This is a genomic window from Vibrio furnissii CIP 102972 (genome assembly GCF_000176175.1).
In the GTDB taxonomy this organism is placed as follows: Bacteria; Pseudomonadota; Gammaproteobacteria; order Enterobacterales; family Vibrionaceae; genus Vibrio; species Vibrio furnissii.
The window spans coordinates 1211103-1441788 of sequence record NZ_ACZP01000014.1; the positions used below are offsets into that span (position 1 = coordinate 1211103).

Here is a 230686-nt window from a genome sequence, read left to right on the forward strand (position 1 = left end):
TCGCTGTGATTGTCGGAATGGGATTTCCCGGCCATCGAACGCATCCATTGCAGATCTGCGCCCGCAGAAAAGTGTTGCCCGTTGGCTTGCAGCAACAGAATGCGCACGGCCGGGTTGGATTGCAGCAGAGTGAGCTTATCCAGCAACTGCGAAATCATCACATCATCAAACGCGTTGTGCTTCTCGACGCGGTTGAGGGTTAACGTGGCGATGCCGTCAGCGGACACGTCACACAACACATCGCTTTGACGAGGGTTCATTGTTCTCCTCCCGCTTACATTCGGAAAATACCAAACTGGCTGTCGGCAATTGGCGCTCGCAACGCGGCATTGAACGCTTGGCCCAGAACATCGCGTGTTTCGAGCGGATCCAAAATCCCGTCGTCCCAAAGCCTCGCGCTGGCGTAGTAGGGGCTGCCTTGCGTGTCGTACAACTCAACAATCGAGTCGCGAAACGCTTTGGCTTCGTCATCCGGCCATGCTTCCTGCTGGCGCGCTTTCACCTCGCGCCGTACCTGCGTCAGTACGCCTGCCGCCTGTTCGCCACCCATCACCGATATTCGTGCGTTGGGCCACATCCACATCATGGTGGGATCGTACGCCCGCCCGCACATGCCGTAGTTTCCAGCACCATAAGAACCACCGATGATCACGGTGAATTTGGGCACATCGGCACACGCCACCGCCATCACCAGCTTGGCGCCGTGCTTGGCGATGCCTTCCGCTTCTACTTTTTTGCCCACCATAAATCCGGTGATGTTTTGCAAAAACAGCAGTGGGATTTTGCGTTTGGCGCACAGCTCGATGAAGTGCGCGCCTTTTTGCGCCGATTCGGAAAACAGAATGCCGTTGTTGGCGACAATACCAATGCGATGGCCATGCAACTGGGCAAAGCCGCACACCAGTGTGCTGCCATACAACGCTTTGAATTCATCAAATTCGGAATCATCCACCAAACGGGCGATGATTTCACGTACGTCAAATGACAACCGGAGATCGGCGTTGACGATGCCGTACATCTCCTGCGCGTCATAACGTGGCGGCAAGTACTCTTTAGACGCGAGCGTCGGTGATTGGTTGGTGCTGGCGATGGCTTGACGAGCCAGCGCCAGTGCGTGCGCATCGTCGTCTGCGTAATAATCGGCCACACCGGACTTTTTGCAGTGCACATCCGCGCCGCCCAGCTCTTCATCGGTCACCACTTCTCCGGTTGCGGCTTTTACCAAAGGTGGGCCTGCGAGAAAGATGGTGCCTTGCTGTTTGACGATAATGGCGACGTCTGCCATGGCCGGAATGTAAGCACCGCCTGCGGTGCACAACCCCATCACCACCGCAATCTGAGGAATGCCTTGCGCCGACATGCGCGCCTGATTGTAGAAAATGCGCCCGAAATGGTCGTGGTCGGGAAACACGTCCGCCTGATGCGGCAGGTTCGCCCCGCCGGAGTCGACCAGATAGACGCAAGGCAATTGGCAGTGCTGCGCAATCTGCTGCGCGCGCAGATGTTTTTTGACCGTTAACGGATAATAGGTGCCGCCTTTGACGGCGGGATCGTTGGCAATCACCATGCACTCGATGCCGTGAATTTTGCCAATGCCTGCGACTACGCCAGCGCACGGCACCGATTCTTCATACACTTGCCAGGCTGCAAACTGACCGACTTCAAGAAAGAACGAATCGTCGTCAAGTAGGCGCTGCACCCGTTCGCGTACGGGCAGCTTGCCTTTTTGCCGCTGGCGTTCAATCGCCTTTTCTCCGGCGCCCAGTTGGAGTGCCTGACGATGCGTGTGCAGTTGCTTCACCAGTTCACTCATGTGGGTGACGTTGGCCTGAAACAGGTCTGATTCAGGTTTTGCTTTCGTTTTTATCACAGCCATTGCGTCTCCGTTACACGCCTTAGCGCGACTCTTCAAACAGTTCACGACCAATCAGAATGCGGCGGATCTCCGAGGTGCCCGCGCCAATTTCATACAGTTTGGCATCGCGCAGCAGGCGTCCGGCCGGAAACTCATTGATATAGCCGTTGCCGCCGAGTAGTTGAATCGCATCCAGCGCCATTTGGGTGGCCAGTTCTGCGGCGTAAAGAATGACGCCCGCGGAATCTTTGCGCGTCACTTCGCCGCGGTCACAGGCATTGGCGACCGCGTAAACATAGGCACGCGCAGCATTCAGGCGAGTGTACATATCAGCGACTTTGGCCTGTACCAGCTGGAATTCGCCAATCGCGTGACCAAACTGTTTGCGGTCGTGCACATACGGCAGCACCAGATCAAGGCAAGCCTGCATAATGCCCAGCGGCCCAGCGGCCAGAACCACGCGTTCGTAATCCAGCCCGCTCATCAGCACTTCGATGCCTTGGTTAAGTTCGCCCAGGATGTTCTCAGTCGGCACGTGACAGTTTTCAAACACCAGTTCACAGGTGTTGGAGCCGCGCATGCCGAGTTTGTCGAGCTTCTGCGCCGAGTAAAAACCGGGGAAATCGCGTTCGACGATAAAGGCGGTAATGCCGCGCGATTTGGCATTGGGATCGGTCTTGGCGTAGACGATGACCACCTGCGCATCCGGGCCGTTGGTGATCCACATTTTGCTGCCGTTGAGCACAAAGTGATCGCCTTGACGCTCGGCTTTGAGCTGCATGCTGACCACATCCGAGCCTGCATTGGGTTCACTCATCGCCAGCGCGCCTACCCATGAGCCATCCAGCAGTTTGGGCAGGTATGTTTCGCGCTGCTTGGCGTTGCCGTTACGAAACAGTTGATTGACGCACAGGTTGGAATGGGCGCCATAGCTGAGGCCGACGGACGCCGACGCGCGGCTGATCTCCTCCATCGCCAGTACATGAGCGAGGTAGCCCATTTCTGCGCCGCCGCAGGCTTCATCGACCGTCACGCCGAGCAGCCCCATGTCGCCAAACAGGGGCCAAAGATGGACAGGAAATTGATTATCGTGGTCGATTTGCGCCGCAAGTGGGGCGATGTGTTCGCTGGCAAACGCATGAACCTGCTCTTTGAGCAAATCCAGTGTTTCACCGAGTCCGAAATTAAGCGACGGGTACTGGCTGTTCATAACACCTCCTTAAGCTTGCATTCAGGCAGTGGAATGCAAGCGGATGAGAACGATGAAACGGCTCAGGTTATTGGGCTTTCAGCGCCAGCTCGCATCGTTGGCGGGCTGCTTCCAGTTCTCCCATCACCACACCGATGTCATCAAGCTGGCGCTGAAGCACCGCTTTCTTTTCATCGATAATGTTGAGCATTTTCATCAACTGTGTCTCGCCTTGATGAGCATCGTAAAGCTCAAACAATTCGCGAATCTCGGCCAGAGAAAACCCAAGGCGTTTACCGCGCATAATCAGCTTAAGGCGAATCTTGTCTCTGCGGTGATAGATTCGCACCGTGCCTTTGCGCTCTGGCTCGATTAATCCCATGTCTTCGTAAAAACGAATGCTTCTTGTCGTAATGTCGAACTCTTTTGCGAGTTCACTGATTTTAAAAGTTTCCACCGGATGATGTCCTCCAACTGCTCATTGTGGTTGAGGATCGTTTGTGCTGTTCAAAATCGGTTACAGAGGCCGATGAGAAAATCTGATTGTTGTTATTTTGTTTCTTTACGTTTACGTAAATGTTAGTGCTATGCTTACGTAAACGTCAAGAAACCGCAGGGCGAAAAATCGCCGGGTTGAAATGACCAAACGGCGCCTGTGCACCGTTTGTCGCCGTATTCAGCAGTACCTGACTTTGCGCCAATCTGTGGTCATCACTTTCGTCAACGAGGACGGGGTATGGAAAAAGCCATCTGGATTGTATCTGCCAAACGAACGCCACAAGGACGTTTTCAGGGCGCATTGAAAGAGTACACCGCGCCGCAACTGGGCGGAGCGGCCATTCAAGCGGCATTGAACGACACATCGGCCCCCATTGAGCAAGTCGATGAAGTGCTCATGGGTTGCGTTCTGCCTGCCGGCTGCGGCCAAGCGCCTGCAAGGCAAGCGGCGCTGAATGCGGGCCTGCCGCTCTCGGTGGGGGCAACCACGGTAAATAAAGTGTGTGGCTCTGGCATGAAAGCTGTGATGCTGGCGCATGACCTTATTAAAGCGGGCAGCGCGCAATGCATTATTGCGGGCGGGATGGAGAGCATGACCAATGCGCCGTACCTGCTGAGCAACGCTCGCAGTGGCATGCGGATGGGCCACCAAACTACCTTTGATCACCTATTTCTCGATGGATTGCAGGATGCCTACGACGGGCACCTGATGGGCGTATTTGCCCAGCAGATCGCCGACAAACTTGAGTTCAGTCGCGAAGCGATGGACGAATGGGCAGCGTTGTCTGCGCAACGTGCCTGGGAAGCGCAAGAGCAGCAACTCTTTGTCGCTGAAATGACGCCGCTGACGTTTGGTAAACAGGCCGAATTGCTCGATTACGACGAACATCCGCGCGCCATCAAGCTCGACAAAATCCCACAGCTTAAACCCGCCTTTGCCGAAGATGGTAGTGTCACGGCGGCCAACTCCAGCGCCATCGCCGATGGTGCTGCTGCCTTGATGTTGATGGATGAAGACTCTGCGCGTTCGCAAGGTTTGGAGCCTTTAGCCGTGATTCGCGGCCACGCTACGCACGCCAGATTGCCAGCAGAATTTACCCTGGCGCCGGTGTACGCCATCGAACAACTGCTGTCGCAGCTTGACTGGACGGTGGATGAAATCGATCTGTGGGAGATTAACGAAGCGTTTGCGGTGGTCACCCAAATCGCTGTGCAGCAGCTCGGGCTGGATGTCGACAAAGTGAATGTCAAAGGCGGTGCCTGTGCGCTGGGTCACCCGATCGGGGCCAGTGGCGCACGCATACTGGTCACGCTGATCCACAGCCTGCGTCAGTTGCAGGCGCTGGGTGTCAACGGCGATAAATCGCAGCAGAAAGTGATGCGCGGCGTGGCATCGCTCTGTATCGGCGGCGGTGAAGCCACGGCCATCGCGATTGAAATTCCGCTGCCGGAAGCCTGAAGTCAATCGCCTGAAATAACAGCTTGAAACTAACAACCTGAAATTAAAAGCCTGAAACTAACAGCGTTTGTGAAATACGCGAGAGCCGCACGGACAACGACAACAGACAGTGCACAACTCGCGTGCGGCACTCACCATTGCACACAACATTGAACCCATGATCGACAAGGACAACGTTATGCTAAACCCGGTTCCTTTATTCATTGATGGCGAATTTCGTCAGTCGGCCACCAAAGCGTGGGTTGACGTCACCAATCCGGCGACCAATGACGTCATCGCCTCGCTGCCCTGCGCAACGGATCTCGAAATGAGCGAAGCCATCACCAGTGCGCTGATTGCTTTTCAGAGCTGGAAACAGGTTGCGGTGCCAGAGCGCGCGCGTCTGATGCTGCGCTACCAACATCTGTTGAAAGAACATCATGATGAGCTGGCGCAAACGCTGTCGCAGGAAACCGGTAAAACACTGGCGGATGCGAAAGGTGATATCTGGCGCGGCATCGAAGTGGTGGAGCAGGCGGGTAACATCGCCAGTAATATGATGGGGGAGATGGTTGAAAACGTCGCCAGCGACATCGACACCTACTCTATGATTCAGCCGCTGGGGGTGTGCTGCGGCATTACGCCATTTAACTTCCCCGCCATGATCCCGTTGTGGATGTTCCCGCTGGCGATTGCTGCCGGTAACACTTTCATATTGAAACCGTCCGAACAGGTGCCGCTGACGTCCGTTCGCCTCGCGCAGCTGTTTGAACAAGCGGGCGCGCCGAAAGGCGTGTTGCAGATTGTTCACGGGCGCAAAGAACAGGTCGATTTTCTGCTCGAACACCCTGAAATCAAAGCCATCTCTTTTGTCGGTTCGGTGAAAGTGGCGCAATACATTTATCAGCAAGGGACGCAGCATTTTAAGCGCGTGCAGGCATTTGCCGGGGCGAAAAACCACATGGTGGTGATGCCGGATGCCAATAAAGAGCAAGTGATCAACAACTTGGTGGGGGCTTCGGTAGGCGCGGCGGGTCAGCGCTGCATGGCGATCTCGGTGGCGGTGCTGGTGGATGGCGCGAAGAAATGGCTGCCGGAACTGAAAGCTGCGATGGCGAAAATGCATCCGGGTCGCTGGGACGACAGCAATGCAGCGTACGGGCCGCTCATCAGCCCACAAGCCAAAGAGCGGGTACAACGCCTGATCCAACAAGGGATCGACGAAGGCGCCGTGTGCGAGCTTGATGGACGCCAATGCGAAGTCGACGGACTGCCCAACGGCAACTGGGTTGGGCCGACGCTGTTTAGTGGTGTCAGTACCGACATGAGCATTTACCGCGAAGAAATTTTTGGCCCGGTGTTGGTGTGTCTGGAAGCCGATTCTCTGGAAGAAGCCATCGACATCATCAACAGCAATCCGTATGGCAACGGCACCTCAATTTTCACCGCCAGCGGCGCAGCGGCGCGTAAGTTTCAGCATGAGATTCAGGTGGGTCAGGTTGGGATCAACGTGCCCATTCCAGTGCCGCTGCCGTTCTTCTCGTTTACCGGCTGGCGCGGCAGCTTCTACGGCGATTTGCATGCTTACGGCAAGCAGGCGGTGCGCTTTTACACCGAAACCAAAACCGTCACGGCGCGCTGGTTTGACGATGATATTCCCAGTGGTCCGAACCTGACGATTCATCTGCGCTAATCCGCAGGTTTAGTTTTCACGACACGACGATTCGGAGCTCATTATGGATTTTGAATTCAACGAAGATCAACGTGCGTTTGCTGATACCGCTCGCCAGTTTGCCAGTGAACGGCTGGCACCGATGGCGGCCACGTGGGACGAAGAACACATCTTTCCGAAGGATGTGCTGCGTGAAGCGGGCGAGCTGGGTTTTCTCTCGCTCTACACGCCGGAAGACGAGGGCGGGCTTGGTCTCAGCCGCCTTGATGCCTCACTGATTTTTGAGCAACTGGCGATGGGGTGTACCTCCACCACCGCGTTTATGACCATTCATAACATGGTGACGTGGATGGTCGCGAGCTTTGCAACGGCGGAAGCCAAAGCGCAGTTTTGCCCCAAACTGGTCACCGGCGAATGGCTCGGCTCCTACTGTTTGACCGAACCCAATGCCGGCTCCGATGCCGCTTCGCTCACCACGTCAGCGACCAAAGTCAGCGATGGTTATCTGCTGAGCGGCAGCAAAACCTTTATTTCCGGCGCTGGTGATACCGACGTGCTGGTGGTGATGGCACGCACCGGCGAGGCTGGACCGAAAGGCATCTCCGCTTTTGTGGTGCCCGCCCAAGCGGATGGCATTACCTACGGGCGCAAAGAGCCAAAAATGGGCTGGAACAGTCAGCCGACCCGTTCGGTCACCTTCGATAAAGTGCACGTGCCAGCCAGTGCTTTGCTGGGCGAAGAGGGTCAAGGGTTTACCTTTGCGATGAAAGGGCTGGATGGCGGGCGAATCAACATCGCCACCTGCTCGGTCGGTACGGCGCAACAGGCGCTCAATCAGGCCACGCAATACCTGCAAGAGCGCAAACAGTTCGGTCAATCGCTGGCGCAGTTTCAGGGATTGCAATTCAAGTTGGCGGACATGGCGACCGAACTGGTCGCGGCGCGTCAATTGGTGCGTTACGCCGCCAGCAAACTGGATCGCGGCGATCCGCAAGCGACGGCTTACTGCGCGATGGCGAAACGCTTTGCTACCGATGTCGGTTTTCAGGTGTGTGATGCCGCGCTGCAACTGTATGGCGGCTATGGTTACATCAAAGAGTATCCGCTGGAGCGCCATTTCCGCGATGTGCGGGTGCACCAGATCCTCGAAGGCACCAATGAAATCATGCGCCTGATTGTGGCGCGTCGGTTGTTGTCTGACGGGGGGGCGCTGCTGTAAGCCAGCGGCCCAACATGTAAGTCAGCACAAAAAAAAATCAAGGAGTGGTTATGATGTCCAACAGTTACTCACCACAACACCCGGCCACGGATGGTGAATCCCATGCGCTGATCGGTTTTCATCTGCATCATCATGTGGCCGTGGTCACCATGAACAATCCGCCCGCCAACACCTGGACGGCGCAAAGTTTAGAACAGCTTAAAACGCTGGTGCAGTCGCTCAATCTCAACAAAGCCGTGTACGCCTTGGTGCTGACGGGCGCAGGCGAGAAGTTCTTCTCGGCCGGGGCGGATCTCAAACTGTTTGCCGATGGCGACAAAGCGCGTGCGCTCAAAATGGCGCGCGTGTTTGGTGAAGCGTTTGAAGCGTTGTCGGAATTTCGCGGCGTTTCGATTGCGGCGATCAACGGCTACGCGATGGGCGGTGGTTTGGAAGCAGCGCTGGCGTGCGACATTCGCATTGCCGAAGAGCAAGCGGTAATGGCGCTGCCGGAAGCCAAAGTCGGCCTGCTGCCGTGCGCGGGCGGCACACAAAATCTCACCGCGCTGGTGGGTGAAGGCTGGGCCAAACGGGTGATATTGTGCGGCGAGCAACTGACTGCTGCCAAAGCGCACGAGATTGGTTTAGTGGAAGAGGTGGTCGCCCACGGCGAAGCGCTTAATCGCGCAATTGCGATGGCGGAATCGGTCGCGCAGCAATCGCCCTCATCGGTGGCGGCGTGCAAAAAACTGATTCAGCAAACCCGCTTTGCGCCGCGTCAGCACGGGCTGATCAAAGAGCGTGAATACTTTCTCGATCTGTTCGATACCGAGGATCAGACCGAAGGCGTGCAGGCCTTTTTGCAAAAACGTGCGCCGCAATGGAAAAACCAGTAAGCGGTATGCAGTCAGTCATAAGGCAGAACGTTCGCCACACAAGTTGCAAATTATCAGGAGGCAATATGACGGACCGGGTCAGTTTTCAGGAGCTTTGGTGCCGGGACCAAACACATAAAATTGGGATTGCGACTTTGGACAATCCGGCGTCGCTCAATGCGCTCAGCTACAACATGCTGGCGCTGCTGTTTGACCAGCTCAAACAGTGGCAGGACGACGAACAGCTGATGTGTGTCATTCTCGAAGGCGGCGGCGAAAAAGCGTTTTGCGCTGGCGGCGATGTACGCACCATGCACAACGTCATGCGTGACAAATGCAAAGCCGAAGTGCAGGCGTTTTGCACCGAATACTTCTCACTTGAATATGAGTGCGACCACCTGATTCACACCTACAGCAAGCCGATCATCGCCTGGGGCGACGGCATTGTGATGGGCGGTGGCATGGGCCTGTTTATGGGGTGCAGCCACAAAGTGGTCACGCCGCGTACGCGCATGGCGATGCCGGAAATCAGCATCGGACTCTATCCCGATGTGGGCGGCACCTGGTTTTTGAACCGCTTACCCAAAGGCGTCGGACTGTTTCTAGGCCTGACGGGCGCGAATATCAATGCCACCGATGCGATTGATATTCGCATGGCCGATTACCTGCTGCTGCACGAACACCATTCGGCGATGCTGGAACGCTTGCAAGCGCAGCGTTGGGAAGGCAACGGTTTTACCGTGGTAGGCAATGTCTTGAGCGAACTGGCGCTGATGGTGGATGACGCCGAACCAGACAGCCAATTGCTGCCGTATCTGGCCAACATTCAGTCGGCTTGCCGCGCCGATACCCTCGCTGATATCTGCGACAACATTCTTGGCATTCGTGGCGACGATAAATGGATCGCCAGTGCGCGAAACAACCTCGCCGCGGGCAGCCCGATTTCGGCGCACATCACCTATCGCCAACTCACCGAGTGCAGCCAGTTAACGCTGGCTGAGTGTTTTCGTTTGGAGCTGACACTGTCGGTTCGCAGCGCCTTACTGGGCGAATTTCAGGAAGGGGTGCGCGCGCGCTTGATTGATAAAGATGGCGCGCCGACCTGGCGTTATGGCTCGGTGGCCGAAGTGGATACCACCGTGATTGATGAACTCTTTACCTCATTGTGGAACGACGCTGCGCATCCGCTGGCATCGCTGGGACAAGCCCACTAACCACACCATTTCAAGGAGACAGAACATGAGCACCATCGCGTTTATAGGACTGGGTAACATGGGCGGCCCAATGGCTGAGAATCTGCTCAAGGCTGGATTGTCGGTGCGGGTGTTTGACCTCAACACTCAGGCGGCCAAAAAACTGGAACCGCTGGGTGGCGTGGTTGCCGAGTCTCTGCCCGTAGCGGTGGAAGGCGCCGACACCGTGATCACCATGTTGCCCGCGGGCGCGCATGTTCGCGCGGTTTACTTGGGCGATCACAGCGGCGGTGTGGGGCTGCTCAATATGATCGAAAGCGGCACCTTTCTCATCGACTGCTCAACGATTGATCCGGAATCTGCGCGGCTGGTGGCGGCTGAAGCCGAGAAAAAAGGCTTCGAGTTTGTCGATTCTCCGGTTTCCGGCGGCGTGGCGGGCGCAAAGGCGGGCACATTAACCTTTATCGTCGGTGGCACCGATTCGGCGTTTAAAAAAGCGCACGATGTGCTCAAACACATGGGCAAAAACATCTTCCATGCGGGCAATGCTGGTGACGGCCAAATGGCCAAGATCTGCAACAACCTGATGCTCGGCATTCTGATGTCCGGTACGTGTGAAGCGCTCAATCTTGGTATGGATAACGGCCTCGACCCCACGGTGCTGTCGAACATCATGCTGCAAAGTTCCGGGCGTAACTGGGCGCTGGAGCTCTACAATCCGTGCCCGGGCGTGATGGAAAACGCGCCTGCCAGCAACCAGTATCAACCGGGCTTTATGAGCAAACTGATGCAAAAAGACCTCGGGCTGGGCATTGATGCCGCGCTGAAAAGCCAATCCTCGATTCCGATGGGCTCGCTGGCGCGCAATCTGTACGCCTTTCACAACGCAAACGGCAACGAAGAACTCGATTTCTCCAGCCTGTTTGAGTTCTATCGCTCACGGGGCTAAGCCGCTGGCAGGGAGAAAAAAACATGAATCTCAGAGAGAGTGTGATTGTGATTACCGGTGCCGGACAAGGGCTGGGGCAGATGATGGCGGTGACGCTGGCGCAAGCCGGAGCTGATTTAGCATTGCTGGATATGAACGAGCAGGGGCTGCTCGATACCCAGAAGCAGTGCCACATGCTGAGCGCCAAAGCCATTTATTACGTCATGGATGTGACCAACGAGGCGCAGGTGGTGAAAACCTTCGAAGACATCGTCATCGATTTTGGTCATGTTGATGGACTGATCAACAACGCGGGCATTTTGCGCGATGGTTTGCTGGTGAAAGTCAAAGATGGCCAGATAAGCAAAATGTCCCTTGAGCAGTTTGATACCGTGATGAATGTCAACGTGACCGGCACCTTCCTGTGCGGACGCGAAGCGGCCGTGAAGATGATCGAAACCAAACGCAAAGGGGTGATCATCAACATCTCCAGCGTCGCGCGCGCAGGCAATATCGGCCAAACCAACTATTCGGCATCCAAAGCGGCGGTAGCAACGATGGCCACCAGTTGGGCGCGAGAGCTGGCACGTTATGGTATTCGTGCGGCGGCGATTGCGCCGGGGATTGTACACACCGCGATGGCCGATCAAATGAAACCGGAAGCGATTGAACGGCTGAAACAGATGGTGCCCGTCGGGCGCATGGGTGAACCGGGTGAAATCGCGCATGCGGCAAAATACATTCTGGAAAACGACTACTTTACTGGCCGAGTGCTGGAAATCGACGGCGGAATGCGCATGTAACGCGGCGTGTTTACCGCAATTCAGCAAGCCCGATTTATGCGGGCTTTTTTGTGCCTGCGCTTCGCTGCGGTGGTACTCGCTTGAATTATTTCATATCTGCAATTCAGACTTGCCAATACTGTAATTAACATCCTGTTAACGCTTGGCTATTCTCAAAGGGCTAACAACAAGGAAGGTGAATGTGGTCAAGACGTTAACCGCTGCGCAGGCAGCAGAATGGATCGCCGACGGCGATGCCGTCATGCTTGGCGGCTTTATTGGCAGCGTGGTTCCCGAAGCGATTGAACGCGCAATTGGCGAACGCTTTGAGCGCAGTGGCAAGCCGCAGGATCTCACCCTGTTGTTTGCCGCCGGGCAGGGCGATGGTAAAAGCCGCGCGGTGAATCATCTTGCGCAAGAAGGGTTGGTCCGCCGCGTGATTGGCGGCCACTGGGGCTTGGTGCCCAAGCTGCAAGCGTTGGCAGTCAACAACCAGATCGAGGGTTACAACCTGCCACAAGGGGTGATTTCCCATTTGCTGCGCGACACCGCCGCCGGAAAACCGGGCACGCTGAGCAAAGTCGGCCTAGGCACGTTTGTTGACCCGCGCATCGAAGGCGGACGAATCAACAGTCGCACGCAAACCGATTGGGTCGAAGTAGTCGATTTTCGCGGCGAAGAGTTTCTGTTTTATCGCCGCCTGCCAGTGAACGTGGCGATTTTGCGCGGCACCACCGCCGACCAAAACGGCAACATCACCATGGAAGATGAGTGTTTGATCGTCGAAAGTTTAGCGGCCGCGCAGGCGGCGAAGAACCAAGGCGGCAAAGTGATCGTGCAGGTGAAACGTGTGGTGGAAGCAGGCATGCTCGACCCGCACGCGGTCAAAATTCCGGGGATTTTTGTTGATGCGGTGGTGGTGTGTGACAACCCCGCCGATCACATGCAAACCTTCGCCACGCAGATGAATCCGGCGTTTGTCGGACGCCCGGGAGGCGAGGCGGTGAAACCGCAAGCGGTGGATGAGGCGCTGGACGCCAAAACCATTATCGCCCGCCGCGCTGCGATGGAACTGCGCTCGGGCGCGATTCTCAATCTCGGCATCGGCGCACCGGAGTACGTCGCGGCAGTGGCGCGCGAAGCAGGCATTTTGGATCAATTTACACTGACGGTCGAACCGGGCGCGGTCGGCGGCGAGCCAGCGGCTGGGCTTGATTTTGGCGCGTCGCGCTATCCGCAGGCGATTATCAGCCAGGATCAGATGTTCGACTTCTACGATGGCGGCGGCATCGATCAAGCGTTTCTGGGCTTAGCGCAGTGCGATCGCCTCGGCGATATCAACGTGTCGCGCTTTGGTTCGCGCATCGCAGGGTGCGGCGGCTTTATCAATATCACCCAGAACGCCAAGGAGGTGTTTTTCTGCGGCACCTTTGCCGCGCAAGGACTGCAAACCGAAGTGGTGAACGGCGAACTGCGCATCGTGGCAGAAGGCCAGCAAGTCAAATTCCTTCCCGCTGTTGAGCAGATCACATTCAGCGCAGCGCAGGCGCGTAAAATGAACAAACCCGTGTTGTATATTACCGAGCGCGCGGTCTTCACCCTGACCGAACGTGGCTTAACGCTGACGGAAATTGCACCGGGGGTGGATCTCAAGCGCGATGTGCTCGCGCAGATGGGCTTTGAACCTTATATCAGCCCAGGGTTGAAACTGATGGATGAGCAGATTTTTAAGCCTCAATTTACGTTAAGGATTGATCATGAATAATCAGCAAAAAGTGGCGGTCGTCACCGGCGCCGCGCGCGGAATTGGTCGCGCGATCAGTGAGCAGCTACTTGAAGATGGCTTCAAGGTTGTCGGGCTCGACATTTCACCGGTTGAATGGGCTAGCCTTGAGCAGACCCGCAACGAACGGGTCAGCAGTTATCAGGTGAACTTGTGTGATGCCCAAGCCGTGGCGCAAACCGTCGCCTGTATCGCCGAACAACATCAACGGGTGGATGTGTTGGTGAACAACGCTGGCATCACACGGGATGCAATGCTGACTGACATGCTCGAAAGTGACTGGAACAGTGTGCTGGATGTGAATCTCAAAGCCGTTTTTCTGTTAACCCAGAAGATCGCACCGCTGATGTTGGCGCAGGGCAGTGGCAGCATTGTGAATATCTCATCTATCGTCGGCACCGACGGCAATATCGGCCAAAGCAACTACGGCGCCAGTAAAGGCGGCGTGATTGCAATGAGCAAAGGCTGGGCCAAAGAACTGGCCCGCAAAGGCGCGCAAATTCGCGTGAACTGCGTCGCGCCGGGCTTTATCGAAACCGATATGACCAAAGACCTACCCGAAAAAGTGATTGGTTATATGACCTCAAAAACACCGCTCGGGCGTATGGGCTCCGTGCAAGATATAGCCGACGGCGTGTCGTTCCTCGCCTCAGACAAAAGTCGTTTTATCACCGGACAGGTGCTGAAAATCGATGGTGGGTTGGTGTTGTAGCAGTCTGTGAGCATTGGCAAGTGGAGACAAAAATCGGCGTCCTATGTGGGCGCCGTTTTTTTCTTAAAAACAATGCTTTATCTATTCACTGACCGTGCTGATTCACTGATGGTATTGACTCACTTATCTTGATTGAATTCGGCGATTTTTCCTTCTGAACTTCCGAAGTTTATTGATTGTTCTCTCGCATGGTTCTATTCATCAACAATATTTAAAAGGTCCAGATACGTTCGTCTGAGTGACACGTCGATCACAAAAACAACCATTTGGTATTGTATTGGTATTATATGTTTTAGTACCATCATTTTGTACCCTACAGTACCTAAGGATAAAAAATGAAAACGACTAATATCAAACTATCTTCGATGATGTTCATTGAATGGTTTATCTGGGGCGCGTGGTTCGTCCCGTTATGGCAAATACTCAGTACAAACGGATTTACCCCAACTGAGATCGCTTGGTCATATGCTTGTACGGCGATCGCTGCGATTTTATCGCCCATCCTCGTCGGCTCGATTACGGACCGATTTTTCCCTGCACAGAAAGTACTCTCTGTCATGTTGCTGGCTGGCGCAGTACTCATGTATTTGGCCGCACAACAAACCGAATTCGCCACGTTTTTCCCACTTTTGCTTGGTTATTCCCTAACGTACATGCCGACAATTGCATTAACCAATAGTATTGCTTTTTCAAACGTTGACGATGTGGAAGGCGATTTTCCTCGCATTCGTGTGATGGGGACTATCGGCTGGATTGCATCCGGCGTGGCCGTTGGTTTTCTGCCATCGTGGTTAGGTTATGGTGACATTTCTTCAAGCAATATTCCGCTGCTTATTACGGCACTGAGCTCGGCAGTATTGGGGGTATTTGCTCTCACGTTGCCAAATACTCCGCCGAAAAGCACCGGTAAGTTAGATCTGAAAGTGATGCTGGGCTTAGATGCGATGGTGCTGTTAAAAGACAAAAATTTCTTAGCCTTCTTTGTGTGTTCATTCATGTTTAGTATGCCGCTTGCTTTCTATTACATCTTTGCAAATGGCTTCTTAACTGAAGTTGGCATGAGTAATGCGACAGGTTGGATGACGCTAGGTCAGTTCTCAGAAATCTTCTTTATGCTTGCATTACCTTTCTTTATTAAACGGTTTGGTATTAAAAAGGTATTGCTTCTTGGTCTTGCCACTGCGGCGATCCGTTATGGATTCTTTGTCTACGGCAGTGCGGACACATGGTACTTATACTCGTTGTTATTCTTGGGCATTTTGCTACACGGTGTGAGTTATGACTTTTACTTTGTTACCGCATACATCTATGTCGACAAGAAAGCGCCAGCGCACATGCGTACAGCCGCTCAAGGCCTGATCACGCTGGGCTGTCAAGGGATTGGTAGCTTGCTGGGGTATCGCCTTGGTGGTGTGTTGATGGAAAAGATGTTTGCGTATGAAACACCACAGAATGGCCTGACCTTTGACTGGGGCGGCATGTGGGGATTCGGTGGCATCATGATTGCGATTATTCTCGCTATTTTTATGTACTTCTTCCGTGAGCCGAATGGAGATATCAAGCCGATTAAAATGAGTGGTCAGCCTGACTCCGACGCCACGCAACAGAAAGCACAAGCTTAATTTTAGCCCTGCCCAAGTGTTTGTTTCGGTTGGGCAGGATATTTAACTCCTATTTTGGTAAGTAAGATGACGATTTCAAAACTTGAAAGAATATTAGGCACTTTTTATGGTCAAGCGTTGGGTGATTCAATGGGAATGCCGTCGGAATTGTGGCCACGTAGTCGAGTAAAACAACATTTTGGTTGGATTGATCGTTTCCTCGATGGACCTCAAGAAAATAATGCTGCCTGTTACTTCACGGCTTGCCAGTTTACCGATGACACATCAATGGCGCTTGCGCTTGCTGACGCAATTATTGAATGCGATGGACAGATTGTTCCAGAAGTGATTGCACGCAACGTGTTAACTTGGGCAGAAGGTTTCGATGCGTTTAACAAAAATATTTTTGGGCCCAGTTCAAAAGCGGCGATGCGGGCGATCAAAGAGGGCATCGCAATCAGTGAGTTGGAAAATAATGGCGTGACCAATGGCGCGGCAATGCGCGTATCACCGATGGGCTGTCTGTTGCCGACCAATTGCTTGGATGATTTCATTGAACAGGTGGCTTTGGCATCCAGCCCAACGCACAAATCTGACGTTGCGATTGCTGGCGCAGTGGTCGTTGCCTGGGCCGTGTCGAAAGCCATTGAAGGTCACTCTTGGTCTGAGATTAAAGATCAGTTACCTGCGATAGCGCATGCGACTCAAACCAAGAACATTACAACGTTCAGTGCGTCAATGGCGTCACGTGTTGAACTGGCGTTAATGGTGGCAAGTGAACATTGTGGTGTAGAAGAGCGCATGGATAAAATCTACAACCTCATTGGCGCTGGCGTGAGTACGATTGAATCAGTACCCGCTGCGATCGCGATGGTGGAGTTGGCTGACACCGATCCAAACCGTTGTGCTGTTTTGTGTGCCAACCTCGGTGGTGATACCGACACGATTGGTGCCATGGCAACAGCCATTTGCGGTGCTTTAAATGGCATCAATGCGATCAACGCAAAGTTGAAGCAGCAATTGGATAATAAAAACCAATTGGACTTTGATGAATATGCGCGCAAATTCCTTGCTCTGCGGGAGGAAAAGGAGCAGACCTATGCCTCATAACGCTCTCATCGAATTAATTCCAACGCTTCGTAATCGACGCCAACTGTGTTTAATTGGCGCGGCAGTGGTGGATATTGTGACAGAGACCCCATGTTTGCCTCAACGAGGCGGCGATCTAGAAATGCAAGAAAAGGGGATACACGTTGGCGGATGTGCGCTTAATATCGCTATTAGTATCAAGCGATTAGGTCTTGAATCGGTCAACGCTTTACCTTTGGGCAACGGCAAATGGGCTGAGCTGATTCGTCATGCGATGAACGAAAAAGGTCTGCAAAGCAGTTTATCGGATCCAAGTGGTGACAATGGTTGGTGCTTGGCGTTGGTTGAACCGGACGGTGAAAGAACGTTCCTGTCTGTTAGTGGTGTCGAGAACCATTGGACGCAAGAGACATTGAATCAGCTATCGATCCATGACGATGCGATTATTTATCTCTCGGGTTATCAACTGGCGTCAACGTGTGGTGTTGAAATCGTCAATTGGCTAGAGCATTTACCGAAAACAACCCAATTGTTTATCGATTTTGGGCCACGCATCGTCACGATGGAAGCCAGTTTGCTGGAGCGTCTATTTGCGATGAAGCCCATTATTTCACTTAATCGTCAAGAAGCTGAATTTCTGGGTATGCAAGACAGTCAGAGCTTTGTTGAACAGTGGTACTCGCGTTATGCCTGTCCTTTGGTGCTGCGTATGGACAGTGATGGCGCGCTGTTCAACAACGGCGAGTCACTGGGCATGGTGGCTCCGTTTGCGGCAGAAGTGGTTGATACCATTGGAGCCGGCGACACGCACGCCGGTGGCGTCCTCGCGGGACTCAGCTCTGGATGGGATCTGGCGGATGCCGTGTTGCTTGGTAACGCCGTCGCCTCGTACGTTGTTAGCCACGAAGGTGGAGATTGCGCGCCGAATGTGACTCAGATTTCTGATTACCTTCGCCGCTACTAAGTCCGCCACATCCAACATGAGGCTTAACGCATGTTTAAGCCTCATTCATTTCTCTTTCATCGAATCTCGCGTTGCGACTTAGCAGCGGTGCCTTGAAGTAAACAACATGAATCATAAAGCGATAAGAATTCTCGCCGCAGGCTGCGGGATCAATCTCTGTATTGGTGTACTGTATACGTGGAGTGTGTTTAAAAATGCTCTCATTGATTTAGGGTGGAGCCATACTCAAGCATCATTGCCATATACCATCACCATCATTTCCTTATCACTTGCATTGCTGTTGGCGGGACGCATACAAGACCAATTTGGCCCGCAAAAAGTACTTATTCTTGGTACGGTCATGTCCGGTGTGGGTATGGTGTTATCGAGCTTGTCTGTTGGCCCGCTGAACTTATGTTTGAGTTTTGGTGTGCTTACCGGAAGCGGCATTGGTTTTGCCTACGCGTGCTTAAATCCAACGGCAATGAAGTGGTTTCATACCTCACGAAAGGGGATGGTTAATGGTGCATTGGCGACGGCCTTTGGTTTGGCTGCGCTCTACCTCGCTCCGTTGACCAGTATCTTGATTCTCCGGTTTGGTCTTCAGGAGACGCTACAGATACTCGGTATCGGCTTGTTATTGATGACATTCCCGTTGGCGTGCGTTTTTACCAATCCTCCCGAGGGTTATACTCCGATGGTACCCGCGACAGCGGAGCAAAAAATTGAGGGGACAACACTCAGCAATGAAGTCTCGTGGCAAGGTATGCTCTCTACGCGGCCTTTCTATTTGCTTTGGCTGGCCTATGCCTTTGGTGCTTCTGCGGGTTTGATGATCATTGCAAACATCACCTCAATTGCGGCAGAACAAGCGAGCATTATGGACGGCGCATACTTGGTTGTAGCGTTAGCGGTTTTCAATTCCGGCGGGCGTTTAGCAACCGGTGTTCTGAGTGACAAGATCGGTGCGCTGAAAACGCTGGGTTTGGCCATGTTGTTGCAAACTGTGAATATGTTACTGTTTTCTCAATTTGATACATCACTGACCTTGATGATTGGCGCTGGCCTTGCCGGGATTGGATACGGTACGCTGCTTGCGGTTTTTCCCTCGGTTGTCGCCGACCTCTATGGACTGAAAAACTTCGGAACGAATTACGGTATTTTATATACCGCTTGGGGAGTGGGGGGATTCATTGGGCCTTTATTAGCAGGGTGGTCCATCGATACATTTGGCCGTTACGATCTTGCTTATTTACTTTGTGCCGCCTTGGTTTTTATTGCCGCGATATTGCTTTTCATGGCGAAGACACAATCCACATCGAGTGACCCTGTCCTATCGACGTAAATGACTTTTCTCGCTGAAGTTTCGCGGCTTCAGCTTTTCCCCTTGGCCTCTATATCCAATTTCAATATCGGGTATAATGCAAAAAAAGCTGATACAACAAGAACCTTATGACAATCTACCAGCCCCTCATCGAACTCATACAAGCTCGTATTGAGCAGAATGACAAATCACCGTTATATGTGAAGATTTCAGAATCGGTTAAAACAGCGACGGAACTGAAAATCTTAAAAGGCGGCGATTTTATCCCAACAGAACGTGAGTTCAGTGAGTTATTAGGGGTGTCTCGAATTACAATTCGAAAAGCGTTAGATGTTCTTGATAAAGACAGCGTCATTGTTCGCTCACGTGGTTTAGGGACCATGATTAGCGACACCGTTGAATACTCTGGCCAAGCGGCGGCGGGCTTCTCTCAGCAAGTGGTTTTGAAAGGAAAAAAACCAGATACCCTTTGGATCAAGAAAGACACAGTTCCATGCTCTGCTGACATTGCCGCCACGTTAAATTTAAAAGAAGGGGAGACAGTCTTTCTTCTCAAACGCGTGCGTTATATCGACGAGCAAGCCGTGTCGATCGAAGAATCTTATGTGCCATCAGATCTGATTCATGATCCAGATAAAATTCAATTGTCGCTGTATGACTATTTCCGCAGTCAAAACATCACACCGTCAAAAACAAAAAGCCGAGTTTCCGCTAAAATGCCAACAGAAGAGTCGCTAGAGAAGCTAAATATCGACTCTCATACCCCCGTCTTATTAATTGAACAAACTGCGTTTGATCATTCAGGTCGTCCGATCGAATACAGTATCAACCACTGTCGTGGTGACCTGTACGTCTTTACAAGTGAGTAACTGCACTGATCATATTAGGTCTCTCACGAACAAAAGGGGCGTAATGCCCCTGAACTCAGTTCAACGTTGACTGGCCGAATATCCGACCGTTCCCTTACAACAGATCTTTTGTGGCTTGCTCTGATACAGCTTTGACGCACATGGACAATCCCTCAATCGATTTTGGAAAGTTGTCCATGATGGTCTCGAAGGTATTAAATCGGTAGCTCTCTGCACAAGGAACGAAGACGGCACCTTTCGTGAGCGCTTTGTATCCCGCCGTGTATGACTTTTGTGATAACACCTGTTTGGTTTTTGCATCGAGCAAACGCACATTCACAAATAACCATGGTTCGTATGGCGCATCAATCACGCCATCGGCAATGTAACCGACGGGGCCAAACCAAACACTGAGGAGTGTTTGTTGGTCTGAATTGATGTGTGAGTAATCGTCGTTACCATTGTTGAGCTTTGCGAAGTCATCTTCTTTATACGTAACTTGAATGCCGCCTTGGTTGAGGTATTTTTCAAGCGCTGCGACCAGTTCATCCGTGAGATGCACGGCGTTCTCGTTGTAGGCATTCACAAAGGTTTCCGTTCGATCAGACTCGCTGACACCAGCAATTGCTCCTCCAATCGCACCACCCAAGCCCGAAAGGCCTGAGAGGTTTTTCACCATAAAATACTGCGATTCCGATACTCTCAATAATTCAGCCGTTTCTATCTTCCCCGCCAGAGATTTATCCAATGAAATGTTGGGGGCAGAGGCACAGCCAGTTAATGAAACACAGGTAGCCAAGAGAAGAGTATTGATAGATTTCATAAAGTTAATTCCAAACAAACATAACGTATTTGTCTGATTTAACAGGATAAGTGTCTCGCAAAAGGTGAAATCTATCACGATGTATATAAATTTATGATTAAAACTCTGATTGAATTAAATAATGCAAATGAAATGGCTGAATTAAATTGATAATTGAGTATTTTATAAATTCATTTAACGTCTGGCGTTCGAATAAAAAGATGGGCAGAGTCGCGTCAAACTCAATCTTATTGAAAAATTAGGGTGTATTTTTGAGCGTACTGCCAAGCAGATGTCTCTGAAGTAGAACTGCACAAAGTTGACGATGTTGGGGGGAGAGATTCTTTTTACATGGACGCACAACAGAATCGCTAGACGTTAGTTAACAAAAAAGCCGTCAAAAGACGGCTTTTGATGTCATTGTCGAGGGCTTAAGCACAGCACTTTTTGTACTTTTTGCCACTGCCGCAAATGCATGGTTCGTTGCGGTTTGGTGTTTTGTCAAAGGTAATGGTTTTAGGCTTGTTTAATACCGTATCAAGTTCAACCGTGTTCTCTGGTTGGTTTGCGTCGATGGTAATATTGACCACTAAAGCGTGCTCAGAAAGCAATGCTTCGATCTCGGCTTTACGAGCTTCGGTGTGCACAACAACGTTGATTGGAGCTTCTTCCGTGCCGGCTTTTACATCACGTTTGACGTTGTAGCCTGAAATGACGTGGTTTTGCCTCGCATCGATTCGACCTTTGAAAAATAGTTTGGACATTTGAAACTCACTGATGATGGGTGTGGTGTAATTGGGCGGCGATTATACGGAACTATGGCAATTGATAAAGCAGTTCCTACGATGGGCATCGGATTCTGGCATCACAACATGTTAAAAGGGACTGTCAACGCATGGCGTTTCCAGTCCCTTTTCTGTTTTGGTGAATAGGGTTTGGTGAATGAATGTCGTGTTAATGCACGGCCTGACTCTTACCCATACGCCACGCTGGGTACCCACAAGACGAGTTGTGGCCAGATCACCAAACACACCAGCGCCAGCAACTGAATCACGATAAACGGGACGACGCCGCGGTAAATCTCTTTGAGCGTAATGCCTTCCGGGCAGACGCCTTTCAGATAGAACAGCGCAAAGCCGACAGGTGGGGTGAGGAAGCTGGTTTGCAGCGCCATCGCCACCAACATCACAAACCATACCAGACTCGGGTTATCCACCACGCCATGACCATCCAATTCAAACCCTAGGCTGGCTACAACTGGTGCGAGCAGCGGCAGAGCGATCAACGTGATTTCAATCCAGTCGAGGAAGAAGCCGAGGAAGAACACGATCATCAGAATAAACGCGATCACGCCGTAAGGGCCGAACGGCAATCCGGTGAGGAAGGATTCGATCAGCTCGTCACCGCCGAGTTCGCGCAGCACCAAAGCAAAGCACGACGCGCCAAGGAAAATCATAAAGATGTAGGCGGTGGTGCCATACGAGGTCAGGACGACTTCTTTGAGCACCTTGAGGTTGAGTTTGCGGTTGTACGCGGCCAGCAACGTCGCGCCCAAAGCACCAATGCCGGAGGCTTCGGTGGGCGTGGCAATGCCCGCGAAGATAGAGCCTAACACCACCACAATCAGAATCACGGTTGGCGTGATGTCTTTAAACACCTGCAAGATCAGGCGCCAGTCGACGGGTTGCACGTCTTCCGGAATCGGCGCACGGGCTGGCGAAAGCTTACCGACCACCAGAATATAGGCGATGTAGAGCGCGCCAAGCAGCAGCCCCGGCAGAAGTGCGCCCATAAACAGGTCGCCGACCGAAAGCCCAAGCTGATCAGCCATGATCACCAGCATGATGGATGGCGGCAGCAGAATGCCGAGCGTTCCGGCGGACGCGACCGTGCCAAGCGCGAGTGGCATGTGATAGCCCTGACGCATCATGGTCGGCAGCGACATCACGGTCAGCAGCACGACCGATGCGCCGATAATGCCCGTCGAGGCCGCGAGAATAATCCCGATCGCCATCACCGTCACCGCCAGGCCGCCGTGCACTTTACCGAACAGTTGCTGCATGGAGGCCATTAGCTTTTCGGCGATACCGGACTTATCGAGCATATTGCCCATAAAGATAAACATCGGCAGCGCGACCAGAATCCAGTTATCCATGATTTTGTAGATGCGGTTCACCACCAGACCAATGCTGGTGTAATCAAGCCCGGTAAAGGTGTCGAGATACAAATCCGCGTAGTAGCCAATCGCCCCAAACACAATGCCAATGCCGCCGAGTACGTACGCCACCGGAATACCGGTAAACAGCAGCAGGATGAAGGAGCCAAACATGGCAATCACAATCCATTCATTCGGTTCCATGCGGCGCTCCTTTAATCAGGGTATCGAAGTTTCTCAGCACGCCCGCCAGCATTGCCATCAGCAGCAGCGAGAAACTGAGGGGTATCACGCTTTTGATCAGCCAGCGATAAGGCAGGCCGGAGGGTGACGAGGAGCTTTCGTTCATTCGCCACGACTCATAAGCGAAATCGTACGAGTGCAGGATCACCACCACCACAAACGGCATCGCCAGAAACAGGGTGCCGAGAATGTCGATGATGGCTTTTTTTCGGGTGCTGAACTTGTGGTAGAACAGGTCGACCCGAACATGCAGATTGGTGATTTGCGCATACGCCGTACCAAACATCACGGCGGTTGCGTAAAGGTGCCACTGTAACTCTTCCAGCGTGACTTGACCGTTGGAGAAGACTTTGCGCAACACGACCTGAAGGATGATGATGCCAACCAACAGCAGGTTGGCCCAAGCAAAGACTTTGCTCACGGACGAAACGCCACGTTCAATATGCAGGTAGAGAGGCACAGCAGGCGTAGATGCGAGAACCTTGCTCATTCGTGCTTCCTTAGAAAAAGGGCCGGCCCGAGAGCCGGCGAGAGTGATTATTGCGTGTGTGATTTACGTGGCAGGAAGGCGTTCTCTTCCCACAGCGCGTAATCGTGGCGGAACTTGCTCAGGTCGTCCCACACTTTGGCAAAGAACGGGTCGGCTTTTTTCTTCTCGTCGACCACTTCCATCCAGGTGGTTTCAAACAGGTTGAGCATGGTGTCGTTCCAGTAGCGGATCTCCACGCCATTCTGCTGCGCTTTTTGCATCGCGGAGTATTGAATCGCTTCGCCTTCGGCAATCGAGTAGGTCATGGTCGCCATACAGGTGGTTTCCACGGCGCTCTGCTGCGCTTTGTCCATCTTCTTCCAGGTGTCTTTGTTGATCAGCAGCTCAAACACTGTTGATTGTTGGTGCCAGCCCGGGAAGTAGTTGTATTTCACGATCTTGTAGAAACCGAGGCGTTCATCAATGGCAGGCTGAGAGAATTCAGACGCATCAATCGCGCCTTTTTCCAGTGCGCCGAAAATCTCGCCGCCCGGCATCTGCACCGTGCCCACCCCCAGTTTTTCCATCACCGACGCGCCAAGGCCAAAGAAGCGCATGTTGAGGCCTTTCAGATCCTCTGGTTTTTCAATGGGCTTTTTAAACCAGCCGGACGTTTCCGGAGAGATGATGGCACACGGCAACACTTTGACGTTGTAACCGCCTTGATCGTACATCTCTTGGTAGAGTTTCAGGCCGTTACCGAAGTAGAGCCACGCCATGTATTCACCGGCTTCCGGGCCAAAGGGGACTGAAGAAAAGAGGGCGGCGGCCGGAAGGGTGCCTTGCCAGTAACCAGCGGTGGCGTAACCGGAGTTTACTTTACCGGTTGAAACGGCATCGAGAATTTCTGCCGGATTCACCAGTTTGCCGGGTTCATAAATTTTCATTTTGATGGTGCCGCCGGAGGTATCGGTGATGTGGTCGGCGTACCATTGAATCGGGGTGCCGAGCGCAGGCAAATGCGTCCCGAACGCGACCGGGGTTTTGAGCAGAATCTTTTCCGCCGCCTGAACATTAAACGTGAGTGCTGTCGCCGCAATCGAAAGGCTGGTGGCAAGTGCAACTTGAGTGAAAGCCATTGCTAACTCCTGTGGGGTAAGTTCCTTGTTTTGAGTGTAAAAATGTGAACATCCCAAGCTCATTCATGTTAATGGGATGTTACATTTAGTCTCAAGTGTAGAGGGCGAAACGCATCGCCTCTATTGGGAAAACTGCGCAAATTTTGTCAGTAATATGTGCAGAAAATGGCGAGTTTTGTCCGTAAAACTACGTACACAACCAAGGATGAGGCCAGAGTTTCCATGGGATTGATCAGTAACCGTAAGCTGACGGTGAATATCTTGTTGCTGTCGATTGTGCCGCTGATTGTGGTGGTCGGCATTGTGGCCAGCATTCTGTTCAGTCAGGCCAGAACGCTGGTGGCAGATCAGGTGCAGCTCACGCGCAATAATGTGCTGGCTGCAAAACGTCAGGAGTTGCAACAGTACGTCGAACTGGCGCTGAAAAGTATTGAACCCTACTACCGCGATGCGCAGCTGGAAGAAGCCGAGGCCAAGCGTTTGGTGTCGGAAAAGCTCAGTCAGCTCACCTATGGACGCGACGGCTATTTCTTTGTCTACACTTGGGGCGGCGAAGCGCTGGTGCTGCCGTATCAGCCGGAACGTGTCGGGCGTAATTGGTGGAACGTGGAAGACTTTCACGGTAAAAAACTGCTGCAGGCGCTGATTGAAGTGTCCAAACAGGGCGGTGGATTTGTCGAATACTACTGGCACAAGCCGTCGACGCAGGAGCCGCTGCCTAAACTGAGTTACGCCATCGCGCTGGAAAAATGGGGCTGGATGCTCGGCACCGGCGTCTATTTGGATGATATCGAGCGTCAGATTCAGCACATGCAAAGCGGCTTTGACCAGAACATCGGTAAAAGCAGCAGCGCTTTGTTTGGCGTGGTGTTTATTGCGGTGTCGGTGATTGCCGGGCTGGGCGCATCGCTCAACCTCAATGTGCGCCGTATGGCGAACGAGCAACTGAGCCAGTTGAACCAGCAGATCATCAATTCGCAGGAAAATGAGCGCCAGCGCGTGTCGCGAGAATTGCACGATGGCGTGAACCAGTTGTTGGTGGCCGCCAAATACCGGATTGATAACGTGCAGCGCGAGCAGGATGAGCAGCGTAAGCAAACCGAGCTGGAAGCGAGCAAAGCGGTGATGGAGCACGCGATTGTCGAGCTGCGGCGTATCTCGCGTGATTTGCGCCCACCGCAGCTGGACGATTTGGGGCTGGTGGCGGGCATTGAAGCGTATCTCAATGATCTGCGCCGCCGCACCGATTTGGAACTGGTGTTTGAACACGATATCGACGGCGTCGAGATGGTGGCCGAAGTGGAAACCACCTTGTATCGCGTGGTGCAGGAGTCGCTGCATAACGTGGAAAAACATGCCGATGCCAGTGGCGTGGATGTGGTGATGCAGCGCGAAGGACGGCTGCTGATCCTCACCATCAGCGACGATGGCAAAGGCATCACCAAAGAGCGATTGAAACAGAAAACAGCGCCGCAGGATCACATGGGGCTGCAAAATATGAAGGAACGGGTACAGGCCATTGGAGGCCAGTTTTCGGTGTCGAGTGAGGTGGGTGAAGGCACCGAAATTCGCGTCAGTTTGGACATGGAGTTTGTATGATAAAGCTAGTATTGGCCGATGATCACCGCTTAATGCAGGATGGTCTGAAATCGCGTCTGGAACGGGAAGATAACCTCAGCATTCTGGCTTGTGTCGGTACGGGAGACGACGCACTGGACATGACGCGCAAGCTCAAGCCGGATGTGCTGCTGCTCGACATCAACATGCCGCGCATGAACGGTTTGGAGGTCTTGGAGCGCATTCAGCAGTCGAATCTCAATACCTCGGTGATCATGCTGTCGATGCACGACAGCAAAGACTACGTGATTCGCGCCGTGAAAGCAGGTGCAAAAGGGTATGTGCTCAAAGACGTCAGCTCGGATGAACTGGTGCTCGCGATCAATCAGGTCGCGCAGGGGCGCTCGTACCTCTGCCCGCAGGCGTCGGATAAGCTGCTGGCGCAGTTCAACGAAAAGCCCGCAGAGCGTGATGAAACGCTGTCGAAACGCGAATCGGATGTGCTGAAAGCCATTGTCAGCGGTTGTGGCAATAAAGACATCGCCGATACGCTGCACATCAGCGTGCGCACGGTGGAAACGCATCGCTTGCGCATCAAAAAGAAACTCGGCGCGTCATCGACCGCCGCGCTGGTGAAACTGGCGCTGGAAAAAGGCTTGGTGAACTGATGGCGGGGCCACTGCTTTCCAGTCGCCAGCCGATTCTGGATAAGATCCTGTTCTTTTGCGTGGTGATGCAAACCGGATCGTTCAAAGCCGCCGCGCAGCGACAGGGCATTTCCGCCGCCGCAGGCAGCCGATGGGTCAAAGAGCTGGAAGAGACGCTATCGGTTGAACTCATCAAACGCAGCACGCGCCAGCTGGCCGCGACCCAAGCGGGGCAACTGTTGTACGAACGCTTTGCGCCGATGATTGGTGAGATCGATACGTTGTGCGAAGCGGTGCAAAACCTCAGCGAGCAGCAGCAAGGCGAAATCCGCCTCTCGTCAACGCCACTGTTTGCCCGCCAGTATCTGACCAAAATCGTCGCTGAATACATGGCGCTGCATCCTAAAGTGCATTTCAAAATCTTTATTGAAGCGGGCGAGTTTGACCCGCTCACCATCGATTTTGCCTTTCGCGCCCTCGCCACGTATGACGGTGAGCCGGTGGAAGATTCGCTGCTGATCCGCAAACGCCTGCTCAGTGAGCCGCTGTATTTGTGCGCCTCGGAACGCTATCTGACCGAAGCGGGCACGCCGACCACGCCGCAGGCGCTGAAAGCGCATCGCTGCTTGTATGCACGCACCTTATTGGGCGGCAATCGCTGGTGTTTTGAGCGCGACGAGCAGCCGGAGATCGTCACCATTCGCGATGCGCTGGAGTGCGACAATAGCGAAATGCTGCTCAATCTTGCGCAGCAAAGTGCGGGCATTGCCTATCTGCCGCATTCGCTGGTGGAGCCGTGTTTGCGCAGCGGCGAATTGCATCATGTGATGCCGCAATATCGCTGCGCGAGCTTTGACATCTTTCTTTACTATCGGCCACGGCACCCGATGCCAGAGCGTTGCGCCAGCTTTAAACGTTACCTGCTTGAGCGGGTGGAAACGCTGCAACAACAAGGGCCAGCGCATGACGCTGACCCAAAGCGTGCTGTGCATGCCGCGCCTTAACGCGCGGATCTTTGCACAGAGGTGTGCGTGACGCTGTGCGTGGAAGTGAGAGTGCGCTTACTGCGCCTGACAGCAGACGCGGGCAAATTGCAGCAGGACCTGTTTGGCTTGCTCGGTTTCGGCGACCTGAGCGCTTTTCGCTGGGTAGTCGTCTTCAAATTCGTGTTTCAGGCCATCAAGCGACATCTGCATGATCTCGGGTGTGAATTCCGGGTGGAACTGCACGCCCCAACACGCAGGGCCGACACGGTAAGCATGATGGGGTTCAAAATCGCTGCGCGCGAGATGAACGGCGCTTTCTGGTAGCGCCAGCACCGATTGGTAATGGACCGCTTGCGCGCCAAATTGCTCAGGCAAATGCGCGAAAATCGCATAGTCATTCGCCGCAGGTTCTTTGGCGATCTGCACTGTGCCGATTTCCAAGCCTTGCGGGTGATAACCGACAACGCCACCGAGCGCTTGGGCAATCAACTGATGGCCAAAGCAGATACCCAGCAGGGGAATTTGGCGCTCAACCAATTGAACAATTTCGTCGGATAACCGCAACATCCACGGCTTTTTCTCGGAAGCCATCGCCAGCGAACCCATGATGATGACACCCGCTAAGGTGTCGAAATTCGGCAGTGCGTGCTGCACGCCGTCATGGAATTCGATGTGAATGTCGTGCTGCTCAACGCCCTGCGAGCGAATCGCGCGCAGCGCCCACTCTTCAAAATCCCCGAACTTTTCTAATTGAGCTTGCGGCGCCTGACCGACATTGACGATGAGTAGTGTTTTCATACGCTTCCTTACGATGGATGTTTCTACCTGTGCCGTTGAACACGGCTGAATTTGATGCGCTGAGTCGACGATGAAGTCCACTCAGGTCAATAAATACGACTCACCATATCATGTCGAGGCGTTGGCGTATTGTAATTTGACGACATGGGGAAGATGGGAACAGAGGCGTTTGGTAAATAAAAAAGCTGAAAGTTTCCTTTCAGCTTTGGTTGTGCTTCGGATTTGTGTGGTGGTTATACCGATTGAGCGTACAGTTCGATGACCTGTTCTTGGGTCATCGCGATGGGGTTGCCGCCTGCGCATGGGTCGGCCATGGCATCGTTGACCCACGCCAGTGTGTCGGTTTCTGTGATGCCCAATTCGCCAAAACCAGCGGGAATCCCAACACGTTGATTGAGCGCTTTGATGGCGTCAATCGCGGCGAAGCTCGCTTCTTCCTCACTCATGGCAGACGTATCGACGCCCATTGCGCGAGCGATATTGGCAAACTTTTCCACACGCGCCGGGCGGTTAAATTCACACACAATCGGCAGCAAAATGGCGTTGCATACGCCGTGCGGTAGATCCTTTTGCGCGCCAGCAGGGTGCGCCATCGCGTGCACCATGCCCAAGCCCGCGCTGTTGAACGACAGGCCCGCGACAAATTGGCCGTACGCCATCATCTCGCGCGCTTCAAGGTTGCTGCCGTCATCCACCGCGCTAGGCAGATGCTGCGCGATCAATTTAATCGATTCCAGAGAGATGTAATCGGTGAGCGTATGCGCGCCCACGGAAACGTAAGATTCGATCGCGTGCGTGAGCGCATCAATGCCAGTCGCCGCGGTGACGGCACTCGGAATGCCCAGCATCACGCTTGGATCGTTCACCGACACATCGGGAATGATTTTGTCGGAAATGATGACGTGTTTGACGTGCGTGGCGGTGTCGGTAATCACCGCGTTGCTGGTGACTTCGGCTGCCGTGCCTGCGGTGGTGTTGATGGCGTAGAGCGGCGCACCAAGTTGGGCCACTTTTTCGATGCCATTGTAGGCCGAAATTGGGGTTGGGTTGGCCGATAAAATGCGAATTGCTTTGGCGGTGTCAATCGCGCTGCCGCCGCCAAAACCAATGACGTATTGCGCGCCGCACTGTTCAAATGCGTTCAGTGCGCTGGCGACGGTGTGGGTATCTGGGTTGGGGCGAACTTGGCTGAACAGGGTGAGGTTTAAGTTGGAATCAGTCAGCTTCTTGGCAAAGCCCAACTCAACCATGGCCGGGTCGCAAATCAGCAGGCCGGGTGCGTTGTCATGGGTTTGTTGTAAACGCTCAACGAGCGCTTCAATCGCGCCCACACCGGATAAATTGATTTTGGGAAATGCGAGTTTAAATACAGTCATCACTGCCTCATCTAATGAAATAAAAACTGAAATAAAGGGATTTGTCTGAAGGCATTAAATCGCGTGCTGGGGGAAATTAACTTGAAAAAAAGACCGAATCAAAACCACGTTGGGCGGTTTTTTCTAGATGCCACTTGATGGGTTCACAAATTCATCGGCTGGTGCTGTGCTCACCGTCATCGTTGTGGGCACGCAAGAGACACTGTTGTGGGTGAGTGGTCGCCATTGCGTGTCATCGCTCGCATGGTCTAAGGCGTAAAAAATTGAGTTGCACAAAAATTTTGCGAGAGTAGTATAGCGGTTTAGATGGCTAAACGTCTATTGGCGTAAACGCTCGCACAGAACACGGAGAAGAAAATGAAAGGATTGAAGAAAGTCGGTCAGTGGGCATTGGTGGCAACCCTGTTTGCCGGGGTAACCGCGTGTGGTCAACAGGATCAAGCGGAGATCAAAGTCGGTGCCACAGTTGGTCCGCATGCCCAAGTGGTGGAAGCGGTTGCCAAAGAAGCGGCGAAGCAAGGTTTAAAGGTCAAAGTGGTGGAGTTTTCCGACTACATTACGCCGAACGCGGCGTTGGAAGATGGCAGCATCGATATCAACAGCTACCAACATCAACCGTTTTTGACCAACTACAACAGCAGCCACGATTCGCATTTGGTGTCGATTGGTGAATCGATTCTGATGCGTATGGGTGTGTACTCAAACAAATACCACGCGATTGAAGATTTGCCAGACGGCGCGCGCATCGCGATTCCAAACGATCCCACCAACGGCGGCCGCGGCTTGTTGCTGTTTGCTGATGCAAACTTAATCAAACTGCGCGATGGCGTGGGTTTCAAAGCGTCATTGAACGACATCGTCGACAACCCAAAACACTTCCAGTTTATCGAAGTGGATGCGGCGCAACTGCCACGCACACTGGATGACGTCGACGCTGCGGCGATCACCATGAACTATGTGATGTCTGCGGGTCTGGATCCGAAAAAACAGGGCATTTATCTTGAGTCGAAGCAAGCGCCGCTGGCGGTGATGGTGATTGCAACGCGTGAGAAAGACAAAGATAACGAAGCGTACAAAAAATTTGTGCAAATCTATCAATCACAGCCGATTCGCGATTTCTTGGATGAAACCTTCAAAGGCACCATTGAACCGGCTTTTTAAGCATTTTCTTTACATTTCGCTGCCAGTTTTACTCAGTCATTGAATATAACTCGCCATCGAAGTTCCCTTCGGTGGCTTTTTTCTTTTGATCATTGGGGCAAGATCGCAGATGCGCGAACAGTTTGATTGATGAACTTGAGTCATGAGTAGAGCGTGCTAGAGTTAGGGATAGTGCTGCTTAAAAAGTGAGCAGTGCGTTTGTGTCACCCATTAACTCACGAGGTTTCTATGCTAGGCGAAAATCACTCTTTAGCGAACGAATATCCAGAACACTTGGATACCATCAGTCAGCTAACCGCGAGCGATGAGGCATTTGCAGCAAATGCGTCGAACTACAATTCACTAGACAGAGAAATTCGAAAACTGGAGCTCAGAGGCGCGCCGATTGACGACCACTCCATGAATTCGATGAAACTCAACCGAGCAGAGCTGAAAGACTGGCTACATGGCAAAATTATGGGCATGTAACCCGCCACGCGACCGGTGAGTTTACACCGGATCAGCCAAGGCCGCCGAACACGATGCCGTGTCACGCGTGCCAGACGAGAAGCCACCCGGCCGGGTGGTTTTTTCATGCGCCCAAAATGGATTTCCTGTACCAAATGGATTTCTCGCACCAAATGACTTTCTCGTACTAAATTACTTTCTCGCACCAAAGTACTTTCCCGCACCAAATGGCTTTCCCGCATCAAATGACCTCATCGCCCATCATTAAAACATCGGCCTTGCATTCAAACTCCACCTTGCTGTTAAAACTGGCGTTGGCGGAGGTACAGCTTGGGCGTGACGCCGAATCGTTGGCGAAACAGTTGAATGTAGCTGCCGGTGTTGTCGTAGCCTGAGGCCAGCGCCACTTCGGTGATGCTTTTACCCGCCTCAAGCAAGCTTAGCGAGTGAAGCAGGCGGCTTTGCTGACGCCAATGCACAAATGTCATGCCCGTCTGCTGGCGAAACAGACGATGCAGCGTTCGGCTGCTGAGGCCAAAGCGTTCTGCCAGCGTCTCTTGGCTCAGGCGGTTTTCGGGTTCAGCAATCAAATAGTTGGCGACCTTGCGCGCTCGTTTGTCTTCCGGCAGTGGCAATTGCAACGGGGTGGCGGGGGCGTGCGAGATTTCACTGCCGAGCAGTGCTAGCCACGCCTGCTCACACGTGTCTGAAGCGTTATATTCGGTGCCAGACAGCCGTTTGATCAGCGCCGAAGTGAGATCGTCGCAACGAATCAGTTTGGGGGCCGGCATGGCATCCAACATCGTTGCGTCTTGCACATACAGCAATTCGCCTTCCACATCGGTAATCACCTCGGTTCGGTGCCGGCACCCGGCGGGGTTCCACGCTAAACAGCCGGAGGCCACCGTCCAGCGCTGCTGCTCGGCTTCGACCATCAAAATCCCTCGGTTCACCCAAAACAACTGACTTTCTAGATGAGTATGCCATCCGGTGACCGCGCTTTGCGGATGCTTGAGTGAGGCTCGGCGAATCACGCTCATTTGGCGGAAATTCCTTATCGTTTGTCTGAATGTCCAAATTCTGCCACGTAAAGCGGCTTTAGCATAGTGAACAACATGGCGCATCGAGCCAATAAGCACCCATGTTGCGGATTGAAATTGATGAACTGAGGAGAACACGATGGATCTGAAACACTTAACTCATGCCGCGCTGCTGGCGGTCATTGAAGCTGAGCATGTCGATGAGCGCGAGGTGGAGCGTTATTTCGCATCCAACTATCAACAAGTGGCCGATGGCGCTGTGTTGAACCTGAGCGAGTTTAAGCAGCACCTGCTGACTTTAAAACAACTGACGCAGTCGATGACCGTGACCGTTGTGGCGATGGCGCAGCAAGACGAACATGTGTTCAGTCGCCATCAGGTTCGCGTTGAGAAACGCACTGGAGAACGCAGTGTGGTGGAGGTGATTGCTCATTTTCAGTGGCAAGCGGGCAAAATTGTGCGCTGCGATGAACTGTCTCGCGTGATTGACGGTGACCGGAGCGACAGATCACTGGCCTCTGTGCGGTAATTCGGTGAACGGATTTTTGTGCGATTAGGTTGAACTCCGTCGAGTGAGGTTGATGGAAAATTGAGCGCTGCATAAGGCGCTCAAATCCTCTGATTTCAGATAACTAAACTTATCAAAAAATAACCAATATGATAAATATTCTTTTTAAATCAACGAAATAACAAATTCGTCACAAAAATGTCATCGCGAGTTTTTAGCGTGTCCCCAGTAGCGCGCTGTCGATTGACTGTACAAGGAAGTCGGTTCAGCGATTCTCAAAGAAACGATTGGGGTTCACGATGAAAATGATGAAATCTACGCTTTTGGTGTCACTGGCACTGTGTGCTTCTGGCTCGGCGTTTGCGGCCACCACATTGAATGGTGCGGGCGCGACGTTCCCATATCCGGTTTACGCCAAATGGGCGGAAGCGTACCAAAAAGAGACAGGTGTGCAAATCAACTATCAGGCGATCGGTTCTGGCGGTGGTATTCGTCAGATTGAAGCGAACACGGTTGATTTCGGCGGTACGGACGCACCACTGGATGTGACTGAACTGAACAAGGAAGACATGATTCAGTTTCCAATGGTGATGGGCGGTATCGTACCAGTGGTCAACGTTCCTGGTGTCAAAGCGGGCGAACTGAAACTGACGGGCTCTGTGCTGGCGGACATCTATCTGGGCAAAATCAAAAACTGGAACGATGCGGCGATCGCTAAGCTCAATCCGAACGAAAAGCTGCCTAAACTGCCTATCTACGTGGTTCACCGCTCTGACGGTTCAGGCACGACGTTCAACTTCACCGATTACCTGTCGCGCGTAAGCAGTGACTGGCAATCAAAAATTGGTGTGGGTAAAGACATCAACTGGCCAAGCGCGGCGACGGATATCGGCGGCAAAGGGAACGCGGGTGTTGCGAACTACGTGACACGCACCAAAGGCTCTATCGGTTATGTGGAATACGCTTACGCCACGCAAAATCATTTGGCTTACACCCAGCTGCAAAATAAAGCCGGCAAGTTTGTTAACCCAACAGCAGCGAGCTTCCAGGCCGCAGCGGCGAATGCCGATTGGGAACACGCTCCGGGCTTCAAACTGATCCTCAACGATCAGCCGGGCGCGGCAACGTGGCCGATGACCTCCGCGACATTCATTCTGATGCACAAAGATCAGAAAGACATGGCAAAAGCGCAGGCAATGCTGAAGTACTTCACTTGGAGCTATCAGCACCCAGAAATGGCACAAAACCTCGACTACGTGGCGATGCCGGAATCGGTCGTGAAACTGGTGAACAAGACCTGGAAACAGAATCTGGTTTCCGATGGTCAAGCCGTGGTTCGTTAAGCCAAGGATGCCCCGGTGTATGCCGGGGCACAGTCAGAGTGTTATGAATAAAGCGATTTCTCGATATCAGCCAGATAAGATTTTCTCCGCTGTCAGCTTCCTCAGCGCGCTGATGGTGTTTGCCGTGCTGCTCGGCCTCATCCTCTCTCTGCTTTCCGGCAGCCAGTCGGCGTTGTCGACGTTTGGTTTGTCGTTTGTCTATCGTGATGTCTGGGATCCGATTCACGGCGAGTTTGGCGCGGCTGCCGCCATTTACGGCACCTTGGTCAGCGCCTTCATTGCTTGTTTGATTGCGGTACCGCTGTCGCTCGGCATTGCGGTGTTTCTGTCAGAACTCGCACCGCGCTGGGTCAGCGCGCCTGTCGGTAAAGCGATTGAGCTGCTGGCTGCCATTCCCAGCATTATTTTCGGTATGTGGGGATTGTTTGTGTTCTGCCCGTGGTTTTCCGACCATTTTCAAATGTGGCCGGAGAGTATCTTGCGCAGTGGCCGCTGATTGGCCCGTTGTTCAATGGTCCCCCGATCGGGGTTGGCTTGCTCAGTGCCGGCATCATCCTCGCGTTGATGATTCTGCCGATCATCACGTCACTCACGCGCGATGCGCTGGCGTCGATTCCCAATATTCTGCGCGAAACGGCCTACGGCATTGGCGCGAATCCGTTTGAAGTGATCACCAAAGTGCTCTTACCAAGCGTGCGCCGCGCGGTATTGAGCGCCTGTATTCTTGGGCTTGGCCGCGCGTTGGGTGAAACCATGGCGGTGACGTTTGTGATTGGCGGAGCGAACCGCATTCAGGCGTCGCTGTTTATGCCGGCGACCTCAATTGCCTCGACCATCGCCCAGCAGTTTAACGAAGCGACGCAGCCGATTCACATTGCTTCACTATTGGGCCTTGGCGTGTTGCTGTTTGTCATTACGTTACTGGTGATGCTGATTGCAAATAAAATGCTGGCCGCGAACAACATGGGGGGCGTGAAAAAATGAACACCAGACGTATCAAAAACCGCATGTTTCAGCTTTTCTGTTACGGCTCGGCCGCCATGGGGTTGCTGGTTCTGGCGAGTATTCTCTACACCCTGATTTCACGGGGCTTGTCCGGCATCAATCTGGCGCTGTTTACTGAGATTACGCCAGGGCCGGGCAGTGCGGGTGGGTTGAAAAACGCCTTTATCGGCAGCCTGGAAATGACTTTTCTGTCGATCTTCATCGCCACACCGATTGCGCTGTTGGCAGGGACTTGGCTGGCGGAGCAGGAAGCCGACAGCAAGTGGGCGCAGGCAATTCGCTTTCTGAACAACATCCTGATGAGCGCGCCGTCGATATTGGTCGGCCTGTTTGTTTACGCGTTGATCGTCGTGCCAAGCGGCGGCTATTCGGGCTGGGCCGGGTGTATTGCGCTCGCTGTTCTGGCGCTGCCAACCATCATCGCCGGCACAGAAGAGATGCTTCGCTTGGTGCCAAGCACACTCAAAGAAGCGGGTCGTGGCCTCGGCGCGGCCAACTGGGTCGTGGTGTTCAAACTCTGCTACCGTTCAGCGGCTTCTGGCCTTATCACTGCGATTTTGTTGTCGTTTGCCCGTATTGCAGGGGAAACCGCGCCGCTGCTATTTACTGCGCTCAACAGCAATTTTATGTCGACCGATTTCTCCGGCCCGGTCGCGAATCTGCCCGTCACCATCTATCAATTTGCGATGAGTCCTTACGAGAGTTGGCAACAGCTGGCATGGTCGGGCGCGCTGATTGTCACCCTGTTCATTCTACTGGTGAACATCAGTGCCGCGCATTTGCCGAAACTTTTCAAAAGGTGAGAACCATGAATCACAACATAGCAACCACGATTTTGTCTCCGGCGACCACGGACACGGAGACTTCGGTTGACACTCTAGCCACCACGGCAAGCGAGGTGGTGCTGGATATTCGCGATCTGAATTTCTACTACGACCGCAAAGGGGAGCGCGCGTTAAAATCTGTGTCGCTGCCGATTTATCAACATCAGGTCACGGCGCTGATTGGCCCGTCGGGTTGTGGTAAATCCACCTTGTTGCGCTGCTTGAACCGAATTTACGCGCTGTATGGTCGTCAACATGCCGAAGGCATGATTGGCTATGAAGGTGCCAATTTGCTCGATTACGCAGACCTCAACGAGCTGCGATCTAAAATCGGCATGATATTCCAAAAGCCGACGCCGTTTCCGATGTCGATTGCCGAAAACATTGCCTTTGGTTTGCGTTTGCAAGGCCACCGCAAGGCACTGATCGAGCAGAAAATAGAACAAGCGCTTAAAGCGGCGCACTTGTGGCAGGAAGTGAAAGACAAGCTCCATGCCGATGCGCACAGCCTGTCTGGCGGTCAGCAGCAGCGTTTGTGTATCGCGCGCACCATCGCGCTGGAGCCGGATATCATTTTGATGGACGAACCCACTTCCGCGCTCGATCCGATTGCTACATCGGCGATTGAAGCGTTGATTGGCGAGCTGAAAGAGAACTTCACCATCGTGATTGTTACGCACAACATGCAGCAAGCGATGCGCATTTCCAATCACACGGCATTTATGTATCTCGGCGAGCTGGTGGAATTTGGCCCGACGCGTCAAATGTTCCATCAACCCAAACAAGCGCGTACCCGCCGTTATATTTCGGGCGACTTCGGATAAATCCGCCCACCAGAGCGGCTCTCTTGCACCGATGGGTCGCTCTGTTTTCTCTATCTTTGCGCATTGTTGTGCAGGCCATGCGGCAACGTTGGGGTTCTGCGTGCGGTGTCGCGCCGCGCCGATGCTTGGTTATGCTCACGCCGACCAAGCCATAACGGAAGGTTCTAAGTAAATGAGCCAATAGGGGTTTTTATCTTCGCCAATCACCCCTATATCTTGTAGTGCCGAACTCCAACAAAGATAAGGAAACACAATGGCAAACCAATACGTACCACCCAAAGTTTGGACCATGGACAGCGAAAACGGCGGTCAGTGGGCCAGTATCAACCGACCAGACTCCGGCGCGCGCCATGAGAAAACGCTACCGATTGGCGAGCACCCGATTCAGCTCTATTCGATGGGCACGCCGAACGGCCAGAAAGTGACCATCATGCTGGAAGAGCTGCTGGCGCTGGGCGTGAAAGACGCGGAGTACGATGCATTTTTGATTCGTATTGGTGATGGTGACCAGTTTGGTTCCGGCTTTGTTGACGTCAACCCGAACTCAAAGATCCCTGCCATGGTTGACCGTTCCGGCTCTGAACCGATTAATGTGTTTGAATCCGGCAACATCCTGTTTTATCTGGCTGAAAAATTCGGTCACTTGCTGCCAACCGAAGCGGCGCCACGTGCGCAGGTGATGAACTGGCTGTTCTGGCTGCAAGGCTCTGCGCCGTATCTGGGTGGTGGCTTTGGCCACTTCTACGCGTACGCGCCAGAGAAATTTGAATACCCGATCAACCGCTTTGCGATGGAAGCCAAACGTCAGTTGGATGTGTTGGATAAACAACTGGCGAAGGGCACCTTCATTGCGGGCGAAGCGTACAGCATTGCCGATATCGCAATTTGGCCTTGGTATGGCAACCTGGCGCTGGGCAACGCTTATAACGCGGCCGAGTTCCTTGATGTGCAGAGCTACACCCATGTACAACGCTGGGCGAAAATGATGGCTGAGCGTCCTGCTGTGCAGCGTGGTCGCATTGTCAACCGAACCATGGGCGAAGCGTGGGAGCGCATTGATGAGCGCCACAGCGCCGCGGATATCGATGCCGCTCTGGCGAAAAAGCCGGCCTAACGGCAGCTTAAGCGGCGCTCGCTAACCGCTTAATAAAACACGATCTCATCAAATGAAATAGCCACGACGTACCGTGGCTATTTTTGTGTCTGGTGAATAGTGTTTCGCACAAATCGCGGGTTACATATTGCGGTAGTTCGGGCCGCCGCCCCCTTCTGGCGGACACCAGATAATGTTCTGCGACGGATCTTTAATGTCGCAGGTTTTGCAATGCACGCAGTTGGCGGCGTTGATTTGAAAGCGCGGCACTTCATCGACCACAATCACTTCGTAGACACCCGCGGGACAGTAGCGCTGGGCTGGCTCGCCAAACTTAGGCAGATGCGTTTCAATCGGAATAGAAGGATCGGTCAGTTTCAGGTGACAAGGCTGGTTCTCTTCATGCTGCGTGCCGGACAGAAAGACTGATGAGGGTTTATCAAAGCTCAGCACGCCATCGGGTTTGGGATATTCGATGGGCGTGCAGCGTGAAATATCGATGATGCGGACATGGTCCGGGTGCGGATCTTCCATCTCCCATGGCGCAGCGCGCTTAAACAGCGGCACCCAAATATTCTGCTCGAAGCTATTGATGACGCCGCCCGCCACATTGCCAAAGCGGTGAATGGTGGCACAGAAGTTTTGTGACTGTTCGAGTTCTTCATATAACCAGGATGCCTTGAACAGCGACTCGTAATCGGGTTCAAAATGGCGTTGGTTGCCTGCATTGAGTGCATGCGTGATGGCTTCAGCCGCTAACATGCCGGATTTCATTGCGGTATGGCAACCTTTGATTTTGGCAAAGTTGAGCGTGCCGGCATCGCAGCCGATGAGCAAGCCGCCGGGAAATTGCTGTTTGGGCAAAGAATTCAAGCCGCCTTTGGCAATCGCGCGCGCGCCGTAAGCAATGCGCTGGCCGCCCGTTAAATGCTTGCTGATCGCCGGGTGATGTTTGAGGCGCTGAAACTCATCAAACGGGCTTAAATACGGGTTGTGATAGTTGAGGTCGGTGATCAACCCGATCGCAATCTGATTGTTGCCGAGCTTGTAGAGAAAGCTACCGCCCGTGGTGTGGGTTTCATTCAGCGGCCAGCCCAGGCCGTGAATCACTTCTCCCGCGTTGTTGTGCGGGTGATCCTCTGGCAGTTCCCAGATCTCTTTGATACCCAGCGCGTAGTGCTGCGGCTGCTTTCCTTCATCGAGTTTGAAATGCTCTATCAGCTCTTTCCCCAAATGACCGCGTGCGCCTTCGGCAAAAATGGTGTATTTGGCGTTCAGCGCAATGCCCGGTTCGAAATTGGCTTTCTGATTGCCCGTTTTGTCTAACCCCATATCTGAGGTGATGACCCCAATCACAGCGCCGCTTTCGTCATAATTGACGCTGGCCGCAGCAAAGCCGGGAAAGATCTCGACCCCCAAATTTTCAGCTTGTTTAGCGAGCCAACGACACAAGTCGGCCAAGCTCATGACGTAGCTTTGGTCTGAATTGCGCATGGTTTTGGGCGTCACAAAGTGGGGCAAGCGCACGTGGTTGTATTCGGTGGTGAGATAGAGAAATTCATCCGAACTGACTTTGGTTGTCAGCGGCGCATCCATGGTCTGCCAATCCGGAAACAGCTCATCGAGCGCCGTGGTTTCAAATAACGCGCCGGAGAGAATGTGCGCGCCCACTTCAGAGCTTTTCTCGACCACGCAAATGCTGACATTCGGCTCATGTTGTTGCTGGCAAATTTGCGCCATTTTACACGCACAAGCCAGCCCGGCTGGGCCTGCGCCAACAATCACGACATCAAACTCCATCGATTCTCGTTCCATGTTTTTCATCCATGCGTCAACGGTATTTATGGATTAAATATAGTCCAGTTGACGTAAACGTAAACTCAACTAAGCTCAAAGAGTAACCTCATTTAACCCATTGAGAATGGCAGAAAGCGGATGATTTTCTGGTGAGTTTGAATGGGTTTGGTGGTCAAAGGTGGTTGATATGCGGGATTTAACCAGTCCAGAAAGCACAATGTGTGGCTCGCGTTAAACAGTCATCACCGAGCAGTTTGATTCCACCAACATTCCCTAAGGTCCATTCACCAAGGATGACCAAGCGCTCAAGGAGGCTGTGTGAAAATCTTAGTAGCTGTTAAACGTGTCGTTGACGCTTACGTAAAGGTGAGAGTGAAAAGTGATGGCTCAGGCGTTGAAACCCACAACGTCAAAATGGCCATCAACCCGTTTTGCGAAATCGCGGTGGAAGAAGCGATTCGCCTGCGAGAGGCGGGCATTGCCGAAGAGGTGATTGTGGTTTCCGCGGGCGACGCCACTTGCCAAGAGCAACTGCGCGCCGCATTGGCACTCGGTGCCGACCGCGCGATTCACATTGAAACTGATGGCGCGCCAGAGCCGCTCAATGTGGCCAAACTGCTCAAAGCGGTGATGGCGAGCGAAGCGCCGGGGTTGGTGCTGCTGGGAAAACAGTCCATCGATACCGACAACAACCAAGTCGCGCAAATGCTGGCAGCGCTGACGGAGCGCCCACAAGGCACCTTCGCATCTAAAGTGGACGTGCAGGGCGACGCCGTGTTGGTCACGCGCGAGATTGACGGCGGGCTGGAGACGCTCAAGCTCGCTTTACCAGCCATCATCAGTACCGATTTACGCCTCAATGAACCGCGTTACGCCTCGCTGCCCAACATTATGAAAGCCAAGCGTAAACCGTTAGATGTCACCACGCCGGACGCCTTAGGCGTCACGCTCACCACGCATCAGCAAATCATGGACGTCATGCCACCACCTGAGCGCAAAGCGGGCGTGATGGTGGCCAGTGTGTCTGAGCTAGTGGATAAGCTGAAAAACGAAGCCAAAGTGATTGGCTGAAGGGACAGGAGCAACCGATGAGTGAACTCTCGATTTTAGTCATTGCCGAGCACAACAATCAGGTGTTGGCTGTGGATACATTGCGCACTTTGCAGGCGGCCAACGCAATTGGCGGGAAGGTGAGTGTACTTGTGATGGGCGCGGCGTGTGCATCAGTCGCTGAGGCGGCAAAAGCGTGTGCGGGGGTCAGCCATGTGCTACTGGCTGAGAGTCCCGCTTATGAACATCGCCTGGCAGAAAACGGCGCAGCGTTGGTGGCAGAAATCGCACGCAGCTACTCCCACGTGCTCGCACCGGCTACCACGTTTGGTAAAAACCTGCTGCCGCGAGTGGCTGCGCTGCTCGATGTGGGGCAACTTTCTGATGTGATTGCGATTGAATCGCCGGATACGGTGGTTCGGCCCATTTATGCAGGCAACGCGCTGGCCAAAGTGAAATCACTGGATGCAATCAAAGTGATGACGATTCGCAGCTCAGCCTTTGATGCCGTCGCCAGTACGGGAGGAAATGCGGAGGTGAAAACCGTTGATCACGCGATTGAATCGCTGACGTCGCAGTTTGTCTCGCAACAAAAAGTGGAAAGCGCGCGTCCCGAATTGCCTGTTGCCAGAGTGGTGATTTCCGGTGGCCGAGGTCTGGGGAGTAAAGAAAACTTCGCACTGGTGGAACAGCTTGCCGACAAACTCGGCGGCGCGATTGGCGCGTCACGTGCGGCGGTCGATGCCGGTTTCGTCTCCAATGATTTGCAAGTTGGTCAGACCGGTAAAATCGTGGCACCAGAACTTTACATTGCGGTGGGTATTTCCGGCGCGATTCAACACTTGGCGGGCATGAAAGATTCCAAAGTGATCGTCGCCATCAACAGCGACCCGGACGCGCCAATTTTCCAGATTGCCGATTACGGCTTGGTCGGGGATCTGTTTGAGATCATGCCCGCGTTGATTCAGTCGGTGTGAGATGAATTTATGGCTTTGGACATCCGTTTTTTCGCAGCGGTTAAAAACTTAATATTTATTGAGTTGATCCAGTTTTTTAATTCGAAATGATGTTTTTTGATAGTTTTGCAAAAGTTTCGACCTGGCAGTTGGTTCTGTTGGTCGAAGAAAGGGAGCACCGAGTCTGATTCTGGACTCACGAGTACTCCCTTTTTTACGACTACTTATTGTGCTGACAGATGACAATGGGGATGTACTTCATGGTGCCGTCCGGCATCTCACACATCACCAAAGGCCCTGTCGCGCTATTGCCTGCTTCACTTGCAGATAGCGCGCTACCACTAAAGATTGAAAAGCTGAGACAGGTAGCAAGCAAAAGTATTTTTCTAAACATAACCGCTCCTTAACGAGCTCACCTCAACATCGAGGTTTGAAAATAATTATGGACAAAAATACCACGCTTTCAAAATATATTGACGATGAATGACGCCGAAATCGCTCATTAATGATCTCTTTTATTGATAAAACACTGAAATTGTCCATTTTTTACTGTCTAGCATGCTTTTTAAAAGTTTGATGCACTTTTTTGTGGTCTCAGGTCTTGGTTTACTTACTTTTCGACGCAAATAAAAAACCACCTCGATCAAAAAAGGTGGTTTTTGTTCGCTGTTGAGAGCAACGTTACGTTACAACGCGCTTGGACGTTGCAGATCTTGCACCAGTGCGCGGGCAAAACGGGCCGCTTCACCGCCTGTACAGGCACGGTGGTCGAAGGTAATCGACAGCGGCATCGCTTTCACGTTCATCAATTGCTCGTCTTTGATCATCACTTTTTCGATGATGCGACCGGCACCAACAATGGTGACCTGAGGCGGTGACACGACTGGCGTCGCGAAGATCCCAGCAATCGCGCCGAAGTTGGATAACGTGATGGTGGCGTGTTGCAACTGTTCGCGGCCAATTTTGCGTTCGCGAATGCCTTGCACGGTGGTATCGAGCCATTCACGCATCGCTTGGGGTTCAAATGTATCCGCGCGGCGCAGTACCGGCACATATAAGCCGTGGGCGCTGTCGACTGCAATGCCGATATTGACGGTGCTGTGCACGCAGCGGGTCATGGTTTCGGCATCAAACCAAGCGTTCATTGCTGGCTCTTGCTGGCAGGCAGAAACAATCGCCTGAATGAGGCGAATCGAGATGTCTTCGCCCGGTTTCCACTCGGTCAGCAGCGCTTCTTCGGTGATGGTGACCGCCGCGACTTGCAGGTGCGATTCAGTCATGGTGTTGACCATGGTTCTTCGCGCGCCTTTGAGCACTTCCGTGCCGGGGAGCTGTTGGTCGGCGGCATTCTGCACATCACTCTCGACAATCAAACCATCGGGGCCGGTGCCTTGTAAACGCTGTAAATCCACGCCGAGACGCTGCGCCAGCAGGCGGGCGGCGGGTAGGGCGGAGAGTGATTTCTTCGTCGGATTGGCCTGCTCGCTGCTGCCCACCCAGAAGTCATCCACATCCACATTGTGTGACTGGTGGGAGACATTGCCGACCACGGTCGCTGCGTCGTGTTTTTTCTGGGGACTGGATATGGCGCTGTCGAGCTCTTCAATTTCCAGAAGCAAACTGCCGATGTTGATCACATCGCCTTCATTGCCGTAACGACTGATGATTTTACCCGCGTAAGGTGCGGGCACTTCAACCGTGGCTTTGGCGGTTTCCACCGTCAGGACGACCTGATCGACTTTGACCACATCGCCGACGTTGACATGCCATTCGACGATTTCTGATTCGGCTAACCCCTCACCGAGGTCGGGTAACATAAATGACTTCATTTCCAACCCTCCACTAACGCTCGCGCAGCCAGCACGATGTCTTGTTCCTGAATCATGAAATAGGCTTCATTTTTGTAGTAGGGCATGATGGTATCCATGCCGGTGACACGTTTGGGTGGCGCTTTGAGCAGACACATCGCCTGCTCCGCCACGCGCGCCAGAATTTCTGAGCCGACGCCGCAGGTTTTGCTGGCTTCATGCACCACCAGTAAACGCCCGGTTTTCTCCAGCGAACGCAAGATGGTGTTCATGTCGACCGGTTTGATGCTGGCCAAATCGATCACCTCCACTTCAATGCCTTGCGCGGACAAGGTTTTGGCTGCCTGTAATGATTCTACGACGCAGGCGCCCCAAGTGACCAACGTGACATCGCGGCCTTTACGCAGGGTAAAGCAGGTATCGAGTGGCAGGGCTTCACCGTTGTTGGTGACATCGGATTTGACGGTGCGATAGATGCGTTTCGGTTCAAAGAACATCACCGGATCGTTGCTGCGAATCGCGGCCAACAGCAAACCGTAGGCACGCTGAGGGGAAGATGGGACCACCACTTTAAAACCGGGCACGTGAGCAAACAGGGCTTCCACACTTTCCGAGTGGTGCTCGGGCGCATGTATCCCGCCCCCAAATGGCGCGCGGAACACGGCCGGGCAGGTCAGGCGGCCACGGGTGCGGTTGCGTATGCGCGCGGCATGGCACATCAAATGCTCCATCGCCGGAAACACAAAGCCCTGGAACTGGAACTCGGCCACCGGACGCAAGCCTTGGGTGGCCATGCCCACGGCCACACCGCCAATCAGCGCTTCAGCGAGCGGTGTGTCGATGACGCGTTTAAAACCAAATTGGTCTTTGAGGCCGACGGTGGCGCGAAATACACCGCCGTTGTCGCCGACGTCTTCGCCGAGCACAATCACATTCGGATCGTGTGCCATCTCATAGTGCAAAGCCAGGTTGACAGCTTCAACTAAGGTCATTTCAGCCATGTTTGCCTCCCTGCATGCGCATTGCTTTGTTGATCAGTTCATCACGCTGCGCGTGGAGATCCGACGTGAGCGATTCGTAGAGAAAATCGAACGCGGCTTCTGGCGGTTGCGGCGTGAGGTCGAGATAGCGCTGCACCGCATGTTCCACCACGTCCTTGCAGTGATCTAGCCACTGCTCTTCGTCCTGCTCGGTCCAGACGCCGCTGTTCATCAGATAGGTTTTCAATCGGGCAACTGGTTCAAATTGCCACGCCTGTTGCAGTTCATCGTCACTGCGATAGCGGCTGGCATCATCGGCGGTGGTGTGGTCGCTTAACCGATAGCTGACCGCTTCAATTAAGGTTGCGCCTTTGCCTTTGCGCGCCCGTTCCAAGCTGGTGCGCACCGCATCGTACATGGCCACAATGTCGTTGCCATCGACAGTTAGGCCGGGAATGCCGGCGCCCAGTGCTTTTTGAGATAAGAAATCTGCCGCACATTGCAGATGGCGCGGAACGGAAATCGCCCACTGGTTGTTGTTGACCACAAATACCAGCGGAATGTGCCACGCGCCCGCGCAGTTGATCGCTTCAAGGAAATCGCCTTTCGATGTCCCGCCGTCGCCACACATCACCAATGCTGCCTGATGATTGCCCTGAATTTTCAGTGCTGAGGCGACGCCCACGGCGTGGGTGCATTGGGTAGCGATCGGTACGCAAAATGGCAGGTCGCGACAATGCACATGTTCATCCGGCGTGAAATCACTGCCGCGCTCATCGCCGCCCCAGTATTGCAGGTTCTTTTCCATGCCGATGCCGCGTGCCCACATGGCTGGCATATCGCGATAATAGGGCACAAACACATCGTCCATTTTGAGCGCCCGGCCTACGGCAATACCGATGGCTTCTGCACCCAAATGGGACGGGTAGGTCCCGAGTTTACCGGTGCGTTGCAGCGCAACCGCTTTGTGATCGTAGGTTCGGGTCAGCAACATATCGCGATAAAAACCAGTCAGCGTTGACACATCGGCCCATTCGGGAAGCGGCTTAACCAGATTGCCATGGTGGTCGATAAATCGTTCCATGGGTAAGGCCTGAATATTCATCTCAAGCTCCTTTTGACGCTACGCATCGAAGATGGCAGCAATTCACATCGTTACGCCAAAGGTGATACCGAGACTGATGTGGAGCGAAATGCGCAGGTGGCAGCGTGATGGACAATTTTGAAATAGTGTCCTGCGAATTCCGACAACGGCATTTTTTATTGCTGTTCATACCACATTTATCTAGTGATGAATCTTGGTATAACCGGATAAGGTAAGTGTAACTAAATTGTTAAAATCCGCATCAAATTGGCGCAAGCGGGGGAGTAAAGGAAAGCTTACACTCGCGCAAAAGTAGCAGAAAATGCCAGTTTTTGAGGGGCTTGATCGAACATGCTGAAAAGATTCACTCGATTGGAATCAAAATTTGCACAAATATAATGACGCATCCATTGCAGTCGAGAATGAGATCGCAGCCCGATTTGGTGCAACGACGGCTTTTTTGTATCCATGAAAAGCGCGCCTGAACCGAATATGACAGCGTTGTCATTCCTTACCAAAAGCCATGTACTGAATGTGCGATATTCGTGAGTTTTCATAGTGAGTCTTTTGTTATTTTGTCGATTCTTTGCACTATAGGCAGGGATACGGTATCGACTTGATGGACTGGACAAGTGAAAACAAAAGCAAGGCAGTGCACCAGACAAACCACGATTGGCGTCATTATGCCGATGTTCAGTGGTTTTTATATGGGGGAAATCAGTGCAACGTTTCGTCAAAAAGCGAAACAGCATGGCGTGAATCTCATCATGATTCGAGCGGGCGATTCACGGGATTTCACACTGCCCATTGCGTTAACGCAACTGAGCGCCTTGATTGTTGTTCAGCACTGCGCTGGTACCAGTTATGTCAAAGCTGCAACCGAGTTAGGCATTCCCGTATTTTCAATGGGGGCGAGCTACGCGCCGCTGCCCGTGGAACAGCTTTGCAGTGACCAGATGAGCGGGGTGGAGCAGCTTTATGACTGGTTGCTCGCTTTGGGGCATCACAACATTGGCTTTTGTGGTGATTTATCCGTCAACGACATTCGCTCACGGTTCAACGCTTTTAAACAACGGGTCGACACGCAACGCGGCGAGGGCTTTCACAGTTCGCAGTTGTATTGTGTTGACAGCTGCTCGTTGTCTGCCGGGCGCAAAGCCGCCAGTGATTGGCTGAACACGGTGGGGAATGAGTGTACGGCCATCATCTGCGCGACGGACGAAAACGCCATCGGCATGATTGAACAATTGCAGCGCAACGGCATTCGTGTGCCCGATGATGTTGCGGTTGTCGGCATCGATAACATTTTCTCCGGCATGTCGGTCACGCCAGCATTAACCACGGTGGATCAGCAATTGGAGGAACTCGCCTGCAAGGCGTTTGAACGCGCGCTCGCCCGCATTGCTGGGGCGCCATTTCAAGAGGAAGTGATTCACGTTGAGCAAAAGCTGGTGGTGCGCCAATCCTGCGGCAGCAGGGCATTGGTGGCTGACGCGAGTGACGCCTCTCAGTCGGTGCGTCAGGCGATGGTGTATGAAAGCCGTTATTCGTCGTCGGAGCTGTTTGATACCTTGTATTCCATCGCCAAAGATGGCTTTGATTCGATCCTCGATGCGTGCAGCCTGTACCAATGTAATTTGGCGTGGGCTGAGTTAAATCGCTACGACGGCGACGCGCTCTCCTTGTTGAAAGTTTCGTTTCTTGAGCAGCAGGCACTGCAATCTCGCCCCGCCAACAGCGCCCTTCGAACGCTGAGCGATCTGCCTTGCGTGGCCGGGGATCGGCCTTACGTGGTGTCGGTGTTGCCTGTGCATCGCGGCGAACGCGACTGTTGGGACATTGTCACTGCGGTCGAGAATCTCGACGGGCGCCAATACATCGGTAAATCGGCACTGTTTTACAACTACCTCGATATCTTGTCTCTGTTTGTTGAGCGAGACGCGCTGATCGAAACCAGTGTGCAGCGCCACAAAAAATCACAACAGTTATTACAGCAACTCAAAGTGGTGTTGAACAGTTCGAACGATGGGATTTGGCAATGGGACCTGCTCGCCAATCGCCTGAGCTGGAATGGCCGGTTGACCAAGATGTTGAAGCTTGCCGATACGTCTGATGCCATTAATCCGCAAGTGTTGCTCAATCGCGTGCATCCGGACGATCGCCCCGCGTTTGAAGAGATGCTGCAAACCTATCTGGATGTTTCCGAACCGTTTAAATGCATTCTGCGTTTGCGACGTGATGACGGGCACTACATTTGGGTGCAATTGAGTGGCGCGGTGATTCACAACACGCAAGGCCGACCGATTCGTTTGGTGGGATCCATGACGGACATCACGGAGCAACAGGAGTCGGCCGACAAAATTCATCAGATGGCCTATTACGACGGTTTGACGGGCGTGGCCAACCGACGAAAATTGATGGAAGTGATCGAGCACCATATTCAGCATCATCCCAACAGCACCAAAGCGGTCATGATGATGGATTTGAACCGGTTCAAGATCATCAACGATACATTTGGGCATCAGGTGGGGGATGCGTTGTTGTGCCATGTGGCGGAGGCACTGCAACAGACATTGCGCGCGGAGGACATCATCGGCCGCTTTGGTGGCGATGAGTTTGTGTTCTTCTGCGATGTGCAGAATGATTATCAAGCCCACGAACTGGCGAATCGACTGCTGCGAGCGGTCAAACGGCCGATGCAATATGACAACATGGAATTGGTCGGCGAAGCTAGCATTGGGGTGGCGTTTTATCCCCAGCATGGCGTGGATGGCGATGAGTTGATCAAAAACGCGGACGTCGCCATGTACCGCGCCAAACAATTAGGCGGCGGTGAAGTGGTGTTGTTCAATTCGAACATGCATGAGCCATTCAAAACGCATTTACGCATCGAGCATCTGCTGGGGTTGGCGATTGACCAAGGCGAAATTCAAGTTCATTACCAGCCGGTCTTCAGTCGACAACATGATCACATCATTGCGGTGGAAGTGCTGGCTCGCTGGCACTCAGCAACCTTGGGGCAGGTGAACCCAAGTGAGTTTATTGTTGTCGCGGAAAACAGCTTTTTGATTATGAAACTGGGCGATTACATCATCGACCGAGTGTGTCAAGACGTGAAGACGTCGCCATGGTTGCAAAACCTTCAGCACATTTCAGTCAATGTCAGCGCCAGGCAGTTAGGGCATTCGCGGTTTGCTGATAACCTGGCGCAGAAAGTGAACGATTACGGTTTACCCGCATCGCTGTTTTGTTTGGAAATGACGGAAACGGCGGCGATGGCCGACAAAGAGCAATGCCTTCGTACGTTGATAGCGCTCAAAAATGCCGGCTTCACGTTGTCGCTGGATGATTTTGGGACGGGTTTTTCGTCGCTTTCTCTGCTTAAGCGCCTGCCGATCAGCGAGGTGAAAATTGATCGTTCATTTATTGCCGATATCGAAGCGCATCCCGCGAACTTGTCGTTTGTGAAAGGGCTCATCAGTATGGTGCAAAGTTTGGGGCATCGTGTGGTGGCCGAAGGGGTGGAAACTGAATCACAAACCCAATTGCTGCGAGCGCTAGGCGTGGATTTGATGCAGGGGTTTTATCTCGCTCGCCCAGCCAGCTTACGAGAGTTTGAGCAGCGCTTTGCGGATACGGAAGCAAGAGAAAAGGAAGAAACGTGACCGCTTCTTCCTGACCGTTTATTGCTCACCGTTTATTTTTCGCGGCCGCGCTGAGGCAGCATGCTTTTGACGTAAGGGCGTTTCACCCAATGGGTCATCAAGATCACGGCGCTAATGTGGATGGCGACAGCAACCATGGTTAGATTGGCAAAGAATTCGTGCACGGCTTTCATGGCGTCTTCCCCCCAAAACATGTCCCACTGGGTTGCCCAACCGGTGAGCGCTGTGGCAATCAATGCCAGCCACATCACCCAAATCATCACCGCGCCTGCCGGGTTATGACCGATGTGGTTGTCTTCTTTGGTTGCCAAAACCTCTTTCAAGTGTGATATCGCCTGATTCACTGACGGTTTAAAGGCCGAAAGGCTCGCCGGGGAGTCGGTGATGATCCCCCAGGTCAGCCGCACGGACAGGGCGACCAAGACTACATATCCGACCCATTCGTGCGTTTCACTTCCAGCTTTAGTGAAAAAGTAGTTCGACAGGAATAGTGCGGCAACGACCCAGTGGGTCAGACGCACGACGCTGTCCCAAACGTAAGGTTTAGTCATCTTTATCCTCTTTGACTTTGCTCATGTCGATGATGTCTGAACATGACTATGACACCAGACACTTAAGCGAAACTTAAGAATGAACAGTGCGATGGCATGATAAGAGGGAAAACGCACAGTGATTGGTTGGCAAGGAGAGCGCAGTAGAGAGCGGTCAGGTGAGAAACCAGAGCCACTCGTTTGTGACTCTGGCTGACTGGAAGGTTACATCACGCGGTTGTCGCCGGTGCTGAAAGCGATGATTTGACTGATTTCGCTAATACTGCGGCCTGATTCCTGTTGCCATTGGCAAAAGGCGGCGTTCGACGCTTGCAGTGAACGCTTGGTGTTCTTGCCACCCTCGATGATGCCGATATTGCGCAGGTAGGCTTCTACGTCACCTGAGAGAATGAATGTATCTGCGCCCATTTGGCGTAGGGTGTACGGGCCGGTATTGCCGCCCAAGCGGTCGCCGTGTTTTTTCAGGTAATCCCACAATTCGGTGATGCGTTCAACTGGCCAGTTGGCGACCATCTCACTGAATGAGCCGTATTCCTGACGCGCGTCGTAAATCATGCGCGCATTTTTGGGAATCGACATCACTTTGGCGAGGTGACGGATGATTTTCGGGTCTTGGGCTTTCTGTTCCCATATGTCGTCAGACAGCATCAATAGGGGTTCGATGCGAAACTGGAAAAATAGTTCTTCAAAGTTGGGCCATTTCTTGCGCACCACATCCCATGAGATGCCGCATTGAAAGACTTTCATACTGAATCCCGACAACCAACGGTCGTCGGGAATAGCGGCTAACTCGGCTGTGCTGAGTGGTTTCTTCAGCAGGCTCTCAAGTTGGTCTTCTCCGCCTTTACGCTCGGCGGCACGTTGGTAGATTGATTGAAACGTTTCCATTGTCATGTGAAGTGCCACTTTTTGTGATGAGAAACAACAGTCTAACAGAGCGATGTGCGTTCGGCACGGATTGGTTACGCGGTGAGCAAACGACCTTGTCTGGCAATCTGACATTGATTTAATGCGATCCGAGTTTTGTTTAGCGTTGCAGTGATCCTGTATGTTAGACTAATTGGTATAACAAGTTGCTGTGGGATAGATATGGAACCGAACGTTAAGCTTTACCAGAAGATTGCTAACCGCTTCAAAACTGACATTGCCAATGGGGTATACCAGGTGGGTGACATGTTGCCAGCCGAGCGTTTGATCGCCGAGCAAATGGAAGTGAGCCGCACCGTGATTCGTGAAGCGATGATCATGCTGGAAGTGGAAGGTTACGTCGAAGTGCGTAAAGGCTCAGGAATTCGTGTCATCAACACCACCATCGAAGCACCAACTGCTGATGCGAGCGCAACGTTGAGTGATGCGAGTTTTATGCTCACCTGCGGCCCCTTTGAGCTGTTGCAGGCGCGTCAGTTATTTGAAAGCAATATTGCTGAATTTGCGGCCACGCAAGCGACCAAGCAAGATTTGGTCGCGCTGATGAAGATTCAAGAACAAGCTAAATCTGATGATTACAGCCGCGATTCCTACTGGGACAGCGAATTTCACATACAGCTAGCCCGCTGTACGCAGAACTCTGCAGTGGTGCATGTGGCAGAGATGTTGTGCAAACATCGCGAGAATAATCCGTACTGGAAGAAGCTGCATGAACACATCGAAGACAACAAAATTCGTAGTTGGTGCAGCGAGCATGATGAAATCGTCAAGGCGCTGATCAAGCGCGACCCACAAGCGGCGCGTCAGGCGGTGTGGCAGCACATCGAAAACACCAAGCAGATGCTGTTTGATGGTTCGAGCGACGATTACGACCGTTTCCTGTTTGCCGAAAGCCCCATTTCGACATTCTGATGATTTCAAGCGAAGCCAAGTGCTTCGCTTTTTTATGGCGTGAAGTTGAGTCTTGAAGGTTGAGTCATTGAAGAATGACATCGGGTTTTACATTGACGGAACAACCGACCCGCAATAAAAAATCAGGCGACCCGAAGGTCGCCTGATGGGCATCTGTGTCTTTCGATGGGTTTTATTATACCGACTTGAGTTACAACGTCACGCCACTCTTGAACACCGCGATTTCGCGAAAGTCATTTAGCTCATTGCGGGTCGGCTCGCCATTAACGAAATCGGCGACTTTGGCGACAAATTGTTCCAACAGCAAGTCCATCGATGTGCCTTCAACCAAAGCCCCGGCGTTGAAATCAATCCAGTGCGGTTTGCGTCTTGCCAAATCGCTGTTGGTCGCGAGTTTCAAGGTCGGCACCGGGCCGCCGTACGGGGTGCCGCGTCCGGTACTGAACAGCACCATGTGACAACCGGCCATTGCCAAGGCGGAGGTAGCAATCGCATCGTTACCCGGCGCGCTGAGCAAATTCAACCCCGGTTTCGACAACCGCTCGCCATAGCGCAGTACATCCATCACTTGGCTGCGACCTGCTTTTTGTGTGCAGCCGAGTGATTTCTCTTCCAGCGTGGAAATGCCGCCCGCTTTGTTGCCCGGAGACGGGTTCTCGTAAATCGGCTGCTTGTGGTCGATGAAATACTGTTTGAAATCGTTGATCATCTTCACTGTCTGCTCGAAGGTGGTTTTGTCGGCGCAGCGGCTCATGAGAATATGTTCGGCGCCAAACATCTCCGGCACTTCGGTCAGCACTGTGGTGCCGCCATGTGTCACCAAGTAATCGGAGAAACGCCCCAGCAATGGGTTGGCGGTGATGCCTGAAAATCCATCCGACCCGCCGCATTCCAAGCCAAAGCGCACTTCGCTCAGATAGCCCGGCTCACGTTGATCGCTTGCCATTTTGCCGAGCAGTTTCTTCATCAGTTCGACGCCGGTTTCCACTTCATCATCGTGTTTTTGGCAGATCATGAATTCCACCCGCTCCGGGTCGAAATCGCCCAGCGAGTCACGAAACGCATTCACTTGGTTGTTTTCACAGCCAAGACCGACGACCAGAACCCCGCCCGCGTTGGGATGCTTGACCAGATTTTGCAACAGCACCTTGGTGTTGTTGTGGTCATCGCCCAGTTGCGAGCAGCCATATTGATGGGTGAACACCTGAATGCCGTCGATGTGGGACAGATCCATCTCGGTTTCGACCTGCTTTTTCATCATCTTGGCCATGGCATTGACGCAGCCCACGGTCGGAATGATCCACAGTTCGTTGCGAATGCCGACGGTGCCATTGGCGCGGCGATAGAGCGATACCGGCGTATTGGCCAGTGAGCTACTGACTGACTGAAAATCGGGCTGGTAGTCGTAGTCGTTCAGGTCGCTGAGGTTGGTGCGAATGTTGTCTTGATACACTCGCTGCCCGATGGCAATCGGCGCCAAAGCATGGCCAATTGGTGCGCCGTATTTGATCACCCGATCGTTGGGCGCGAAATCATTCAGTGCCACTTTGTGCGCTTGCGGAATGGCTTCCAGCAACGTCAGGGTTTGACCATCGAGTTCCGCGGTCAACCCTGCGTCCAAATCGCGCAGCGCCACGGCGACATTATCGCTCGGATGAATTTTGAGTAATGGATTCACAAGCTTCCCCTTAACAACGGCTGAGTGCGTCTCGCATGCCATGCGCGCAAATGCGTTCAACGTGCGCCGTTACGCATTCTGCCAGCCCAGGAACGCGGGTGAGGTCGGTTTCCCAGTGCGCGGCATTGCTCAATACACCGTCAACCAGTTCGCGGTGGCTGCTTTCGCCCCGTTCGACTTTTGGCCATGCGCTGGCAAAGAAATCGAGCCAAGGCTGGTCATCGGCGAGGGCATATTCGCCCTCGGCGCGTTGCCCGCGATAGAAGGTGATGAGGGCTGCCAGCGCAAAGCTCAGGTAACGCGGCAGTTGACCTTGTGTCTGCTGGTAGGTGAGTAACTGAGGCAGAATACGCGTTTTGAATTTGGTCATGCTGTTGAGCGCAATCGACAATAACAAATGCTTGATGTACGGGTTTTTGAAGCGGTATTCGACATCGCGCGCAAAGGCGCGCAGTTCATCTTTGGGCAACGACAAGGTCGGAATGATTTCGTCAAACATCACGGCTTTGAGGTACGCGGCGATCTGCTCGTCTTGCATGCTGTCGCCCACCGTATCGATGCCGGCCTGAAACGCCACCGGCACTAACGCGGTGTGCGCACCATTCAAAATGGCGACTTTGCGCTCTTTGTATGGCTTGATGTCGTCAACAATTTTGATGTTCAGTGCCTGTTCGTCACTCAGTTGATCAAGACACAGGGCTTGATTCAGCCATTGCGGGCCTTGAATCACGAACAGGTAGAAGTTTTCTGCGCTGACCATAAAGGTGTCGCGGTAATTGAGTTGCGCTTCCAAAGCGGCCACTTCATCTTTCGGATAGCCAGTGACAATGCGATCCACCAAAGTGGAGCAGAACGTATTGGCACTTTCCACCCAGTCACGAAACGCCGCAGGTAGAGCCCAAAGGTCGATGTAACGCAACACGATGGCTTTGAGCGCTTCGCCGTTGTAATCAATCAACTCGCAAGGAATGAGGGTCCAGCCTTTGTCTTGCGCGCCGTCGAAGTGATTGAAGCGCTCCCACAACATGCGGGTCAATTTGGCCGGGTAGCTGCTGGGCGGCAAATCGCTCAGTTGATCGCTGTCGACAAACGCAATGCCGGCCTCGGTGGTATTGGAAAACACAAACTCAATGTCTGGGTTTTTCGCGCGTTCCAGAATCGCTTCGAATTCGCGGTACGCCGACAACTCTTCGTTGACGGAATAGATGATGCGCGATTGAGACACCGCTTCGCCGGACTCGTCCAGACCGCGAATCAGCGTGGTGTACAAGCCATGTTGTGTATTGAGGCTGGGTGGAAACTCGCCGCCAATCGGGCGAATAACACTGACGCCGGCGTTGAAGTCGGTGTGTTGGTTCAACTGGTCAATTTGCCAGTCTAAAAATGCGCGCAGAAAGTTGCCTTCACCAAATTGAATGATTTTGGTCGGATACGACGGGCCGGGAAAAGTATCGCGATTAAGCTGTTTCATCATAAGTACCTGTTGGGGGCTGCCCAACCTTATGGCGGGCAGCGAATCTCGGGCGTTTAAACGTGGCAAAAGTGGATCACTTGTGCGTGATGCCAAAATAGTTTTTTGCGTTGTGGTAGCAGATGTCCGACACCATGCGGCTCAGCAAATCAAAGTCGGCTGGCGCTTCGCCGTTCTCCACCCATTGGCCAATCATCTGGCACAGAATGCGGCGGAAGTATTCGTGGCGAGTGTAAGAAAGGAAGCTGCGACTGTCGGTCAGCATGCCGACAAAACGGCTCAGCAAGCCCAGTTGCGCGAGCTGCGTCATCTGACGTTCCATGCCATCTTTCTGATCGTTGAACCACCAACCCGAGCCAAACTGGATCTTGCCTTCCACACCGCCGCCTTGGAAGTTGCCACACATGGTCGCAATGACTTCGTTATCGCGTGGGTTCAAGCAATACAGAATGGTCTTGGGTAGTGCATCGTCACGATCCAGCGCATTCAGCAGGCGTGCCAGCGGCAGGGCGACTTCGCCATCATTGATGGAATCGAAACCCGTGTCTGGGCCGAGCAGATTGAACATGCGTTGGTTGTTGTTACGCAGCGCACCGATGTGATACTGCTGCACCCAACCGCGTTTGGCGTACGCTTTCCCCAGATAAACCAGCACGGCGGTTTTAAATTGCGCGGTTTCAAAGGGGGTCACCGCGCCGCCCGCAAGGCGTTTGGCTAAGATGGCATCGAGCTCTTGTTCGGTTGCGTCTTCGTAGCTCACCGTATCGAGCGCATGGTCAGTCACGCAGCAGCCGTGATCAGCGAAATGTTGCAGGCGTTTGTCCAGCGCTTGGCACAAATCGGCAAAGCGGTGAATTTCCACATCTGCCACTTCAGCCAGTGCTGCCATGTAATCGGTGAAGGTGTCGAGATGAATGTTAAATGCTTTGTCCGGACGCCAGCTTGGCAGCATTTGTACCGGGAAGTCTTTGTCTTCAGCGACACGTTTGTGCGCGCTTAAATCGTCAATTGGATCGTCGGTGGTGCCAACCATTTCCACGTTCATCTTCTGCATGATCGCGCGCGCACTGAACTCTGGGCTGGCCAGCATTTCATTGCATTGATCCCAAACGCGCGGGGCGCTCTCTTCATTCAAGACCATGCCTGTAATACCAAACGGACGACGCAATTCGAGGTGCGTCCAGTGGTAAATCGGGTTGCCGATGGTAAACGGCACCGTGCGGGCAAAGGCCATGAATTTGTCTTTGTCAGACGCGTTGCCCGTACATAGGCGCTCGTCGACGCCATTACTGCGCATCGCACGCCATTTGTAATGGTCGCCGCGCAGCCAGATGTCGGTCAGGTTCTGAAAGCGGTAATTGTCGGCCACTTGTTGTGGTGGCAAGTGACAGTGGTAATCAATGATCGGCATGTCCGCGGCGACGTCGTGATAGAGGCGACGCGCAAACTCGTTATTCAGCAGAAAGTTCTCAGAGAGGAAAGTGGTCATGTCCTTAATCTCAGTTGTTATACCAATTTGGTTTTAAAGATACATTAGATGTTCGCTTGTTCAAGAGTCTAGCGAGCTTATAGGGGGACAATGTGTGATTTAGGTCTCAATAACTGGCTCGTATATGATGTTTTTGTTGGTGAGATCTGATTTTAGAAAGTTGTTATACAAAAAGTAGTGTTTTTTGATCTCGTTTTGGTTTTTTATCATTTCGACATGTAATATATATTTTTAATTAGTCAGACCAATTAAGGGCATTCAGGACGAGAATGATGGCCCCACAATTGAAGAACAACAAGACCCGGGGCGGACTAATGAATATGTGGGACCGCATCAGAAGAGAAACGCAATGATAATTGAGTTAATCAATGAGTATATAAACAGAGGGCTTCGCCTGCTGCTGACGCTATTTATGGCTGTGATGATCATCGCTGTTGTTTGGCAAGTCTTTACCCGCTTTGTGTTAAATGACCCGGCCAACTTCACGGATGAGTTGTCACGTTATCTATTGATTTGGATTGGCGTCCTAGGCGGCGCTTACACTTTTTCGATTCGACGCCATTTGGCGCTGGAGCTCCTTTCCTCAAGATATGGTGAAAAAGGAAGAAACGTTCTATCCATTTTGACCAACCTGATTGTGGTGATGCTCTCAACCGTGGCCTTTATTTACGGCGGCTATTTATTGGTGAGTTCGACCATCGCAAACGGGCAAATTTCGCCGGGCATTGTGATTGGCGGTCATCATCTGTTAATTGGCTATGTCTATTTGGTGGTGCCAATTTCTGGCGTGTTGATTACCTATTTTGGTGTTCTGGATATTTTCAGATCGATTTATTTTCTGACTCAAACTCGCAGCGACCACCGCGTATAAAGTCTCGCGTTAGGAACAGACATCATGACATTAACGGATTTGTTATTTTCACAAGAATTCCTGATGAACGCGCCGGATATGTTTTACGATATTTTCCCGGTGATCGTTTTGTTCGGAACATTGGCCGTATTACTGATCTTGGGCGTGCCCATCGCCTTCTCGATCGGACTGGCTGCTTTTCTCACGGTATTTGTCGATTTCCCACTCGATAAAACCGCCATCTTAATTTCCCAAAAACTGGCGAACGGGTTGAACAACTTTGGTTTGTTAGCGCTGCCGTTCTTTATTGTCGCCGGCAACTTGATGAACCGAGGCGGGCTCGCTAGTCGCTTAATCAACTTCGCGATGTTGTTTGGTGGGCGACTGCCGGGCGCACTGTCGCACGTGAACGTGATTGCCAACATGATGTTTGGCGCATTGTCGGGTTCTGCGACCGCATCGGCGGCCGCGGTCGGCGGTATCATGCGTCCCCTGCAAGACAAGCACAAATATCCTGCCGATTTTTCCACCGCGGTGAACGTGTCATCGTGCCCGGCAGGGCTTTTGATCCCGCCATCCAACATTTTGATTTTGTATGCGTTGGTCAGCTCGACCTCGGTGCAGTACCTCTTTATTGCCGGTTATTTGCCCGGCATTTTGATGGGGCTTGGCATCATGGTGGGTATTTTCTTGCTTGGCTCGAAATACAACATTCCGCGCGAAAAATACGAGTTCAACGAAAAAGCCAGCAAGGTCATTTTGGATGCGTTGCCAAGCCTTGGCTTGGTGGTGATCATCATGGGCGGCATTCTGGCGGGGGTGTTTACCGCGACAGAAGCCTCGGCGATTGCGGTGGTGTACAGCTTACTGCTTGGCTTTGCTTATAAAGAGCTGAAAACCGGTGATATCTTCCCGATTCTGGTCGACAGCGTGGTGACGACGTCCATCGTTCTGCTGATGGTGGCCACCTCGTCAGCGATGTCGTGGTCAATGGCGAACGCCGACATTCCCACCTTTATTTCCGACTTCATTTTAGAAGCATCGGAAAACCCAATCATGATCATTTTGCTGATGAACATCATTCTGCTCATCATCGGCACCTTTATGGACATGACGCCGGCGGTTCTGATTTTCACGCCGATCTTCTTGCCTATCGCAACGCAGATGGGCATCGACCCGATTCACTTTGGCATCATCATGGTGTTCAACCTGTGTATCGGGATCTGCACACCGCCAGTTGGCACGGCGCTGTTCGTCGGCTGTAGTGTGTACGACACGAAATTAGGGCAAGTGGTGCCGAAGATGATTCCGCTGTTCCTGATCATGATCATCACGTTAGCGATTGTGACGTTGATCCCTTCTCTTTCTTTATGGTTGCCGCATCTGGCTGGATATAACTATTAAAACCAATAACATAGGACTGTGAAATGAAAACGATGAACAAACTTCTTTTGGCGTGCACGGTATCAACCCTGCTGGGGAGCAACGTGTATGCTGCCACTCTGAAACTGTCGCATGCGCTGCCAACCGAGCACCCGGTTCACCAATCGCTGGAGTATTTTGCGAAAGCGGTGAAGAAAGAGGCCAATGTACGCGTGAAAGTGTACCCAAATGGCACCTTGGGCGATGAATCTGAAGGCTTGCAGATGGTACAAAACGGCACCGTGGCTTTCACGAAAGCCAGCGCGGCGACGCTGAACACCTTTGCGCCGGACTACAAACTGCTGTCGCTGCCATACCTGTATAAAGACCGCGCGCAATACGATGCGGTGCTCAATGGCCCGATTGGTGAGGAGATTCTGGCCTCATCACGCAATGCCGGTTTCATTGGGCTGGCTTTCTTGGATGCAGGCTCGCGCAGCTTCTACACCAGCAAACCCATCAAAACGCCAGATGATTTGAAAGGGATGAAGATTCGCGTGCAGAACTCGGCGCTGTCTATCGATACCATCAAAGCGCTCGGTGGCACGCCGGTGCCACTGCCATACGGCGAGTTATATTCTGCGATGCAACAAGGCGTGGTGGATGGGGCAGAGAACAACGTGCCGTCCTACTACTCATCACGTCACTATGAAGTGAAGAATGTATTCTCGCGCGACAACCACACCATGGTGCCGGACGTGCTGGTGGTTTCAACCAGCGTGTGGGATTCACTGACCGAGGCGCAGCGTGAAGCCGTGCGCCATGCCGCGAAAGAGACGGTGAAAGTTCAGGAAGAGAACTGGGCGAAATACGTCGAGAAAGCGACGCAGGATTTAACCAATCACAACGTGACGTTTGTGGAAAGTGATATCGCGAAGTTCCAAGCGGCAGTGCAACCGGTGTACGACAAGTTCAAGAAAGACAACCCCGATTTGGTGCCATTGTTGGAGCAGATTCAAACCATCAACTAAGAGACCTCGATCTCTTGAAACGAGAAAGGCACTGCAGAGCAGTGCCTTTTCTTTGCGCGTTATTCCTGAATTTAGAAATTAACCCAGGTCAGGCTGAGCATCAGAACGACCAAAGAGGTCGCGGAGAACATTGCCAGCATGCCGAATAACTCGCGAAGGTTGATAGACCAAGATTGTTTTTTATCGTACATAACGTCACCTTAATCGACATAACTAAATGAGATTTCGGTCACACTTTACTCCTCGAAATGATTCAGATCAATAAAATTGCGTAAGTTTCCAACAAAAAGAAGAAAAATCGGCCAATCATTGGCAATAAAGTGTAATTAACTTACGTGAAATATCCGTTAGTTCGTTGTCCTGCTTCTAAAAACCGGCGTGCCATGAACGTGGGCAAGATGCCGATCAGTGAGCGGAGCGTATGTGTTTGTGTGAGCTTGTGTTAGATTTTGATGTCATTTTATAAATGAGAATGATTGTTGGATTCATTTCTATTGATATTGTCGTAAATATAAATAAGATAGTCGCCCAGACGAGTCTTTAACATCTCGCGCTTATACAGGAAATAACAATGATAAAACGGTTTGTGATACTTCTTTTCATTTCATTTGCACCCCAAGTTTTCGCTCAAATGACGACGGTGACTGACGTCCTTGATCGTCAAGTGACGCTGGATTTGCCAGCAAAGCGCGTCGTGCTGGGCTTCTATGGGGAAGACTACATGGCGATCGGTACTGAAAAATCGTTTGATCACGTGGTCGGCATGTCGAAAGGGATTTGGGAAAAATGGCGCCCTGCGAACTGGGCAATGTACGTCGCCCATCGCCCATCGTTAGAAGCATTGCCGGATGTGGGCAAAGTAGACACCCAAACGTTCTCGGTTGAGAAGGTGATTAGCCTCAACCCAGATTTGCTGGTCCTGGCTGATTGGCAGTTCAAAGGCCTTGGCAACGACGTCAACCGCATTGAAGATGCCGGCATTCCGGTGATTGTGGTGGATTACAACGCACAGACCGTTGAACGTCACGTACAAAGCACACTGATCATCGGCCAGATCACCGGTCAGGAAGCGCGCGCGGAGAAAATCGCCAAACAATATCAGGACATGGTTCAGCTGGTGGCGGATCGTCTGGCGAAAGCGAACCTGCCTAAACCCACCATTTACGCGGAATTTGGTTTTCCTGGCACCAAAGAGTACGGCTACACCTTCGGTAAAAACATGTGGGGTGCGATGTCGGAAATGGCAGGCGGTGAAAACATCTCTAAACCGTTTGTCGAGTGGTGGGGGCACCTTAACCCAGAGCAAGTTCTGGCGGCTCAGCCGGATGTACTGCTGATCACCGGCTATGAATTTGGCGGTGCTGATGATGCGATGGTGATTGGTCAGGACGTTGACCGCGCGACTGCGCTGGCTCGCCTGAAAGGTTACAAGCAGCGCCTAGGGTGGGATAGCCTACCTGCGGTGAAACACAACCGCATGATCAGTATCTACCACGGTGCATGCCGCAGTATTCTCGATGGCCCGATGATTCAGTTCATCGCCAAAGCGCTCTACCCGGATCTGTTCAACGATCTCGACCCGGAAGCGGAATACATTAACTTCTATAAAGAGTACCTACCGGTGACACCAACCGGAACCTTTGCGGTGTCTCTTTCTGAATAATTTTGAGCGGCACTTTCATGTGCCGCTTGCTCTTTGTGTAATCAGGTAATGTGACATGCAATCCGCGATACTTTTACAAGCGATTGAACAACAACGAAAGAGTGAGCGCCGCCGCTGGGTGGTGCTGTGTGCGTTTGGCACCATTTTATTGGCTTCCTTTATACTCGATATCATGACTGGGCCATCGATGCTGGATGCATCGCGCGTGCTGAATGCGCTGCTGGAATTCATCGGCCTGCCATTTCAGGTTGATGGTTCAACCCGTGTGATTGTCACCAACCTGCGTTTGCCAATTGCGCTGATGGCGATCATTGTCGGCGGCTCGCTGGGGGTTGGCGGCGCAGAAATGCAAACGCTGCTCAATAACCCGATGGCCAGTCCGTACACCCTGGGCATGGCCGCGGCGGCAGGCTTTGGTGCGGCGCTGATGCTCTACATCGGTTCGCTGGGCATGGATAATCATTACGCGGTGCCGCTGGGCGCGTTCCTGTGTTGTATGTTGTCGGCCTGTTTTCTGTTTGCTTTGGCCTCCATGCGTCACATTACCTCAGGCCAGTTGATTCTGGCGGGGATTGCGTTGCTGTTTCTGTTTCAGTCACTGTTGTCGCTGGTGCAGTTCATCGCCTCACCGGAGCTGAGCCAACAAATTCTGTTCTGGCTGTTTGGCAGTTTGTCGAAAGCGACGTGGAGCAACTTAACCATCACCGCAGTAGTGGTGATGGGCGGTTTTGCGCTGCTGATGCGGGATTCGTGGAAACTGACGGCGCTGCGGTTGGGCGAAGAGCGCGCAAAAAGCGTCGGTGTGAACGTGCAGCGCCTGCGCCTTAAAATTCTGTTTATCGTGGCGGTAATGACGGCAACCGTAACCAGTTTTGTCGGCATTATTGGGTTTATCGGCATTGTGGCACCCAACATCGCTAAAATTCTGGTGGGCGAAGATCAACGCTTCTTTCTACCACTTTCATTCCTGATCGGCGCATTTTTGCTCTCAACGGCTTCTGTGTTGTCAAAAGTGATTGTGCCGGGCGCGCTGTTTCCGATCGGGATTGTGACGGCAATTATCGGCGTGCCGTTCTTCTTCTGGCTGATCGTGGCGAAGCGAGGTTAATCATGCTGAAGGCTGACAAACTCAATATTCAGATTGGCTCGCTGACGCTGGCGCGTGACATGAGCTTTACGCTGCAACCGGGGCAGGTGACGGCGATCCTTGGTCCGAATGGCACAGGGAAAAGTACGCTGTTGAAAACACTGTTTGGCGACATCAAACTCAACAGTGGCACGATTTCACATCAACACGATCAACTGAGTATCAAATCGCTGCCGCACTGGCGCTCACGTTTTGGCTACATGCCGCAGGATATTCACCTCGACATCAACCTCACCGTGATTGAAGTGGTGCTGCTGGGCAAGTTGGATGCCCTGAGCCTGCGAGTGGACGACACCATGCTGCGCGGCGCGCTGGAAATTCTGGAAAGCATGGGCTTGTCTCATCTGGCGAACCGCGATGTGCGCACGCTCAGTGGTGGTCAGTGTCAGATGATTCTGTTTGCGCAGGCGCTGATGCGTGACCCACAAATTCTGATGCTCGACGAACCAGTCAGCGCGCTGGATCTTCATCATCAGCATGTGCTGCTGGATCATCTGGTGACGCAAACCCGCGAGCAGCAATACATCACGTTGATGGTGCTGCACGACCTCAACCTAGCGGCGCAGTATGCCGATAATCTGCTGGTGTTGAAACAGGGTGAACTGGTGGCTTGCGGGCATCCCAAGCAGGTGCTGACTTCTGAGCTGGTGCAGGATATTTATAACGTCGAGGCGCAAGTCATCACCGATGAACACGGCGTGCCTTTTGTGCGCACGCTGCGTTCGAAAAAGGTCGCGTAAGTGAATCTGCATCATTTCATCAAGGACTGGCGATTGCTCTCTGCCGCTGGCCGAGTGCTGGTGTTTAACAGTTTCAGTTTCAACCTCGGGTTTTACATGCTGCTGCCTTATCTGGCGGAGCATTTGCAAAATCTTGGTTTTAGCGGTTGGTATATCGGTTTCATCATCGGCCTGCGTGTGCTCAGCCAGCAGGGGCTGTTTCTGATTGGTGGCACGCTGGGGGATAAGTTCGGCTATAAACCGATGATCTTGTGTGGCTGCGCCGTCCGCATTGTGGGTTTCTTTTTGCTTGGGATCAGCGACAGCTTCGCGGCGATTCTCGTCGGCGCGTTCTGCACTGGCTTTGCTGGCGCGCTGTTTACGCCCAGCAGTCAGGCGTATTTGTCCTCGGAATACCCGAACGCTCGCGAGCGTAACCGAGTGTTTGCGTTGCAGAATCTGGCCAGTGAAGCGGGGATGTTGCTTGGTCCACTGATTGGTTTGACGTTGTTCTCGGTCAGCTTTATGTGGGTCGGTCTCTCGGCGGCAGGCGTGTTCTTCATTCTGCTTTTGCTGCAATGGTACTACCTGCCAAAAGACGTTCACGCACCGGCAGCGACAGAACAACAGCTGTTCCTACTCGATTGGTGGGCGATGCTGAAAAACAAACCGTTCATGCGTTTTGTCTTCGCGGCATGCGTCTATCAAATTCTGTTTCATCAGTTGTACCTGTCTATTCCGCATCAGGCTCGGGTTCAGACTGGCGATCCGTCGGTGATCACTTGGGTCTTTATGGTGTCGTCATCGATGGGCGTTTTGTTGCAACTGCCGGTCAGCCACTGGGTGGATAAACAGCTTGGTATCGCCAAAGGGATGGGGATTGGCATGGCCTTGATGGGCAGTGCATTTCTGGCGCTGAACCTGCACTTTGCGCTGTGGCCGCCATTGCCGTTTGTGCTGTGCGCGATACTGCTCAGCGCCGGTTCAATGATGGTTTATCCGCTGATTGGTGCCTATGTGCCACGCTTCGCCACGCCGTCTAAACTGGCCAGTTATTACGGCCTCTATTCTTGTATCGGCGGTTTCTTTGCATTTGCGGGAAATTGGGGAGCGGGGTGGTTGCTGGATTTACCGCAGTTTCCATCCGGTTGGTTATGGCTGACCTTCGCCGTGCTCGGCGCGTTGTCCGGTATCGGGCTGTATGTTCAGGTCAGCAAGCAACAAGAATCGGAGCCGCAACTGGCGTGATTTTGCGTTTAATGCCGGCTTATGAGCGCGTTTACGCAGCCTCAGTGGCCAGCATTAAACGCGCTCATACTGGTGACGATACAATCTCTCATCTCTCGAATGGAGGCACTGAGCGGCCTGCCTTTTCGAATCACCAGATCAACTGAGGTGTCGAGGGTGTGCATACCTTCAATATCGATAGCCACAAAGGACTGATTTTTCAGCTCTTTCGTCACGCAGACTTTCGGCAATAGCGTTCCGCCAAGTCCGGCCTCAACGTAGCTTTTGAGCGCTTCAAACGAGTTACACAGCAGAATCTCTTTAAGGCGGATTTCCTGCCGCGCCTCATAAAGATTGATGGCACGCCTTATACTGAAACTTTCATTGAGCAGCGCGAGCGGGATCTCCGCGAGTTGTGCCGGGGAGCAGAGCTGAATGTTTGCCCATGGGCTTTGCGGCGGTACAAGCAGGCTCAGTTCTTGAAACGGGCAGGAGAACAGGACGTCGACCTTGGTATCTTGCGGGGCATTCAGCAGAATACCAATATCGGTTTCCTCACTCTTAATGCCTTCAATGACATCATCACCGCCGCCGACTTGCAGGATCAGTTTGACGCCCGGATGGCGATGAGAAAACTGTGCGATGGCATGATTGATGAGGTCTGGAATAAAACCGCCTCCCACAGAAAGGCGCAGCGTGCCGGTTTGCAAGTGCTCAATTTCAGACAGGTCAGACACCAAGTCATTTTTTCGCTGGTTGATGTCCTGAATGTACTCGGCTAAGCGAAGGCCGGACTGAGTGAGATTGACGCCGCGGCCAATTCGATCCATCAGACGGACGTTAAGCTGAGCTTCAAGTTGCGACACTTTTCGACTGATCGCAGAAGGTGAAACGTGCAGCACTTCTGAGGCTGCACGAATACTCTTGGTTTTTGCGACCACTTCAAAATACTTCAGTGCTCTTTCGTCCATACGTTCCTTCGCTGAGTACGATTAATCGGCTAACAAATGTTGAACCAGTTTAACCCAGAAGTTGGCACCAATAGGTAGTACCTCATCATTGAAGTCGTAGTTCGGGCTGTGCAGATTGTGCGAATGGTTGTCGCTGCCATTGCCGAGCCAAATGTAAGCGCCGGGCAGTTTTTCCAGCATAAAGGCAAAATCTTCGCCGCCCATGCTCGCGGGGGGATTCACATGAACCTGCTGAATCTCAGGCATGGACTCAAGCACGCGCTGACACTTCTCCGCTTCCGGCTGAGTGTTGATGGTCGCCGGGTAGCGGCGTGAATAGAGAATATCGGCTTTACAGCCATGCGCTTTTGCGATGCCTCTGACGACGTCCAACATGCGTGTTTCAATCAAATCACGCACTTTCGGGCAGAAAGAGCGCGTTGTGCCTTTCAATGTCACTTCTTCTGGAATCACGTTGTAAGCGTGGCCCCCATGAACCTGAGTCACGCTGATCACGCCGGATTTTTGCGGGTCAAGATTGCGGCTGATGATGCCTTGCAGCGCATTGATAATCAGGCTGGCGGTGTAAACCGGATCGACGGTGTCATGCGGCATCGCGCCATGTCCGCCAATACCTTGAATGGTGATATCAAATGTGTCGAAAGCGGCCATCACCGCGCCATAATGCACCGCGGCCTGACCTGCAGGCAGTGCCGGCCAGTTGTGCAGGCCGTACACTTCCTGCATTGGGAAACATTCGAATAAGCCATCTTCAATCATGGCTTTAGCGCCTGCTTCGTTCTCTTCCGCCGGTTGGAAGATGAAATGGACCGTACCTTTGAAATCAGGATTTTTGGACAAGGAGACCGCTGCACCCAGCAGCATGGTGGTGTGACCGTCATGGCCGCACGCGTGCATTTTGCCGTGATGCTTAGAGCAGTGGTCAAAGGCATTCATTTCCACGACATCAAGCGCATCCATATCCGCTCTCAGGCCGATGGTCGGGCCATCCCCCTGATTGCCATGCAGTGTCGCGACAATACCTGTGCCTCCGAGTCCGCGTTCGATTTGCAGACCGAGTTCGCTCAAAATAGAGGCGATGGTATCGGAGGTGCGAAACTCTTCATAAGCCGTTTCTGGGTGGGCATGGAGATCGCGTCTCCAAGCAATCAGTTGTTGGTGTTCTTTTGAGTTCTGATCAATATATTGAGTCATCATTTTTCACATCTTGATTATGTGCACTTCGATCAGTGGCTGACGTGTTGAAATAGATTATTTGATTGGACGTTGCAGAGCGTTGGCTATTTTGATTCGCCATCGCACTGCAGCGCCAAATCGTTGAGCATGGTGATGATTTAAGAATTATAGAGCTAAATTGGCCACGAGTACGGAGCCTAAATATGTCCCGGTAAAGACTAACAGAGCAATAATTACGACTTTGCCACCGGCCGACTTAAACGTCGTGACCTCTTGTTTGCTGATGGCTAAACCTGCGTAAGCTAATACCGGGCTGACCAAACTTAAGAAATTAATCTCTTTTACGTAAGTCAGAATAAATTCAGATACCGGCGAGGCTGGGATCGTGAGGATCACGCTGACCAGTGACAACCAAGCGACCGAGGGCAAATAAAACGGCATCACTTTGGTCAGAAATAAACCGACCATGACCATGCCAAATAAAATGATCATACCGGGTAGGGCGGAGAGCGGTGTAATGCCTGTTCCGGTCCAGTTACTGATCAGGGCGATAATACACACAATGACCAGGACCAACGCGTAATCAATCAGGTTGATGTTTGCGTTAACGTTTTTTGCAGTCGCTGTATTAGACATTGAGGTCACTCCCTTGAGCTGCGGATGAACGGACAGGCTGATTCTTGGTCAGAAGACGGTACATTTTCTCGGTCAGCGGTAGGGCGATAAACAAGCCGACAAACAGGCCCGTCGCGTTGGTCAGCAAGTTACTGGCGCCCGCCAGCGCTAAGATTTCATCTTTCATGTCAGGAATCGATGCGCCGAGCGCAGCGGAGCAAGCGGCGGTCATACTGCCACTGCCAACCCCACATGCCATGGCAAGTGCACGCGGATCAAACCAATTAGTCGAAGCAAGCAAGGAAGCCAGCAGGCCAAAATAGAGCGTGCCGAACATCGTGCCCATCACATAGACGCCCATGACGCCGATACCTTCCGGGCTTTTGAGACCATATTTATCCGAAATCAGGGCGATATTCGGTTCACGGGCAATTGAAAAACAGGCACCGACCGACTCACGTCCCATCTTCAAGACCAGAATCGCAACAGGCATCGCAATTAATATCGTGCCAAGGTTGCCTAGTTCCTGAAATATCATCGCTGGACCAATTTCTAATATTTTATTTAGCGATGGTCCGATCAATGTGCCGAATTTAGCCAGAAAAGGGAGAACGGAAATTATGATAATGGGTGTGGCTTTTTCAGCGGCTTTTGTACTCATGACCGCTTTGGCTTTTTTAACCACGTTCGGGTTGAGTAATAAACCAAAAATGAAGGCATAGAACAGGGGTAATAACACCACGCTGCTGCTTCCAAGTGGCACTTTAATGATGCCAATGAGTTCTGCAACCACCGATATTGCTATAACGGTCAGATGCAGCTGCCAGTTTCCCAACTGGCCTTTTAAACTATCCATAGCGTGCTTCCTTATTTGTTTTTATTCCATAGTAAAACTGTGCTCAATGATTTAACCATAAATAAATTGTTGGAACTAATGATATAAAACCAACGATTTGTTCTAAAAAAGGCAACGCAAGATATGATTCTGTTGCTGTGAACAACAAAGCAAACGTTTACTTAGCTTTGAATCAAAAGTTAGTATAATTCTCTGCTTAATGTCCGCTGTACAGGCAGCGTTTTTGCGGCATTTGCGGGCGAGAAGTAGATAATCATCTTACGAAGACGAGTTTTTTTAGAACGGTCATTTTCTGTACTCGACTTCATTGAGTATTTGCGTTATACACGATCTTTCAGTTGTAGAATTTGCTGCGGTAATGCGAGGGATAGCATGTTAGAGAGTTTTGGCGTCATTAATATTTGGACCTATATGGTGGGATTAACGATGATTATTCTCGCGCCGGGGCCGAACTCTTTATATGTCCTGAAATCAAGCTCTTCGTTTGGCGTCAAAGCGGGTTATAAAGCGGCATCGGGCGTATTAATTGGCGATGCGGTGCTCATCTTATTGTCATACCTTGGCGTGGCGTCTTTAATTCAAACTTCCCCCGTGTTGTTTACCGTGATTCGTTATTTGGGTGCGGCGTATTTGTTGTATCTCGGCTTGAAGATCCTGCATTCTTTGGTACGTAAAGACGGTGAGGATGAATCAGGCGTGGAGCGTCCGAAGAAAAGCGAACACGTGTTTGCGAAATCCTTATCGTTGAGCCTGACCAATCCGAAAGCGATTCTGTTCTACGTGTCGTTTTTCATCCAGTTTATCGATTACACCTATGATCACACGTGGATTTCATACCTCATACTGGCCGTGATTCTGGAGATTTTCAGTATCGCCTACTTGAGTGCACTGATCTTCTTGGGCACATCACTGACGCAGATGTTTAAGAATAATAAGCGACTGGCACAACTGGGGAACGGTTTATTGGGGATGTTCTTTATGGGCTTTGCGGCGCGACTTGCCAGCCTGAGTTAACGATAGCGAGTGTGTCACGATAAACGACGGGCCTGATGATTTCAGGCCCGTTCTGTTTTTAAGTGCTGACGATGATCAGGCAAAGCCAAACTGTTGGCGAATAAATGCTGCCGCTTTATCGGCGCCTGCTTGAGAAATCGTGTGTGGAATACCGGGTTCTAGGAACGTGCTGACCTCAACGCCGGCGGCTTCCAGTGTGGCGGCGGCTTTCTCCGTTTCTGAATACGGGATCACCGGATCGCCTTGCCCGTGGATCAGCAGCACCGGCACGTTGCGGTCGATGTCGTAGGGTTGCGGCGAGGACAAACGACCGGAGAAGCCGACAATGGCGCGAACCGGCAGGCGACTGCTGGCCAACACATCCATCGACATGATGGTGCCTTGAGAGAATCCGACCAGAATGATCTCGTCGGTTTGCCAAGAGCCACCGTGTTGCAGCAGCAAATCATTTAGCGTTTTATCTAGGGCGACACGGGCATCTTGCACGCGGCTTGGGCGGTTAATTTCGTTGATGCCATCCAAGCTGAACCATTGATAGCCGCCACCGTGATCAAACGGAAAAGGTGCATTCGGCGACAGAAACATCACGCCCGGCATCGACGGCGCCCAGTAATCCCCCAAGCGTTCAAGATCGCTACCGGAGCTGCCAACACCATGCAGCAGCATTACAATTTTCTTTGTCATGTTCATTCCTTACTGACTCACCTTACTGACTTACGTTGTCACGTGGACCTTACAAACCATACGCTGACATGTCCGGGCCCACCGGCACAATGCCATTTGGGTTGAGCGCTTTAATGGAATAGTAGCCTTGTTTGATGTGGTCGAGGCTGACAGTGCTGCGCACGCCCGGCAAATCCAGCAGGCGTTTGACATACGCGTTTAAGAACGGGTAGTCACGCAACTGGCGTAAGTTACATTTGAAAATGCCATGATACGCAGGGTCAAAACGAATTAACGTGACGAACAGACGAATATCCGCTTCCGTAACGTGTTGACCGGAAAGGTAATCGCGCCCGTCGCTCAGACGATGTTCCAATTGTTTGAGCATGCCAAAAACATCGTGGAACGCTTCTTCATAGCTTTCTTGGGTGGTCGCAAAGCCTGCACGGTACACACCGTTATTGAGCTTTGGATAGATTTCCGCATTCAGGGCATCAATCTCTTCACGCAACGCAGACGGATAAAGGTCAACATCTTGGTTGGCCAGTTCTCCGAAGCCGCTGTTGAACATGCGTACGATGTCGGCGGATTCGTTGTTGACGATGGTGCGCGTTTTCTTGTCCCACAGCACGGGCACGGTTGCACGGCCGGTAAAGTGTGGATCGGCATGGGTATAGAGTTGGTGCATCCACTCAAAACCGTTCAGTTCGTCGCGGTCGGCGCCTGGGTAATCGCCAAAATGCCAGCCTTCGTCGAGCAGTTTAGGTTCAACCACAGAAACGCTCACGACGTCTTCCAGCCCTTTAAGTTTGCGAGCGATTAAAGTGCGTGATGCCCAAGGACAAATCAAGGCCACGTAAAGGTGATAGCGACCGGGTTCGGCGATAAACTGGGCGCTTTCGCCTGCAGCTAACGATTCCGGGGCAACCACCCAATCACGAAAACTGGATGTTTGGCGCACAAAACCGCCTTTTTTATCTGTCGCTTGTACTGGATGCCACTCTTTTGTCCATTGACCATTCACCAACATGTCTCACCTCAAATCTGTTTTCTTTGCGATGTAGAGACTGTAGCTTACTTCCAAATGAATGATTAGATGGTTATAGTGAAGTTATTTCCTTCCAATATGGAAGAAATGGCGCGTGCGCCACGGGTTATTCCCAATCTGCGCCGTTGGCAAAACGGTTAACCAGAAAATCGATGAAGGCTCGGGATGACTGAGCGAGATGTTTGGCAGGCGGGTAGAGCGCATACAGGCCGAGCGGCGGCACTTCGTATTGCTGCAAGATGGCGACCAGTTGTTGCTCTTTGAGCGCTTGGGCCGCAACAAATGTTGGCAGACGCGTGATGCCGAGGTCGGCACAGGCTGCTTTCAAACACACTTCGGCATTGGAAAATTTGAGCCGACCATTCACGGCAAAATCGTGCACATGACCTTGCTCGTTGAGATAGGGCCAGTGGTAGGGATCGCGAAAGTTGGTATCGATGATGCAGTGATGCTGCGCTAAATCGCGAATGTGCGTGGGTGTGCCGTGCTGGCTCAGGTAATGAGGGGATGCGAGCGTGATGACGCGCACGTCGCACAGCTTACGTGCAATCAGGCTGCTGTCGTCCAACTTGCCGATGCGCAGCGCCAAATCAAAGCCTTCGTCTACCACGTTCACGCTGCGATCGGAGAATTTGACATCAAGCGTGATGTCGGGAAATTGTTTAGAAAAATCAATCAGGCTCGGTGCCAGTTGGCTTTGGCCAAAGGTCACTGGCGCAGATATACGCAGCCGACCCGAAGGCAAGCGCGAGGCATTGCGAATGGCGTCGTCGAGCGCATCGAGATCGTCCAACACGCGTTTGATGCGCTCGTAATACGCTTGACCGACTTCTGTGACGGCCAGTGAGCGGGTGGAGCGTTTGACCAGTTGCACGCCCAAGTCTTGCTCTAAGCGCGAAATTAACTTGGACGCCTGACCGCTGCTGATCGCCAAACGTTCAGCCGCTTTGGCAAAACTACCGAGTTCCATGACCGCAACAAACATGCGATCGCATTGCAGCCTATCCATTGTTTATCCTGATTGTTTTCGTTACGAACAGCGTTCATCGCTGCCTGTTTTCGTCACTGACTGTTTTCATCATTGATCGGTTTCATCACTGACGGTTTTCATCGCCAGGCAGCAAGCTTATGGAGCGCGCGCCGTAAAGGCAATCCGTTTGCAACGATTTGTCTGGGCGCTTCAATAAAAAAGAGCGGCTGGTGGCCGCTCTTCTCAAGGGGGAGTTTAGGATGGCATGGCATCCGGTTGTGGTCTTGGTTTCAGCACACTGCCCGCAATAAATGCCAACAAACCCACCACCAGCGTGGGGACGATGGGGTGCACGCCGCCCAGATTCGGTTTAATCAGCATCAGGCCGATGTAAACTGCCAGTCCGGCCACCATGGAACACAACGCGCCGGCGGCCGACGCTTTTTCCCAATACAAACCGAGCACCAGTGGCCACAGGAATACCGCTTGCAAGCCACCCAATGCAATCAGGTTTAACCACACAATCATGTCCGGTGGGTTGGTTGCTGCGAAAAACACGAGCAACGCAAAAATACCGGTGATCCAGAGCGACATGCGGCTGAGTTTGCGCTCGGCCTGATCTTCTTTCACGACCTGCGGATTGATGTAGTTGATGTAGAGATCTTTGAGCAAGGTGGCAGACGCCTGAATCAACTGCGAGTCAATGGTCGACATGATCGCCGCCATTGGGCCTGCGAGGAAGATGCCTGCGACCATGGGTGGTAAAACAGTCATCATCAACGTCGGCATGATCTGATCTGGGCTGCCCACATCCGGCACAAGCGCGCGGCCCAAGGCTCCTGCCATATGGGTGCCGAACATCAGCAGCGCCATCATGATGGTGCTGATCACCATGCCTTTGTGTAGCGACGGACTGTCTTTGTACGACATGCAGCGCACCGCCGCATGTGGCAGACCAATCACACCAAAACAGACCAACACCCAGAAGCTGAGAATAAACGGCTGGCTGAGGAATTGATCGGGGCCATACGGCGTCACCAGCGCAGGATCGATCGCATGCAAGCTGGTGACCAGTTCGCCGATGCTACCCCCGGCATGAACCACACCAATCAACAAAATGATGGTGCCGATGAGCATCATGATGCCCTGAATGGTGTCGGTGAGCACCACGGCGCGAAACCCGCCAATGGTGGTGTATAAACCGACGGTGCAGGCAAACAGCAACAAGCCTTGTTCGTAGGGTAAGCCTGTCACGGTTTGCAGCAAGCGCGCGCCGCCGACAAACTGCACGACCATGGTGCCGAAGAAAGCCAATAGTAACGACAGCGAGGCCAAAATGACCACTGAGCGACTTTTAAAGCGTGCATACAAAATGTCATTGAGGGTCAGCGCGTTGTGTTTGCGTGCTTCTATCGCAAACTTTTTGCCCAGTACGCCCAGTGTCAGCCAGGTTGCCGGTAACTGGATCATCGCCAGTAACACCCATCCCAAGCCCATTTTGTATGCCGCTCCGGGGCCGCCAATAAAGCTGCTGGCACTGGCATAGGTTGCGGCAAGCGTCATCGCCAGCACAAATCCGCCCATGCTGCGGCCGCCCACGAAGTATTCGCTGAGAAAACTGCCATTGGTGTAGTGGCGGCGCGTAAAAAATGCGACCGCAAAGACGCCAATCAGGTAAATAACTAAAGGGATAAGAAGTTGACTATTCATTGGATTCGTCAGGATTTACATCTAAGGGAATATCGCGATAAAACACTTTCACCATCACGGCGCACAGCACCGTGAAGACGATTGGGCCAATCACACACGAAAGCAGGAACCAAAGCGGCATGCCGAAATAGAGTTCTGGCATGCTGGTGTCTTGCGGCGGCGCCGAAAACCCGTAGGCGGATACATACCACCAGATGAAATAGCCCACTGCCAGCGCAATGGCTAAAAAAGCCTCACGATGCGCCTGACGATACCTGTTTTTTCTGTTGTCCATAAGTTGTCTCTTGGTCTAGGTACCATACGGAGGTGGGTATGGTATACAAATGTGCCGTCGGGCACAAAAGTTTACTAAACCAAGGTGTTCAGGTTCGGTGAGTGCGAACCGAACCTAAACCAAAAGTGCCACAACAAACACGTACGTCAGCGCATGTGAGGAAAGGGACGGAAGGAAAATCAATCTTGCGGTAAGTCTTCCCACAATACGATGGCGGCGGCGAGATCTTCCAGTGACGCGCCGACGGATTTAAAGAGGGTTATCTCATCATCGGAGCGGCGACCAAAGACCTCTTGGCGAGTGAGCTGTTCCAAATCACCGTGAATGTCTTCCATCGAGAAATGGCCTTCAGCCATCGCCTGATGCAGATCGCCAGCTTCGCCTTTGGCACCCGCCCAGGTATCGACAAACACTTGACTGCGTGCCACGGCGTCGCCATCGCATTCGCGCATGTCTTTACGAAAGGCGCCGACTAAATCTAGGTGGCAGCCCGGTTTTAACCATTCACCCTTTACAATCGGTGCTTTGGAGAGCGTCGCGCAACTGATGATGTCAGCCTGTGAGCAGGCGCTGGCCAGATCGCTGACGGCCTCAATCTGCGTGATGGTGGTCGAGGCGCCTTGATAACCCTGATATTCATCAACCATTGCTTTCACTTTGTCAGGATTACGCCCCCAGACCAGCACGCGTTGAATCGGGCGCACAGCCGCGTGCGCTTCGATGAGCATTGGCGCAACTTGGCCGGTGCCGACGATCAATAAAGTTTCTGCATCCGCTTTCGCCAGATAACGCGCCGCCAATGCCGATGCGGCGGCGGTGCGGCGGCGTGTCAGCTCATTGCCAGCAATGCACGCCAGCGTTTGACCATGTTGGCCTTCCGATAACAGATACAAACCGGAAATGGCCGGTAAGCCCACCGATGAGTTTTGGGGAAACACGTTGAGCATTTTCATGCCGATGTACCCCTGCTGTTCCCACGCGGGCATCAGCAACATCGTGGCTTCGCCGTCGGGACGTTCAATGGTGTGATGGTGGCGCGCGGGGGCATTGACCCCCGTACGAAACGTATCATCCAGTTTGTCGATGAGTGTTGTCCAAGGCAAATGGCGAGCGACAACGTCGGCTGAGAGAAACTTCATAAAACCTCACAGAGTTAGAACGACTGGCAGCCAGAGCCGCCAGTCAGGGAGAACGTGATTTCTACGCGAGACATCTTATTCCCACGCAGGGCCGCCCATCACATCCGGTAGCCACAGCGCGGTCGCGGGGAAGGCGAGTACTGCGGTGAGTACCAGAAGCTGAATCACGATAAACGGCACCACGCCTGCGTACATGTGACGCAGAGAGATGTCCGGTGGCGTGATGGCGCGCAGATAGAAAATCGAGGGCGCCAGCGGAGGTGTCAGGTAACTGGTTTGCAGAACCACGAGGAACGCCACACAGAACCACACTTCGTCAAACCCAAGCAAGCGTACCACAGGCATCGCGACAGGAATCACGATGAGCACCACTGACATCATGTCGAGTACAAATCCGGCGAGGAACGCGATGATGAGGATCAGCGCCAAAATCGCCCAAGCTTCGAGGCCAGTGCCGAGCAGAACCGATTGTACGGTTGCCATACCCCCTGCGGCGAAGAACACGCCTGCGAACATATTGCCGCCAAGTACAATCAGCAAGATCATCGCTGAGATGTTGACGGTGCTCATCAGTGAGTTCCACATGACTTTAACCGTCAGGTTACGGTAGCTGGCGGCCAGCAGAATCGATCCGAGTGCGCCACACGCAGCAGCTTCAGTTGGCGTAGCAAGGCCCATCAAAATGGTGCCCAGTACCGCGAAAATGAGAATCGCAGCGGGCAGCAGCGCAGTGAATGTCGCCGTCAGTCGGTCTTTGAGGCTGTAGCCTTCGCCATCTTCCACCTGACGCGGCGCCACGGTGGGTTTCAGCCATGACAACATCACCACGTAAAGGATAAACAGCGTGGCCATCATCAAGCCGGGAAGCAGCAGGCCGCTAAATAGCTGACCGACGGATACGCCCGCGACAGGGCCAAGTACAATCACGGTAATGGAGGGTGGGATCGCGGTACCCAGTGAGCCACTGGCACAGATTACGCCGGACAACAAACGTTTGTCGTAAGCGTGTTTCATCATGATGGGGATAGCCAGCATGCCAATCACGGCTTCGGTTGCACCCACCACGCCGCTTGCCGCGGCGAAAATGGTACCCAGCAGAATTGCACCCACCCCAAGGCCGCCGGGCATGCCGTGCGTCCACATATGGATGGCTTTAAACAGCCGTTCGGCAATGCCGGATTTTTCCAACATCGCACCCATAAAAATGAACAGGGGAACGGCGGCGAGAATTGAGTTGGTGGCGGTTTCTTCAATTTTGCTCAATAGCTGATATGCCGTTACGTCGCCGAACTGCATCAGGCCGAAAATGGTGGCCACCAAAATCATGGAAAACGCGACCTGAAAACCCGCAAAGATAAACAGAATTAGCAGCGGGAACATCAACAGGGATAAATAATCACTCATACATTTACCTCGTGGCCCAGCGCAATGCGTGCGGACTTCAGCAGTTCCGCCAACACTTGCAGGCTGAGAACAGCCAGACCAATAAACCAAACGCCATACACAGGCCACATCACCGGGTTCCACGCAGAACGGCCGGAACGTTCGCCACTGTCAAAGGCTTCGTAGAAGTAGTGGTACAGCTCCAAGCTGATCCAGCTCACGATGGGTAAAAACATCAAATAGCACAGGCTGCGAATGGTCGCAGTGGCGCGAGGTTTGAGCTTCAGTGTCACCACATCGACACTGACGTGCTGGCCAAGGCGCAATGCATTGGCAAGGCCGAGCATAAAGATTGCGCCCATGACCATGTAACTGATTTCAAACGCCCACAGGGTCGGGGAATCAAAGATATAGCGGCTGAAGACTTCAGTGACGAGCGCACCGATCAGCGGCAATACCAACAGAGCGGCAATCAGCCCGGCAAAGCGGGTAATGGCCTCGATACTGGTAATCAACTTCATAGTGTTAACCTAATTACGATCGAAAAAGAGACCAGACAGCCGCCTTGCGGCGGCTGTGGCAGAGGAGATTAACTTTCGGTCACACCGATTTGTAGACGGTATTCAGGCCACAGTTTGATCTGCTCTTTGAACTCACGTTGAGAGGTCAGCACGCGCTTGAACCATGCATTATCGGCTGCATGATCATTTTCCCATTTCTTGGTTTCTTCCAGAATTTGGCTGATGAATTTTGGATCGAGACGAACGATTTCGTTGCTGCCGTTCACCAGTTCTTTGTACGCATCAAGGTCGGCGTAAGACGCAGATAACCATGAATCGAACATAGACAGTTTTGCTGCCTGACGAATCAAGTCTTGTTCTTCAGCGGGCAGTTTATCCCACGCTTTTTGGTTGACCTGACACTCCAGGACGCCACCTGATTGGTGAATCCCTGGCAGGATCACGTATTTCGCCACTTCTTGGAAACCCGTTGGACGGTTCATCTCTGGGCTGCCCCATTCGGCTGCGTCAATCACGCCGCGTTCTAGTGCCGAGTAGATATCGCTGCCCGCCATCACCACGGTCGATGCGCCTAGGCGAGAGGCGATCTCTGCCCATGCACCAGAGGTACGAATGCGCAGACCTTTGAAGTCTTCCAGTGTGCGAACGGGTTTGTTGGAGTGAAGGAAAATTTCGGTGCCAAGAATGGAACAAGGGAAAGCGACCACACCAAATTTCTCTTTACGGTACTGTTCGTACAGCTCGATACCGCCGCCTTTGTACATCCACAACATGAACTCTTCTGGCGTCAGGCCGCTCGAGTGACCCGCCAGCAGCGCTGTCGTTGGATCTTTACCGTAGTCGTAGTTGATGTAGTTGTGGCTGACGGTTGCAACGCCAGATTTCACGGTGTCTGTCACTTTCAGCGCGCTACCCAGAGTACCGCCAGGGAAGACTTTCACGGTGATGTCGCCGTGGGTCAGCTCACTCACGTTATCGGCGAAGAACTTGGCATCACGTTCTAGCCAAGGGCCACCTGACCACGGTGTTGCCATACGCCATTCATCGGCGTACGCAGCTGACGTCGCCAGTGAAACGCACGCAGCCAGCGCCGCGGTCTTCATGATTTTACGAAGATTTCCTTTCATCTTTACTTAGTCCTTTTACGGGTTGTTGTTTTACCTCGGTTACCGAAGGTTGCGGCATTGGGGCCGCATCTCCCCACTCGTATACAACGCCACTGCAAGTGGGGGAAAGCATGCTGCCTGCCGACGGTGTCGGGTACGTCGGTTATTGGAATACTATTCTGTGAACTATTTCTTTTATTTTTCGCCAAAGAGCGATTGCATCTCTCGGGCGCGATCGGCACAGTCCTGCATGGCTTGTGCAACGATGTCACGAAGCCCTGCGGCTTCGAAAGAGGCGATAGCACGCTCCGTTGAGCCTTGTGGCGACATCACATTACGCATCAATTGTTCCGGTTCATCCTCACCGGTTAATGCCATGGATGCAGCGCCAAGGCCGGTTTGCAGTGCCAGTTTACGCGCGGTGGAACGAGGCAGGCCTTGTTTCACGGCTGCATCTTCCATCGCTTTGAAAAAGAGGAAGAAATATGCAGGTGCGCTGCCCGCGACGGCGGTGGCCGCGTCCATTAAATCTTCATCGGAAAGCCATTCGACAATGCCGGTGCTCGACAGCAGTTGCTCAATTTGCTCGCACTGCGCATCGCTCACCAACGCATTGGCTTTTAATGCGGTCGCGCCGCAACCAATCATGGCGGGGGTGTTTGGCATGGCGCGAACCACCGGCACCTGCTCACCTAACCATGCTTGCAGGGAGTCAAGTGGAATCCCTGCCGCGATAGACAGCACCAACGGCGGCACGTCTCGAGCATCGAGGGTTGGGCGAAGTTCGTCGCACACCATACGTAGAATTTGTGGTTTTACGGCCAACACCACGATATCGGCTTGCTGGATGGCTGCACAGTTATCGCTGGTGACTTGAATGCCGAAACGGGAGTTGACGGCGTCAAGCATGGCCGTGTCGGGGGATGTCGCGGTGATGTGGTCGGCTGGGTATCCTTGACTGACCAAGCCGCCGACAATTGCGCTGGCCATATTTCCCGCACCAATAAAGGTGATTGTTGCTGTCATTGTTCTTTTTCTTCCTGATTAAAAGCGGTCTCAGCGCATTGTTTCCCTACGCTTGTTCCATTTAAGCAGCTCGGAATGTTGGATTCTTGTTTAAAACTCCTGAGTTTTTGCGCAAATTGCAGCACTTGTTTAACATTTGAAACGCTTCTGAAATATTACTTGTCTTTTAAGTGAGATTTTTGTTATAAGAGAATTATTCTTATTTAACCTGGTCGGACATGTCTCCACGCTCATCATGGCTATTCGCATACGGACGCAAGCACTACAGAACAGTTGCCTTCATCATGACCACGATTACCATCAAATTGTGATTGCGTATCGTGGTGGCGCAGCGTTTGAAGTTCAGGGGCGGGGTGGCCAGGTTGACCCGTTCCACGGTTGCTTGGTTCCCGGAGGCGATGAGCACTTTTACGAAGGGATCGGCGACAACAGCCACATCATTCTCGACATACCGACTGAACACGTTGGCGTGAAACTCGAACGCCTGTTCGATTCCGCGCAATATTTTGATATCGATTCTGGCCTGCGCTATTTATTAGCGTACATGTACCGTGAGAAAGATGTCTGGGATTCCTATCCTGAAGCCGCGGAAGGGATCACCACCACCTTTCTTTCTAGCTTGCATCAACGCATGTTCAATCAGCAGGACGTCAATTACCTCCATCGTGGCCGCCTCGATTTAGTGGCGATTGATGAATACATTCAGCAGCACATTGATGAAGCGTTGCCCACGTCGCGCTTGGCGTCGGTCAGTAACGTCAGCGCCGGGCATTTCCATGAACTGTTTCGTGAAGCGGCAGGCATGACGCCGGGGCAATACCTATTTACTGCGCGCATGAAGCGTGCTCGCCAGATGCTGCAGGACACGCGCCTTCCGTTGATCGAAATTGCCGAAAAAGTGGGCTTTTCCAGCCAAAGTGCATTAACCCACGCGTTTCGCCGTTTTTTTGGTGAAACCCCGGGGCAGGTGCGACGCAAAATGTCGGCGAAGAAATAATCGCAGAACATGCCGCTATCTGCGGTGAACATCTACAAATTATCGAGGATTGTCATATTAACTTCATAAGCTTGGCGTAATTTCTTCACAAAAAGAAGGAACGTATCGCCGTTATGAATGACGTCATGACGCGGCTCTGGCACCATCCCGCTGCGCCGCGCTGTTACACCCTCGTGAGCCTGATTTTGTGTGTCGGGCTGGTGGCTTGGTTGCAAGCACCAACATTCACCATGCCCCAAACTCTGGCTTTTAATCAGCTATCCTGTTCCGCGGTGAACACCGAACAACGCGCTGACCCAGCGCTGCCCAATCTAACCATATTGATCCCGGCGCACGTCATGGCAAGACCGTTACTGTCAACGCTGTGCAGTGATCCTATGCTCAATCACCGCTTTCGTGATGTGACCGTGCAATGGTTGCCACGTGGTGAACTGACGCCACGCATGATCTATCAGCAGGATTTTGATGTGATGTGGGGGCGCGATTATCATCTGGCTGGATTGAGCCCAGACTATCAGCGTTACTACGAGACCCTGCTACCCATGCCTCGATATGATGCGCTGTGGTTTGCCCGCGAGCCCATCACACCGCAATTTCTTGCGACGCATCGTATCGGTCTGCTCAGTGATACCTTCAGTCGCTCTGGCTATCAGTTGCCGGTCCAAGTGCTGGCGCAACTGTCTATTGATATTCATGCTGCCCGTGTCACCCGTTATCCGTCGCGTCAGGCGATGCTTTCTGCGCTCACGAAGGGTGAGGTTGATGTCATTCCGGATACCAATTATAGCCCGCTGTATCAGGGCGATACGTTTTATCAAACGACGATCGCACAGGGCATTTCCGCTGGTGGCTGGTTTGTCTCTCGCTCACTGCGCGATGAACCTGTGCTCCACCAATTGAAGTCTCATCTTCACCAAGTATTGGCAGCTTTTTCCTCATGATGACGATTCCTTTTTTCCACCGAATGCAGATGGCTCAACTGCTCGGTTTGATTGTGTGTTATTTGCTTTTGTCTCTATTGTTCAGTGCAGTGCTGACTCAGGCTCGCCTGCAACGGGTCATTGATGGGCCGATCCAGTCGGCCCGTAACCAGATTTGGCAAGACAGCGCTGAATTGGGCGAGCAGGCTGAAACCCAAGCGCTGTTTGCGCTGCGAAGCCAGGAGGTGCTGAGCCATCTGCAATGGCACAACCCGTTGCAAGTGCTGGCTACGTGCGGGTTGGAGTCTTCAAACTCGGCAACAAACGGGCTGCGATTCCCGATTACGCTTCAGCTGCCATCGCAGGGTGGGGCGCTGCGCCTTGCCATGCAGTGCGACGTGCAGTGGCTGCCATGGGGCAGTATTGCGCTGTTGGCGGCGGGGCTGACTTCTCTATTGATGCGTTGGCGGCCGCAACCTCTCAGGCCGAGCGATCAGCGTTTGCTGCATCAGTTGTCTCAGCAAGGTGTCGATGCCAAGCTTTGGAAGCAAGCGCTGCAGCACTTTCGCAGTTCGGCGCCGAGCGCTGAACCCGATGGCAGTTATTTGCTGGCGGTGCTCGCAAGCCGTCAGTCTTCATACACGATTGAAGACGCGGTTGAACAGCTCAATCAAGCCTCTCAGCCGTTGGCGCTCAAGTTCATCACTCATGACGGTCAACTCCAAGTGCACCTGAATGCGTTGGTGATCCCTTTGTCGGTTACGCCGGCAATTTACTGGCTGTGGTACGCGCAGCGCCGCAAGTGCGAGAGCGATGATGGCTGGGTGAGCAATCCGCCTGCTAACCGTCCGGATGTGCGCAGTGCGCAAAATTTGATTGCGTTGATGGCGCAATTTGGTGGTCATGGCCGCGCGATCAGAGAACTTAAACAACATGGTTTGCGAGCCAAAACCCTCGATCAGAACCGCAATAAAATCAAAGAAGCGCTGCTGGGTGTGGTTGGGGAGACACTTACGGAAGCTTGCGGTTTTGAAAATGGCCGCAAAGATCAAAACGCACAGTCCTGCTACCGTTTAAAGATATCTCCAAATCGGATTAATATTGATGTTGAATTCATTTAACTATTTGAAATTTATTGAAAATATTTTAAAGATATCTCTGTGTTGAACCACTAAAAATTTGTAACCGAAGCGTCATGTTTTTTCGCAAAAGTAACGTTCAGACCGCTCGAACACGGCGTTTGAGCGGAAGACAACACAGTGAAAAAACGGATCAATCATGAAGCAATTCTCAAAAGTCTGCCTGGCGATGGCAGCGTGTGGCGCCCTGACGCTTTCTAACCCATCTTTTGCGCTCAATATTCTGCTGACGAATGACGACAGTTGGGAGACCACCAACATTCAGGTGATGAAAAGTACGCTCGAAGCGGCGGGTCACGATGTGATTATGTCGGCGCCTTGTACCGGACAAAGTGGCAAAGGCGGCGCGATGACGTTCCTCAAACCCGTGTCGGTTGATGAGACCCAGTCGGCGGATCAGGAATATTGTGTCGGTGACACCGATACCTCGGTGGCGTTTTCCAGTTTCGCAGAAGGAACGCCGGTGATGGCGGCGACCTACGGGATTGATGTCGCCGCGCAGGCCGTGTGGGGACAGGATCCAGATCTGGTGATTTCGGGACCGAATGAAGGGAACAACCTTGGCTATATGAACAACAACTCCGGCACGCTCGGTGCGGCGATGATTTCACTCAGCCGTGGCATTCCGGCCATTGCGGTCAGCGCCAATTCCAATACCGCGTCAGACGCAGAGCAATCACAACTGGTGGCGAACGTGGTGGTTAAGATTGTCGCGCAGTTGGTGGCCAATCAACCTTCGGGCCAACCGCTATTGCCTGCTTACACTGGGTTGAACGTCAATACCCCGGAAGAGATGAACAGCACCATGGGCTACAAGTTTACCGATGTGGGCTGGAACGGCGGCGGTGCGCTGCTTAAATTCAGTGATGATTTGTCTACCGATTCCACCGCGCTGTATTACACCATGCAGAGCCTGATTGCGGGCGGCATGACTTCAGAAGAAGCGCAAGCGGCGGCAACGAGCGCGTTATCTGGTAAGCAAGGGCTGACTTTCACCACAGGTGACGCTGGTGACACCAGTGAAGATTCTGAAGGTATCGCGGTTAACGAAGGTTACATCACCATCAGTACCATTGATGGCAACGTGCAGGCGGCGCGCGGCAAAGTCGCGTTGGTTAGCCAGCGCTTGATTGGCTTGGAATAGGGAAGTGGTGATGAAACAGCAACAATGGATGATGGCACTGTGCTGTGTGTTTGCCTTGTGGGGGTGTAAACCCACCAACGACACCATACAAGTGGGAACGTATGAAGGTGTGGTGTGGCGTGATGACACGGTACCGCTCTCAGCGCAGATTGTGGTGCAGAATTCTACGACGTTACTGACGCTGTGGGATGATCGTGAGCATCAAGCTTCGTATGTGGGCAGCAGCAGTGAAGGTCTGCTGGTATTTTCGGCGGTAGCGTTAAGCTGCGAAATGAGCGCCGCTGCGCTGGCGTGCACCAACAGCAATGGTGAAACGACGTTGTCTCCGGTCTTTGCTGAGAGCGTTGATATTGCCAGCTTTGCTGGTACTTATCAGGCGCGTTACAACGACGCATTGCTGCAAATGAGCATTGACAATCTTGGTGCACTTACCGTTAGTGGCGCAAGTTGTGAAAGCTCCGGCAGTCTGACCGCGACGACTGAGGTCAATGGCTTGGCGGAGATGCAACTGGCTGATGACCAGTGCGCCGCAGCAGGGCATGTGAATCTGGTGACGCTGGAAACCGAGAACGAATCGCTGGTCAGCTTGAACATTCAAACCAGTAGCGAGACGTTTCCTCAAGTCTGGGTTCAGATGTAAGCTCTTCCCCAAAATGAACGAAAGCCGCTGGGTAGCGGCTTTCGTGGGGTGATCATGCTTCGTTGGCGATGATGCTTATTAGGCGATGAGTGGATTGGGACAGATCGCCTCGCTACAACGAACCTTTCTGATTCAACATACGGGCGGGCGGTGTTTCGCGTTTTGACAACGCTTGCGTCATGTCAATCACCACGCCGTGCGCTTGGTGATAATGGCGGTGGACGCGCGGTGTCAGCTTGATGGTTAGCTCGTAAGGAATGGTGCCAACGTGATTCGCGATGGTTTCAATGGGCAGGTTTTTCCCCCACATTTCCACCACATCTCCTACCTGATCGGTTGCATCTGGACCTAGGTCGACGGTGATCATATCCATAGAGACACGCCCGACAATAGGCACCAGCCGACCATTGACAAAGACCGGCGTACCACTTGGTGCACTGCGTGGGTAACCGTCGCCATACCCCATCGCAATCACACCGATGTGGGTATCTTGCTGCGCGTGCCAAGTTTCTCCATAGCCCACAGGGCGGCTGGCTTGATGTTTGCGCACGGCAATCAAACGCGTATTGAGTGTCATGACAGGCACCAGCGCGTGATCGCGGCCCGTGTGTTCGGCACTGGGTGAGATCCCAAACAGGGCAATGCCCGCGCGGGCAACGTCGAATTGCGATTCTGGCCAGAACAAAATGCCAGCAGAGTTTGCGATAGTTTTCGGACCATCGTATTGCGCAGTCGCTTGATTGAAACAGGCCAATTGGCGCTGCGTGGTCGGATGGTTGATATCATCAGCGCAGCTAAAGTGGCTGATGAACCCCAACTTTTCGTTCAGCTTGTGCGTACGTTCGATGCGCGACACATACTCGGGCACTTGAAAGGGCTGCACGCCCAAACGGTGCATGCCCGTATCGACTTTCAGCCATACATGAATTGGGTGTGCCAGCGTGCTGGTTTCGAGATCGTGTAGCTGTTCTTCACAATGAATAGTGGTGTCGAGTTTAAGCTCGGCGGCGCGTTTCAAATCGTCTGCGCAAAAGCAGCCTTCCAACAACAAAATAGGTTGAGTGATGCCCGCTAGGCGCAGTTCTTCTGCTTCTTCTAAACGTGACACGGCAAAGCGATCAGCATCTGGCAGCGCGCTGGCCAGTTGCACGGCACCATGGCCATACGCGTCACCTTTGATGACCGCCACCACTTGTTGAGAACCGCTTAATGCTTTCAAGCGACGATAGTTGTGTTGGAGCGCGTTGAGATCAATGTGGGCTTGGGCGGTTATCATATGGCTTCCTGCGATTGATGTTTTCTTTAGAACATAACTCCTAGTTGCTGGCTATTATGTAGCAAATTCATTGCTTGTGTTAGTTATTTGTAGATTATGTAACTGTGATGTTGGTGTAATTCTGATTGATTATTCTGTTAAATTTATGTTGATCAATATGCTGTTCTTTGGATGGAATCGGTGCTTATATAAAATTCTAGTGATGGATAAAAAAAAGGAGTTTCATAAATTCCGTGCGGTGAGGCATTGGCGAATGACGCTCCAACATCTTGGTCTAAGGCATTTGCGCCACTTCGCCGTCTTTTTACGCAAGGCGCGCATCATTTGAACGTCGTTGGTGATTATTTGTTCTGAGCGAGCAGTCAATGGATCGATTGAATGAAATGAGCGTCGCTGGCGGGCATCGTTTTGTGGTGGGGGATTGGGCTTGAAGATAGTGAAATACGCTGTAAATTGAACATTTCATGAATTTATATAAACCCATGACGAGCACAGATTTGACGTGATTTTCTGCGTGAATTGATGAATGCAGACAAATATGTTGTCAATATGCCACCTCGCAGCATGAGCGCCAACCTGCTTTGCGCCGCGTAGGGCTATGGAACGATGAGACACACCGGCATATCGCACGAGTCGGACCATCGTTTGGTTCGCGTGCGGCTTAAGGTATGATCGACAGCACACAGGATAAGGGGAAGGAATCGCACGTGGGCAGAAGTTTTTCGACACAAGATGTGAGAGCACAAGAAGGGTTTGCCTACTGGCAACACAATGTGGAGCGAACCTTTGCCTCGCCCACCCACAACCGAATGTTGTCTGAGGAGGCGTTCCACGGCGAGCTAGATGTTAAAAGCTTAGGACGCAGCGCTTTGATCTCGCGCATTCGCTCGACACCGATTGAATATGGCGAGATGGACGACGTCGAATACAGCGACGATTATTTCATCTGTTTGTCGCTGTGCCCGTTGGCATGCTTGACGCAAGCTGGCGTGACATCAGAGCAGCACGCGGGTGATATCGTGATGTATGACAATCATCAGCCATTTCGTTACACGTTCCCTCAAGGTGACAACCAGATTGTCATTTCCGTGCCGCACGCCCTGGTGCGTGAACACATCAAGGATTGTGAGGCATGGCTGAATGTCACCTTAAAGCGAGACGCGCCGTTGGTCTCGTTTGTGGCCGCCATGCTTGAACAAGCTTGGTTGACCGAAGAGCAAGAAGAGGTGTTTGGTGATCAAATGTTGCGTGCCATTTTGATGATGCTGGGCACGGCATTTCAGGCCGCGTCGGGTGAGGCCAGCGCATTGGTGCAACGCGACAAGCGAAATAATTTGGCACTTGCGCAGCATTATATTGAGCAGCAGTTGGGCGATCCCGCGTTGAGTGTCGTATCGATTTCAAGCCATTTGCACATGTCGGCGCGCACGCTTAGTCGTTTGTTTGCCAAGCAGAATACGTCGGTGATGCGCTGGGTTTGGCTGCAACGATTAAAAGCGTGTCGTCGTATGTTGCTTACCCATCAAGAGATGGCCATCAGCGATATTGCCTATCAGCAGGGATTTTCAAATCTGCCTCATTTCAACAAACTGTTTAAGGAAAAATACGGCATGACGCCCTCACAAATGCGTGATTCAGCCGTCTAATTTGTCCTTATCAGCACATCAGTTGTCCGGCTCAGAATAACGTGCGTCCCCGCAGCGCTTGCATAATTCCTTGTATCGCACCGCACGCAGCTTTTGCCAAATCGTGACGTTCATCTCCGCAAAAACAAACAGCGCGTGTGGCTTTCATGTTTATGCAAGGAGTCAAAATGAGCCAATCCAATACGTTGAGACTAATTTTTCCACAGTGGCAAGGAGGCAACAACGAACCCTATTTCTTGGGCGCGCAGTTGTTAAATTGGTTAGCGCCACAACATGACGGGCCGATTGAAACCGTCGACGTGGCGTTGCCGCAAGGCCAAACGCTGGCGGTCGTCGATGGGGTGCTGGCACGGCCGCAGTTGATCCAACAACTCGAAGATGCTCAAGCAAAAATCCAGCGCCATCAACCTGAGCGCATCGTTGTGCTGGGCGGTGATTGCTTGGTCGACTTGGCCCCATTTGCCTACTTGAACGAGAAATATCAGGGCGATTTAGCCGTTTTGTGGGTCGATGCGCATCCCGACATCATGACGCCAGCGCAGTTCAGTCATGCGCATGCGATGGTTCTGGGCAACCTGCTTGGCCTCGGCGACGCGCAATTTCGCAGTTACGTGCCGAAACCGGTGAACGCTCGCAATGTTTGCTATTTTGGGGTCAATGAGCCGACCAGTTGGGAAGCGCAACAAATGAACGCGTTGGGCTTAGCGAATGTTTCTCCGCAGCAACTGCAAGCAGAGGGGAGCCAGCCGTTGGTTGACTGGTTCCGTTTAACGGGCGCGAAGCATCTTGCCATTCACTTGGATTTGGATGTGCTTGATCCGAACTTGTTCCGTGCGTTGCTGTTCTCCAACGTGGCTGATGATCCGGCGTTATTCGATGGCGTGGCGAAAGGCAAACTGAGCATGACACAAGTGATTGACGCATTGACAGACATGGCGGGGGTGGCTGATGTGGTTGGGTTGGGTATCGCAGAACATCTGCCATGGGATGCTTTGGCGCTGAAAACCATGATGGCGCGCTTGCCTCTGTTGGGGAGTGATTGCTCAAGCTAATGCGGTGTTTAGCATTCATTTAATAGGATGATAATCCCTGTTCCGTGAGGTGTGACAGCAGCACTGCGATCTTGCGCTTCAATCCCTTTTGGCGTGCTTCAGGCCTTGGAATACAAGGGCTAAAGGCTATTGATAATCCACACAATTTGTGAGGTGAAACGAAGTTTCATTATGAAACGTATGTATCTTTCATGAAGTGTGGTTTGCGCAAAAGATTCCCCAAAAAATTCCTTTATAAACTCGGTTTTAGAAGGCGTGCACCGCGCCTTCGCTTAACCGACTTTTTGTAAGGGAATATATGATCAGAAACATTCGCATCGGATTAAGAAGTGCCTTGGCGTTTGGTGTGCTAGGTGCTTGTACGCTGATATTGGGGTTATTCTCGGTTTCTCAGCTTTCTCGTCTCAACGACTCAACAGATCAACTGACATTACAACGCATGCCTGCCGTTGCGACGGTAGCCGATTTGCGTCGTGGTATTTTACGAACCCAAGTTGCGGTGAGTGAGCTTTCTGATGCTAAAACTCAGGCGCAGCAAAGTGCAATTCAAACGCGCATGAAAGCGATCATTAAAGATTACGACGCCGCTGAGCTAAAAATGTCGCAGTTGGCGAGTAATGAAGATTCCAGAAACATCTTGAAGGAAGTGACCTTATTGCATGGTCAGTTGACCGATGCGCTGCCACAACTGTTCACGCTGACCGAACAGGGCCTGCTGGACGCCTCTGTCCGTTATCGTGAAGATGTGGTTGTGCCACTGATCGACAAAATTGAAGCGGTACTAGATCGTTACGCACAGTTTCAAATCAAGATGGTCAATATCGACAACGATGCCGCGACCGATACATACCTTGTGGCTCAAAAGCTGGTGTACATCGGCATTGCGCTGACCATTTTGGTGATTGTTGTTCTAGCATACGTTTACAGCCGCAGCCTGATTGTACCTTTGAGCTATGCCGTTGAGGTGGCCAAGCGAATCGCTTCGGGAGATCTGACGCAACAACTGTCTGATCCACACCGCGATGAAGCCGCGGATATGCTGCGCGCATTGGCCGACATGCAACAACAGCTTGCTAAAGCGATGTCGATGATCGGCGATTCTTCCACTCAGCTTGCCGCGACATCAGAAGAGTTGAGTGTGGTGACGCATCAATCCTCCGTGATTGTGACCCAGCAAAGCGATCAATTAAGCTTGGCTGCAACGGCCGTCAGCGAATTGACCTCGGCGATTGAAGAAGTCGCTCGGACCGCTAGCGCGACCAGTGCGAACGCGGAAGTGATGGACGATAAAACGCAGATCGGCAAATCGAAAATCGTAGAAACGATCAGCGCGCTAGAACTGCTGAAAATGGACATGCAAGATGCGGAAAACAGCGTGTTGGCGCTCTCCGATAACGTGGCCAATATCAGCACCGTGCTGGATGTGATTCGTGCCATTGCTGAACAAACCAACTTGTTGGCACTGAACGCAGCGATTGAAGCAGCGCGCGCCGGAGAAAATGGTCGTGGCTTTGCGGTGGTGGCAGACGAAGTGCGTGCACTGGCTCACCGGACGCAACAATCCACCGCGGATATTGAAACCATGATTACCGCTGTGAGCTCGGAAACTCGCCAGACTGTGAGCAAAATGGGACACAGCAATGAGCTGGCCAACTCAACCTTAACGGTGGCGAACGATGCCAGTGTGGCATTCGAAGAAATTTCGGTGTTGGTGAGTGAAATCAACGGCCAGAATGCGACCGTCGCCAGCGCTGCTGAAGAGCAAGCTGTGGTGGCACGGGAAGTGGATGAAAACTTGGTGCAGATTAAAGATCTGTCGGTGCAGACCTCTGCGGGGGCGGATCAAACTAAAGCGTCCAGTGAAGAGCTAGCCACTCTGGCTGAGCACCTGAATGAGTTGGTGAGCCGCTTTAAAATTGCTTAATCTGTCCGCCTCGTCTCTCAGACATTCTCTCTAAAACCGGTAGCCTCGCTACGCTGTTCGGGGGAATGGATGAGTCAAAAAAAGCCGCTGATTGTTCAGCGGCTTTGTCTTTTTTGCCTTCGTTGTTTTACTGCGCTGTTGTTTCACTGCCCGGTATTTCACCGTTTTGCATTTAACTAACCGTTTTGCATTTCAGCGCTTTATATTTCACCGCTCAGTGTTTCACAGTAATGCTTTGAAACGCTGAGCGGCTTCGTGTTGACGGTAGGCGATACGTCAGGCCATGTCTGCTTCTCGCAGCGCTTTAATGTCTTTTGAGGGTGGCGCACCAAACAGGCGACTGTATTCTCGGCTGAATTGGGAAGGGCTTTCATAGCCGACGCGGAATGTGGTCGCCATCGCATCGAGATTTTCAGTCAACATTAAACGACGGGCTTCACTCAACCGCAGTTTCTTTTGAAATTGCAGCGGTGTCATCGATGTCATGGTACGAAAGTGGGTGTAAAACGCCGACTTGCTCATTCCGGTGTAAGAGGCCAGCTCACTGACGCTGAGCGGTTTGACGAAGTTGTGTTTCAACCAGTCAATCGCTTTAGAAATTTGATGGCTGTGGCTGCCCGCGGTCACGATCTGGTTGAGACGTGCGCCTTGTTCGGAGGTGAGCAGGCGATAAAAAATCTCGCGCTTAATCACTGGCGCGAGAATCTTGATGCTCGCCGGGTCATCCTGTAGTGCCATCAGGCGTACAAACGCATCCAATAAGGGTTCCGACAATTCCCCCACCGCAATGCCTTTTTGTGCCGCTTTACTGTGCGGAAAGGCGAGTTCGCTTTCGACGATCAATTGCGAGATCTCATGCAAGTCGATTTCCATCACTAACCCAAGGTACGGCGTCTCTTCTGTGGCTTCAATGATATTGGCGATGATGGGGAGATCAACGGATGAAATCAGAAAATGATTGGCATCGTAAACAAAGTTTTCTTCGCCGAGTAGGACTCGTTTTTTCCCTTGAGCAATCAAGCAGATACTTGATTTGTGCGTGTAGCTGGTTGGCGGTGTCGGGGCGTTCCAATGGCTCAGTCGTACACCGGGAATTTCCGTATCAAACTGATTGGTGTTGTGAGTCCATTTGTCGATTTGGCGAGCAAAAGTTTCGATAGTTTTTGCCATGGAATGGGGTTCTTTCATTGCGGCTCCCGAGATGACCTTGGTGGTCTTTGGCACGAATTGAATGCTGTAGTTATAACATCAAATCACTTCATGTAAAGAATATCAGGCAAGCCCCTTGGCCGGTCAGAATGCCAGCGATGCCTCACCTGTCTAGCGTGTTGATTCGGTCAAGGCGTGATGCTTTCAATAGTATTTAATTATTTATCAACGTATTAAGTTTATTGCTCTCTTGTGGTAGCGGTGGTTTTTCGGCCATCCATTTTTCCATGGCTTGAATATTGATTGGAGGAATGGGCAAGAAATAGCGTTGAATAGGCTAACGTGAAGTCACGAAGAAGGCGTAAATTAGCCTCACGGTTTGGCGAGACACACATCGCTTGCGTTGCTTCTCGCAAACCGATGCCGTGTTTTACCTGCCATACCGGAGATGCCGATGAACCATCCAACTGAACAAGCATTAACAAATCAAGAACGCGCCATACTGCCGATCGCGGCGTTTACCGCCAGCGGGCAGATCGAGTGTCTCAAAAACAGTCTTGAACACGGGTTGGATGCGGGGCTGACGGTCAATGCCATCAAAGCCGTTTTAGTTCAGCTTTATGCATACGCAGGATTTCCACGCAGCCTCAACGGATTAGGGGCGTTCATGGTTGTGCTGGAATCACGCAAACAACGCAGCATTGTGGATGAAAACGGCGAAGACGGATTGGCGATGGTTCCAGGCGACAGCTTGGCCGTGGGCACGCGTCATCAAACGCAACTGGTGGGTCAAGCGGTCACGGGCGCCTTGTTTGAGTTTGCACCGGCAATTGATGCGTATTTAAAAGCCCACTTGTTTGGCGACATCTTTCAAAGCGACGTATTGAGCTGGAAAGCGCGCGAATTGGCGACCATTGCTGCGTTGGCGAATATGAGTGGCGTGAATGCCCAGCTTCAAGCGCACTATGGCATTGCGATGAACAATGGTGTGACGGCGAAGCAACTTGACGAATTTATCGATGTGATTCGCGATACATGCGGAGAACGGGTTGCTGCAAATGCGGCCGACGTGCTCAATGCGGCACGACATTAAACCCGGTATCCCACGTAGATGCGATGAACACAACAAAGAATGATTGGAGTTTACGATGAGTCATGAAGCAAAAACATTGATCCCAGAAGCACTGAAAGCTGGCAATTTTAACGGCAAAGGCATTTTTGATTTTGGTGAAGAGAACGTGGCGTATGCCGATTACTTTACGGGTACCAGCTACCTTGCTTTGCTGAATATCCCGGGGGTGGTTGTGGCCAATGTGACCTTTGAACCGGGTTGCCGTAACTTCTGGCATATTCATCACAAAGGCGGCCAAATCTTGCTGGCGACCGGTGGTCGCGGTTGGTATCAAGAAGCCGGTCAACCGGCACAAGAACTGAACCCTGGCGATGTGGTTCACATTGCACCGGGTACGAAACACTGGCACGGCGCGGCCAAAGACAGCTGGTTTGCTCATGTTGCGGTAGAAATCCCAGCGGAAGGTGCCAGCAACGAATGGTGCGCTCCCGTTTCTGATGAAGAATACAACGCACTGTAAGCGTTAAATCCACGTCCCAGCGCCAGCATCCGCCTGGCGCTTTTCTTTCCGAACTCTCGCTAAGCTCAGGTTAATTATGAAAAATGTCATTCAGACTCAAGAGAAAATATCCGACCGTTTCTACGAAGGCGAACGCCCTTTGTATGCAGCGAGCAACACCTTTTTGCACAAGGTGCGTTTCTATCCGGGTGAATCGGCGATGAAGCACACCCACCACATGACAGCAATGCAGTGCGAATTCATGGGCAAATACCCATTCTGGCACAGCAACCACGTTTTGTTGGAACAAAGTCTGTTCACCGTCTACGCGCGTGCCGCGATTTGGTATACCGACCATCTGACCATGAAAAATTGCGTGGTGGAAGCGCCTAAAATGTTCCGTCGCGTTTCCCATTTACATATCGAAAACTCGCGCTTCCCCAATGCCGGTGAAACGTTGTGGATGTGCCATGATGTGACACTCAACAATGTTGAAATGCGTGGCGCCGATTACGTGTTCATGAACTGTGAAAATGTCGAGATCGACGGTTTTAAATTGCAGGGCAACTACTCATTCCAAGATGCCAAAAACGTCACGATTCGTAACGCATATCTGGATTCAAAAGATGCATTCTGGGGTTCTGAAAACATCACGGTGTACGACAGTGTGCTTGATGGTGAGTACTTGGGCTGGCATTCGAAAAATCTGCGCTTGGTGAATTGCACCATTCGCGGTGAACAACCTTTGTGTTATGCGCAGGATTTGGTGATGGAAAACTGCGTGATGGAAGAGACCGATCTCTGTTTTGAGTATGCCACGCTGCACGCGGAGATCGTGTCTGACATTATGAGCGTGAAGAACCCTTTGTCGGGTTACATCAAAGCACGTTCGATCGGCGACATCATCATTGATGAACATAGCCGCGATCCAAAGGCGTGTATTATCGAAACGCAAACCAAGGCAGGCGCGGAATGAGCACATTCGATTTTGATACCATCATCAATCGACATCACACCGGTAGCGCTAAATGGGACAGTCCCCATGATGAATCGGTGTTACCGATGTGGGTTGCAGACATGGATTTTCGCACCGCTCCGCCCATCATTGATGCGCTGCAACGCCGAGTCGCGCATGGCATCTTTGGGTACGCGAGTGTACCAGATGCGTATTTTCAGGCGGTGATTGACTGGTTTACACGTCGTCACGGATTTGCGATGCAGCGTGAATGGATTTTATATACCTCCGGTGTTGTGCCTGCGTTATCGGCGATATTAAAAGCAGTGACGCAGCCCGGCGATGGTGTGATCGTGCAAACGCCCGCGTACAACTGCTTTTTTAGTTCAGTGCGTAACATGCAGTGCCAGCTGGTGGAGAATCCGCTCATTAATCGTGATGGTTTTTATGAAATGGATTTTGATCATCTGGAGAAAGTGGCTGCGCAACCCCACGTAACGGCGATGATTTTGTGTAATCCGCACAACCCGGTTGGCCGTGCGTGGCGTGAGCAAGAACTACGGCGTGTGGGCGAGATCTGCTTTCAACATGGTGTGATGGTGATCAGTGATGAAATTCATTGCGACCTAATGTTCCCGGGGCAAACGCATCAACCGTTTGCAGCATTGGGGGAGGCATTTCTGCGTCACAGTGTCACGACTCATTCACCAAGCAAGTCATTCAATATTGCTGGGCTGCAAATCGCCAATATCATCGCAGCGGATGAGCGTATCAGAGCCCGTGTGGATCGCGCGCTCAATATTCATGAAGTGTGTGATGTGAACCCGTTTGGTGTCACCGCATTGATCGCGGCCTACAACGACAGTGAAGCTTGGTTGGATGCGCTGACTGGGTATTTGCATCAGAACTACGAACTGGTCAGCGATTTTATCGCCACGCATTTGCCGCAGCTTCAACTGACTCAGCAACAAGCGACTTACCTGGCGTGGATTGATTGTCGCAGCCTCGCAATGAGCTCAACACAACTGACGGAAAGACTACGCCGAGAAGGTAAACTGATGCTCAATGCGGGCACGGTGTATGGCGACGCCGGTGAGGGGTATCTGCGCCTCAATATGGCCTGCCCACGTGAGCAATTGATGGATGGACTGAACCGACTGCGCGCGGTGATCAGCCAATTGAACTAGGTGACATTGAATGAGAAAACGCTCACGTTTATTGCGATTTGGGTTGTTTCTACTCAGTACATTGACAATCAAAATGGCGAGCGCGAACACTGCGCTCGGCCAAGGAGAACACACCATGAAGATCCGTTTCGTGTTTGACGATCGCGCCGTGACCGCAGCACTCAACGATTCTCCCTCGACGCAGGATTTCCTTCGTCAACTGCCGTTGAGCTTTGAACTGGAAGATTACGCGCGTACGGAGAAAATTGCCGATTTGCCCTGTAAACTGACCACTCAAGGCGCGCCATCGGGTACCGCATCTAAAGCAGGTGACATTGCTTATTACGCGCCGTGGGGAAACTTAGTCATATTCTACAAAGACTTTGGTTATGCTTCCGGACTGATCCATTTAGGTCAACTGGATGGTGGTCTCGATCGCTTGACCAGTAACGGCTCAATGCGTGTCACTATCGAACGAGCCGATTAAGGGCACGATGGTATCGGCTTTCAATCGATAGGCACGAAAATCAACTTGACGCAATGACGGCAAGTTGGTTAAGGTTTCGCCATCATTTCTTTCGGAGTTTACGCCAATATGAACAACTAAACCTGTCATCCATATTTGATTTTATTTTTGGATACACAGGGTTAGTAGGCGTAGCTCACTTTCCGACATTGCTTGTCATTGCGCGCATCGATTGATGTGCTCAACCGCATTCCGCTACGGCTATTGCCCCTGTCACACAGGAGGCAAACGATGCCATTTTTACAAGCCACTCAAATTAGCTATCAATTCGATAACGGCGACACGCTGTTTCAATCCATCTCGTGTTCTATGACTCAACGCCGTGTGGGGTTGGTCGGGCGAAACGGGGTAGGGAAATCGCTGTTCGCTGCTTTACTATGCGGTGAACGTCAACCTTCAACGGGCCACGTCGTACGGCCCAATTCGGTCGCGATTTATCGTCAACTGCCGTCTGAATTGCGGTCATACACTTGTACGATTGCGGAGTTTCTCGGGCTACAAGCCGTTCTTGATGCGCTCAAACAAATTGAATCGGGTGATTGCTCTCAACATGGGTTTGATCTCGTGGGAGATGCGTGGGACCTGCCTGCGAAACTCAACCAACAACTGGTCGCCATGAACTTGCCACCCGATCCAGCCTTTTTATGCGCCAAACTCAGTGGTGGGCAACTTGCTCGGCTTCAATTGTGGCAACTGCTCACCAGCGACGCAGCGCTGCTGATCCTTGATGAGCCATCGAACCACCTCGACACTCAAGCCAAGGAGTGGCTGGTGGACACCATGAGAACGTTTTCGGGCGCTATTTTACTGATTAGTCACGACCGTCAGTTGCTGCGTGATATGGACGAAATCTGGGAATTGTCTGGCCTTGGCTTGCGCGTGTTTGGCGGTCATTACGAGAAGTATGCCGAACAAAAGCGTAGCGAGGTGCAGGCAGTTGAGCGTCAGTTGGCTTGTGTGAGCAAGCAGCAAAAGCAACTTGAAGCGCAGGCGCAGCGAAACCGCGAAAAGGCAGAGCAACGAGCCGCGCAAGGAAACAAACTGCGCAAAGCGGGCAGTCAGGCCACCATTTTGCTCGATGGTAAAAAAGATAAAGCAACAGCGCGAGCGGCCAATCGCCGCCAGAATGAAGAGCGACGGCAAAGCGATTTGCACGCCAAAGCGCAGCGGTTACAGGCGAGAAAGGAGCAACTGAAAGGCCAAACACTCTATTTGACCGGACATTCGCCACAACCCCGCAACGTGATCACGCTTATCGGCGCCGAGTTGATGTTTGGCAACGTGCCCCCTCAAACATTCACGCTGCATGCGAACGACAAAGTTCACCTGACTGGCCGCAATGGTTGCGGCAAATCCACGTTACTCAAAACCTTAGTGGGTGACCTCCCGCTGGCAAGCGGTGAGTTGCGATTAAATACCGCGTTGTATTACCTCGACCAACATTTTGGCGCAGTTCGAGACGAGTTATCGGTGTTAGACAATCTGCTGCAACAGTGCGCGGGAATGAAAGAAGGTGATGCGCGTACCGTGTTGGCCGGCATCGGCTTTCGTCATGATCGTGTCTTTTGTCAAGGCAATGTACTGAGTGGTGGCGAGAAGATGAAACTCACTATGCTCATTGCCAGCCATCAGCCCACGCAACCATTTCTGTTGTTGGATGAGCCGGATAACCATCTCGACCTTGATTCCAAATACATGCTAGCTCAAGCGCTACAACGCTACGCCGGCGGCTTTATTCTGATTAGCCATGACGCAACGTTTGCCCAAGAATCGGGTGTACAACGTGAGATTGTGATGACGTCATTGAGTGAAAACAGGTCGATTTGAGCGGGTGTATTCATGCGCGATTAGTTATACGCCTCAAATATTCAACGTCGCGGCTCAAACCGCCAATGGACGTTTAGCGTATGCAATCATCTAATTTTAGGTTGCATCGCTTTTCGTTAAGTTACCGCAGGATTGAGGTCGGTATTGTGAGATACACTATGCAGGTGATTGCAACTGCATGGCTTTGGTTCCGGACAAGGCGTGGCGGTAGCGTGCCTAAAATCAGGCACTCATACCATCAAGCATAGCGTTAAGTATGCCGTTAAACATTGGGTGATGTGTTGCCAATGAACAAGTTGGATAATGGACTTCTGACGCCGCTGGCTCCGCGTTCGATCACATGCGTGTAAATTTGTGTTGTTTTGACATCAGAATGGCCCAGTTGCTCTTGCACGGTTCGAATGTCGGCTCCCGCTTCGAGTAAGTGTGTGGCAAATGAGTGTCGTAAGGTATGACACGACAACGGCTTCGCAATTTCAGCAGTAAAACGTGCTTTAATTATGGTTTTTTGCAGCGTGGTTTCATGTAGATGATGGCGATACCAACCCGGTTTGTCGCCATATCGACACAACTGTTTAGCTGGAAAGAGGAATTGCCATTCCAAGCTCTTCGACGCAGAGGGATATTTCTCGGCGAGTCGGTTTGGCATTTGGACGCCATCATAATTTGGGTTCAGTTGATCTTGAGTATATAAATGCTTCACGGTCTCGATTTGAAAGCGAAGTAGGGGATGAAGCTCTTTCGCCAGTGTGACGACGCGGCTCTTTCCGCCCTTACTTTGCCAGCCCCTGATGGCACCATAGTCGAAATCAATATCTTTAACTCGTAACCTGATGGTTTCCATCAAACGTAACCCGGAACCATACATCAATTGATAAGGCAGTAGTGTCTGCGCTGGAATGGCCGCGAACAGCTTTTTGATCTCCGTTGGTGTGAGGACAACTGGCAGTTTCCGCTGCTTTTTCGAATGGCGGAAGCGCAAATCGATGTCGAGCGGCTTTTTCAAAAACTCTTTATAGAGAAATACCAAAGCGTTCAACGCTAAGTTTTGGGTCGATGCCGCAACTTGTTTGCTGACCACTAAATCCGACAAAAAGGCTTCGACATCGCGGTTACCAAGTTTGTTTGGATGTTGGTTACCATGAAAACGAATGTATTGAACCACCCAGTACAAATAACTTTCAATCGTTTTACGCGCGTAGTGACGTACTTGCATGAACTCAGTCAAACTGGTCAAAAACGGTGATTTCATCTTTATCTCGAATACTGTTTTAATATACAGTCTATTGTAAGCCGACGCGGAAAGGATATTAAATAGACAAAGGCAGCATTTCGTGACTTGTGTAATCCAAAATCAAACTTCTCTCATGCTTGGTTTGTTGGGGGATACGAATGATTTACGAAGTTTGGAAAGCGTAACCTATATAGACAAGTTCGGGGTGAAGCTGTCAGTATAATAATTGTTAGGCATCAGGATAATATATGAAGCGAAATTTTGAACTCATTAGAGCCTTATTGTTTTACTTTGAGAAAAAAGAAGATTCTCAAATGGTGGAAACACCTGCAATTCCAGAATACGACGATTTAGTTATAAACTACCATTGCCGTCTATTATTTGATGCCGGATTTTTACGTTGTGAACCTATTCGGTCAACTACGTCAGATAGGGTAATTAGAGTTTTATGCTTTGAACTTACTTGGGATGGGCATGAATTTCTAGACCGCATAAGATCTGATACGACTTGGAACAAAGTTAAAAGCTATGCAAAAGATAAAGGGTTATCTTTAACGTTTTCTATCGTTACAGGCATTACGCAAAAATTTGCTCTCGAGGCAATGTCGTAAAAATGCCTAACAAAGCGTTCAAGCGGGACTCATGCCGCGTGGCATTTTTGGTTTGCGGTGATTTTTGGTGGTGAAAGTGGTCTGCGGAAGGTTGGTTTATGCGGCATTCCCCCCTTAACGCGGCGTTATGTTGTTGGAGGGAATTTTGCAATTATCAAAGATCAATTACAAAGATCTAAATCCACGTCAGCAAGAAATATTCAATTTTCAAAAATTGTCAGCGGTGTTAGCCGAATATGGATTTAACTGCATTAAGTTAGCTGATGATTGGCAAGGGGCAGATTTCCTGGCATATCATATCGATGGTCAAGAAAGTCTTAGAGTTCAGCTGAAATCGAGATTAACGATAAGTCTAAAGTATGTTGGTAAAGACCTTTACATGGCATTTCCTATTAAAAATAAGTGGTATCTAATCGAACATGATGTTCTAGTAAGCTTGGTTGGAGAACATACGAATTGGCTAAATTCCCCGTCTTGGGTAAACGATGGCTCTTATCACTCAGCAAGACCAAATAAGCAAATACTTGAGGCAATCAGTGCCAATCTTTTAGAACCAACATAACAAGCAATTCAAGCTGATTCGCAACGCTCGGCGCTTTCGGTTTCTACTTGTTCGGTGGTTACGGTGCAGTGTTTTAGTAAGGAGGCAGCATTGCTCACAACTTAATTGGGCGTTAGTTGCTAGGAGGCAATAATGCATTTTTTTATTTAGACGAAAGCGGTGATACTGGTGCTGATTTAGAAAATGAGCAACAGCCAATATTTGTTTTAGCCGGTCTCAGTGTGGCTGATAAAAAATGGAACAATACTAAAGAAAAAATAGATGGGATCGTAAGAAATTACTTTAATGGAGAAATACCACCTAAGTTTGAGGTTCATTCAAACGAATTGCTTTCTCCGAATGGTGAGGGGTCTTTCGAAAATCATCCTATAGAGAAAAGGCTTGAACTGGTTAAGGATTTACTAAATGTCCTTGTGGAACTTGGACATCAGGCCCACTACTTTGCAACAGAGAAATCTAATCTGAAACAGCACAATTGCACTTATCAAACTGTTTATGATCTTAATCATCCTTACTTGTTGTCATTTGATTATCTAATTACATATATGAACTGGCATGTTAAATGTAATTTAGGACAATCTGCTCGTGGAATGATCGTAATGGATGAGAAAGAGGAGCACCATGAAAGTGTTGAGGCGATTATTCAAAACAGGCGTTATGAAGTGCCTGCAAACCAAAAAGTAAAATGGATCGTCGAGTTTAGTTACCCTATCGATTCTCGAAAGAATCCGATGATACAATTGTCCGATTTAGTTGCTCTCTGTATCCGACGATTCTTAGAAATTGAAAAGGGTTACAAGCCTAATTGTCCTGAACCAGTGAAAAAATTCTACGCTGATTGTTTCAATCTCATTGACGGTAGAATAAAAGGTAAAAAAATAATCGAGCGTAATGGAAAAAATAGTGCTCTGATAAATACATACCTAACTAATGTACAGTGTAAACCAAGTAATCAGTGGCGTAAGAAGTTTGGCATAAAACGCAACTAACAAGGCGTTCAAGAGGGATTCATGCCGCGTGGCATTTTTGGTTTGCAGTGAGTTTGGTGGTGAAAGTGGCTTGCGGAAAGCTGGTTTATGCGGCATTCACCCCTTAACGCGGCGTTATATTTTTCATCAAGTTTGGAGTATGAATTGAAAGTTAGTAATCCTTTAACAATTGTGGCGATTTTTGCTGGTGTAGCAGAAGCGTTTGCAACTGGTGCTTTGGTTCTACTGCCATTAGAGATTCAACAAAATTTTGTTTATTTCGTGATGTTTTTCCCGTTACTCATAGTAGTGACATTTTTTGGTATTTTAGTTAAAAAGCCTCAGGTTCTATATGCTCCCAGTGACTATTCTGATGAAAAAAACTTCATCGTTGCCAATGGTATTGAGAAAGTGTTAAGTGCTAAAACCGAAGAGGTAGTTGAATCCATTAAGCGGGACGCTCCAGAACTAAACTCGTCTACAATCGAATCGTTAAGGCATAGTTTGAAAAATAGCTTTAAAACTGCTGCGGAAGACAGTTTTGAACAACTTATTTTGGATTACCTAAAAGAGCACCCTAACAATGCTTACACTGCGACTGGTATTGGTCATATATTATCAATTAGTTTTAGGGTAGTGGCTGATACCCTGCTTCAGCTAGAAAGTCAGGGGTTGGTAGTCAGGGGTGTTGAAAAGGATACAAACATCACTTTGTGGCAAATAAAAATATAACAAACTGTTCAAGAGTGATTCAGCACGCGTGGCATTTTTGGTATGCGTTGATTTCGGTGTTGAAGTGCCATGCGGAAGCTTGGTCATTGCGTGCTTCACACCTTAACAGGGCGTTATGTAGCTTTATAAATTTTGGTGTTTATATCCAGTTGTCTTTGGCAAATGGTTCGCGGATAGTTCATCTATCGCAAGGTGTGGCGCGCATTATGTTATCGAAACGTCTGTGTGCAATGTCGGTTCCGTTCGTTAGGTCTTCCTTACACAAAAGCGATATTTGGCGCTGGTCGATTTGAATCCATAGACGCTGGTCTTTTTGTCTGTCAAAGTTCGTGAACCATTTCAGGTAATTAGGGGGGCGGCAAGATTCGCTTCTTGTTCAGCTTCTCTTGGGTGGTAAATTGAATCTGAAAGGCAGGCTACATAACAAAGCGTTCAAGCGGGACTTGGCACGCGTGGCAGTTTTGGTTTGCAGTTTGTTTAGTGATTAAGGCGTAATGCGGTCACGTTTGTAGTGCGTGCCTGCGCCCCTTAACGCGGCGTTAGTACTCAGGAGGTTGTCAATGGACAGCGAAAAAATTGAAGTAGAGCTAGTGCCGAAGGACAAGAAAGATAACTGGGACAAATGGAAAATACTTTCTGCTAGTTTATTAATCCCACTGATTGGTTATCTTATTCACGTGTCTTCTTCGGCATATAAAATGACTGATAGCAATGCACAAGTTCTTGCGTTAGCAGTCGAAATTCTAAAGTCACCAGCTTCAGGAACTACTGAGAATAGAGAGCTTCGCTCTTGGGCGGTAGATATTGTAAATAGATACGCAATTATTGAACTTCCTGAGAGCTTAAAAATGAATTTAGAAGAAAGTTCAGTTTTACCTACAGCAGGTAACGTTAATTTTTCTCTGACTAAAGCCAATTCCTTGTTCGGGTTAAGCATAAAAAAAGACTATAAGGGTAACTTTGCTATTCATAATATAAACGTAAGCTATAAAGGACGGGAATGTAAGCTAACGCAAGAGATTCCAGTCTCCTTTGATAAGGAAATGCATATTGATCTACCGCTGGTTTCGTTGCCTAATTTGCAAAGCTGTTCAGGGTTAGATTTTAGTAAGTATAAGGCCGTGGGGCTCGAGAGGCATTTTTATACTCAAAACTCTTCTGTTAATGGGGTAACTCTTTCAATAGTTATTGATTATTCAACAAACATGACTAGTTCTGTTTCTCAAATGACGGCTTATTTTATGCCTATTGAGTACTAACAAAGCGTTCAAGGCGGATTCCCAACGCTTGGCATTTTCGGTTTTCTTTGAATTTAGTGGCTACGGCACAATGGTTTAGGTCAGGTGGTAGCGTTGCTCACCACTTAACGCGGCGTTATAAGCATTAAGCGTATAGAACGAAATATCATGAATGAAATGAAAGAACCTTGGAAAAAAGATACAAATGATCGTTACTTGGATATGGTTAAATCCGTAGTCAATCTATCTACCGCGTCTTTATTGCTGCCAGTCTTTTTCGCTAGAAACTTTATTGACATTCCGAAAGATTCTCCTTTGTTGGCAGTATTCGGCTGTAGTATCTATATTGCGTGGCTTTTGTTAGGGTTATCTATTCTTAACGGTTTAGTTTATCAATACCTTTCAGCGAAATGGCTCAGGATTGCATGGGGGAAGCAAGCAGGCATTCTCTGGTCAAAGAACACATCAGAATCTACAGTTGAAAACTGCATGGAATGGTGTTTGTGGGGGTGTGTTGCTTATTTCATCTCTGGTGTAGCCTTTACATTGTATTTTTTCATGACTTTTGAAGGTGCCCACTTATAGTCATGCTTATAACAAAGCGTTTAAGACGGATTCACAACGCTTGGCATTTTTGGTTTGTATCAGCTTAAGTGTTTACGGCACAATGGTTTAGGTTAAGTGGTCGCGTTGTTCACCCCTTAACGCGGCGTTATGTAGCTTTATAAATTTTGGTGTTTATATCCAGTTGTCTCTGGCAAATGGTTCGCGGATAGTTCATCTATCGCAAGGTGTGGCAAGCATTATGTTATCGAAACGTCAGCGTGCAATGTTGGTTCCGTTCGTTAGGTTTTCCTACACAAAAGCGATCTTTGTTGCTGGTACATTTGAATCCAAGGGCGCTGGTCTTTTTGTCTGTCAAAGTTCGTGAACCATTTCAGGTAATTTGGGCGCGGTAAGATTTGTTGCTTGTTCAGCTTTTCTTGGGTGGTAAATTGAAGCTGAAAGAAAGGCTATATAACAAAGCGTTCAAGCGGGACTCATGCCGCGTGGCATTTTTGGTATGCAGTGATTTTTGTAGTGAAAGCGGTCTGCGGAAGGTTGGTTTGTGCGGCATTCACCCCTTAACGCGGCGTTATGTAGCTTTATAAATTTTGGCGTTTATATCCAGTTGTCTTTGGCAAATGGTTCGCGGATAGTGCATCTCTCGCAAGGTGTGGTGAGCATTATGTTATCGAAACGTCTGCGTGCAATGTCGGTTTCGTTCGTTAGGTTTTCCTTACACAAAAACGATCTTTGTCGCTGGTCGATTTGAATCCAAGGACGCTGGCCGTTTTGTCTCCCCAATTTCGTGAACCACTTTGGGTAATTTGGCTACAGCAAGATTTGCTGTTTGTTCGGCTTTTCTTGGGTGGTAAATTGAATCTGAAAGTCAGGCTACATAACAAAGCGTTCAAGCGGGACTCATGCCGCGTGGCATTTTTGGTTTGCGGAAGGTTGGTTTATACGGCATTCGCCCCTTAACGCGGCGTTATGTAGCTTTATAAATTTTGGTGTTTATATCCAGGTGTCTTTGGCAAAAGGTGCGCGGATAGTTCATCTATCGTAAGGTATGGCGAGCATTATGTTATCGAAACGTCTGCGTGCAATGTCAGTTCCATTCGTTAGGTTCTCCCTACACAAAAGCGATCTTTGTCGCTGGTCGATTTGAATCCACGGGCGCTGAACTTTTTGTCTACCCAATTTCGTGAACCACTTCAGGTAATTAGGGGGCGGCAAGATTCGCTTCTTGTTCAGCTTCTCTTGGGTGGTAAATTGAATCCGAAAGGCAGGCTACATAACAAAGCGTTCAAGCGGGACTCATGCCGCGTGGCATTTTTGGTTTGCGTTGAGTTTTTGTGATGAAAGTGGTCTGCGGAAGGATGGTTTATACGGCATTCGCCCCTTAACGCGGCGTTATGTAGCTTTATAAATTTTGGTGTTTATATCCGGTTGTCTTTGGCAAATGGTTTGCGGTTAGTTCGTCTAGCGCAAGCTGTGGCGAGCATTATGTTATCGAAACGTCTGTGTGCAATGTCGGTTCCGTTCGTTAGGTTTTCCCTACACAAAAGCGATATTTGTCGCTGGTCGATTTGAATCCACAGACGCTGGTCTTTTTGTCTGTCCAATTTCGTGAACCACTTCAGGTAATTTGGGCGCGGCAATATTCACTGCTTGTTCGGCTTTTCTTGGATGGTAAATTGAAGCTGAAAGGCAGGCTACATAACAAAGCGTTCAAGCGGGACTCATGCCGCGTGGCATTTTTGGTTTACGGTGAGTTTTGTGGTGAAAGCGGTCTGCGTTAAGTTGGTTTATGCGGCATTCACCCCTTAACGCGGCGTTATACGAATTAGGGAAAATTCAGAATATGGAAATAAAAATAGATGACTTATCGGGTGGTGAGGTGTTCAAATTACTTGAAGAACATTTAGCTGATATGTACGCAACTTCACCCCCTGAAAGTGCTCACGCTCTCGATGTTCATGCGCTGAAATCACCAGACATTACATTTTTCAGTGGTTGGATTGGTAATGAACTGCAAGGTTGTTTGGCTTTCAAACAATTAACTCCTCAGCATATTGAACTCAAGTCAATGAGAACTTCAAGCCCATCTCGTAAATCCGGTGTAGCAACTCAACTGCTTGCTCATGCTCTAAACGTCGCAATAGACAGAGGGTATCAAAAAGTTAGTTTAGAGACAGGTACTCATGAATTTTTCCAACCAGCAATAAACCTGTATGAAAAGTTTGGGTTCACTTACTGCGCTCCTTTTGCTGATTACAATTTGGATCCACATAGTCACTTTATGACACGGGATTTGGTGGAAAAATTCGTATAACAAAGCGTTCAAGCGGGACTCATGCCGCGTGGCATTTTTGGTATGCGTTGAGTTTTTGTGGTGAAAGTGGTCTGCGGAAGGTTGGTTTGTGCGGCATTCACCCCTTAACGCGGCGTTATGCCTTTTGAGGAAATATGAAATTTTACAGTGCTGAACAGTATCAAGGGAAATGCCAAGAGCGCTTCCTTAGATATCAATCCGAAATTCAGGAATTGCTCCCTGAGGCAAGGGTTGAGCATATTGGCGCCTCTTCAATACCAATGGCGATATCAAAAGGTGACCTCGATATTTTCGTTGGTGTTGAAATGGGTGACTTTGGCTTGGCGATACAAAGGTTGATGACATTAGGTTTTCAAGAAAAAACCGACACTTTAAGAACGTCAGAGCTTTGTATGTTGGAATCAACATCGGGTCATGATGCTGCGTTTCAAATTGTTGTCAATGGCTCTGAGTTTGAGTGCTTTTTGGTTTTTCGCGATAAATTGCGTAAGGATGCTTCACTTGTACAGCGGTACAACGACTTAAAGCTGTCTTGTGAGGGTTTGTCACAAGATGACTACCGGCGTAAGAAATCAGAGTTTGTAGAGCAAGTATTGGCACAGGCATAACAAACGCCTCAAGAGGGACTGTCAACGCGTGGCGTTGCCAGCCCCTTAGGCGGGCGTTATGTAGCTTTATCAATCTTGGTGTTTATATCTAGTTGTCTTTGGCCAACGGCGCGTAGACGGTTAAGTTGGCGCAAAGTGTGGCGAGCATTATGTTATCGAAACGTCGGTGTGCAATGTCGGTTCCGTTCGTTAGGTTTTCCCTACACAAAAGCGATCTTTGTTGCTGGTCAATTTGAATCTACGGGCGCTGGTCTTTTTGTCTACTCAATTTCGTGAACCACTTCAGGTAATTTGGCTGCGGCAAGATTCGCTGCTTGTTCAGCTTTTCTTGGGTGGTAAATTGAAACTGAAGGTCGGGCTACATAACAAAGCGTTCAAGCGGGACTCATGCCGCGTGGCATTTTTGGTTTGCGGTGAGTTTTTGTGGTGAAAGCGGTTTGCGGAAGGTTAGTTTATACGGCATTCACCCCTTAACGCGGCGTTATGCGTATAAGCGGGAAGATTCTAGATACATAGGAAGCGAGGGGACAAACCACCATCCTAGCAACAAGAGAGTGTAGCTAAAGAAGTTAGAATCGACAGTCTTGACCACTGCTTTTTTTAGTGTTTCATAAGCTGAAGTTAGTCTGTTTTTATCCATGTGCACCTCCTTAGGGCAATCTTGCAATTGAGAGTCGAACTCAGAGTGAGTTGAGAAATGTGAAGTTATTTGTTGGTACGTACCGGTTAAGTTCGAAATTAGCCAAACAATCAATTCCACAGCTTCAGCCCACTCCCCCGCGCTACCTATGCACCCAGAAGTTTGGGTATGATATTCTGTTTATCTGGTTGGGTCAATTAGTAATAATAAACCATACGCATAACAAAGCGTTTAAGACGGATTCCCAACGCTTGGCATTTTCGGTTTGATTCAGCTTTAGTGTTTACGGCACAATGGTTTAGGTAGGGTGGTAGCGTTGCTCACCACTTAACGCGGCGTTAGCTACCTTATCAATTAAAAATCTAAGAGGTTACATGAAACGTAAAAAGGAGCAGTCTGCTATCGATGGATTTTTTAAACACTTCCACAGAGCAGCCGAAAAAATGAATAGAAGAGCAGTTAACTGCTCAATGGATGGAATGGATACGATATTAGGTGCAGATTATATCTTTACAGATAACGTAACATTTGCGCTTACTGAGTTTAAACACGATGAGAAAGACCTGAAGTCGGAGGCTGAAAAGCACCGAAGAGAGTCATTATGTATTGCATTGGATTCAGATGTAATCAAAGCTAATTTAGCCAATCAATGCCATTACATTTCATGGACAAAGAAAACTGAAGAGCTTCGCCGAGTCATTTATTTCAATAAGTACAAGCACCAAATATGCAATAGAACAATTTTTGGTGATGAAAGCAACCTTAAGAACGATAAACCTAGTGTCAAACCAATGCCGGCGAGAGAGTTTATAAGTCTCTTTTTGCAACATAAAATTGGAACCAATTTTGAGTTATTCAATCACTATGTTGAATGGCTACTAGAAAGGGAAGAGGAAGATTCAGGAGTTGAAATTTTATTGGACGACCCAGATGATGAAAATTGTGGTTTGATTGAATTTGAATCTTTATCTGAATTAAGAGGCTGGCTTAGCAAGTACACCCCAACGCCTCCAGCGCCTACCCCTCCAAAGTCAGGTATGAGGCCCCGATAGCTAACAATCTGTTTAAGAGTGATTCGCAACGCTTGGCATTTTTGCTATGCGTTGCGTTTTGTGTTTAAGGTGATATGCGGGAGCTTCTGTATTGCGTTGCTCACACCTTAACAGGGCGTTATGTAGCTTTATAAATTTTGGTGTTTATATCTAGTTGTCTTAGGCAAATGGTTCGCGGATAATTCATCTATCGCAAGGTGTGGCGATCATTATGTTATCGAAACGTCTGTGTGCAATGTCGGTTCCGTTCGTTAGGTTTTCCCTACGTAAAAGCGATCTTTGTCGCTGGTCGATTTGAATCCAAGGGTGTTGGCCGTTTTGCCTACCCAATTTCGTGAACCATTTCAGGTAATTTGGTTGCGGCAAGATTCGCTGCTTGTACAGCTTTTCTTGGGTGGTAAATTGAATCTGAAGGTCAGGCTACATAACAAAGCGTTCAAGCGGGACTTGGCACGCGTGGCATTTTTGGTTTGCAGTTTGTTTAGTGATTAAGGCGTAATGCGGTCACGTTTGTAGTGCGTGCCTGCGCCCCTTAACGCGGCGTTAGGTAAATTGAATGAGTTGTGTACATAAAAAAATAGAAGCTGCCTTAGATCGGTGGGATGAAAGTCATTGGTATCTTCATCAGATTGAAGAGCACTACCATAACGCTGATGCTTTAAGGTATTCAATGAATGCGTTTATTCGATCTTTGAGAGAAATACCTGACATGATTGCAATGGCGCTTCAGAACCATGAAGGTTTTCCTGCTTGGCATAAGCCAATAAGGAAATCATTAGAAAGGGAAGATTTCCTTTTCTCTCAGATCATTCGTCATCGCAACCATATCGTTCATAAATCAATGTTAAAGCCTAAAAGTAAAGCGTTTGTAGCCTCAATTCGTGGGTATACGATCAAGATGCAATTTGGCTTTTATGTAGATCCTTTCGAAGATAGTGATCTAGCAATTGAGCGATTTATTAAAATGTCTAAAAGTAATCCTATTCTAATGCAGGCATTGGCGCCTGATGAAGTTCAGGCGTTAGCTTTGGTTCGTGAGTGGCATATCGAAGGTTACGACGAAGAAATTATCGAATCATTCAGAAATACATGGTTAAGGGTAAACGAATACTTGTCGGAAATTCTGGTCTTTCTAGGGGGAGATGCCTTTCCTAAAGGTTTACCACCCTGTTTTAAAGACTCTAGAAATTTTAGATACAAAAAGTATCACGAGTTTCAAGTACAGTTGTAAACATTTACCTAACAAAGCATTTAAGAGTGATTCGCAACGCTTGGCAGTTTCGCTTCGCTCAAATATAGCCAAGCGCCGCTCACACCTTAATGCGGCGTTATGCAAACAAAATAAGTTGTTGCATTGTATACAAATAGGAGAAATAGCATGAGTCATACAATTCCTGGACCAAATTCTCCAGATTCTGCATTCGAATTGTTATGGCAAAAATGCCAAAATCGAATCGGTCGTGGAAGCTCTAGAGATGTTTATGAAATCGATGATGATAAAGTCTTAAAGGTATGTAGCAGACCATCTAACTACACAAATTGGGCTGAAATTATAATTTTTAATAGTGCATCGGATACAGATAAAGCTCATTTCGCAGAAGTTATATCCTGGAGTCGTTCTGGAAAATTTCTGGTCATGGAACGCCTGCAACCGCTAGCAGCAGTTGATATCGTGGGGCACAAAACACCAATGTGTATAACAGACAAGAAATCTTCGAACTTTGGTCGTGATAATTCAGGGAGCATAAAAATGCTTGACTATGCTGCATTTAATTTTGAGGCGCAACCTTTGTTCGAGTTTCCAAGCGTTTGATGCAGTGTTTGCATAACAAAGCATTTAAGAGTGATTCGCAACGCTTGGGCAGTTTCGCTTCGCTCAAGTATAGCCAAGCGCTGCTCACACCTTAATGCAGCGTTATGTAGCTTTATCAATCTTGGTGTTTATATCTAGTTGTCTTTGGCCAACGGCGCGTAGACAGTTAGGTTGGCGCAAAGTGTGGCGAGCATTATGTTATCGAAACATCTGTGTGCAATGTCGGTTTCGTTCGTTAGGTTTTCCCCACACAAAAGCGATCGTTGTCGCTGGTTGGTTTGAATCCACGGACGCTGGCCGTTTTGCCTACTCAATTTCGTGAACCACTTTGGGTAATTTGGTCACAACAAGATTTGCTGTTTGTTCGGCTTTTTTGGGGTGGTAAATTGAATCTGAAAGGCAGGCTACATAACAAAGCGTTCAAGCGGGACTAATGCCGCGCGGCATTTTTGGTTTGCGGTGAGTTTTGGTGGTGAAAGTGGTCTGCGGAAGGTTAATTTATGCGGCATTCGCCCCTTAACGCGGCGTTATGTAGCTTTATAAATTTTGGTGTTTATATCCGGTTGTCTTAGGCAAATGGTTCGCGGATAGTTCATCTAGCGCAAGGTGTGGCGAGCATTATGTTATCGAAATGTCTGTGTGCAATGTCGGTTTCGTTCGTTAGGTTTTCTCTACGTAAAAGCTGTCTTTGTCGCTGGCCGGTTTAAATCCACGGACGCTGACATTTTTGTCTACCCAAGTTCGTGAACCATTTCAGGTAATTTGGCTGCGGTAAGATTTGTTGCTTGTTCAGCTTTTTTTAGGTGGTAAATTGAAGCTGAAAGTCAGGCAACATAACAAAGCGTTCAAGCGGGACTTGGCACGCGTGGCATTTTTGGTTTGCAGGTTGTTTAGCGATTAAGTAAGGCGTAATGCGGTCACGTATGTTGTGTGTGCCTGCGCCCCTTAACGCGGCGTTATGGCACTGAGGGCAAGTACATTGAGTGACTTAAAGTTTTCTCCAAGTATTGAGGGGGTCGGTCATGTCGATTTCAGACCGTACATGATCGAAAATGCTTACGATTATTACAAGATATCTACTGGATCTCCTCACCAAAGAATGGGCATTCAAGCCGTCATGTGTGCATTGAGTATAGAAATTATTCTGAAAAGCTTCCATGCATCGGTAACAAGTAATCATGGGAAGCTCAACGAAACATATGAGTTTAAAAAAAGTGAAGCGTTGCCAAAAAGAGCTAACGCACATGACTTAATCGTATTATATGAATCGTTGCCAGAAAATATTCAACGTTACTTGTTTGATTCGTTAGATCTTAAGGTGCTTGCTGCTAACAAAGATTTGTTTACGAAAAGTCGGTATGCGTATGAGCCTAATGCGAACAAGTCACATACCGACAGTATTATAAAACTAGCAGCGAGCTTAATATGTAAAGTGGTTTTCTTATACCGAAGTTTTGGTTGTGACGATCCTTTTATAGAGTTGTTCGATATCGAAGAGTTATATTTTGGTGAAGTTCGCCCCTTTCTTTGGTGCTCAGAGCCATAACAAAGCATTTAAGAGTGATTCGCAACGCTTGGCAGTTTCGCTTCGCTCAAGTATAGCCAAGCGCCGCTCACACCTTAATGCGGCGTTATGCTCTAGGAGGTAATTTTGCTCGATTTATTCAAAAAAGTGCTTCTAATTAACCTCTCAGCGGCTCTTATTGTTATCGCTCTAGCTCAGTTTGTTCCATTCTTTGCTACGACTCAGTTGGTCGACTTTCTTTTCTTTGTTGTCATCGTCATATGGGTTTTGGCTAAGCTAATGTGGGAAGGTGGTATTCATAGTAAGACGACTCGGTTAGATGACCCTAGAACAGACAAAGTCTACAGAATGGTAGAAGGGCATGATTTTCAAAAAGACGAACGCGAGCACTATCGAATGAACTACCAGACAGGTTTAGTTTTCTTTATAGCTGGTCTGCCAGCGTTTATAGCTTGTTTAGTCCTTCAATTTCTTTGAGCACGAGCATAACAAACTGTTCAAGAGGGATTCGCAACGCGTGGCATTTTCACTATGCGTTAGTTTTAGTGTTTAAGGCGGTTTGCGGCGGCTTCGGTATTACGTTGCTCACCCCTTAACAGGGCGTTATGTTCATAGAGGAAGAAAATGAATCAATTACAAATATTTATGCCCCCACCTGCGAATTGGCAGGATTTCCAAAACTTGGTGGTAGACATAGCAAAGGTTAAATACGTTGAGAGTTCTGTTCAAGAGTATGGCCGACAAGGACAAAATCAAAAGGGTATTGACGTATTTGCTCAAGATTTAATGGATAACAATATTGGGATTCAGTGCAAGGAGACAAAGAAACCGAGTATTTCCAAGTCTACAATAGATTCAGAGGTTGAAAAGGCTAAAAAATTCAAACCTTCTCTTAACTTGCTAATAATTGCGACTACTGCTCGCATCGATACCAAGTTGCAAGATCATGTAATAAATATAAATGGGACTGGAAAAATTCCATTTAAAGTTCAGCTTTGGTTTTGGGATGAGCTAAATCAAGATATAAACCGCTTTCAATCTGTGATGGCAACCAGTTATGAAGCTTACAGAGAAGCTTTTGGTAAAAGTGAAATGCAGAATCACCTTTCGGCGATTAGGCTTGCATTTGATCGCCCTGCCTACACAGATAGCTTTATGTATGAAAGAAGTTACAGTGATTTCGAATCAGCGATAGTAGCAACAAAGGCTCTGCTCAAGATAGGAGTTCTTCATGATAACTGGAGTAAATCTGTTATTGCGCAAACTATCCCTGCAAGCATGATCGGTGATGAAAGGTACTTTCGGTTTATTAGTGATGTTGAGAAAAAAGTTGATGGGATTTATAAAACCTATCAAAAAGACGTTAAAGAGCTAGTTAATAATCCTAATCAACTGAACGAAATGGGTGGGCAATACAATATTTTACGGCGTAAGTTGATCGAAAAAATTAATGTAATGCTTAGTCAAAATGGTCTTAAAGAGATTCAGTTAGGGTATTAGTTGAAAGAATAAACATAACAATCTGTTTAAGAGTGATTCGCAACGCTTGGCATTTTTGCGATGCGTTGCGTTTAGTGTTTAAGGTGGTATGCGGTGGCTTTGGTATTGCGTTGCTCACACCTTAACAGGGCGTTATGCGACAAGGCTAAATTTTAATATATCTTCAATTTCGTTCTCTTTGGTAATTCATTTCTCTGCTTCGGCAAATCAACATTTTCGGCTCAAATTCTTGAATCACTCAAACCGAAAAACATGCCAAAGTTCGTGAAGTTGCCTCATTAAAAATCGTATTTGGTCGCCGAAAGTTTCTCGGGTACAAAGTGTGGAAAGGGCAAGTTTACGGAAAGTCGGTATTTGCTGAAATTTCGATTCGTTGAATTTCTCGCAAGCAAAAGCTAATTCTTCGCTTTAATGTCGCGTTCCGCGCTTGTGGTGGTCTTGTTACGAAATGTTGAATCCGTTGGTTCTTGAATCACAAAAAGCTATCTGCGCGTTTGTAGTTTTCCGTGTTTAAGGTAATGTTTTCGTTAGCCAATTTGGCATTGCTGAAAAATCGCATAACAAACAATTTAAGCAGATTCGCAACGCGTGGCAGTTTTGGTTTGCAGTAAGTTTTGTGTTTAGGTCGCAATGCGGTGGCTTTTGTATTGTGTTGCTCACTACTTAATTGGGCGTTATGTGCTTTGGTGGAAATGAATATGGAAATCATAATCAGGCGTATCGAAACAGAAAGCATTGAGGACAAAAGTATATTCGAGACTCTGTTCAAGGAGTATCTATCTGGATTCTCAGTTGAACTAGATCTCTCAGTAATTGCTCAGCTATTTGCGTTGCCTTATTTCTACGGATTTATCAGTTTTGTCGACAATAAGCCTGCTGGTTTTGCGGTTTGTTTTGAATCGTTCTCAACTTATCGTGCCCAAAGAGTGATGAATATCCATGATTTTATGGTGTCGGACAACTTTCGTGGTAAAGGTGTTGGCAAGGCGCAACTGAACGGTATCGAACAGTATTGTCGTGATAATGATTACCTCAAAATAACACTAGAGGTCGGTGATGATAATGTTGCAGCTAAAAAGCTCTATAGTTCATTGGACTACGAAGATTACAGAGTAGTTTTGACAGGGCAGCAACATTGGCAAAAGTACCTCAATTAGCACGCACATAACAAACTGTTCAAGAGGGATTCGCAACGCGTGGCATTTTTATTGTGCGTTGGTTTAAGTGATTAAGGTGGTATGCAGCGGCTTCGGTATTGCGTTGCTCACCCCTTAACAGGGCGTTATATAGCTTTATGAATTTTGGTGTTTATATCCAGTCGTCTCTGGCAAATGGTTCGCAGATAGTTCATCTATCGCAAAGTGTGGCGAGCATTATATTATCGAAACGTCTGTGTGCAATGTCGGTTCCGTTCGTTAGGTTTTCTCTGCTTAAAAGCGATATTTGTCGCTGGTCGATTTGAATCCAAGGACGCTGGTCTTTTTATCTTCCCTATTTCGTGAACCTCTTCAGGTAATTTGGTTGCGGCAAGATTCGCTGCTTGTTCGGCTTTTCTTGGGTGGTAAATTGAAGCTGGAAGGAAGGCTATATAACAAAGCGTTCAAGCGGGACTCATGCCGCGTGGCATTTTTGGTTTGCGGTGATTTTTGGTGGTGAAAGTGCTCTGCGGAAACTTGGTATGTGCGGCATTCACCCCTTAACGCGGCGTTATGTAGCTTTATAAATTTTGGTGTTTATATCCAGGTGTCTTTGGCAAAAGGTGCGCGGATAGTTCATCTATCGTAAGGTATGGCGAGCATTATGTTATCGAAACGTCTGTGTGCAATGTCAGTTCCGTTCGTTAGGTTTTATCTAAACAAAGCGATCTTTGTTGCTGGCCGATTTTAATCCACGGTCGCTGGTCTTTTTGTCTACTCAATTTCGTGAACCACTTTGGGTAATTTGGCTACAGCAAGATTCGCTGCTTGTTCAGCTTTTCTTGGGTGGTAAATTGAAGCTGAAAGGCAGGCTACATAACAAAGCGTTCAAGCGGGACTCATGCCGCGTGGCATTTTTGGTTTGCTGTGAGTTTTGGTGGTGAAAGTGGTCTGCGGAAGGTTGGTTTATGCGGCATTCACCCCTTAACGCGGCGTTATGTAGCTTTATTAATCTTGGTGTTTATATCTAGTTGTCTTTGGCAAATGGTTTGCGGTTAGTTCATCTATCGCAAGGTGTGGTGAGCATTATGTTATCGAAACGTCTGAGTGCAATGTCGGTTCCGTTCGTTAGGTTTTCTCTGCTTAAAAGCGACCTTTGTCGCTGGTCGATTTGAATCCACGGTCGCTGGCCTTTTTGTCTGCCCAAGTTCGTGAACCATTTCAGGTAATTTGTCTGCGGTAAGATTTGTTGCTTGTTCAGCTTTTCTTGGATGGTAAATTGAAGCTGAAAGGCAGGCTACATAACAAAGCGTTCAAGCGGGACTCATGCCGCGTGGCATTTTGGTTTACGGTGATTTTTGGGGTGAAAGTGGTCTGCGGAAACTTGGTATGTGCGGCATTCACCCCTTAACACGGCGTTATGTGTCCAGTCAGATGTCGGAGAAATTTAATTGTCTTGGGTTGTAAAAATAAATTGGTTGTGTTTTTTGTTGGAATTCCGTACTTAGTGTCAATGGTTATTTATCCATCAACACAAGGTAACTGGGAGCATGTCCATGCTGTTTGGTACACTTGGCAATCCTTTAACACCGGTATTTTAGCCTTTGTAGCTAGTATTTTTGCTTTGAATGCAGTTAGGTATACCGAAGAAAAAAGGCGACAGAGAAACTTCATTGCAGCAAGGGCTTTTCTTCCTCAAGCTCTCTCCGAATTGAGCGCTTACTTTGAGCAAAGCTCTAAATTGGTAAATGAGGCTTGGGAGCGAGCAAAAGATCAAAGTGATCATTGTAAAACACCGTTAAAAATGGATTGTCCTAAGTTACCAGTTGGATATCAACAAGTCTTTAAAGATTGCATTTCTGAAGCATCTCCAGAGGTTGCAGAACATTTGGCATATATACTAGTCAGGCTACAGATTCACCATTCGAGAATGGAGTCGCTAGTTAAAGGTTTTTCCGCAGATAGCAATACGATACAAGTTCCTTTAAGTCTGATGACGCAAGTATTTGCTTTAGCGGAACTACAAGGGTTAGTGAACCAGCTCTTTAAATTTTCTAGAGGTACGGCTCCCTTTGACAACAAGCCATTGAGCGTAGATAGCTTTTACTCATGCTACTGTATCTGGGGTGTTGAAATTGATGAAAATGATGAGCTAAAGGGCTTTACAGAGAGAAATCATAGTAAACGTTGGAACACATAACAAACTGTTTAAGAGTGATTCGCAACGCGTGGCATTTTTACTATGCGTTGGTTTTAGTGGTTAAGGTGGTATGCGGCGGCTTTTGTATTGCGTTGCTCACACCTTAACAGGGCGTTAGAACAAAATGGTAATTATCATGGAACAAAATATAAGCAACTACCAAAGTCTGTTTCAGTTGCTAACGGCGATATACTTAGTCGCTGAATGGGTAAGTCTCGAAAAAATAGGTACCTACTATCAAAATAAGTTTCGAGATACTTTTCGGTATCGTTTGAAATCAAATCGTAAATATAGTCCTTTGATTAACGATATATATGAAGAGTTTGAAGATAAAGAATGGACAACACATCATTCGCATCAGTTGAGTAAAAATTACGCAAAATTCAAAGCAATATGTTGGGTGTTTTTCGTTCTTAGTTTTGGGGCTTTAGTCTATTCATCTTTTAACCCGACTCAATCAATACCTCATTGGGTTGCAGGGGGAGGAATCCTAGCTTTGCTAACGCCTTTCTTTTGGGTTGTTATCGCTCTTTTAAAACCAGCTCATAAGCAGCATAAATTGAACGTATCAATGTTCGAAGAAGTTCTTCTTGATGTAGAGAGTGTCAAAAACGACTATAGGATGAAAAATCCAGCACCAACGTTAAATGATGCCAGAGAACAAAGGAACAAAGGTGATGAGTTAGCTTATAAGAAGTACTTCAATGCTAAGCAAAAGTATGACGCTAAGCTAATTCAATACATGCAAAATAAATTCAAAGAACAAGGGTAGATTTTGTTCTAACAAACTGTTCAAGAGGGATTCGCAACGCGTGGCATTTTTGCAATGCGTTGATTTTAATGATTAAGGTGGTTTGCGGCGACTTCGCTATTGCGTTGCTCACCCCTTAACAGGGCGTTAAGCGTATGGAGTATAAATGAGCGTATTTCGGACCAATATAAAAATAGAAGATCCAGCATATCGAAATATCCGTGATGGTAATCATCGTATGGAGATCTTCGGTAGGGAACTGACCGAGTTTTTGTGGTTAAAATTCGAACCATTAAGCGACTTACATTTTGTTGAGCAGCTCGCTATAGACTTTGATGCACGATTTTGGGAAATGGACCTAACTGTAGGTTTAATAGAACAAGGTCATGATGTGTCTTGTCCTAAACCTGGGCCTGATGTTTGCGTTGGCAGCGTTGATGGAAATTTATGGTTTGAGGCAATTGCTCCTCAGCCGGGAAAGGGAGCTGATAAGATTCCTGAAATAGTGCCCGGTATTGCACAAGACGTTCCTGACGAACAGATTGTATTACGTTACACATCTGCGATAGAAGAGAAATTCCGAAAATACAATGAGTATGTTGAAAAGGGAATTATATCTAAAACTGAACCTTACGTTATAGCTATCAATGGTTGCCAGTTGCCCAGTGCAAGAGCTGACTTTGACCCACCTAGAATAATTCGCAGCGTTTTTCCTATAGGTGGTCAGTTTGTAACATTTGACAGAAAAACTGGTGGTGTTGTGGATAGTGGCTTTAATTTCAAAGCTGCCGTCAAAAAAGCAAAAGGTGCTGATGTATCAATCGATTATTTTCTTCAACCTAAATATGCTGGTATAAGCGCAATCTTGTTTTCTTGCTCCGATTGCTGTAATCGCGTGACTGATGGTAACGACTGGATCGTTATTCATAACCCTCTAGCAACTAACCCGTTACCCCAAAAATTAGTTTCGTGTCATCGAGAGTATGTAGCGACCAAAATTGATCAAGAAACATATGAATTGCAGCACAGTTAAAGAATACGCTTAACAAACTGTTTAAGAGTGATTCGCAACGCGTGGCATTTTTACTATGCGTTGTGTTTAGTGGTTAAGGTGGTTTGCGGAAACATCGGTATTGAGTTGCTCACACCTTAACAGGGCGTTATGTAGCTTTATCAATCTTGGTGTTTATATCTAGTTGTCTTTGGCCAACGGCGCGTAGACGGTTCGGTTGGCGCAAGGTGTGGTGAGCATTATGTTATCGAAACGTCTGCGTGCAATGTCGGTTCCGTTCGTTAGGTTCTCTCTACATAAAAGCGAACTTTGTCGCTGGTTGATTTGAATCTCCGGGCGCTGGTCTTTTTGTCTACCCAATTTCGTGAACCACTTCGGGTAATTTGGCTGCGGCAAGATTCGCTGCTTGTTCAGCTTTTCTTGGGTGGTAAATTGAATCTAAAAGGTAGGCTACATAACAAAGCGTTCAAGCGGGACTCATGCCGCGTGGCATTTTGGGTATGCTTTGAGTTTTTGTGGTGAAAGTGGTTTGCGGAAGGTTGGTTTGTGCGGCATTCGCCCCTTAACGCGGCGTTAGCACTTGATCGGTAATAATTAGTCTGGAGAAAAAATGCCTAAAACAAAGGACAAAGCTAAACGAGTAATTGCAGCTTTAGCAAAACAAGTTCCTATTCATCAGATAAAACAGGCAGAGTCTAAAGACGATGCAGATTGGTTTCGTGTGAGTAAAAAGGCTTACGATATTTATCTAGAAAAAGAGCGAGAAAAACGAAAAGAAAGTGAAAGCAAGCTAAACGTATTATGTACTTCTGTAAATGAAATTAAAGGGATAATTTCGCTAAATGACAAGCTTGCTGATTATGCTTTAAGCATTCCTGCTATTGCTACAATGTCTGAAGTTAAGCAGATCGAAAAGCTCATAGGAAGCATGCCGAATAACGAGCATTCAATTATTTCTATTTTGGAAAACTCGACGATGTGCCCAAGAGTTCGTGCACTTCAGAAAAAAGGTCGGTTTGAGCATTTTCCACCGTTTAAAGAGTTTTCTGCGATCATTGAAGCCGCAACCATCTCGTTTTATCGCGGGAACTTTATAGCTGCATATTTGACGCTAATTCCTGTAGTTGAAGGCGTTGTATTACGGTGGTTAGGTTATTCAGGAGAAGGCAAAAAACCAGAGTTTGAAGACCTAAGAAAATTTTTCCGTAACTCGCATACTCGCCAACCATGCCCAGGTAACGCATTATTTTATGAAGTCTACTCAAAAGCATGTGATAAATTGTTAACCGAACATTTGTTTAAGCCATCTGACAAAGGTGATGCTTACTCGAACTTTAACAGGCATTTGGCGGCTCATTTATTAAATAGTTCTCAGTTTGCCACGAAGGACAATTGCATAAGGCTATTTCTTCTGTTGGATGTAATGACAGAGCTTTATTATTACGAAACATATTGTGTCGATCCACGTTTTAACTTAACAGGTGAGCAAATCGCATTGGAGTTAGACAATTACTGTTTACTTAAGTCGCAAACTAATACAGTAGAAGAGAAGCTATTGGGTAAGCCGTAAGAACGTGCTAACAAACAATTTAAGAGTGATTCAGCACGCGTGGCATTTTGGGTTTGGCTTTAGCTCAGTGTTTACGGTGGTCAAATGAAGTGCTGTGATCGCGTGCTTCACACCTTAATTGGGCGTTATGTGCATGAGCCAAGCTTGATTAAACGATATGTGAATCTATAAGCCTCTGTTTTTATGAATTAATCACGATCATACAGGAAGTGAAATGGACAACTTATTTGAAAGTGTATGGCTTAACTTCGGTGTTTCTCTTCTGATAGCATTTTCAGTGGGCTTTGCCATTGAAGTGTTTTTAAAAAAGGTGTTAAAGCCGAAAGGCTTGTGGTGGGTGTTTATACTGCTCTTTTCAGCATGCTTTTTTTTAGTTGCTTCTACTTTGAGTTCCAATGAAAACTTTTTCTATTGGTTTATTTCATCGGCCAAGTGGGCGTTGGTAGGCATTGCAGGTCTTTCGATAGCAAAACTGAGAGAAAGTTAGCGTAAACGTCGCCGATATGCACATAACAAAGCGTTTAAGACGGATTCACAACGCTTGGCATTTTTAGTTTGAATCGGCTTTAGTGTTTACGGCACAATGGGTTAGGTTGGGTGGTTGCGTTGTTCACCACTTAACGCGGCGTTAAATGAAATGAGGAAGTATGGCTGTAACTAAGAACTATAAGAGAAATCAGTATATTGGTGGGTGGAGACTCGAAGCAAAGTTAGGTAAAGGTGGCAATGGGGAAGTTTGGCGTGTTACAGACGGGCAAAACTTTCTAGCTATGAAGCTCTTAAAGAGAATTCGTCCAAATATATATACTCGTTTTAGAGATGAGATAAGAATTATCTCTGATAATCAAGATATCGAAGGTATTGTTCCTATTCATGGGTTCTCCATTCCTGAAGATATTTCAAAAGTATCTCCATGGTTTTTGATGCCAATAGCTGAAAAATTTTCTGATTGGAGAGAGAAAAAGGAGGTTGTAGATATAGTCCGTGAACTGTCCAATCTTGCTAGAACATTAGCTCATTTGCATGATAGAGATATTTATCACAGAGATATAAAACCTGCCAACTTACTTGCTATAGATAACAAATTGCATTTGTCAGACTTTGGTTTGGTTAAATATCCAAATAAAGAAGATATAACCGTTAAAGGCAATGATATTGGTCCCAAGTTCACCATGGCTCCCGAGATGCGAAGGGATCCTGATAATGCTAATTTTGAGCTCGCAGATGTTTACTCATTTGCAAAAACACTATGGGTTGCCGTTACTGGAGATCTAAAGTGTTTTGATGGGCAGTATAATCAATATTCCACATTGTCAATTAACCCGTATTGCCTTGGCTTATATACAAAATCACTGCACGAATTATTGTCAGACTGTACTGAGCACGCTCCTGACAAGCGCCCAACAATGGCAGTAGTTTCTGAACGTTTAGAGCAGTGGTTAAAAGTCAACGATGATTTCCATGACAAAAATCTAACAGAGTGGTTCGATTTACAAAACCAGCTGTTCCCTGCGGGAACACCTTCTTCAACTTCTTGGACACGGTTAGATGACATCGTAACAATTTTAAATAAAATCTCCGACGTCCGTAGTTTAAATCATATGTTTTATCCTGATGGAGGAGGGCATAATTTTATTGGAGCCGAGAAAGCTAAAGAAGATGGTTTTATTTCTATATACGTGAGCAAAAAATCTTGCGAGACATTAAAACCAAAGAAACTAACATTCGAATCCTTTGGACTAAATCCACAGTGGGATTACTTTAGGTTAGAGTGCGACATAGTTGAACCTACAGGTGTTTATGAAAAATTGCCTAAACTTTACTCTGCTGAGGAATTGGTTGAAATTAACCCTGGTGAATATATTCCAAGAATCCATTGGGATGAAAATGAGTATATGGGTGAGCCTCTACCTGGGCATGCACAGGTGATTAGCAGATTTATGAAAGGTTGTTTTGTCATTTTTAGCACCCGTTCTCGTTATAATCTAACTAGTAGTACATACGACGGGCGTCATAATAAAATGTCTGAAGCAGCCTTTCGTGAGTACATTTCAGAAGCTGCTGATAAGGTTCGGTGAAAATTTCATTTAACAAAGCGTTTAAGGCAGATTCGCAACGCTCGGCGCTTTAGGTTTGATTCAGCTTTAGTGTTTACGGCACAATGGTTTAAGTTCAGTGGTAGCGTTGCTCACTACTTAACGCGGCGTTATGTAGCTTTATCAATCTTGGTGTTTATATCTAGTTGTCTTTGGCCAACGGCGCGTAGACGGTTAGGTTGGCGCAAAGTGTGGCGAGCATTATGTTGTCGAAACGTCTGCGTGCAATGTCGGTTCTGCTCGTTAGGTTTTCCCTACACAAAAGCGATCTTTGTTGCTGGTCGACTTGAATCCACGGGCGCTGAACTTTTTGTCTACCCAATTTCGTGAACTACTTCGGGTAATTTAGCTGCGGCAAGATTCGCGGCTTGTTCAGCTTTTCTTGGGTGGTAAATTGAAGCTGAAAGGCAGGCTACATAACAAAGCGTTCAAGCGGGAGTCATGCCGCGTGGCATTTTTGGTATGCGTTGAGTTTTTGCGGTGAAAGTGGTCTGCGGAAGGTTGGTTTATACGGCATTCACCCCTTAACGCGGCGTTATGTAGCTTTATAAATATTGGTGTTTATATCCAGTTGTCTTTGGCCAACGGCGCGTAGACGGTTAGGTTGGCGCAAAGTGTGGCGAGCATTATGTTCTCGAAACGTCTGCGTGCAATGTCAGTTCCGTTCGTTAGGTTTTATCTACACAAAAGCGATCTTTGTTGCTGGCCGATTTGAATCTACGGGCTCTAGTCTTTTTGTCTACCCAATTTCGTGAACCTATTCAGGTAATTTGGTTGCGGCAAGATTCGTAGCTTGTTCAGCTTTTCTTGAGTGGTAAATTGAAGCGGAAAGGCAGGCTACATAACAAAGCGTTCAAGCGGGACTTGGCACGCGTGGTATTTTTGGTTTGCAGTGTGTTTAGTGATTAAGGTGTAATGCGGTCACGTTTGTAGTGCGTGCCTACGCCCCTTAACGCGGCGTTAGGTGACATATGGAAATTATTCTTTCAAAATTTAAAAAACACGAACACTCGTCGGCATTCGATGATTTCAGATTGTATATGAAGCCAATCGTTGATAGCGCAGTTGGTTGGGATGAAAATTTTCAAAGAACTTCGTTTGAATCTAAGTTAAAACCAGAGTGGTTTAGTTGGATTTTGTGCAATGGTGAAAAAGTTGGCTATGTATGCAGTCGCCTTAAATCGAGTAGTATCCACATCCACCTGCTCATTATCTACACGGATAGTCAAAGGAAAGGGTTCGCATCAACGGTCATTCAAAAACTCAAACAACAGGCAAATTCGCAGCAACTGGATTTAACATTGAGTTGTTTTAAAAATAATGAACCTGCTGCGCGCATGTACAAACAGTTGGAGTTTGTTATCGACTCAGAGGATGAGTTTTTTTATAACTTCATAAGCGCGGTAGAAAGCACCTAACAAACAATTTAAGAGGGATTCCCAACGCTTGGCATTTTTGCTTCTACTTCAATTTGAGTGGTTACGGTGCAATGCTTTAGGTTGGGTGGAGGCGTTGTTCACCCCTTAATTGGGCGTTATGTAGCTTTATAAATTTTGGCGTTTATATCCAGTTGTCTTTGGCAAATGGTTCGCGGATAGTGCATCTCTCGCAAGGTGTGGTGAGCATTATGTTATCGAAACGTCTGCGTGCAATGTCGGTTTCGTTCGTTAGGTTTTCCTTACACAAAAACGATCTTTGTCGCTGGTCGATTTGAATCCAAGGGCGCTGGCCGTTTTGTCTCCCCAATTTCGTGAACCACTTTGGGTAATTTGGCTACAGCAAGATTTGCTGTTTGTTCGGCTTTTCTTGGGTGGTAAATTGAATCTGAAAGTCAGGCTACATAACAAAGCGTTCAAGCGGGACTCATGCCGCGTGGCATTTTTGGTTTGCGGAAGGTTGGTTTATACGGCATTCGCCCCTTAACGCGGCGTTATACCGTTTTTAGGCTCAGGAGGGCATTTGGGTATTTTTAATAATCGAGAGTTAGCTACAGCTACTCTGGTCATTGTTGTCTTCATTTGGGCTTCCATAAAAAGTAAGGAAGTTCTACCGGCTATTGAGTTAGTCCTAAAATCTTTTTGCCAAAAATCCATACTGATAACCACTGGCACTCTGCTTTTATATATTTTAATTGTCGTGTATTTACTTTATAGTATGGATGTTTGGAATGTAGGACAACTTAAAAATACGATACTGTGGTTTGTGTTTATTGGCTTTGTTCAGCTTATGAATACGACTAAGATCACCGAGCCCAAAGAGTACTTGAAAGCATCGTTAAATTCTCAGGTTAAGCTGATTGTACTAATCGAGTTCCTAGTAGCATTTCATTCCTACGGTTTTATAACTGAATTATTTCTAGTAACGACAGGTGCACTATTTGCGTGTTGTAGTGCTTTTGCTAAAGGTAAACCAGAGTATAAGCAAGCACAAAAAAATATCTGACTATATTTTAGCCATAATGGGAACTTTTATTTTCATCGACTCCATCTTAAATATATATAATGAACCAGGTAAGTTTTTCAGTGTTGATACATTCCGGGATTTTTTGGTTCCTATGTTGCTGTCGGTATCTTTACTACCATATGTGTATGTATTTTATTATCTTTTGGCTTACGAGAGAGCGTTTGTTATAACTCATATCTATACTGACTCTAAACAACTTCAACGGTACGCAAAAATACGCTCATTTGTTGCCTTCAAAGGGAAGCCTAGTCTTATCCATAAGTGGGCGATCTACTCTTGTACTCCAGAGTTTGAGTCAAAAAAAACGATCCGAACTTCAATAGATAAATTCAAAGAGCAGCAGCGTGAATCAACGGTATAACAAACTGTTTAAGAATGATTCGCAACGCGTGGCATTTTTACTATGCGTTGATTTTAGTGATTAAGGTGGTTTGCAGCGGCTTCGGTATTGCGTTGCTCACACCTTAACAGGGCGTTATGTTTCACTTTGATTTAGAAGAAATCAAAGGTTTCTTGGCGCTTATTTCTTTGGTCTCTTTGGCAATTCGCTCGGGTAGTCTCAGCAATTCAATATTGTCTGCCCAAGTTCATGAATCCCTCAAAATAATCACGCTTCAAAGTTCGTGGGTTGCTTCAGTTCGAAGTCGCGTCTGCGTGTTGAAAATTGGGCTGGCTTAAAGTCGCTTTGGTTCTATTTCCCAATTAGCAAATCGGCAGCGGGGTTTTCGGCAATTTGAGTTTTGTCTTTCGCTGTTTTGAAAGGGATGCCGTCATTCGCCGAAAATCATCAAAGTTGCCTCAATCAAATTCCTGGGAATTACACGTTTTGTATTTATCGCTTTTGTCGGACTATTCCACAACGTCGTGTGACGCAAGTTAAACAATTCTTTATGCAATTCAGTTCTTTGCCAAGTATGCGAGTCAGTTGTGGTAAAACATAACAAAGTGTTTAAGAGGGATTCGTCAACGCGTGGCGCTTTCACTTCAAATCGGTTTAAGTGATTAAGGCGGTCATATCCGCTTTGGCGGTAGCGTTGTCTCACCCCTTAACACGGCGTTATGTAGCTTTATCAATCTTGGTGTTTATATCTAGTTGTCTTTGGCCAACGGCGCGTAGACGGTTCGGTTGGCGCAAGGTGTGGTGAGCATTATGTTATCGAAACGTCTGCGTGCAATGTCGGTTCCGTTCGTTAGGTTCTCTCTACATAAAAGCGAACTTTGTCGCTGGTTGATTTGAATCTCCGGGCGCTGGTCTTTTTGTCTACCCAATTTCGTGAACCACTTCGGGTAATTTGGCTGCGGTAAGATTTGTTGCTTGTTCAGCTTTTCTTGGGTGGTAAATTGAATCTAAAAGGTAGGCTACATAACAAAGCGTTCAAGCGGGACTCATGCCGCGTGGCATTTTGGGTATGCTTTGAGTTTTTGTGGTGAAAGTGGTTTGCGGAAGGTTGGTTTGTGCGGCATTCGCCCCTTAACGCGGCGTTATGTTCTAGAGGTGATATGAGAGAGTTTCAAATATCCAGAATACATACATCGATCGGAATATTTCGTCTTGCTGGTTCTCTTGAGCTGTCTCATGGGGCGGTAAACGTCAATTATGATTCAGTTGCATTTATGGGAACAGATGGTTGGTGTGAACTTAATCTGGAGTCTGTAAAAGTATTAGAACTTTTGGCGTGCATTCAAAATGAGGTCGTTGAACATTTATCGTAACCAAGTTTCAGCAAGCTAAAACTTAGGCTCAAAATAATGAACATAACAAAGCGTTCAAGCGGGACTCATGCCGCGTGGCATTTTGGGTTTGCGGTGATTTTTGGTGGTGAAAGTGATCTGCGGAAACTTGGTATGTGCGGCATTCACCCCTTAACGCGGCGTTATGTTTTAAATTATATATTTAACTATTAATAGAGGTATTAAGTGGATTATATCTTTGACAAGGTAAAATTATTAGGAAACAGATATAAAGATTTGTTATCAAAAAAACACAATCATACTTGTTTGAGTCCAAAATGTAATCAAAAAGCTATTTTGTCTCACTCTATATCCAAATCGACACTAAAGAAAATAAGCGAAGATCAACATGTAGTCGCTCCTGTTTTTAAATTGGGGATCAATGAGAGTAATCCACTTGAGCATATAAATCCTACTAAAAAAAATATAGAGTTCAAAATGGTTGGTATAAATAAGGCTAGTACATATAAACTTTTCTGTCGAGACTGTGATAATTTAATATTTTCTAATATAGATTCTAATGGAATAACTACTTTACGTGACATTTTTTTACAACTATATCGAACTTCATGTATGATCAAGTTTCAACATGATGTAGTATCAAAATCAGAAAAAGAAATATTACACTATGAATATAATTATAATCACGATTTTGAATCAAACTCAGAACTTTCTATTGACGATTTGATATTGCTTTCTGAAGATATGTTGATTGATTTTCCTAAATTAGATACAAAGCTTGATGATATCGAACCATCATGTAATAAGTCATTAGTCAATCATGCATATTCAAAAGATGTAGGCTTAGAAGTTAGTTTTATTTATAAGAAGCTACCTGCATATTTTAATTTTTCTTTTCAAAAAGGCATACATTTATATTTGGAAGGTAAGAATCATTACTGTATATTTATTTTGATACCTCATTATGATTATTCTAGTTTAATGATTTTTTGTCATCAAGATGCAGTAAGCTTGTTTTTCCATTATATGGAGGAGGAGTTTAAAACTTTAAATTTAATAGAGTTGATAATGATGATAGATTCGGATTTTTATATTCCACCATCTGTTGTCTCTCGATGGAGTAAAGAAAAAAAAGAACTAATAGAAACGGATTTTTATTTTTTCAACGAAAGAGTTTTATTTCAGGAGTATGACGTGTCAATTTTTGATGAATTAAGGGAGATAGTATGTAAAAAGTTCAAGGATAAAGTTGAATCTAATAGATATACAGATGAAGAAAAGAATGACTGTTTAAAAAAAGAATACCTTAAGTTAAATAATTTACCTGTACGTCCTTCATTTAATGATAGAGTTAAACGCATGAACCATTACTTTGGCATGCAAAGATTAAAAAAACATAACAAACAATTTAAGAGTGATTCGTAACGTTTGTCATTTTTGTGTTCAATTGAATTTTGTGATTAAGGTGAATGGTATAAGTTGGGTGGTATCGTTACTCACACCTTAATTGGGCGTTATGTAGCTTTATAAATTTTGGTGTTTATATTCAGTTGTCTCTGGCAAATGGTTCGCGGATAGTTCATCTATCGCAAGGTGTGGCGAGCATTATGTTATTGAAACGTCTGTGTGCAATGTCGGTTCCGTTCGTTAGGTTTTATCTACGTAAAAGCGATCTTTGTCGCTGGCCGATTTGAATCCCCGGGCGCTGGTCTTTTTGTCTACTCAATTTCGTGAACCACTTCAGGTAATTTGGCTGCGGCAAGATTCGCTGCTTGTTCAGCTTTTCTTGGGTGGTAAATTGGAGCTGAAAGTCAGGCTACATAACAAAGCGTTCAAGCGGGACTCATGCCGCGTGGCATTTTTGGTATGCGTCGAGTTTTTGTGGTGAAAGTGGTCTGCGGAAGGTTGGTTTATGCGGCATTCCCCCCTTAACGCGGCGTTAGCCAAAAAATGGGCATCCATGCCACACTTTTTTAAGCTACTTCTAGCCAGAATTTCTCGAGTTCCTTGATCTCGTTATTTATTCTGTCATAGGTTTTTTCGTAGTTACCATTGAAGAAGTACTCTTTGCCAGAAGTTAAATCTAGGACTGAATATTCAAAACCACTGTCACTAATTGACTCCTCCATCAAAGCACAGATTATATTTGCTCTCTCCTGAGTCATTTTGTCACTACTACTGAAATGGAGCTTAACTAGGCGTGGTTGACCGTTTAACACAACATGGAGTTCAGGATTACAAGTGATGCTAGTTTGTGAAAAGTTGTAGTGTTCTCTTGGTGGATCAAAAGCCTTAATATTTTTACCAGATTGCCAATCTTTAAAAGTATTGACGATCATTTCATATTTTTTCTTTTTAGTTCCCTCTTGACGGTTGCATATAGTGTAAAGGTGAGAAATATGTCGCTTTGCAATGAAAAGACGTTTAATCGAGTTTCGCAACGGACCATAGTAGTCACGAAAAGCGGCGTAAGGCTCGCGATTAGCGATGTTTTTTACCCTTGTCTGCTTTGGCTTTCCCGAAGTTACAACGATTAAAGAAAACTCAGACACACTTAATGTAGGCATTCAAAATCCTCAAGTTATTGGCTCGATGTCACATTATCATTTATGCTATGTGTTGCAATGTAACATTATTGGGTTTGTGGTTATTTCATTCGGTTTCATCTGAAAATGTGACTTGTCCATATGTGGTGTATTTTTTGATTGTAAATACAATATGTGGTGTTTTCTGGCTAACAAACTGTTTAAGAGGGATTCGCAACGCGTGGCATTTTTAGCCATGCGTTGGTTTAAGTGTTTAAGGTGATATGCGGCGGCTTCTGTATTGCGTTGCTCACCCCTTAACAGGGCGTTAGTTTGCAATAAATCCAAGATCAAATGGAGATATAGAATTGCTAGAGTTGGTATCTTTTGTTTATTTCCTAATTTTGTTTTCTGGTTTGCTTGGGCATGTAAATAGAGGGAGAGAAATTGAACGAATCTCTAATGAAGTATACGGTTTGCAATTGTATACGGGCATGACGCTGATTTATTACGTCTACCTTTTAATCTTAGCTAAATGTACAACAGTGCCTGGTAGCCCATTGTTTATGGTTGTTCCCATCATACTTACACTGACCGTTGTTAGTTATTATTGGGCTCGCTTTAAAGACGCTCGAGATGTCATTGTTGACTCTTTCCTATTCAAAGTAAGTTCTTTCTTATCCTTATTGGGTTGCAACATTGCCAGCATCTATTTGTCAGCCAATGTTATAGAAGTACTAACAAGTACTGCTGCTCCAGACTTGCAGCACTATGTTGATATGGCACGGTGGGTATATTTCATTATGCTGATGTTAGTCGTTACCCAAATAATTTTTGGACTATCCATGTTGGGGGCTATGTTTATCCCTTTAGTGAAATGTCCTGATGAACGAGATGTACTTTCCTTTGCCATGACGCCATTAGGATCACTGTATGTTCTAAATCTTGCTTTCCTTGGGTTTCTTGTTAAATACTCACTAGACGAATCGTATCTTTCAGAATATCTCTATGTGGCATTCCACAATAATCTGTCTGGTGAAGAGAAAATTTGTACTAACTTAGATGAGAGCGCAAAGCTTACACTTATCGGTAACAAGCAAGCTCTCGTAGCTACTAAAGATAATAAAGTCACGTTTTCTAAGGTAGACTGCGAGTAGCAAACTAACAAACAATTCAAGCTGATTCGCAACGCTTGGCAATTTTGGTTTAAATACGCTTTAGTGTGTATGGCGCAAAGGGTTAGGTTCAGTGGCAGCGTTGCTCACAACTTAATTGGGCGTTATGTAGCTTTATCAATCTTGGTGTTTATATCCAGTTGTCTTAGGCAAATGGTTCGCGGATAGTTCATTTATCGCAAGGTGTGGCGCGCATTATGTTATCGAAACGTCTGCGTGTAATGTCGGTTCTGTTCGTTAGGTTTTCCCTACACAAAAGCGATCTTTGTCGCTGGTCGTTTGAATCCAAGGGCGCTGGCCGTTTTGCCTACTCAATTTCGTGAACCACTTCAGGTAATTTGGCTGCGGCAAGATTCGCTGCTTGTTCAGCTTTTCTTGGGTGGTTAAATTGAAGCTGAAAGTCAGGCTACATAACAAAGCGTTCAAGCGGGACTCATGCCACGTGGCATTTTTGGTTTGCGGTGAGTTTTGGTGGTGAAAGTGGTTTGCGGAAGGTTAGTTTATACGGCATTCGCCCCTTAACGCGGCGTTATGTAGCTTTATAAATTTTGGTGTTTATATCCAGTTGTCTTTGGTAAATGGTTCGCGGATAGTTCATCTATCGCAAGGTGTGGCGAGCATTATGTTATCGAAACTTCTGTGTGCAATGTCGGTTCCGTTCGTTAGGTTCTCCCTACACAAAAGCGATCTTTGTCGCTGGTCGATTTGAATCCACAGACGCTGGTCTTTTTGTCTGTCCAATTTCGTGAACCACTTCAGGTAATTTGGGCGCGGCAAGATTCGCTGCTTGTTCAGCTTTTCTTGGGTGGTAAATTGAAGCTGAAAGGTAGGTTACATAACAAAGCGTTCAAGCGGGACTCATGCCGCGTGGCATTTTTGGTTTGCGGTGAGCTTTGGTGGTGAAAGTGGTCTGCGGAAGGTTGGTTTGTGCGGCATTCACCCCTTAGCGCGGCGTTATAAGACTTCAGCTTTGTGAAGCGTAGCCAATATTCCTAACAAAGAGTTTAAGAGTGATTCCCAACGCTTGGCATTTTTGGTTCATTTTGTTTTAATAGTCACAGTTCGGATTTAGTGTTTACGGCACAATAATCTAGGCAATGTGGTTGCGTTGTTCACCACTTAATGCGGCGTTAGCGAATATAGAGATTTAACAAAGAATCGATGAAACTTAGATGTGACTATCCAGTAGAACAAAAAAAAGCTCAAGCACTGCAATGCTTGAGCTTTGTTGCGTTTCAAGAATATTACTTCAGGAACGTCTCTACTACTTTAATCAGGAGTTTGAGCAGATCTACTACTAAGTCTGCATAAGCAGGTTTTATCATAAGCCCTCTTTGTTGAAGTTTACCCTGCGATAGCGGGGTTTTCGTGTTTCTATCGATTGATAGAAGGTTGATTCTACTTCATCGCCAACTATTAATGAACAAGACGCCAAGTGTACGTTGTCTTAATGAGCACTAAATCACATAAAAATTCAATCAAATCAAACGTCTTATAACAAAGCGTTTAAGGCAGATTCGCAACGCTTGGCAGTTTCGGTTTGAATCAGGTTTGGTGTTTACGGCACAATATTTTAGGTAGGTGGTCGCGTTGCTCACTACTTAACGCGGCGTTAGCTTAATGTGAGAAAAAGTTATATATGAGCAAATATACCGAAAATTTGGCACAGTTTAGAGCATGGGACTCCATTTTTAATGCATCAGCACTGAAACAATTTAGTGCGTTTGACTCTGTTGTTAACTCAGCAGCATTGAAACAATTTAGTGCGTTTGACTCTGTTGTTAACTCAGCAGCATTGAAACAATTTAGTGCGTTTGACTCTGTTGTTAACTCAGCAGCATTGAAACAGTTGAGTGCGTTTGACTCTGTTGTTAACTCAGCAGCATTGAAACAGTTGAGTGCGTTTGACTCTGTTGTTAACTCAGCAGCATTGAAACAGTTGAGTGCGTTTGACTCTGTTGTTAACTCAGCAGTATTGAAACAGTTGAGTGCGTTTGACTCTGTTGTTAACTCAGCAGCATTGAAACAGTTGAGTGCGTTTGACTCTGTTGTTAACTCAGCAGCATTGAAACAGTTGAGTGCGTTTGACTCTGTTGTTAACTCAGCAGCATTGAAACAGTTGAGTGCGTTTAACTCTGTTGTTAATTCAGCAGCATTGAAACAGTTGAGTGTGTTAGAGTCTATTGTTAACGCAGCAACATTGAAGCAGCTTAATGCATTTGATTCTATTGTTAGCGCTTCATCTTTGATGCACTTTGATACTCTAAATTCTTTATACACAGAGCAAGAATTATCTGAATTTTCTGAGGTATTATCGGAAGCTGGTGATTCCTTCCAAAAGGGCGAGCCGTCTCAACAAGATATTGAAAACACGTTTAAAAAATTACCCGTTTTCTTTCTCCTATTCCTCAAGTATCTATTTAACTGTGTTGTGATGCCACTTTTTGTTTCGCTCTATTTGCACCCAATATTGGCAGAATATCTCAAAAATAACAGCGAACCTCGTCGGGTGCAGATAAGTGCAATCAAGAAACTACCTCAAAATGCTGGCATAGAGATAGGTGCTGCCAATAGGTTTATTAGTGGTGATGGAGTGCGTTTAAGATCTTCTTCCTCAATAAAGTCTGAAGTTATCTCTAATCTAAGCTTTGGGCAATTGGTGTACGTATTGGAAAAAGAACGTAGTTGGGTAAAGGTTGCTGTTCCTCAAAAGGATGGTAATACCCTTGAGGGATGGGTGTTTAATGAGTATACAGAGCGCTTTAAATAATTTAGCTAACAAACTGTTTAAGAGTGATTCGCAACGCTTGGCATTTTTGCTATGCGTTGCGTTTAGTGTTTAAGGTGGTATGCGGGAGCTTCGGCATTGCGTTGCTCACACCTTAACAGGGCGTTATGTAGCTTTATAAATTTTGGTGCTTATATCCAGCTGTCTTTGGCAAATGGTTCGCGGATAGTTTATCTATCGCCAGGTGTGGCGAGCATTATGTTATCGAAACGTCTGCGTGCAATGTCGGTTTCGTTCGTTAGGTTTTCTCTACGCAAAAGCGATCTTTGTCGCTGGTCGATTTGAATCCACGGACGCTGGTCTTTTTATCTACCCAATTTCGTGAACCAAATCAGGTAATTTGGCTGCGGCAAGATTTGCTGCTTGTTCAGCTTTTCTTGGGTGGTAAATTGAAGCTGAAAGGCAGGCTACATAACAAAGCGTTCAAGCGGGACTCATGCCGCGTGGCATTTTTGGTTTGCGGTGAGTTTTGGTGGTGAAAGTGGTCCGCGGAAACTTGGTTTGTGCGGCATTCGCCCCTTAACGCGGCGTTATGCCACTTTATTGATTATGTCGAAATGCTTGTATAATTTTAAAGTTAAGTCAGTAACAGGGAAGCTAGTGGCAAAATGAAGATGATATTTGTAGATGCGGAAAATATTGGCTTAAAAGAGCTAGAAAGAGTTAGAGCATCAGTTATTGATAAAGTGTTCGTTTTCTCCAAATTGGAGTCTGTTCAACTGGTGTGTGAAAAATCACTTTTCTTGTACTTGTCCGATTATCCCTCAGGTGCAAATCAAGCTGACTTTTATATCATTGCTTATCTATCTAAAGTTTTGTTAGCCCTAGAAAAAAAGCAATTTGGTACGGTTAATTTTGAACTTTACAGCAACGATGAGAATTTAATCTCTGCATTCGAGTTTCAATGTAGGCAATTAGGAGCTAACGTCAAAAGTATACGAACAAAAGATGACACAGTAGTGCAAATGCCTAGTGTACAGAAAAGTAGTACCGCTGAAGATAAAGTGTTTTCCGCACTTAAGTCACCAAGGCCGTTGGATCCAAGTTTACAGAAACAGCTAGGTTTATCTAAATCTGATTTTTCTAAGGCTATCAATGAGCTGACTAAATCTAAAAAGATTCAGCGCTCTTCAGAAAGTAAACGTAAATGGGTTCGTTGTTAACAGTGGCATAACAAAGCGTTTAAGAGCGATTCCGCAACGCGTGCCAGTTTCGCTTCGCTCACAGTATGGCACGCATCACGTCACGCCTTAACGCGGCGTTATATTTTGTTTAATCATGGAGGATAAATGGACATCGAAACGAGACTATCAGAGCTAGGGTTGGAGTTACCTCAAGCAAGCGATCCTCAGGGTAGTTATTGCAATTGTGTGAGAACTGGCAACTTACTCTATGTTTCAGGTAAAGGACCGGTGGCTGGCTTGAGCAAAGTGCCGAAGGGTAAGTTAGGTCAAGAATACACAACAGAAGAAGGTTACACTTTCGCCAAAGCTACGGGTTTAGATATTTTGGCGGCGGTTAAACTCGAACTGGGTTCGTTAGACAAAGTAGCCCGAGTTGTAAAACTCCAAGGTTTTGTTAATGCCACTAGTGACTTCGAACAACATCCTAAAGTGTTGGACGGATGCTCTGATTTAATGGCAGACGTGTTTGGTGAAAAGGGTGTTCATGCTCGTTCAGTTTTTGGAGCCATGTCCGTAAGGGGTAATTTACCTATCATCATTGACTCCATATTTGAAATCGCAGACTAAATATAACAAGCAATTTAAGAGGGATTCACAACGCTTGGCATTTTTGCTTCTACTTCAAATATAGTGTTTATGACACAATGCTTTAGGTTTGGGTGTAGGCGTTGTTCACCCCTTAATTGGGCATTAGCTTACAATATCAGCTTCGTTGCCAAGTCGTATATGTAAATAAAGGACGTAAGACCAATGAATGTTCTTGATTCAATACCTGCACTGCTGTCCGCTTTTGCATCTTTAGGTGCTGCAATAGCGGCTTTCTTCTCATTACGTATAAGTAAACAAGCTCAATCGATTACGGAATTGAATTCCCTAGCAAATCATCATGCATCTGCAACTACAGTATATGTTGAAGTAGTGAAAGAACTATATAACGTGTCAGATTCCTTCAAAGAGATTGGCTACCAAATGTGGTCTCAATGGGGACGAGATATAGAGGATAACTACGATAATTACAGTAAGGGGGGCACTAACCCAAGGCCATTGCGCCATGTGCTATCCAATGGTAGTGAAATGCTATCAAGCTATGCCCTAAATAATGGGCGCTGGGGCAGATCAACAAGTGATGCAATTTTGTCAATTATCCGATTTGGTATGGGTAGTTTCAGTGATGATGAGTATCAGAACTTACTCAAAAAGGCTGATGGTGCATACACAGATTTTGAAGGCGTATTTGGAACGCCTAAGGGGAGTGAGCAGATTGGTGATGCTCTGGCATTTCGATGGGTATGCTATCAACTAAATAAGCGCGTAACCAAAGAAGAATGGAGAACTGTTTGGAATAAAGCTTGGGCTAAAGGTGACTGGTTCGATAAATATGAAATAGAATACTTGAAAATTAAGTCGGTTTTTGAACAAGCGAAAGAAAGGTTAGATCATGAGAAATCAAAACTATCACCATCAGCTTTTCCTCTACATTGCAATCCAGCCCTTGAACGTAAATACGATCGTCTAATCAAGATTGTTAATCATATCATCGAAGATGCGGATATAGAGAACTTCACTATTTACAAAGACTGGAGATTTTCGAAAGAGCTTAGTCAATTGGTTCTCTGTACAATGGCTACTGGTTTCTGTCTACATCAGCAGCTTGATAACTTGTATGTACTTGCAAATGAATAACTTAGGTATAAGTTAAGCTAACAAAGCATTTAAGAGTGATTCGCAACACTTGGCAGTTTTGCTTCAAGCGTCGCTCGCACCTTAATGCGGAGTTATAACTACTTGGCAGCATGATCTCCCTCGAATTACATTCTTGTAGTTTTGCAAGGGAAGGTCACTATAGTTAGTTTTTTACTTTATACAGTAACAAGTTAGGAATACACATGTTCAAGTGCCCAAACTGCTCAGCCCCGTTGACTGTATGGGATAAGTTCAAATTCATCCCAGATAAACCAGTGATTTGTAAAAGATGTTCGCAAAAGTTATTGCCGTTTAGGGTGTATTATTTTGGAACATTTTTTGTTGCGACTTTTGGCACGTCCTCGTTAATAAACTATTTCGAATGTAATATGTTAAGTGCATCAGGGATAGCCTTGATGTGTAGCTTCTTGCTATATATATGTCAGCCAATCAGAAAAGCGTAGTTATAACAAACTGTTTAAGTCGGACTGCCAACGTATGGCATTTTTCATTCCGGTGGAGTTTGGTGATTTTTGTGGTGAAAGCGGTCTGAGAAAGGTTAGTTTGTACGGCATTTACCCCTTAATTGGGCGCTATATTGCCCCGATAAATTCGGCTATTTAGAGCTTTGAAATGATAAGAAAGTACAACGAAAATGACATGAATTCAGTTCTTGATATTTGGCTTAATGCGTCAGTTAAAGCTCACGCTTTCATCTCGCCTGAGTTCTGGGAATCTCAAGTAGAAAACATGCGTAATATCTACATTCCAGCTTCAGAAACCTACGTTTACGAAGTTGAGTCGAAAGTAGTCGGCTTTTACGCACTATATGAAAATAGCCTAGCTGCTATATTTGTCTCTCCTGAGCTTCAAGGCAAAGGCATTGGTAAGCAACTATTGAGTCATGCTAAAACTCAGAGGGCTGAATTGAGTCTCGCAGTATACAAGGAAAATCAGGCTAGTTATCAATTCTATTTGTCTCAAGGTTTCAAAGTCTTGAGCGAGCAATTGGATGAGCACACTGGACATCCAGAATACACAATGAGTTCGGGCATATAACAAACAGTTCAAGAGGAATTCACAACGTGTGGCATTTTTACTATGCGTTGAATTTAGTGGTTAAGGTGGTCTGCGAAAGGTTGGTTTTTGCGGCATTCACCCCTTAACGCGGCGTTAGCCGTCAGACAGTGAAACAAGAAAGGAGTCTAAAGTGAAAGTAGCATTGGTAACTGGAGGCTCTAGAGGTATAGGGCTGAAAGCTGTTCTGCGATTCGTGGACTTGGGCTATCAAGTGATAACCTGCTCTCGTGCTAAACAGTCATGGATGGAGTCTGTGCATGAATTTCCACAATTAAGCGTTGTGGACTATCAAATTGTAGATATTTCCTCAGAATCTGAGCTTGAAAAGCTATTCGACCATATCAATAATCAATACGGTTTGTTGGATATTGCAGTGAATAATGCGTCACCGGCTTTGGTATCCAGTGGTCAATTTAAAGAAGTTGACGTTTCTTCTTTACAGGAAACATTGAATGTCGATTTTTGGTCTCAAGCCTTGTGCTTAAGGCATGAGTTAAAACTGATGAATGCGGGTTCCTCTATTGTTAACGTCAGCTCTGTGAATGGCTTAAGACCGACACCTAATGCCTCAATGTACAGCGCGTCCAAGCACGCGATTGAAGGGTTAACCCGTTCTGTTGCTTTGGAATGTATTGGCTCTGGAATTCGCATTAACGCGGTAGCTCCAGGTGTGACATGGACACCACGATGGGAAAGCAAGCAATTGGACTCACCAAACATTCGTAGTGAAGTTTCAGAGGTGGTGCCTATCAAACGCTTTGGTCATGCAGACGAAATCGTTAATGCCATTGAGTTTCTGGTCTCAGACAAAGCCAGCTACATCGTTGGCCACACGCTTGTGGTTGATGGTGGGCTATCCTTGGCATAAAACGAAACGGCTAACAAAGCGTTCAAGCGGGATTGCAACGCTCGGCGTTTTCGGTTTGATTCAGCTTTAGTGATTACGGCAAATGATTTAGGTTGGGTGGTCTGCGTTGCTCATTACTTAACGCGCGTTATGGCGCAGTCAGGTTGTGAAGTCAGTCGCAGCACTTCAATCATCATTCTCGATAAATTTTGATAACGCCATAGAATTCCAACTAGCGTATGCATAGTGAGGCGAAGATGGAAAAGGCTGAATTCATTCAAAAACACCTAATTGAAAAGGGTGTCCCAGCAGATTTAACTAAGCCAACAGCGTTTATTTGGTCTAGGTATAAAGACCCTTCCCAAAAGCCTCTAGTTTTTCAATCTCCTGCAAAAATACTCATTACATATGGTTTATTTATGGGGTTATTATGGGGAGCTTTGATGTGGGTATTTTTTTGGCATTCAGAGCCAAATAATTGGGTAGCGTATCTTGTTTCAGCATCTCTATTTGGTCTTTGTATGGGATATATCAACGTATTTCGCACCATGAAGGCTCGAAAGCTTTTGGGCGAAACAAACTGGGAAAATTGGTGTCAGCAACACTACAGGTAAAGCGCCATAACAAAGCGTTCAGCGGAAAGTTGCTTTATACGGAGCTCCCCCCTTAACGCGGCGTTATACAAAATGGAGAAATCAGACCATGGCAAAGGTTGATTGGCATAAAAATGATATTGATGACGATACAGTTATTACAGATAGTTACAAGACAACTCAAAACGTTCGTCGTTATTTTAAATCTAAATTTGGTGAGCAATTTAAATTCGACCGAGATTTCATGCAATGGATGAAAGGTTCGATGGGTTTAACAATGGGTGACGCTTGCCATGAGTGGGTGAGGAGACAACATTCAAAGTAGGTCGCGTGAAATTTGTATAACAAACTGTCCAAGCTGATTTGGTACGCGTGGCATTTTGCGTTTGCAGTTTGTTGAGTGGTTAAGGCGTAATGCAGTCACATTTGTATTGCGTGCTCACCCCTTATACGGGTGTTAGTTTGCACCAAGAATCAAGAGGTTTAGTGTAAGAAATGAAAGTAAGTATTAGACCTGCAAGAGAAAATGAGCTGGATTTTATCCATGCTTTGGTTATCTCAAATGACGAATGGACTAAGTTCAATGGTCCTTATTTTCCATACTCACATCCATCCTTAGAACAGTTTGAAAACTCTTCATTTCAGCGTCTTTTATCGGGCTTAGATTCGCAATTGATTACAGTCGATGATATTCCAGTGGGAATGGTTAGTTGTTACTGGGAATGTGAAGCAACTCGTTGGCTTGAAGCTGGTGTTATTCTTTACGATAAAGAGTCTTGGGGTAAAGGCATTGCTGCGTTAGCGATTCCGTTGTGGGTTTCGTATCTGTTCAAAAGTAAGGAAATTGAAAGGGTTGGTTTTACGACTTGGTCGGGTAATCCTCGAATGATGTCATTAGCTTTAAAATTAGGCTTTCAGCAAGAAGCTAGGCTACGAAAAGTCCGCTATTACAATGGCGAGTATTATGATTCAGTCAAATATGGAGTGTTACGTTCTGAGTGGTTAGAACGCAACTAACAAGCATTCAAGAGGGATTCACAACGCTCGGTATTGTCAGTTTGAATTAGCTTAAGCGTTTATGACACAACGGTTTCGATGTCCCTTAATGCGGCGGTATACGAAATTAGGTAAGTACAGGAGTACACATGAAAAGACATTTCGACATCATCGGAGCACCTTTCAATCAACTGGGTTTTGTGACAACTCAAGAAAATACGGTTGATGGTCTGCGACGAATGGATGAAATGTCATGGGTAGGCCTTACCGACTGGATCAAAGTTAGAAATGACCGATGGGGTGCTGACATCATTGACCAAGGCGATGTTGTCATCTCCGATGAGGTTCATTCATTGATTTCCTGCGGGAACAAAGATGAAGCATTGCGAGTTTACGCGCACGACCTAACGATAAAGGTGCTGGCAAGTTATAAGAATAATCGGCTCCCCATAACTATTGGTGGCGACCACTCGATAGCGATGGGTACAATTCAAGCAGTGCTAAGCCATTATCAAAAGGGCAAAAATAAAAAAATTGCAATTGTTTGGGTTGATGCTCACGCTGATTGCAACAACACTCGCGACAGCAATTTGCACGGTAAGCCGTTAGCATTATTAATGAATCAATATTCGCACAATGGTTGGTCAATACCTTCTGGTATCACTTTAAACCCTCAAGACGTGTTTTATGTGGGCGTCAGAGATTTAATGCCATGTGAACATCAACTCATTCAAAAACTCAATATGACCAGCTTCGACATGATGTGTATCGAACAGCAAGGGTTTCATGTTGTCGTTCGAACCCTAATGGAAAAATTGGAGAGAGCGTATGACGGTATTTACCTGTCATTCGATTACGATGCCTTAGATGGTTCTCTATTTCGAGCATGTGCTACGCCGAATGTTGGTGGTTTAACCGCAAGAGAGGCCCTGTATTTAGTTCATTCAATCGCCTCGAGTGACAAGTTTATTGGAGCAGAGTTTGTTGAATACATGCCCGAACGAGACAGTAGTGGGGTATCCAAGGAGTTGATGGTGAAGCTTGTTGATGCGGCTTGGGGATTTAAGTCGTAGTTTCGTATAACGAATGGCGAGACCCTATGAACTATGGTCGTTACGACTGTTGTGGTTGAGTTTTGTGCCCCTTAGGCGGGCTTTATGTTTACTAGTTAACAAGGATTTATTCAATTGAAAGGAAATTGTTTGTGCGGAGAGATCTCATTTGAGTTGTCAGGCGAACTACCACTCATTTATCAATGTCATTGTTCATTGTGTCGAAAGGTGTCGGGTTCTTCATCCAATTCGGCTTTGATTGTCAAAGCATCAAATTTTAAATGGTGTACTGGCGAACATCAAATTAAGTCTTTTTCTACTAATTCGGGGTTTAAATCTGAGTTTTGTTCTCAATGTGGTAGTCCTGTACCCAATATCAGCTCGAACGGTGATTCATATTGGGTACCTGCTGGTTTGCTGTCTGACCCTGCCGATACAAAAGTTGCTGCTCATGTGTATGTCGGTTCTCATGCAAACTGGGATGTGGGGTTCTTAAACGACGGAATTCCGCAATTTGAAACAATGCCAAGTGAACATATGCTCACCGCGTGCTGCGCACGGACACAACACACGACGGAAAGGTAAACACTTGATGAGGTTTAAATGGAGCGCCAAGGGGCTGGGCTCGATGATCAGCCCTTCATCTCTGTTTTTCGATTCGCACCAATCCACTCTTTGATCTCAACGGCATAGCTATTGTGTGCCTTCACATACATTTGTTTTGAAAGCATTAAGATGGATTGTTCAGCCAAGACTTGCTGCATCTGGTTTTGAGCTTTTCTCATGACCGCATGAATCCCGCACATCCCTTCGCATGCCCATTGAGGAACATCATCCGTGAAGATGTTCATCCGCTGGCGAATTTCTTTACAGTCGAAAATCGACTTCTCACCATCAATCGCAATCGCGATATCAAGCACGCTGATCTCTGCTGGCGACTTGGCGAGCTTATAACCGCCTTTGCGACCTTCCGAACTCTCGACTAACCCCGCTTTTGAGAACTTAGTAAAAATTTTGCCCAAATAATCATACGGGACGCCTTGTAAGTTCGCCGCTTCGCGAACGGACATTTCCCTTGGTTCGCCGTCTTCATCAACCATATTCACCAAACAGTGAATCCCATACTCAACGCCTGAGCTGTAAAAAGCCATGAGTTAACCTCTGATTCTAATGACTTGGCAGTGTAAATCACTCTCTTGCGACAAGCATAAAGAAATCGAGCAAAAAAATAAACTGCGACCAATGTTGTCGCAGTTTATTTTTTCTTGTATGCTGCGCCGAAATGATGAATCAGAAGTGAACGAGGAATCTCACATGAGTAAAGAAATAGTGATTATTGGTGCCGGTTTTGCGGGGATGTGGGCAGCGCTCAGTGCTGCGCGTTTGGCAAAGTTGAAGCAAGCGGAAGATGTCGGTGTGACGGTCATCGCACCTGTTGCAGAGCTGCGTGTTCGCCCGCGCTTTTATGAGTCAAAAGTACAGACACTGGTTTCTCCGTTGATGCCGGTGTTTGAGACGATGGGCGTGAAATTCGTTGTTGGGCAGGTCACCAACATTGAATCGGACACCCAACAAGTGGTTTATGTTGATGAAAATCAGCGCTCGGTCACCAAGTACTACGACAGACTTGTGTTAGCTGCTGGTTCGAATCTACGCCGAGATATGGTGAAAGGCATTGCAGAACATGCATTTGACCTTGACCAAATCGACAGCGCGGCGTTTTTGGAACAGCACATCAACGGCCTGGCAAACCAGCCGTCTTCTCAGGCTCGCAATACCGTTGTGGTTTGTGGTGGGGGATTCACCGGGATTGAAATCGCGACGGAACTGCCTGCCAGGCTCAAAGCGCTGCTGGGGGAGAGTGAGCCAGTTCGAGTCATCATCGTGGAGCGCAATGGCCAGATTGGTACCAATTACAGTCAAGCGTTGCAAGATGTCATCAAACAAGCGACAGACGATCTGGAGATTGAATGGATGCTGAATGCGCAGATTGAAGAAATCACTGCTCACGGTTTACGACTCTGTTCTGGCGAAGAGATTCAATCCAAGACTGTCATCTGGACTGCTGGCGTCAAAGCGAACGATTTAACAAACGTGTTCGAGAAACAGCAAGGCCCGCAGGGCAGGCTACATGTTGAGTCATCGTTGAAAGTGATCGATCAGCCGAACATCTTCGCCACTGGCGATGTGGCGTATGCTGCAACGGATGATAAAGGCAATCATGCATTGATGAGCTGCCAACATGCGATATTAATGGGTAAATTCGCCGGGCATAATGTCGCCGCGAGCTTACTCGATTGTGATTACTTGCCTTACAAACAAGAAAACTATGTGACGTGTTTGGACCTCGGTTCATGGGGCGCGGTGTTTACTGAAGGCTGGGATCAGAAAGTCAAATCCGTCAAAGAAGACGCAAAAAAAATCAAAATCGCCATCACCAATGAACTCATTTACCCGCCAAAAGCAGAACTGGACTTGATCATGGAACAGGCCGATCCGCTTGCCCCTTGGGTATAAGTCACGTTAATACACGGTAAATCACACAGACAAAACGCCGTGAACGCGTTTTGTCTGGTTTAGATTCGATAAACTGAGGTGGATGGGGAAGGTTAAAGCAGTGCTTTGAGTCTGAATATCAGCGCGGTACATTCCTCTTCGGTTTTGATATTGGTGAAGCCGAGAATCAAGCCAGGATGAATAGGCGTTGAAGACCACTGCGACAGCGCTTGAGAATAGAGCCCATCACGCAACAGCGTTTTGGCTATCTCGACGTCATTGCAGCTGGAATCGTTGAATTTCAATATCATGTGCATGCCCCCGGGTTGCGGCTCGATGAAGACCTTATCCCCCAGATATTGAGCAAATAATCTGGCCGTGAACTCTCTGCGTTTGCGATACAACTTGCGCATCCGTTGGATATGACGACTGAAGTGCCCTTCTTGCATGAAGTTGGCAATACAGAGTTGGGTCAAACCAGCAACATTGCCGGCATACAAATCGGAGAGTTGTTCAAAGCGGTTCACCAAGTTTTGCGGAACCACAATATAGGCCGTTCTAAGGTTGGGGAATAACACTTTACTGAATGTCCCCGAGTAAATGACCCGGTCTTGGCTATCTAAACTCTTCAATGCGGGCAGCGGCAGGCCGGTGTGTCGGTATTCGCCGTCGTAGTCGTCTTCAATGATCCAGCTGTCTTGGGTGATTGCCCAATCTAACAACATCTGGCGTCGTTGCAGTGACAGCGAGACGCACGTTGGGCTTTGGTGTGCCGGTGTGACAACGAGCGCTTTGATGCCACGATCTTGAGGAATGGTGACGCCGCTGTCATCGACGGGCACAAACGCGGGCGTCAGGCGCTCATTTTCCAATATCAACTTGGTGAACGGATAACCCGGGTCCTCAACCCCCACTTTGTCATCGACAGAGAGCAAGGCCTTCGTGATCCACTTTAATGAGTTCACATAGCCGGACGTAATAAACACCTGCGTCGGCTGACATTGCACACCGCGATACACGTTCAAATATTGGGCAATCGCGAGTCTCAGTTCTGGCAAGCCATACACCGAAGGATACGTCAAATTCTCTATCGCGGTATGACGCGCATTTCTTGCGGCCATGCGCGCCCAGCTCTTAAAAGGGAAAGCATCCAGAGCAGGAATGCCAAGCTGAAAAGGGAGGATATCCGTTGTTTGCAGGTCGGCAGAAAAGCCAGGCTGACGCACCGTCACTTCGCTTAAAGACGGCCTCGGTTGTTCGATAACGCTTTGGCTGACTCGTGTTCCCGCTTGCCCGTTGGCTTCGATAAAACCTTCGGATTTCAGAAGGGCGTAGCCTTCTTCCACGCTGCCACGGGATAGTCCCATCTCTTTGGCGAGAGCACGTGCCGATGGGATTCGCTCACCGGGTTTGAGCACGCCTTCTAAAATCGCGCTGTGAATCCGCTTGTAAACCAGCTTGTAGGCAAACAGTTTGTCCTGGCCTTTTTGCATGTCCAATTATGGTCCATAAAAATCTTAAACTTATGGCTCTTATTGTAAGCCATATTAGCTTGTAACATCACTACCAATACGGCGTGACTATCGAAGTTTTGGAGACAATATGAAAATACTATTGATTAACAGTAGCCCGAGGCAACAAACATCCTCGACGTATGCCCTTGCGCAATCACTGCTTCAGCGTATGTCGACACTGACGCCTGTGAGCGTGACGGAAGAAAACGTGACGCGACTGGCGCAGGTGGATAGTGAATATTCGATCTCCGTGGCGAGCATTGAACACCAGCACGATGAGTCGACGGGCAGCCTGGCTGTATCGAATCGATTGATTGACGATTTAATCGCAGCCGACTTGGTGATCGTGGCGTCTCCGATGCATAACTTCTCTCTGCCTGCCGGGTTAAAAAGCTGGGTGGATCATGTGGTGCGCGCTCAAAAGACGTTCGCCATCACGCCAACCGGAAAATTGGGATTATTAGATGATAAACCGGTGTATGTGCTTATTTCTTCCGGTGGGACGTTTTCAGGAAATAATGCGTATCAACCTGATTTTTTCACACCGTATATGAAAGAAATACTCAGCACGATTGGCATTAACAGTGTCAGTTTCTTCGCAATTGAAAGTACCGTATCTTCTCATGAGGTGATCGAAAATAATATTGAATTCATTCGTCAAAAACTATTATCGCATCTAGAAGAATACGTCATCAAAACCCAATGATTATCAATTTTATTACTTAAACCTTTAAAGTCACTTTAAATAGGATGCTCAACATGAAGCCTATACACAAAAAATATTTAAACCTCTTTGTAACGGCGGTATTCAGCCTCGTGCCTTTCTATCAGCAAGCACACGCGGAAGAGATTGACTACGCCGCTGACGGTCAACGTCGTGCTCAGTCGGCGGGCGAATTTTTGGTCGGTAAACCGGCGCCCGATATGAAAATCACCACCATTGACGGCAGTACGATTGACTTGAGCGAGATGTATGGCAAGAAACCGGTCTATATCAAATTCTGGGCGACATGGTGCATCCCTTGCCGTGAGCAAATGCCCGGGTTTGAAGCCATATACAAGCAATATCACGATCAAATCGAAGTGATATCGGTCAATACAGGCATCAATGACAACCTGCAGTCGGTGAAACCGTTTTTGAAAAAAATGGGGCTGACGATGCCGACAGTGATTGATGACGGAACACTTGCTCGAGCCTTTCAACTGAGAGTGACACCGCAACATGTGTTGATTGATAAGCAAGGCCAATTTTCTTACTTTGGTCATGTCGATGACGAAAATTTTCACAACCAACTTGAGCGTATCATTCACCAGTCCACCGTCCATCAGTCCACCGTCGACAAGGTGAGCATCGCTCACTCGCCGGCACCGGATGCGCATACGTATCAAGTTGGCGACACGCTAAAAAATCTAGCGTTCACCACGATAAATGACAATAGCATCGAGTTGAAGTTTGGTGAGGACAATAGCGCCAAAGTCGGGTTGGTCTTTTTTGGCCCTTGGTGCGAATGGTATTTGGAAGAGACAGCGCCGGAATCGTCAAAGGCGTGTACTCAGGTCCGCGAACTGCTAGAGGAGAAATCTAAATCAAACAATATGAAGTGGGTTTCGATCTCTACCAATGTTTGGTCTTCTGTGGCTGAATTGCACGAATATAAAAAGAGTTATGGAACCAGTTTGACGATTGTATTTGACGGTGATGGGAAACTATTTGAAGTATTTGGCGTGAACCAAATTCCAACCATTATTTTAATGGACAAAAGTGGCCGTATTGAATCGAAAGTTTCAGTGCAAGATAGTGAATTTGAAAATGTTTTAACTTCATTGTGAAATTCTAAAATATAAAGTATCCCCCAAATGGCTGTTATTTTCATTCAAATGAATCATAACAGCCATTCGTTGAATTATTAGAGATGAAAACCATGAAGTATATTGCTCTTTTCGTCCGTATCATCACGTTTTTCGCTTGGATAATGGCTTCATTTCAAGCGTTGAGTAACCCGAATGATGGCCCGAACTATTTACTGTCTGCTTCCATTGTTACGGCGTCTGAACATCCGTCCGCGGGTCAAACACAAACATTAGCGTTAAAAATGAAACCGCAAGCCGGCTGGCATGGGTATTGGGAAAACCCGGGTGACGCTGGTTTTGCCAATTATTTCAAATGGTCTTTACCGAAAGGCGTGACCGTTGGTGAATTTGCTTACCCGGCACCAAGCCAACTGCTCACCAGTGGTTTAATGAATTACATCTACCATGGTGAATACGTGTTGTTGGCGCCGCTGACGATCAGTAACGACTATCAAGCCGGCGACTCGATCGATTTAGCGCTTGAGCTCAATTACTTGGTATGTAACCCAGAAAGTTGTCTACCGGAAAGTCAGTCACTAAGCGTGACGTTGACGGTTGGTGATGGCGCGGCAGAGAGCGCCTTGCAAAATCGATTGAATCAATGGCAAGCGCGAATCCCCAAACCCATGCACGAAACCGGGCAGTTTTACACCAGCAACGAGACGTTGACACTGCGTTTGCCATTACCCAGTTCTTATTATCTGAAAAACGTCGATATGAAGAACGTGCACGTGTACCCAATCATCAACGATTTGATGTCTAACAGCGCCGTTCAACACTTCACGGTAAACGATGATCGCCTGATGATGAGCACGGCGAAAGGCGACGCGGACGGCGATCTGTTTGAAGGCGTTCTCGTGCTCAATAGTGACACATCGTTGCGGTTCAAGGCCGAACGCGTCGATGCGTTAAGTGCGTTGTCCGGTCAGCCAGATTCATGGATGAGCAACGATATTATGCTCTCGATGATTGCATTTCTGGGCGCTGTGGCTGGTGGCCTGTTGCTCAACATCATGCCGTGCGTCTTTCCAATCTTGAGCCTGAAAATTCTCAGCATCGCGCATCAGGGGTCTGAAAAAGAAGCCAGAGCCGGTGCACTCGCCTATATGTTCGGCGCAGTCTTGGTGTGCGTGGTGCTGGGCGGCGTCATTCTGGCGCTCAGATCGCTGGGTCATCAAGTCGGATGGGCGTTTCAACTGCAAAGCCCGATTGTCATTGCGGCGCTGATTCTGTTGATGAATGCGATCGGCTTTAACTTGGCAGGGTTGTATGAGATTGGAACGCTCACCTCGGGCTCGCGCTTGCAAGACGCCAAAGGACCCAAAGGCGATTTTTGGACCGGTGTACTTGCGGCATTTGTCGCGACACCTTGTACGGGACCATTCATGGCCACCGCACTAGGGGCTGCCTTGATGTTGCCGCTGGTCAGTGCATTGATGATTTTTGCCGGATTAGGTTTTGGCATGGCGTTGCCATTTTTGTTGGTGAGCTTTATGCCAAGGTTGCGCACAGTGCTGCCAAAACCGGGGGCGTGGATGGTCACCGTAAGACGTATTCTGGCACTGCCTATGTTTGTCACGGTGCTGGGGCTGTTATGGATATTGATGCGCCAGACCAGCAGCGATTTTACCCTGTTGGTCATTTCGGCAACCATGCTGTCCACCTTTGGCTTGTGGCTAACTGGTTTATGGCAGGTGTCACAACGCAAAATGCGCTGGTGGCCAGCCATTGTGTTGAGCTTGATGTCGCTGTCGGTGATGGTCTCGTGGGATTCAGAGCCTTTGGCACAGTCATCTCATCTCGAATCCAATGCTCTACCGTTTGAGCAAGTCAAGTTGGATGCGATAAAAGTGGAGCACGATGTGTTTTTATACTTCACGGCAGATTGGTGTTTGACGTGCAAAGTCAATGAAAAAACCTCGATAGCGCGAGACAGCGTGCAAGCAGCGTTGAAGCAACAGGGTGTGGTCACGATGGTCGGCGACTGGACCCATGGCGACAGTGCCATCACGCAGTTCCTGACACAGCACAAGCGTTCGGGCGTGCCGCTTTATCTATGGTATCGAAAAGGGGTCGATGTACCAGAGGAGCTGCCTCAGATCCTCACGCCGACAATTCTTCTGAATCAGTTACCTGACTAGCCACGATGCCAGCGATGGGCTAAACCGGTCTGGAATAGTGTTCTGGCAAGAACCCGTGCCCTTGTTTTTCTGAAAGGTAAACGAGGGCATCAATCACGCGAAGCGGTGTTAACCGCGTTTCTTCTCCGCAGCTTTCCAGTTCAAATGTCAGGTAAAGTTGGTCATGTTCCACTTTGAAAAATAGGTTTCCTTGCGGCGGGCGCTCTTGAGTGAGCGCAAAAACGCCCATGCCAATAAAGTGCGAGCTGCTTCGATTACCGGTCGCGTAGATATCGCTCTGCAACTTGTGGGCGAGCGTTAAGACATCTAGAAGTAGGTTGATCTGATCGTCAGAAACATTGTCGAGCGCTTGGATATGCGGTTCCTTACAGAACCGCTCTAAATAGCTCATCATTTCATCTATATCGTTGTTAAATAACATTATTGAACGCCTTGAGGGTGAGAAACGCGATTGTAGCGTCAGTTGCCTCACATCTCAAAGCATTCAACGACAACGAGAGGTCAGGCCATTTCACGCCATCGTGGTTTGCTTCACTTTGGCAATAAAAGGCAAGTTTCGCGAGTGGTCATGCCACGGTAAGCCGTAACCCACCAACAGGTCATCGCTATCCATGTCGTACGCAAAATACTGTGACACAGGAATCGCAACACGACTAGGCTTCACAAATAGTGTCGCAATGGAGAGCGATTTTATCGGAAAATGTTCAATGAGGTATGTGCTGAGGCGTTTCATGGTGCCGCCGGATTCAATCGCATCATCGACCAAAATGACATGCTTCCCCGCGATTGGGACATTTTGGTGATACTCAATTTTGGAGCGGTTGTTTCGCTCTCCCGGCGTGTGTGGGCAAGAGATGTAATCCATGCTGATAGGGAAGGACAGTTGTCGCACCAGATCCGCGGTAAATAAAATACCGCCCGGCACCACGGTGATGATCACAGCCTCATCAAATTGCTGATTGAGCTGCTCGGCAACGCATGTAACGCCAGCTTTGATCTGCGCTTCGCTCAACACCAAGTCACCGATGTAATTATCGTGTGTCATTGCTGGCTCCCAGTTGCTGTGGTGACGCCATCGGTAGCGTCTTGGGATGTTTGCGCGCATGGAATGTCACGAAGAATGCGAGCTGGATTGCCACCAATCACCACGTTGTCGCCAAAACTCTTGGTGACGACACTGCCCGAGGCGACCACGACGTTATTGCCCAACGTGACGCCGGGATTGATCGTCGCATGCCCACCAATCCAGCAGTTATCGCCGATGTGAATGGGTTTTGCCGATTCGACACCGCTGGCACGTTCAATGGGATCGAGTGGGTGAGTCGCAGTGTAAATGCCAACTTGTGGCCCGAGCATGCAGTTGTCACCAAAATGGACTTCAGCGCAATCTAGAATTACACAGTCATAGTTTGCAAAGAAGTGATCGCCTACCGAGATATTGCAGCCATAGTCACAATAGAAATTCGGATGGATCGAGATATTTCTTCCCACATGACCCAGTAAGTGGTGCAAGATGTTCGCTCGAGTTTCGGCGTCCTCAGCGGAGGCGTGGTTGAATTGATGAAGCCAATTGCGTGCCTGCTCGCGCAGTTGACTCAACTGTTGATCGGCCGGATTGTACAGCGCTCCGGAAAGCATTTTTTCATACTCAGTCATGCTCGATGCCCTTACTTAACCATAAAACGGACGGGTGACATGATGAACGCGTCACGCGAAATAAAGCGTGATTGAGTATACAGAAAAAACGACAAATGAACATAGATAAGCATTTTTATGTCCATATGTGTTGTTTTTTGATGCGGCGATTGGCGCTGTTGAGCAAGGAACGACATACAAAAACGCGAGCGGCTAGCGTTCATCGAACGGACGAAAGCAGAACGAAAACACGTCCGCTATAGGAATCGCTTGAGAGACGCAAAAGAGATTGTTCATAAGTGAACAGATATGAACATCCACCATGTTCGTTTATACTGGGTCAACTCGCCGCCGACTCGATAACAATTATGGAAAAATTTTCACCAGAAGAACGTCATCAGCTCATTCTCAATTTATTGAACGCGCATCATAAAGTGATGGCAACTGACTTGGCCGCGCAATTGGGCTCAACCGAAGCCACGATTCGTCGGGATTTGCGTTTTCTGGCCAATGAAGGATTGTGCAAGCGCATTCACGGTGGAGCGCTTTCGCTGGTGCCCGCAACGGGGACGCAAGAGCAGCGGTTGGAAAACCGCCATAGCGAAAAGCAGGCGCTAGCACTTGCCGCATTATCCATCATCAAAGCCAATCACGTGATTTTCCTCGATGCGAGTAGCACCCACATGCTGCTCGCCAGTCTGCTGCCCAATACAATGGGCCTAACGGTGGTGACCAATAGCCCGGTGATCGCCATGCGATTACTGGCGCGGCAATCGATTCGCACCATCTTGCTTGGGGGAGAGCTGGATAACACCGTCGGCGGCGCCGTGGACATTACGGCGGTTGAAGCTTTGCAAAAGTTTCGCTTTGACCTCTGTTTCATAGGCATTTGTGGTTGGTCGTCGGAAACCGGCTTTAGTGCCATTCATTATCAAGATGCCGAGTTTAAACGCCATGTCACCTCGAAAGGTGGCGCGATGGTGGCACTGTGCACGGAAGATAAAGCGGAAGCGTTAGCGCCTTACCCGTTCTTGCCATCTGAACGCCTTGATTACCTAGTTTGTTCTCCCAATAGCCACACCATCAGTGACTATTTTCATCAACTCGATTGCACGGTCATCACCAGTCAGCCGGTTGAATAGAATCGGTAAGTGTCCATGCCGCTTCATCCATTTTTCTAATCAGCCTTGTCATCAATACATGCGCCGCGAAAATGCATGTGTCGAGAGTGGATTAGGCGTGACAGTGTGACGTGAATGCTTTATGAAGCTCCCACAGCGGGGGATTGAATACGACGGCAAACTTTGATGGCAGCTCGTTGATAGCAGATTGTTTCGACAAACTGTTTCGACAATCCGTTACGACAGAAAGGGTGACAAACAAAAGGGGAGCATGGAGCTCCCCTGATTGATCATGGTGATGTGGCGATATTATAACTGCTGCGCGATGGCATCGGTGAGGTCATCGAGACTGGCGGCTAATGCTTCAACCAGCGCATCGTAGCCTTCATCTTGCAGCGGCACGGAGATTTTCACTGGAGCGCGGCGCTTCACTTTGCCATTGGCTTCAATCAACATCCATTCTCCTTCCACTTCTGTATTGCCTTGATAGTTGCCATTAAACTTGTTCAAACTCAGTTGCAGCTTGTCGTCACTGCTTTGGTCGAGCAGGTTATGAACCGTGACTGGCCAATAATGAGTTTGTTTTTGACGCAAGTCGGCAATGACCCGTTGAGTAATTTGTTCAGACAAATTTTGCGCCCATTGATTGTGCTTGGCCTGAATCACTTGGGATTCTGACGTGCGATATACGATGCCACGATTATTGAGGTAGCTGGCCAATTCGACCGGGCGCACCACCAGTAGTGGACGGTCGGTGACCGCTTCAGGCGTTTCCGTTTGCGATTCCGGTTGCGGTAAAAGATAGAGCGCGCTGGTGGTCTCCGGTGCACTGCTACAGCCTGCCAACAACGCAGCTGCTAAGAACATGATTCGTCTCATTATTTCTTCCCTCCCACTGGAACCGGATCGTTGACGTCATCCACCCCGAACACCAAGGCGTTTGGTTTGTCGTTCAATTGTTTTAGCACCGGTTTAAATTCAGTCATCACTTTTTCAAGCTCTTTTAATGTCGATTCCATGTCGCTATACATGGTGGAGTTCGGGCCGTAGCCGTCCAACGTTTTTTGCAGTTGTTGCAGGCTTTGGCGAATATCCGCTGGGATCTGCTGCGTTTCATTTTGGTTCAGCAGTTTATTGATACTGTTGGCCATTCGTTCCGCCGACGCCAAGGTGCGTTCAGAGGTTTTTAGGGTTTGGTTGAGGGACTCAAGTGTATCTTCCATTGGCAACTTGTTGATCTTGTATAGGAAGTCATTCACTTGTTTTTGAACCTGCGCAAATCCGCCCCGCATGGTCGGGAAGACGGACAATCCCAAAAACTCACTCGGCTCGTATTTTGCGGCATCGGGATAGAAATCGGTGTCGATATACAGCGCGCCGGTAATCAAACTGCCGGTTTTCAATGTGCCCCGCAGGCCTCGTGCAAACTCCAGTTTGAGTTTTTCGCTGTACTCATCCATTGAATCGGTGTGGAAGTGATCGAACAAGCGGCCCAACTCGATACGCACCAAGACCGGAATGCGTTTGACCGAAAAGCTCTCTTCTTGAGTCGGGAAACGCAGAGGCACTTTCATCACCGTACCAATTCGCAAGCCGCGGTATTCAACTGGCGCTTTCTCTTTCAGGCCGCGAATGGATTCATCAAACAGCATCACAAAGTCGATGTATTCATCATAAATTCCTTCACGTAACTGCTTCACATCATCGTAGAGGCGGAAGTTGGTCATGTCTTCGGTGAGCGGATCGCCAGAATCCATGCCCGGTACGGAATCAAATGTGACGCCACCGGTGAGCAGGCTTTCCAGTGAGCCTAATTTGAGCTCAAAGCCTTCCGTATTGAGTTGGAGATCAACGCCAGAGCTGAGCCAAAACTTCGAGCGGGTGCGGATTAAACTGTCGTAAGGTTTAAAGATAAACAGTTGATACAACGCCTGACGGGTTTCCACATCAAAACTGGTTTTCTCGACGCGTCCAACCGTAAAGCCTTTAAATATAACGGGATCACCCACGCCGAGTTTGCCTGCTTCTCGGTGCGTCAAGACAATACGGCGACCTTCCGCATCTGGCGCAGCGACAGGCGGGACATCCAACACCGTGAAGTGTTCTTTTTCTTCTGCCGACTTACCCGGTTGCAACTGAATGTACGCACCCGATAGCAAGGTTTCCAAGCCCGAAACACCATCGCGGCCGATGCGAGGTTTCACGACCCAAAACATGGAATCTTCCCTCAGCATTCGCTCGGCATCTTTGTTCATTTGTGCTTTGGCGATGATGTGGTCGTAATTCTCGCTGAGCGTCACTTGGGTGATAACCCCAACTTTCACGTTCAACGCGCGAATCTCGGTTTTCCCCGCTTCAATCCCATCGGCTGTTGGCAATTGCAGCGTGATTTGCGGGCCTGTGCTGCTGATGTACTGAAATAGCATCCAAGCCCCCATGACCAATGCCAGGATAGGAATGATCCAGACAGCAGATATCTGCCGTTGTTGTTTTATTTGAGCGGTTGTTTTGTTCTCATCACTCATAATTGGCTTTCTCTTGTAGGTGTTCAGGCATCGCTTCTGTGACATCACTTTGTGGCTGTTGCCACAATAAACGCGAATCAAAAATCATGGCCGAAAGCATGGTGAGTATGACCACTGCAGCAAACGATAACGCAGCGGGACCCGGATAAATCGCCATTAGATTTTGCAATTGCACCAGGGCAACCAAAATGGCGACAACAAAAATATCGATCATCGACCAGCGGCCGATAAACTCGGTTAAACGGTATATTTTCAAGCGAGTGATGCTTTCTTCCGGCGGCAGGTATTGTGCTTTTTGTGCTTGAAAATAGAGCCACGCGAGGGTCAGCATTTTAGCCATCGGAATAAACACACTGGCAAAGAAAATGACCATGGCGATGGGATAAGAGCCCAAATGCCAAAGTAAGATAACCCCTTCGATGATGGTTGACCCTTCGGCGTGCCCCAAACTGACGGTATACATCATTGGATAGAGGTTGGCAGGAATATAGAAAATGACGGACGCAAACAGCAATGCCCATGCTTTTTGTAAGTTGTCGGTTGGGTTGTATTTGTGGAGTGGACTTTGGCAACGCACACAACGTTTGTCATCAATGTGGTTGATTTGATGACACGTATGGCAGCCGATATGGTTGTGGCTGTGGTGCGTGTCGCCTTCCTTTATATATGGTAATTCGACGACGGGAATAAAGTGGCCCCACAACCAACTTTTGTCCACCATGGCGATACACTTCACCACCAACAGCGTGTAAACACAAAACGCCCAGAATGAACTTCCCATACCAATGTCTGCAAGGGACGCTATTTTGATGAGGCTCACCAATACGCCAATCAAGAACACATCCACCATCAGCCAGGGTTGGACGCGAAACAGAATCCGACACAGGATCTTCGCCATTCGCTGCTGCTTTTTCGATGGCACATGGTTGCGTGTTTTTAGCGCTTCAAGGTGGAGAAACAGAATCAAACCGACGTAAATCGCTGGCAAGATGATCACCGTGGCCAGTAGCAGGCTACCCAGCAACACATTTTGAAATTCGGCCAACATTTTTGCAGCATGCAATAAGGTGATCTCTTGAGACAACCCTTTGACACTGAACGACATAAATGGGAAGGAGATGCTGAGCACCAGCATGATCAAGCACGCCGAAGAGACAGCAATGACACTTTGGTAAGGTTTGGCGTTCACTTTTGTCAGCGCATGAGCACAGCGCGGGCATTGCGCTTTCTGCCCTGGTTCAATGTCAGGGATGCGAACCACAAGGCCACACTCTTCACATGAAATCAGCTGACGTGCATTCGGTTGATTACTCATAGAAATGAATCGTAACGCATTAATCCTAAGGATACTCCGCTTTTTACCGCAGAGCGCTCTTCAAAGCAAAGTATTAGACACATTTTGCTTCGGTTTTACCCGTCTTATTAATCTGGGTTATTTGAGAAGAGGAAGCGATATTTGGAGAGAATTTATTTCGTGGCGGATATTTTGTGACGGCTTATTGTTCAGATTCGCGGGAAGCAAGGCTTCCCGCATTGTGTTTGGCGTTAGATGGCTTTTGCCCAGTCGCGAAGGACGTACTTCTGGACTTTCCCGGTCGACGTTTTAGGGAGGTTGGCAAAGACAATCGTCTTCGGTACTTTGAACCCTGCTAAATGTTCGTGGCAGTAATCGATGATCTCTTGTTCTGTTGCGTATTCGGTTTCCTTTAACGTGATAAAAGCACAGGGCGATTCACCCCAGCGTGCATCGGGTTTCGCGACCACGGAGACTTCAAGAATGGCGGGGTGTTTATAAAGCACATCTTCCAGTTCGATGGTGGAAATGTTCTCACCGCCCGAGATGATGATGTCTTTCAAGCGATCTTTGATCTCGATGTAGCCGTTGGGGTGGCAGACGCCTAAGTCACCGGTGTGGAACCAACCCCCGTCAAAGGCTTCGGCGGTTGCATCGGGGTTTTTGAGGTAGCCTTTCATCACGGTGTTGCCGCGCATGAAGATTTCGCCGATAGTTTTGCCATCTTTTGTGACCGGTTGAAAGGTTTGAATATCGGCAACCATCACACCTTCAAGTGTGGGGTAGCGTACACCTTGACGCGATTTCAGCGTGGCTCGCTCTTCAAGGTTGAGGCTGTCCCACGCTTCATGCCATGCGCAAACCGTCACTGGGCCATACACTTCCGTTAAGCCATAAACATGCGTGACCTTGATGCCCATTTTTTCGATGTCACCAATGACTTTTGCTGGTGGTGCGGCGCCGGCAACCATGGCATTGACGGGATGGTCGATTGCAGCTTTGGCATCTTCTGGCATGTTGATCAACCCATTGAGCACGATGGGCGCGCCGCATAAGTGGCTGACTTGATGTTCGCGGATGAGCGTGAGGATTTTCTGTGGGTCCACTCGGCGAAGAAAGACATGTACACCCGCCAAGGCAGTGACTGTCCAAGGATAACACCACCCATTACAATGGAACATGGGCAGCGTCCAAAGATAGACCGGATGATTGCCCATGGACCACGTCATCTGGTTACCGAGTGAGTTTAAGTAAGCACCGCGATGGTGGTAAACCACACCTTTCGGATTGCCGGTGGTTCCCGATGTGTAGTTGAGCGAAATGGCTTGCCATTCGTCTTCGGGCCACTGCCATTCATATGCTGGGTCGCCTTCGGCAAGAAAGGTCTCGTAATCTAACTCGCTGGTGGCTTGTCCTTCACCGTATTCTGGATCGTCCACATCAATCACCAACGGCGGGGTGTCCATGAGCGCCAATGCATGTGCGATCACATCATGGAATTCACGGTCACAGATGAGCACTTTGGCTTCACAGTGGTTCAACATGAACGCGATGGTTTCTGCATCTAACCGAATGTTCAACGTGTTCAAGACAGCGCCGATCATCGGCACTCCAAAGTGGGCTTCCAACATGGCGGGAATATTGGGCAGCATGACCGAAACGGTGTCGCCTTTGCCCACCCCACGGCCTGCAAGTGCGGATGCGAGTTGGCGGCAGCGTTGATACGTTTCGGCCCATGTGCGGCGAATCGTGCCATGAATCACGGCAGGATAATTCGGGTAGATAGCGGCGGTTCGTTCCAAAAAACTCAATGGCGTGAGGGCAATATGATTCACTTCACATTGAGCAAGACCATTCTCGTAGATCGACATTTAAACTCCTTTTCACCCAAAGGGTATTCCATTCCACAATATTGATTTCCAAACAATACCTGCCTGAAAATAACAATTTGTTAACGCACGTTCGGTTATAGCATGTTCATTCGACGTGGAGTAATAGCCGATAGTCGTAGGGTCGGGGTTATTGTGTCGGAACGGCTGAGGGGGTGGCCGTATTATTTGGGGGAGTCGTCACGTACAAGCAGCAATTAAGGTGAAAACATCATGCTCAACTGGGGCGTACGACTTAAGACGAAAGGGGGGAGTAAATATCATCCATCACGTCATAAGCAACGCCCGACAAATCGTTCTATTTTGGTGTTTGTTTTTTATATCGATGACGATATTTTCGTGCTATTCATGACACCCCGTGTGTTTTTATTAAGATAAAAGTCTCTCATTGTTTTAATAAATAACGATCGAATTTTATTGGTTGAGTTTGTTTTCTTGGTAATGGCCATGATTTCCAGGTGGTAATATTGCGTGGCTGGTGTGATCGCAATCAGTTGGCCGGAATCGACATAGGATTGCGCATAGTTTTCAGGTAGATAACCAATGAATTTAGAGGACAAAATCAGCGCTAAACGAGATTCATAATTGTAGGCGGTTGCTTTTAAATTCATTTTCGGAAGTTGTGCATTGAGTAACTCTTGGCTTTTGATACCGGCATAAACAACCGGAAAGGCGTTGATGATGTCATCATTCAATTCCTTTTGGGGCATTTGGGCGAGGGGATTGTCGCTGCTTGCATAGAGATAGCAAACATCCGTATAAATGTGCTCATATTCTAAGCCTTCCAGTTCACGGTGAAAGGGGATAAAACCAATATCTGCTTCTTCTTGCAGAACTTTACGTTCTATTTCGGTCATTTTAGCTACGTCAGCATTTAAATAGACCTCGCGAGCGACCTTTGTGAATTGACGAATGACTTCTGGCATATTTGCCCGTGCATCCAAACTGATATTATCACTGAAAAGAACGGTGAGACTTCCCGAAAGTTGTACATCCAAGTGACTGATAATATTTCTAAATCGTTCAAGTTCGCCCAAGAGCTTGACGGTCGCCTCGTACACCACAGCACCTTCTTCCGTTAGCGCAAAGCCTGATCGCCCACGGCGACATAACGTAAGGTTTAGACGCGATTCTAAATTAGAAATATGAATACTGATTGTAGATCGGCTGATATTGAGTTCAGTCTCTGCTGCGGAAAAACCACCACAATCGGCAACCACTTTAAAAATCTTTAATTGTTTTATTTCATAATCACCGATAGGTGCTGCGTTTTTCATCATTGTTTTATACTCGTAAAACCTTACGTTTATAGAGGTATATTTATATGCCTCAAGAGCTTGTTATGATTTTTGTATCTCGTAGTTATTGTACGCGATGTGTTCTTTTTATCTTTGACACCGTTAATGTTTATAACTTTTAGGAATAAAAATCATGGCAGATTTGGTTTTATCTCGTGGCTTGATCAATGGCGAATGGATTGAAGCGATCGATGGGAAATACGTTGACGTGATAAACCCTTCCACAGGGCAGGTGATCACATCGGTTCCGGATATGGGAGAGAAAGAGTCCGAAGCGGCGGTGATGGCCGCATATAATGCGTTTCAAGATTGGCGCTCGACAACGGCGAAGTATCGCGCTGGGCTGATGAAAAAATGGTTCGACTTAATCGTTGAACATGCCGACCAACTTGCCAAGCTATTGACCACGGAGCAAGGTAAACCCTACAAAGAAGCGTATGGTGAAGTGCTTTACGGCGCTTCGTTTATCGAGTGGTTTGCCGAGGAGGCAAAACGAGTCTACGGCGATGTGATTCCGGCGGCGAACCCTCACAACCGATACATGACGATGAAGCAACCCATCGGGGTGGTCACGGCCATCACGCCTTGGAACTTCCCGGTGGCGATGATTACGCGCAAGGTGGGCCCAGCATTGGCAGCGGGCTGTACGGTGGTGATAAAACCTGGTGAAGACACGCCGTTGTGTGCGTTGGCCATCGCGAAACTTGCAGAGCTGGCTGGTATTCCCAACGGCGTGATTAATGTTGTGACAACGGCGCGTCCCTCGGGTGTCGGCAATGTATTGTGCAGCCATCCATTGGTGCGAAAGGTCTCATTTACCGGCTCGACAGCCGTTGGAAAACTCATTTTGCGACAGGCGGCCGATACGGTGAAAAAGGTCTCTTTAGAGCTGGGGGGAAATGCGCCTTTTATCGTCTTTGATGATGCGAACATCGATAAAGCTGTGTTGGGCGCGGTGATCTCAAAATATCGGAACGCAGGCCAAACGTGCGTGTGTACTAACCGTTTCTACATTCATGAGAAGGTCTACGATGAGTTTATGGACAAATTCACGCGTGCAGTTCAAGCGTTATCGATTGGCGATGGACTTCATGACGACACAGATATTGGCCCGCTGATTAACCAAAAGGCAATGGATAAAGTTTCAGCGCTAGTCACGACTGCCATTGAACAAGGGGCGACATTGGTGCTTGGGGGGGAATGTTCCGAATACGGCCGTCAGTTTTACAAACCGACCATCTTGGCGGATGTCACAGAGAACATGGCAATTGCTCATGAAGAACTGTTTGGCCCGATAGCGACCGTGTTTCGCTTTCGTGATGAAGAGGACGTCATTCGCCGTGCAAATGATACGCCCTATGGCTTGGCCGCTTATTTTTATACCCAAGATCATGCAAAAGTATGGCGGATGAGTGAGGCGCTTGAGTATGGCATTTTGGGGATCAATGAAGGCATTATTTCCACAGAAGTTGCGCCGTTTGGCGGTGTGAAAGAATCGGGAAGTGGTCGAGAAGGCTCCAAATATGGCATCGACGACTACTTGGAAATCAAATATTTATGCCATGGTATTTAAATCGGTGTCGTGCCGTTTTTGATATTCATGCTTTCTTAAAGCAGCACCGGAGTGCTGCTTTTTTTGTGCCTAACACAGGCCACGAGGGGAGTCACATGATGGCTCCCCACTTAGTTTGATGCCAATAAACCTTTAAGTAGAAAAGTTTGAATTTAAAACATGTAAACGAAATGTGATTGTTGTTAATGAAATGACAACTAAGGACGAATCGGTCATCGCTTGTTGTTACTGGCTTAGCCGGAGCAAACAGAATAACGAAAGGAGAAAGTTCATGTTTAAAACCTTAAATAAGTTAAAACAGCGAAGCTTGATGAAAAACATCGCAGTTGGCGCGCTTGCGATATCGAGTACTTTTTTTACTGTTTCTCACGCATACGCAGCAGAGCATAATTGGCGCTTTGTTAATTTATATCCGCGTGGAACCGCATACGGTGAAGTATACAAAGGCTTCGCTGACAACATCGAAGCGATGTCAAACGGACGGATTTCTGTTCAAGTGATGTATGCCGGTGAAGGTGTTGGACAAACAGGCGTATTGGGTTCGGTTAAATCTGGATTGATGACGATGGGGGCGCCTTTTCAACCGATGCATGCCGGAGAGTTTCCCGCTGGTGTGGTTGAAGTCGGTTTACCTGGAATGACCGATGATGTGGGTGAATTAAGTGCTCTGTTCCACGAAAGAGGCTGGGGAGACGTGCTCAAAGAAGCCTATGACAAGCAAAATCTTGTTTGGCTCGAACCTTATATTCAACTCCCCGTCTATGTGCTGACCAAAGCGCCGATTAACTCACTTGAAGACTTCAAAGGCATGAAAATTCGTGCACCGGGAGCCTACGGCAAGTTTTTACGTCAACTCGGAGCATCTCCCGTTTCGCTATCGTACAGTGAAATTTATACCAGTTTGGCGACTGGGGTGATCGACGGTTCGATTGGTAGCAATATTATTGACCACCGTGATGGAAACCATGTCGAAGTGGCTAAATACATGTATCGCCTGCCTATCGCGGGTGCACAAACCCTGCCTATCGTCGTCAATAAGAATGCGTGGAATAAACTCAGCGATGACTTGAAAGCAATCGTGCGTGCTGCGAGTGCAGTCCATGCTCGTGAACAGATGACGAAGTCACGTCTGTGGGAATCACAAGCCATTGCAGACATGGAAGCCAAAGGCATGTTATGGAGCCCAGAACCCAGCGAACAGGATGTTGCGACATGGAAAAAAGCGGCTTCAACGCTTTGGGCAGAATACGCAGAGTCCGATCCTTACAGCCAACGCTTGGTGAAGATTGTTCAAAATTCTCAATGAGCCAGTGAATCTGATGATCGACAGCAACCTATCACGCTCGATCATCAATCAGAGAAGGGGCATCGCCCCCTCTTTCTTGTAACTCTAATAGAGATGGAACTTATGCTGAGTGCTTTACTTGCCAGTTATTGCCAAGGTGTAAACAAAATAGTGCATTGGATAGGCCTTTCAGCGTCTTTTCTGATGCCAATTCTTGCTGCAACTGTTGCCTTTGAAGTTTTCGCGAGGTACGCCTTGGGAAAGCCAACCGTTTGGGCGTATGACGTTTCCCTTTTCTTGTTTGGGTATATTGCGGCTTTAGGTGGCGCTCTGGCTCAACAAAACAAAGCACATATCAATGTGGATGTGTTGTATCTACAGGTCTCTGTGCGTGTTCGTTCGTTGTTTAATCTTGTGTCGTATTCGTTAGCGATCTTTTTTCTTTGGGTTGTGTTGAGTATGGCCATCGGTAAATTGGATGAGGCGATAGAGTTTAATTATCGTCGCCAATCGGAATGGGCCCCTTCCATGGCACATTTCTGGGTCATGCTCGTTGTCGCTTGTAGCTGTTTTATCGCGCAATTGTCCAGCGATATAGTCCAAGATTTATATTACTTAGTGAAGGGCAAATCACTACTCGAACACGAGTCCAATACGCGCCAGAATTGTGAAACTTTCGTTGAAGTGGAGGACGCATGAGCATTGAAGTCTTAACTTTGTTACTCATTGGTTGTGTCATGACCTTCTTTCTGCTCGGGGCGCCTGTGGGGCTCGCGTTAGGCGGCATCGCCATGGGAATGGGGTATATGACGTGGGGGGAAGGCATATTTAACTTAGTTCCCACGACAATAGAGAGCAACTTTTTCAGTTTTGTTTTGCTGGCGATCCCGCTCTACATTTATATGGGACAGCTGTTAACGCGTTCAGGGATTGGCGATGCAATGTTCAATGCCAGCCAGATGGTGATTGGCCGCATTCGTGGTTCATTGGCGGTGAGCGTGATCGGGGTGTGCTCCATGATCGGTGCCATGGTTGGCATCATTGGTGCTGGAATCATGACGTCAGGCAGTATTGCGCTCAAACCGATGTTGGAGCGGGGCTATGACAAACGTTTAGCGCTGGGTGTCATTATGGCTGGTGGGGGGCTTGGCATCTTGATTCCACCAAGTATTCCAATGGTGATGTATGCCGCCACAACACAGAATTCCGTCGGGCGTATGTTCTTAGCTGCGATCGTTCCTGCCCTAATTTCCATTTTGCTATTGATGGCGTATGTCATTATCAGCTGTAAGATCAATCCCCAAAAAGCCCCGCTTCATACTGGGCATGAAAGTACAATGTCCGGAAAAGAAAAATTGATTACGGCCCGTGATGGATTGTTTTCTCTACTTTTAATAGTGGCGGTACTGGGGAGTATTATTGCGGGTATTGCAACGCCGACGGAGTCGGGCGCTATTGGTGTCGTTAGCGCTATCTTATTGGCGTTCGTATTTAAGCGTTTTCGGTTTGAAATGTTTAAATCGTCTGGTTTTGAAACAGCGATGCTCGTGAGTGTGTCGATGTGGATCATTTTAGGCGCATCTTTATTTAGCAATTTCCACATGTTGAGTGGGGTGCAAACCATGGTTTCCGAACTCACGGAAGATCTTGGTTTACCACCACTGGGCGTCATTATTCTCATGCAAGTGATTATGTTGTTGCTTGGCTTTATTATTGATGAATTAATCATCGTTTTAATGTGCGCACCGCTGTTTACGCCAATTGTAGTGTCGCTAGGGTATGATCCAATTTGGTTCGGTATTTTAATGATATTAAATATTGAAATCGCTGTTCAAACACCGCCTTATGGTTTTGCACTGTTTTACCTTAAGGGGATTGCTCCTCCGGATGTGAGCATGATGGATATCTATCGTTCTATTTTGCCATTTATTGCATTAAAACTGTGCGTGTTAGTTTTCTGTATGGTATTTCCTGAAGTTGTTATGTGGCTACCCAATATGGTTATGGGAGAGAATTAATATGATATTTAAACGTGTATTAATTCCCATTGATCTTTCCTTCACTGATATGGTGAAGCAGGAGGTGGCGGTGGCTCTTGCGCTCATCGAATCTAGTGGCGTGATCGACATCATCTATGTCGATGATGCTAAAACGCATCACAGTTTGGCACCAACGGTGTCAGACAGTGTTTTTTCTAAACAACATCAGCATGCATTCGATAGCTTAAAAGAAATACTCAAGCACTGTGTTCCAAGGCCCAATCGGGGATCAGCAATGATTCGCAATGGTGTCGTCGCGGATGAAATATTGAGACAAGCGAAAAAATCCAGTGTTGATGCCATCGTTATGGTCTCAAAATCGCCAAAGCTCAGTTCATATATTAATGGTTCGACGGCTGCAAAAATTGTACGTCACTCAGACTGCTCTGTGTTCGTATTAAAGCATCATGCGGCAACCATGATTGAACGATAAAAGATAAATAGAAATTAATGTATATCTGCTAAATAAAATGGATTTAGTGGAGGGTACTCTCACGTGAAAGGAATGAATCATGAATAATCAGCAATTACATCAAAGAAGAAACCAAGTATTTTCAAATGGGATGGGCGCCTTATATCCCATTTACGTTGCCAAGGCAGAAAATGCTTTAATATGGGATGTGGAAGGAAATAAATACATCGATTTTGCATCGGGTATTGCCGTCAATAACACAGGACATTCCAATAAACGGATTGTTGAAGCCGTCAAAGCGCAACTTGACAATTTCTCGCATACCTGTGCCTTAGTCACGCCATATGAGTCATTTGTGGCGCTGGCAGAAAAACTGACTCAAATTGCGCCCGGGCCTTCAGAGAAAAAGGCCGTCTTTCTTACAACCGGTGCTGAAGCGGTAGAGAATGCGGTAAAAGTTGCGCGGGCCTATACCGGGCGTAGTGGTGTGATTGCGTTCAAAGGTGGATTTCATGGCCGGACGAATTTAACCATTGCACTAACTGGGAAAATTGCACCCTACAAAGCCAGCTTTGGCCCATTTCCCGGTGAGATTTTTCATGCACCATATCCCAATGAACTGCATGGCATTTCGGTTGAACAGAGTTTGCAAGCGCTTGAAGACCTCTTTGCATGTGACATTGAAGCCACGCGCGTTGCGGCAATCATTTTCGAGCCAATTCAAGGGGAAGGTGGATTTTATCAAGCGCCCAAGGCATTTGCGCAGGGCTTACGCGCGCTTTGCGACAAGTATGGCATCATGCTGATTGCGGATGAAATTCAATCAGGCTTTGCTCGTACTGGAAAAATGTTTGCCACGGAGTATTTGGATATTGAGCCGGATCTGATGACCATGGCGAAGGGGATTGCTGGTGGCTTCCCGCTGTCGGCCGTGGTCGGAAAAGCCGATGTCATGAATGCAGCACCTGCGGGTGGCCTTGGTGGGACTTATGCAGGTTCTCCGATGGGATGTGTCGCAGGGCTTGAAGTCTTAAAGATCATTGCAGAAGAAAATTTATGCGAGAAAGCACTAAATATTGGTGAAGTTGTGCATGCGCGATTAACAAAGTTACAAACACTGGTTCCTCAAATCAGTGAAGTTCGCGCGCATGGTGCGATGATGGCAATTGAGTTTTCGGACCCTTCATCGGGTCAACCGCTGCAACAGTTTACGAAGTCGATTATTGACAACGCGCAACAACATGGCGTGATCCTTCTCTCTTGCGGAGTGAAAGGCAATGTCATTCGATTGTTACCACCGTTGACCATTGAATTGGATGTGTTGAATGAAGGTCTGGATAAGTTAGAAGCGATTATCAAAGCGCTGGCTTAGTCTTCTTTACGTCGCAAAAACAAAAAAGCCGCTGACGAATCAGCGGCTTTTCGAATGTGGCGGAGAGATAGGGATTTGAACCCTAGGATAGCTATTAACCATCGCCGGTTTTCAAGACCGGTGCTTTCAACCACTCAGCCATCTCTCCGTAAGTGCGAAGAACTATACTCGCGGATAACCATGTTGTAAATACGTCATTGTGCTAACTGACTAGTCTATAACCATTTTTACGAATTTTGTTTTGAAAGCAAGGTTGGCGCGAGGCCGGTGGGGCTGAACACAACAAAAAGGCCGACGTCATCGTCGGCCTTGGCTTGGTTCTTTTGGGGCAGATTAACGCAGAATCATCTGCGCGCGTTCTGGACCCACTGAAATCATTTTCACGGGCACACCCATGAGCGCTTCAACACGCAGTACGTATTTTTGCGCTGCAACTGGCAAGCTTTCAAAGGTGCGACAACCAGTGATGTCTTCGCTCCAGCCTTCCATTTGTTCGTAAACTGGCGCAAGGGCAGACGTTTGTGGCCAAATTGGGTTTTCGCTATGGTCGCCGTCGTAGTCCACGCAGATTTTCAGATCTTGCATGCCGCTTAGGCAGTCCAGTTTAGTCAGTGCAACTTCTGTTGCAGCTTGTAGTTCAACGCCGTTACGTGTTGCCACTGCATCGAAATAACCCATATCACGTGGACGACCTGTGACCGCGCCGTATTCATTCGCAGCTTCACGGAAGCTGTCTTGCTCTTCCATGGCGGTGATCAATGTGCCTGTACCGACAGAAGAACTGAATGATTTGGCAACCGCAATGATGCGCTCTGGGCGAAGTGCTGGCAAACCACTACCCAAACCTGCGTATGCTGCTGTCACGTTTGAAGAGGTTGTCCATGGGTATTCACCGTAAACGAGGTCACGACCCGCGCCCAATTGTGCTTCAAACAGTAGGTTTTCGTCTTTCGCTTGCAGCGCTTTCAATGGCTCGCTGACGTTACAAATCGCATCGCGCCATGGGGCAGAAACTTCCAACAACCAGTCTGTCATCTCTTGTGCGGTTTGCGTAAATTCGAAAGTTGGGTAAAGCGCTTTTAATTGCGGCAGTTTCCAGTCCAGCATGAATTGAATACGTTCACGCAATACTTCAGGTTGTTTCAACCAACCAACCAGAATCCCTTTCTTCATGACACGGTCACCGTATGCAGGTGCGATGCCTTGACGCGTTGAACCGTAAGCGCCATCACCAAGGCGTAATTCTTCTAGCGTATCTTCCAGTGCGTGAATAGGCAGACACAGCGTGGCGCGGTCAGAGATGCACAGGTTGACGTTCACGCCAGCTTCTTTGACTTCTGCGATTTCTTGAGACAGTGGCGCAGGGCTGATCACCATGCCAGGGCCAAGCACTGCAATACAGCCTGGGTTGAACACGCCGCTTGGCAGTTGGTGCAGTTTGAATGTACCAAAATCATTCACAACGGTATGACCGGCGTTATTACCGCCTTGGAAACGGATGCTGGCTGCGGCACTATCTGCTAAATAGTCCACGATACGGCCTTTACCTTCATCACCCCAGTTAGCACCAACTACAACAATAGACGACATGTTTTGATCTCCTTAAAAGTTACCTTTTTATCCTATGGGGGGATCGTAAATAAGAAAAATTAATAATCATTATGAGCTTGATAAGGAATTCATATCGAGATAATTTGACCGCGTTCAATGATCACACCACCATTTTCGGCATCATAGATGGTTAAGGAGCGGATATGCTGGATCTCAACTGGCTCAACACGTTTGTCACGCTGGCTCGTTTGGAGCACTTTGGCAAGGCGGCCAACGAACTGCACATGACTCAGCCCAACGTGAGCTTACACATCAAACAGCTGGAGCAAAGTACGCGCGTCAAACTGATTGAACGTAATCCGTTTCGTCTGACGCAAGCGGGCGAACGCTTGTTGCAAAGTGCGCAAAATACATTGATGGAACTGCAAAGCTGTCAGTCGGACCTCAATGCGATTAACGATTTGTGCCAAGGCACACTCACGATTGCTGCGAGCGATATTATTTCGCGTTGGTTACTGATTGGGCCGTTTCAATCATTTAAAGCCGAGTTTCCCGGTATTGATTTAACGTTGCTGAATACCACATCGACACAGGCGTCAGATTCAGTGAAGAGTGCGAAAGCCGATCTCGGTTTTGTGATGGCGCAAAAGGAGAGTCAACCGCTGCATTTTACCGAGCTGAAACAGGTCACATGGTGCGCGTTAGGAAACGGCCTTGAAGCGTGGCAAAAAGGGGAGCAGGTCGATAACCTTGAAGCGCCGACATTGATTCTTCTGGGTCACGATACGCGAACGCGGGATTTGATGGATCCTGCGCTGCCTGATCTAAAACTGCCCAAGTATCGCATTATGGAAGTCGATAGTGTGGACGCACAGATTGATTGGGCAGAAGCCGGCTTTGGCATCGCGATTGTGCCTGACTTTTCGCTCCATCCGAAGCTCAACCTGCAATCGACGATCACGCCGTTGCCGACATTTCCTTCTGCTAGTTTGGGTTACATTGTGCGCCAAAACCAAGTGTTATCGAAAGCGATTAAGAAGTTACTGCGTTGGGTGGAAGAAGAAATTGTGCGCTCACCGCATGTTCAGTAAACCAGTAGGTGCGTAAGTGTTGAGCGTGTCATCGACCAACAAAAATAAAGGGCAAAAAATGCCCATTTGGCCAATGTTTGCGCAGTTTTAGCCATCAAAATGCAGAACTTGGGTCGTTAACTGTGTCGAAACTTTGCACAAAAGAATGGTGTATTTACTCTAATTTGTGAAGTGCTAATAAAATAATGTTTTATTGCTAATGTATTGATATATAAAAATAAATTAAGGTTGAGAATACGACTGTACGCCCGAAAGTGTTTGCGACTTACTGTGAAGTACTTCAAAATTAGGACATTAGCATTTCTTCTTAGTTAAGAATGAGGTTTTATGAAAGTCGCGGATCTATTTAAACATCGTGCAGAAAATCTTGTTAAACACGCTGAATTTAAGCAGTGGGTTTCTCCTGCTATGCGTGAATACTGGGACGAATTCTTAGGCAAAGCCAATAATCGCCAGCTGTTCACTTGGGTGAAAGAGTTCCATCAGCCGGCAAATGAAGACGTACAAATCCCCGAGCCTATCGTGTTAAAACCCGAAGCGCAGGTAGTGTACGATGAATTGGTGCCACAAATTGGTGACGTGATCCATATCGGTGACTGGATTCTCGTTGATCAGGATCGTATTAACCAATTTGGTGCTGTCACGGAAGATATGCAATGGATTCACACTGACCCAGACAAAGCACAAGCTGAGTCACCATTTAAAACCACCATCGCACACGGTTTTTTAACCTTGGCGTTACTGCCTAAGTTAACCGATAGCGTGGATGCGGATAACTCACTGTTCCCGACCGCAAAGCTGGTAGTGAACATTGGCCTCAACTCTGTACGTTTCCCTTATCCGGTGAAATCTGGCAGCCGAGTTCGCGCAGTGAGTACGTTGTCTAAAGTCACACCGATTAAGAAAGGCCTTGAGATTGAACGTGAAATCAAGGTGGAGATCGAAGGCGTTCGCCGCCCGGGGTGTGTTGTGGTCTCAGTGATTCAACTGCATTTTTAAGTGCGTCGAGCATTAAAAAAGGAGAGCATTGGCTCTCCTTTTTTGTGCCTGTTATTTGTATTCCCCAACGGGAATGTAGCCGTATTCAACGATCAATGCTTTCGCGCGTTCAGAATGCAGAAAGTCGAGGAAGGCTTTGGCTTCTTTGCTGGCTTTCTCGCTGTAATGCAACACCAAAAATGGGCGAGACAAAGCGTATTTGTGTTCGGCAATCGTTTTTGATGTCGCATCGATGCCCTCGAATTGGATCGCTTTGACCGATTTATCGACAGATCCTGTGGACACAAAACCGATGGCTTGCGAGTTGTGATTAATCAGCGTTTTGACCATGCTGTTGCTGTTCACCACCAAGTTGTTTGGACTGATATCAGACACCAAACGGTCTTTGATGATTTTGGTCAGCCCCAGTAGGCTTTCGAAACTGTAACGCGTGCCAGAAGAGGCTTCACGCGTAACCACTGCGATTTTTTGGTCGCTACCACCCACTTGTTTCCAGTTGGTGATGGTTCCTTTGTAAATCTCATACAACTGTTCACGCGATAAGTTATTGACAGGGTTGGCGCGGTTAACGATCACGGCGAGACCATCGTAGGCGAGTAGGAAAGAGTTGAGCGATTCCTCCTCTTCACTTTCGGTGAGGTAACGTGAACTCATGGCGATTTGAGCAACGCCTTTTTTCAGCAATGTAATTCCGGCTGTGGAGCCAACACCTTGAACAGCGACGTAGCTGTCCGGGTGAGTGGCATTGTATTCCTCGGCCAATACATCCATGATGCGAGCAACAGATGTAGAACCAGAGACATTAATCTCGCTCGCTTGCGCAAAAGAGGTCAAAAGTGAGAGTGAGCAAAGAGCAGCAAGCGCGACCCGTAGCATAAGTGAACTCCAAAATAGGTAATCGAACAAAGCATTATGTTATGTCGCTTAGATTACAATTTTGTGAATCGTCGTCTTGTGCAAGCCTGATAGTGTGAAATGCCTCCAGTTTAAACGGGATGGGTTATACTCAAAACACATTGAGATCATAGAAAATTCAGTTCTTTCAGGAGATACTGAGTCGGTTAGCTGGTTGAGAAAGGCGTTGAGGGAGTTATGGCGGTCATTAGTTTACTGCAGCGTCAGATAGAGCGAAGAGCGGCACTGGTGTGCGACAATCGAAATCAGAGCTTGCCGGCTGAATTGGGTAAGTCCGGTTTTGAATCCATCGAAAATGGCGTCCAGTTTATGCAGAGCCACTTTAAGTTGGACTCTGCGCATTGCGATTACACCAGCCCAGTGGCGAAAGTGATCTGGGAAGAAGAGTCGAACTTGTGGGCGTTGTATGTGCCATCGGGTTCGGGCGAAACGCCGGAATGGGTTCCGTATCCGTATTTATCCAAAAGTGGTGATTTAACCGCGTTGATTCGAGAAGTGGAAAAGGACCCGAAAGCGTACTTTTGGTCTTGAGGTTTTACGAATCTATTTCAGGCAATAAAAAAGGCATTCATGATGAATGCCTTTTTTGATCGTGTCGCGCTTACGCTTGGCTTGGCTCTTGTGAAGCTTCTGGCGCTTTCGGCGCATCGGCAAACACTTGCGTTGGTTTGGCCACGACACTGCGGTTTTCTTGGTTCACTTCGGTCAACACGACTTCCAGTGTGTCGCCCAGTTTGTAAACCACATTTTTATCGATAGACACCGTGCCATCTTCGCCGTTGCACTCGATACGTTCTTTGTTGTTGACAATCAATGCGCCAGGAATGAAAGCCATTGCGCCGTTCTCAAGCAAACGTACACGCATGCCGGCGCGGTTGATGTCGAAGATTTCCGCAGTAAAGCGTGTCTCTTTTGCTGGCTCTTCAGCCAGCGTGCGTGCATACAACCAGTCTGCAACGTTGCGTTCAGCAATCTTGTGGTGTTTACGATGCAGAGCCAACTCTTCGCCCACAGTTTCGTCTGGCTTTTGGACCGATTCTTTACCCAGAATGTGTGCTTTCAGCATTCGGTGGTTGATCATGTCGCCGTATTTACGAATCGGCGAAGTCCACGTGGCGTAAACATCAAGGCCCATAGCGAAGTGTGGCAATGGTTGATTGCCGATTTCGCTGTAGCTTTGGCTCTTACGAATGCGGTTGTCCAAGTAAGATGTTTCTTGAGTCGATAACCAACGACGCAGCGCGGCGAAACCTTCTACGGTATTCACGCTCTCTTCGTTGCATTCCGCGCCATGCGAATTCATCAGCGCAACGATATCGGCAACTTTTTCTGGTTTAAAGCCCGCGTGTGTGTTGAATACACCCGTGCCAAACGCCGCTTGCAGTGTTTTACCGGCGCAGATGTTCGCGGTGATCATTGATTCTTCAACCAAGCGATTTGCGGTGCGACGTGAGTCGGCATGAATTGCCACCACGTCGTTGTCTTCGCTCAGTTCGAAACGGTAGTCGGGACGATCGGGGAAGACGACCGCGTGTGTTTCACGCCAGTTGGCACGCGCTTGAGAAAATTCGTAGAGGTCGCGTACCACTTGCGCGATCTCATCAGTCGGTTGCCAAGCGTCGCTTGAACCGGTTTCTAACCAATCGGATACGTGGTCGTAAACCAGACGCGCGTGCGATTTAATGTTGGCAGCAAAGAAACGAATGTCGTCGCCAATCACGCCATCTTTATCAACGGTGACGGTGCAGCACAGGGCAGGGCGAACTTCGTTTTCGATCAGCGAACAGAGTTCGTCAGCCAGATCGCGTGGCAGCATTGGAATATTGCGACCCGGTAAATAGATAGTGAAGCCGCGCTCGCGCGCCACTTTGTCCATATCATCTTCTGGGGTGATGTAGGCGGTCGGGTCGGCGATAGCAATGGTCAGGGCGAAGCTGCCATCGTCCAGTTTTTTCGCGTACAGCGCATCGTCCATATCTTTAGTCGATTCGCCATCGATGGTGACAAATGGGACATCTGTCAAATCGACACGCGTGAGATCAGCGTCGTCTTTTAATTCCCAGTGTTCGATACCGGCCGGTTCGCAGTTTGGCAAATCGTTTTCTGCCAGCGTGACCCACCAAGGTGCAATCTTGTCATCGGCGTCAGTGATTTTCTCAGAAATCTCAGCAAAGAAACCATTGTCGTCTTTCAGCGGGTGACGAGTCAGGTGAGCAACGACCCAGTCGCCGTCTTGAAAGTGTTCTGGATTCAAACCCTTTTTCGTTTTTGCCTTGATTGGCATCTTTTTCAATTGTGGGTGATCCGGTGCAACGTTCAGTTTGCCTTTGTGAAGTTTTACGCGGCCAATAAAACGTGTCAGAGATTGTTCGATTAGTTCTTGAGGTTCCGCTACTTCACGCTCTTTCTCTGTGCGGATGATGGCAACCACTTTGTCACCATGCATGCATTTTTTCATGTACGGTGGTGGAATAAAGAAGCTGGTTTTGCTGTCAACTTCGAGGAAACCAAATCCTTTATCGGTCGCTTTAATTTGACCTTCTTTTTTCGGCAGGTTTTCTTGAATCTGTTGCTTTAATTGGGCAAGTAGTGGGTTATCTTGAAACATCTTTTAATATCTGACTCGATTAACTGGGCACACTATAATCATTGGCTATGATTATTACTACCGGAAACGTGTATAGCAGTGCCAAATAGACCAGGCTAAATTGCTGATTAAATCAGCGAATTTCTTGGAAATAAGGTGTTTAGCACGTTATTGAGGCGGCATTTTATCACTACTGAGAAAAAATTGTGATGAATTTCAATTTTTTCTAGCTTTTTTTATGTGTTTAGGGAATAATCCGCCTCCCTTAGATGTCCCTAGTGGCTTGATGCTTTTTGATACTCGTCCGCATCTGAACGGATTCAGCAACTTTCTTGGATTAGTTGGAATGGTAAAGCACGTGGGACCTTGGTTATTCATTATTTTAGTGGGATCCCCATGCAAGAATCTGTCATTCAATTCAGTGACTTAGCACTTAACAGTGCCATCCTTTCTGCCCTAACCGATATGGGCTTCGTTTCTCCAACTCCAATTCAGGCTGCTGCAATTCCTCTTCTTCTGGAAGGCCGCGACGCACTAGGTAAAGCACAAACAGGTACGGGTAAAACTGCAGCGTTCTCGCTGCCACTACTGAACAAATTGGATTTGAATCAGTACAAACCACAAGCAATCGTAATGGCTCCAACTCGCGAACTGGCTATCCAGGTTGCGGCAGAAGTTAAAAATCTGGGCCAAAACATTAAGGGATTGAAAGTTCTAGAGATCTACGGTGGTGCATCTATCGTTGATCAAATGCGCGCTCTGAAATCTGGCGCACACATCGTTGTGGGTACACCAGGCCGCGTTAAAGACCTGATCAGCCGTGAACGTCTGCACCTAGACGAATGTCATACATTCGTACTGGATGAAGCAGATGAAATGCTGAAAATGGGCTTCGTTGACGACGTGACTTGGATCATGGAACAAGCACCAGAAACAGCACAACGCGTTCTGTTCTCTGCAACCATGCCACCGATGGTAAAAGACATCGTTGATCGTTTCCTACGTGATCCAGCACGCGTTGACGTTGCCGGTTCAAACCAAACTGTTGCAAAAGTAGAGCAGCAGTACTGGGTTGTAAAAGGCGTAGAGAAAGATGAAGCAATGGCTCGTCTTCTTGAAACTGAAGAAACGGATGCATCAATCGTATTCGTACGTACTCGTCAAGACACCGAGCGCCTAGCGGATTGGTTGTGTGCACGTGGCTTTAAAGCAGCGGCACTACACGGTGATATTCCTCAGTCTCTGCGTGAGCGCACTGTTGATCACATCAAACAAGGCGTGATTGATATTCTGGTTGCAACTGACGTTGTGGCGCGTGGTCTTGATGTGCCACGTATCACGCACGTATTCAACTACGACATTCCGTTCGATGTAGAATCATACATTCACCGTATCGGTCGTACTGGCCGTGCTGGTCGTAAAGGTAAAGCGATCCTGTTGGTTCGTACTAACCAGATCCGCATGTTGCGTACCATCGAGCGTGTGACACGTTCTTCAATGGAAGAAATCCAACTTCCACACCGCGATAAAGTGGCTGAAGCACGTCTAAGCCAACTGGCGATTGAGCTGGAAGCTGAGAAAGAGCACGCTTCTCTGGAGAAATTTGCTGAGTTGGTTGAGAAACTGCAAGTGTCTCTGGAAATCGATGCAAACACGCTGGCTGCGATTCTGCTGAAACGTCAACAAGGCAAACGTCCTCTGTTCTACGTCGGTGAAGATCCAATGATCGAAGCTGTAGAGCGTGACAAACAGCGTCGTCGTGAACGCCGTGAAAACGGTGGTGATCGTCGTGATGGTCGTCGTGAATATACTGCAAACACAGACTGGGAAACTTACCAGCTGCAAGTGGGCCGTGATCAAGGCGTACAAGTGAAAGACATCGTTGGCGCACTCGCGAACGAACTGGGCCTGACAAAAGGTTCTATCGGCGCGATCAAACTGGCGCAAGGCCACACGTTTGTTCAGCTGCCTAAAACAATGTCTGCAGACGTGACTGGCAAACTACGCAAACTGCGTATTCGTCAGAAAGAAGTTGGCGCAGTTGTGTGTGACTTCGATGACTTCCGCGAATCACGTGGTCGTCGTGATGGCGGTAACCGTCGTGACGGTGGTTTCCGTGGCAACCGTGAAGGCGGAAACCGCGAAGGCGGCCGTCGTGAAGGTGGCTTCCGTGGTAACCGTGAAGGCGGTAGCCGCGAAGGTGGTGAACGTCGTTTCGACCGTAACCGTGGTGGCGATAACCGTGGTAACCACCGTGGTGAACGTGGTCACAGCCGTCGCCGCACTGAAGCATAATTTGCTTGTATCGCGATAAATAAAGAGAACCCGCATTGTTGATGCGGGTTTTTTCTTTCTCTTGAAATATTCTTACTTTACATTCGTTATGTGAGCTAGGTACAATTCGTTCTCCGTCGATAATCCGGTATTCGTGTTACCGAGTGATCATCGACGGCTCACACTTAAATAAACTGAACATGTGTTGCTTAGTGTGCAACACCACTGTAAGGATATCTCATGCCTATTATTACTCTTCCTGACGGCAGTCAGCGTCAATTTGACAACCCAGTTTCTACTCTAGAAGTGGCACAATCTATCGGCCCTGGTTTGGCGAAAGCCACCATCGCAGGTCGTGTAGATGGTGTTCGTGTTGATGCGTGCGATCTGATCGAAAACGACGCAAGCCTTGAAATCATCACCGCGAAAGACGAAGTAGACGGTTTGGAAATTGTTCGTCACTCTTGTGCTCACTTGCTCGGTCATGCACTGAAGCAACTTTACCCACAAGCGAAAATGGCGATTGGTCCAACCATCGACAACGGCTTCTACTACGACATCGATCTTGAAGAATCTCTGTCACAAGATGACATTGAGAAAATCGAAGCTCGCATGAAAGAGCTGGCGAAAACCAAGTATCAGGTTGTTAAAAAGAAAGTCAGCTGGCAGGAAGCGCGTGACACATTTGAAGCGCGTCAAGAACCATACAAGATGGAAATCTTGGATCAAAACGTCGCTCGCGATGATCGTCCTGGTCTTTACCACCATGAAGAATACATCGACATGTGTCGTGGCCCGCACGTACCACACATGGGTTTCTGCCAACACTTCAAACTGTTGAATGTGGCAGGCGCATACTGGCGCGGCGACAGCAACAATAAGATGCTACAACGTATCTACGGTACAGCTTTCCACGATAAGAAAGCACTTCAAGCTCACCTGACTCGTCTGGAAGAAGCTGCGAAGCGTGACCACCGTAAGATCGGTAAGCAACTTGACCTGTTCCACATGCAGCAAGAAGCACCGGGTATGGTGTTCTGGCACCATAATGGCTGGTCTATCTTCCGTGATTTGGAAGTGTTCATTCGTCACAAACTGAATGAATACGGTTACCAAGAAGTGAAAGGTCCTCTGATGATGGATCGCGTTCTGTGGGAACGTTCAGGTCACTGGGACAAATACGCAGATGCGATGTTTACAACATCCTCTGAGAACCGCGATTACGCGATTAAGCCAATGAACTGTCCAGGTCACGTTCAGATCTTTAACCAAGGTCTGAAATCTTACCGTGATTTGCCGCTGCGTATGGCGGAGTTCGGTTCATGTCACCGTAACGAGCCATCAGGTTCTCTGCACGGTATCATGCGTGTTCGTGGCTTTACTCAAGACGATGCACACATCTTCTGTACTGAAGATCAAATTCAAGAAGAAGTCACATCATGCATCAAGATGGTGTACGACACATACACCACATTTGGTTTTGACAATATCGCAGTGAAACTGTCTACTCGCCCAGAAAAACGCGTAGGTAGTGATGAGATTTGGGACAAATCTGAAGAAGCACTGAAACACTCTCTGGAAGCGATGGGTATCGCATACGAAATCCAAGAAGGAGAGGGTGCATTCTACGGTCCTAAGATCGAATTCACACTGTATGACTGTTTGGACCGTGCATGGCAATGTGGTACTGTACAGCTCGATTTCAACCTGCCATCGCGCTTAGGCGCAACTTACGTCGGTGAAAACAACGAGCGTCTTGTTCCTGTGATGATTCACCGTGCGATTTTAGGCTCACTTGAGCGTTTCATCGGTATTCTTATCGAAGAATACGCAGGTTTCTTCCCGACTTGGTTGGCTCCAGAGCAAGCAGTTGTCGTAAATATTACTGACAAACAAGCTGATTACGCTCAGGAAGTGGCTCAAAAGCTACAAAAATGTGGTATTAGAGCAAAAGCGGACTTGAGAAATGAGAAGATAGGCTTTAAAATCCGCGAACACACTCTAAAGCGTGTTCCGTATATGCTGGTTTGTGGCGACCAAGAAATGGAAGCCGGAGAAATCGCAGTACGTACACGTAAAGGTAAAGATCTTGGTAAGTTTAAACTGGATGACTTCGTATCGCATATCCAGACCGAGATTGCTAGCCGTAAGTTAAATCTGGAGGAATAAACTATTAAAGGCGGAAGACGTGGCCAAGTACCGGCCAAACAAAACCAGCACCGTTTAAACGGTGAAATTCGTGGCGTTCGTGAAGTTCGTTTAACAGGCGCTGATGGTGAATCTGTTGGTATCGTTTCGATCCAAGAAGCACTAGCAGCAGCCGAAGAAGCTGGTATGGATCTTGTCGAGATCAGCCCTAACGCCGAGCCACCAGTCTGTCGTGTGATGGACTATGGCAAATTCCTCTTCGAAAAGAGCAAAGCTGCTAAAGAGCAGAAGAAGAAGCAAAAGCAGATCCAGATTAAGGAAGTTAAATTCCGTCCTGGGACTGATATTGGAGACTATCAGGTAAAACTACGCAACCTGACTAGCTTCCTTGAAGAAGGCAACAAAGTGAAGGTAACAATTCGCTTCCGTGGCCGAGAGATGGCTCACCAAGACATCGGTGTTGACGTTCTGAATCGTTTGAAAGAAGACACAGTAGAATTTGCTGTTGTGGAATCTTTCCCAACGAAGATTGAAGGTCGCCAGATGATCATGGTTCTAGCCCCTAAGAAGAAGTAATTAACGGCTTGCAAGTAATCAACCTGGCCGAGTTACTTGAAGTAACGCGGTTGGGTTTATTCGCCCTAATTACGTTGTTTATTAAACTACTACAATGCGGAGTTATTCATCATGCCTAAGATGAAAAACAACAAAGGTGCTGCTAAGCGTTTCAAGAAAACTGCTGGTGGTTTTAAGTTCAAACACGCTACCAAACGTCACATCCTGACTAAGCGTACAACTAAGAACAAACGTCAACTACGTCCAAACTCAATTCTTCCTAAATGTGAAGTTGCGGGTATCGTTCGTTGTCTGCCATACGCTTAATTTGTTTTTAGTTTTTAATTCGTTTAGTTTAGGAGAAGCATAATGCCTCGCGTAAAACGTGGTGTACAAGCTCGTGCACGTCATAAGAAAGTTCTGAAACAAGCTAAAGGTTACTACGGTGCACGTTCACGTGTTTACCGCGTAGCTTTCCAAGCAGTTACCAAAGCTGGTCAATACGCTTACCGTGACCGTCGCGCTAAGAAACGTCAATTCCGTCAACTGTGGATTGCACGTATCAACGCAGCATCTCGTCAAAATGGTCTATCTTACAGCCGTTTCATCAACGGTCTTAAGAAAGCATCTATCGAGATCGACCGTAAGATCCTGGCCGACATCGCAGTATTCGACAAAGCAGCATTTGCTGTTCTTGTAGAAAAAGCGAAAGCTGCTCTGTAATTAGCAGTTCAGGTTTAAGAGGAAGGAGAGCATCTGCTCTCCTTTTTTCTTGCCTGCTATTTGCTCGACACGTGTTTTTGGCCGCCTTGTTATGGGTTTTCGTGGTCATCGACGAATCTCGCTCCTTTATTCTATTTGCCACATTGTTCTGTTCAAAGTCACGTCTTAAAGCGAGCCAACCCTACCTTCAGTTTTTCTGTGTTTGACCAACGTTTTCGTCCAACCGATTGCACATTCAACGCCCTCAAGATATATACGCTAGCAACAAAAATGGCCCCTCAATCAGGAGCCATAAACATGTGATAAATCGTGAAGCGTTATGCTTTGCTTTGGGTTGGATCTGAGCGGCTTGCCCAGCGCATGCCTGCTGCAATGACGAGAATCGTCACCACATAGAACACCAATTGAATTGCGGTTGGGCGGGCTTGATAACCGACCAAGATATGCAGCAATTGGCCCAGCATCGAACGCTCCGACAAAATCGCATTTGAATTCCACAGTGGCGCCTGCGCGGTGAGGATCCCCGCTTGCATCAAATAACCGGCTGCAGAAGCGGCTAGGCCTGCGGCTAAGAAAAGAATCATCCAGCCTGTGACTCGGAACAACCAACGTGTCGGAATGCGGAGTAACCCAAAATAGAGTAGGGAACCGGCAATCACACCGGCAATGACGCCCAATGCGCCGCCTGTTAGCATGGATAAACCGGAGTCACCTCCCGCGGCAATACCATACAGGAACAGAACCACTTCCGAGCCTTCACGCAGCACCGCTAATCCTGTTGCGACGGAAAGAAAATACAATGGCAGTGAGCCGTCGTTGATTTGCGAACTGACCTGTTTTAAATGGGCAACCAGCTCGCGTGCATGTTTCGACATCCAGATGTTGTGCCAAGCGAGCATGAGAACTGCGGTGAGCAAGATCCCAGCGTTAAATAGCTCTTGGCCCATGCCTTCGAACGTCGATGCAATCGCGCCAGCAGAAAATGCGACGATCAAAGCGCCAAACAAGCCGGCAGTGACACCACCGAAAATCCAACGCGTACGACCGGGTAAGCCTTTTGTTGCGGCCATCAGAATGGTCACAATCAATGCCGCTTCCAACACTTCACGAAAGACGATAATGGCTGAACTCAACATGAGTTGTCCTCGCTTATTTTACAATCAGTGAACCTTGAGCGGTGTCTTCATGGAACTCACCAAAGAATTCGAATTCGCCTGGGCCGAAAGGACCCACTAAGACGGTGATTTGGCTATTGCCCGCAACCACTTTTTCCGCGTGAAAATCTTCGCCTTCAAACTCTTCAGCCGTATCATCGAGGTTTTTAACGATCAGTTTGACCTGTTGATGCGCTGGAATTTCGAGGTGCGCCGGGTTGAACTGATGGTCTTTAATGGTGATTTCAAATGTTGGGGTATCAGCCAAAGCCGGTAGGCTCGCGCTCAGCAGAAGTGGGAGAAGAAGGAACTTTTTCATCAATGAATATCTCTGTTACATCAAATAAGAATGGTTATTATATTTATTGTTAGTAAATGTAACAAATGATTTAATTTAGTAAATGCATAGATAAGGGTATGGATGTGCTGAGTTGAATTCGCTGATGCCAATACTGGAGTGACGTGACGTGCACAATGTGTCGCTTTGTACTGATGCCTCGGCACTGGTGCTGTGGTTTGGTCGGGGGCCGCTCTGTTTGAGTCAACGAATGTCGTTACGCCCGTTGGCCGCTCATAAAAGACATGGGGTGGATGCGAGGGATCTGTTAGACTGCCGCCTTGTCCCGTGGCATTGCGCTGCGGCAGATTTGACGATTGGAATAGAATTGATGAACCAAGCACAACCGAACAATCCATTACATGGGTTAACTCTTGAAAAAATCCTCACGCGTTTAGTCGAGCATTATGGTTGGAGCGGGTTGTATCGCGAAGTCCGTGTTAACTGTTTCGATAACGATCCATCAATTAAGTCGTCCTTAAAATTTCTACGTAAAACGCAATGGGCCAGAGACAAAGTTGAAGCGTTGTACATCAATACGTTCTCCTGATCACGACTTTGACCTCATTGGTTCAGGCCAGCGATATGCGTTGTGGGCCTTGAATACGCTTTGGGCAGAATACGCGCTTGGTGATGGGGTGGCTGAAAACGATGACACTTTGCCGCACAGTTAACGTTGTTGGCTCGTTTGCTTTGTTATGATGACGCCCCGCGACCCAATCTATTGGTTTGTCATGATTGAATCTATCTACCAACACATGTGGGACAACTTTTGTGACGCGATGTGTCATAACCGCTATGTCCAAGACCCTTATCTGACTTATCAAAGCGATACGCGCCGAGGCATAACGGCGTTGGCGTATTTGCAGTCCAACAGTCAGTTTCATCACCGACGGGCACCGCATGATGAGTCACGACATTATCAGTTACGGCAGAATCGGTTACGAAACGTGTCGCCACTTGAGTACCTGTCTTTAACGGCAAATATCGAGGCGTTTCTTGACCAAGTCAGAACGTTGGAACCTGAGCAGTATTATTATCCTCAAAATGAACTTCATATCACGCTGTTGTCGGTGATCTCTTGTGTGGCGGGCTTTCAGCTCACCGATATTGACGTTGCCCGTTACGCTGCGGTTTTTCAACACGCCTTACGTAATATCGAACCCATCGACATTGAATTTCGTGGGGTGACCGCCTCGCCTGAATGCATTGTGATTCAAGGGTTTCCGCAAGGAAACGGGCTGAACGCCTTGCGCGAACGCCTTAGAGATGAACTCCAGCGTTCAGGGTTACCAACGACGGCTGACAGCCGCTACAAACTTGTGACGGCCCATGCGTCTGCTGTGCGTTTTCGTGCGCCTCTCAACAATACCGAGGCGTTGCTTCAACTTTGCCAGCGCTATCGTCACCATGTGTTCGGCCGAATGACACTGTCTGCGTGTGAATTGGTGTTTAACAATTGGTATCAACAGCGTTCCGTCACGCAATCACTCGCGCAGTGCGTGTTGCTGGCTCCCGTTGGCGTCGAAAAATAGAGCAATCAAGCTGACGGAGCGATCCCATACGCTGGAATGACGTATTAAGAACGTTTGTAGCATCGGCCAATATGGGAGCCCAAGCGTGAATATCTTTATTTTGGATAACGACATCAAATTGTGCGCGCAATATCATTGCGACCAGCATGTGGTGAAAATGATTCTTGAGAGCGTGCAATTGCTGTGTACCGCTTTGAACAAGAAGGGATTTGAAACGCCTTATAAATCGACTCATATGAAACATCCGTGTGTTTTGTGGGTTGAAGAGTCTTACGACAATTTCTTATGGTTAACGGAGTTAGTGCGCGAGCTGAACGCAGAATATCAGTTCCGGTATGATAAGTCGGCAGACCACAAATCCATGGCAGTATTAGCGCAGATACAGCAGCACACCTATCCGGCGTTGGGCTTGACTGAGTTTGCTCAAGCCATGCCGGATGAATACAAAATACCGGGTGATGCCGTTCATGCGTATCGACGATTCTATGCGGGAGAGAAAATGGGCTTTGCACGTTGGACCAAACGCGAGTTACCAGCGTGGTTGAGCGTGTAAATGCACGGATGTGAGGAGCATGTTTACCAAAGCGCTAACGTCACGTGAACATTCACCGGACTTTCATTGGTTATAGTTTTCAATATCAAATATCGATATAAAACTCACTAGCGAGTCAGGTCCGATGAAAAACTATCTTTTAATTGCTGCTGTGTCTTTCACCCTGTTTGGCTGTCAACTCACGCGTGTTGAAGGGCGCGTTGATGACGTCGACGTGAAAGTCCATTCTGGTGATTCACACAGCAAGGATCGTGGTCATTTTTGCCCGCCAGGTCAGGCCAAAAAAGGCAACTGCTAAATTTATTTACTCTCAAAAAGCCAGCGTTGATCGTCTGGCTTTTTTTATGCGCAGGTGGCATGGTATCTCGATGAATTGCAACGCGAATATAACGTGATCAGGAAGTGAATATGCCAGTGACCATCACCACGACACCAACGGAAGCCGAAATAGAGATCATCCGAAATGGCTTACGTGAACACAATTTTCCTCATTTAGGCGATGTGTACCGTACCGATATTGCCTGTTTCACAGAAGATGAACACGGTGTCAAAACGGGAGGGCTTTATGGTGAAATTTTTGGCCATTGGCTGATGGTGAAGTTTCTTTGGGTCGACCAAAACGTCAAAGGTCGCGGACTGGGCAGCCAATTGTTGTTGCAAGCAGAAGCGTTTGCCCGTGAGAAAGGGTGCCACGCTTGTCTGCTGGATACGTTCAGTTTTCAAGCCAAACCGTTTTATGAAAAACTGGGTTACGAAGTACAGATGATCCTACACGATCATCCGGTGTCCACTGAACGCTATTATCTGACCAAATCGCTGGTTTAATCGTCATGGCAAGCACTGAGTCCGAATCGGCTGTTCCGTCTCCCTGTATCCGTAACTGTTGCCTGGATGATAACGATGTCTGTCTGGGCTGTTTTCGTACACTAGAAGAAATTTTGGCCTGGAACCGATCAAGCGAGCCTGAAAAGGCGGAGATTTTATTGCGCTGTGCTGCCAGGAAACGCGCCAAATTCAACCGCCGTTGAACTATGCCACTATGCGCTCAAGCCTTGCAATGACTGGTCTGTCAACTGATGAACGCGGGATCGCTGGTCTATACTTACCGGGTACAAACAGGAGGTAAGTATGCCTAAATATGTTATTGAACGGGATCTTGCGGGGGCGGGTAGCCTGACGCAGGACGATCTCAGAGCCATTTCACAGAAATCATGTAACGTATTGGAAGTTTTGGGCCCGAGAATTCAGTGGGTTGAGAGCTACGTGACGCCGGATAAAGTGTATTGTGTGTATATTGCACCTGATGAAGCGCTGATTCGCAAGCATGCGGAGATGGGAGAGTTCCCGGTCAGTGCAATCTACCTGGTGAATGCGGTAATTGACCCTACCAGTGCGGAAGCCTGAAAAAACAGCGACTCATGCAGTGTAATGAGTCGCTGCTATTGAATCATCCATGAAAACCTTACTCCTGTTGGTGTGTTCCGGTTTAGCGCCGATATCATGAATTCCCTAAGAGAGCACCAAGTGCGTTGAGCGTAGAACTTGGTACTCTGTACATCGTGATTTGCAATCATTCCCCGAAGGCAATAAACCCACGTCATCATGAGTCGATGACGAGATTGTTGTTCTCATCTGTGTACAGGCATGCCTGATTACGTTGGATCAACTGAACGGCATACGAAGGCGACACAGCGTGTAGCTGCCCTTTCATATGAAGTGCTGGTGACTCCCAAGCATCATCTTTGTACATGCCGGTTTGTGTGTACTGAATCAATACTTTCATGGAACTTCCTTACATCATTATCATTATTCGCATTTTTAAAATATGGCGAGAATTTAAGTTGTGCATCTGTTAAAAATGAAACATTATTTTTACCAATTGGCCGTCGCTCATTTTTGTAGGGTGAGTAATGATGACGTGCTACACACTTTCTTTGGTGTTTGAGCTCCGCTTAAACATCGAAAATGCGCTTTAACCTTTATCGATAGGAAATACGTATGGACTACCCAATTGAAGCGTCTTGTCAGTGTGGACAGGTAAGCTACAAACTCTTTACTGCGCCCAAAAAAGTAATCGCGTGTCATTGTCAGGAGTGTCAGAAACTCTCGACGGCACCTTTTAGCGTGACCGCGATGGTGCCTGCAGATGCCATTGAATTTAGTGGCGAGATGAACAAATGGGGGCGAGTTGCGGCCAGCGGAAATCAAAATGACGGGTATTCGTGCAGCACCTGTGGGAATCGCATTTATCAAATCAACCCGGCGCAACCTGAACTGATCAAACTCAAGCTCAAACCGGTGGGGCTCAAAAACGATGCGTTGTTTGAACCCCAAGCTCATGTTTGGGTGAGTGAGAAGCTCAGTTGGGTCGTGCTCCCCGAAGGGGTTCCTGCGTTCGACAAGCAAGTATGAGGCAGGTTGGTTGAGTGACAACGGCGAGGTGAACCGTTCGGTTCACTTCAATGTACGCCGATTCGAAATCATGACCACCAATCCGACGATAAACAACGGTCGCGCTTCTGTCAGGCATCGCGCTCTCGATACCGTGCATTCACCAGACCTCGTTGTTTTTCTCACCTCATCTATGAGCAGTGACACTGCGCCCACGATCCGATTGAACGAGGCTCCCATGAATATCAAAGCATTTTCCGAACTCACGGGTTTGAGCGCCTACACGCTGCGCTATTACGAAAAAATCGGACTACTAAAAAATGTCCAGCGCACACCAAGTGGCCGACGTGTCTACACCACGAAAGAGGTTGAATGGGTGCGCTTTATTGTGCGTTTGAAAGAAACCGGAATGCCATTGAGTGACATTTTACGGTATGCAGAGCTACGCGCTTGTGGCACAGTAAGCCACTTTGAGCGCCAACACCTGTTGGAAGAGCATCGAAAACAGCTTAAAGCGCATCTTGATGTGCAGCTGAATCACCTGAAAGCGCTGGATACCAAAATTGAATGGTACAAAACGCAGGATGGCCATTGACTTAGAGTTAACTCTAACATGTAAGGTTCTTTTGTTGTCTACACAGGAGAATCAACATGGAACATACACGCTTTGCGGCCGGTTTGGCCAAGCTCAAAGAGATCGATGGTGAAGCTGGTCAGAAGGTGATGGAAAGCTTGCAGGATATCTGCCCGGATTTGGCGCGCTACACGGTTGAGTATCCGTTTGGTGATATTTATCGTCGTGACGGTTTGGATCTGCGGTCGCGTGAAATTGCTACAGTGGCGGCACTCACCGCCCTTGGGCATTGCACGCCGCAATTAAAGGTTCATCTGAATGCTGCATTAAATGTCGGATGTACCGAAGATGAGCTCAAGGAAGTGATTGTCCAGATGTCGGTTTACGCGGGTTTCCCGGCGGCGCTTAACGGCATGTTTGCGTTCAAGGACGTACTGGCGGAGCGAGCATCGCCTTCGTCCCAATAAGCCATATTTTGGTTCTAAGGAAGGAACAATGATTAAACAAGTTGGCCCAACAACGATTCAGGAAAAGCATCGCGCGACGTGCCATTGTGGGACGGTAGAATTGGAACTCAGCTTACCGAATGGCATCGTGGATCCACGTCGCTGTGATTGTTCGATTTGTCGACGCAAAGGCGCGATTGTCGCTTCCGTCACTTTGGATGCAATACGCATTGTGAAAGGGCAGGAAGCGCTGCGCCTGTACCAGTTCAATACGAACACGGCCAAACACTACTTTTGCTCGGTGTGTGGCATCTATACGCATCATCAGCGCCGGTCTAATCCTCACCAATATGGGTACAACGTCGGTTGTTTGGACGGCGTCAACCCATTCGATTTAGGGGATGTTGTCACCAATGATGGTGTCAACCATCCTGCCGATCGCTAAGTCATCGCGCTGACCCACGTTAAGCGTCACACGCATCTGTTGTAAAGGGACGACACAACTATGGATAGTCGAAGTGTTTTCGCATCACTGCTGGTGGTGCTGATTTGGGGACTCAATTTCTCTGTCATTAAATTTGGCCTAGACGAGTTGCCACCGATTATGTTTTCGGGGTTACGCTTTCTCATTGTCGCGATTCCAGCGGTGTTTTTTATTCCGTTTCCGAAAACCTCGGTATGGAATGTCATTGGCGTGGGTGTATTTCTCGGCGTCCTTAAATTCAGTTTCTTGTTCGTCGCGATGAAAAGTGATGCTTCTGCTGGCATTTCATCTTTGCTATTGCAGGCGCAAGTGATCTTTACCGTCCTCCTGAGTGTCTTGCTGCTCAAAGAAAAAATCACCAAGGCGCAGTGTTTGGGGATCGCGATTGCGGCAATCGGATTTAGCCTGTTTTTCTTCGCTGCAAACGGCAATGTGACGATGACCGGCGTGACCATGATTTTGTGCGCAGCGCTGTTTTGGTCGATTTCCAACGTGATCATGAAGCGAATTAAAAACGTCAATCTGCTGCATTTTATGGTGTGGGCGAGCCTTGTACCGCCTTTGCCCCTGTTTGCTATTTCGTATTTTGTGGAAACACGTGACCCGTTGGCAGTATTGGCGGCAACCACGGCGCAATCCTGGTGGTCGGTGATCTATGTCGGCTACATTTCCACCTTGGTGGCCTTTGCGATTTGGGGATGGCTTCTCAACCATTATCCTTCGGCTTCGGTGACGCCTTTTGCGTTGCTGATCCCGGTCGTTGGCATGGTCAGTTCTAGCGTGCTACTGAATGAAACCATGAGCCATTTAGAAGTTTTAGGGGCGCTACTCATCTTATGCGGGTTATCGGTGTCGGTGCTGGGTGGCATCGTACTGAAAGCCGTTAAACGTGCAAACGCTCAATCGTTATCGAGCGAAAATAATTAAATATTGGGAGATTTAAAGTACACTTTCTTATTTTTGACTAGACTTAAAACGATGTCTTGTTTCGTATAGGAAATATGAAATAGAGGCACGTTTTTTTCTGCCAAAATAATAATAGGACGGCGTTATTTTTATTATCTCTTGTCTTAAAAACAACATGAGTCAAACTTTCCGATAAGGATGTCAATTCAAAATGATATTTATTGTTTCAAATCAAAGTCTATCTACGCTATTGGACTACTCTTTAACCATGTCTTACAGCGATATCCTAGGAGATAGCATGAACATTAAATCAACTTTGCTCTTAGTGGTACTTTTACTTTCTTCTTCAATGGCTTGGGCTGCTAGTTTTACTGGTAACACCGCTGGAACGATTCAATTTCGCGGTGCAGTGAATGAGCCCACTTGCAATGTAACGACGAATGGAATACGTGACTTAACCGTGACGCCGAATGGTATTACGACGAAAGGTGAAGTTGCATATCGCTTGAACAATCAGGATATAACCCAATTAACAATGGGGGTATCGGATTGTCACGGATATAAAAGAAATTCAGAAGGTGCTGATGCGTTAACAATAACTGCGCGGCAATCTCAACCCAATAATCTTGGGTATGTTGCCGGAACCGGAATGGTCGTCAGTTATGATGGAAAACACATTGTCACAATCGATTATGAATAATAGGAATTGAATGAGATATACATTTAATTTACTATCTCGGCGTATTATTTAGCATGAGTTATTTATTCAGTTAATAAAAAGGAAGGCGGTCAGCCTTCCTTTTTTTGTCTCAAATTTTTTGTTTCAACGATTACAGCGCTGCAAGAATAGCTTCTGCTTTGCTGACTTCAAATGATTTTGGTGCTTCGACGTTCAATGTCGTGACGACGCCGTTGTCGATGATCATGGCGTAACGCTGTGAACGCACGCCGCCAAATCCAGCGGTGTCCATTTCCAGACCCAGTGCTTTGGTAAAGCTTGCATCGCCGTCCGCCAGCATCATCAACTCAGAGGCATTCTGTGCTTCGCCCCAAGATTTCATGACAAACGCGTCGTTGACTGCAACACATGCGATGATGTCGACGCCTTTGGCTTTCAGTTTATCGGCTTGAACGACGTAACCTGGCAAGTGCTCTTCTGAGCACGTTGGGGTGAAAGCACCAGGTACGGCAAACAGCACCACTTTTTTACCTGCAAACAGTTCGTTCACGTTGTGGTGAACCATACCGTCTTTTGTCAGTTGGCTGAGTGTTGCTTCTGGCAGGTGTTGTCCTTGCTTGATCATGATATTTCCTTCATTTGGATGGAAGTGTTTCCCCGTTCTAAATGATATAGCCACTGGCAGTGCGACGACGTGCCGCACCATGCCGATGTGTTGGGGGAGAGATGGAAGTCTTCTTACAGTCTAGTCTGAATTCATCAATCTAAAAACAGAGAAACATTGGGGATATTGTGATATTTCTTCGATCCTTGGTTGTATGCGTATGGAAGCGGCGCTATGTTGGTAACTCACTGACATAACGCGACTTATCACAGGGAGTGACCCATGCACGTCGACTATCAAACCGGGCGTCCAATCAGCGCTGATCAATTTATTGCTCTGCTCAATGAAACCACGTTAGGGCCACGTCGACCAACGGACGATCGCGCGTGCATTGAAGGCATGTTGGCGCATGCGGATTTGCTTGTCACGGCGTGGATAGGTGAACGATTAGTGGGTGTTGCTCGTTCGGTGACGGATTTTTGCTATTGCTGCTATTTGTCGGATCTTGCCGTGTCGGAGCACATTCAAGCGCAGGGTATCGGCAAGCAGTTGATTGAGCATACGTTTGCCGCGCTAAAGCCCGGTTGCAAACTGATTTTGCTGGCGGCGCCTCAAGCGGTTGGGTATTACCCCAAGATTGGTTTCACTCAACATCACAGTTCATGGGTGATGTCGTCTGCTCAAGAACTGAAATAAAACGGAGGGACAACGTTCATCAACGAACGGTCTGTGAAGAACATGTACGTACCAACCCCAAAAGCGGATTATGACCCAATTGCTGAAGCGTGGCACAAACTCCGCACGCAGCTGCCTCCGCCTGATCTCGCACTGTTTGAGTTATTTCGCTGCTACATTCCGCCACATGGCTGCATCTTGGATTTAGGATGTGGCCATGGCGTGCCGATTGATACCATGATGAGCGCGCGTGGTTTTGAGGTAACAGGCGTGGATCGCTCCGAACGGTTGCTCGATCTTGCGCGTTCAGCCATGCCGCAACACCAATGGATTTGCAGCGAGTTGGAATCCTTTGAACCGACCGAACGCTATCATGGTGTGGTTATCTGGGACAGCTTGTTTCATCTTTCGCGTCAGGAACACGTGCCACTGCTGCGCAAAGCGTTTCAAGCGCTTGAGCCGGATGGTGTGTTGATTCTATCGAGCGGTGGCAGCGACGATGATCTACCGCCGTTTACGGATGTCATGCTCGGCCATGAGTTTTTTTACGATGCATTTCCTGTTGCCGCGCTGCTGCATCACTGCCGCGAAATAGGATTTCGTATTTTGCGCCATGAATTGGTCAATGAACCCGATGGCGGCCGCGATAAAGGGCGACTGGGCGTCGTGTTGCAAAAACCAGCCACGCCTTGATTGTTCGGTAGGCATGGGGCGGCCTAAAGCGTCCGTGGCTTCGCCTTTTCCCGTACACGGTCTCGGAAGGCTAAGGTAAAGATCATTCTGATGAAAGTGTTGTTTATTCGCTCTCAATCTGTTGGAGCGTCGTAAATTCCCCGCATCGTTTGCCGCAACCTGAGCATTCGGGGTTAATTTAACATCTTGCTTACGTTAGGATATTCGCCATGATTCACCGCGAAAGGACGCGAATATGTTGACGCTCCAGCCCATGTTGGCACAACACCTTGAACAAGTTGCCGAGTTGAAGGTGGCCGATGACCAACTCAAATTTGTCGGTACCATTGACGAGATTCTCGTTAATATCGACGACCAAATTCATCCTCACGTCTTGGTTGCCAATGGCAACGTGGTCGGTTTTTTCCTTATTGATACGACGTACAGCCTGCAATACGACTTTGCTGGTGCGCACAATCTTGGACTGCGTGCGTTTTTTGTATCGCAACAGGCGCAAGGGAAGGGCTATGGCAAGCAAGCGGCGGCATGCATGAAAACGTATCTGCACAGCAGCTATCCGCAATTTTCGCGCGTTTATCTGACCGTCAATTGCAAAAATCCCGGAGCCCGTCACTGTTATCTTCACGGTGGTTTTGTCGATGACGGCGAATTGTATCTCGGCGGCGCTGCTGGCCCACAACACATCATGCATCTTGATCTATCATGAGAATCTCCGCCGATTTTTCGCGTTTCTTCAATCACTTCCGTCGTCTGCGTATATACTTTTAATTCAACCATAAGGAGCGTGGCATGTATCAAAGTGTTCTGACGTTTTGGTTCAACGAACTGACCCCAGAGATGTGGTGGAAAAAAGAGGTGTCGCTTGATGATCAAGTGCGCGATCGCTTTACGCCGCTGCATGAGCAGGCGGTAAAAGGGGAGCTATTTCATTGGCGACAATGTCCACAGGGGGCTTTGGCGGAAGTCATTGTTCTCGACCAATTCTCTCGCAACATGTTTCGAGACACGCCCAGAGCATTCGCTCAGGATCCACAAGCGCTCACTTTGGCGCAGTTTGCGATTGAAAAGGGTTTTCACAAGCAGCTCAACAAAACGGAGCAAGTTTTCCTCTATTTGCCATTCATGCACAGTGAATCGCGGTTGATCCACGCCGCCGCGATGGATCTTTACAGTGAATTGGGCGAGCAAGTGAATCTCGATTTTGAAATGCAGCACAAAGCCATCATTGAGCGTTTTGGCCGTTATCCCCATCGAAACGCCATTTTAGGCAGGCCATCGACTGAAGAAGAGCTGGCGTTTCTCAAACAGCCCAACTCCGCATTTTAGGTGACACCGCGATCGCAATCGGTTCTAGGAAAACAGAAGATTGCTACGCACAAACGAAGCTGGCGTTCAGCGAATATGGCCCGGCGGCAATTCAACAAGCGTTCAGTGTGGTTGAGGACGTGGCTTTTGCTGAACTGATGGGGGGCGCGGAACGTACAAAGCGATATGGGTTCGTTCGAGAAGTCTCTCGATCAGAAAAAATTACAGACGCTGAGCGAGTAAGGGATGCGTTGGGTTCAGCGCTCAATTAAGGAAAGGCAAACATGACCTCCATTTATCTATTTGATTGGGGTGATACCTTGATGGTGAACATGCCATCATATCAGGGCAAAATGTGTGATTGGCCGAGTGTGGAAGCCACGCCACAGGCGCTTGAAACCTTAAGAATGCTTAGCCAACACGCGCAGGTTTATGTCGCGACCAATGCCGATGATTCGACCGAAGCGGATATTCAACAGGCGTTTGCACGGGTGGGGTTAGATGACTTTATTCAAGGTTATTTTTGCAAACAGACGTTGGGTTTTGCGAAAGGAACGCCCGAATTTTTTGCCACCATTCTTCATCATCTCAACGTGCGTGCTGACGCGATCACCATGGTCGGCGATACACTCGAAAAAGACATTTTGCCTGCGTTAGATGCTGGCATGCAGGCGGTTTGGTACAACCCGTCACATCAAATGGCCAGCAAGCCTTATTCAGGGTCGGTCATCCACTCATTGGCAGAACTCATTGAAGAGTAGGGATTCGCGATGCTAGGGAAACACAATACGGGATTGATTGTGGTCGACATTCAGGGCAAGTTGGCGCAAATCGTTCATCAAAGCGAGGCATTGATCCGCAATGTTCGCGCGCTGATTCAAGGCGCGCAGGTGTTGGAACTCCCCATCATTTGGCTTGAGCAAAACGCGGCCAAATTGGGGCAAACGCATCCTGACTTGGCCGAATTGCTGTCGCGCAGCGCCCAACCGATTGAGAAGTTTCATTTCGGCGCGGGTAACGAGCGCCTTTTTGTGGAAGCGATTCAACAGGCTGGCGCGACAAACTGGCTGGTGTGCGGCATCGAAACGCACATTTGTGTGTATCAAACGGTGTCGGGGCTACTCGCAGAAGGGTTGCATGTTGAAGTGGTACAGGATGCCGTTTCTTCGCGAAGTGAAGCGAATCTTGCCTTGGGGCTGAAGAAAATGGTTCACCAAGGCGCGCAGTTAACGTCAGTGGAAATGTGTTTGTATGAGCTGGTGGAGGATTGCCGCGCCGCAGAATTTAAACCGATTTTACAATTGATTAAGTAAAGCGCGCTGGTGAACATGATGCTTGACGGGATGGATGTTGCGATAAAGAATGTGACCTTCTTTTCGAAGTCATCAAGGACACATCAGCAATGGACATTGCAGTCGATAATCTACAAGAATCTGGCGTTATTCGTTTGTTGGAAGAGCATCTGGCGGACATGTACGCCACATCGCCTCCAGAAAGTGTACACGCGCTGGATGTTGAGGCACTGAAGCACCCATCGATTACATTTTGGGCCGCGAAAGATGGTGGCGAAGTGCTTGGTTGCGTCGCGCTGAAAGAGTTGGACGCACAGCATGGAGAAATCAAATCGATGCGAACGGCATCTGCGGCGCGTCATCGCGGCGTGGCCTCGCAGCTGTTGTTACACTTGATCAACGAAGCCAAGGCGCGTGGATATCAAACGTTGAGTCTGGAAACTGGTTCTGAAACGTTTTTTCTGCCAGCGCGCACGCTGTATGAGAAAAACGGTTTTCGCTATTGCGAGCCTTTTGCCAATTACCAACCCGATCCCAACAGCAAATTTATGACCCGTGATCTGACTGAGCAATAAGGATAAGAAGGCAGCAACTCATGCGGCCTGTTTGTTAAGGTGCTGTATTCCTCGGACGCGTGTTTCCTCAATTCTCTCGTTGTACGCACTCAGCCGCGCGGGCTTGCTCGAGTGTGATAGGAGCTTTCATTGATGAGTCAATCCCATTTTTCCGGTCGTTATGAAGTGGAGCTGAAATATCGCATCGCTTGCAAAACACAGTTTCTTCATCAGCTCAGCCAGATGCCTCATGACGTGATGTTGGAAGACAATCACGAACGTGACGATTACTTCGATACGCCGCAGCGCACGTTGCGTGAGCAACACAAAGCGTTGTGCATTCGTGACATGCAGCCATCAGGCATCCGTTTGTGGATCGTCAAAGGCCCGGGAGATGATTGTTGCCAGGCGACCAATATCACCGATGTGGATACGGCGAAAAACATGCTCATGACCATGGGGTATGAGTGCGTTCTGACGATGCAAAAGACGCGCAGTATCTATTTTGTCGGCGAGTTCCATATCACCGTGGATGTGTTGCCGGGAATTGGCGAGTTTGCTGAGTTTGCAATCATGACCGACGACGAAAGCGCACTCGCGATGTATCGCGCGCAATTGGTTGAGTTGGCTGCGCGGTTTGGTTTAGCAGAACAGGATCGAGAACATCGCGCATATCGTACGCTGTTTGAACAGCATCAAACCCACATGTCCTAGCAAAAATATAGGGACGAGTTTCAAGGATGAGTATGAATCAAGTCGTTATTGTCACCGGCGGAAGCCGAGGAATTGGTGCCGCAACGTCGCTGTTGCTGGCACAACAAGGATACGCGGTCTGCGTGAACTATCGCGCCAATCGCGCCAGTGCCGACAAGGTGGTCGAAGCCATTACGCAAGCGGGTGGCCGCGCTTTTGCTATGCAAGCGGATATTGCCAAGGAAGAGGATGTTGTCGCCTTGTTTACGGCGACTCAGCAGCGTTTTGGGCCTGTGACCCATTTGGTCAACAACGCTGGCATCTTGGACAAACAGAGCCGTTTGGTGGAAATGAGCGTCGCGCGGTTTCGTCATGTGCTAGACACCAATGTCATCGGCTGTTTTCTCTGTTGCAGAGAAGCGCTCAAGCAAATGCCATCCGGTGGTGCAATTGTCAATGTGTCGTCTGCGGCCTCCCGCAGCGGTGCGCCGTTTGAATACATCGACTACGCAGCCTCAAAAGGGGCGATGGATACTTTGACCAAAGGGTTGTCGCTCGAAGTTGCAGCGCTGGGCATTCGCGTGAACGCGGTGCGGCCGGGCTTTATCTATACCGAGATGCACGCCGATGGCGGTGAACCGGGACGCGTGGATCGCTTAGCGCCCAACATTCCGCTTCAGCGTGGTGGTACGCCGGAAGAAGTTGCCAACGCCATCGCATGGTTGTTGTCGGATGAAGCCTCGTACGTGACCGGCTCCTTTATTGATCTGGCGGGTGGACGTTAGTTGCCGAGTTGAACGGCCTGATAGGCTGCCAAAATTGGCGCCACTTTTTCAGGCGAGCTCTGCTGCATGCGCGCGTAATGCGCCAGCAGCTTGGCATGATAGCGTTGAGCAACGTCGCGATATTCGTTGTTGGGGCGCCAAATTTGCGAGCCGACCATCGAGACTGGGTCATCCACTGGGCTGGCGCTGTTGACGGCCACGTGCAGCACTTCGTAGTAGCGTCGGTTATCTTCCAGCAGCGTTTCTGTGATGCACTGCGCGCCGAGTTGATGTAACTGCTGACGCAACGTGTAAACATGATGCACCGGACACAGCAAAAACTCGATGGCCGTGTTGGGGTGGTCGGTTGTCACGCGACTGACCAGCTCCGACATCAAATCACCGCCGACACCGGCAATGATCACTAAATGGGTGCCAGCATAATCAGACAACGGCAAGGCGCCGACATCTTGGCAGTGGGTTTGCCAGTGAAAACCGCTATCTAGTGGAAAATAGTGCTCAAGCCGCTGCTGCACCAATGCCATAAGATCGGGCACGATATCCACAAAATGCACATGAGTCTCTGCCATGCGTTGTAGCAATGTCATTCCCAAAAATCCGTGGTCACAGCAACAATCCCAAATGTGGTCATAGTGTTGCGTCACAAGCTTTTCAATGGTCTGCAGGCGTTTACTCAGTTTCATTCATTCACAGCAAAGTCGTTCAAGAGGCGCTATTGTAGAGATTAGTGTGACGTTGGCGAAGTCATTTCTGCTCAAATCAAAAGGATGGTGACAAAGGAGGCCTACGTCGTGACGATAACTGAGCGAAACGCTCCGCTGCGCTCGTACAAGTGGTTATCGCGAACATGGGAAGCGGAAGTTCTGGAGGCAAATGATGATCAACATTCGTGGCTTGGATCATGTGGTGCTGCGTACCACCAAGCTGGACCAAATGCTGCATTTTTATCAAACCTTACTTGGCTGTCAGCTGGAACGCGAATTGGCGCAGGGGCTTACTCAGCTTCGCGCTGGCAATGCGTTGATCGACATTGTGACGGTGGAGAGTGAACTCGGGCAATTGGGCGGCCAAGCGCCACAGCAAAATGGACGCAACGTCGATCATTTCTGTTTGCAGATAACGTCCGTCGATGAAACTGAACTGACGGCATTTCTCGACCGTCACCACATTCCCCATTCGGATTTCGCCGAACGTTATGGCGCGCAAGGTTTTGGTCGCTCGGTGTACCTTGATGACCCTGAAGGCAACGTCGTGGAGCTCAAACCCTATGTTGAAACAAGTGAAGCCAGTGCGGTAAACGCTCAGTGACCGATGCGCATTAATCAACGCGAAGCGTACGTTAAACGGGTTGCGGCCGAGTGAGTGGCACGTTATGTTGGTCATTCAATGCTAAACAAGGAAGTCAACGTCATGAGTCAGGAACTCAAATCCTCGTCGCAACGTGTGCAGGATTTTCTCTCTCGCCACGGTCAACAATTTGTGGTCAGGCAAATGCCGGCATCCACCCGCACCGCAGCCGAAGCGGCTGAAGCCGTTGGATGCAACATCGGGCAAATTGCCAAATCGCTCATTTTTAAAAACAAAGCGACCGGTGAACCGGTGTTGATCGTCGCCTCGGGTGCAAACATGGTGTGTACACGCAAAGTTGAACAAGCGACGGGCATCAAATTGAGCAAAGCGGACGCGGATTTTGTTCGCGAGAAAGTCGGGTACGCCATTGGTGGTGTGCCACCGGTCGCCCATCATGCGCAAGTGACGACCATTATTGACCCATCACTCAAACAGTATGATGCAATTTGGGCGGCCGCTGGCACGCCGAACTCCTTGTTTGAACTACACTCAAACGAGTTGGAACAGCTCACTCAGGGGACTTGGGTCGAACTGGCCAAGTCGCCCCATATTCAGCAAGAGGAGGCGTGATGAGTGTGCAACGACACGGCATTTCCATCGGGTTAGACAGAATCGACGATCAGTTTTTCGTGGTCATCAAAGCGGTGGGAACCTTGACGCATCAAGACTATGAAATCATGACGCCGATGCTTGAGGCGGCGCTGGTCAAAGTGAATGAACCGAAGGTGAAAGTACTGTTTGATGCCACAGCGCTGCACGGCTGGGAACTGCGTGCAGCGTGGGATGATTTTAAGCTCGGCCTCAAATTCGGTTCTGACTTCGATAAGATCGCGCTGTATGGTAAGCCCGGTTGGCAAGAGTTAGCGGCCAAGATTGGCAGTTGGTTTATCTCAGGCGACATTCGTTTTTTTGAAGATGAGGCGCAAGCACTTGCATGGTTGGCGTTGTGAATGCAAATTAGCCATGTTCAATCCCAAGTAAAGAGTAAATATTGAGTGAAATTTCAACGTTATTTAGGGTGTGCTGTTCTGGCGCTGATGGCGATGCCAGCATTCAGCGCCACGTTAGAAACGCCGCATTATGTCATCGAAGTGACGCCACAATGTGAAGAAGGCAATGTTTCTTGTGACAATGTCACTTATGTCGGGCGTGCAAAAGAGAGTGGTAAGCTGATTGCTCTGAAAGGTGAGACGCTGCACATGAGGTGTCAAGATGGCAAAACGCCGTGTCGTTTTCTCGGCTATCACTTTGTGAACGGCAATACCGAATACCAAGTGTTGGAAAACGGTATTTTACGCGTGGTACAAAATGCCAAAGTGATTCTTGAAGAGAGAGGTCAATGGCAACACTAACACAGACGCTGGGCTTGAATGTTGAAGCGTTATTGGCGATTGCGCAGCGTAAAAACCGCATCGATCAAGCCAGTGATTGGTTTCATGGCGCGCAAACGTATCTGACGGAAATACATTCAGAACTGCAAGAAGTGCAGGATGAGATTCCGCATCAACGTCGCTGCTTTTTGGAAGAAGAACTGGGGGATGTCTTGTGGGACTATCTCAATCTGTTGCTGTCGCTAGAGCAAGAGAGCGAGATTCAAATGGAAAGCGTGATTGCTCGTGCGTGTCAGAAATATGAGCAGCGCGTGGGAGCCATTGAACAGGGCATGTCTTGGGATGATGTCAAAGCGCAGCAGAAAATGACACTGCAAGCGGAACAGGATGCGTGGGATGCAAAAACAACGTCCGCCGTCGCCGCGACGGTGGAAAGCCGTTAATGTAAAACGTTGCGATTCATGATTGATCCATCGTTTTCTAACCCCTATTTTTTCAAAGCATTTTTATCACGCTTTTTGATGAAGTATGTTTCATTAAGCATCTCTCATTAGGCACTTCTCATTAAGCATAAGCACAGAAGCGTAACAGAAGAGACACAAGGAATGTGTAAAAAGCAATTTTGGGTCAACCCCTATCAAACGGCGCATTTGACCAAAGTGAGTTGGCTCGAAGGCGATCAGGTCGAGCTGGAAGAAACCATTTTCTATGCTGAATCGGGCGGGCAAGAGAGCGATACGGGCACCATTGCCGGGATCACTGTACTCAAGGCTGAAAAACAAGGACGCACGATTCGTTACACGCTCGAGCAAACACCAGCTTTCTCCGTGGGCGAAGAAGTGTGGGTCAAGATTGATTGGCCGCGTCGCTATCAGCTCATGAAACTGCATTTCGCCGCCGAGTTGGTGTTGGAGCTGTTTTACCAGCAGTTTTCAAACGTTGAGAAAATTGGCGCGCATATTTCCCAAGATAAAAGCCGTATCGACTTCTATTGGCCGGAAAGTATTGCGCCGCTGTTGCCGAGTGTGACAGAGCAAGCCAATCACCTGATCGCACAAGATACGCCAATCCTCAGCGCCTTTTCCGATGAAGCTGAAGAGCGTCGCTATTGGCAAGTGGAAGGCTTTGCCAAAGTGCCGTGTGGCGGCACGCATCTCAAAAGTACCGGTGAAGTGGGGCCGATTCGCCTCAAACGTAAAAACATCGGTGGGGGCAAAGAACGTGTCGAAATCTATCTGACATAAAAACAAAATTCTCACATGATGATAATTTTGTTTTTACATCGTGTCGCATCCCCCTATAGTGAGGTCATACGAATTCAACGCTACTCGGTTATCAGGGATGAACCATGGTCGCTCTTTTTTTTAAATGCCTACTTGGCGCATTCGCGGTGTTACTGATTGCGCTGTTGTCGAAAAGTAAAAGCTTTTTTATCTCCGGTTTGGTGCCGTTGTTTCCGACTTTTGCACTGATCGCGCACTACATTGTCGGTACCGAGCGAACCATGGATGAACTGCGTGTCACAGCGTTGTTTGGATTGTATTCGTTGATCCCTTACGGCGCTTATTTGCTCTCGGTGTACTATTTCAGCTACAAATTTAATTTGGTGTGGACGCTCAGCTTAGCCACGCTGGTCTGGATTGCGTTCGCAGGCTTACTGCTGTTGAGCTGGAGTCGTTTTCATCCCAGCATGGCGTGATGGGGCAGTCCCGCAGTCAATCGAAGAAGGAAGTCTCCATGGACGTGTTTGAGTGTGTGTCGTTTATGCTGGTCAACGATGGAAAAATCCTGCTGGAAAAGCGTTCAGCCAGCAAAACGCATGATCCCAATATGGTGGCGATTCCGGGCGGGCACATTGAAGTGGGTGAAAGCCAAACGGATGCTTTGCTCCGCGAGCTGGATGAAGAACTCGCGGTATTGCCACAACAATCGGTCTATCTCTGCTCGTTATATCACCCAACCGGAGAGTTGCAGTTGTTGCATTACTATGTGATTCCGCAATGGTGCGGCGAGATCGCCTGTCATGAAGCGGAAGCGGTGTTTTGGGCAGACATTGACCCAAGCGTCGTTGAAACGGATGCGGACCGATTGGCGATTCTGGAGTACCAACGCTTATATGCCAGTGGCGTGTTGTCGCTGCCTTGATGCAGCGTGCGGTATAAATGAATTAACATGGCATCATTTTATGCGTATGGTTGAATGTGCGCGCGTGAATGATTCACCGCATCACATCGGCCATGCCGGCCGAATGAACGTTTGTTAAAACAGACTGGAAAAGGAGTTTCCTATGTCACTCGAAACCTGGATGGTTTTTGCTTTGGCTGTGCTTATTCTCACTGCATCGCCGGGGCCAAGTTCGCTACTCTGTATGACCAAAGGTGTTGTGTCTGGCTGGCGACGGGCGTTTGCTACCGCGCTGGGCAGTTTGACGGCGATTACCGGCATCATGACCTTGTCATTCACCGGCCTTGGGGTGCTCATCGCCTCGTCAGAAGTGATCTTCAATGTTGTTAAATGGTTCGGTGCCGCTTACTTGGCTTACCTTGGCGTGAAAGCGCTGACGTCAAAGCAAGATCAATACGATATGGTCAATGGTGAAACGAACCAAGTTGCCGGTTACCGCGCGCATTATGTCAGCGGCTTTATCGTCGGTGCCAGTAATCCCAAGGCCATTTTGTTTTTTACCGCACTGTTTCCACAGTTCATTGACCCTCACGCAGCGCTGCTGACTCAATACCTTATTTTTGCGTCAACATTCATGGTGATGGAGCTATCTTGGCTCTGTGTTTACGCGTATCTCGGGGCAAAATCTTCCACATGGATCCTGGCCAAAGGGCGCGCCAAACTGTTCAACCGCCTTACGGGCGGGGTGTTTGTTGGCGCCGGTGCGTGGCTCTCCACTGTTTCAAGAACCTAAATCGATAGGAGCAATGCATGTCGCAGTACGGCGCAACCGTGAAATGGCAACGTCAGCCAAGTGAAGTGTTTCATGACAACCAATACAGCCGAGGCCATGAATGGCAGTTTGATGGAGGCGTCACGGTGCCTGCTTCGGCATCACCTCATATTGTGCCGTTGCCCTTGTCGGTGGCTGAGAATGTCGATCCGGAAGAAGCGATGATTGCGGCATTGTCGAGTTGTCATATGTTGGTGTTTTTGTCGATTGCGGCGAAAAAGCGTTATGTGGTCGAATCGTATGAAGATCAGGCCATCGGTACATTGGCACCCAATCAAGAAGGTAAAACGGCACTCACTCAGGTGGTGTTGCGACCCAAAGTCATCTTCTCAGGAGAGAAGCAACCCAGCGTGGAGATGCTCGAAAAAATGCATCATCAATCGCATGAAAACTGCTTCATCGCGAATTCGGTCAAAACCGAAGTCACCACGCAAATCGTGCTGTAATAGACAAGGAGTCATGATGCAGGTTTTACAAGCGACATCTTCGGATTTGGAGACAGTCTCCGAGTTGTTTGATGCGTACCGCCAGTTTTACCAACAATCTGCGAATCTGAATGCGGCTCGTGATTTTATTGCCAAGCGCTTGAGCGCGCAAGATTCAGTGATTTTTGTCGTGAGGGAGGGAAATGAACTGTTGGGATTTGCTCAGTTGTATCCTTCTTTTTCATCAGTGGCGATGAAACGCATGTGGTATCTGAACGATCTTTTTGTCGCAGCGGGCGCTCGCCGTCGGGGCGTGGCTGGGTTGTTGCTGACGCATATTCGTCATTACGCGATTGAAACCGATGCACTGACGGTGAAATTGGCCACTGCGGTTGAAAATGAACCGGCCAAAGCGCTGTATGAATCGCATGGTTATGTCAAAGTGACCGCGTTTGATCATTACACTCAACGCCTTCAATAGCGAATGAGTAAGGATTCAAGGATGAATATCGCCATTTACATTTATGACGAAGCGGAAGTGCTCGACTTTTCTGGTCCATTTGAAGTGCTGAGTACGGCGAAGCGTTTGGCTGGCAACGATTGGCGTGTCTTTTTCGTGGCTCAGCACGACACATTAGTGAACGCGCGCGGTGGCTATGGCGTCAATCCGCATTACTGCTTCCAGAATCATCCGCCAATTGATGTTTTGATTGTGGTAGGTGGCGTGCACACCGCGGAGTTGAACAAGCCCGAGGTGGTGGACTGGATCCGCGCGGTTGCACGTGACGCAAGCGAAGTGGCCTCGGTGTGTACGGGAGCCTTTCTGCTTGCCAAGGCCGGTGTAGTGACCGATCAATCGGTCACTACACATTGGGAAGATATTGCTGATTTAAAAGCGATGTTTCCAGCGCTAGATGTTGAGGCGCATGTGCGTTGGGTGCGCAGTGGCAACATCACCACGTCGGCTGGCATTTCCGCAGGGATCGACATGAGCCTGTATTTGGTCTCGGTGCTCGATTCGATGGCATTGGCCGAGCGCACGGCGAACCAGATGGAATACGATTGGAACAAAACTCAACAATGAAGGATCGCTTTCGGTGAATTATGCTTGTTGAGAGAAAGTTTCGTCATTTGAACTGCTGTTAGAATGACGACAAAACGAGTCAGAGAGATGTGGTATGAAAAATAAAGCGTTACTGATTATTGATGTTCAGGAATCCCTTTTTGAGCCGGTGCCAAAGCCCTACGCGGCAAAAGATGTTGTGCACAACATCAACACGCTGAGTCATTGGGCAAGGGAGAAAGGCTATCCGGTGATCTTCATTCAACACGAAGAGCCAGAATACCCAGAGCTGAAATACGAGAGTGAAGGGTGGCAACTGCAACATGATTTGAACACCGAAGAGGGGGATCTGTTTGTGCGTAAAACCACGCCGGATTCATTCCACCACACGGATTTACGTTGCTTGCTGGAAGAGCAGGATATCGATGAGTTGGTGATCTGCGGGTACGCTTCTGATTTTTGTGTGGACACCACCACACGTCGCGCTGCGGCATTGGGTTATGCGATTCAACTGGCGACGGATGCGCACACCACGCATGACAAGCCCCATGCCTCTGCCGAACTGATTCGTCATCACCATTCGTTTGTGCTGTCTCATATTTCCAGTTTCCGGGTGCCGATCAAGGCGATGACCACCCTAGAAATTTGCCAAAGTACGGACTAATTCAGGCGTCTTCGTCACTCACGCCGCGTCACGAAAGTGAGACGCTTAGCCTGTCAATGATTTGTTTCATCAATAAGTTGTTTGCAGGCTGGACATTAAATCGATATGGTAGGTGTTTCTTAAGACAACAAGTTTGTTGCCGTTCTACATATTTCATTTCAGGATAAAAAATGAAAAAGATCCTTCCTGCGATTTTATCGATGTTAGTGCTTTGTTCCGCTTCTGCTGTTGCTCGTGATGATGTGGGCAATTACTCGATTCAAGATGCTTTAAACCAAGAGGTTGCACAAACCAAATTGGGTGATGACGTTCAATTTTTCTTTGGTGATCAAGTGCATCCAGCGGTACTGAAAACGATGGGCGAGTTCAAAACCAACAAGAAAACCAACGCCTTTAACAAAAGCGATGAAGAAGCGTGCCAATGGGTCTTTCTCTCAGCCATGATCGCGCTGAAAGACCGCGCCATCAAAGAAGGTGGTAATGCTGTCGTTAACATCAAATCGAACTACAAAAATAATCTCACGTCCAGTGAAGATACTTTTCAATGTGGTGCCGGCGCTGTGATTGCTGGTGTCGCGCTCACGGGTGAAGTTGTCAAACTGTAACCCGATACGATTGCGAAAGGCGGAGCCCGAATTCGGGCTCTTTTTGTCACTCAAAGGGGGTCTTTTGAAGTTAGTTGCGCCGCACCCATGCTACGAATCTGCATTTCATATTTTCTATCAAGATTTTGTGCATCATGACCCGGAAAATTCGGCTTACTATGAGCCGAGTCAGCATGCATTTGCTCAATACGTTCAACGGCTCAATGATGAAGCACAAGGGATTGGATTGCCGACCGGATACGTGCCTTGCAATCATTTCTGGCTGGTGGATGATGCGCATCAAATCTTGGGGGCGATTCGTGTGCGGCACCATATAGAAAATGACTTTCTGCGTGTTGAATGCGGGCATATCGGTTATGACGTTGCTCCATCACAACGACGACAAGGGGTTGGTAGCCATATGCTATCGCTCGCGCTTCGCCAAGCACACGCCTTAGGGATTGAACGGGCCTTGTTGGTCGCCGATTCAGACAACTGGGCTTCCAGAGGCGTCATCGAAAACAATGGCGGTGTATTTGAAAGCTTGGTTTGGGGAAAGGTCTTTGAGTGCGAATTGGCTCGGTATTGGATTGAAACCTCTGGTTCCGCACCCAACTGATGGATTGATTGACGACGAAGGAGAGGCTGCAATGGAGTATGTATGGGCGACTATTTTGTTTGCGGTCGCCTCGTCGGTGACCCCCGGTCCAAACAACATCATGGTGATGACATCAGGACTCAATTTTGGGGTGAAGAAGAGTTTACCTTTGCTGACGGGCATCTGTGTTGGCTTTACCGTCATGTTACTGCTGGTCGGGTTGGGATTTGGCCAGTTGTTTGATCGTTTTCCGCTGTTGCACGTGGTGATTAAATGCGTTGGAACTGCTTACTTGCTCTATCTTGCGGTGTTGATTGCCCGCGCTTCGAATACCATTCAAACCGCTCCCCAAACCCAGCCGTTCGGCTTTCTTAAAGGTGCACTTTTTCAATGGGTGAATGCCAAAGCATGGGTTGTTGCAACCGGTGCAATTGCGGCGTTTACCACCGTTGGCGCTAACTTTGTAACTCAGAATCTCATGATTGCTGCGACGTTCTTTGTCGTCTCTTTTCCGTGCGTGGGGGTGTGGTTGCTGTTTGGTTCGCTGTTGAAAAAGTGGTTGCAATCACCAAAGCAAAGACAATGGTTTAACTGGGTCATGGCGGCGTTGCTCGTCGTTTCTGTGATGCCGGTTGTGAGCGAAATTGTGAATCAACTGACGGCGTAACGCGCCAACGGAGAGATGCCAGCATGCAAGCCATCGGTGAACAAATTTGGATTGTGGACGGCGATGCCGTGCCTTTCTTTACCTTGCCTTATACCACGCGCATGACGGTGGTTAAATTCAGCAACGACCAACTCTGGATTCATAGCCCGATTCGATTGACACCCGAGCTGCAACGCGCCATTGATGCTTTGGGCGATGTGGCATTCCTCATCGCGCCCAATCATCTGCATCATTTGTTCGTGCAGGATTGGCAGCTCGCTTATCCTCATGCGTTGACCTACGGCACGCATCAGGTGATCGCAAAACGTCCTGATTTACGCTTTGATGGCGTTTTGGATGCCCAGTTGGACAATCCGTGGGATTCGGACATTCATTACCTGCTGTTTACCGGTTCAAAGGTGATGCAAGAAGCGGTCTTTTTTCATCGTGCCAGTTCAACCCTCATCGTGACCGATCTGATTGAAAACTTTTCACCGCAAGCCTTTGGCGGCTGGAAGATGACCTTGGCAAAAGCAGCGGGCGTGGTGGCGCCACACGGCAAAATGCCGCTCGATTGGCGTTTGAGTTTCACGTTCCACAAACGTGAGGCCAAGCAGCACCTTGAGACCATGCTCGCGTGGCAACCGGAGCAAATTGTGATGGCGCATGGTGAATGGATTACTGCGAATGGCTGCGCGTTTTTAAGCCGTTCATTTCATTGGTTGCAATAACGTCAAGCACACTCAGGGAGGTTCATGATGCAAAATAAACTCAGCCCAGCGATGCAAACACTGCTTTGCGAGCTGGAGCAAAAAGGGGCAGACAATGACGCGACTCAAACGGATCGCCAATTCAAATACCTCAATATCACGCGTGATACCGGCGAATTGCTTTATTGGTTGGTCAAAAGCGGTGGGGTAAAGCGTGTTCTCGAACTCGGCACGTCAAACGGCTATTCCACGTTGTGGCTGGCTGCCGCGCTGCCGAATAATGGGCAGATCTTTACGATTGAGCGCAGCGAACACAAGGTGGCGGAAGCACAAGCTAATTTCGTACGAGCTGGTGTTGAGCATGTCATCGACATCTTGGTGGGCGATGTGCTTGAGCAAATCCACAACGTGCCACACGCGCTTGATTTGGTGTTTATGGATACACAGCGCAGCGTCTATCCTCAATTGATTGCACCGGTGCTGGCGCGCTTAAAACCGGGAGGCGTGATTGTGGTGGATAATGCCATTTCACATGCCAGCGAAATCGAATCCTTTGTCGATTATTTTGAGCAACGGGATGAATTTACCACCAGTTTGCTTACCGTTGGCAAAGGGGAATACCTGATCCACAAATCGGCCGATGTATCACCGCATGAACCGATGCAGGTTGAACACGAGCAGATCCGATAACGATCATCTGCTGATCATGACAACGCCAATCTCTACCCTCCAATCATAGGGCGTAGGGCGACACAAACGGATATATGATGATGAAAATCGCGATTCTAGACGACTATCAAGATGTCGTGCGTGAGCTGAAAACCTTCCAACAATTGGCGGGTTATGAGGTGACGGTGTTTAATCACACCTTCGAGAGTGAAGAGGCGCTGGCTTTGGCGTTAGCGCCATTTGATGCTGTGGTGTTGATCCGCGAACGAACGGTGATCACTGAATCGCTGCTTGCGCGTTGTCCGAACTTAAAACTCATCAGTCAAACGGGCAAAGTGAGCAATCATATTGATGTTGCGTTGTGCCACCGATACAACGTTGAAGTGGCGGAAGGGGTTGGCTCGCCAACGGCGCCCGCGGAGCTGTGTTGGTCGCTGATCATGGCGGCTTCGCGTCATCTGCCGCAGTACATCACTCAGTTGCAACAAGGCCATTGGCAACAGAATGGGAACTTGGGATTGGGACGGGTGCTTGCAGGGCAGACGCTTGGGCTTTGGGGTTACGGCAAGATCGGCCAAATGATCGCACAATACGCCAAAGTGTTTGGCATGCAGGTTCTGGTGTGGGGCAGTGAGACGTCATGCGCGCTGGCGGGTGAACACGGATTTGTGGCAGCAGAGAGCCAAGCGGCGTTCTTTGCGCAATCAGATGTCATTTCGCTCCATTTGCGACTCAATGAGGCAACTCGGGGCATTGTGACGTATTCGGATCTCGCGCGAATGAAACCCAATGCACTGTTTGTGAATACCAGCCGCGCTGAGCTGGTGGCACCCGATGCGTTGTATCGTGCAATGACCGAGTGTCCAACTCGGCAAGCCGCGGTGGATGTGTACGAACAAGAGCCATGTGATGCCACGATTCAACCTTTGATCGCGCTCAGCAATGTTCTGTGTACGCCCCATTTAGGATACGTGGAGCGTGAAAGTTACGAGCTTTATTTCAAGCATGCGTTTGCGAACGTGATTGCGTTTGCTCAAGGGCAACCCACCAATCTGGTCGCACACTCGTGATCACCCTAACAACCTAGGCAACATCGTGAGGATCGGTCTGGCGGCGTTCATGTCGCCATTGACCTGCGCTGTCACGATCGCCCCTTCCTTCAATAAGCACACCGTGTCCAACAAATCGGTTTGACGCGCTTGTTCGTCTGTCAGGCAGTGACGCACGATACTTCTAACCTTGGCTTTATGCGCTTGGCAATACGCTGCGAGGGTGGGGTTGTCGTCGCGGTATTCGACAGCGGTATTGATAAAAAAACAGCCGCGAAACGGTTGCAGGGCTGGCACATCGTCGTGAAACCAGCGATCAAGCGCGTGAAACAAGCCTTGCAACGCTTCGATACCCGGGCGCAAATGGGTGACTTCGTGACGTAGCCAATCAAGAAAAATAGTATCTCGGTACTGCAAAGCAGCCAATACCAACTCGTCTTTGCTGCTGAAGTGATGATAGAGCGTTTTTTTCGCAATGCCCGATTGTTTCAATACTTCGTTAATCCCAATCGCTCGAATGCCATGTTGGTAAAACAGCATCAATGCGGTTTGAATCAACTGTTCACGTTTATCACTCATGCTTTGCTCCTGTGTCGACAAAATTGATGTTGACACAGGTAGACAGACTTGTCTATTTTAATTGGGTAGACAGAGTGGTCTACCAACAAGGAGTAATAGAATGAATCATTTGAAGTCCGCTTTATTGGCAGGGTGTGCGGCGACGTGCGCCATCGGGTTACTTTCGTATGCGGATGCATGGAGTAGTGCGGGTTTGTGGTTGATGGCGCCATTCGGAGCCACGGCTGTGTTGGTGTTTGGCGTGCCAGACAGCCCGCTAGCGCAGCCGAAAAATGTGATTTTTGGTCACCTGATTACCGCGACTGTCGGATTGGCGTTCGTGCATGGATTGCCAGTGGAGCCGTGGAGTTTGGCATTGGCGACGGGGCTTGCCATCAGTTTAATGCTCGCCACCAAAACGACGCATCCGCCTGCGGGGGCGAATCCGCTGCTCATCATGCTCACCGCGCAAAGTTGGTCGTTTTTGATCACACCGGTATTGATTGGCGCGGTCGTCATCGTGCTGTGCGGTCAGTTGAATCAAGCGTGTAACCGCAAATGGCTGGCTGCCCGTCAAAGCCGTGCTTAAACCGGCGCAGTCACCGGGTATGGCCAGCCGGTGACTGACGTTTCTTGCGTCGTTGCAGGTCATCCAAGGGGAATTGAAGGCGGTTGATGACTAACTCACGCCCAAAACGTAGAACGGAGAATAATTATCATATATTCTTCGTTTGATAATTTATTGTTATGGTGAGTGCATGTTGAATCCTAACTGGCTGATGACGTTTAAAACGTTGATTGAAACCGGCCACTTTACTCAAACCGCTGACAAATTGTTTATGACGCAGCCGGGCGTGAGTCAGCATGTTCGCAAGTTGGAAGAGGCATGTGGACACGCGTTGATCAAGCGCATCAATAAGACGTTTGAAATCACCGAGCAAGGACGGTTGGTGTACGAATATGCCTGCCAGCAAGCGCAAAGCGAGCGGAATCTGTTGATTCAATTGGGTGAAGATGATCCCTTTTCTGGGCGCTATAAGTTGGCGTGTTCCGGTGCGATGGCGTTAACGCTATACCCGCAACTGCTCGATATTCAACAGCGTCATCGCGGCTTGTCGATTGAAGTGGAGGCGGCGCCGAATCAACGCATTATGCGTCAGGTCGAAAGCGGTGAGGCGGATGTCGGTATCGTGACGCACGTACCCAATCAAAGTTTGTTGCAAGTGGAAGAGATAGGCCAAGAGCCGCTGTTCATTGTGGTGCCCAAAGCGTATGAACAAACGCCGAACCTTGCAGAAACGCTGTTGGAACTCGGGTTAGTGAGCCATCCCGATGCGGAGCATTATTTGTCACTGTACTTGTCTCGTTGTGATGACGAGCAGTTGCGACAAGTCGATACTGCCAAGCTTCACGTGAGTAGCTACGTCAATCAGATTAACCAGATTTTGGTGCCGGTGGCGCGAGGCCTTGGCTTTACGTTATTGCCTAAATCTGCCGTGAGTAGCTTTGTGGATACAGACCGCATCGCTGTTATCCAGCGCAAGACGCAGGTGTATGAAACACTGTATCTGATTCACAAACGCCATCGCGTTTTGCCGCAACGGACCACGTATCTTAATCAGGCGTTAAAAAGCTTGCTGTCACCATGCTTGAGAGACTCGGAGCCAGCATAGTTGTGCCATCGCGATGCAATGTTGCGCTGTTCGGCGTAGAATGACGACGCTGTCTCGCGTCGCCATTGTTCATGCCATGGATAACAGACGCCCATTCTCACCATTGTCTAAGCGGCGGCGCAATCGTTGCCGGTAGTATTAACAAGAGCGAATCATGTTCAAACGATCTTCTATCACCAATCTGGGGCAGATCCTTGTGGTTGCTGCGATGGGTTCCTTGGCTGCACAGTGCTTTACCTTGCCGCTAACGGGGCTATTTTTATCTGCTTTTGTCGTGATTCTTTTGCGAAAGCGGTTTAACCATGCGTTGCGTATTCCACAAACCTTATTGATGTTTATCCAAGTCGTGTTGGGCATCAGTGTTGGTGCGACGATCTCGATTGCCGAGTTAGCTCACACCATCAGCTTGCCAGTCATTTTGGGGTTGATCGTGTGCCTCATGCTGCAAACTGGCGGCAGTTTTTGGTGGTTGCATAAGCGCGAAAAGTGGAGTCCATTTGAATCGCTGTTGGCGGCAGTGCCGGGCGCAATGGCAGCCATTTTGGTGATCAGTGAATCGGAGAGTAAACCGTCACCGAAAGTGGTCTATGCCCATTCGGTACGTTTAATCATCTTGATTGTTCTGGCCGGGGCCATCTCCAGCAATACCGCTGAAGTCGTCAAAGAGAGTGTTGCGCTGAATTTGGAACAATGGAGCGTGCTGACCGGGATTGTGGCCATCAGTATGGTGAGTGGCAAACTCTCGGTACGTTTCGGCGTGCCTGCGCCTTATATGATTGCTTCCTTGGTGATTGCAGCTGCGTGTAATGGCATCATGGCGCCGGTGACATTAGCGGTTCCAGTGTGGTTGGTGCTGTTTTCTACCGCGCTGCTGGGTGTGTTGATCGGTGCTCGTTTGGCGGAAACCACGTTGCGAGAAGCCGTCTCTTATTCAAAAGCAGGTGTGATGGTGACATTCATTGGCATGTTGGTGGCTGTGATTACGTCTTATATTGCGTCGATTGCGCTGGGGATGCCTTGGTTGGTGATGTTGTTATCTTGGGTGCCGGGCAGCGTGGAAGCCATGACGGCTGTGGCATTGCTGTTAGGGCTGGAGCCTGCGTTTGTGATGGTTAATCACGCGATCCGTTTATTGTTGCTCTATACGTTGCCTGCGTTGCTGAAAAACCAGCTTGAGGCGCTTCGTGACAGCGGACATTAATCGGCTGAGCTATCACACTGCACATAACTAATCCACAGACTAAAAAAGCCCCGCTCAATGAGCGGGGCTTTTGGTGTGCGAAATGCTTGAGCTTATGCCAGCAGTTCTTTGGCTGTGTTCACGACGTTTTCAGTGGTGAAGCCGAACAGTTTGAACAGCTCGCCAGCCGGTGCAGATTCGCCGAAGCTGGTCATACCGATGATGCGGCCACCAAAGCCAACGTACTTGTACCAGAAGTCGGCAATGCCAGCTTCGATCGCGATACGAGCAGTTACGTCTGCTGGCAGTACCGATTCACGGTACGCAGCGTCTTGTTTGTCGAATGCATCGGTCGAGGGCATCGACACCACGCGCACTTGCTTGCCTTCGGCAGTCAGTTGCGCTGCAGCTTCCACCGCCAGCTCGACTTCAGAGCCAGTGGCAATCAGGATCAACTCAGGTTTGCCTGCGCAATCTTTCAGGATGTAGCCACCTTTGGTGATGTTCGCCAGTTGCTCAGCATCACGAGGTTGCTGCGCAAGGTTTTGACGCGAGAAGATCAGCGCAGTTGGCGCGTCTTTACGTTCAATTGCCAGTTTCCACGCCACGGCTGATTCAACTTGGTCACATGGACGCCATGTGTTCATGTTTGGTGTCAGACGCAGAGAAGCGATTTGTTCAACCGGTTGGTGCGTTGGGCCATCTTCACCCAGACCAATCGAGTCGTGCGTGTAGACTTGGATGTTTTGAATCTTCATCAGCGCAGCCATACGCATCGCGTTACGCGCGTATTCCATGAACATCAGGAAGGTCGCGCCGTAAGGCACGAAACCGCCGTGCAGTGCGATACCGTTCATGATGGCGGTCATACCAAATTCACGTACGCCGTAGTGGATGTAGTTGCCTGAGAAGTCGCTTGCTTCCAGCGATTTCGAGCCAGACCACATGGTCAGGTTTGACGGTGCAAGGTCTGCAGAGCCGCCCATGAATTCTGGCAGCAGTTTACCAAATGCTTCCAGTGCATTTTGCGATGCTTTACGTGACGCAATGTTTGCTGGGTTCGCTTGCAGTTCAGCAATGATTGCGCTGCTGGCTTCTTCCCAGTTAGCTGGCATTTCACCCGCTACGCGGCGTTGGTATTCTGCAGCTTCTGCTGGGTAAGCAGCTGCGTAAGCGGCAAATTTCTCATCCCATGCTGATTCTTTGGCTGCGCCAGCTTCTTTGGCATCCCACTCCGCGTAGATGTCGGCTGGGATTTCAAAGGGTGCGTATTCCCAACCCAGGAATTCACGCGCAGCTTTGATTTCGTCAGCGCCCAGAGGAGCACCGTGACAATCGTGTGAGCCCGCTTTGTTTGGCGAACCGAAACCGATGATGGTTTTAGTACAGATCAGCGTTGGGCGCGGGTCTGCTTTTGCTGCTTCAATCGCTGCGTTGATGGCGTCAGAATCGTGACCATCAACTGCAGGAATCACATGCCAACCGTAGGCTTCAAAGCGTTTTGGTGTGTCGTCTGAGAACCAGCCTTCTACGTGACCGTCGATCGAGATGCCGTTGTCATCCCAGAATGCGATCAGTTTGCCAAGGCCCAGTGTGCCAGCCAGAGAACACGCTTCGTGTGAGATACCTTCCATCAGACAGCCGTCACCCATGAACACATAAGTGAAGTGGTCAACGATGTCGTGGCCCGGTTTGTTGAATTGTGCTGCCAGTGCTTTTTCAGCAATCGCCATACCCACAGCATTGGTGATGCCTTGGCCCAGTGGACCTGTGGTGGTTTCGATGCCCGGTGCGTAACCGTATTCTGGGTGGCCTGGGGTTTTTGAGTGCAGTTGACGGAAGTTTTTCAGGTCGTCAATCGACAGATCGTAACCGCTCAGGTGCAGCAATGAGTAAATCAGCATCGAGCCGTGGCCGTTCGACAGCACGAAACGGTCGCGGTCTGACCATTTTGGGTTTTGTGGGTTGTGGTTCAAGTGACTGCGCCAAAGTACTTCAGCGATGTCAGCCATACCCATTGGGGCACCCGGGTGGCCAGAGTTAGCTTTTTGTACACCGTCCATGCTCAGTGCACGGATTGCGTTCGCCAGTTGTTTGCGGTTCATAATAGATTCCGTAGTCGTTAGGATTTAAAAATGAATAGTCGAAAATAAATCGGGGAAGCGGGCGCTTCCCCTTGAATTTGAGTTCCCTCTACGGGAAGTTGTCGAGCGATTAAAGTTTCGCTGCGATCATGGTTTCCAGTTTGCCTTGGTCTACTGCGAAGTTACGGATACCTTCTGCCAGTTTTTCTACCGCCATTGCATCTTGGTTGTGTTCCCACAGGAATTCAGAGTGAGTCATCGCTGCTGGACGTTCTTGTGTACCTTTCGAATTAACCAGTTTCTCAACCACGTCGCCTTCAGCCGCTTCTAGCTCAGCCAGTAGCGATGGCGCGATAGTCAGGCGGTCACAGCCAGCCAGTTCTAGGATCTCGCCGATGTTACGGAAGCTTGCGCCCATCACCACAGTTTTGTAACCGTGTTGTTTGTAGTAGTTGTAGATTTTAGACACAGACAGTACGCCTGGATCTTCTTGCGCTTCGAAGTCACGACCTTCTTTTGCTTTGTACCAGTCCATGATACGACCAACGAATGGTGAAATCAGGAACACGCCCGCTTCAGCACAAGCACGCGCTTGCGCGAAAGAGAACAGCAGAGTCAGGTTACAGTTGATGCCTTCTTTCTCCAGCACTTCCGCTGCGCGGATGCCTTCCCAAGTAGAAGCCAGTTTGATCAGGATGCGGTCGTTTGAGATGCCTGCATCGTTGTACATTTTGATCAGTTTGCGAGCTTTAACGATGCTGCCTTCAGTGTCGTAAGACAGACGAGCATCAACTTCAGTCGAGATACGGCCTGGGATGGTGGTCAGGATTTCTTTACCGATGTTCACTGCCAGCATGTCACACGCTTCTTGAACTTGTTCTGCTTTGTCGCTGGTTTGTGATTTCGCGTATTCGATCGCTTGATCGATCAGTGGGGCATATTCTGCAATTTGAGCGGCTTTAAGAATTAGAGAAGGGTTGGTTGTTGCATCTTCTGGCTGGTATTTTTTGATCGCGTCAATTTCACCAGTATCAGCCACAACAGTTGTTAGTTTACGTAGTTGCTCTAATTTGTTGCTCATTTCGATCGTCCTATTCTTTGGGCTAGGCCAGCGATTCGCTGGGCATTTGCATGCAGGTTAGATAAGCGAATTGCCATGAGATGGCAAGCCTACTTATGACTAACACAATGTTTTTCAGCGACCGAGCAACTGTAGCGAACATTTGCTCGTTCGTTGAGTAAATGATGCATCCATATTTATCCTATCTATGCTGAAAGTCAATCGTGATTTGCCCTTTCTGCCGACTTTTACCCACTAATTTTATCTGACGCCAGCCAAGGCAAATAAAGAAACGTTTGCCTAAGTCTTACTGCACTTAGACAGGCAAAAATATCAGCGAGAATCGTGGTGAGAAAATGTATTGGTTGTGAGCAAATGTTGCATTTATTTGGCGCTATAACATATGCTACGTCAATGAGCAGATGCTCAGTATCCGATACCATGCTGAGCAACGTAATGATTGAGAGCGTGACATGAGCGGTTCGAACCAAGATATTTCGGTGGAAAACACCGATTTGCTGACGGAGATTTCCGTTGCCTACTATCAAGACGGGGCAACTCAAGAAGAGATCTCGAAGAAGTTTGCGATTTCGCGTGCCAAAGTGGGGCGCATGCTGAAACAGGCGCGTGATGAGGGCATTGTCGAGATCACCGTGAAATACCACCCGGTGTTCAGTGCCAAGATTGAACAGCGTTTGATCGAGCGCTTTGGTGTGAAGCGGGCTTTGGTGGCGCTAGACCAGCCCAACGAAGAGTTGCAGCGCCAACAAGTGTCGGGATTGGTGTCGAATTACCTTTCCAGCACATTAAAGAATGGCATGGTGGTGAGTATCGGCCAAGGGCGCAACGTGTCTTCGGTGGCGCATCATGTGGGCGTGATTACGCCGCGTGATTGTAAGTTCGTGTGTAGCATCGGCGGCATTCACCCACGCGGGGGGATGTTTAACGCCGACCACATTTGTCGTCAGATGGCGAAGAAGTACGGTGGTACCTCAGAAACCTTGTACGCCCCAGCGTATGCCGAGAACCGCGCGCAGAAACTGGCTTTCATGCAAAACGCCACCGTCAAGCAAACGCTCGATCTGGCGCGCAAAGCAGACATCGCCTTGGTCGGTATTGGTGACATGAGTGAAAACAGCTACATGGTCGATTTGGGCTGGTTTACGCCGGATGAAGTGGTGCAGTCGCGTCTTAAGCAAGGCGTGGTCGGCGATTTCGCCGGGTACGATTTCTTTAATGTGCATGGCGAGATTGCTAACACCGTGATGAGCGATCGCGTGATTGGTTTGGGCATTGAAGAGTTTCGCCGCATCGCCGAAGTGATCGCGATTGCGGCCGAGAACAGTAAGCCGTTGGCATTGCTTGGTGCACTGCGCACTGGCGCCATCGATGTGATTGCGACCAGCGTGACCAACGCGCTGACGGTGCTCAACTTAGATGAACAGATGCGTGATACTTATTAGCGTGCTGCTATATTCGTCGCGAAATGAAAAGGCCACATGAATGTGGCCTTTTTGCTGTTTGGTCGCTTATTTCTCAATCGGCAAGTCGTGGCGCTGACCCCATTCCGTCCAAGAACCATCGTAGACGGCCAGATTTTGGTAGCCGCAGAGGGTGGCAGCGAGTAATACGATGCAGGCGGTGACACCGGAGCCGCAACTGAACAGATACTCATCGGCTGGACGAATGAGCGCTTGTTGCAAAATTGGTTTCAGCTCCGTTGGTGATTTCATCTGATGACCGTTCATCAGCTCAGCAAACGGCAGACAACATGCACCGGGAATATGACCGCTGCGAATTCCCGGGCGAGGTTCGGCCACTTGTGCCAGAAAACGGGCTTTGGATCGTGCATCGACAGTCAGGCTGCTGTCGTCATCGATTTTGCTTAACACGTAGTTCGCATCGACAAAGAAACGCCGGTCGAGCGTACCGGCAAAGTGGCCGGGCGCGTATGAATCATCGTAACTTTGGGTGACAGTGTAACCTTGGGCTTTCCATTCGGTCAGCCCGCCGTCGAGAATGTAGACGTCATTGTGACCAAATGCTTTAAACATCCACCATGCGCGAGGCGAAGCAAATGTGCCGCTGTTGTCGTACACCACAATAATGGAATCTTGGTTGAGTCCCAGTTGCTGCGCCAGTTCATTAAAGCGCGCTTCCGTGGGCATCATGTGGGGAAGGTCGCATTCAGTGTCGCAAAACACGCTGTCGTAATCGAAACGGCGCGCGCCGGGAATCTTATTGACTTTGTCCTTTTCGGTTTCGCTCGGAATTTGAAAATCAATGCTGGCGTCGAGCACGACTAAGCGCGGATCGTTTTGTTTTTCTGCGAGCCAAGCTGGGGTAACTAATGGCGACATTCCACTTCATCCTGTATTGGGTGTGATGAGCTACGTTACTCAATTCTGGCAAAGAATCCAAATAAAAACAGGCGCTTCATTGCGCCTGTCGATTAGGAGTGACACACCGGACAGGTGGGCAGCTTCATCAGCTTCATTTCACGCCAAGACATGCTCATGGCATCTAACATCAGAATTTTACCGCGAATCGGAGCGCCGTAATTGGCCAGCACTTTGATCGCTTCCATCGCTTGCACGGCGCCAATGATGCCAACCACGGGCGCCATGACGCCAGCTTCTACGCAGCTTAACGCTGCGTTTCCAAACAGCGCGCTCAGGCATTGGTAACACGGTTCGTCTTCGCTTTGGTAAGTAAACACGCTTACTTGGCCTTCCATACGAATCGCCGCGCCGGAAACCAGTGGGGTTTTGGTTTTAAAGCACAAGCGATTCAACTGATTACGCGTGTCGACGTTATCCGAGGCATCCAAAACTAATGAATGTTGTGCAATCAGGGCTTCCAGCTCGTCGTCGCTCAGGCGTTTGGCGACGGTTTCAATGGCAATGTTCGGGTTAAGTTCTTGCAGTGATTGGGCCGCTGATGCCACTTTAAGCTCGCCGATATTGGCATCATGGTGCAATACCTGACGCTGCAGGTTGGATAGCTCCACGGTGTCATCGTCAATCAGCGTGATTTGACCCACGCCCGCTGTGGCCAGATATTGGCTGGACGCGCAGCCCAAACCGCCTGCGCCGAGAATCAATACGGCACTTTGTTTCAGCGCTTCCTGACCATCAAAATCAAACTGTTTGAGAATGATTTGACGGTTGTAACGCAGCATTTCTGAGTCGCTGAGAATATCCACACGAGCTCCTAGTATAAGGTTGCGTTAAAAAGCTGAATGTTGACGGTTTCGCCAGCTTCGACTCGGCCGCGTTCGCGTTCGAGCACCACAAAGCAGTTCGCCAAGCTCATCGAGCGGAATGCGCCGGAGCTTTGGTTTCCAGTGGTTTCAACCACGAACTGACCGTTTTCGATGCGGTAAATGCCGCGTTGGTAATCGGTGCGTCCCGGGGCTTTCTTGAAGGTGGTGCGGGTGATGGCCGGAATTGACTCAGGCGCTGTCCATTCGGCGTGGCCAGACAGTTTTGCCAACATTGGTTGCACCAGAACGTACATGGTCAGAACCGCGGAGACCGGGTTACCCGGCAAGCCGCAGAACCAGGCGTTTTCCAGTTCGCCAAACGCGAACGGTTTCCCCGGTTTAATCGCCAGTTTCCAGAAGCCGATTTGACCCAGTTGTTCCAGAATATCTTTGGTGTAGTCCGCTTCACCCACGCTCACGCCGCCGGAAGTGACCACCACATCCGCCAGGCTTTGGGCTTTCTCAAACGTGGCTTTTAACGTCTCTGGGCAGTCAGGAATGATGCCGAGATCAATGGCTTCGCAGCCGAAGTTTTCAATCAGCGGTTTAATACCGTAACGGTTGCTGTCGTAGATCTGACCGGCATCCAGCGGTTGACCCAGCGGCTTCAACTCGTCACCGGTTGAGAAAAATGCCACTTTCGGCTTGCGATAAACGGTCACATTGGCCACGCCAAGTGTGGCGATCATCGGAATGTCACGGGGTGTGAGGCGCGCGCCTTGACTCAGAACCACATCGCCTTGGTGAATGTCGTCACCGGTCGGGCGAATGTTGTCATTCGGTTTGATGTCGGTGTGGCTGAAGTTGACGCCTTGATCCGACACCGTGGCTTGCTCTTGCATGATCACCGCATCGCAACCGTCCGGAATTTTTGCCCCGGTCATAATGCGCACACAGCTCATGGCTGGCCATTCACCGTCAAAGGGTTGGCCGGCAAACGATTTGCCCGCGACCGGTAGTGGCGTTTGGGTGGCCAATTCGGCGCGGCGCACGGCATAGCCATCCATCGCGGAGTTATCAAACGGCGGCACGTTAATCGGAGAGAGAATATCTTCAGCAAGGACAAAACCGAGTGCGTCGGCAAGGGGAAGCGTCAGTGTGGTTTGAATCGGAGTGATGCGCGAGAGCATTTTGTCCAGCGCGTCTTCAATTGGCATTAAGCCGGGAGCGTCACAACAGCCCATGATGAAATCCTATGGTCTTCATTTTTGAGGAGTACTTTAGCACACAAAGCCCAGTGGCAATAATGTCCACCGATAAAATATGGGTGTAATTATTAAAAAATCCGAGTATCCTTGTCAGCCATCCGAAAGGGTTAATATGAGGTAAGGTAATGTCAGGTTTGAGCGAATCCGCGAAGTTAGTAAAAGATGCGCTGGAACGTCGTGGTTTGGAAACGCCAATGCAACCAAACACGATCAGTCGAGATGAGAAAAAAGAACGAATTGAACACCATATGCGTGAAATTCTGACTCTCTTAGGACTGGACCTCACTGACGATAGCCTTGAAGAAACCCCGCACCGAATCTCGAAGATGTATGTCGATGAGATCTTCTCTGGTCTGGATTACCACAACTTCCCGAAAATCACGGTTATCGAAAACAAGATGAACGTGAGCGAAATGGTGCGTGTGAAAGACATTACCGTGACCAGTACCTGTGAGCACCACTTGGTGACTATCGATGGGAAAGCGGCGGTGGCGTATATTCCGCGTGGCAAAATTATCGGCCTGTCGAAAATTAACCGCATTGTGCGCTTTTTTGCGCAGCGCCCACAGGTGCAAGAGCGTATGACGCAACAAATTCTGGTTGCGCTGCAAACCCTGTTGGAATCAGAAGACGTGGCCGTCACCATCGATGCGACTCACTACTGCGTGAAATCACGTGGTGTGATGGATGCAACCAGCGAAACCACAACCACGGCGCTTGGTGGCATTTTTAAGTCCAACCCCGCAACCCGCGCTGAATTTCTGCACGGCTTGCGGTAAGTACACAAATATTCAATGAAAAAGGACATCCTCGGATGTCCTTTTTTTGTCTCTGATAGTCAAGCGAATGGCACTTTTTACGCTTTACTGGCTTGTGGCATCAGCAGCATGTCATGGCCTTCCTGCATCGAGCTTTCATCATGTGTCGCTTTGAAGTAGAGAAAACCAAGGGCAAATAACCCGACAAAGATCAGCGTCAGCAGGAAGTTGTAATACACCATCGCAACCAGAGCAAGTACCGCTAGACCCAGAGCAAGCGCCGGAGCAAATGGGTAGAGCGGGGCGCGGAACGGACGTTCCAGCGCTGGTTCCGTACGACGCAGTTTGAACAGCGCCAACATGGATACGATGTACATCACGATGGCACCAAACACCGCCATGGTGACGATATTTGCAGTCAGTGGCTGCCCGCCAATGACAATCAGGTTGTCAGAGAAGATAGCCGCGATACCCACAACGCCGCCCGCCAGAATCGCCCAATGCGGCGTTTGATAACGTTGGTTTACAGCGGCGAGTGATTTTGGCAGGAAGCCTGCGCGCGCTAAAGCGAAAATCTGACGTGAATACCCCATGATGATGCCGTGGAATGACGCAATAAGGCCAAACAAACCCAGCCACACCAGCATGTGTAACCAGCCACTCGATTCACCAACAATCATTTTCATGGCTTGCGGCAGTGGGTCGTTGATGTTGGACAGTTCACGCCAGTCACCGGCGCCACCCGCAAAGAACATCACGCCCACGGCCAGCACCACCAGCGTTAAAATACCGGCGATAAACGCCACCGGAATCGTGCGTTTCGGATCTTTGGCTTCTTCCGCCGCCATCGACGCGCCTTCAATGGCGAGGAAAAACCAGATGGCAAAAGGAATCGCCGCAAAGATGCCGGAAATTGCTTCGCCAGAGAAGACATCGCTGCCAGCCCAACCATTGGCAGCAAAATTTGCCATGGAGAAACCGGGTGAGACGACGCCCATAAAGACCAGCAGTTCGACGATAGCAAGAATTGTGACCAAAAGTTCGAACGTCGCGGCAATGCTTACCCCAACAAGGTTGAGTCCCATAAAGACCACGTAAGCAACCACGGCCACCATTTTGGGATCGAGCGTCGGAAACTGAACATTCAGATATGCCCCGATGGCCATGGCGATGGCGGGCGGCGCAAACACAAATTCAACCAAGGTGGCAAAACCGGCGACATAGCCGCCTAACGGACCAAAGGCGCGATACGCATAAGCGAATGGGCCGCCTGCGTGGGGAATGGACGTCGACAGCTCGGTAAAACTGAAAATGAACGCGGTGTACATGGTGGCAATGATCAGGGTGGTGATCAAAAAGCCGAGCGTCCCAGCCTGCGCCCAACCGTAACTCCAGCCGAAGTATTCGCCCGAAATGACCAGCCCGACGGCAATGCCCCATAAGTGAAATTTTCCAAGGGTCCGTTTCAGACCCGGTTTGCCGCTATTTTCCATCATAACAATCCTCAGTAATGTCCTTAAAATCTAATCAGTGGTTAACGAAAATTGGTTTGCTTGAATCGGTTTATCCAACTGCGCGTCGTCAGAACGATCTTTCAGCCCGACGCCGGTGAGTTTGAGCCGGCGTGACTCAGCCAGCAGATAGAAGCATTTCATCGCTGCCGCGTGATAAGGCAGGCCTTGTGGGCGCACATTGGAAATACAGTTGCGTAGTGAATCTTCGGTACCGCGCTGTGGGTGCCAGGTCAGATACAGCCCCAAGCTATCGGGGGAACTTAACCCCGGGCGTTCGCCCACCAGTACCAGTACCTCGCGTGCGTTGATCGCTTCACCCACGTCATCACCAACCGCCACGCGCCCTTGATGCACGATGCTCAATGGCGCGATACGCCAATCATGTCGTTGGTCGGCATGGAGCTGCGTGATCAAGGCGTCGATAAAGGGCGCCGCGTGATGACTGATTGCGTAAGACGACAAACCATCGGCAATGACAATCGCCAAATCGTACGGGCTTGGCGTGCTATCGCTGTGCTGCTTCAAACGTTCAATCGAGGCATCATCGAGCTTGCGGCCCAAATCGGGCCGTTGCAGATACGTGAGGCGATCACTGGCTTGGCTATGCAAAGAAAATGCGGGCAGATAGGGCACAATGGCTGAGTTTTTCGCTAAGGCGTCAACTAGATCCGCTTCGTCGAGCGGCACATGCACCGCATCCATCGCTTGTGCGTGCGAGAGCTGAAAACGCAATAGCTCTTGGGTCGGAATGCTGGTTCCTACGCGGCCAATCCCAATACGTGCTTGGGTAAACTGGCGCAGCTTGTGCCATGGATCCTCATGGATCAACGCGGAAGTCGGCGCCTTACTCATACGGCCTCCTGAATGAGTCGCAGTGGCTGGCTAAAATGTGGCGACAAATCGTCGGCGAGTTGCTTGCGTCCATCCTGATGGAAGATTTCCATTTTCTTCAGCCAGCTTTCAAATTCTGGCGCAGGGCGAGAACCCAACACTTGGCGGGCATAGAGCGCGTCATGAAACGAGGTGGTCTGGTAGTTGAGCATGATGTCATCAGAGCCCGGGATGCCCATGATGAATGAACACTCGGCGACGCCGAGCAGCGTCAGCAGATTGTCCATGTCGTTTTGATCGGCGTAAGCGTGGTTGGTGTAGCAGATGTCACACCCCATCGGTAGGCCAAGCAGTTTCCCGCAGAAGTGATCTTCCAGCCCGGCGCGGGTGATCTGCTTGCCGTCAAACAGATATTCCGGGCCGATGAAGCCGACCACGGTGTTAACCAGTAACGGTTTGAACTTGCGCGCCAGCGCATAGGCGCGCACTTCGCAGGTTTGTTGGTCGACGTTGTGATGGCCGTTGGCCGACAGCGCGCTGCCTTGGCCGGTTTCGAAATACATCACGTTGTTGCCGACCGTGCCGCGATTGAGGCTCAGCGCGGCATCATAGGCTTCGGCAATCACATTCAGGTTGATACCGAACCCTTGATTGGTCGCTTCGGTGCCACCGATGGATTGAAACACCAAATCGACCGGCGCGCCTTTCTCAATCGCTTCGACCGTGTTCGTCACATGGGTCAGGACGCACGATTGAGTCGGAATGTCATAATGCTGAATCACGTCATCCATCAGTTTCATGAGCTGAATCGCCTGACTCACGCTGTCGGTGGCGGGATTGATGCCAATCACGGCATCGCCGTTGCCATACATCAGGCCATCAAAAATCGATGCCGCAATGCCGCTCATGTCATCGGTCGGGTGATTGGGTTGCAAACGGGTGGATAAGCGACCGGGCAGACCGATGGTGTTACGAAATGCGGTGGTCACCTGACACTTCTTCGCCACCAGAATCAGATCCTGATTGCGCATGATTTTGCTGACTGCCGCGGCCATTTCGGGCGTGATGCCAGCGCAAACCCGCGCCAATTCAAGATGGGTGGTGGTTTCTTGCAGCAGCCAGTTACGAAAATCGCCGACCGTGAGATGCGCGATTTCCACGAATGCACGAGCATCATGCTCATCGATGATCAGACGGGTAATTTCGTCGTCCTCGTACGGAATCAAAGTGTCGTTGAGGAAGGTTGTGAGGGGCAGATCTGCCAATATCATCTGCGCGATCACGCGCTCTTCCGCCGATGTGGCAGCTACCCCCGCCAATTGGTCGCCGGAGCGCAGCGGCGACGCCTTCGCCATCACTTCTTTCAAAGAAGCAAACTGATAGGTCTGACTGCCTAATTGATATCGGTAGCGTGAACTCATGATGCCTCTCAATCTTTACCGTTGTGCGGTGTGGGTTTGTTCAGGGCTGTGCGGCCTGAACATTGCAATTTGTCTTGGTATACCTGTTGCAAACAAGATTGTGAAAACAGTGCGAAAACTGTTCCGCGAGCATGACGGAAATAGGCAAAGTTAAATAAGCCAATAAAAACAGTGAGATAAAAGAGGTTGTGCATAATGCTGGTGCAAGAGGGTGAAAATGAATTTGGTTCAATTGCTTCATGAAGGGAATTCATGCGCACCAACGAGGTGCAAACAGTACAGTTTTGATGTCAACCAGCAGGCACAAAGCCTAAGTGCTTGGGAACAAAAGTATAATCAACACGGTGCAGGGCAATTTAATGGGTATCTGGATGAAATAAAGTTGCCCGGTTTGCACCTGTTTGAGGAGTACACCAGTCGCGCCGTTCATCAGGAATGTTGCGTGAATCCCAATGCGGTTTGGATTGGTTTTTCGATGAACAGCCAACGGCCTAAAGTAAATGGTCTGCAAGCTGAAACGCATCAATTGATGATTCGTCCGGCGCAGGAGTCGTTCGAATTGGCGACGCCTCAGGATTTTCATATTTTTGGCATTGTGATCGACCGTGAGCTGCTGTTGAACGGAATGCAATTTGGCAGCCAGGAGCAATGGGAAAATACCCAGTGGGAAACGGCCACATTGGTTGAAAACAATGTGCCGCAGCACGGTTGCTGGTCGCTGGTGGACTTGATTCGAGACGCGCTGAGTCCGCAGTCGATACTTGGACAAAAGCTACTTGAAGAGAGTGTCGCCCAAGCGCATTTGCATGCCATGCTGCGTACAGCGGTGATGGATCGTCTGAGTGCGTTTCAAATCTCGACTGAACGTGAACCGCGCAGTTACCATACTCGGCGTCAGGCGTTGCGGCGCCTGTATCAATACATTGAACAGAACGGCGACTATCCGTTAAGTATCAGCGATATGTGCGCGATCGCCTGTGTCAGCCAACGCACGTTGCAGAACTGTTTTGAACAAGAGCTTGGCGTGAGTCCGGCGACGTTTTTGCGTGAGTGCCGTTTGAATGCGGTGCGGCGGGTATTACTGGATCAGTCGCAGCAGCGGGCGATCTGCGACGTCGCACTAGACTTTGGCTTCTATCACATCGGCACGTTTAATCATTATTACAAGCTGCTATTTGGTGAAACGCCCAGTCAGACGCGTGACCGGGCGCTTAGGTATCAACAGGCTGCTGTGGTCAATCCATTTGTCACCACATCACGTTCAGTATTTATTTGAACAGTTTGAGGTATTCCCCATAGCCTTGGGCTTGCATCTCCGCTTTCGGCACAAATCGCATCGCAGCGGAGTTCATACAGTAGCGCAAACCTGTCGGCGCAGGGCCGTCATTAAACACATGGCCCAAGTGGGATTGACCAAAGCGGCTGCGCACTTCGGTGCGAGTGTAAAACAGGGTGTTATCGTCTTTGGTCACGATATACGCTGGATTAATCGGTTGGGTAAAGCTGGGCCAACCCGTGCCGGATTTATATTTGTCGGTAGACGAAAACAACGGCTCGCCGGAAACGATATCGACATAAATGCCTTCCGCTTTGTTATCCCAATACTCGTTTTTAAACGCGTGCTCAGTGCCTTCTTCTTGCGTGACGTAGTACTGTAAATCCGTCAGTTTGGCACGAATCTCTTTATCCGATGGGCGAGTGTAAGTTTTCGCACTGCGGATGCCTTTGCTTTCATCGATGATTTGGCGCAGCGTTTTGGGGTGTTCAACGCGATCTTCACCAAAAATCGTATCTAAGTACTGATCGCGGCCAGAGGCGTAGCGATAGTATTTGTAGCGCAGGGCGCTCTTTTTGTAGAAATCCTGATGGTACTCTTCAGCAGGCCAGAACTGCTTAAAAGCGATGAGTTCAGTTTTCAGTGGCTTTTTGAAAATACCAGATTCGTCGATCGCTTTCATAAAGCGTTCAGCAATCTGTTTTTGCTGCGCGTTATGATAGAAAATCGCCGGGCGATATTGGTTCCCTCGATCAACAAATGAACCTTGATCGTCGGTGGGGTCGATATGGCGGAAGAAATGGTCCAATACCTGTTCATAGCTGACTTTGTCGGCGTCATACGTGACCTGAATTGATTCAATGTGACCGGTGGAACCTGACGAGACTTGCTTATAAGTCGGATTATCGACATGGCCACCGGAATACCCTGAGACAACGGCAATCACGCCGGCGAGTTTTTCCATGTCAGATTCAGTACACCAAAAACAGCCACCGGCTAGTGTTGCGACTTCTTCATGACTGGCGTGTTTGCTGGTGGCAGACGTGTCTGCTTGGGAGAAAAACGATACAGAAAGTGGTACGGCGACCAGTAAGGCAAACAAAAATAACGTAATGCGTTTCATGGCGGTTCTTACTCGTTTTGTTGAACGGATATACGAAAAGAACGGCACACGGTCGGAAAAATTTCAAATCGAATGCAAAGAAAAAAGCTTCGCGGTGGCGAAGCTTTTCAATGGGGTGATGTGGCCCGAGTGTTTAACTTAACCCGATGATGCGGCCTTGATCGTCGATATCCAGCCCCATAAACGCCGGTTTCTCGGGCAGCCCCGGCATGGTCATCACGTTGCCGCATAAGGCATACACAAATTCCGCGCCTGCGCAGAGTTTCAGCTCGCGAATAGGAACATCAAATCCGCTCGGCGCACCTTTGTGCGCCGAATCAGTGGTGATCGACAGCGGCGTCTTCGCCAGACATACCGAAAGATGACCAAAGCCTTTTGCTTGCAGGTCATCAAGCTGAGCTTGCGCTTTGTCGCTCAAGGTGACGGAGCCTGCGCCGTAGCCCTTTATTGCGACCGCTTTGAGTTTCTCAAGCAACGGGGCGTCGGGTGCATACAGCGGCGTAAAGTGTGCGGATTTACTGCACTGTGTGACCACGTGTTCGGCCAGTTCGCGTGTGCCTTCTCCACCTTTGGCGAATCCTTCCGACAGGGCCACCAGCACATCGTTGGGCAGCACTTCAATCATCTGTTTGAGCTGCGCCAGCTCTTCATCACTATCTTGCGGAAAGCGGTTAATCGCCACGACCGCAGGAATGCCGTATTTGTTGACGTTGTTGATGTGCCATTTGAGGTTTTCAAAACCCGCGATTAAAGCGTCACGGTCTGGTGTAAACAGGCTTTCAGGGACTGGTTGTCCTGGGCGCAGATCATAATGGCCGGAGTTGGCTTTCAAGCCGCGCAATGTTGCAACGATGACTGCGCAATCAGGCGTTTTGCCCGACGCGCTGGCTTTGATGTTACACGCTTTTTCAAAGCCCATATCAGAGCCGAAACCACCTTCTGTCACGGTGTAGTCAGCGAGGCGTGTGGCGATGTCATCAGCAATGATGGAAGAGTTGCCGTGCGCGATGTTGGCAAACGGGCCGGCGTGAATCAGCGTCGGTACGCCTTCCAGAGTTTGCATTAAGGTGGGTTGAATCGCCTCTTTCATGCTGACGGCCATGGCGCCCGCAACTTTCAGATCTTCGGTGGTCACCGGTTGACCATCTAGGTTGTAGCCGACCACGATGTTGCCGATGCGGCGACGCAAGTCTGTGAGATCTTTTGCCAGTGCAAGAATCGCCATCAATTCCGAGGCGGCCGAGATATCAAAGCCGTCTTCACGCTCGTAACCGTTGATTGTTTTGCCGGCTTCATTGCGGCCGACAGTGACCATGCGCAGCGCGCGATCGTTGTGATCCATCACGCGCTTCCAGACAATGCGTTTGGGGTCAAGACGCAGGGCAGGCATGCCTGTTCTTGCTGCAAAATCGTCATACCCGTGGCGCTGCTCGTGGTAGATGCGCGCATCAATCGCGGCGGCGGCGAGGTTATGCGCGGCCGTCACGGCATGAATATCGCCGGTTAAGTGCAGATTCAGCTCTTCCATCGGTGCAACCTGTGAATAACCGCCACCGGCAGCGCCCCCTTTAACGCCGAAAATCGGCCCCATCGACGGCTGACGAATACAGGCCATCACCGAATGTTGTAAACGAGCCAAACCTTGCGCCAGACCAATTGTGGTGACGGTTTTGCCTTCGCCCAGCGGCGTTGGCGTGATGGCGGTGACCAAAATGAATTTTCCGGCAGGTTGATCGTGTAAGCGATCGAGGCAGTGAAGCGAGACTTTGGCTTTATAACGGCCTTGGCTTTGGAACTCTTCAGGGAGCAGTCCGGCTTGATGGGCGATCTGCTCAATAGCAGTCAACGGCGTGGAGCGACAAATTTCGATATCTGGCAGCATAAAACCCTCATCATGGCGATGAAACTGGTTAGGAAAACGTTTGCGTCGCGATAATAGCTTTAAATATGAGCTTGTAAAGGGGAATTATCGAGACGATTGTTTTGCAAGGCCGGAATTCTAAACCATTCCTGATGTTGATCAAACGTCTGCAACGGAATTTGCTGGGGAAGGGTGTAAAGAAAACAGGCGCTGAGCGTCAGCGCCTGCGTGGGATTAGGCAAGCTTGATTAACGCTGCGACAAGGCGATCAATGCCCGCTGCGGCTTGAGAGATGTTTTCAGCCAGCATGTACGCGGGAGTGGACAGGACGTTGTGTTTTTGGTCGAACACAAAGTCGTCGACCGGGCAGGTGACGTGTTCGCCGCCCATTTTACGGAACGCGCTGGCGGTGTCTGGATCGCTGCCGATGGTGCCTTCCACACCATGTTCGTAAATCATGGGAATGATGGTGGGCGCAATGCAAAGGTATGCCGCAGGTTTACCCGCTTGTGCAAAGGCACGACACGCGGCTGCAACATGAGTGTTGATGCTGCAATCGGCGCCTTTGACGGCAAAGTCAGTCAGGTTTTTCGCTGCGCCAAAACCGCCGGGTAATAGCAAAGCGTCGTAATCTTCGGCTTTAAGCTTCGCGACATCCTCAATTTTGCCACGTGCAATCCGAGCGGCTTCTACCAACACATTGCGTTTCTCATTCGTGGCTTCGCCGGTGAGGTGGTTGACCACGTGCATTTGATCAATGTTGGGCGCGAAACAGTGCCAAGTGGCACCGTGTTTTTCAATCGCGTGGAGGGCAAGCACCGATTCATGAATTTCGGCGCCATCGAATACACCACATCCACTCAATATCACAGCTACTTTTTTCATCGGTCGGTTCCTTAATCGTCTAAACGGCGGCGTCTTTCTTGCGCTTTCGGCCTGATTCTGCAGGTGATGTTTGCCTATCTTCTAAGTCTAGTTGAGGTGATGATTCATGTTGTTGTTCGTCGTCGCGAATTTCATCATCCGTTTCGGGATAATGCTTCACCACGAAAGGCATCAACATGACTGAGGAAGGCAAGAAGTGTTTCATCGATGACTCCGACGTTGGGGAAAACACCCGTTATAAGCCCAGCATGAGCCTCGGTCTTTGCGCTAAATCACTGTCCCTTCGTGTTTTCTGAGATTGACGGCTCAGAAGATGCCTTGATCCCAATACGGCTGATCGGTGCCCAGTTTTTCGCTAATGAACTCCATAAAAGCGCGCACTTTATGCGGCAGATGTTTGCGTTCGGGAAACACGGCGTAAATTGCGTGCTCGGGCAGCGGGTAATCGGTCATGATGGCGTGCAGCTTACCAGCGCGAATGTCTTTGCTCACCAAAAAAGTTGGCAGTTGGCCGATGCCCAATCCATCAAGCAGGGCGCGGCGAATCGCTTCGCTGTTGTTGATGCTGAGGTTCCCGGTTGGAATCACTTTGAAATCCGACCCGTTTTGGGTGAAAGTCCATTCGCTGCCCCCTCGAAAGTAGGAGTACACCAAGCAGTTGTGTTGCAGTAAATCCGCAGGTTTCTGCGGTGCAGGGTGCCGGCTGAGATAATCAGGTGAGCAGCACAACACGCTGCGACAGCGTACTAATCGTTTGGCAACGAGATTAGAGACCGGCAAATGGCCGATACGAATGGCGAGGTCAAAGCCGCCTTGCACTAAATCGACCATCTGATCTTCCAATTGCAGATCGATTTCGACTTTCGGATAGCGGGTGAGAAACTCGGCAATGAGGGTCGCGACATGCAACACGCCAAACGACATGGGCGCTGTGATCTTCAGTTTACCTTGGGGTTCACCTTGTAGTTCAGTGACCGCGTCACTGCCTTGCTGTGCAAAGCTCAGCGCTTGGGACACATGGTAATAATAGCGTTCGCCCGCTTCAGTGAGGCTCAGTTTACGCGTGGTGCGGTTGAGCAGGCGAATGCCCAACTCATCTTCAAGTTGCGTCACGCGTTTGCTCACGGCAGACTTGGTGATGCTGAGTTTCTCGGCGGCGCTGGAGAAACTGCCGCATTCTACGACGGCAACGAAAATCGGAATGGCGGCAAATGTGTTATCCATCATTGTTGAGATATTCTTAACAAAAAGTTTCCATTCACAGAGATTAACATCTCACGGAAAACAATCTAGACTGAACGCGACATTTTGAGGAAACCAACATGAAGTACGATTGGATCTTATTTGACGCTGACGAGACCCTGTTTCATTTCGATGCCTTTCAAGGGATGCAGCTGATGTTCGCGCGCAAAGGCGTGGATTTTACTGAACAAGACTTTCACCACTACCAACAGGTCAACAAGCCGTTGTGGGTGGATTATCAAAACGGCACCATTACCGCGGCCGAGCTCAAGCACATTCGCTTTGAGTCTTGGGCACAAAAACTGGAAACGACCACCGCAGAACTCAACAGCGCGTTTTTGAGCGCAATGGCAGACATTTGTACCTTGTTGCCCGGCGCCAAAGAGCTGATGGAAGCCCTCAAAGGCAAAGCCAAATTGGGCATTATCACCAATGGATTTACGGAATTGCAGGATGTGCGTTTGACCAAAACGGGCATGAAAGACTATTTCGACCACATTGTGATCTCGGAAGAAGTCGGCATTGCGAAACCGGACGCAGGGATTTTCGCTCATGCGATGACAGTGATGGGCAACCCGGAAAAAGCGCGCGTGCTGATGGTGGGGGATAACCCGCATTCAGACATTTTGGGTGGGCTGAATTTTGGGATTGAAACATGCTGGTTGAATGTACATCAGCAGCCAAAACCCGAAGGTATCGATGCACATTATGAAGTGCGTTCACTGCATGAATTGAAAGAGATTCTGATTGCTTAAATCGCTCCTGGTGCAAAGCGAACACTTTGCACCGGATTCCCGCTGTTAACGGTTGAAATCGCCTTCACGTTCAGGCTGATACACCACTTCGATAATCTCAATGGTCTTCTCAGCGCCGCCAGGCATTGGCCATGTTAATGTTTGACCGGCCGCTAACCCCAGCAATGCGCTGCCAACGGGGGCAAAAATCGAAATATCGTCACTATTTTTCACTTCGTGTGGGTAGACCAGATTCTTCTGAATGATCTCGTCTTTTCCGGTGAACTTAAAACGCACCGTTGAGTTCATGCTCACAACATTGTCTGGCATGTCCTGCGGTTCGTTGATGGTTGCTCGGTCGAGTTCATCTTCCAGCTTTTCCAATTCGGGTGACAGTTTGGGCATCTTCTCCAGCAGAGCGCTGATGCGGTCCATGTCCAGAGTTGAAACCACGATGGTATGGTGATTCGGCATTTATTTTCTCCAAAAAGAAATACCGCCCTGACAGGTCAGGGCGGCATAAAACCAACAAGGGTTATCGAATTCATAAGGTGGTAGCTCAAACCTTAGTCTTTGTAATTTAAGAATTCAATCGATATGCACACAGTTTTTAAGTAATAAATTGTGTATGTTTGTAAATAGTGATGTTCTTTTATCCACCCCTTCAGCCCCCCAGCAGAGTGAAGAAAAAGATGATCCTTGGCTTGATCTTCGTTCTGAGTACTGACTACGCTTTACTTGAGGTCGTGTGAGCGCCCTCAGGAGCTTTGCATCAAACCAATGACTACTCAGCAAAGTGACGGCTAGGCGAAATACGTGCTGCCCTAGTAGACAGGGCGGGATGGGTATGGGTTTAACATGGCTATTTCAGGCAAAATTTCAGAATGGAATGACGCGAAAGGGTACGGCTTTATCACGGTCGATAACTATCGCGGCAAAATCTTCTTTCACATTTCCGATGTGCAAGGTCATGGCCGACGGCCAAAAATCAACGAAGCGGTTCACTTCAAATTGGCAAAAGAGTCCAACGGTTCTTTGCGTGCGATCGACATTGAACGGCCGATGGTTTACGGGTTATCCCTCGCTTTGTCAGTGTGGTTCATCACCGTCCTTTTTGCCAGTATTTATCTGGTGAACTACCCGCCAATCATTGTGCTGTTTTACATTCTGATCAGCGCCATCACCTATGTCGTGTATGCGTTTGATAAAAGCGCCATGCTCAACAATGAATGGCGCATTTCGGAATGGTTGTTGCACGCGTTGTCGTTACTGGGAGGCTGGCCGGGCGCGTTGATGGCACAGGCTTTTTTGCGTTTTAAAACGTTAGAACAGCCATTTCGAATGATTTTTTGGCTGACGGCACTGGCGAATTTTTCCGTGTTTTTGTACACCTTAACTGGGCACGGTGCTGCCACGCTCGCGCAGCTGATCGTGCGTTTGCAAGTGTTCTAAGCATAAAGTCTGCGCTTCACATCAACGCGGTTATGGAAACAAAAAACGGGCCAAGGCCCGTTTTTTTAGGGGCGTTCACCCGCGAGTAATCGGCGTTCGATATCCGCAACCACGGCCGGAAAATCGGCGATGGTGTCAATCAAGTAATGGGGATTGGCTTGTGAGAGTTTGTCGCGAGCGCGAACGCGGGCGGCGTTGAGTGTGGCTTCGTCGGCAGACAGATACGCTTGTTCGGTGAGTCCCGCTTCGTTGCCCGACAGCAGCAATCCGACCGTCCACATACCGGCGTTGTGGCCTTCATCAATGCCGGGCACCGCATCATCGACTTTGATGCAGGCGCGTACATCTGTCACGCCAAGTTCAATCACATTTTTGAGTGCCATGAACGGCGCCGGGCGACCCCCTTGCGGTAGATCATCGGTTGCGACCACATAATCTGGCTGATAACCGTACGCCTCTGCTGCTGGGATCAACACATCCATCACCTGACGCGGATAGCCGGAACAAGATCCGATTTTAATGCCGCGTTGCTTAAGCGCGTTCACCACTTCAATCGCGTGTGGAATCGGCGCGGCGTGATCCGCCACTTTGGCAATTTGCAGCGGCATAAACGCGGCGTAAATGGCATCGATGTCCGCGCTGTTCATGGCGCGGCACATTTGCTGCTCCCAGCGTTGCGCCACGTCGGGCAGTCGGCCAACGGCCTGAATGTGATCCCATTTGCCCAATCCCATGGGCACGCGGGCTTCATCGAGTGAAATTTCAAAATCAAAACCTTGCTGAAAGGCTTCGACGAAAATCGTTGTCGGGGCGAAAGATCCGAAGTCGACAATGGTGCCAGCCCAGTCAAAAATAACGGCTTGAATCGGTGAGTGCATGATGGTTTCCTTAAACGGTTTGCTTTATGAACGGTTTGCTTTATGAACGGTTTGCTTTACGAATGCTTGATGGCGTAGCCAAATGTGGCGCTGATTTCTTGGAGTGCGGATTCGAAGATCGCGAGTGCGTCATCAAGTTCGGCACGCTCGATGATTAGCGGAGGGCTGAGTTGAATCACATTCCCCTGCGACACCTTAAAGCTCAATCCGTGATTGAGGCAGTGATAGAGCACCGCTTCGGCTTCATCGTACGCACGCTGTTTGCTGGTTGGGTCTTGTACCAGCTCCACACCCCACAATAAGCCGATGCCGCGCACATCGCCGATCAACGCATAACGCTGCTTCATCGCGTGCAGGCGTTGGTGCAAATAGTGGCTGTCACGTTGTACTTTGCTCAGTTGCTGTTCAATGACTTCGATGGTGGCGAGCGCAGCGGCGCAGCCCAGCGGGCTTTTTTCGTGTGTGTAGTGCCCCAGCGACACCGCGGCGGCCGTGTTGTATTGATCTTTGGTGATCAGCGCCGCCATGGGCATGATGCCGCCGCCCAAACCTTTGCCAATGCACAGGATGTCCGGTTCGATATCAAACGCCTGATGGGTGAACCAGTGGCCGCTGCGTCCCATGCCGTTGGGGATGTCGTCAATGATGAGCAACACGCCGTGTTTGTCGCAGATTTCACGTACGCGTTTCCAGTACGCGCGGCTGGGCACTTGCACGTCGGTATTGCGCACCGCTTCAGCGATAAACGCGCCAACGCCGCCTTCTTTTTCTATTACATATTCCAAGTAATCGGCGTAGTGAACGTCGCTGCCGTCTTCGCGAGGGAAAGCGCCACGGTAGCTCACCGCTGGAGGAATGCGCTCGACGCCCGCCAGCAACGGCCCCATGTTGTGGCGAAAACAGGCTTCGCCGCCAACAGAAATGGCATCCAGTGACGCGCCGTGAAACGCATCCCACAACGACACAACTTTAAAGTTCTGTGTGACGTGGCGAGCGAGTTTCAGCGCCATGCCAATCACCGAGGTGCCACTAGGGGCAAACAGCACGCGATTGAGTTCACCGCCGCAAATCTCAGTCAGTTTTTCGGCGCATGCCACCGCAATCGGATTGGTAAATCGGCGCGGCGAGAACGCCAAGGTTTGCATTTGCTGAGTCACTTTTTCAACCACATGCGGGTGGCTATATCCCAATTGATGCACGTTGTTGCCATGAAAATCGAGATAGCGTTTGCCAGCCAAGTCGTCTAGGTACACATCGCGCGCGGTACTCAGCGCGTTGAGGCACGGCGTCGACATCGCCTGATGAAGAAACACATTCGCATCGCGCTCAAGCAGCGAGCGCGTGTCGGGGTGTTGCAGGTTGTGGCCCCA

Annotated in this window: 228 protein-coding genes, 1 tRNA gene and 1 pseudogene (2 of these 230 only partly in view); 155 read left to right on the forward strand and 75 right to left on the reverse strand. The window is 49.1% G+C overall.

The window, feature by feature from the left end; translation table 11 throughout:
• The 4 genes from VFA_RS15665 to VFA_RS15680 all read right to left on the reverse strand — a co-directional run.
• Positions 1–260, reverse strand: the 5' portion of a protein-coding gene (locus VFA_RS15665; protein WP_004727836.1) for an enoyl-CoA hydratase-related protein. 595 nt of this gene lie to the left of the window's left edge; 260 of the gene's 855 nt are visible here — the first part of the coding sequence; its start codon is at positions 258–260; its stop codon lies off the left edge, out of view.
• Positions 261–274: 14 nt separating this feature from the next.
• Positions 275–1876 carry a carboxyl transferase domain-containing protein gene (locus VFA_RS15670; protein ID WP_004727837.1) on the reverse strand — a complete coding sequence of 534 codons (1602 nt, stop codon included), beginning with the start codon at positions 1874–1876 and terminating at the stop codon, positions 275–277.
• A 19-nt stretch (positions 1877–1895) separates the two neighbouring features.
• Positions 1896–3065, reverse strand: coding sequence for an isovaleryl-CoA dehydrogenase (locus VFA_RS15675; protein WP_004727838.1), 1170 nt, complete (start codon positions 3063–3065; stop codon positions 1896–1898).
• Between the two features lie 67 nt (positions 3066–3132).
• Positions 3133–3501, reverse strand: coding sequence for a MerR family transcriptional regulator (locus VFA_RS15680; protein WP_004727839.1), 369 nt, complete (start codon positions 3499–3501; stop codon positions 3133–3135).
• A 279-nt stretch (positions 3502–3780) separates the two neighbouring features.
• Here VFA_RS15680 and VFA_RS15685 point away from each other — a divergent pair, with 279 nt between their 5' ends.
• The 14 genes from VFA_RS15685 (at position 3781) to VFA_RS15750 (ending at position 19949) form a co-directional block, all read left to right on the forward strand.
• Positions 3781–5001 carry a thiolase family protein gene (locus VFA_RS15685; RefSeq protein ID WP_004727840.1) on the forward strand — a complete coding sequence of 407 codons (1221 nt, stop codon included), beginning with the start codon at positions 3781–3783 and terminating at the stop codon, positions 4999–5001.
• Between the two features lie 178 nt (positions 5002–5179).
• Entirely contained in the window at positions 5180–6673 is a 1494-nt protein-coding gene (locus tag VFA_RS15690) for a CoA-acylating methylmalonate-semialdehyde dehydrogenase (protein WP_038152336.1), read from the forward strand.
• A gap of 43 nt (positions 6674–6716) precedes the next feature.
• Positions 6717–7871 carry an acyl-CoA dehydrogenase family protein gene (locus tag VFA_RS15695; RefSeq protein WP_004727842.1) on the forward strand — a complete coding sequence of 385 codons (1155 nt, stop codon included), beginning with the start codon at positions 6717–6719 and terminating at the stop codon, positions 7869–7871.
• A 50-nt stretch (positions 7872–7921) separates the two neighbouring features.
• Positions 7922–8746, forward strand: coding sequence for an enoyl-CoA hydratase (locus VFA_RS15700; RefSeq protein ID WP_004727843.1), 825 nt, complete (start codon positions 7922–7924; stop codon positions 8744–8746).
• 65 nt (positions 8747–8811) lie between these two features.
• Positions 8812–9939, forward strand: coding sequence for an enoyl-CoA hydratase/isomerase family protein (locus tag VFA_RS15705; RefSeq protein ID WP_038151952.1), 1128 nt, complete (start codon positions 8812–8814; stop codon positions 9937–9939).
• Between the two features lie 25 nt (positions 9940–9964).
• The gene (mmsB, locus tag VFA_RS15710; protein WP_004727845.1) at positions 9965–10867 is read left to right on the forward strand and encodes a 3-hydroxyisobutyrate dehydrogenase; all 903 of its coding nucleotides are present in this window, start codon (positions 9965–9967) and stop codon (positions 10865–10867) included.
• A gap of 23 nt (positions 10868–10890) precedes the next feature.
• Complete coding sequence (locus tag VFA_RS15715) at positions 10891–11649, forward strand: SDR family oxidoreductase (protein WP_004727846.1); 759 nt, start codon at positions 10891–10893, stop codon at positions 11647–11649.
• A gap of 181 nt (positions 11650–11830) precedes the next feature.
• A complete protein-coding gene (locus tag VFA_RS15720) occupies positions 11831–13393 on the forward strand; it encodes an acyl CoA:acetate/3-ketoacid CoA transferase (protein ID WP_004727847.1) in 1563 nt (520 codons plus the stop codon).
• Positions 13386–14123, forward strand: coding sequence for a beta-ketoacyl-ACP reductase (locus VFA_RS15725; protein WP_004727848.1), 738 nt, complete (start codon positions 13386–13388; stop codon positions 14121–14123). Before VFA_RS15720 ends, VFA_RS15725 begins: the two co-directional genes overlap by 8 nt.
• Positions 14124–14458: 335 nt before the next feature.
• Positions 14459–15745 carry a nucleoside permease gene (locus VFA_RS15730; RefSeq protein ID WP_038151954.1) on the forward strand — a complete coding sequence of 429 codons (1287 nt, stop codon included), beginning with the start codon at positions 14459–14461 and terminating at the stop codon, positions 15743–15745.
• Between the two features lie 66 nt (positions 15746–15811).
• The gene (locus VFA_RS15735; protein WP_004727850.1) at positions 15812–16834 is read left to right on the forward strand and encodes an ADP-ribosylglycohydrolase family protein; all 1023 of its coding nucleotides are present in this window, start codon (positions 15812–15814) and stop codon (positions 16832–16834) included.
• Positions 16824–17777, forward strand: a complete 954-nt coding sequence (locus VFA_RS15740) for a PfkB family carbohydrate kinase (RefSeq protein ID WP_038151957.1) — start codon at positions 16824–16826, stop codon at positions 17775–17777. The genes VFA_RS15735 and VFA_RS15740 overlap by 11 nt, the downstream gene beginning before the upstream one ends.
• A gap of 106 nt (positions 17778–17883) precedes the next feature.
• Positions 17884–19101 (forward strand): L-lactate MFS transporter, encoded by a 1218-nt coding sequence (locus VFA_RS15745; protein WP_004727852.1) that lies wholly within the window; start codon positions 17884–17886, stop codon positions 19099–19101.
• Between the two features lie 107 nt (positions 19102–19208).
• A complete protein-coding gene (locus VFA_RS15750) occupies positions 19209–19949 on the forward strand; it encodes a GntR family transcriptional regulator (protein ID WP_004727853.1) in 741 nt (246 codons plus the stop codon).
• Between the two features lie 94 nt (positions 19950–20043).
• Here VFA_RS15750 and VFA_RS15755 read toward each other — a convergent pair whose 3' ends face one another.
• The 5 genes from VFA_RS15755 to VFA_RS15775 all read right to left on the reverse strand — a co-directional run bounded on the left by VFA_RS15755 (position 20044) and on the right by VFA_RS15775 (position 24736).
• Entirely contained in the window at positions 20044–20769 is a 726-nt protein-coding gene (locus tag VFA_RS15755) for a hypothetical protein (RefSeq protein ID WP_140209457.1), read from the reverse strand.
• Positions 20770–21161: 392 nt separating this feature from the next.
• A complete protein-coding gene (locus VFA_RS15760; RefSeq protein WP_004727855.1) occupies positions 21162–21494 on the reverse strand; it encodes a PBPRA1643 family SWIM/SEC-C metal-binding motif protein in 333 nt (110 codons plus the stop codon).
• A gap of 209 nt (positions 21495–21703) precedes the next feature.
• Complete coding sequence (locus VFA_RS15765; protein ID WP_004727856.1) at positions 21704–23089, reverse strand: TRAP transporter large permease; 1386 nt, start codon at positions 23087–23089, stop codon at positions 21704–21706.
• The gene (locus tag VFA_RS15770; RefSeq protein ID WP_020431653.1) at positions 23076–23618 is read right to left on the reverse strand and encodes a TRAP transporter small permease subunit; all 543 of its coding nucleotides are present in this window, start codon (positions 23616–23618) and stop codon (positions 23076–23078) included. Before VFA_RS15770 ends, VFA_RS15765 begins: the two co-directional genes overlap by 14 nt.
• A 47-nt stretch (positions 23619–23665) precedes the next feature.
• Entirely contained in the window at positions 23666–24736 is a 1071-nt protein-coding gene (locus VFA_RS15775; RefSeq protein WP_004727858.1) for a TRAP transporter substrate-binding protein, read from the reverse strand.
• A 222-nt stretch (positions 24737–24958) separates the two neighbouring features.
• On the opposite strand from VFA_RS15775, the gene VFA_RS15780 reads away from it, so the two are divergent.
• Genes VFA_RS15780 through VFA_RS15790 form a run of 3 tightly spaced genes read left to right on the forward strand, consistent with a single transcriptional unit; the run spans position 24959 to position 27944 of the window.
• On the forward strand, positions 24959–26335 hold the full coding sequence (locus tag VFA_RS15780; protein ID WP_004727859.1) for a cache domain-containing protein: 1377 nt from the start codon (positions 24959–24961) through the stop codon (positions 26333–26335).
• Positions 26332–26961 carry a response regulator gene (locus tag VFA_RS15785; RefSeq protein WP_004727860.1) on the forward strand — a complete coding sequence of 210 codons (630 nt, stop codon included), beginning with the start codon at positions 26332–26334 and terminating at the stop codon, positions 26959–26961. The genes VFA_RS15780 and VFA_RS15785 overlap by 4 nt, the downstream gene beginning before the upstream one ends.
• On the forward strand, positions 26961–27944 hold the full coding sequence (locus VFA_RS15790; RefSeq protein WP_004727861.1) for a LysR family transcriptional regulator: 984 nt from the start codon (positions 26961–26963) through the stop codon (positions 27942–27944). Before VFA_RS15785 ends, VFA_RS15790 begins: the two co-directional genes overlap by 1 nt.
• Before the next feature lie 57 nt (positions 27945–28001).
• On the opposite strand, the gene VFA_RS15795 is transcribed toward VFA_RS15790, so the two are convergent.
• Positions 28002–28724 (reverse strand): glutamine amidotransferase, encoded by a 723-nt coding sequence (locus VFA_RS15795; RefSeq protein WP_004727862.1) that lies wholly within the window; start codon positions 28722–28724, stop codon positions 28002–28004.
• Positions 28725–28957: 233 nt separating this feature from the next.
• Complete coding sequence (locus tag VFA_RS15800) at positions 28958–30100, reverse strand: iron-containing alcohol dehydrogenase (protein WP_004727863.1); 1143 nt, start codon at positions 30098–30100, stop codon at positions 28958–28960.
• A gap of 357 nt (positions 30101–30457) precedes the next feature.
• Between VFA_RS15800 and VFA_RS15805 the strand changes: the two genes are divergently transcribed.
• Both VFA_RS15805 and VFA_RS15810 read left to right on the forward strand, forming a co-directional pair.
• Positions 30458–31261, forward strand: coding sequence for a MetQ/NlpA family ABC transporter substrate-binding protein (locus VFA_RS15805; protein WP_004727864.1), 804 nt, complete (start codon positions 30458–30460; stop codon positions 31259–31261).
• A gap of 228 nt (positions 31262–31489) precedes the next feature.
• On the forward strand, positions 31490–31729 hold the full coding sequence (locus VFA_RS15810) for a YdcH family protein (protein WP_004727865.1): 240 nt from the start codon (positions 31490–31492) through the stop codon (positions 31727–31729).
• Positions 31730–32010: 281 nt separating this feature from the next.
• Here VFA_RS15810 and VFA_RS15815 read toward each other — a convergent pair whose 3' ends face one another.
• Entirely contained in the window at positions 32011–32748 is a 738-nt protein-coding gene (locus VFA_RS15815; protein WP_004727866.1) for an AraC family transcriptional regulator, read from the reverse strand.
• Between the two features lie 139 nt (positions 32749–32887).
• Between VFA_RS15815 and VFA_RS15820 the strand changes: the two genes are divergently transcribed.
• The 6 genes and pseudogenes from VFA_RS15820 to yghU all read left to right on the forward strand — a co-directional run bounded on the left by VFA_RS15820 (position 32888) and on the right by yghU (position 38366).
• Positions 32888–33277 carry a nuclear transport factor 2 family protein gene (locus VFA_RS15820; protein ID WP_004727867.1) on the forward strand — a complete coding sequence of 130 codons (390 nt, stop codon included), beginning with the start codon at positions 32888–32890 and terminating at the stop codon, positions 33275–33277.
• Between the two features lie 278 nt (positions 33278–33555).
• Complete coding sequence (pstS, locus tag VFA_RS15825) at positions 33556–34599, forward strand: phosphate ABC transporter substrate-binding protein PstS (protein WP_004727868.1); 1044 nt, start codon at positions 33556–33558, stop codon at positions 34597–34599.
• A 19-nt stretch (positions 34600–34618) separates the two neighbouring features.
• A pseudogene (gene pstC / locus VFA_RS15830) lies at positions 34619–35583 on the forward strand (phosphate ABC transporter permease subunit PstC).
• Positions 35580–36407 (forward strand): phosphate ABC transporter permease PstA, encoded by an 828-nt coding sequence (gene pstA, locus VFA_RS15835; protein WP_004727869.1) that lies wholly within the window; start codon positions 35580–35582, stop codon positions 36405–36407. The pseudogene pstC and the gene pstA overlap by 4 nt, the downstream one beginning before the upstream one ends.
• A 5-nt stretch (positions 36408–36412) precedes the next feature.
• The gene (gene pstB, locus VFA_RS15840) at positions 36413–37252 is read left to right on the forward strand and encodes a phosphate ABC transporter ATP-binding protein PstB (protein WP_004727870.1); all 840 of its coding nucleotides are present in this window, start codon (positions 36413–36415) and stop codon (positions 37250–37252) included.
• A gap of 253 nt (positions 37253–37505) precedes the next feature.
• Complete coding sequence (gene yghU, locus VFA_RS15845; RefSeq protein WP_004727871.1) at positions 37506–38366, forward strand: glutathione-dependent disulfide-bond oxidoreductase; 861 nt, start codon at positions 37506–37508, stop codon at positions 38364–38366.
• Between the two features lie 120 nt (positions 38367–38486).
• On the opposite strand, the gene VFA_RS15850 is transcribed toward yghU, so the two are convergent.
• Positions 38487–40160: an electron transfer flavoprotein-ubiquinone oxidoreductase gene (locus VFA_RS15850; protein ID WP_004727872.1), complete on the reverse strand. Its 1674-nt coding sequence runs from the start codon at positions 40158–40160 to the stop codon at positions 38487–38489.
• Between the two features lie 300 nt (positions 40161–40460).
• Between VFA_RS15850 and VFA_RS15855 the strand changes: the two genes are divergently transcribed.
• Entirely contained in the window at positions 40461–41213 is a 753-nt protein-coding gene (locus VFA_RS15855) for an electron transfer flavoprotein subunit beta/FixA family protein (protein ID WP_038151963.1), read from the forward strand.
• Positions 41214–41230: 17 nt separating this feature from the next.
• Complete coding sequence (locus VFA_RS15860) at positions 41231–42169, forward strand: electron transfer flavoprotein subunit alpha/FixB family protein (RefSeq protein WP_004727874.1); 939 nt, start codon at positions 41231–41233, stop codon at positions 42167–42169.
• Between the two features lie 665 nt (positions 42170–42834).
• Here VFA_RS15860 and VFA_RS15865 read toward each other — a convergent pair.
• The 3 genes from VFA_RS15865 to pdhA are packed head-to-tail and all read right to left on the reverse strand — an operon-like array spanning position 42835 to position 46041.
• Complete coding sequence (locus tag VFA_RS15865) at positions 42835–43977, reverse strand: dihydrolipoamide acetyltransferase family protein (protein WP_038151966.1); 1143 nt, start codon at positions 43975–43977, stop codon at positions 42835–42837.
• On the reverse strand, positions 43974–44957 hold the full coding sequence (locus VFA_RS15870) for an alpha-ketoacid dehydrogenase subunit beta (protein ID WP_004727876.1): 984 nt from the start codon (positions 44955–44957) through the stop codon (positions 43974–43976). The genes VFA_RS15865 and VFA_RS15870 overlap by 4 nt, the downstream gene beginning before the upstream one ends.
• Positions 44950–46041, reverse strand: a complete 1092-nt coding sequence (gene pdhA, locus VFA_RS15875; RefSeq protein ID WP_004727877.1) for a pyruvate dehydrogenase (acetyl-transferring) E1 component subunit alpha — start codon at positions 46039–46041, stop codon at positions 44950–44952. Before pdhA ends, VFA_RS15870 begins: the two co-directional genes overlap by 8 nt.
• A gap of 611 nt (positions 46042–46652) precedes the next feature.
• On the opposite strand from pdhA, the gene VFA_RS15880 reads away from it, so the two are divergent.
• Positions 46653–49685 (forward strand): EAL domain-containing protein, encoded by a 3033-nt coding sequence (locus VFA_RS15880; RefSeq protein WP_256619439.1) that lies wholly within the window; start codon positions 46653–46655, stop codon positions 49683–49685.
• 32 nt (positions 49686–49717) lie between these two features.
• Here VFA_RS15880 and VFA_RS15885 read toward each other — a convergent pair whose 3' ends face one another.
• Both VFA_RS15885 and VFA_RS15890 read right to left on the reverse strand, forming a co-directional pair.
• On the reverse strand, positions 49718–50236 hold the full coding sequence (locus VFA_RS15885) for a cytochrome b/b6 domain-containing protein (protein WP_038151967.1): 519 nt from the start codon (positions 50234–50236) through the stop codon (positions 49718–49720).
• Positions 50237–50440: 204 nt separating this feature from the next.
• On the reverse strand, positions 50441–51130 hold the full coding sequence (locus VFA_RS15890) for a DNA-3-methyladenine glycosylase I (protein WP_038151969.1): 690 nt from the start codon (positions 51128–51130) through the stop codon (positions 50441–50443).
• A gap of 195 nt (positions 51131–51325) precedes the next feature.
• Here VFA_RS15890 and VFA_RS15895 point away from each other — a divergent pair, with 195 nt between their 5' ends.
• Positions 51326–52075 carry a GntR family transcriptional regulator gene (locus VFA_RS15895; RefSeq protein ID WP_004727881.1) on the forward strand — a complete coding sequence of 250 codons (750 nt, stop codon included), beginning with the start codon at positions 51326–51328 and terminating at the stop codon, positions 52073–52075.
• Between the two features lie 190 nt (positions 52076–52265).
• Here the strand turns inward: VFA_RS15895 and VFA_RS15900 are convergent, their stop codons facing one another.
• The 3 genes from VFA_RS15900 to uxaC all read right to left on the reverse strand — a co-directional run bounded on the left by VFA_RS15900 (position 52266) and on the right by uxaC (position 56713).
• A complete protein-coding gene (locus tag VFA_RS15900; RefSeq protein WP_004727882.1) occupies positions 52266–53753 on the reverse strand; it encodes a UxaA family hydrolase in 1488 nt (495 codons plus the stop codon).
• Positions 53754–53763: 10 nt separating this feature from the next.
• Positions 53764–55227 carry a tagaturonate reductase gene (locus tag VFA_RS15905; protein WP_038151971.1) on the reverse strand — a complete coding sequence of 488 codons (1464 nt, stop codon included), beginning with the start codon at positions 55225–55227 and terminating at the stop codon, positions 53764–53766.
• 73 nt (positions 55228–55300) lie between these two features.
• Entirely contained in the window at positions 55301–56713 is a 1413-nt protein-coding gene (uxaC, locus tag VFA_RS15910) for a glucuronate isomerase (protein WP_004727884.1), read from the reverse strand.
• Positions 56714–57062: 349 nt separating this feature from the next.
• Between uxaC and VFA_RS15915 the strand changes: the two genes are divergently transcribed.
• The 7 genes from VFA_RS15915 to VFA_RS15945 all read left to right on the forward strand — a co-directional run bounded on the left by VFA_RS15915 (position 57063) and on the right by VFA_RS15945 (position 64733).
• Positions 57063–57584, forward strand: a complete 522-nt coding sequence (locus tag VFA_RS15915; RefSeq protein WP_014258202.1) for a TRAP transporter small permease — start codon at positions 57063–57065, stop codon at positions 57582–57584.
• 78 nt (positions 57585–57662) lie between these two features.
• A complete protein-coding gene (locus tag VFA_RS15920; protein ID WP_038152347.1) occupies positions 57663–58967 on the forward strand; it encodes a TRAP transporter large permease in 1305 nt (434 codons plus the stop codon).
• A 32-nt stretch (positions 58968–58999) separates the two neighbouring features.
• A complete protein-coding gene (locus VFA_RS15925; protein ID WP_232281729.1) occupies positions 59000–59956 on the forward strand; it encodes a TRAP transporter substrate-binding protein in 957 nt (318 codons plus the stop codon).
• Positions 59957–60587: 631 nt separating this feature from the next.
• Entirely contained in the window at positions 60588–61619 is a 1032-nt protein-coding gene (locus VFA_RS15930) for an ABC transporter substrate-binding protein (RefSeq protein WP_232281730.1), read from the forward strand.
• Positions 61620–61674: 55 nt separating this feature from the next.
• Positions 61675–62727, forward strand: coding sequence for a FecCD family ABC transporter permease (locus VFA_RS15935; RefSeq protein WP_004727889.1), 1053 nt, complete (start codon positions 61675–61677; stop codon positions 62725–62727).
• A gap of 2 nt (positions 62728–62729) precedes the next feature.
• A complete protein-coding gene (locus VFA_RS15940) occupies positions 62730–63506 on the forward strand; it encodes an ABC transporter ATP-binding protein (protein ID WP_004727890.1) in 777 nt (258 codons plus the stop codon).
• The gene (locus tag VFA_RS15945; protein ID WP_038151976.1) at positions 63507–64733 is read left to right on the forward strand and encodes an MDR family MFS transporter; all 1227 of its coding nucleotides are present in this window, start codon (positions 63507–63509) and stop codon (positions 64731–64733) included.
• 41 nt (positions 64734–64774) lie between these two features.
• Here the strand turns inward: VFA_RS15945 and VFA_RS15950 are convergent, their stop codons facing one another.
• From VFA_RS15950 to VFA_RS15965, 4 genes are all read right to left on the reverse strand, one after another.
• Entirely contained in the window at positions 64775–65683 is a 909-nt protein-coding gene (locus VFA_RS15950; RefSeq protein WP_004727892.1) for a LysR family transcriptional regulator, read from the reverse strand.
• A 21-nt stretch (positions 65684–65704) separates the two neighbouring features.
• Positions 65705–66880 carry a M20 aminoacylase family protein gene (locus VFA_RS15955; RefSeq protein WP_004727893.1) on the reverse strand — a complete coding sequence of 392 codons (1176 nt, stop codon included), beginning with the start codon at positions 66878–66880 and terminating at the stop codon, positions 65705–65707.
• Positions 66881–67024: 144 nt separating this feature from the next.
• Positions 67025–67495 carry a hypothetical protein gene (locus VFA_RS15960; RefSeq protein ID WP_004727894.1) on the reverse strand — a complete coding sequence of 157 codons (471 nt, stop codon included), beginning with the start codon at positions 67493–67495 and terminating at the stop codon, positions 67025–67027.
• Positions 67488–68330, reverse strand: a complete 843-nt coding sequence (locus tag VFA_RS15965; RefSeq protein WP_004727895.1) for a DUF3100 domain-containing protein — start codon at positions 68328–68330, stop codon at positions 67488–67490. Before VFA_RS15965 ends, VFA_RS15960 begins: the two co-directional genes overlap by 8 nt.
• 372 nt (positions 68331–68702) lie before the next feature.
• On the opposite strand from VFA_RS15965, the gene leuE reads away from it, so the two are divergent.
• Positions 68703–69344, forward strand: a complete 642-nt coding sequence (gene leuE, locus VFA_RS15970; protein ID WP_038151978.1) for a leucine efflux protein LeuE — start codon at positions 68703–68705, stop codon at positions 69342–69344.
• A gap of 75 nt (positions 69345–69419) precedes the next feature.
• On the opposite strand, the gene VFA_RS15975 is transcribed toward leuE, so the two are convergent.
• From VFA_RS15975 to proC, 10 genes are all read right to left on the reverse strand, one after another.
• Positions 69420–70028 (reverse strand): alpha/beta hydrolase, encoded by a 609-nt coding sequence (locus VFA_RS15975; protein ID WP_004727897.1) that lies wholly within the window; start codon positions 70026–70028, stop codon positions 69420–69422.
• Positions 70029–70077: 49 nt separating this feature from the next.
• Positions 70078–71037: a glutathione S-transferase family protein gene (locus VFA_RS15980; protein WP_004727898.1), complete on the reverse strand. Its 960-nt coding sequence runs from the start codon at positions 71035–71037 to the stop codon at positions 70078–70080.
• Positions 71038–71161: 124 nt separating this feature from the next.
• On the reverse strand, positions 71162–72064 hold the full coding sequence (locus VFA_RS15985; RefSeq protein ID WP_038151979.1) for a LysR family transcriptional regulator: 903 nt from the start codon (positions 72062–72064) through the stop codon (positions 71162–71164).
• 216 nt (positions 72065–72280) lie between these two features.
• Positions 72281–73735, reverse strand: a complete 1455-nt coding sequence (gene panF, locus VFA_RS15990; RefSeq protein ID WP_004727900.1) for a sodium/pantothenate symporter — start codon at positions 73733–73735, stop codon at positions 72281–72283.
• A complete protein-coding gene (locus VFA_RS15995) occupies positions 73728–74009 on the reverse strand; it encodes a YhdT family protein (RefSeq protein WP_004727901.1) in 282 nt (93 codons plus the stop codon). The genes panF and VFA_RS15995 overlap by 8 nt, the downstream gene beginning before the upstream one ends.
• Positions 74010–74188: 179 nt before the next feature.
• Complete coding sequence (lhpI, locus tag VFA_RS16000) at positions 74189–75148, reverse strand: bifunctional Delta(1)-pyrroline-2-carboxylate/Delta(1)-piperideine-2-carboxylate reductase (RefSeq protein ID WP_004727902.1); 960 nt, start codon at positions 75146–75148, stop codon at positions 74189–74191.
• Between the two features lie 75 nt (positions 75149–75223).
• On the reverse strand, positions 75224–76552 hold the full coding sequence (locus tag VFA_RS16005) for a TRAP transporter large permease (protein WP_004727903.1): 1329 nt from the start codon (positions 76550–76552) through the stop codon (positions 75224–75226).
• On the reverse strand, positions 76549–77052 hold the full coding sequence (locus tag VFA_RS16010; RefSeq protein WP_004727904.1) for a TRAP transporter small permease subunit: 504 nt from the start codon (positions 77050–77052) through the stop codon (positions 76549–76551). Before VFA_RS16010 ends, VFA_RS16005 begins: the two co-directional genes overlap by 4 nt.
• 68 nt (positions 77053–77120) lie before the next feature.
• Positions 77121–78179 carry a TRAP transporter substrate-binding protein DctP gene (gene dctP / locus VFA_RS16015; RefSeq protein WP_004727905.1) on the reverse strand — a complete coding sequence of 353 codons (1059 nt, stop codon included), beginning with the start codon at positions 78177–78179 and terminating at the stop codon, positions 77121–77123.
• A 174-nt stretch (positions 78180–78353) separates the two neighbouring features.
• Entirely contained in the window at positions 78354–79184 is an 831-nt protein-coding gene (proC, locus tag VFA_RS16020; protein ID WP_038151981.1) for a pyrroline-5-carboxylate reductase, read from the reverse strand.
• A gap of 235 nt (positions 79185–79419) precedes the next feature.
• Between proC and VFA_RS16025 the strand changes: the two genes are divergently transcribed.
• The 5 genes from VFA_RS16025 (at position 79420) to VFA_RS16045 (ending at position 84024) form a co-directional block, all read left to right on the forward strand.
• A complete protein-coding gene (locus VFA_RS16025) occupies positions 79420–80181 on the forward strand; it encodes an AraC family transcriptional regulator (protein ID WP_232281731.1) in 762 nt (253 codons plus the stop codon).
• A 113-nt stretch (positions 80182–80294) separates the two neighbouring features.
• Positions 80295–81122 (forward strand): hypothetical protein, encoded by an 828-nt coding sequence (locus VFA_RS24065; RefSeq protein ID WP_050780275.1) that lies wholly within the window; start codon positions 80295–80297, stop codon positions 81120–81122.
• 29 nt (positions 81123–81151) lie between these two features.
• The gene (locus tag VFA_RS16035; protein ID WP_232281732.1) at positions 81152–82222 is read left to right on the forward strand and encodes a hypothetical protein; all 1071 of its coding nucleotides are present in this window, start codon (positions 81152–81154) and stop codon (positions 82220–82222) included.
• 157 nt (positions 82223–82379) lie between these two features.
• Positions 82380–83384 carry a 5'/3'-nucleotidase SurE gene (locus VFA_RS16040; RefSeq protein ID WP_004727911.1) on the forward strand — a complete coding sequence of 335 codons (1005 nt, stop codon included), beginning with the start codon at positions 82380–82382 and terminating at the stop codon, positions 83382–83384.
• Between the two features lie 10 nt (positions 83385–83394).
• Positions 83395–84024: a hypothetical protein gene (locus tag VFA_RS16045; protein WP_004727912.1), complete on the forward strand. Its 630-nt coding sequence runs from the start codon at positions 83395–83397 to the stop codon at positions 84022–84024.
• A 112-nt stretch (positions 84025–84136) separates the two neighbouring features.
• Here VFA_RS16045 and alr read toward each other — a convergent pair whose 3' ends face one another.
• On the reverse strand, positions 84137–85300 hold the full coding sequence (alr, locus tag VFA_RS16050; protein ID WP_004727913.1) for an alanine racemase: 1164 nt from the start codon (positions 85298–85300) through the stop codon (positions 84137–84139).
• 707 nt (positions 85301–86007) lie between these two features.
• Here alr and VFA_RS16055 point away from each other — a divergent pair.
• The 3 genes from VFA_RS16055 (at position 86008) to VFA_RS16065 (ending at position 89922) form a co-directional block, all read left to right on the forward strand.
• Positions 86008–86946 carry a helix-turn-helix domain-containing protein gene (locus VFA_RS16055; protein WP_038151983.1) on the forward strand — a complete coding sequence of 313 codons (939 nt, stop codon included), beginning with the start codon at positions 86008–86010 and terminating at the stop codon, positions 86944–86946.
• Between the two features lie 167 nt (positions 86947–87113).
• Positions 87114–87998: an arginase family protein gene (locus VFA_RS16060; protein ID WP_004727916.1), complete on the forward strand. Its 885-nt coding sequence runs from the start codon at positions 87114–87116 to the stop codon at positions 87996–87998.
• A 298-nt stretch (positions 87999–88296) separates the two neighbouring features.
• Positions 88297–89922, forward strand: coding sequence for a methyl-accepting chemotaxis protein (locus tag VFA_RS16065; protein WP_004727918.1), 1626 nt, complete (start codon positions 88297–88299; stop codon positions 89920–89922).
• Between the two features lie 276 nt (positions 89923–90198).
• Here VFA_RS16065 and VFA_RS16070 read toward each other — a convergent pair whose 3' ends face one another.
• Positions 90199–91110: an AraC family transcriptional regulator gene (locus tag VFA_RS16070; protein WP_004727919.1), complete on the reverse strand. Its 912-nt coding sequence runs from the start codon at positions 91108–91110 to the stop codon at positions 90199–90201.
• Between the two features lie 415 nt (positions 91111–91525).
• Here VFA_RS16070 and VFA_RS16075 point away from each other — a divergent pair, with 415 nt between their 5' ends.
• The 6 genes from VFA_RS16075 to VFA_RS16100 all read left to right on the forward strand — a co-directional run bounded on the left by VFA_RS16075 (position 91526) and on the right by VFA_RS16100 (position 97116).
• Entirely contained in the window at positions 91526–92164 is a 639-nt protein-coding gene (locus VFA_RS16075; RefSeq protein WP_004727920.1) for a carboxymuconolactone decarboxylase family protein, read from the forward strand.
• 55 nt (positions 92165–92219) lie between these two features.
• Positions 92220–92663, forward strand: a complete 444-nt coding sequence (locus tag VFA_RS16080) for a cupin domain-containing protein (RefSeq protein ID WP_004727921.1) — start codon at positions 92220–92222, stop codon at positions 92661–92663.
• Positions 92664–92739: 76 nt separating this feature from the next.
• The gene (locus VFA_RS16085; protein WP_004727922.1) at positions 92740–93618 is read left to right on the forward strand and encodes a DUF3737 family protein; all 879 of its coding nucleotides are present in this window, start codon (positions 92740–92742) and stop codon (positions 93616–93618) included.
• A complete protein-coding gene (locus VFA_RS16090) occupies positions 93615–94784 on the forward strand; it encodes a MalY/PatB family protein (RefSeq protein ID WP_004727923.1) in 1170 nt (389 codons plus the stop codon). The genes VFA_RS16085 and VFA_RS16090 overlap by 4 nt, the downstream gene beginning before the upstream one ends.
• A 115-nt stretch (positions 94785–94899) precedes the next feature.
• Entirely contained in the window at positions 94900–95250 is a 351-nt protein-coding gene (locus VFA_RS16095; RefSeq protein ID WP_004727924.1) for a cyclophilin-like fold protein, read from the forward strand.
• 270 nt (positions 95251–95520) lie between these two features.
• Entirely contained in the window at positions 95521–97116 is a 1596-nt protein-coding gene (locus VFA_RS16100) for an ABC-F family ATP-binding cassette domain-containing protein (protein WP_004727926.1), read from the forward strand.
• A gap of 262 nt (positions 97117–97378) precedes the next feature.
• Here VFA_RS16100 and VFA_RS16105 read toward each other — a convergent pair whose 3' ends face one another.
• Positions 97379–98368: an integron integrase gene (locus tag VFA_RS16105; RefSeq protein WP_004727927.1), complete on the reverse strand. Its 990-nt coding sequence runs from the start codon at positions 98366–98368 to the stop codon at positions 97379–97381.
• Between the two features lie 230 nt (positions 98369–98598).
• Between VFA_RS16105 and VFA_RS16110 the strand changes: the two genes are divergently transcribed.
• The 24 genes from VFA_RS16110 (at position 98599) to VFA_RS16230 (ending at position 126822) form a co-directional block, all read left to right on the forward strand.
• Positions 98599–98961, forward strand: coding sequence for a DUF2513 domain-containing protein (locus VFA_RS16110; RefSeq protein WP_050780276.1), 363 nt, complete (start codon positions 98599–98601; stop codon positions 98959–98961).
• Between the two features lie 145 nt (positions 98962–99106).
• Positions 99107–99523: a hypothetical protein gene (locus VFA_RS23695; RefSeq protein WP_198136108.1), complete on the forward strand. Its 417-nt coding sequence runs from the start codon at positions 99107–99109 to the stop codon at positions 99521–99523.
• Between the two features lie 116 nt (positions 99524–99639).
• Complete coding sequence (locus VFA_RS16120) at positions 99640–100512, forward strand: DUF3800 domain-containing protein (RefSeq protein WP_004727928.1); 873 nt, start codon at positions 99640–99642, stop codon at positions 100510–100512.
• Positions 100513–100656: 144 nt separating this feature from the next.
• The gene (locus tag VFA_RS23020) at positions 100657–101223 is read left to right on the forward strand and encodes a hypothetical protein (RefSeq protein ID WP_050780277.1); all 567 of its coding nucleotides are present in this window, start codon (positions 100657–100659) and stop codon (positions 101221–101223) included.
• A 560-nt stretch (positions 101224–101783) separates the two neighbouring features.
• Positions 101784–102482 carry a hypothetical protein gene (locus tag VFA_RS16130; RefSeq protein ID WP_038151990.1) on the forward strand — a complete coding sequence of 233 codons (699 nt, stop codon included), beginning with the start codon at positions 101784–101786 and terminating at the stop codon, positions 102480–102482.
• Between the two features lie 147 nt (positions 102483–102629).
• The gene (locus tag VFA_RS16135; protein ID WP_038151994.1) at positions 102630–103046 is read left to right on the forward strand and encodes a hypothetical protein; all 417 of its coding nucleotides are present in this window, start codon (positions 102630–102632) and stop codon (positions 103044–103046) included.
• Between the two features lie 1822 nt (positions 103047–104868).
• Positions 104869–105339, forward strand: a complete 471-nt coding sequence (locus VFA_RS16140) for a GNAT family N-acetyltransferase (protein WP_038151998.1) — start codon at positions 104869–104871, stop codon at positions 105337–105339.
• 134 nt (positions 105340–105473) lie between these two features.
• Entirely contained in the window at positions 105474–105947 is a 474-nt protein-coding gene (locus tag VFA_RS16145) for a GrpB family protein (protein WP_038152004.1), read from the forward strand.
• A gap of 1014 nt (positions 105948–106961) precedes the next feature.
• Entirely contained in the window at positions 106962–107639 is a 678-nt protein-coding gene (locus VFA_RS16150) for a hypothetical protein (RefSeq protein WP_038152006.1), read from the forward strand.
• Positions 107640–108195: 556 nt separating this feature from the next.
• Positions 108196–108870, forward strand: coding sequence for a hypothetical protein (locus VFA_RS16155; RefSeq protein ID WP_029836793.1), 675 nt, complete (start codon positions 108196–108198; stop codon positions 108868–108870).
• A gap of 147 nt (positions 108871–109017) precedes the next feature.
• Positions 109018–109452: a hypothetical protein gene (locus VFA_RS16160; protein ID WP_038152009.1), complete on the forward strand. Its 435-nt coding sequence runs from the start codon at positions 109018–109020 to the stop codon at positions 109450–109452.
• 1042 nt (positions 109453–110494) lie between these two features.
• On the forward strand, positions 110495–110998 hold the full coding sequence (locus VFA_RS16165) for a hypothetical protein (protein WP_140209462.1): 504 nt from the start codon (positions 110495–110497) through the stop codon (positions 110996–110998).
• A gap of 105 nt (positions 110999–111103) precedes the next feature.
• Positions 111104–111454 (forward strand): hypothetical protein, encoded by a 351-nt coding sequence (locus VFA_RS16170; protein ID WP_038152015.1) that lies wholly within the window; start codon positions 111104–111106, stop codon positions 111452–111454.
• Positions 111455–111601: 147 nt separating this feature from the next.
• The gene (locus tag VFA_RS16175; protein ID WP_004727931.1) at positions 111602–112477 is read left to right on the forward strand and encodes a restriction endonuclease; all 876 of its coding nucleotides are present in this window, start codon (positions 111602–111604) and stop codon (positions 112475–112477) included.
• A 698-nt stretch (positions 112478–113175) separates the two neighbouring features.
• Positions 113176–113634 (forward strand): GNAT family N-acetyltransferase, encoded by a 459-nt coding sequence (locus VFA_RS16185; protein WP_038152019.1) that lies wholly within the window; start codon positions 113176–113178, stop codon positions 113632–113634.
• A gap of 1492 nt (positions 113635–115126) precedes the next feature.
• On the forward strand, positions 115127–115813 hold the full coding sequence (locus VFA_RS16190; RefSeq protein WP_115333276.1) for a hypothetical protein: 687 nt from the start codon (positions 115127–115129) through the stop codon (positions 115811–115813).
• Positions 115814–115949: 136 nt separating this feature from the next.
• Positions 115950–116585, forward strand: a complete 636-nt coding sequence (locus VFA_RS16195) for a hypothetical protein (RefSeq protein WP_038152025.1) — start codon at positions 115950–115952, stop codon at positions 116583–116585.
• A 145-nt stretch (positions 116586–116730) separates the two neighbouring features.
• Complete coding sequence (locus VFA_RS16200) at positions 116731–117597, forward strand: hypothetical protein (RefSeq protein WP_004727934.1); 867 nt, start codon at positions 116731–116733, stop codon at positions 117595–117597.
• Positions 117598–118186: 589 nt separating this feature from the next.
• Positions 118187–119146: a hypothetical protein gene (locus tag VFA_RS16205; RefSeq protein WP_004727935.1), complete on the forward strand. Its 960-nt coding sequence runs from the start codon at positions 118187–118189 to the stop codon at positions 119144–119146.
• A 214-nt stretch (positions 119147–119360) separates the two neighbouring features.
• Positions 119361–119633 carry a hypothetical protein gene (locus tag VFA_RS16210; protein WP_038152028.1) on the forward strand — a complete coding sequence of 91 codons (273 nt, stop codon included), beginning with the start codon at positions 119361–119363 and terminating at the stop codon, positions 119631–119633.
• A gap of 160 nt (positions 119634–119793) precedes the next feature.
• Positions 119794–121224, forward strand: a complete 1431-nt coding sequence (locus tag VFA_RS16215; RefSeq protein ID WP_004727936.1) for a serine/threonine protein kinase — start codon at positions 119794–119796, stop codon at positions 121222–121224.
• 1058 nt (positions 121225–122282) lie between these two features.
• Positions 122283–122660 carry a GNAT family N-acetyltransferase gene (locus VFA_RS16220; protein WP_392391612.1) on the forward strand — a complete coding sequence of 126 codons (378 nt, stop codon included), beginning with the start codon at positions 122283–122285 and terminating at the stop codon, positions 122658–122660.
• Between the two features lie 541 nt (positions 122661–123201).
• Positions 123202–123684, forward strand: a complete 483-nt coding sequence (locus tag VFA_RS24095; protein ID WP_232281733.1) for a hypothetical protein — start codon at positions 123202–123204, stop codon at positions 123682–123684.
• 1938 nt (positions 123685–125622) lie between these two features.
• Positions 125623–126822, forward strand: a complete 1200-nt coding sequence (locus VFA_RS16230) for a hypothetical protein (protein WP_004727937.1) — start codon at positions 125623–125625, stop codon at positions 126820–126822.
• A 548-nt stretch (positions 126823–127370) separates the two neighbouring features.
• On the opposite strand, the gene VFA_RS16235 is transcribed toward VFA_RS16230, so the two are convergent.
• Positions 127371–127964, reverse strand: coding sequence for a hypothetical protein (locus VFA_RS16235; RefSeq protein ID WP_029817062.1), 594 nt, complete (start codon positions 127962–127964; stop codon positions 127371–127373).
• Positions 127965–128290: 326 nt separating this feature from the next.
• Between VFA_RS16235 and VFA_RS16240 the strand changes: the two genes are divergently transcribed.
• From VFA_RS16240 to VFA_RS23475, 12 genes are all read left to right on the forward strand, one after another.
• A complete protein-coding gene (locus VFA_RS16240; RefSeq protein ID WP_004727938.1) occupies positions 128291–129079 on the forward strand; it encodes a hypothetical protein in 789 nt (262 codons plus the stop codon).
• 1657 nt (positions 129080–130736) lie between these two features.
• On the forward strand, positions 130737–131867 hold the full coding sequence (locus VFA_RS16250; RefSeq protein ID WP_004727939.1) for an SH3 domain-containing protein: 1131 nt from the start codon (positions 130737–130739) through the stop codon (positions 131865–131867).
• 626 nt (positions 131868–132493) lie between these two features.
• Entirely contained in the window at positions 132494–133048 is a 555-nt protein-coding gene (locus tag VFA_RS16255) for a hypothetical protein (RefSeq protein ID WP_038152043.1), read from the forward strand.
• A 126-nt stretch (positions 133049–133174) separates the two neighbouring features.
• Positions 133175–133636 (forward strand): RidA family protein, encoded by a 462-nt coding sequence (locus VFA_RS16260; protein WP_025633769.1) that lies wholly within the window; start codon positions 133175–133177, stop codon positions 133634–133636.
• Positions 133637–133819: 183 nt separating this feature from the next.
• On the forward strand, positions 133820–134752 hold the full coding sequence (locus VFA_RS16265; protein ID WP_004727940.1) for a hypothetical protein: 933 nt from the start codon (positions 133820–133822) through the stop codon (positions 134750–134752).
• Between the two features lie 633 nt (positions 134753–135385).
• On the forward strand, positions 135386–135811 hold the full coding sequence (locus VFA_RS16270; RefSeq protein ID WP_038152049.1) for an N-acetyltransferase: 426 nt from the start codon (positions 135386–135388) through the stop codon (positions 135809–135811).
• Between the two features lie 151 nt (positions 135812–135962).
• Complete coding sequence (locus VFA_RS16275; RefSeq protein ID WP_004727941.1) at positions 135963–136700, forward strand: SDR family NAD(P)-dependent oxidoreductase; 738 nt, start codon at positions 135963–135965, stop codon at positions 136698–136700.
• Positions 136701–136936: 236 nt separating this feature from the next.
• Entirely contained in the window at positions 136937–137293 is a 357-nt protein-coding gene (locus VFA_RS16280) for a DUF6404 family protein (protein WP_038152052.1), read from the forward strand.
• 88 nt (positions 137294–137381) lie between these two features.
• Entirely contained in the window at positions 137382–137597 is a 216-nt protein-coding gene (locus VFA_RS16285) for a DUF6434 domain-containing protein (RefSeq protein ID WP_038152054.1), read from the forward strand.
• A 170-nt stretch (positions 137598–137767) separates the two neighbouring features.
• Positions 137768–138289 (forward strand): GNAT family N-acetyltransferase, encoded by a 522-nt coding sequence (locus VFA_RS16290; protein WP_038152057.1) that lies wholly within the window; start codon positions 137768–137770, stop codon positions 138287–138289.
• A 128-nt stretch (positions 138290–138417) separates the two neighbouring features.
• Entirely contained in the window at positions 138418–139341 is a 924-nt protein-coding gene (locus VFA_RS16295; protein ID WP_004727943.1) for an arginase family protein, read from the forward strand.
• Between the two features lie 114 nt (positions 139342–139455).
• Complete coding sequence (locus tag VFA_RS23475; protein ID WP_440870468.1) at positions 139456–139905, forward strand: GFA family protein; 450 nt, start codon at positions 139456–139458, stop codon at positions 139903–139905.
• A gap of 47 nt (positions 139906–139952) precedes the next feature.
• Here VFA_RS23475 and VFA_RS16300 read toward each other — a convergent pair whose 3' ends face one another.
• Positions 139953–140471: an RrF2 family transcriptional regulator gene (locus tag VFA_RS16300; protein ID WP_004727944.1), complete on the reverse strand. Its 519-nt coding sequence runs from the start codon at positions 140469–140471 to the stop codon at positions 139953–139955.
• A gap of 163 nt (positions 140472–140634) precedes the next feature.
• On the opposite strand from VFA_RS16300, the gene VFA_RS16305 reads away from it, so the two are divergent.
• On the forward strand, positions 140635–141837 hold the full coding sequence (locus tag VFA_RS16305; RefSeq protein WP_004727945.1) for an NAD(P)/FAD-dependent oxidoreductase: 1203 nt from the start codon (positions 140635–140637) through the stop codon (positions 141835–141837).
• Positions 141838–141929: 92 nt separating this feature from the next.
• Here the strand turns inward: VFA_RS16305 and pdxR are convergent, their stop codons facing one another.
• Complete coding sequence (pdxR, locus tag VFA_RS16310; RefSeq protein ID WP_004727946.1) at positions 141930–143309, reverse strand: MocR-like pyridoxine biosynthesis transcription factor PdxR; 1380 nt, start codon at positions 143307–143309, stop codon at positions 141930–141932.
• A 109-nt stretch (positions 143310–143418) separates the two neighbouring features.
• Here pdxR and VFA_RS16315 point away from each other — a divergent pair, with 109 nt between their 5' ends.
• The 3 genes from VFA_RS16315 (at position 143419) to VFA_RS16325 (ending at position 147322) form a co-directional block, all read left to right on the forward strand.
• Positions 143419–144036, forward strand: coding sequence for an FMN-dependent NADH-azoreductase (locus VFA_RS16315; protein WP_038152060.1), 618 nt, complete (start codon positions 143419–143421; stop codon positions 144034–144036).
• 44 nt (positions 144037–144080) lie between these two features.
• A complete protein-coding gene (locus VFA_RS16320) occupies positions 144081–145160 on the forward strand; it encodes a redoxin domain-containing protein (protein ID WP_232281736.1) in 1080 nt (359 codons plus the stop codon).
• A gap of 143 nt (positions 145161–145303) precedes the next feature.
• Positions 145304–147322: a protein-disulfide reductase DsbD family protein gene (locus VFA_RS16325; protein WP_004727949.1), complete on the forward strand. Its 2019-nt coding sequence runs from the start codon at positions 145304–145306 to the stop codon at positions 147320–147322.
• A 19-nt stretch (positions 147323–147341) separates the two neighbouring features.
• Here the strand turns inward: VFA_RS16325 and VFA_RS16330 are convergent, their stop codons facing one another.
• The 3 genes from VFA_RS16330 to VFA_RS16340 form a co-directional block, all read right to left on the reverse strand.
• Positions 147342–147743: a hypothetical protein gene (locus VFA_RS16330; RefSeq protein WP_004727950.1), complete on the reverse strand. Its 402-nt coding sequence runs from the start codon at positions 147741–147743 to the stop codon at positions 147342–147344.
• A gap of 90 nt (positions 147744–147833) precedes the next feature.
• The gene (locus tag VFA_RS16335) at positions 147834–148367 is read right to left on the reverse strand and encodes a phosphoribosyltransferase (protein WP_004727951.1); all 534 of its coding nucleotides are present in this window, start codon (positions 148365–148367) and stop codon (positions 147834–147836) included.
• Positions 148364–148978: a sugar O-acetyltransferase gene (locus tag VFA_RS16340; RefSeq protein WP_038152066.1), complete on the reverse strand. Its 615-nt coding sequence runs from the start codon at positions 148976–148978 to the stop codon at positions 148364–148366. Before VFA_RS16340 ends, VFA_RS16335 begins: the two co-directional genes overlap by 4 nt.
• A 347-nt stretch (positions 148979–149325) precedes the next feature.
• Here VFA_RS16340 and VFA_RS16345 point away from each other — a divergent pair, with 347 nt between their 5' ends.
• On the forward strand, positions 149326–150099 hold the full coding sequence (locus VFA_RS16345; protein WP_004727953.1) for a DeoR/GlpR family DNA-binding transcription regulator: 774 nt from the start codon (positions 149326–149328) through the stop codon (positions 150097–150099).
• A gap of 288 nt (positions 150100–150387) precedes the next feature.
• Here the strand turns inward: VFA_RS16345 and VFA_RS16350 are convergent, their stop codons facing one another.
• The 5 genes from VFA_RS16350 to VFA_RS16370 all read right to left on the reverse strand — a co-directional run bounded on the left by VFA_RS16350 (position 150388) and on the right by VFA_RS16370 (position 157066).
• Complete coding sequence (locus VFA_RS16350) at positions 150388–150957, reverse strand: PqiC family protein (RefSeq protein WP_081454484.1); 570 nt, start codon at positions 150955–150957, stop codon at positions 150388–150390.
• On the reverse strand, positions 150957–152603 hold the full coding sequence (gene pqiB / locus VFA_RS16355; RefSeq protein ID WP_038152070.1) for an intermembrane transport protein PqiB: 1647 nt from the start codon (positions 152601–152603) through the stop codon (positions 150957–150959). The genes VFA_RS16350 and pqiB overlap by 1 nt, the downstream gene beginning before the upstream one ends.
• The gene (locus VFA_RS16360) at positions 152596–153918 is read right to left on the reverse strand and encodes a paraquat-inducible protein A (RefSeq protein WP_004727956.1); all 1323 of its coding nucleotides are present in this window, start codon (positions 153916–153918) and stop codon (positions 152596–152598) included. Before VFA_RS16360 ends, pqiB begins: the two co-directional genes overlap by 8 nt.
• A gap of 230 nt (positions 153919–154148) precedes the next feature.
• Positions 154149–155768 (reverse strand): acyl-CoA synthetase, encoded by a 1620-nt coding sequence (locus VFA_RS16365; RefSeq protein WP_004727957.1) that lies wholly within the window; start codon positions 155766–155768, stop codon positions 154149–154151.
• A gap of 335 nt (positions 155769–156103) precedes the next feature.
• Positions 156104–157066: a LysR family transcriptional regulator gene (locus tag VFA_RS16370; RefSeq protein ID WP_004727958.1), complete on the reverse strand. Its 963-nt coding sequence runs from the start codon at positions 157064–157066 to the stop codon at positions 156104–156106.
• 151 nt (positions 157067–157217) lie between these two features.
• Here VFA_RS16370 and VFA_RS16375 point away from each other — a divergent pair, with 151 nt between their 5' ends.
• The 6 genes from VFA_RS16375 to gabT all read left to right on the forward strand — a co-directional run bounded on the left by VFA_RS16375 (position 157218) and on the right by gabT (position 163765).
• Entirely contained in the window at positions 157218–158657 is a 1440-nt protein-coding gene (locus VFA_RS16375; protein ID WP_004727959.1) for an NAD-dependent succinate-semialdehyde dehydrogenase, read from the forward strand.
• 271 nt (positions 158658–158928) lie between these two features.
• Positions 158929–159963 (forward strand): TRAP transporter substrate-binding protein, encoded by a 1035-nt coding sequence (locus VFA_RS16380; RefSeq protein WP_004727960.1) that lies wholly within the window; start codon positions 158929–158931, stop codon positions 159961–159963.
• Positions 159964–160065: 102 nt separating this feature from the next.
• Positions 160066–160641 carry a TRAP transporter small permease subunit gene (locus VFA_RS16385; protein ID WP_038152073.1) on the forward strand — a complete coding sequence of 192 codons (576 nt, stop codon included), beginning with the start codon at positions 160066–160068 and terminating at the stop codon, positions 160639–160641.
• Positions 160638–161960: a TRAP transporter large permease gene (locus tag VFA_RS16390; protein WP_004727961.1), complete on the forward strand. Its 1323-nt coding sequence runs from the start codon at positions 160638–160640 to the stop codon at positions 161958–161960. The genes VFA_RS16385 and VFA_RS16390 overlap by 4 nt, the downstream gene beginning before the upstream one ends.
• A gap of 1 nt (position 161961) precedes the next feature.
• Positions 161962–162414 carry a universal stress protein gene (locus VFA_RS23480; RefSeq protein ID WP_081454485.1) on the forward strand — a complete coding sequence of 151 codons (453 nt, stop codon included), beginning with the start codon at positions 161962–161964 and terminating at the stop codon, positions 162412–162414.
• A gap of 79 nt (positions 162415–162493) precedes the next feature.
• Positions 162494–163765 carry a 4-aminobutyrate--2-oxoglutarate transaminase gene (gene gabT / locus VFA_RS16400; protein ID WP_004727963.1) on the forward strand — a complete coding sequence of 424 codons (1272 nt, stop codon included), beginning with the start codon at positions 162494–162496 and terminating at the stop codon, positions 163763–163765.
• 57 nt (positions 163766–163822) lie between these two features.
• Here the strand turns inward: gabT and VFA_RS16405 are convergent.
• Positions 163823–163913: transfer RNA gene (locus VFA_RS16405), tRNA-Ser, on the reverse strand.
• A gap of 185 nt (positions 163914–164098) precedes the next feature.
• Positions 164099–165355 carry an adenylosuccinate synthetase gene (locus tag VFA_RS16410; RefSeq protein WP_004727964.1) on the reverse strand — a complete coding sequence of 419 codons (1257 nt, stop codon included), beginning with the start codon at positions 165353–165355 and terminating at the stop codon, positions 164099–164101.
• Positions 165356–165519: 164 nt separating this feature from the next.
• Between VFA_RS16410 and VFA_RS16415 the strand changes: the two genes are divergently transcribed.
• Together VFA_RS16415 and VFA_RS16420 are read left to right on the forward strand one after the other, a co-directional pair.
• Positions 165520–166407, forward strand: a complete 888-nt coding sequence (locus VFA_RS16415) for a LysR family transcriptional regulator (protein ID WP_004727965.1) — start codon at positions 165520–165522, stop codon at positions 166405–166407.
• Between the two features lie 327 nt (positions 166408–166734).
• Complete coding sequence (locus tag VFA_RS16420; RefSeq protein WP_004727966.1) at positions 166735–167406, forward strand: MaoC family dehydratase; 672 nt, start codon at positions 166735–166737, stop codon at positions 167404–167406.
• A gap of 51 nt (positions 167407–167457) precedes the next feature.
• On the opposite strand, the gene VFA_RS16425 is transcribed toward VFA_RS16420, so the two are convergent.
• Positions 167458–168282: a phosphate ABC transporter substrate-binding protein gene (locus tag VFA_RS16425; protein WP_038152078.1), complete on the reverse strand. Its 825-nt coding sequence runs from the start codon at positions 168280–168282 to the stop codon at positions 167458–167460.
• 216 nt (positions 168283–168498) lie between these two features.
• Between VFA_RS16425 and VFA_RS16430 the strand changes: the two genes are divergently transcribed.
• A complete protein-coding gene (locus VFA_RS16430) occupies positions 168499–168852 on the forward strand; it encodes a DUF3024 domain-containing protein (RefSeq protein WP_014257180.1) in 354 nt (117 codons plus the stop codon).
• 70 nt (positions 168853–168922) lie between these two features.
• On the opposite strand, the gene rnb is transcribed toward VFA_RS16430, so the two are convergent.
• On the reverse strand, positions 168923–170929 hold the full coding sequence (gene rnb / locus VFA_RS16435) for an exoribonuclease II (protein ID WP_004727969.1): 2007 nt from the start codon (positions 170927–170929) through the stop codon (positions 168923–168925).
• Positions 170930–171304: 375 nt separating this feature from the next.
• Here rnb and VFA_RS16440 point away from each other — a divergent pair, with 375 nt between their 5' ends.
• From VFA_RS16440 to rplT, 5 genes are all read left to right on the forward strand, one after another.
• Positions 171305–173203: a DEAD/DEAH box helicase gene (locus VFA_RS16440; protein WP_004727970.1), complete on the forward strand. Its 1899-nt coding sequence runs from the start codon at positions 171305–171307 to the stop codon at positions 173201–173203.
• 219 nt (positions 173204–173422) lie between these two features.
• A complete protein-coding gene (gene thrS, locus VFA_RS16445; protein WP_004727971.1) occupies positions 173423–175351 on the forward strand; it encodes a threonine--tRNA ligase in 1929 nt (642 codons plus the stop codon).
• A 3-nt stretch (positions 175352–175354) separates the two neighbouring features.
• Positions 175355–175906, forward strand: coding sequence for a translation initiation factor IF-3 (gene infC / locus VFA_RS16450; RefSeq protein WP_081454227.1), 552 nt, complete (start codon positions 175355–175357; stop codon positions 175904–175906).
• Between the two features lie 111 nt (positions 175907–176017).
• The gene (rpmI, locus tag VFA_RS23485) at positions 176018–176212 is read left to right on the forward strand and encodes a 50S ribosomal protein L35 (protein ID WP_004727973.1); all 195 of its coding nucleotides are present in this window, start codon (positions 176018–176020) and stop codon (positions 176210–176212) included.
• A 42-nt stretch (positions 176213–176254) separates the two neighbouring features.
• On the forward strand, positions 176255–176608 hold the full coding sequence (rplT, locus tag VFA_RS16455; protein ID WP_004727974.1) for a 50S ribosomal protein L20: 354 nt from the start codon (positions 176255–176257) through the stop codon (positions 176606–176608).
• 317 nt (positions 176609–176925) lie between these two features.
• On the opposite strand, the gene VFA_RS16460 is transcribed toward rplT, so the two are convergent.
• Together VFA_RS16460 and VFA_RS16465 are read right to left on the reverse strand one after the other, a co-directional pair.
• On the reverse strand, positions 176926–177744 hold the full coding sequence (locus VFA_RS16460) for an FTR1 family iron permease (RefSeq protein WP_004727975.1): 819 nt from the start codon (positions 177742–177744) through the stop codon (positions 176926–176928).
• 13 nt (positions 177745–177757) lie between these two features.
• Positions 177758–178081, reverse strand: coding sequence for a cupredoxin domain-containing protein (locus VFA_RS16465; protein WP_038152082.1), 324 nt, complete (start codon positions 178079–178081; stop codon positions 177758–177760).
• A 349-nt stretch (positions 178082–178430) separates the two neighbouring features.
• Here VFA_RS16465 and VFA_RS16470 point away from each other — a divergent pair, with 349 nt between their 5' ends.
• The 7 genes from VFA_RS16470 (at position 178431) to VFA_RS16490 (ending at position 181591) form a co-directional block, all read left to right on the forward strand.
• The gene (locus VFA_RS16470) at positions 178431–178649 is read left to right on the forward strand and encodes a VF530 family protein (RefSeq protein WP_004727977.1); all 219 of its coding nucleotides are present in this window, start codon (positions 178431–178433) and stop codon (positions 178647–178649) included.
• 184 nt (positions 178650–178833) lie between these two features.
• Positions 178834–179634, forward strand: a complete 801-nt coding sequence (locus VFA_RS16475; protein WP_038152364.1) for a 2'-5' RNA ligase family protein — start codon at positions 178834–178836, stop codon at positions 179632–179634.
• Between the two features lie 85 nt (positions 179635–179719).
• Entirely contained in the window at positions 179720–180187 is a 468-nt protein-coding gene (locus tag VFA_RS16480; RefSeq protein ID WP_004727979.1) for a pyrimidine dimer DNA glycosylase/endonuclease V, read from the forward strand.
• A gap of 124 nt (positions 180188–180311) precedes the next feature.
• Entirely contained in the window at positions 180312–180485 is a 174-nt protein-coding gene (locus tag VFA_RS23925; protein ID WP_004727980.1) for a hypothetical protein, read from the forward strand.
• 110 nt (positions 180486–180595) lie between these two features.
• Positions 180596–181012, forward strand: coding sequence for a GNAT family N-acetyltransferase (locus VFA_RS16485; RefSeq protein ID WP_004727981.1), 417 nt, complete (start codon positions 180596–180598; stop codon positions 181010–181012).
• A gap of 5 nt (positions 181013–181017) precedes the next feature.
• Entirely contained in the window at positions 181018–181215 is a 198-nt protein-coding gene (locus tag VFA_RS23490; protein ID WP_081454486.1) for a DUF1289 domain-containing protein, read from the forward strand.
• A gap of 100 nt (positions 181216–181315) precedes the next feature.
• Positions 181316–181591 (forward strand): DUF4242 domain-containing protein, encoded by a 276-nt coding sequence (locus VFA_RS16490; RefSeq protein WP_038152085.1) that lies wholly within the window; start codon positions 181316–181318, stop codon positions 181589–181591.
• A 196-nt stretch (positions 181592–181787) separates the two neighbouring features.
• Here the strand turns inward: VFA_RS16490 and VFA_RS16495 are convergent, their stop codons facing one another.
• Complete coding sequence (locus tag VFA_RS16495; protein ID WP_004727983.1) at positions 181788–181970, reverse strand: hypothetical protein; 183 nt, start codon at positions 181968–181970, stop codon at positions 181788–181790.
• Between the two features lie 215 nt (positions 181971–182185).
• Here VFA_RS16495 and VFA_RS16500 point away from each other — a divergent pair, with 215 nt between their 5' ends.
• The 6 genes from VFA_RS16500 to VFA_RS23025 all read left to right on the forward strand — a co-directional run bounded on the left by VFA_RS16500 (position 182186) and on the right by VFA_RS23025 (position 185688).
• Positions 182186–182599, forward strand: coding sequence for a GFA family protein (locus VFA_RS16500; RefSeq protein ID WP_004727984.1), 414 nt, complete (start codon positions 182186–182188; stop codon positions 182597–182599).
• Between the two features lie 217 nt (positions 182600–182816).
• On the forward strand, positions 182817–183173 hold the full coding sequence (locus VFA_RS16505; protein ID WP_004727985.1) for a MerR family transcriptional regulator: 357 nt from the start codon (positions 182817–182819) through the stop codon (positions 183171–183173).
• 56 nt (positions 183174–183229) lie between these two features.
• Positions 183230–183619 carry a carboxymuconolactone decarboxylase family protein gene (locus tag VFA_RS16510; RefSeq protein WP_004727987.1) on the forward strand — a complete coding sequence of 130 codons (390 nt, stop codon included), beginning with the start codon at positions 183230–183232 and terminating at the stop codon, positions 183617–183619.
• A gap of 28 nt (positions 183620–183647) precedes the next feature.
• The gene (locus VFA_RS16515) at positions 183648–184043 is read left to right on the forward strand and encodes a GFA family protein (RefSeq protein ID WP_004727988.1); all 396 of its coding nucleotides are present in this window, start codon (positions 183648–183650) and stop codon (positions 184041–184043) included.
• A 60-nt stretch (positions 184044–184103) separates the two neighbouring features.
• Complete coding sequence (locus VFA_RS16520; RefSeq protein WP_004727990.1) at positions 184104–185009, forward strand: EamA family transporter; 906 nt, start codon at positions 184104–184106, stop codon at positions 185007–185009.
• A 277-nt stretch (positions 185010–185286) separates the two neighbouring features.
• Positions 185287–185688, forward strand: a complete 402-nt coding sequence (locus VFA_RS23025; protein ID WP_050780278.1) for a hypothetical protein — start codon at positions 185287–185289, stop codon at positions 185686–185688.
• A 130-nt stretch (positions 185689–185818) separates the two neighbouring features.
• On the opposite strand, the gene VFA_RS16530 is transcribed toward VFA_RS23025, so the two are convergent.
• Entirely contained in the window at positions 185819–186292 is a 474-nt protein-coding gene (locus tag VFA_RS16530; protein ID WP_004727991.1) for a peroxiredoxin, read from the reverse strand.
• Between the two features lie 261 nt (positions 186293–186553).
• Between VFA_RS16530 and VFA_RS16535 the strand changes: the two genes are divergently transcribed.
• The 9 genes from VFA_RS16535 (at position 186554) to VFA_RS16575 (ending at position 192268) form a co-directional block, all read left to right on the forward strand.
• On the forward strand, positions 186554–186967 hold the full coding sequence (locus VFA_RS16535; protein WP_004727992.1) for a GNAT family N-acetyltransferase: 414 nt from the start codon (positions 186554–186556) through the stop codon (positions 186965–186967).
• 42 nt (positions 186968–187009) lie between these two features.
• Entirely contained in the window at positions 187010–187639 is a 630-nt protein-coding gene (locus VFA_RS16540) for a class I SAM-dependent methyltransferase (RefSeq protein WP_232281752.1), read from the forward strand.
• 235 nt (positions 187640–187874) lie between these two features.
• Positions 187875–188345: a GNAT family N-acetyltransferase gene (locus tag VFA_RS16545; RefSeq protein WP_004727994.1), complete on the forward strand. Its 471-nt coding sequence runs from the start codon at positions 187875–187877 to the stop codon at positions 188343–188345.
• Between the two features lie 83 nt (positions 188346–188428).
• Complete coding sequence (locus VFA_RS16550) at positions 188429–188965, forward strand: DUF924 family protein (protein WP_004727995.1); 537 nt, start codon at positions 188429–188431, stop codon at positions 188963–188965.
• A gap of 263 nt (positions 188966–189228) precedes the next feature.
• Positions 189229–189705, forward strand: coding sequence for an HAD family hydrolase (locus VFA_RS16555; protein ID WP_004727996.1), 477 nt, complete (start codon positions 189229–189231; stop codon positions 189703–189705).
• A 9-nt stretch (positions 189706–189714) separates the two neighbouring features.
• Positions 189715–190257, forward strand: a complete 543-nt coding sequence (locus tag VFA_RS16560; protein ID WP_004727997.1) for an isochorismatase family protein — start codon at positions 189715–189717, stop codon at positions 190255–190257.
• A 71-nt stretch (positions 190258–190328) separates the two neighbouring features.
• On the forward strand, positions 190329–190811 hold the full coding sequence (locus VFA_RS16565) for a GNAT family N-acetyltransferase (protein WP_256619710.1): 483 nt from the start codon (positions 190329–190331) through the stop codon (positions 190809–190811).
• A 132-nt stretch (positions 190812–190943) separates the two neighbouring features.
• Positions 190944–191504 (forward strand): class IV adenylate cyclase, encoded by a 561-nt coding sequence (cyaB, locus tag VFA_RS16570; protein ID WP_004727999.1) that lies wholly within the window; start codon positions 190944–190946, stop codon positions 191502–191504.
• Between the two features lie 32 nt (positions 191505–191536).
• Positions 191537–192268 carry a glucose 1-dehydrogenase gene (locus VFA_RS16575; RefSeq protein ID WP_004728000.1) on the forward strand — a complete coding sequence of 244 codons (732 nt, stop codon included), beginning with the start codon at positions 191537–191539 and terminating at the stop codon, positions 192266–192268.
• Here VFA_RS16575 and VFA_RS16580 read toward each other — a convergent pair.
• Entirely contained in the window at positions 192265–192951 is a 687-nt protein-coding gene (locus VFA_RS16580) for a tRNA (adenine(22)-N(1))-methyltransferase (protein ID WP_038152090.1), read from the reverse strand. The two genes, VFA_RS16575 and VFA_RS16580, sit on opposite strands and share 4 nt — an antisense overlap.
• 193 nt (positions 192952–193144) lie before the next feature.
• Here VFA_RS16580 and VFA_RS16585 point away from each other — a divergent pair, with 193 nt between their 5' ends.
• From VFA_RS16585 to VFA_RS16675, 19 genes are all read left to right on the forward strand, one after another.
• A complete protein-coding gene (locus VFA_RS16585) occupies positions 193145–193576 on the forward strand; it encodes a VOC family protein (RefSeq protein WP_038152092.1) in 432 nt (143 codons plus the stop codon).
• Positions 193577–193678: 102 nt separating this feature from the next.
• A complete protein-coding gene (locus VFA_RS16590; RefSeq protein ID WP_004728004.1) occupies positions 193679–194188 on the forward strand; it encodes a YbaK/EbsC family protein in 510 nt (169 codons plus the stop codon).
• Positions 194188–194568, forward strand: a complete 381-nt coding sequence (locus VFA_RS16595) for a SpoIIAA family protein (RefSeq protein ID WP_004728005.1) — start codon at positions 194188–194190, stop codon at positions 194566–194568. The genes VFA_RS16590 and VFA_RS16595 overlap by 1 nt, the downstream gene beginning before the upstream one ends.
• Before the next feature lie 45 nt (positions 194569–194613).
• Positions 194614–194970 (forward strand): hypothetical protein, encoded by a 357-nt coding sequence (locus tag VFA_RS16600; protein ID WP_004728006.1) that lies wholly within the window; start codon positions 194614–194616, stop codon positions 194968–194970.
• Positions 194958–195392: a MazG nucleotide pyrophosphohydrolase domain-containing protein gene (locus tag VFA_RS16605; RefSeq protein WP_004728007.1), complete on the forward strand. Its 435-nt coding sequence runs from the start codon at positions 194958–194960 to the stop codon at positions 195390–195392. The genes VFA_RS16600 and VFA_RS16605 overlap by 13 nt, the downstream gene beginning before the upstream one ends.
• Before the next feature lie 162 nt (positions 195393–195554).
• Positions 195555–196193, forward strand: coding sequence for an alanine--tRNA ligase-related protein (locus VFA_RS16610; protein ID WP_004728008.1), 639 nt, complete (start codon positions 195555–195557; stop codon positions 196191–196193).
• Between the two features lie 104 nt (positions 196194–196297).
• Positions 196298–196648 carry a GlpM family protein gene (locus tag VFA_RS16615; RefSeq protein WP_004728009.1) on the forward strand — a complete coding sequence of 117 codons (351 nt, stop codon included), beginning with the start codon at positions 196298–196300 and terminating at the stop codon, positions 196646–196648.
• 38 nt (positions 196649–196686) lie between these two features.
• On the forward strand, positions 196687–197094 hold the full coding sequence (locus VFA_RS16620; protein ID WP_004728010.1) for an NUDIX domain-containing protein: 408 nt from the start codon (positions 196687–196689) through the stop codon (positions 197092–197094).
• Between the two features lie 142 nt (positions 197095–197236).
• Positions 197237–197866, forward strand: coding sequence for a LysE family translocator (locus VFA_RS16625; RefSeq protein WP_004728011.1), 630 nt, complete (start codon positions 197237–197239; stop codon positions 197864–197866).
• A gap of 17 nt (positions 197867–197883) precedes the next feature.
• Positions 197884–198351, forward strand: coding sequence for an OsmC family protein (locus VFA_RS16630; protein ID WP_004728012.1), 468 nt, complete (start codon positions 197884–197886; stop codon positions 198349–198351).
• Between the two features lie 16 nt (positions 198352–198367).
• Positions 198368–198811 carry a GNAT family N-acetyltransferase gene (locus VFA_RS16635; RefSeq protein ID WP_004728013.1) on the forward strand — a complete coding sequence of 148 codons (444 nt, stop codon included), beginning with the start codon at positions 198368–198370 and terminating at the stop codon, positions 198809–198811.
• 21 nt (positions 198812–198832) lie between these two features.
• Positions 198833–199414: a DJ-1/PfpI family protein gene (locus VFA_RS16640; RefSeq protein WP_004728014.1), complete on the forward strand. Its 582-nt coding sequence runs from the start codon at positions 198833–198835 to the stop codon at positions 199412–199414.
• Between the two features lie 94 nt (positions 199415–199508).
• Positions 199509–200057: a cysteine hydrolase family protein gene (locus VFA_RS16645; RefSeq protein WP_004728015.1), complete on the forward strand. Its 549-nt coding sequence runs from the start codon at positions 199509–199511 to the stop codon at positions 200055–200057.
• Positions 200058–200227: 170 nt separating this feature from the next.
• Complete coding sequence (locus tag VFA_RS16650; RefSeq protein WP_004728016.1) at positions 200228–200662, forward strand: hypothetical protein; 435 nt, start codon at positions 200228–200230, stop codon at positions 200660–200662.
• 64 nt (positions 200663–200726) lie between these two features.
• Complete coding sequence (locus tag VFA_RS16655; RefSeq protein ID WP_038152099.1) at positions 200727–201260, forward strand: GNAT family N-acetyltransferase; 534 nt, start codon at positions 200727–200729, stop codon at positions 201258–201260.
• A gap of 31 nt (positions 201261–201291) precedes the next feature.
• Complete coding sequence (locus tag VFA_RS16660; RefSeq protein ID WP_004728018.1) at positions 201292–201906, forward strand: LysE family translocator; 615 nt, start codon at positions 201292–201294, stop codon at positions 201904–201906.
• A gap of 23 nt (positions 201907–201929) precedes the next feature.
• Entirely contained in the window at positions 201930–202616 is a 687-nt protein-coding gene (locus tag VFA_RS16665) for a DUF4336 domain-containing protein (protein WP_004728019.1), read from the forward strand.
• Positions 202617–202640: 24 nt separating this feature from the next.
• The gene (locus VFA_RS16670; RefSeq protein WP_004728020.1) at positions 202641–203285 is read left to right on the forward strand and encodes an O-methyltransferase; all 645 of its coding nucleotides are present in this window, start codon (positions 202641–202643) and stop codon (positions 203283–203285) included.
• An 80-nt stretch (positions 203286–203365) separates the two neighbouring features.
• Positions 203366–204334 carry a D-2-hydroxyacid dehydrogenase family protein gene (locus VFA_RS16675; RefSeq protein ID WP_038152369.1) on the forward strand — a complete coding sequence of 323 codons (969 nt, stop codon included), beginning with the start codon at positions 203366–203368 and terminating at the stop codon, positions 204332–204334.
• Here VFA_RS16675 and VFA_RS16680 read toward each other — a convergent pair whose 3' ends face one another.
• Positions 204335–204892, reverse strand: coding sequence for a TetR/AcrR family transcriptional regulator (locus VFA_RS16680; RefSeq protein ID WP_004728022.1), 558 nt, complete (start codon positions 204890–204892; stop codon positions 204335–204337).
• A gap of 100 nt (positions 204893–204992) precedes the next feature.
• Here VFA_RS16680 and VFA_RS16685 point away from each other — a divergent pair, with 100 nt between their 5' ends.
• The 3 genes from VFA_RS16685 to VFA_RS16695 all read left to right on the forward strand — a co-directional run bounded on the left by VFA_RS16685 (position 204993) and on the right by VFA_RS16695 (position 207745).
• Positions 204993–205460: an HPP family protein gene (locus tag VFA_RS16685; protein ID WP_004728023.1), complete on the forward strand. Its 468-nt coding sequence runs from the start codon at positions 204993–204995 to the stop codon at positions 205458–205460.
• A 169-nt stretch (positions 205461–205629) separates the two neighbouring features.
• Positions 205630–206544: a LysR family transcriptional regulator gene (locus VFA_RS16690; RefSeq protein WP_004728024.1), complete on the forward strand. Its 915-nt coding sequence runs from the start codon at positions 205630–205632 to the stop codon at positions 206542–206544.
• A gap of 154 nt (positions 206545–206698) precedes the next feature.
• Positions 206699–207745, forward strand: a complete 1047-nt coding sequence (locus VFA_RS16695; RefSeq protein ID WP_004728025.1) for an AbrB family transcriptional regulator — start codon at positions 206699–206701, stop codon at positions 207743–207745.
• 92 nt (positions 207746–207837) lie between these two features.
• On the opposite strand, the gene tkt is transcribed toward VFA_RS16695, so the two are convergent.
• Together tkt and tal are read right to left on the reverse strand one after the other, a co-directional pair.
• Positions 207838–209829: a transketolase gene (tkt, locus tag VFA_RS16700; protein WP_004728026.1), complete on the reverse strand. Its 1992-nt coding sequence runs from the start codon at positions 209827–209829 to the stop codon at positions 207838–207840.
• A 109-nt stretch (positions 209830–209938) separates the two neighbouring features.
• Positions 209939–210889 (reverse strand): transaldolase, encoded by a 951-nt coding sequence (gene tal, locus VFA_RS16705; RefSeq protein WP_004728027.1) that lies wholly within the window; start codon positions 210887–210889, stop codon positions 209939–209941.
• Positions 210890–211341: 452 nt separating this feature from the next.
• Between tal and VFA_RS16710 the strand changes: the two genes are divergently transcribed.
• Positions 211342–212331, forward strand: coding sequence for a sugar-binding transcriptional regulator (locus VFA_RS16710; protein WP_004728028.1), 990 nt, complete (start codon positions 211342–211344; stop codon positions 212329–212331).
• Positions 212332–212397: 66 nt separating this feature from the next.
• Here the strand turns inward: VFA_RS16710 and VFA_RS16715 are convergent, their stop codons facing one another.
• The 3 genes from VFA_RS16715 to moeA all read right to left on the reverse strand — a co-directional run bounded on the left by VFA_RS16715 (position 212398) and on the right by moeA (position 215317).
• Positions 212398–213228: a sulfurtransferase gene (locus VFA_RS16715; protein WP_004728029.1), complete on the reverse strand. Its 831-nt coding sequence runs from the start codon at positions 213226–213228 to the stop codon at positions 212398–212400.
• Positions 213229–213320: 92 nt separating this feature from the next.
• Positions 213321–214073 carry a molybdopterin-synthase adenylyltransferase MoeB gene (gene moeB, locus VFA_RS16720; protein ID WP_004728030.1) on the reverse strand — a complete coding sequence of 251 codons (753 nt, stop codon included), beginning with the start codon at positions 214071–214073 and terminating at the stop codon, positions 213321–213323.
• 8 nt (positions 214074–214081) lie between these two features.
• Positions 214082–215317, reverse strand: a complete 1236-nt coding sequence (moeA, locus tag VFA_RS16725; RefSeq protein ID WP_004728031.1) for a molybdopterin molybdotransferase MoeA — start codon at positions 215315–215317, stop codon at positions 214082–214084.
• Between the two features lie 149 nt (positions 215318–215466).
• Between moeA and folE the strand changes: the two genes are divergently transcribed.
• Positions 215467–216120, forward strand: coding sequence for a GTP cyclohydrolase I FolE (folE, locus tag VFA_RS16730; RefSeq protein ID WP_038152105.1), 654 nt, complete (start codon positions 215467–215469; stop codon positions 216118–216120).
• A gap of 77 nt (positions 216121–216197) precedes the next feature.
• Here folE and eat read toward each other — a convergent pair whose 3' ends face one another.
• Genes eat through VFA_RS16745 form a run of 3 tightly spaced genes read right to left on the reverse strand, consistent with a single transcriptional unit; the run spans position 216198 to position 219865 of the window.
• Positions 216198–217595: an ethanolamine permease gene (gene eat, locus VFA_RS16735; RefSeq protein WP_004728033.1), complete on the reverse strand. Its 1398-nt coding sequence runs from the start codon at positions 217593–217595 to the stop codon at positions 216198–216200.
• A gap of 27 nt (positions 217596–217622) precedes the next feature.
• A complete protein-coding gene (gene eutC / locus VFA_RS16740) occupies positions 217623–218465 on the reverse strand; it encodes an ethanolamine ammonia-lyase subunit EutC (protein ID WP_004728034.1) in 843 nt (280 codons plus the stop codon).
• Entirely contained in the window at positions 218462–219865 is a 1404-nt protein-coding gene (locus tag VFA_RS16745) for an ethanolamine ammonia-lyase subunit EutB (RefSeq protein WP_004728035.1), read from the reverse strand. Before VFA_RS16745 ends, eutC begins: the two co-directional genes overlap by 4 nt.
• 217 nt (positions 219866–220082) lie before the next feature.
• Here VFA_RS16745 and VFA_RS16755 point away from each other — a divergent pair, with 217 nt between their 5' ends.
• Positions 220083–221141, forward strand: a complete 1059-nt coding sequence (locus tag VFA_RS16755) for a helix-turn-helix domain-containing protein (RefSeq protein WP_232281738.1) — start codon at positions 220083–220085, stop codon at positions 221139–221141.
• Here VFA_RS16755 and msrB read toward each other — a convergent pair.
• The 5 genes from msrB to VFA_RS16780 form a co-directional block, all read right to left on the reverse strand.
• Positions 221134–222264, reverse strand: coding sequence for a peptide-methionine (R)-S-oxide reductase MsrB (gene msrB / locus VFA_RS16760; RefSeq protein WP_004728038.1), 1131 nt, complete (start codon positions 222262–222264; stop codon positions 221134–221136). The two genes, VFA_RS16755 and msrB, sit on opposite strands and share 8 nt — an antisense overlap.
• Before the next feature lie 133 nt (positions 222265–222397).
• Complete coding sequence (locus VFA_RS16765; protein ID WP_004728039.1) at positions 222398–224146, reverse strand: formate--tetrahydrofolate ligase; 1749 nt, start codon at positions 224144–224146, stop codon at positions 222398–222400.
• Positions 224147–224359: 213 nt separating this feature from the next.
• Positions 224360–225010, reverse strand: coding sequence for an isoprenoid biosynthesis glyoxalase ElbB (gene elbB, locus VFA_RS16770; protein WP_004728040.1), 651 nt, complete (start codon positions 225008–225010; stop codon positions 224360–224362).
• A 19-nt stretch (positions 225011–225029) separates the two neighbouring features.
• Positions 225030–225215, reverse strand: a complete 186-nt coding sequence (locus tag VFA_RS16775; RefSeq protein ID WP_004728041.1) for a hypothetical protein — start codon at positions 225213–225215, stop codon at positions 225030–225032.
• Between the two features lie 101 nt (positions 225216–225316).
• The gene (locus VFA_RS16780) at positions 225317–226234 is read right to left on the reverse strand and encodes a LysR family transcriptional regulator (RefSeq protein ID WP_172475449.1); all 918 of its coding nucleotides are present in this window, start codon (positions 226232–226234) and stop codon (positions 225317–225319) included.
• Between the two features lie 98 nt (positions 226235–226332).
• Between VFA_RS16780 and yjjG the strand changes: the two genes are divergently transcribed.
• On the forward strand, positions 226333–227007 hold the full coding sequence (yjjG, locus tag VFA_RS16785) for a pyrimidine 5'-nucleotidase (protein ID WP_004728043.1): 675 nt from the start codon (positions 226333–226335) through the stop codon (positions 227005–227007).
• Between the two features lie 45 nt (positions 227008–227052).
• Here the strand turns inward: yjjG and rnk are convergent, their stop codons facing one another.
• Entirely contained in the window at positions 227053–227460 is a 408-nt protein-coding gene (rnk, locus tag VFA_RS16790; RefSeq protein WP_004728045.1) for a nucleoside diphosphate kinase regulator, read from the reverse strand.
• A 384-nt stretch (positions 227461–227844) separates the two neighbouring features.
• Here rnk and VFA_RS16795 point away from each other — a divergent pair, with 384 nt between their 5' ends.
• On the forward strand, positions 227845–228438 hold the full coding sequence (locus tag VFA_RS16795) for a DUF1294 domain-containing protein (RefSeq protein WP_004728046.1): 594 nt from the start codon (positions 227845–227847) through the stop codon (positions 228436–228438).
• Between the two features lie 65 nt (positions 228439–228503).
• On the opposite strand, the gene phnX is transcribed toward VFA_RS16795, so the two are convergent.
• Together phnX and VFA_RS16805 are read right to left on the reverse strand one after the other, a co-directional pair.
• Positions 228504–229319, reverse strand: a complete 816-nt coding sequence (phnX, locus tag VFA_RS16800) for a phosphonoacetaldehyde hydrolase (RefSeq protein WP_086027310.1) — start codon at positions 229317–229319, stop codon at positions 228504–228506.
• 53 nt (positions 229320–229372) lie between these two features.
• A protein-coding gene (locus tag VFA_RS16805) for an aspartate aminotransferase family protein (RefSeq protein ID WP_004728048.1) crosses the window boundary here: on the reverse strand, positions 229373–230686 show its 3' portion. 72 nt of this gene lie beyond the right edge of the window; only the last 1314 of its 1386 coding nucleotides appear in the window; the start codon falls outside the window, past its right edge — the gene reads right to left on this strand; its stop codon occupies positions 229373–229375.

Coding starts and splice junctions, on each gene's coding strand:
- VFA_RS15670 (WP_004727837.1), bottom strand. CDS start 1,876: ATGGCTGTGATAAAAACGAAAGCAAAACCTGAATCAGACCTGTTTCAG.
- VFA_RS15675 (WP_004727838.1), bottom strand. CDS start 3,065: ATGAACAGCCAGTACCCGTCGCTTAATTTCGGACTCGGTGAAACACTG.
- VFA_RS15685 (WP_004727840.1), top strand. CDS start 3,781: ATGGAAAAAGCCATCTGGATTGTATCTGCCAAACGAACGCCACAAGGA.
- VFA_RS15690 (WP_038152336.1), top strand. CDS start 5,180: ATGCTAAACCCGGTTCCTTTATTCATTGATGGCGAATTTCGTCAGTCG.
- VFA_RS15695 (WP_004727842.1), top strand. CDS start 6,717: ATGGATTTTGAATTCAACGAAGATCAACGTGCGTTTGCTGATACCGCT.
- VFA_RS15700 (WP_004727843.1), top strand. CDS start 7,922: ATGATGTCCAACAGTTACTCACCACAACACCCGGCCACGGATGGTGAA.
- VFA_RS15705 (WP_038151952.1), top strand. CDS start 8,812: ATGACGGACCGGGTCAGTTTTCAGGAGCTTTGGTGCCGGGACCAAACA.
- mmsB (WP_004727845.1), top strand. CDS start 9,965: ATGAGCACCATCGCGTTTATAGGACTGGGTAACATGGGCGGCCCAATG.
- VFA_RS15715 (WP_004727846.1), top strand. CDS start 10,891: ATGAATCTCAGAGAGAGTGTGATTGTGATTACCGGTGCCGGACAAGGG.
- VFA_RS15725 (WP_004727848.1), top strand. CDS start 13,386: ATGAATAATCAGCAAAAAGTGGCGGTCGTCACCGGCGCCGCGCGCGGA.
- VFA_RS15730 (WP_038151954.1), top strand. CDS start 14,459: ATGAAAACGACTAATATCAAACTATCTTCGATGATGTTCATTGAATGG.
- VFA_RS15735 (WP_004727850.1), top strand. CDS start 15,812: ATGACGATTTCAAAACTTGAAAGAATATTAGGCACTTTTTATGGTCAA.
- VFA_RS15740 (WP_038151957.1), top strand. CDS start 16,824: ATGCCTCATAACGCTCTCATCGAATTAATTCCAACGCTTCGTAATCGA.
- VFA_RS15745 (WP_004727852.1), top strand. CDS start 17,884: ATGAATCATAAAGCGATAAGAATTCTCGCCGCAGGCTGCGGGATCAAT.
- VFA_RS15750 (WP_004727853.1), top strand. CDS start 19,209: ATGACAATCTACCAGCCCCTCATCGAACTCATACAAGCTCGTATTGAG.
- VFA_RS15760 (WP_004727855.1), bottom strand. CDS start 21,494: ATGTCCAAACTATTTTTCAAAGGTCGAATCGATGCGAGGCAAAACCAC.
- VFA_RS15765 (WP_004727856.1), bottom strand. CDS start 23,089: ATGGAACCGAATGAATGGATTGTGATTGCCATGTTTGGCTCCTTCATC.
- VFA_RS15770 (WP_020431653.1), bottom strand. CDS start 23,618: ATGAGCAAGGTTCTCGCATCTACGCCTGCTGTGCCTCTCTACCTGCAT.
- VFA_RS15775 (WP_004727858.1), bottom strand. CDS start 24,736: ATGGCTTTCACTCAAGTTGCACTTGCCACCAGCCTTTCGATTGCGGCG.
- VFA_RS15780 (WP_004727859.1), top strand. CDS start 24,959: ATGGGATTGATCAGTAACCGTAAGCTGACGGTGAATATCTTGTTGCTG.
- VFA_RS15785 (WP_004727860.1), top strand. CDS start 26,332: ATGATAAAGCTAGTATTGGCCGATGATCACCGCTTAATGCAGGATGGT.
- VFA_RS15790 (WP_004727861.1), top strand. CDS start 26,961: ATGGCGGGGCCACTGCTTTCCAGTCGCCAGCCGATTCTGGATAAGATC.
- VFA_RS15795 (WP_004727862.1), bottom strand. CDS start 28,724: ATGAAAACACTACTCATCGTCAATGTCGGTCAGGCGCCGCAAGCTCAA.
- VFA_RS15800 (WP_004727863.1), bottom strand. CDS start 30,100: ATGACTGTATTTAAACTCGCATTTCCCAAAATCAATTTATCCGGTGTG.
- VFA_RS15805 (WP_004727864.1), top strand. CDS start 30,458: ATGAAAGGATTGAAGAAAGTCGGTCAGTGGGCATTGGTGGCAACCCTG.
- VFA_RS15810 (WP_004727865.1), top strand. CDS start 31,490: ATGCTAGGCGAAAATCACTCTTTAGCGAACGAATATCCAGAACACTTG.
- VFA_RS15815 (WP_004727866.1), bottom strand. CDS start 32,748: ATGAGCGTGATTCGCCGAGCCTCACTCAAGCATCCGCAAAGCGCGGTC.
- VFA_RS15820 (WP_004727867.1), top strand. CDS start 32,888: ATGGATCTGAAACACTTAACTCATGCCGCGCTGCTGGCGGTCATTGAA.
- pstS (WP_004727868.1), top strand. CDS start 33,556: ATGAAAATGATGAAATCTACGCTTTTGGTGTCACTGGCACTGTGTGCT.
- pstA (WP_004727869.1), top strand. CDS start 35,580: ATGAACACCAGACGTATCAAAAACCGCATGTTTCAGCTTTTCTGTTAC.
- pstB (WP_004727870.1), top strand. CDS start 36,413: ATGAATCACAACATAGCAACCACGATTTTGTCTCCGGCGACCACGGAC.
- yghU (WP_004727871.1), top strand. CDS start 37,506: ATGGCAAACCAATACGTACCACCCAAAGTTTGGACCATGGACAGCGAA.
- VFA_RS15850 (WP_004727872.1), bottom strand. CDS start 40,160: ATGGAACGAGAATCGATGGAGTTTGATGTCGTGATTGTTGGCGCAGGC.
- VFA_RS15860 (WP_004727874.1), top strand. CDS start 41,231: ATGAGTGAACTCTCGATTTTAGTCATTGCCGAGCACAACAATCAGGTG.
- VFA_RS15865 (WP_038151966.1), bottom strand. CDS start 43,977: ATGAAGTCATTTATGTTACCCGACCTCGGTGAGGGGTTAGCCGAATCA.
- VFA_RS15870 (WP_004727876.1), bottom strand. CDS start 44,957: ATGGCTGAAATGACCTTAGTTGAAGCTGTCAACCTGGCTTTGCACTAT.
- pdhA (WP_004727877.1), bottom strand. CDS start 46,041: ATGAATATTCAGGCCTTACCCATGGAACGATTTATCGACCACCATGGC.
- VFA_RS15885 (WP_038151967.1), bottom strand. CDS start 50,236: ATGACTAAACCTTACGTTTGGGACAGCGTCGTGCGTCTGACCCACTGG.
- VFA_RS15890 (WP_038151969.1), bottom strand. CDS start 51,130: ATGACAATGGAAACGTTTCAATCAATCTACCAACGTGCCGCCGAGCGT.
- VFA_RS15895 (WP_004727881.1), top strand. CDS start 51,326: ATGGAACCGAACGTTAAGCTTTACCAGAAGATTGCTAACCGCTTCAAA.
- VFA_RS15905 (WP_038151971.1), bottom strand. CDS start 55,227: ATGATGAAACAGCTTAATCGCGATACTTTTCCCGGCCCGTCGTATCCG.
- uxaC (WP_004727884.1), bottom strand. CDS start 56,713: ATGACCACTTTCCTCTCTGAGAACTTTCTGCTGAATAACGAGTTTGCG.
- VFA_RS15915 (WP_014258202.1), top strand. CDS start 57,063: ATGATAATTGAGTTAATCAATGAGTATATAAACAGAGGGCTTCGCCTG.
- VFA_RS15920 (WP_038152347.1), top strand. CDS start 57,663: ATGTTTTACGATATTTTCCCGGTGATCGTTTTGTTCGGAACATTGGCC.
- VFA_RS15925 (WP_232281729.1), top strand. CDS start 59,000: ATGAACAAACTTCTTTTGGCGTGCACGGTATCAACCCTGCTGGGGAGC.
- VFA_RS15930 (WP_232281730.1), top strand. CDS start 60,588: ATGACGACGGTGACTGACGTCCTTGATCGTCAAGTGACGCTGGATTTG.
- VFA_RS15935 (WP_004727889.1), top strand. CDS start 61,675: ATGCAATCCGCGATACTTTTACAAGCGATTGAACAACAACGAAAGAGT.
- VFA_RS15940 (WP_004727890.1), top strand. CDS start 62,730: ATGCTGAAGGCTGACAAACTCAATATTCAGATTGGCTCGCTGACGCTG.
- VFA_RS15950 (WP_004727892.1), bottom strand. CDS start 65,683: ATGGACGAAAGAGCACTGAAGTATTTTGAAGTGGTCGCAAAAACCAAG.
- VFA_RS15955 (WP_004727893.1), bottom strand. CDS start 66,880: ATGATGACTCAATATATTGATCAGAACTCAAAAGAACACCAACAACTG.
- VFA_RS15960 (WP_004727894.1), bottom strand. CDS start 67,495: ATGTCTAATACAGCGACTGCAAAAAACGTTAACGCAAACATCAACCTG.
- VFA_RS15965 (WP_004727895.1), bottom strand. CDS start 68,330: ATGGATAGTTTAAAAGGCCAGTTGGGAAACTGGCAGCTGCATCTGACC.
- leuE (WP_038151978.1), top strand. CDS start 68,703: ATGTTAGAGAGTTTTGGCGTCATTAATATTTGGACCTATATGGTGGGA.
- VFA_RS15975 (WP_004727897.1), bottom strand. CDS start 70,028: ATGACAAAGAAAATTGTAATGCTGCTGCATGGTGTTGGCAGCTCCGGT.
- VFA_RS15980 (WP_004727898.1), bottom strand. CDS start 71,037: ATGTTGGTGAATGGTCAATGGACAAAAGAGTGGCATCCAGTACAAGCG.
- VFA_RS15985 (WP_038151979.1), bottom strand. CDS start 72,064: ATGGATAGGCTGCAATGCGATCGCATGTTTGTTGCGGTCATGGAACTC.
- panF (WP_004727900.1), bottom strand. CDS start 73,735: ATGAATAGTCAACTTCTTATCCCTTTAGTTATTTACCTGATTGGCGTC.
- VFA_RS15995 (WP_004727901.1), bottom strand. CDS start 74,009: ATGGACAACAGAAAAAACAGGTATCGTCAGGCGCATCGTGAGGCTTTT.
- lhpI (WP_004727902.1), bottom strand. CDS start 75,148: ATGAAGTTTCTCTCAGCCGACGTTGTCGCTCGCCATTTGCCTTGGACA.
- VFA_RS16005 (WP_004727903.1), bottom strand. CDS start 76,552: ATGAGTGATTATTTATCCCTGTTGATGTTCCCGCTGCTAATTCTGTTT.
- VFA_RS16010 (WP_004727904.1), bottom strand. CDS start 77,052: ATGAAGTTGATTACCAGTATCGAGGCCATTACCCGCTTTGCCGGGCTG.
- dctP (WP_004727905.1), bottom strand. CDS start 78,179: ATGAAAGGAAATCTTCGTAAAATCATGAAGACCGCGGCGCTGGCTGCG.
- proC (WP_038151981.1), bottom strand. CDS start 79,184: ATGACAGCAACAATCACCTTTATTGGTGCGGGAAATATGGCCAGCGCA.
- VFA_RS16025 (WP_232281731.1), top strand. CDS start 79,420: ATGGCTATTCGCATACGGACGCAAGCACTACAGAACAGTTGCCTTCAT.
- VFA_RS24065 (WP_050780275.1), top strand. CDS start 80,295: ATGAATGACGTCATGACGCGGCTCTGGCACCATCCCGCTGCGCCGCGC.
- VFA_RS16035 (WP_232281732.1), top strand. CDS start 81,152: ATGGCTCAACTGCTCGGTTTGATTGTGTGTTATTTGCTTTTGTCTCTA.
- VFA_RS16040 (WP_004727911.1), top strand. CDS start 82,380: ATGAAGCAATTCTCAAAAGTCTGCCTGGCGATGGCAGCGTGTGGCGCC.
- VFA_RS16045 (WP_004727912.1), top strand. CDS start 83,395: ATGAAACAGCAACAATGGATGATGGCACTGTGCTGTGTGTTTGCCTTG.
- alr (WP_004727913.1), bottom strand. CDS start 85,300: ATGATAACCGCCCAAGCCCACATTGATCTCAACGCGCTCCAACACAAC.
- VFA_RS16060 (WP_004727916.1), top strand. CDS start 87,114: ATGAGCCAATCCAATACGTTGAGACTAATTTTTCCACAGTGGCAAGGA.
- VFA_RS16065 (WP_004727918.1), top strand. CDS start 88,297: ATGATCAGAAACATTCGCATCGGATTAAGAAGTGCCTTGGCGTTTGGT.
- VFA_RS16070 (WP_004727919.1), bottom strand. CDS start 91,110: ATGAAAGAACCCCATTCCATGGCAAAAACTATCGAAACTTTTGCTCGC.
- VFA_RS16075 (WP_004727920.1), top strand. CDS start 91,526: ATGAACCATCCAACTGAACAAGCATTAACAAATCAAGAACGCGCCATA.
- VFA_RS16080 (WP_004727921.1), top strand. CDS start 92,220: ATGAGTCATGAAGCAAAAACATTGATCCCAGAAGCACTGAAAGCTGGC.
- VFA_RS16085 (WP_004727922.1), top strand. CDS start 92,740: ATGAAAAATGTCATTCAGACTCAAGAGAAAATATCCGACCGTTTCTAC.
- VFA_RS16090 (WP_004727923.1), top strand. CDS start 93,615: ATGAGCACATTCGATTTTGATACCATCATCAATCGACATCACACCGGT.
- VFA_RS16095 (WP_004727924.1), top strand. CDS start 94,900: ATGAAGATCCGTTTCGTGTTTGACGATCGCGCCGTGACCGCAGCACTC.
- VFA_RS16100 (WP_004727926.1), top strand. CDS start 95,521: ATGCCATTTTTACAAGCCACTCAAATTAGCTATCAATTCGATAACGGC.
- VFA_RS16105 (WP_004727927.1), bottom strand. CDS start 98,368: ATGAAATCACCGTTTTTGACCAGTTTGACTGAGTTCATGCAAGTACGT.
- VFA_RS16110 (WP_050780276.1), top strand. CDS start 98,599: ATGAAGCGAAATTTTGAACTCATTAGAGCCTTATTGTTTTACTTTGAG.
- VFA_RS16130 (WP_038151990.1), top strand. CDS start 101,784: ATGGACAGCGAAAAAATTGAAGTAGAGCTAGTGCCGAAGGACAAGAAA.
- VFA_RS16135 (WP_038151994.1), top strand. CDS start 102,630: ATGAATGAAATGAAAGAACCTTGGAAAAAAGATACAAATGATCGTTAC.
- VFA_RS16140 (WP_038151998.1), top strand. CDS start 104,869: ATGGAAATAAAAATAGATGACTTATCGGGTGGTGAGGTGTTCAAATTA.
- VFA_RS16145 (WP_038152004.1), top strand. CDS start 105,474: ATGAAATTTTACAGTGCTGAACAGTATCAAGGGAAATGCCAAGAGCGC.
- VFA_RS16150 (WP_038152006.1), top strand. CDS start 106,962: ATGAAACGTAAAAAGGAGCAGTCTGCTATCGATGGATTTTTTAAACAC.
- VFA_RS16155 (WP_029836793.1), top strand. CDS start 108,196: ATGAGTTGTGTACATAAAAAAATAGAAGCTGCCTTAGATCGGTGGGAT.
- VFA_RS16160 (WP_038152009.1), top strand. CDS start 109,018: ATGAGTCATACAATTCCTGGACCAAATTCTCCAGATTCTGCATTCGAA.
- VFA_RS16165 (WP_140209462.1), top strand. CDS start 110,495: ATGATCGAAAATGCTTACGATTATTACAAGATATCTACTGGATCTCCT.
- VFA_RS16175 (WP_004727931.1), top strand. CDS start 111,602: ATGAATCAATTACAAATATTTATGCCCCCACCTGCGAATTGGCAGGAT.
- VFA_RS16185 (WP_038152019.1), top strand. CDS start 113,176: ATGGAAATCATAATCAGGCGTATCGAAACAGAAAGCATTGAGGACAAA.
- VFA_RS16190 (WP_115333276.1), top strand. CDS start 115,127: ATGGTTATTTATCCATCAACACAAGGTAACTGGGAGCATGTCCATGCT.
- VFA_RS16195 (WP_038152025.1), top strand. CDS start 115,950: ATGGAACAAAATATAAGCAACTACCAAAGTCTGTTTCAGTTGCTAACG.
- VFA_RS16200 (WP_004727934.1), top strand. CDS start 116,731: ATGAGCGTATTTCGGACCAATATAAAAATAGAAGATCCAGCATATCGA.
- VFA_RS16205 (WP_004727935.1), top strand. CDS start 118,187: ATGCCTAAAACAAAGGACAAAGCTAAACGAGTAATTGCAGCTTTAGCA.
- VFA_RS16210 (WP_038152028.1), top strand. CDS start 119,361: ATGGACAACTTATTTGAAAGTGTATGGCTTAACTTCGGTGTTTCTCTT.
- VFA_RS16215 (WP_004727936.1), top strand. CDS start 119,794: ATGGCTGTAACTAAGAACTATAAGAGAAATCAGTATATTGGTGGGTGG.
- VFA_RS16220 (WP_392391612.1), top strand. CDS start 122,283: ATGAAGCCAATCGTTGATAGCGCAGTTGGTTGGGATGAAAATTTTCAA.
- VFA_RS16235 (WP_029817062.1), bottom strand. CDS start 127,964: ATGCCTACATTAAGTGTGTCTGAGTTTTCTTTAATCGTTGTAACTTCG.
- VFA_RS16250 (WP_004727939.1), top strand. CDS start 130,737: ATGAGCAAATATACCGAAAATTTGGCACAGTTTAGAGCATGGGACTCC.
- VFA_RS16255 (WP_038152043.1), top strand. CDS start 132,494: ATGAAGATGATATTTGTAGATGCGGAAAATATTGGCTTAAAAGAGCTA.
- VFA_RS16260 (WP_025633769.1), top strand. CDS start 133,175: ATGGACATCGAAACGAGACTATCAGAGCTAGGGTTGGAGTTACCTCAA.
- VFA_RS16265 (WP_004727940.1), top strand. CDS start 133,820: ATGAATGTTCTTGATTCAATACCTGCACTGCTGTCCGCTTTTGCATCT.
- VFA_RS16270 (WP_038152049.1), top strand. CDS start 135,386: ATGATAAGAAAGTACAACGAAAATGACATGAATTCAGTTCTTGATATT.
- VFA_RS16280 (WP_038152052.1), top strand. CDS start 136,937: ATGGAAAAGGCTGAATTCATTCAAAAACACCTAATTGAAAAGGGTGTC.
- VFA_RS16285 (WP_038152054.1), top strand. CDS start 137,382: ATGGCAAAGGTTGATTGGCATAAAAATGATATTGATGACGATACAGTT.
- VFA_RS16290 (WP_038152057.1), top strand. CDS start 137,768: ATGAAAGTAAGTATTAGACCTGCAAGAGAAAATGAGCTGGATTTTATC.
- VFA_RS16295 (WP_004727943.1), top strand. CDS start 138,418: ATGAAAAGACATTTCGACATCATCGGAGCACCTTTCAATCAACTGGGT.
- VFA_RS16300 (WP_004727944.1), bottom strand. CDS start 140,471: ATGGCTTTTTACAGCTCAGGCGTTGAGTATGGGATTCACTGTTTGGTG.
- VFA_RS16305 (WP_004727945.1), top strand. CDS start 140,635: ATGAGTAAAGAAATAGTGATTATTGGTGCCGGTTTTGCGGGGATGTGG.
- pdxR (WP_004727946.1), bottom strand. CDS start 143,309: ATGCAAAAAGGCCAGGACAAACTGTTTGCCTACAAGCTGGTTTACAAG.
- VFA_RS16315 (WP_038152060.1), top strand. CDS start 143,419: ATGAAAATACTATTGATTAACAGTAGCCCGAGGCAACAAACATCCTCG.
- VFA_RS16320 (WP_232281736.1), top strand. CDS start 144,081: ATGCTCAACATGAAGCCTATACACAAAAAATATTTAAACCTCTTTGTA.
- VFA_RS16325 (WP_004727949.1), top strand. CDS start 145,304: ATGGCTTCATTTCAAGCGTTGAGTAACCCGAATGATGGCCCGAACTAT.
- VFA_RS16330 (WP_004727950.1), bottom strand. CDS start 147,743: ATGTTATTTAACAACGATATAGATGAAATGATGAGCTATTTAGAGCGG.
- VFA_RS16335 (WP_004727951.1), bottom strand. CDS start 148,367: ATGACACACGATAATTACATCGGTGACTTGGTGTTGAGCGAAGCGCAG.
- VFA_RS16340 (WP_038152066.1), bottom strand. CDS start 148,978: ATGACTGAGTATGAAAAAATGCTTTCCGGAGCGCTGTACAATCCGGCC.
- VFA_RS16345 (WP_004727953.1), top strand. CDS start 149,326: ATGGAAAAATTTTCACCAGAAGAACGTCATCAGCTCATTCTCAATTTA.
- VFA_RS16350 (WP_081454484.1), bottom strand. CDS start 150,957: ATGAGACGAATCATGTTCTTAGCAGCTGCGTTGTTGGCAGGCTGTAGC.
- pqiB (WP_038152070.1), bottom strand. CDS start 152,603: ATGAGTGATGAGAACAAAACAACCGCTCAAATAAAACAACAACGGCAG.
- VFA_RS16360 (WP_004727956.1), bottom strand. CDS start 153,918: ATGAGTAATCAACCGAATGCACGTCAGCTGATTTCATGTGAAGAGTGT.
- VFA_RS16365 (WP_004727957.1), bottom strand. CDS start 155,768: ATGTCGATCTACGAGAATGGTCTTGCTCAATGTGAAGTGAATCATATT.
- VFA_RS16370 (WP_004727958.1), bottom strand. CDS start 157,066: ATGATGAAAAACGCAGCACCTATCGGTGATTATGAAATAAAACAATTA.
- VFA_RS16375 (WP_004727959.1), top strand. CDS start 157,218: ATGGCAGATTTGGTTTTATCTCGTGGCTTGATCAATGGCGAATGGATT.
- VFA_RS16380 (WP_004727960.1), top strand. CDS start 158,929: ATGTTTAAAACCTTAAATAAGTTAAAACAGCGAAGCTTGATGAAAAAC.
- VFA_RS16385 (WP_038152073.1), top strand. CDS start 160,066: ATGCTGAGTGCTTTACTTGCCAGTTATTGCCAAGGTGTAAACAAAATA.
- VFA_RS16390 (WP_004727961.1), top strand. CDS start 160,638: ATGAGCATTGAAGTCTTAACTTTGTTACTCATTGGTTGTGTCATGACC.
- VFA_RS23480 (WP_081454485.1), top strand. CDS start 161,962: ATGATATTTAAACGTGTATTAATTCCCATTGATCTTTCCTTCACTGAT.
- gabT (WP_004727963.1), top strand. CDS start 162,494: ATGAATAATCAGCAATTACATCAAAGAAGAAACCAAGTATTTTCAAAT.
- VFA_RS16410 (WP_004727964.1), bottom strand. CDS start 165,355: ATGTCGTCTATTGTTGTAGTTGGTGCTAACTGGGGTGATGAAGGTAAA.
- VFA_RS16415 (WP_004727965.1), top strand. CDS start 165,520: ATGCTGGATCTCAACTGGCTCAACACGTTTGTCACGCTGGCTCGTTTG.
- VFA_RS16420 (WP_004727966.1), top strand. CDS start 166,735: ATGAAAGTCGCGGATCTATTTAAACATCGTGCAGAAAATCTTGTTAAA.
- VFA_RS16425 (WP_038152078.1), bottom strand. CDS start 168,282: ATGCTACGGGTCGCGCTTGCTGCTCTTTGCTCACTCTCACTTTTGACC.
- VFA_RS16430 (WP_014257180.1), top strand. CDS start 168,499: ATGGCGGTCATTAGTTTACTGCAGCGTCAGATAGAGCGAAGAGCGGCA.
- rnb (WP_004727969.1), bottom strand. CDS start 170,929: ATGTTTCAAGATAACCCACTACTTGCCCAATTAAAGCAACAGATTCAA.
- VFA_RS16440 (WP_004727970.1), top strand. CDS start 171,305: ATGCAAGAATCTGTCATTCAATTCAGTGACTTAGCACTTAACAGTGCC.
- thrS (WP_004727971.1), top strand. CDS start 173,423: ATGCCTATTATTACTCTTCCTGACGGCAGTCAGCGTCAATTTGACAAC.
- rpmI (WP_004727973.1), top strand. CDS start 176,018: ATGCCTAAGATGAAAAACAACAAAGGTGCTGCTAAGCGTTTCAAGAAA.
- rplT (WP_004727974.1), top strand. CDS start 176,255: ATGCCTCGCGTAAAACGTGGTGTACAAGCTCGTGCACGTCATAAGAAA.
- VFA_RS16460 (WP_004727975.1), bottom strand. CDS start 177,744: ATGTTGAGTTCAGCCATTATCGTCTTTCGTGAAGTGTTGGAAGCGGCA.
- VFA_RS16465 (WP_038152082.1), bottom strand. CDS start 178,081: ATGAAAAAGTTCCTTCTTCTCCCACTTCTGCTGAGCGCGAGCCTACCG.
- VFA_RS16470 (WP_004727977.1), top strand. CDS start 178,431: ATGAACCAAGCACAACCGAACAATCCATTACATGGGTTAACTCTTGAA.
- VFA_RS16475 (WP_038152364.1), top strand. CDS start 178,834: ATGATTGAATCTATCTACCAACACATGTGGGACAACTTTTGTGACGCG.
- VFA_RS23925 (WP_004727980.1), top strand. CDS start 180,312: ATGAAAAACTATCTTTTAATTGCTGCTGTGTCTTTCACCCTGTTTGGC.
- VFA_RS16485 (WP_004727981.1), top strand. CDS start 180,596: ATGCCAGTGACCATCACCACGACACCAACGGAAGCCGAAATAGAGATC.
- VFA_RS23490 (WP_081454486.1), top strand. CDS start 181,018: ATGGCAAGCACTGAGTCCGAATCGGCTGTTCCGTCTCCCTGTATCCGT.
- VFA_RS16490 (WP_038152085.1), top strand. CDS start 181,316: ATGCCTAAATATGTTATTGAACGGGATCTTGCGGGGGCGGGTAGCCTG.
- VFA_RS16495 (WP_004727983.1), bottom strand. CDS start 181,970: ATGAAAGTATTGATTCAGTACACACAAACCGGCATGTACAAAGATGAT.
- VFA_RS16500 (WP_004727984.1), top strand. CDS start 182,186: ATGGACTACCCAATTGAAGCGTCTTGTCAGTGTGGACAGGTAAGCTAC.
- VFA_RS16505 (WP_004727985.1), top strand. CDS start 182,817: ATGAATATCAAAGCATTTTCCGAACTCACGGGTTTGAGCGCCTACACG.
- VFA_RS16510 (WP_004727987.1), top strand. CDS start 183,230: ATGGAACATACACGCTTTGCGGCCGGTTTGGCCAAGCTCAAAGAGATC.
- VFA_RS16515 (WP_004727988.1), top strand. CDS start 183,648: ATGATTAAACAAGTTGGCCCAACAACGATTCAGGAAAAGCATCGCGCG.
- VFA_RS16520 (WP_004727990.1), top strand. CDS start 184,104: ATGGATAGTCGAAGTGTTTTCGCATCACTGCTGGTGGTGCTGATTTGG.
- VFA_RS23025 (WP_050780278.1), top strand. CDS start 185,287: ATGAACATTAAATCAACTTTGCTCTTAGTGGTACTTTTACTTTCTTCT.
- VFA_RS16530 (WP_004727991.1), bottom strand. CDS start 186,292: ATGATCAAGCAAGGACAACACCTGCCAGAAGCAACACTCAGCCAACTG.
- VFA_RS16535 (WP_004727992.1), top strand. CDS start 186,554: ATGCACGTCGACTATCAAACCGGGCGTCCAATCAGCGCTGATCAATTT.
- VFA_RS16540 (WP_232281752.1), top strand. CDS start 187,010: ATGTACGTACCAACCCCAAAAGCGGATTATGACCCAATTGCTGAAGCG.
- VFA_RS16545 (WP_004727994.1), top strand. CDS start 187,875: ATGTTGACGCTCCAGCCCATGTTGGCACAACACCTTGAACAAGTTGCC.
- VFA_RS16550 (WP_004727995.1), top strand. CDS start 188,429: ATGTATCAAAGTGTTCTGACGTTTTGGTTCAACGAACTGACCCCAGAG.
- VFA_RS16555 (WP_004727996.1), top strand. CDS start 189,229: ATGACCTCCATTTATCTATTTGATTGGGGTGATACCTTGATGGTGAAC.
- VFA_RS16560 (WP_004727997.1), top strand. CDS start 189,715: ATGCTAGGGAAACACAATACGGGATTGATTGTGGTCGACATTCAGGGC.
- cyaB (WP_004727999.1), top strand. CDS start 190,944: ATGAGTCAATCCCATTTTTCCGGTCGTTATGAAGTGGAGCTGAAATAT.
- VFA_RS16575 (WP_004728000.1), top strand. CDS start 191,537: ATGAATCAAGTCGTTATTGTCACCGGCGGAAGCCGAGGAATTGGTGCC.
- VFA_RS16580 (WP_038152090.1), bottom strand. CDS start 192,951: ATGAAACTGAGTAAACGCCTGCAGACCATTGAAAAGCTTGTGACGCAA.
- VFA_RS16585 (WP_038152092.1), top strand. CDS start 193,145: ATGATCAACATTCGTGGCTTGGATCATGTGGTGCTGCGTACCACCAAG.
- VFA_RS16590 (WP_004728004.1), top strand. CDS start 193,679: ATGAGTCAGGAACTCAAATCCTCGTCGCAACGTGTGCAGGATTTTCTC.
- VFA_RS16595 (WP_004728005.1), top strand. CDS start 194,188: ATGAGTGTGCAACGACACGGCATTTCCATCGGGTTAGACAGAATCGAC.
- VFA_RS16605 (WP_004728007.1), top strand. CDS start 194,958: ATGGCAACACTAACACAGACGCTGGGCTTGAATGTTGAAGCGTTATTG.
- VFA_RS16610 (WP_004728008.1), top strand. CDS start 195,555: ATGTGTAAAAAGCAATTTTGGGTCAACCCCTATCAAACGGCGCATTTG.
- VFA_RS16615 (WP_004728009.1), top strand. CDS start 196,298: ATGGTCGCTCTTTTTTTTAAATGCCTACTTGGCGCATTCGCGGTGTTA.
- VFA_RS16620 (WP_004728010.1), top strand. CDS start 196,687: ATGGACGTGTTTGAGTGTGTGTCGTTTATGCTGGTCAACGATGGAAAA.
- VFA_RS16625 (WP_004728011.1), top strand. CDS start 197,237: ATGTCACTCGAAACCTGGATGGTTTTTGCTTTGGCTGTGCTTATTCTC.
- VFA_RS16630 (WP_004728012.1), top strand. CDS start 197,884: ATGTCGCAGTACGGCGCAACCGTGAAATGGCAACGTCAGCCAAGTGAA.
- VFA_RS16635 (WP_004728013.1), top strand. CDS start 198,368: ATGCAGGTTTTACAAGCGACATCTTCGGATTTGGAGACAGTCTCCGAG.
- VFA_RS16640 (WP_004728014.1), top strand. CDS start 198,833: ATGAATATCGCCATTTACATTTATGACGAAGCGGAAGTGCTCGACTTT.
- VFA_RS16645 (WP_004728015.1), top strand. CDS start 199,509: ATGAAAAATAAAGCGTTACTGATTATTGATGTTCAGGAATCCCTTTTT.
- VFA_RS16650 (WP_004728016.1), top strand. CDS start 200,228: ATGAAAAAGATCCTTCCTGCGATTTTATCGATGTTAGTGCTTTGTTCC.
- VFA_RS16660 (WP_004728018.1), top strand. CDS start 201,292: ATGGAGTATGTATGGGCGACTATTTTGTTTGCGGTCGCCTCGTCGGTG.
- VFA_RS16665 (WP_004728019.1), top strand. CDS start 201,930: ATGCAAGCCATCGGTGAACAAATTTGGATTGTGGACGGCGATGCCGTG.
- VFA_RS16670 (WP_004728020.1), top strand. CDS start 202,641: ATGATGCAAAATAAACTCAGCCCAGCGATGCAAACACTGCTTTGCGAG.
- VFA_RS16675 (WP_038152369.1), top strand. CDS start 203,366: ATGAAAATCGCGATTCTAGACGACTATCAAGATGTCGTGCGTGAGCTG.
- VFA_RS16680 (WP_004728022.1), bottom strand. CDS start 204,892: ATGAGTGATAAACGTGAACAGTTGATTCAAACCGCATTGATGCTGTTT.
- VFA_RS16685 (WP_004728023.1), top strand. CDS start 204,993: ATGAATCATTTGAAGTCCGCTTTATTGGCAGGGTGTGCGGCGACGTGC.
- VFA_RS16690 (WP_004728024.1), top strand. CDS start 205,630: ATGTTGAATCCTAACTGGCTGATGACGTTTAAAACGTTGATTGAAACC.
- VFA_RS16695 (WP_004728025.1), top strand. CDS start 206,699: ATGTTCAAACGATCTTCTATCACCAATCTGGGGCAGATCCTTGTGGTT.
- tkt (WP_004728026.1), bottom strand. CDS start 209,829: ATGAACCGCAAACAACTGGCGAACGCAATCCGTGCACTGAGCATGGAC.
- tal (WP_004728027.1), bottom strand. CDS start 210,889: ATGAGCAACAAATTAGAGCAACTACGTAAACTAACAACTGTTGTGGCT.
- VFA_RS16710 (WP_004728028.1), top strand. CDS start 211,342: ATGAGCGGTTCGAACCAAGATATTTCGGTGGAAAACACCGATTTGCTG.
- VFA_RS16715 (WP_004728029.1), bottom strand. CDS start 213,228: ATGTCGCCATTAGTTACCCCAGCTTGGCTCGCAGAAAAACAAAACGAT.
- moeA (WP_004728031.1), bottom strand. CDS start 215,317: ATGGGCTGTTGTGACGCTCCCGGCTTAATGCCAATTGAAGACGCGCTG.
- folE (WP_038152105.1), top strand. CDS start 215,467: ATGTCAGGTTTGAGCGAATCCGCGAAGTTAGTAAAAGATGCGCTGGAA.
- eat (WP_004728033.1), bottom strand. CDS start 217,595: ATGATGGAAAATAGCGGCAAACCGGGTCTGAAACGGACCCTTGGAAAA.
- eutC (WP_004728034.1), bottom strand. CDS start 218,465: ATGAGTAAGGCGCCGACTTCCGCGTTGATCCATGAGGATCCATGGCAC.
- VFA_RS16745 (WP_004728035.1), bottom strand. CDS start 219,865: ATGAGTTCACGCTACCGATATCAATTAGGCAGTCAGACCTATCAGTTT.
- VFA_RS16755 (WP_232281738.1), top strand. CDS start 220,083: ATGAATTTGGTTCAATTGCTTCATGAAGGGAATTCATGCGCACCAACG.
- msrB (WP_004728038.1), bottom strand. CDS start 222,264: ATGAAACGCATTACGTTATTTTTGTTTGCCTTACTGGTCGCCGTACCA.
- VFA_RS16765 (WP_004728039.1), bottom strand. CDS start 224,146: ATGCTGCCAGATATCGAAATTTGTCGCTCCACGCCGTTGACTGCTATT.
- elbB (WP_004728040.1), bottom strand. CDS start 225,010: ATGAAAAAAGTAGCTGTGATATTGAGTGGATGTGGTGTATTCGATGGC.
- VFA_RS16775 (WP_004728041.1), bottom strand. CDS start 225,215: ATGAAACACTTCTTGCCTTCCTCAGTCATGTTGATGCCTTTCGTGGTG.
- VFA_RS16780 (WP_172475449.1), bottom strand. CDS start 226,234: ATGGATAACACATTTGCCGCCATTCCGATTTTCGTTGCCGTCGTAGAA.
- yjjG (WP_004728043.1), top strand. CDS start 226,333: ATGAAGTACGATTGGATCTTATTTGACGCTGACGAGACCCTGTTTCAT.
- rnk (WP_004728045.1), bottom strand. CDS start 227,460: ATGCCGAATCACCATACCATCGTGGTTTCAACTCTGGACATGGACCGC.
- VFA_RS16795 (WP_004728046.1), top strand. CDS start 227,845: ATGGCTATTTCAGGCAAAATTTCAGAATGGAATGACGCGAAAGGGTAC.